General features: G+C 68.0%; 206 protein-coding genes, 4 tRNA genes and 3 pseudogenes (1 of these 213 cut by a window edge). 123 read left to right on the forward strand and 90 right to left on the reverse strand.

Annotated features, from left to right (window positions below; genetic code table 11):
- Positions 1-324: 324 nt before the first annotated feature.
- The 3 genes from ACLJO0_RS30685 to ACLJO0_RS30695 form a co-directional block, all read right to left on the reverse strand.
- On the reverse strand, positions 325-1,683 hold the full coding sequence (locus ACLJO0_RS30685; RefSeq protein WP_410582251.1) for a cellulose binding domain-containing protein: 1,359 nt from the start codon (positions 1,681-1,683) through the stop codon (positions 325-327).
- Between the two features lie 11 nt (positions 1,684-1,694).
- Complete coding sequence (locus ACLJO0_RS30690; RefSeq protein WP_410582252.1) at positions 1,695-3,332, reverse strand: glycosyl hydrolase family 18 protein; 1,638 nt, start codon at positions 3,330-3,332, stop codon at positions 1,695-1,697.
- 262 nt (positions 3,333-3,594) lie between these two features.
- The gene (locus ACLJO0_RS30695; RefSeq protein WP_410582254.1) at positions 3,595-4,026 is read right to left on the reverse strand and encodes an RpiB/LacA/LacB family sugar-phosphate isomerase; all 432 of its coding nucleotides are present in this window, start codon (positions 4,024-4,026) and stop codon (positions 3,595-3,597) included.
- Between the two features lie 60 nt (positions 4,027-4,086).
- Between ACLJO0_RS30695 and ACLJO0_RS30700 the strand changes: the two genes are divergently transcribed.
- Positions 4,087-4,716 carry a TetR/AcrR family transcriptional regulator gene (locus tag ACLJO0_RS30700; protein ID WP_125792306.1) on the forward strand — a complete coding sequence of 210 codons (630 nt, stop codon included), beginning with the start codon at positions 4,087-4,089 and terminating at the stop codon, positions 4,714-4,716.
- Here ACLJO0_RS30700 and ACLJO0_RS30705 read toward each other — a convergent pair.
- On the reverse strand, positions 4,713-5,258 hold the full coding sequence (locus tag ACLJO0_RS30705) for a DM13 domain-containing protein (protein ID WP_410582256.1): 546 nt from the start codon (positions 5,256-5,258) through the stop codon (positions 4,713-4,715). The genes ACLJO0_RS30700 and ACLJO0_RS30705 overlap by 4 nt on opposite strands.
- Positions 5,259-5,426: 168 nt before the next feature.
- Here ACLJO0_RS30705 and ACLJO0_RS30710 point away from each other — a divergent pair, with 168 nt between their 5' ends.
- From ACLJO0_RS30710 to ACLJO0_RS30720, 3 genes are all read left to right on the forward strand, one after another.
- Complete coding sequence (locus ACLJO0_RS30710) at positions 5,427-6,293, forward strand: bile acid:sodium symporter family protein (protein WP_410582258.1); 867 nt, start codon at positions 5,427-5,429, stop codon at positions 6,291-6,293.
- A gap of 74 nt (positions 6,294-6,367) precedes the next feature.
- Positions 6,368-6,559, forward strand: coding sequence for an alpha/beta fold hydrolase (locus tag ACLJO0_RS30715; RefSeq protein WP_410582259.1), 192 nt, complete (start codon positions 6,368-6,370; stop codon positions 6,557-6,559).
- Positions 6,502-6,804 carry an alpha/beta fold hydrolase gene (locus tag ACLJO0_RS30720; protein ID WP_410582261.1) on the forward strand — a complete coding sequence of 101 codons (303 nt, stop codon included), beginning with the start codon at positions 6,502-6,504 and terminating at the stop codon, positions 6,802-6,804. Before ACLJO0_RS30715 ends, ACLJO0_RS30720 begins: the two co-directional genes overlap by 58 nt.
- A 38-nt stretch (positions 6,805-6,842) precedes the next feature.
- Here ACLJO0_RS30720 and ACLJO0_RS30725 read toward each other — a convergent pair whose 3' ends face one another.
- The gene (locus ACLJO0_RS30725; RefSeq protein WP_410582262.1) at positions 6,843-8,183 is read right to left on the reverse strand and encodes an aspartate aminotransferase family protein; all 1,341 of its coding nucleotides are present in this window, start codon (positions 8,181-8,183) and stop codon (positions 6,843-6,845) included.
- 87 nt (positions 8,184-8,270) lie between these two features.
- On the opposite strand from ACLJO0_RS30725, the gene ACLJO0_RS30730 reads away from it, so the two are divergent.
- Positions 8,271-9,167, forward strand: a complete 897-nt coding sequence (locus tag ACLJO0_RS30730; protein WP_410582263.1) for a LysR family transcriptional regulator — start codon at positions 8,271-8,273, stop codon at positions 9,165-9,167.
- On the opposite strand, the gene ACLJO0_RS30735 is transcribed toward ACLJO0_RS30730, so the two are convergent.
- The gene (locus ACLJO0_RS30735; RefSeq protein WP_410582264.1) at positions 9,088-10,314 is read right to left on the reverse strand and encodes an MFS transporter; all 1,227 of its coding nucleotides are present in this window, start codon (positions 10,312-10,314) and stop codon (positions 9,088-9,090) included. The genes ACLJO0_RS30730 and ACLJO0_RS30735 overlap by 80 nt on opposite strands.
- A 64-nt stretch (positions 10,315-10,378) precedes the next feature.
- Here ACLJO0_RS30735 and ACLJO0_RS30740 point away from each other — a divergent pair, with 64 nt between their 5' ends.
- Entirely contained in the window at positions 10,379-10,747 is a 369-nt protein-coding gene (locus tag ACLJO0_RS30740) for a MerR family transcriptional regulator (RefSeq protein ID WP_410582265.1), read from the forward strand.
- 146 nt (positions 10,748-10,893) lie between these two features.
- Positions 10,894-12,033, forward strand: a complete 1,140-nt coding sequence (locus ACLJO0_RS30745) for a Gfo/Idh/MocA family protein (protein WP_410582267.1) — start codon at positions 10,894-10,896, stop codon at positions 12,031-12,033.
- Here the strand turns inward: ACLJO0_RS30745 and ACLJO0_RS30750 are convergent.
- Together ACLJO0_RS30750 and ACLJO0_RS30755 are read right to left on the reverse strand one after the other, a co-directional pair.
- On the reverse strand, positions 12,030-12,773 hold the full coding sequence (locus ACLJO0_RS30750; protein WP_410582758.1) for a GAF and ANTAR domain-containing protein: 744 nt from the start codon (positions 12,771-12,773) through the stop codon (positions 12,030-12,032). The genes ACLJO0_RS30745 and ACLJO0_RS30750 overlap by 4 nt on opposite strands.
- Before the next feature lie 58 nt (positions 12,774-12,831).
- A pseudogene (locus ACLJO0_RS30755) lies at positions 12,832-14,336 on the reverse strand (GTP-binding protein).
- A gap of 258 nt (positions 14,337-14,594) precedes the next feature.
- Between ACLJO0_RS30755 and ACLJO0_RS30760 the strand changes: the two are divergent.
- The 6 genes from ACLJO0_RS30760 (at position 14,595) to ACLJO0_RS30785 (ending at position 21,597) form a co-directional block, all read left to right on the forward strand.
- Positions 14,595-18,179: a discoidin domain-containing protein gene (locus ACLJO0_RS30760; protein WP_410582269.1), complete on the forward strand. Its 3,585-nt coding sequence runs from the start codon at positions 14,595-14,597 to the stop codon at positions 18,177-18,179.
- An 85-nt stretch (positions 18,180-18,264) separates the two neighbouring features.
- On the forward strand, positions 18,265-19,191 hold the full coding sequence (locus tag ACLJO0_RS30765) for an NAD(P)/FAD-dependent oxidoreductase (RefSeq protein ID WP_410582270.1): 927 nt from the start codon (positions 18,265-18,267) through the stop codon (positions 19,189-19,191).
- 29 nt (positions 19,192-19,220) lie between these two features.
- Positions 19,221-19,820 carry a TetR/AcrR family transcriptional regulator gene (locus ACLJO0_RS30770; protein WP_125673681.1) on the forward strand — a complete coding sequence of 200 codons (600 nt, stop codon included), beginning with the start codon at positions 19,221-19,223 and terminating at the stop codon, positions 19,818-19,820.
- Complete coding sequence (locus tag ACLJO0_RS30775) at positions 19,810-20,448, forward strand: crotonase/enoyl-CoA hydratase family protein (protein ID WP_410582272.1); 639 nt, start codon at positions 19,810-19,812, stop codon at positions 20,446-20,448. Before ACLJO0_RS30770 ends, ACLJO0_RS30775 begins: the two co-directional genes overlap by 11 nt.
- The gene (locus tag ACLJO0_RS30780) at positions 20,445-21,335 is read left to right on the forward strand and encodes an AurF N-oxygenase family protein (protein WP_410582273.1); all 891 of its coding nucleotides are present in this window, start codon (positions 20,445-20,447) and stop codon (positions 21,333-21,335) included. The genes ACLJO0_RS30775 and ACLJO0_RS30780 overlap by 4 nt, the downstream gene beginning before the upstream one ends.
- A gap of 16 nt (positions 21,336-21,351) precedes the next feature.
- A complete protein-coding gene (locus tag ACLJO0_RS30785; protein WP_410582274.1) occupies positions 21,352-21,597 on the forward strand; it encodes a hypothetical protein in 246 nt (81 codons plus the stop codon).
- Between the two features lie 616 nt (positions 21,598-22,213).
- Here the strand turns inward: ACLJO0_RS30785 and ACLJO0_RS30790 are convergent.
- Positions 22,214-23,338 carry a hypothetical protein gene (locus ACLJO0_RS30790; RefSeq protein ID WP_410582275.1) on the reverse strand — a complete coding sequence of 375 codons (1,125 nt, stop codon included), beginning with the start codon at positions 23,336-23,338 and terminating at the stop codon, positions 22,214-22,216.
- 129 nt (positions 23,339-23,467) lie between these two features.
- On the opposite strand from ACLJO0_RS30790, the gene ACLJO0_RS30795 reads away from it, so the two are divergent.
- Positions 23,468-26,215, forward strand: a complete 2,748-nt coding sequence (locus tag ACLJO0_RS30795) for an NB-ARC domain-containing protein (protein ID WP_410582276.1) — start codon at positions 23,468-23,470, stop codon at positions 26,213-26,215.
- Positions 26,216-26,220: 5 nt separating this feature from the next.
- Here the strand turns inward: ACLJO0_RS30795 and ACLJO0_RS30800 are convergent, their stop codons facing one another.
- From ACLJO0_RS30800 to ACLJO0_RS30815, 4 genes are read right to left on the reverse strand one after another with little or no spacing between them, the layout of a single operon-like run.
- Positions 26,221-29,058, reverse strand: a complete 2,838-nt coding sequence (locus tag ACLJO0_RS30800) for a pPIWI_RE module domain-containing protein (RefSeq protein WP_410582278.1) — start codon at positions 29,056-29,058, stop codon at positions 26,221-26,223.
- A gap of 2 nt (positions 29,059-29,060) precedes the next feature.
- A complete protein-coding gene (locus ACLJO0_RS30805; RefSeq protein WP_410582280.1) occupies positions 29,061-32,534 on the reverse strand; it encodes a hypothetical protein in 3,474 nt (1,157 codons plus the stop codon).
- Positions 32,527-33,609, reverse strand: coding sequence for a hypothetical protein (locus tag ACLJO0_RS30810; protein ID WP_410582282.1), 1,083 nt, complete (start codon positions 33,607-33,609; stop codon positions 32,527-32,529). Before ACLJO0_RS30810 ends, ACLJO0_RS30805 begins: the two co-directional genes overlap by 8 nt.
- The gene (locus ACLJO0_RS30815; RefSeq protein ID WP_410582283.1) at positions 33,606-35,048 is read right to left on the reverse strand and encodes a PD-(D/E)XK nuclease family protein; all 1,443 of its coding nucleotides are present in this window, start codon (positions 35,046-35,048) and stop codon (positions 33,606-33,608) included. Before ACLJO0_RS30815 ends, ACLJO0_RS30810 begins: the two co-directional genes overlap by 4 nt.
- Positions 35,049-35,273: 225 nt before the next feature.
- Between ACLJO0_RS30815 and ACLJO0_RS30820 the strand changes: the two genes are divergently transcribed.
- From ACLJO0_RS30820 to ACLJO0_RS30840, 5 genes are all read left to right on the forward strand, one after another.
- A complete protein-coding gene (locus tag ACLJO0_RS30820; RefSeq protein WP_410582285.1) occupies positions 35,274-36,467 on the forward strand; it encodes a serine/threonine-protein kinase in 1,194 nt (397 codons plus the stop codon).
- 252 nt (positions 36,468-36,719) lie between these two features.
- On the forward strand, positions 36,720-37,031 hold the full coding sequence (locus ACLJO0_RS30825) for an ATP-binding protein (protein WP_410582760.1): 312 nt from the start codon (positions 36,720-36,722) through the stop codon (positions 37,029-37,031).
- Positions 37,032-37,329: 298 nt separating this feature from the next.
- Positions 37,330-43,371: a DEAD/DEAH box helicase gene (locus ACLJO0_RS30830; protein ID WP_410582287.1), complete on the forward strand. Its 6,042-nt coding sequence runs from the start codon at positions 37,330-37,332 to the stop codon at positions 43,369-43,371.
- A complete protein-coding gene (locus ACLJO0_RS30835) occupies positions 43,368-45,683 on the forward strand; it encodes a hypothetical protein (RefSeq protein ID WP_410582288.1) in 2,316 nt (771 codons plus the stop codon). The genes ACLJO0_RS30830 and ACLJO0_RS30835 overlap by 4 nt, the downstream gene beginning before the upstream one ends.
- 56 nt (positions 45,684-45,739) lie before the next feature.
- The gene (locus tag ACLJO0_RS30840; RefSeq protein ID WP_410582289.1) at positions 45,740-51,526 is read left to right on the forward strand and encodes an AAA family ATPase; all 5,787 of its coding nucleotides are present in this window, start codon (positions 45,740-45,742) and stop codon (positions 51,524-51,526) included.
- A gap of 1,764 nt (positions 51,527-53,290) precedes the next feature.
- Here the strand turns inward: ACLJO0_RS30840 and ACLJO0_RS30845 are convergent.
- From ACLJO0_RS30845 to ACLJO0_RS30865, 5 genes and pseudogenes are all read right to left on the reverse strand, one after another.
- Entirely contained in the window at positions 53,291-53,614 is a 324-nt protein-coding gene (locus ACLJO0_RS30845; RefSeq protein ID WP_410582290.1) for a hypothetical protein, read from the reverse strand.
- 21 nt (positions 53,615-53,635) lie between these two features.
- Positions 53,636-54,244 (reverse strand): annotated as a pseudogene (vanX, locus tag ACLJO0_RS30850) (D-Ala-D-Ala dipeptidase VanX).
- A 2-nt stretch (positions 54,245-54,246) separates the two neighbouring features.
- Positions 54,247-55,281, reverse strand: coding sequence for a D-alanine--(R)-lactate ligase (vanA, locus tag ACLJO0_RS30855; protein WP_410582291.1), 1,035 nt, complete (start codon positions 55,279-55,281; stop codon positions 54,247-54,249).
- Between the two features lie 75 nt (positions 55,282-55,356).
- The gene (locus tag ACLJO0_RS30860) at positions 55,357-55,899 is read right to left on the reverse strand and encodes a hypothetical protein (RefSeq protein WP_410582293.1); all 543 of its coding nucleotides are present in this window, start codon (positions 55,897-55,899) and stop codon (positions 55,357-55,359) included.
- A 119-nt stretch (positions 55,900-56,018) separates the two neighbouring features.
- Positions 56,019-56,561 carry a hypothetical protein gene (locus ACLJO0_RS30865; protein WP_410582294.1) on the reverse strand — a complete coding sequence of 181 codons (543 nt, stop codon included), beginning with the start codon at positions 56,559-56,561 and terminating at the stop codon, positions 56,019-56,021.
- Positions 56,562-56,682: 121 nt separating this feature from the next.
- Between ACLJO0_RS30865 and ACLJO0_RS30870 the strand changes: the two genes are divergently transcribed.
- The gene (locus ACLJO0_RS30870) at positions 56,683-56,943 is read left to right on the forward strand and encodes a hypothetical protein (RefSeq protein ID WP_410582295.1); all 261 of its coding nucleotides are present in this window, start codon (positions 56,683-56,685) and stop codon (positions 56,941-56,943) included.
- 1 nt (position 56,944) lies between these two features.
- Here ACLJO0_RS30870 and ACLJO0_RS30875 read toward each other — a convergent pair whose 3' ends face one another.
- The gene (locus tag ACLJO0_RS30875) at positions 56,945-57,508 is read right to left on the reverse strand and encodes an RNA polymerase sigma factor (RefSeq protein WP_410582296.1); all 564 of its coding nucleotides are present in this window, start codon (positions 57,506-57,508) and stop codon (positions 56,945-56,947) included.
- Between the two features lie 704 nt (positions 57,509-58,212).
- Positions 58,213-58,285: transfer RNA gene (locus tag ACLJO0_RS30880), tRNA-Lys, on the reverse strand.
- A gap of 194 nt (positions 58,286-58,479) precedes the next feature.
- Here ACLJO0_RS30880 and ACLJO0_RS30885 point away from each other — a divergent pair.
- Positions 58,480-59,706, forward strand: a complete 1,227-nt coding sequence (locus tag ACLJO0_RS30885) for a L,D-transpeptidase (protein WP_410582298.1) — start codon at positions 58,480-58,482, stop codon at positions 59,704-59,706.
- A gap of 52 nt (positions 59,707-59,758) precedes the next feature.
- Here the strand turns inward: ACLJO0_RS30885 and ACLJO0_RS30890 are convergent, their stop codons facing one another.
- The 3 genes from ACLJO0_RS30890 to orn all read right to left on the reverse strand — a co-directional run bounded on the left by ACLJO0_RS30890 (position 59,759) and on the right by orn (position 61,034).
- Positions 59,759-60,157: a hypothetical protein gene (locus ACLJO0_RS30890; RefSeq protein WP_410582299.1), complete on the reverse strand. Its 399-nt coding sequence runs from the start codon at positions 60,155-60,157 to the stop codon at positions 59,759-59,761.
- A 114-nt stretch (positions 60,158-60,271) separates the two neighbouring features.
- Positions 60,272-60,347: transfer RNA gene (locus ACLJO0_RS30895), tRNA-His, on the reverse strand.
- A 78-nt stretch (positions 60,348-60,425) separates the two neighbouring features.
- Positions 60,426-61,034 (reverse strand): oligoribonuclease, encoded by a 609-nt coding sequence (gene orn / locus ACLJO0_RS30900; protein WP_410582301.1) that lies wholly within the window; start codon positions 61,032-61,034, stop codon positions 60,426-60,428.
- A 113-nt stretch (positions 61,035-61,147) separates the two neighbouring features.
- Here orn and ACLJO0_RS30905 point away from each other — a divergent pair, with 113 nt between their 5' ends.
- Both ACLJO0_RS30905 and ACLJO0_RS30910 read left to right on the forward strand, forming a co-directional pair.
- Positions 61,148-62,680, forward strand: coding sequence for a helicase HerA-like domain-containing protein (locus ACLJO0_RS30905; protein WP_410582762.1), 1,533 nt, complete (start codon positions 61,148-61,150; stop codon positions 62,678-62,680).
- Positions 62,681-62,727: 47 nt separating this feature from the next.
- Positions 62,728-63,105, forward strand: coding sequence for a DUF3224 domain-containing protein (locus tag ACLJO0_RS30910; protein WP_125792354.1), 378 nt, complete (start codon positions 62,728-62,730; stop codon positions 63,103-63,105).
- 84 nt (positions 63,106-63,189) lie between these two features.
- On the opposite strand, the gene ACLJO0_RS30915 is transcribed toward ACLJO0_RS30910, so the two are convergent.
- From ACLJO0_RS30915 to ACLJO0_RS30925, 3 genes are all read right to left on the reverse strand, one after another.
- Positions 63,190-64,140 carry a S1C family serine protease gene (locus tag ACLJO0_RS30915; protein ID WP_410582304.1) on the reverse strand — a complete coding sequence of 317 codons (951 nt, stop codon included), beginning with the start codon at positions 64,138-64,140 and terminating at the stop codon, positions 63,190-63,192.
- Between the two features lie 65 nt (positions 64,141-64,205).
- Positions 64,206-65,534 carry a M20 family metallopeptidase gene (locus ACLJO0_RS30920; RefSeq protein WP_410582305.1) on the reverse strand — a complete coding sequence of 443 codons (1,329 nt, stop codon included), beginning with the start codon at positions 65,532-65,534 and terminating at the stop codon, positions 64,206-64,208.
- Entirely contained in the window at positions 65,531-66,301 is a 771-nt protein-coding gene (locus ACLJO0_RS30925) for a class I SAM-dependent methyltransferase (RefSeq protein WP_410582307.1), read from the reverse strand. Before ACLJO0_RS30925 ends, ACLJO0_RS30920 begins: the two co-directional genes overlap by 4 nt.
- A 141-nt stretch (positions 66,302-66,442) precedes the next feature.
- On the opposite strand from ACLJO0_RS30925, the gene ACLJO0_RS30930 reads away from it, so the two are divergent.
- From ACLJO0_RS30930 to ACLJO0_RS30940, 3 genes are read left to right on the forward strand one after another with little or no spacing between them, the layout of a single operon-like run.
- Positions 66,443-67,384, forward strand: coding sequence for a DNA-3-methyladenine glycosylase family protein (locus ACLJO0_RS30930; protein WP_410582309.1), 942 nt, complete (start codon positions 66,443-66,445; stop codon positions 67,382-67,384).
- Positions 67,385-67,419: 35 nt separating this feature from the next.
- The gene (locus ACLJO0_RS30935) at positions 67,420-68,133 is read left to right on the forward strand and encodes a M50 family metallopeptidase (protein WP_125792359.1); all 714 of its coding nucleotides are present in this window, start codon (positions 67,420-67,422) and stop codon (positions 68,131-68,133) included.
- A 52-nt stretch (positions 68,134-68,185) separates the two neighbouring features.
- Positions 68,186-69,418 carry an aldehyde dehydrogenase family protein gene (locus ACLJO0_RS30940; RefSeq protein WP_410582310.1) on the forward strand — a complete coding sequence of 411 codons (1,233 nt, stop codon included), beginning with the start codon at positions 68,186-68,188 and terminating at the stop codon, positions 69,416-69,418.
- 103 nt (positions 69,419-69,521) lie between these two features.
- Here ACLJO0_RS30940 and ACLJO0_RS30945 read toward each other — a convergent pair whose 3' ends face one another.
- From ACLJO0_RS30945 to ccrA, 4 genes are all read right to left on the reverse strand, one after another.
- Positions 69,522-70,673, reverse strand: coding sequence for an adenylate cyclase regulatory domain-containing protein (locus ACLJO0_RS30945; RefSeq protein ID WP_410582311.1), 1,152 nt, complete (start codon positions 70,671-70,673; stop codon positions 69,522-69,524).
- Positions 70,673-71,122 carry a universal stress protein gene (locus ACLJO0_RS30950; protein ID WP_125792362.1) on the reverse strand — a complete coding sequence of 150 codons (450 nt, stop codon included), beginning with the start codon at positions 71,120-71,122 and terminating at the stop codon, positions 70,673-70,675. The genes ACLJO0_RS30945 and ACLJO0_RS30950 overlap by 1 nt, the downstream gene beginning before the upstream one ends.
- Before the next feature lie 105 nt (positions 71,123-71,227).
- Entirely contained in the window at positions 71,228-72,364 is a 1,137-nt protein-coding gene (locus ACLJO0_RS30955) for a chromosome segregation protein (RefSeq protein WP_410582313.1), read from the reverse strand.
- Positions 72,365-72,441: 77 nt separating this feature from the next.
- Positions 72,442-73,791, reverse strand: coding sequence for a crotonyl-CoA carboxylase/reductase (gene ccrA, locus ACLJO0_RS30960; protein ID WP_410582314.1), 1,350 nt, complete (start codon positions 73,789-73,791; stop codon positions 72,442-72,444).
- 203 nt (positions 73,792-73,994) lie between these two features.
- Between ccrA and ACLJO0_RS30965 the strand changes: the two genes are divergently transcribed.
- Positions 73,995-74,363: an SPW repeat protein gene (locus tag ACLJO0_RS30965; RefSeq protein ID WP_410582316.1), complete on the forward strand. Its 369-nt coding sequence runs from the start codon at positions 73,995-73,997 to the stop codon at positions 74,361-74,363.
- Positions 74,364-74,379: 16 nt separating this feature from the next.
- Positions 74,380-74,943, forward strand: coding sequence for a TetR/AcrR family transcriptional regulator (locus ACLJO0_RS30970; protein ID WP_410582317.1), 564 nt, complete (start codon positions 74,380-74,382; stop codon positions 74,941-74,943).
- Here the strand turns inward: ACLJO0_RS30970 and mce are convergent.
- Positions 74,937-75,386 (reverse strand): methylmalonyl-CoA epimerase, encoded by a 450-nt coding sequence (mce, locus tag ACLJO0_RS30975; RefSeq protein ID WP_125792366.1) that lies wholly within the window; start codon positions 75,384-75,386, stop codon positions 74,937-74,939. The two genes, ACLJO0_RS30970 and mce, sit on opposite strands and share 7 nt — an antisense overlap.
- 131 nt (positions 75,387-75,517) lie before the next feature.
- Between mce and ACLJO0_RS30980 the strand changes: the two genes are divergently transcribed.
- On the forward strand, positions 75,518-76,699 hold the full coding sequence (locus ACLJO0_RS30980) for an acetyl-CoA C-acetyltransferase (protein ID WP_410582318.1): 1,182 nt from the start codon (positions 75,518-75,520) through the stop codon (positions 76,697-76,699).
- A gap of 5 nt (positions 76,700-76,704) precedes the next feature.
- Positions 76,705-77,703, forward strand: a complete 999-nt coding sequence (gene meaB, locus ACLJO0_RS30985; protein WP_410582320.1) for a methylmalonyl Co-A mutase-associated GTPase MeaB — start codon at positions 76,705-76,707, stop codon at positions 77,701-77,703.
- A gap of 65 nt (positions 77,704-77,768) precedes the next feature.
- Here the strand turns inward: meaB and ACLJO0_RS30990 are convergent, their stop codons facing one another.
- On the reverse strand, positions 77,769-78,356 hold the full coding sequence (locus ACLJO0_RS30990) for a hypothetical protein (RefSeq protein ID WP_410582322.1): 588 nt from the start codon (positions 78,354-78,356) through the stop codon (positions 77,769-77,771).
- Between the two features lie 146 nt (positions 78,357-78,502).
- Here ACLJO0_RS30990 and ACLJO0_RS30995 point away from each other — a divergent pair, with 146 nt between their 5' ends.
- Entirely contained in the window at positions 78,503-79,183 is a 681-nt protein-coding gene (locus tag ACLJO0_RS30995; protein ID WP_125786972.1) for a peptidylprolyl isomerase, read from the forward strand.
- An 84-nt stretch (positions 79,184-79,267) separates the two neighbouring features.
- Here ACLJO0_RS30995 and ACLJO0_RS31000 read toward each other — a convergent pair whose 3' ends face one another.
- Positions 79,268-80,647, reverse strand: a complete 1,380-nt coding sequence (locus ACLJO0_RS31000; RefSeq protein ID WP_410582324.1) for a PLP-dependent aminotransferase family protein — start codon at positions 80,645-80,647, stop codon at positions 79,268-79,270.
- Between the two features lie 46 nt (positions 80,648-80,693).
- Between ACLJO0_RS31000 and ACLJO0_RS31005 the strand changes: the two genes are divergently transcribed.
- Together ACLJO0_RS31005 and ACLJO0_RS31010 are read left to right on the forward strand one after the other, a co-directional pair.
- On the forward strand, positions 80,694-81,158 hold the full coding sequence (locus tag ACLJO0_RS31005; RefSeq protein ID WP_410582326.1) for a carboxymuconolactone decarboxylase family protein: 465 nt from the start codon (positions 80,694-80,696) through the stop codon (positions 81,156-81,158).
- Complete coding sequence (locus tag ACLJO0_RS31010; protein ID WP_410582327.1) at positions 81,155-81,898, forward strand: isocitrate lyase/phosphoenolpyruvate mutase family protein; 744 nt, start codon at positions 81,155-81,157, stop codon at positions 81,896-81,898. The genes ACLJO0_RS31005 and ACLJO0_RS31010 overlap by 4 nt, the downstream gene beginning before the upstream one ends.
- Positions 81,899-81,957: 59 nt before the next feature.
- Here ACLJO0_RS31010 and ACLJO0_RS31015 read toward each other — a convergent pair whose 3' ends face one another.
- The 6 genes from ACLJO0_RS31015 to ACLJO0_RS31040 form a co-directional block, all read right to left on the reverse strand.
- Complete coding sequence (locus ACLJO0_RS31015; protein ID WP_410582328.1) at positions 81,958-83,586, reverse strand: cation acetate symporter; 1,629 nt, start codon at positions 83,584-83,586, stop codon at positions 81,958-81,960.
- On the reverse strand, positions 83,583-83,924 hold the full coding sequence (locus ACLJO0_RS31020; protein WP_125792373.1) for a DUF485 domain-containing protein: 342 nt from the start codon (positions 83,922-83,924) through the stop codon (positions 83,583-83,585). The genes ACLJO0_RS31015 and ACLJO0_RS31020 overlap by 4 nt, the downstream gene beginning before the upstream one ends.
- Positions 83,925-83,991: 67 nt before the next feature.
- Positions 83,992-85,725 (reverse strand): cation acetate symporter, encoded by a 1,734-nt coding sequence (locus tag ACLJO0_RS31025; RefSeq protein ID WP_410582330.1) that lies wholly within the window; start codon positions 85,723-85,725, stop codon positions 83,992-83,994.
- A complete protein-coding gene (locus ACLJO0_RS31030) occupies positions 85,725-86,072 on the reverse strand; it encodes a hypothetical protein (RefSeq protein ID WP_396563758.1) in 348 nt (115 codons plus the stop codon). Before ACLJO0_RS31030 ends, ACLJO0_RS31025 begins: the two co-directional genes overlap by 1 nt.
- Positions 86,069-86,839, reverse strand: a complete 771-nt coding sequence (locus tag ACLJO0_RS31035; protein ID WP_125786861.1) for a LytR/AlgR family response regulator transcription factor — start codon at positions 86,837-86,839, stop codon at positions 86,069-86,071. Before ACLJO0_RS31035 ends, ACLJO0_RS31030 begins: the two co-directional genes overlap by 4 nt.
- Positions 86,836-87,882, reverse strand: a complete 1,047-nt coding sequence (locus tag ACLJO0_RS31040) for a histidine kinase (protein WP_410582331.1) — start codon at positions 87,880-87,882, stop codon at positions 86,836-86,838. Before ACLJO0_RS31040 ends, ACLJO0_RS31035 begins: the two co-directional genes overlap by 4 nt.
- Before the next feature lie 71 nt (positions 87,883-87,953).
- Between ACLJO0_RS31040 and ACLJO0_RS31045 the strand changes: the two genes are divergently transcribed.
- Positions 87,954-88,433, forward strand: coding sequence for a hypothetical protein (locus tag ACLJO0_RS31045; RefSeq protein ID WP_410582333.1), 480 nt, complete (start codon positions 87,954-87,956; stop codon positions 88,431-88,433).
- Positions 88,434-88,616: 183 nt separating this feature from the next.
- On the opposite strand, the gene ACLJO0_RS31050 is transcribed toward ACLJO0_RS31045, so the two are convergent.
- Genes ACLJO0_RS31050 through ACLJO0_RS31070 form a run of 5 tightly spaced genes read right to left on the reverse strand, consistent with a single transcriptional unit; the run spans position 88,617 to position 93,493 of the window.
- On the reverse strand, positions 88,617-89,606 hold the full coding sequence (locus ACLJO0_RS31050) for an ABC transporter substrate-binding protein (RefSeq protein ID WP_199746387.1): 990 nt from the start codon (positions 89,604-89,606) through the stop codon (positions 88,617-88,619).
- A gap of 29 nt (positions 89,607-89,635) precedes the next feature.
- Positions 89,636-90,697: an ABC transporter permease gene (locus ACLJO0_RS31055; protein ID WP_410582335.1), complete on the reverse strand. Its 1,062-nt coding sequence runs from the start codon at positions 90,695-90,697 to the stop codon at positions 89,636-89,638.
- Positions 90,694-91,458: an ATP-binding cassette domain-containing protein gene (locus ACLJO0_RS31060; RefSeq protein WP_125786857.1), complete on the reverse strand. Its 765-nt coding sequence runs from the start codon at positions 91,456-91,458 to the stop codon at positions 90,694-90,696. The genes ACLJO0_RS31055 and ACLJO0_RS31060 overlap by 4 nt, the downstream gene beginning before the upstream one ends.
- The gene (locus ACLJO0_RS31065) at positions 91,455-92,510 is read right to left on the reverse strand and encodes a class I mannose-6-phosphate isomerase (RefSeq protein ID WP_410582337.1); all 1,056 of its coding nucleotides are present in this window, start codon (positions 92,508-92,510) and stop codon (positions 91,455-91,457) included. Before ACLJO0_RS31065 ends, ACLJO0_RS31060 begins: the two co-directional genes overlap by 4 nt.
- Positions 92,507-93,493 carry a LacI family DNA-binding transcriptional regulator gene (locus tag ACLJO0_RS31070; protein WP_410582339.1) on the reverse strand — a complete coding sequence of 329 codons (987 nt, stop codon included), beginning with the start codon at positions 93,491-93,493 and terminating at the stop codon, positions 92,507-92,509. The genes ACLJO0_RS31065 and ACLJO0_RS31070 overlap by 4 nt, the downstream gene beginning before the upstream one ends.
- 271 nt (positions 93,494-93,764) lie before the next feature.
- On the opposite strand from ACLJO0_RS31070, the gene ACLJO0_RS31075 reads away from it, so the two are divergent.
- Complete coding sequence (locus ACLJO0_RS31075; RefSeq protein WP_410582340.1) at positions 93,765-96,152, forward strand: GH92 family glycosyl hydrolase; 2,388 nt, start codon at positions 93,765-93,767, stop codon at positions 96,150-96,152.
- A 201-nt stretch (positions 96,153-96,353) separates the two neighbouring features.
- On the forward strand, positions 96,354-96,719 hold the full coding sequence (locus ACLJO0_RS31080) for a DUF3817 domain-containing protein (RefSeq protein WP_125792382.1): 366 nt from the start codon (positions 96,354-96,356) through the stop codon (positions 96,717-96,719).
- A gap of 72 nt (positions 96,720-96,791) precedes the next feature.
- Here ACLJO0_RS31080 and ACLJO0_RS31085 read toward each other — a convergent pair whose 3' ends face one another.
- Positions 96,792-97,292: a MarR family winged helix-turn-helix transcriptional regulator gene (locus ACLJO0_RS31085; RefSeq protein WP_037341773.1), complete on the reverse strand. Its 501-nt coding sequence runs from the start codon at positions 97,290-97,292 to the stop codon at positions 96,792-96,794.
- 87 nt (positions 97,293-97,379) lie between these two features.
- On the opposite strand from ACLJO0_RS31085, the gene ACLJO0_RS31090 reads away from it, so the two are divergent.
- Positions 97,380-97,679 carry an MTH1187 family thiamine-binding protein gene (locus ACLJO0_RS31090; RefSeq protein ID WP_410582343.1) on the forward strand — a complete coding sequence of 100 codons (300 nt, stop codon included), beginning with the start codon at positions 97,380-97,382 and terminating at the stop codon, positions 97,677-97,679.
- A gap of 1 nt (position 97,680) precedes the next feature.
- Here ACLJO0_RS31090 and ACLJO0_RS31095 read toward each other — a convergent pair whose 3' ends face one another.
- Complete coding sequence (locus ACLJO0_RS31095) at positions 97,681-98,064, reverse strand: hypothetical protein (protein ID WP_410582344.1); 384 nt, start codon at positions 98,062-98,064, stop codon at positions 97,681-97,683.
- Positions 98,065-98,194: 130 nt separating this feature from the next.
- Here ACLJO0_RS31095 and ACLJO0_RS31100 point away from each other — a divergent pair, with 130 nt between their 5' ends.
- Entirely contained in the window at positions 98,195-99,166 is a 972-nt protein-coding gene (locus ACLJO0_RS31100; protein ID WP_125792385.1) for a tetratricopeptide repeat protein, read from the forward strand.
- Positions 99,167-99,342: 176 nt separating this feature from the next.
- Here ACLJO0_RS31100 and ACLJO0_RS31105 read toward each other — a convergent pair whose 3' ends face one another.
- Complete coding sequence (locus tag ACLJO0_RS31105) at positions 99,343-100,806, reverse strand: neutral zinc metallopeptidase (protein ID WP_199748861.1); 1,464 nt, start codon at positions 100,804-100,806, stop codon at positions 99,343-99,345.
- 144 nt (positions 100,807-100,950) lie between these two features.
- Here ACLJO0_RS31105 and glgP point away from each other — a divergent pair, with 144 nt between their 5' ends.
- The gene (glgP, locus tag ACLJO0_RS31110; protein ID WP_410582345.1) at positions 100,951-103,491 is read left to right on the forward strand and encodes an alpha-glucan family phosphorylase; all 2,541 of its coding nucleotides are present in this window, start codon (positions 100,951-100,953) and stop codon (positions 103,489-103,491) included.
- A gap of 115 nt (positions 103,492-103,606) precedes the next feature.
- A complete protein-coding gene (locus tag ACLJO0_RS31115; protein ID WP_410582347.1) occupies positions 103,607-104,440 on the forward strand; it encodes a hypothetical protein in 834 nt (277 codons plus the stop codon).
- Here ACLJO0_RS31115 and ACLJO0_RS31120 read toward each other — a convergent pair.
- Complete coding sequence (locus tag ACLJO0_RS31120) at positions 104,437-104,832, reverse strand: rhodanese-like domain-containing protein (RefSeq protein WP_410582349.1); 396 nt, start codon at positions 104,830-104,832, stop codon at positions 104,437-104,439. The two genes, ACLJO0_RS31115 and ACLJO0_RS31120, sit on opposite strands and share 4 nt — an antisense overlap.
- A complete protein-coding gene (locus tag ACLJO0_RS31125) occupies positions 104,829-105,377 on the reverse strand; it encodes a cysteine dioxygenase (protein WP_410582350.1) in 549 nt (182 codons plus the stop codon). Before ACLJO0_RS31125 ends, ACLJO0_RS31120 begins: the two co-directional genes overlap by 4 nt.
- Before the next feature lie 319 nt (positions 105,378-105,696).
- Between ACLJO0_RS31125 and ACLJO0_RS31130 the strand changes: the two genes are divergently transcribed.
- The 7 genes from ACLJO0_RS31130 to ACLJO0_RS31160 are packed head-to-tail and all read left to right on the forward strand — an operon-like array spanning position 105,697 to position 110,255.
- Complete coding sequence (locus tag ACLJO0_RS31130) at positions 105,697-106,509, forward strand: ABC transporter ATP-binding protein (protein ID WP_125786841.1); 813 nt, start codon at positions 105,697-105,699, stop codon at positions 106,507-106,509.
- Positions 106,510-106,564: 55 nt separating this feature from the next.
- Positions 106,565-107,344, forward strand: a complete 780-nt coding sequence (locus tag ACLJO0_RS31135; protein WP_410582353.1) for an enoyl-CoA hydratase/isomerase family protein — start codon at positions 106,565-106,567, stop codon at positions 107,342-107,344.
- Between the two features lie 5 nt (positions 107,345-107,349).
- Positions 107,350-108,312: a class I SAM-dependent methyltransferase gene (locus tag ACLJO0_RS31140; protein ID WP_410582355.1), complete on the forward strand. Its 963-nt coding sequence runs from the start codon at positions 107,350-107,352 to the stop codon at positions 108,310-108,312.
- A gap of 1 nt (position 108,313) precedes the next feature.
- Positions 108,314-109,483, forward strand: a complete 1,170-nt coding sequence (locus tag ACLJO0_RS31145; protein ID WP_410582357.1) for a THUMP-like domain-containing protein — start codon at positions 108,314-108,316, stop codon at positions 109,481-109,483.
- A gap of 49 nt (positions 109,484-109,532) precedes the next feature.
- The gene (locus ACLJO0_RS31150; protein ID WP_410582358.1) at positions 109,533-109,685 is read left to right on the forward strand and encodes a hypothetical protein; all 153 of its coding nucleotides are present in this window, start codon (positions 109,533-109,535) and stop codon (positions 109,683-109,685) included.
- Positions 109,686-109,696: 11 nt separating this feature from the next.
- Positions 109,697-109,843, forward strand: coding sequence for an HAD family acid phosphatase (locus tag ACLJO0_RS31155; RefSeq protein ID WP_410582360.1), 147 nt, complete (start codon positions 109,697-109,699; stop codon positions 109,841-109,843).
- Between the two features lie 37 nt (positions 109,844-109,880).
- Positions 109,881-110,255, forward strand: a complete 375-nt coding sequence (locus ACLJO0_RS31160) for a DUF427 domain-containing protein (protein WP_410582362.1) — start codon at positions 109,881-109,883, stop codon at positions 110,253-110,255.
- Between the two features lie 6 nt (positions 110,256-110,261).
- Here ACLJO0_RS31160 and ACLJO0_RS31165 read toward each other — a convergent pair whose 3' ends face one another.
- Positions 110,262-110,981, reverse strand: a complete 720-nt coding sequence (locus tag ACLJO0_RS31165; RefSeq protein ID WP_410582363.1) for a hypothetical protein — start codon at positions 110,979-110,981, stop codon at positions 110,262-110,264.
- 66 nt (positions 110,982-111,047) lie between these two features.
- Here ACLJO0_RS31165 and ACLJO0_RS31170 point away from each other — a divergent pair, with 66 nt between their 5' ends.
- Positions 111,048-111,824 carry a helix-turn-helix domain-containing protein gene (locus tag ACLJO0_RS31170; RefSeq protein ID WP_410582365.1) on the forward strand — a complete coding sequence of 259 codons (777 nt, stop codon included), beginning with the start codon at positions 111,048-111,050 and terminating at the stop codon, positions 111,822-111,824.
- Between the two features lie 28 nt (positions 111,825-111,852).
- Positions 111,853-112,278: an acyl-CoA thioesterase gene (locus ACLJO0_RS31175; protein ID WP_410582367.1), complete on the forward strand. Its 426-nt coding sequence runs from the start codon at positions 111,853-111,855 to the stop codon at positions 112,276-112,278.
- Here the strand turns inward: ACLJO0_RS31175 and ACLJO0_RS31180 are convergent, their stop codons facing one another.
- Positions 112,279-112,800 (reverse strand): GNAT family N-acetyltransferase, encoded by a 522-nt coding sequence (locus ACLJO0_RS31180; protein WP_410582369.1) that lies wholly within the window; start codon positions 112,798-112,800, stop codon positions 112,279-112,281.
- A gap of 28 nt (positions 112,801-112,828) precedes the next feature.
- On the opposite strand from ACLJO0_RS31180, the gene ACLJO0_RS31185 reads away from it, so the two are divergent.
- Entirely contained in the window at positions 112,829-113,134 is a 306-nt protein-coding gene (locus ACLJO0_RS31185) for a hypothetical protein (RefSeq protein WP_410582371.1), read from the forward strand.
- A 210-nt stretch (positions 113,135-113,344) separates the two neighbouring features.
- Here ACLJO0_RS31185 and ACLJO0_RS31190 read toward each other — a convergent pair whose 3' ends face one another.
- Positions 113,345-114,601 carry a DUF222 domain-containing protein gene (locus ACLJO0_RS31190; RefSeq protein WP_410582373.1) on the reverse strand — a complete coding sequence of 419 codons (1,257 nt, stop codon included), beginning with the start codon at positions 114,599-114,601 and terminating at the stop codon, positions 113,345-113,347.
- A 565-nt stretch (positions 114,602-115,166) separates the two neighbouring features.
- On the opposite strand from ACLJO0_RS31190, the gene ACLJO0_RS31195 reads away from it, so the two are divergent.
- Together ACLJO0_RS31195 and ACLJO0_RS31200 are read left to right on the forward strand one after the other, a co-directional pair.
- Positions 115,167-116,018, forward strand: a complete 852-nt coding sequence (locus ACLJO0_RS31195) for a nitroreductase/quinone reductase family protein (RefSeq protein ID WP_410582375.1) — start codon at positions 115,167-115,169, stop codon at positions 116,016-116,018.
- 459 nt (positions 116,019-116,477) lie between these two features.
- Positions 116,478-117,464: an acyl-CoA desaturase gene (locus tag ACLJO0_RS31200; protein WP_410582376.1), complete on the forward strand. Its 987-nt coding sequence runs from the start codon at positions 116,478-116,480 to the stop codon at positions 117,462-117,464.
- 5 nt (positions 117,465-117,469) lie between these two features.
- Here ACLJO0_RS31200 and ACLJO0_RS31205 read toward each other — a convergent pair whose 3' ends face one another.
- From ACLJO0_RS31205 to ACLJO0_RS31220, 4 genes are read right to left on the reverse strand one after another with little or no spacing between them, the layout of a single operon-like run.
- Positions 117,470-118,249 (reverse strand): alpha/beta hydrolase, encoded by a 780-nt coding sequence (locus ACLJO0_RS31205; RefSeq protein ID WP_410582377.1) that lies wholly within the window; start codon positions 118,247-118,249, stop codon positions 117,470-117,472.
- A 20-nt stretch (positions 118,250-118,269) separates the two neighbouring features.
- Complete coding sequence (locus tag ACLJO0_RS31210; RefSeq protein WP_410582378.1) at positions 118,270-119,247, reverse strand: sigma-70 family RNA polymerase sigma factor; 978 nt, start codon at positions 119,245-119,247, stop codon at positions 118,270-118,272.
- Positions 119,248-119,265: 18 nt separating this feature from the next.
- Positions 119,266-119,922, reverse strand: a complete 657-nt coding sequence (locus ACLJO0_RS31215) for an enoyl-CoA hydratase-related protein (RefSeq protein WP_410582379.1) — start codon at positions 119,920-119,922, stop codon at positions 119,266-119,268.
- A gap of 1 nt (position 119,923) precedes the next feature.
- Complete coding sequence (locus ACLJO0_RS31220; protein WP_410582381.1) at positions 119,924-120,532, reverse strand: TetR/AcrR family transcriptional regulator; 609 nt, start codon at positions 120,530-120,532, stop codon at positions 119,924-119,926.
- Positions 120,533-120,705: 173 nt separating this feature from the next.
- On the opposite strand from ACLJO0_RS31220, the gene ACLJO0_RS31225 reads away from it, so the two are divergent.
- Positions 120,706-121,053: a DoxX family protein gene (locus ACLJO0_RS31225; RefSeq protein ID WP_125792403.1), complete on the forward strand. Its 348-nt coding sequence runs from the start codon at positions 120,706-120,708 to the stop codon at positions 121,051-121,053.
- A 2-nt stretch (positions 121,054-121,055) separates the two neighbouring features.
- Here the strand turns inward: ACLJO0_RS31225 and ACLJO0_RS31230 are convergent, their stop codons facing one another.
- The 3 genes from ACLJO0_RS31230 to ACLJO0_RS31240 are packed head-to-tail and all read right to left on the reverse strand — an operon-like array spanning position 121,056 to position 122,530.
- Complete coding sequence (locus tag ACLJO0_RS31230) at positions 121,056-121,397, reverse strand: VOC family protein (RefSeq protein WP_410582382.1); 342 nt, start codon at positions 121,395-121,397, stop codon at positions 121,056-121,058.
- Between the two features lie 37 nt (positions 121,398-121,434).
- Positions 121,435-122,091: a transcriptional repressor LexA gene (gene lexA / locus ACLJO0_RS31235; RefSeq protein ID WP_410582383.1), complete on the reverse strand. Its 657-nt coding sequence runs from the start codon at positions 122,089-122,091 to the stop codon at positions 121,435-121,437.
- Positions 122,069-122,530, reverse strand: a complete 462-nt coding sequence (locus tag ACLJO0_RS31240) for a nuclear transport factor 2 family protein (protein WP_410582385.1) — start codon at positions 122,528-122,530, stop codon at positions 122,069-122,071. The genes lexA and ACLJO0_RS31240 overlap by 23 nt, the downstream gene beginning before the upstream one ends.
- A gap of 134 nt (positions 122,531-122,664) precedes the next feature.
- On the opposite strand from ACLJO0_RS31240, the gene ACLJO0_RS31245 reads away from it, so the two are divergent.
- Positions 122,665-123,093: a hypothetical protein gene (locus tag ACLJO0_RS31245; RefSeq protein WP_410582386.1), complete on the forward strand. Its 429-nt coding sequence runs from the start codon at positions 122,665-122,667 to the stop codon at positions 123,091-123,093.
- Between the two features lies 1 nt (position 123,094).
- On the opposite strand, the gene ACLJO0_RS31250 is transcribed toward ACLJO0_RS31245, so the two are convergent.
- Positions 123,095-123,538 carry a MarR family winged helix-turn-helix transcriptional regulator gene (locus tag ACLJO0_RS31250; protein ID WP_410582387.1) on the reverse strand — a complete coding sequence of 148 codons (444 nt, stop codon included), beginning with the start codon at positions 123,536-123,538 and terminating at the stop codon, positions 123,095-123,097.
- Between the two features lie 129 nt (positions 123,539-123,667).
- On the opposite strand from ACLJO0_RS31250, the gene ACLJO0_RS31255 reads away from it, so the two are divergent.
- Positions 123,668-124,804: an FAD-dependent oxidoreductase gene (locus tag ACLJO0_RS31255; protein ID WP_410582389.1), complete on the forward strand. Its 1,137-nt coding sequence runs from the start codon at positions 123,668-123,670 to the stop codon at positions 124,802-124,804.
- Between the two features lie 9 nt (positions 124,805-124,813).
- On the opposite strand, the gene ACLJO0_RS31260 is transcribed toward ACLJO0_RS31255, so the two are convergent.
- On the reverse strand, positions 124,814-126,034 hold the full coding sequence (locus ACLJO0_RS31260) for an FAD-dependent monooxygenase (protein ID WP_410582390.1): 1,221 nt from the start codon (positions 126,032-126,034) through the stop codon (positions 124,814-124,816).
- A 104-nt stretch (positions 126,035-126,138) separates the two neighbouring features.
- On the opposite strand from ACLJO0_RS31260, the gene ACLJO0_RS31265 reads away from it, so the two are divergent.
- Positions 126,139-127,083, forward strand: a complete 945-nt coding sequence (locus tag ACLJO0_RS31265; protein WP_410582392.1) for a TetR/AcrR family transcriptional regulator C-terminal domain-containing protein — start codon at positions 126,139-126,141, stop codon at positions 127,081-127,083.
- Here ACLJO0_RS31265 and ACLJO0_RS31270 read toward each other — a convergent pair.
- Both ACLJO0_RS31270 and ACLJO0_RS31275 read right to left on the reverse strand, forming a co-directional pair.
- On the reverse strand, positions 127,053-128,180 hold the full coding sequence (locus tag ACLJO0_RS31270) for an NlpC/P60 family protein (protein ID WP_410582393.1): 1,128 nt from the start codon (positions 128,178-128,180) through the stop codon (positions 127,053-127,055). The two genes, ACLJO0_RS31265 and ACLJO0_RS31270, sit on opposite strands and share 31 nt — an antisense overlap.
- Positions 128,180-129,139 (reverse strand): nucleoside hydrolase, encoded by a 960-nt coding sequence (locus ACLJO0_RS31275; RefSeq protein WP_410582395.1) that lies wholly within the window; start codon positions 129,137-129,139, stop codon positions 128,180-128,182. The genes ACLJO0_RS31270 and ACLJO0_RS31275 overlap by 1 nt, the downstream gene beginning before the upstream one ends.
- Before the next feature lie 53 nt (positions 129,140-129,192).
- Between ACLJO0_RS31275 and ACLJO0_RS31280 the strand changes: the two genes are divergently transcribed.
- Complete coding sequence (locus tag ACLJO0_RS31280) at positions 129,193-129,951, forward strand: acyltransferase (RefSeq protein WP_378373345.1); 759 nt, start codon at positions 129,193-129,195, stop codon at positions 129,949-129,951.
- 123 nt (positions 129,952-130,074) lie between these two features.
- Here the strand turns inward: ACLJO0_RS31280 and ACLJO0_RS31285 are convergent, their stop codons facing one another.
- On the reverse strand, positions 130,075-130,641 hold the full coding sequence (locus tag ACLJO0_RS31285) for an NADAR family protein (protein WP_125792933.1): 567 nt from the start codon (positions 130,639-130,641) through the stop codon (positions 130,075-130,077).
- Between the two features lie 92 nt (positions 130,642-130,733).
- Here ACLJO0_RS31285 and ilvA point away from each other — a divergent pair, with 92 nt between their 5' ends.
- Positions 130,734-131,990 carry a threonine ammonia-lyase IlvA gene (gene ilvA, locus ACLJO0_RS31290; RefSeq protein ID WP_125792412.1) on the forward strand — a complete coding sequence of 419 codons (1,257 nt, stop codon included), beginning with the start codon at positions 130,734-130,736 and terminating at the stop codon, positions 131,988-131,990.
- Positions 131,991-132,061: 71 nt separating this feature from the next.
- Here the strand turns inward: ilvA and ACLJO0_RS31295 are convergent, their stop codons facing one another.
- Positions 132,062-133,489: a short-chain fatty acyl-CoA regulator family protein gene (locus ACLJO0_RS31295; RefSeq protein ID WP_125792413.1), complete on the reverse strand. Its 1,428-nt coding sequence runs from the start codon at positions 133,487-133,489 to the stop codon at positions 132,062-132,064.
- A 228-nt stretch (positions 133,490-133,717) separates the two neighbouring features.
- Here ACLJO0_RS31295 and aceA point away from each other — a divergent pair, with 228 nt between their 5' ends.
- The 3 genes from aceA (at position 133,718) to ACLJO0_RS31310 (ending at position 137,326) form a co-directional block, all read left to right on the forward strand.
- Positions 133,718-135,004: an isocitrate lyase gene (gene aceA, locus ACLJO0_RS31300; RefSeq protein WP_072030536.1), complete on the forward strand. Its 1,287-nt coding sequence runs from the start codon at positions 133,718-133,720 to the stop codon at positions 135,002-135,004.
- A gap of 98 nt (positions 135,005-135,102) precedes the next feature.
- Positions 135,103-136,707 (forward strand): malate synthase A, encoded by a 1,605-nt coding sequence (gene aceB, locus ACLJO0_RS31305; RefSeq protein WP_410582397.1) that lies wholly within the window; start codon positions 135,103-135,105, stop codon positions 136,705-136,707.
- A 487-nt stretch (positions 136,708-137,194) separates the two neighbouring features.
- Complete coding sequence (locus tag ACLJO0_RS31310) at positions 137,195-137,326, forward strand: hypothetical protein (RefSeq protein ID WP_255431241.1); 132 nt, start codon at positions 137,195-137,197, stop codon at positions 137,324-137,326.
- A gap of 143 nt (positions 137,327-137,469) precedes the next feature.
- Here the strand turns inward: ACLJO0_RS31310 and ACLJO0_RS31315 are convergent, their stop codons facing one another.
- Positions 137,470-138,723, reverse strand: coding sequence for a glycosyltransferase family 4 protein (locus ACLJO0_RS31315; protein ID WP_410582399.1), 1,254 nt, complete (start codon positions 138,721-138,723; stop codon positions 137,470-137,472).
- Positions 138,724-138,831: 108 nt separating this feature from the next.
- Between ACLJO0_RS31315 and ACLJO0_RS31320 the strand changes: the two genes are divergently transcribed.
- Entirely contained in the window at positions 138,832-140,652 is a 1,821-nt protein-coding gene (locus ACLJO0_RS31320) for a glycoside hydrolase family 2 protein (protein ID WP_410582401.1), read from the forward strand.
- Here the strand turns inward: ACLJO0_RS31320 and ACLJO0_RS31325 are convergent.
- The 5 genes from ACLJO0_RS31325 to ACLJO0_RS31345 form a co-directional block, all read right to left on the reverse strand.
- On the reverse strand, positions 140,586-140,813 hold the full coding sequence (locus ACLJO0_RS31325; RefSeq protein WP_410582403.1) for a hypothetical protein: 228 nt from the start codon (positions 140,811-140,813) through the stop codon (positions 140,586-140,588). The genes ACLJO0_RS31320 and ACLJO0_RS31325 overlap by 67 nt on opposite strands.
- Positions 140,813-141,874 carry a serine protease gene (locus ACLJO0_RS31330; RefSeq protein WP_410582404.1) on the reverse strand — a complete coding sequence of 354 codons (1,062 nt, stop codon included), beginning with the start codon at positions 141,872-141,874 and terminating at the stop codon, positions 140,813-140,815. The genes ACLJO0_RS31325 and ACLJO0_RS31330 overlap by 1 nt, the downstream gene beginning before the upstream one ends.
- Before the next feature lie 278 nt (positions 141,875-142,152).
- A complete protein-coding gene (locus ACLJO0_RS31335; RefSeq protein WP_410582406.1) occupies positions 142,153-142,641 on the reverse strand; it encodes a glutathione peroxidase in 489 nt (162 codons plus the stop codon).
- Positions 142,642-142,655: 14 nt separating this feature from the next.
- Positions 142,656-144,167 carry a 1,4-alpha-glucan branching protein domain-containing protein gene (locus tag ACLJO0_RS31340; RefSeq protein ID WP_410582407.1) on the reverse strand — a complete coding sequence of 504 codons (1,512 nt, stop codon included), beginning with the start codon at positions 144,165-144,167 and terminating at the stop codon, positions 142,656-142,658.
- A complete protein-coding gene (locus ACLJO0_RS31345) occupies positions 144,164-144,937 on the reverse strand; it encodes a methyltransferase domain-containing protein (RefSeq protein WP_410582409.1) in 774 nt (257 codons plus the stop codon). Before ACLJO0_RS31345 ends, ACLJO0_RS31340 begins: the two co-directional genes overlap by 4 nt.
- A 128-nt stretch (positions 144,938-145,065) precedes the next feature.
- Between ACLJO0_RS31345 and ACLJO0_RS31350 the strand changes: the two genes are divergently transcribed.
- Positions 145,066-145,488, forward strand: coding sequence for a hypothetical protein (locus tag ACLJO0_RS31350; protein WP_410582411.1), 423 nt, complete (start codon positions 145,066-145,068; stop codon positions 145,486-145,488).
- On the opposite strand, the gene ACLJO0_RS31355 is transcribed toward ACLJO0_RS31350, so the two are convergent.
- On the reverse strand, positions 145,469-146,320 hold the full coding sequence (locus ACLJO0_RS31355) for a DegV family protein (protein ID WP_410582413.1): 852 nt from the start codon (positions 146,318-146,320) through the stop codon (positions 145,469-145,471). The two genes, ACLJO0_RS31350 and ACLJO0_RS31355, sit on opposite strands and share 20 nt — an antisense overlap.
- Before the next feature lie 243 nt (positions 146,321-146,563).
- Here ACLJO0_RS31355 and ACLJO0_RS31360 point away from each other — a divergent pair, with 243 nt between their 5' ends.
- From ACLJO0_RS31360 to ACLJO0_RS31375, 4 genes are all read left to right on the forward strand, one after another.
- Positions 146,564-147,349 carry an electron transfer flavoprotein subunit beta/FixA family protein gene (locus tag ACLJO0_RS31360; RefSeq protein WP_016336566.1) on the forward strand — a complete coding sequence of 262 codons (786 nt, stop codon included), beginning with the start codon at positions 146,564-146,566 and terminating at the stop codon, positions 147,347-147,349.
- A 26-nt stretch (positions 147,350-147,375) separates the two neighbouring features.
- Entirely contained in the window at positions 147,376-148,335 is a 960-nt protein-coding gene (locus ACLJO0_RS31365) for an electron transfer flavoprotein subunit alpha/FixB family protein (protein WP_410582415.1), read from the forward strand.
- Positions 148,336-148,511: 176 nt separating this feature from the next.
- Positions 148,512-149,294: a GNAT family N-acetyltransferase gene (locus ACLJO0_RS31370; RefSeq protein ID WP_125786803.1), complete on the forward strand. Its 783-nt coding sequence runs from the start codon at positions 148,512-148,514 to the stop codon at positions 149,292-149,294.
- Positions 149,291-150,202, forward strand: coding sequence for a lysophospholipid acyltransferase family protein (locus ACLJO0_RS31375; protein ID WP_410582416.1), 912 nt, complete (start codon positions 149,291-149,293; stop codon positions 150,200-150,202). The genes ACLJO0_RS31370 and ACLJO0_RS31375 overlap by 4 nt, the downstream gene beginning before the upstream one ends.
- Positions 150,203-150,359: 157 nt before the next feature.
- Here ACLJO0_RS31375 and ACLJO0_RS31380 read toward each other — a convergent pair whose 3' ends face one another.
- Positions 150,360-151,250 (reverse strand): NADP-dependent oxidoreductase, encoded by an 891-nt coding sequence (locus ACLJO0_RS31380; RefSeq protein WP_410582418.1) that lies wholly within the window; start codon positions 151,248-151,250, stop codon positions 150,360-150,362.
- A gap of 132 nt (positions 151,251-151,382) precedes the next feature.
- Here ACLJO0_RS31380 and ACLJO0_RS31385 point away from each other — a divergent pair, with 132 nt between their 5' ends.
- Genes ACLJO0_RS31385 through mnmA form a run of 4 tightly spaced genes read left to right on the forward strand, consistent with a single transcriptional unit; the run spans position 151,383 to position 156,386 of the window.
- Positions 151,383-152,639, forward strand: coding sequence for a LuxR C-terminal-related transcriptional regulator (locus ACLJO0_RS31385; protein ID WP_410582419.1), 1,257 nt, complete (start codon positions 151,383-151,385; stop codon positions 152,637-152,639).
- 33 nt (positions 152,640-152,672) lie between these two features.
- The gene (locus ACLJO0_RS31390; protein WP_410582421.1) at positions 152,673-154,043 is read left to right on the forward strand and encodes an MFS transporter; all 1,371 of its coding nucleotides are present in this window, start codon (positions 152,673-152,675) and stop codon (positions 154,041-154,043) included.
- Positions 154,044-154,092: 49 nt separating this feature from the next.
- Positions 154,093-155,289: a cysteine desulfurase family protein gene (locus ACLJO0_RS31395; RefSeq protein WP_410582423.1), complete on the forward strand. Its 1,197-nt coding sequence runs from the start codon at positions 154,093-154,095 to the stop codon at positions 155,287-155,289.
- Between the two features lie 5 nt (positions 155,290-155,294).
- Complete coding sequence (gene mnmA / locus ACLJO0_RS31400) at positions 155,295-156,386, forward strand: tRNA 2-thiouridine(34) synthase MnmA (RefSeq protein ID WP_410582424.1); 1,092 nt, start codon at positions 155,295-155,297, stop codon at positions 156,384-156,386.
- Between the two features lie 81 nt (positions 156,387-156,467).
- On the opposite strand, the gene ACLJO0_RS31405 is transcribed toward mnmA, so the two are convergent.
- The 3 genes from ACLJO0_RS31405 to ACLJO0_RS31415 form a co-directional block, all read right to left on the reverse strand.
- Positions 156,468-156,911, reverse strand: coding sequence for a GNAT family N-acetyltransferase (locus tag ACLJO0_RS31405; protein ID WP_410582425.1), 444 nt, complete (start codon positions 156,909-156,911; stop codon positions 156,468-156,470).
- Positions 156,908-157,945, reverse strand: a complete 1,038-nt coding sequence (locus ACLJO0_RS31410) for an MBL fold metallo-hydrolase (RefSeq protein ID WP_410582426.1) — start codon at positions 157,943-157,945, stop codon at positions 156,908-156,910. Before ACLJO0_RS31410 ends, ACLJO0_RS31405 begins: the two co-directional genes overlap by 4 nt.
- Positions 157,946-158,126: 181 nt before the next feature.
- A complete protein-coding gene (locus ACLJO0_RS31415; RefSeq protein WP_410582428.1) occupies positions 158,127-158,933 on the reverse strand; it encodes a phospholipid scramblase-related protein in 807 nt (268 codons plus the stop codon).
- A gap of 120 nt (positions 158,934-159,053) precedes the next feature.
- Between ACLJO0_RS31415 and ACLJO0_RS31420 the strand changes: the two genes are divergently transcribed.
- The 4 genes from ACLJO0_RS31420 to ACLJO0_RS31435 are packed head-to-tail and all read left to right on the forward strand — an operon-like array spanning position 159,054 to position 163,439.
- Complete coding sequence (locus ACLJO0_RS31420; protein WP_410582430.1) at positions 159,054-160,091, forward strand: methionine synthase; 1,038 nt, start codon at positions 159,054-159,056, stop codon at positions 160,089-160,091.
- Positions 160,092-160,113: 22 nt separating this feature from the next.
- Positions 160,114-160,806, forward strand: coding sequence for a hypothetical protein (locus ACLJO0_RS31425; RefSeq protein ID WP_410582432.1), 693 nt, complete (start codon positions 160,114-160,116; stop codon positions 160,804-160,806).
- 10 nt (positions 160,807-160,816) lie between these two features.
- On the forward strand, positions 160,817-162,949 hold the full coding sequence (gene ligA / locus ACLJO0_RS31430) for an NAD-dependent DNA ligase LigA (protein WP_410582434.1): 2,133 nt from the start codon (positions 160,817-160,819) through the stop codon (positions 162,947-162,949).
- Positions 162,942-163,439, forward strand: coding sequence for a GNAT family N-acetyltransferase (locus ACLJO0_RS31435; protein WP_410582435.1), 498 nt, complete (start codon positions 162,942-162,944; stop codon positions 163,437-163,439). The genes ligA and ACLJO0_RS31435 overlap by 8 nt, the downstream gene beginning before the upstream one ends.
- Before the next feature lie 179 nt (positions 163,440-163,618).
- On the opposite strand, the gene ACLJO0_RS31440 is transcribed toward ACLJO0_RS31435, so the two are convergent.
- Complete coding sequence (locus ACLJO0_RS31440; protein ID WP_410582437.1) at positions 163,619-164,272, reverse strand: amino acid-binding protein; 654 nt, start codon at positions 164,270-164,272, stop codon at positions 163,619-163,621.
- A 244-nt stretch (positions 164,273-164,516) separates the two neighbouring features.
- Here ACLJO0_RS31440 and gatC point away from each other — a divergent pair, with 244 nt between their 5' ends.
- From gatC to ACLJO0_RS31470, 6 genes are all read left to right on the forward strand, one after another.
- Positions 164,517-164,816, forward strand: a complete 300-nt coding sequence (gatC, locus tag ACLJO0_RS31445; protein ID WP_005162012.1) for an Asp-tRNA(Asn)/Glu-tRNA(Gln) amidotransferase subunit GatC — start codon at positions 164,517-164,519, stop codon at positions 164,814-164,816.
- Entirely contained in the window at positions 164,813-166,330 is a 1,518-nt protein-coding gene (gene gatA / locus ACLJO0_RS31450) for an Asp-tRNA(Asn)/Glu-tRNA(Gln) amidotransferase subunit GatA (protein WP_410582438.1), read from the forward strand. Before gatC ends, gatA begins: the two co-directional genes overlap by 4 nt.
- The gene (gene gatB, locus ACLJO0_RS31455) at positions 166,327-167,832 is read left to right on the forward strand and encodes an Asp-tRNA(Asn)/Glu-tRNA(Gln) amidotransferase subunit GatB (RefSeq protein WP_410582440.1); all 1,506 of its coding nucleotides are present in this window, start codon (positions 166,327-166,329) and stop codon (positions 167,830-167,832) included. The genes gatA and gatB overlap by 4 nt, the downstream gene beginning before the upstream one ends.
- On the forward strand, positions 167,825-168,334 hold the full coding sequence (locus ACLJO0_RS31460; protein ID WP_410582442.1) for a hypothetical protein: 510 nt from the start codon (positions 167,825-167,827) through the stop codon (positions 168,332-168,334). Before gatB ends, ACLJO0_RS31460 begins: the two co-directional genes overlap by 8 nt.
- Before the next feature lie 72 nt (positions 168,335-168,406).
- A complete protein-coding gene (locus ACLJO0_RS31465) occupies positions 168,407-169,102 on the forward strand; it encodes a cupin (RefSeq protein ID WP_410582444.1) in 696 nt (231 codons plus the stop codon).
- 25 nt (positions 169,103-169,127) lie between these two features.
- Entirely contained in the window at positions 169,128-170,525 is a 1,398-nt protein-coding gene (locus ACLJO0_RS31470; RefSeq protein WP_410582445.1) for an alpha/beta hydrolase family protein, read from the forward strand.
- A gap of 6 nt (positions 170,526-170,531) precedes the next feature.
- Here the strand turns inward: ACLJO0_RS31470 and ACLJO0_RS31475 are convergent, their stop codons facing one another.
- Entirely contained in the window at positions 170,532-171,755 is a 1,224-nt protein-coding gene (locus ACLJO0_RS31475) for a PQQ-dependent sugar dehydrogenase (RefSeq protein WP_410582447.1), read from the reverse strand.
- A gap of 63 nt (positions 171,756-171,818) precedes the next feature.
- On the opposite strand from ACLJO0_RS31475, the gene ACLJO0_RS31480 reads away from it, so the two are divergent.
- From ACLJO0_RS31480 to ACLJO0_RS31490, 3 genes are all read left to right on the forward strand, one after another.
- Positions 171,819-172,724 carry a 2-hydroxyacid dehydrogenase gene (locus tag ACLJO0_RS31480; RefSeq protein WP_410582448.1) on the forward strand — a complete coding sequence of 302 codons (906 nt, stop codon included), beginning with the start codon at positions 171,819-171,821 and terminating at the stop codon, positions 172,722-172,724.
- A gap of 32 nt (positions 172,725-172,756) precedes the next feature.
- Positions 172,757-173,581, forward strand: coding sequence for a DUF72 domain-containing protein (locus tag ACLJO0_RS31485; protein WP_410582765.1), 825 nt, complete (start codon positions 172,757-172,759; stop codon positions 173,579-173,581).
- A gap of 88 nt (positions 173,582-173,669) precedes the next feature.
- Positions 173,670-174,212 (forward strand): DoxX family protein, encoded by a 543-nt coding sequence (locus ACLJO0_RS31490; protein ID WP_125786961.1) that lies wholly within the window; start codon positions 173,670-173,672, stop codon positions 174,210-174,212.
- 126 nt (positions 174,213-174,338) lie between these two features.
- Here the strand turns inward: ACLJO0_RS31490 and ilvD are convergent, their stop codons facing one another.
- The gene (gene ilvD / locus ACLJO0_RS31495; protein ID WP_410582450.1) at positions 174,339-176,183 is read right to left on the reverse strand and encodes a dihydroxy-acid dehydratase; all 1,845 of its coding nucleotides are present in this window, start codon (positions 176,181-176,183) and stop codon (positions 174,339-174,341) included.
- 63 nt (positions 176,184-176,246) lie between these two features.
- Positions 176,247-176,705, reverse strand: a complete 459-nt coding sequence (locus ACLJO0_RS31500) for a PH domain-containing protein (RefSeq protein WP_410582451.1) — start codon at positions 176,703-176,705, stop codon at positions 176,247-176,249.
- Between the two features lie 322 nt (positions 176,706-177,027).
- On the opposite strand from ACLJO0_RS31500, the gene ACLJO0_RS31505 reads away from it, so the two are divergent.
- From ACLJO0_RS31505 to ACLJO0_RS31520, 4 genes are all read left to right on the forward strand, one after another.
- A complete protein-coding gene (locus ACLJO0_RS31505; protein WP_410582453.1) occupies positions 177,028-178,902 on the forward strand; it encodes an acetolactate synthase large subunit in 1,875 nt (624 codons plus the stop codon).
- Positions 178,899-179,405 carry an acetolactate synthase small subunit gene (ilvN, locus tag ACLJO0_RS31510; RefSeq protein ID WP_076162709.1) on the forward strand — a complete coding sequence of 169 codons (507 nt, stop codon included), beginning with the start codon at positions 178,899-178,901 and terminating at the stop codon, positions 179,403-179,405. Before ACLJO0_RS31505 ends, ilvN begins: the two co-directional genes overlap by 4 nt.
- Positions 179,406-179,447: 42 nt before the next feature.
- A complete protein-coding gene (ilvC, locus tag ACLJO0_RS31515) occupies positions 179,448-180,461 on the forward strand; it encodes a ketol-acid reductoisomerase (RefSeq protein ID WP_125786780.1) in 1,014 nt (337 codons plus the stop codon).
- A gap of 75 nt (positions 180,462-180,536) precedes the next feature.
- Entirely contained in the window at positions 180,537-180,800 is a 264-nt protein-coding gene (locus ACLJO0_RS31520) for a DUF397 domain-containing protein (protein WP_410582456.1), read from the forward strand.
- Here ACLJO0_RS31520 and ACLJO0_RS31525 read toward each other — a convergent pair.
- The 4 genes from ACLJO0_RS31525 to ACLJO0_RS31540 form a co-directional block, all read right to left on the reverse strand.
- Positions 180,797-181,738 carry an NADP-dependent oxidoreductase gene (locus ACLJO0_RS31525; protein ID WP_410582457.1) on the reverse strand — a complete coding sequence of 314 codons (942 nt, stop codon included), beginning with the start codon at positions 181,736-181,738 and terminating at the stop codon, positions 180,797-180,799. The two genes, ACLJO0_RS31520 and ACLJO0_RS31525, sit on opposite strands and share 4 nt — an antisense overlap.
- A 395-nt stretch (positions 181,739-182,133) precedes the next feature.
- Positions 182,134-183,090, reverse strand: coding sequence for an ankyrin repeat domain-containing protein (locus tag ACLJO0_RS31530; protein ID WP_410582459.1), 957 nt, complete (start codon positions 183,088-183,090; stop codon positions 182,134-182,136).
- Positions 183,074-183,910: a TIGR03620 family F420-dependent LLM class oxidoreductase gene (locus tag ACLJO0_RS31535; protein ID WP_410582460.1), complete on the reverse strand. Its 837-nt coding sequence runs from the start codon at positions 183,908-183,910 to the stop codon at positions 183,074-183,076. Before ACLJO0_RS31535 ends, ACLJO0_RS31530 begins: the two co-directional genes overlap by 17 nt.
- Positions 183,907-184,815, reverse strand: a complete 909-nt coding sequence (locus tag ACLJO0_RS31540) for a TIGR03620 family F420-dependent LLM class oxidoreductase (protein ID WP_410582462.1) — start codon at positions 184,813-184,815, stop codon at positions 183,907-183,909. Before ACLJO0_RS31540 ends, ACLJO0_RS31535 begins: the two co-directional genes overlap by 4 nt.
- A gap of 96 nt (positions 184,816-184,911) precedes the next feature.
- On the opposite strand from ACLJO0_RS31540, the gene ACLJO0_RS31545 reads away from it, so the two are divergent.
- From ACLJO0_RS31545 to ACLJO0_RS31570, 6 genes are all read left to right on the forward strand, one after another.
- On the forward strand, positions 184,912-185,478 hold the full coding sequence (locus ACLJO0_RS31545; RefSeq protein WP_410582463.1) for a TetR/AcrR family transcriptional regulator: 567 nt from the start codon (positions 184,912-184,914) through the stop codon (positions 185,476-185,478).
- A gap of 101 nt (positions 185,479-185,579) precedes the next feature.
- On the forward strand, positions 185,580-187,178 hold the full coding sequence (serA, locus tag ACLJO0_RS31550; RefSeq protein ID WP_125792455.1) for a phosphoglycerate dehydrogenase: 1,599 nt from the start codon (positions 185,580-185,582) through the stop codon (positions 187,176-187,178).
- A 306-nt stretch (positions 187,179-187,484) separates the two neighbouring features.
- Positions 187,485-190,889 carry a S8 family serine peptidase gene (locus ACLJO0_RS31555; protein ID WP_410582465.1) on the forward strand — a complete coding sequence of 1,135 codons (3,405 nt, stop codon included), beginning with the start codon at positions 187,485-187,487 and terminating at the stop codon, positions 190,887-190,889.
- Positions 190,890-191,125: 236 nt separating this feature from the next.
- Complete coding sequence (locus tag ACLJO0_RS31560; RefSeq protein WP_125786769.1) at positions 191,126-192,169, forward strand: 3-isopropylmalate dehydrogenase; 1,044 nt, start codon at positions 191,126-191,128, stop codon at positions 192,167-192,169.
- Positions 192,170-192,458: 289 nt separating this feature from the next.
- Positions 192,459-194,093, forward strand: coding sequence for a citramalate synthase (cimA, locus tag ACLJO0_RS31565; RefSeq protein ID WP_410582466.1), 1,635 nt, complete (start codon positions 192,459-192,461; stop codon positions 194,091-194,093).
- A 9-nt stretch (positions 194,094-194,102) separates the two neighbouring features.
- Positions 194,103-194,873: a fumarylacetoacetate hydrolase family protein gene (locus ACLJO0_RS31570; protein WP_125786767.1), complete on the forward strand. Its 771-nt coding sequence runs from the start codon at positions 194,103-194,105 to the stop codon at positions 194,871-194,873.
- Positions 194,874-194,942: 69 nt separating this feature from the next.
- On the opposite strand, the gene ACLJO0_RS31575 is transcribed toward ACLJO0_RS31570, so the two are convergent.
- Positions 194,943-196,181 carry an FAD-dependent oxidoreductase gene (locus ACLJO0_RS31575; protein ID WP_410582467.1) on the reverse strand — a complete coding sequence of 413 codons (1,239 nt, stop codon included), beginning with the start codon at positions 196,179-196,181 and terminating at the stop codon, positions 194,943-194,945.
- A 555-nt stretch (positions 196,182-196,736) separates the two neighbouring features.
- On the opposite strand from ACLJO0_RS31575, the gene ACLJO0_RS31580 reads away from it, so the two are divergent.
- From ACLJO0_RS31580 to ACLJO0_RS31600, 5 genes are all read left to right on the forward strand, one after another.
- The gene (locus ACLJO0_RS31580; protein ID WP_199748901.1) at positions 196,737-197,471 is read left to right on the forward strand and encodes an HAD family hydrolase; all 735 of its coding nucleotides are present in this window, start codon (positions 196,737-196,739) and stop codon (positions 197,469-197,471) included.
- Positions 197,472-197,522: 51 nt separating this feature from the next.
- Positions 197,523-197,594, forward strand: a tRNA-Gln gene (locus ACLJO0_RS31585).
- Positions 197,595-197,725: 131 nt separating this feature from the next.
- Positions 197,726-197,798: transfer RNA gene (locus ACLJO0_RS31590), tRNA-Glu, on the forward strand.
- Complete coding sequence (locus ACLJO0_RS31595) at positions 197,774-198,070, forward strand: hypothetical protein (RefSeq protein WP_410582469.1); 297 nt, start codon at positions 197,774-197,776, stop codon at positions 198,068-198,070. The genes ACLJO0_RS31590 and ACLJO0_RS31595 overlap by 25 nt, the downstream gene beginning before the upstream one ends.
- 42 nt (positions 198,071-198,112) lie before the next feature.
- Positions 198,113-198,382 carry a hypothetical protein gene (locus ACLJO0_RS31600; protein ID WP_410582470.1) on the forward strand — a complete coding sequence of 90 codons (270 nt, stop codon included), beginning with the start codon at positions 198,113-198,115 and terminating at the stop codon, positions 198,380-198,382.
- Between the two features lie 246 nt (positions 198,383-198,628).
- Here ACLJO0_RS31600 and ACLJO0_RS31605 read toward each other — a convergent pair.
- Together ACLJO0_RS31605 and ACLJO0_RS31610 are read right to left on the reverse strand one after the other, a co-directional pair.
- A pseudogene (locus ACLJO0_RS31605) lies at positions 198,629-199,699 on the reverse strand (recombinase family protein); the annotation flags it as partial.
- Positions 199,696-199,944 carry a hypothetical protein gene (locus ACLJO0_RS31610; RefSeq protein ID WP_410582472.1) on the reverse strand — a complete coding sequence of 83 codons (249 nt, stop codon included), beginning with the start codon at positions 199,942-199,944 and terminating at the stop codon, positions 199,696-199,698. The pseudogene ACLJO0_RS31605 and the gene ACLJO0_RS31610, both read right to left, overlap by 4 nt.
- A gap of 399 nt (positions 199,945-200,343) precedes the next feature.
- Between ACLJO0_RS31610 and ACLJO0_RS31615 the strand changes: the two genes are divergently transcribed.
- The 21 genes from ACLJO0_RS31615 to ACLJO0_RS31715 all read left to right on the forward strand — a co-directional run bounded on the left by ACLJO0_RS31615 (position 200,344) and on the right by ACLJO0_RS31715 (position 223,872).
- Positions 200,344-201,189, forward strand: coding sequence for a hypothetical protein (locus tag ACLJO0_RS31615; RefSeq protein WP_410582473.1), 846 nt, complete (start codon positions 200,344-200,346; stop codon positions 201,187-201,189).
- A gap of 64 nt (positions 201,190-201,253) precedes the next feature.
- Entirely contained in the window at positions 201,254-201,499 is a 246-nt protein-coding gene (locus tag ACLJO0_RS31620; protein ID WP_410582475.1) for a hypothetical protein, read from the forward strand.
- 104 nt (positions 201,500-201,603) lie between these two features.
- On the forward strand, positions 201,604-202,428 hold the full coding sequence (locus tag ACLJO0_RS31625; RefSeq protein WP_410582477.1) for a conjugal transfer protein: 825 nt from the start codon (positions 201,604-201,606) through the stop codon (positions 202,426-202,428).
- An 8-nt stretch (positions 202,429-202,436) separates the two neighbouring features.
- Positions 202,437-202,682: a hypothetical protein gene (locus ACLJO0_RS31630; protein WP_410582479.1), complete on the forward strand. Its 246-nt coding sequence runs from the start codon at positions 202,437-202,439 to the stop codon at positions 202,680-202,682.
- Between the two features lie 68 nt (positions 202,683-202,750).
- Positions 202,751-203,164: a hypothetical protein gene (locus ACLJO0_RS31635; protein ID WP_410582481.1), complete on the forward strand. Its 414-nt coding sequence runs from the start codon at positions 202,751-202,753 to the stop codon at positions 203,162-203,164.
- Entirely contained in the window at positions 203,164-205,728 is a 2,565-nt protein-coding gene (locus ACLJO0_RS31640; protein WP_410582483.1) for an ATP-binding protein, read from the forward strand. Before ACLJO0_RS31635 ends, ACLJO0_RS31640 begins: the two co-directional genes overlap by 1 nt.
- Positions 205,729-206,140: 412 nt before the next feature.
- Entirely contained in the window at positions 206,141-207,817 is a 1,677-nt protein-coding gene (locus ACLJO0_RS31645) for a hypothetical protein (RefSeq protein ID WP_410582484.1), read from the forward strand.
- Positions 207,814-208,962: an NlpC/P60 family protein gene (locus tag ACLJO0_RS31650; RefSeq protein WP_410582485.1), complete on the forward strand. Its 1,149-nt coding sequence runs from the start codon at positions 207,814-207,816 to the stop codon at positions 208,960-208,962. Before ACLJO0_RS31645 ends, ACLJO0_RS31650 begins: the two co-directional genes overlap by 4 nt.
- Before the next feature lie 604 nt (positions 208,963-209,566).
- Positions 209,567-209,827 (forward strand): hypothetical protein, encoded by a 261-nt coding sequence (locus ACLJO0_RS31655; RefSeq protein WP_410582487.1) that lies wholly within the window; start codon positions 209,567-209,569, stop codon positions 209,825-209,827.
- Complete coding sequence (locus tag ACLJO0_RS31660; protein WP_410582488.1) at positions 209,824-210,918, forward strand: helix-turn-helix domain-containing protein; 1,095 nt, start codon at positions 209,824-209,826, stop codon at positions 210,916-210,918. The genes ACLJO0_RS31655 and ACLJO0_RS31660 overlap by 4 nt, the downstream gene beginning before the upstream one ends.
- Before the next feature lie 406 nt (positions 210,919-211,324).
- Positions 211,325-211,942, forward strand: a complete 618-nt coding sequence (locus ACLJO0_RS31665; RefSeq protein ID WP_410582489.1) for a hypothetical protein — start codon at positions 211,325-211,327, stop codon at positions 211,940-211,942.
- 65 nt (positions 211,943-212,007) lie between these two features.
- A complete protein-coding gene (locus ACLJO0_RS31670; protein WP_410582491.1) occupies positions 212,008-214,140 on the forward strand; it encodes an ATP-binding protein in 2,133 nt (710 codons plus the stop codon).
- Positions 214,141-214,143: 3 nt separating this feature from the next.
- Positions 214,144-215,028: a replication-relaxation family protein gene (locus tag ACLJO0_RS31675; RefSeq protein WP_410582493.1), complete on the forward strand. Its 885-nt coding sequence runs from the start codon at positions 214,144-214,146 to the stop codon at positions 215,026-215,028.
- Positions 215,028-216,131 carry a ParB/RepB/Spo0J family partition protein gene (locus ACLJO0_RS31680; RefSeq protein WP_410582494.1) on the forward strand — a complete coding sequence of 368 codons (1,104 nt, stop codon included), beginning with the start codon at positions 215,028-215,030 and terminating at the stop codon, positions 216,129-216,131. The genes ACLJO0_RS31675 and ACLJO0_RS31680 overlap by 1 nt, the downstream gene beginning before the upstream one ends.
- 245 nt (positions 216,132-216,376) lie before the next feature.
- Positions 216,377-217,243: a hypothetical protein gene (locus ACLJO0_RS31685; protein ID WP_410582496.1), complete on the forward strand. Its 867-nt coding sequence runs from the start codon at positions 216,377-216,379 to the stop codon at positions 217,241-217,243.
- Positions 217,243-217,566, forward strand: a complete 324-nt coding sequence (locus tag ACLJO0_RS31690; RefSeq protein WP_410582497.1) for a hypothetical protein — start codon at positions 217,243-217,245, stop codon at positions 217,564-217,566. Before ACLJO0_RS31685 ends, ACLJO0_RS31690 begins: the two co-directional genes overlap by 1 nt.
- Positions 217,567-217,576: 10 nt before the next feature.
- Positions 217,577-220,003, forward strand: a complete 2,427-nt coding sequence (locus ACLJO0_RS31695) for a hypothetical protein (protein ID WP_410582498.1) — start codon at positions 217,577-217,579, stop codon at positions 220,001-220,003.
- Positions 220,003-221,994, forward strand: coding sequence for a hypothetical protein (locus ACLJO0_RS31700; protein ID WP_410582499.1), 1,992 nt, complete (start codon positions 220,003-220,005; stop codon positions 221,992-221,994). The genes ACLJO0_RS31695 and ACLJO0_RS31700 overlap by 1 nt, the downstream gene beginning before the upstream one ends.
- 14 nt (positions 221,995-222,008) lie before the next feature.
- A complete protein-coding gene (locus tag ACLJO0_RS31705; RefSeq protein ID WP_410582501.1) occupies positions 222,009-222,452 on the forward strand; it encodes a hypothetical protein in 444 nt (147 codons plus the stop codon).
- A 462-nt stretch (positions 222,453-222,914) separates the two neighbouring features.
- Complete coding sequence (locus tag ACLJO0_RS31710; RefSeq protein ID WP_410582502.1) at positions 222,915-223,550, forward strand: prepilin peptidase; 636 nt, start codon at positions 222,915-222,917, stop codon at positions 223,548-223,550.
- Between the two features lie 79 nt (positions 223,551-223,629).
- Complete coding sequence (locus ACLJO0_RS31715; protein ID WP_410582504.1) at positions 223,630-223,872, forward strand: hypothetical protein; 243 nt, start codon at positions 223,630-223,632, stop codon at positions 223,870-223,872.
- Positions 223,873-223,882: 10 nt separating this feature from the next.
- Here the strand turns inward: ACLJO0_RS31715 and ACLJO0_RS31720 are convergent, their stop codons facing one another.
- Both ACLJO0_RS31720 and ACLJO0_RS31725 read right to left on the reverse strand, forming a co-directional pair.
- Positions 223,883-224,290, reverse strand: coding sequence for a hypothetical protein (locus ACLJO0_RS31720; RefSeq protein WP_410582506.1), 408 nt, complete (start codon positions 224,288-224,290; stop codon positions 223,883-223,885).
- A 16-nt stretch (positions 224,291-224,306) separates the two neighbouring features.
- Complete coding sequence (locus tag ACLJO0_RS31725) at positions 224,307-225,461, reverse strand: hypothetical protein (protein ID WP_410582508.1); 1,155 nt, start codon at positions 225,459-225,461, stop codon at positions 224,307-224,309.
- A gap of 669 nt (positions 225,462-226,130) precedes the next feature.
- Between ACLJO0_RS31725 and ACLJO0_RS31730 the strand changes: the two genes are divergently transcribed.
- Both ACLJO0_RS31730 and ACLJO0_RS31735 read left to right on the forward strand, forming a co-directional pair.
- Positions 226,131-226,460 (forward strand): PadR family transcriptional regulator, encoded by a 330-nt coding sequence (locus ACLJO0_RS31730; RefSeq protein ID WP_410582510.1) that lies wholly within the window; start codon positions 226,131-226,133, stop codon positions 226,458-226,460.
- Between the two features lie 559 nt (positions 226,461-227,019).
- Positions 227,020-227,271, forward strand: coding sequence for a hypothetical protein (locus tag ACLJO0_RS31735; protein ID WP_410582511.1), 252 nt, complete (start codon positions 227,020-227,022; stop codon positions 227,269-227,271).
- A 240-nt stretch (positions 227,272-227,511) separates the two neighbouring features.
- On the opposite strand, the gene ACLJO0_RS31740 is transcribed toward ACLJO0_RS31735, so the two are convergent.
- Positions 227,512-227,640 carry a hypothetical protein gene (locus ACLJO0_RS31740; RefSeq protein ID WP_410582513.1) on the reverse strand — a complete coding sequence of 43 codons (129 nt, stop codon included), beginning with the start codon at positions 227,638-227,640 and terminating at the stop codon, positions 227,512-227,514.
- A 122-nt stretch (positions 227,641-227,762) separates the two neighbouring features.
- Here ACLJO0_RS31740 and ACLJO0_RS31745 point away from each other — a divergent pair, with 122 nt between their 5' ends.
- Positions 227,763-228,757, forward strand: the 5' portion of a protein-coding gene (locus ACLJO0_RS31745; protein ID WP_410582514.1) for a DUF3644 domain-containing protein. 112 nt of this gene lie beyond the right edge of the window; the window shows 995 of its 1,107 coding nt (coding positions 1-995); the start codon lies at positions 227,763-227,765; the stop codon falls past the right edge of the window.

The raw sequence follows: 228,757 nt of genomic DNA on the forward strand, positions 1-228,757 counted from the left end.
CAGGAGGCGGTTGCGAAAGCCACTTTCGCAACACGTCTTGACCCGCGAGGCACACCAAGAACCCCATCGGCGCCGCCGTGAAGGCCCTCTTCGCAAGTAGTCACCTACTTGCGCAGGTCCGTGAAGGCCTCCTTGAGGGACCCAGAGTCCCTCAAGGAGGCCTTCACGGAAAGTGCGGCCCGGATCGCGACCACCCACCGCGCAATTAGTCCCCTGGATGCGGTCCTTGCGCGCGCATCCATCGCAAGTAGATGGCGAATTGCGGACGCAAGGAGCGGGCCCGCACCGTGCAGCATCGGTGCGAGCCCGCAGTTCAAGGGGACGTCAGAAGGCCGCGGTGATCCGCGTGAAGTCCCAGTCGTTCTGAGCGATGCCACTGCAGTTCTCGGCGACCCCTCCGTTGGGACAGCCCCGGTCACGGTTGGTCGACCAGAACGCGAGCCTGGCGATCTTGTTGGTCTTGGACCAGTCGGTGATCCGGGTCCAGGTGTCGAGACTCGTCAGTTCCCGCTGGTCCGAAAGACCGTTCATCCCGCTGATGCCGAGGTGGCTGTACGCCGTGGCGTCGTTCCACCCGAAGGTCGACTTCAGCTTGTCGCGCAGGCCGTTCGCCGCCTTGATGGTGTTCCCGTACATGTCCGCGCCACCGCCGAAGTCGAACGGCATGATCGTGTAGACGTCGATTCCGGCGTTCAGCGCCTTCGACTGGTCGATCAGCCGCTGGCCCCAGGAGTTGGGGCCGCTGGTCGTCGTGCCGAAGGTGAGGATGGTCTGGATACCGGGGTTGTTCGCCTTCACGATCTTCAGCGCGTTCAGGACTCGGTCCTGCACCACCGCGTTCTCGAACTCGTCGGTGTTCTCGATGTCGATGTCGATCGCCTTGAGCGCGTAGGCGTCGATCACCTTCTGGTAGGCCCCGGCGAGCGCTTCGGGCGTCGAGCAGTTCGGGCCGAGCTTGTTGCCGCTCCAGCCGCCGAAGGACGGCACGATCTGCCCGCCCGCCGCCTTGATCTGCGCGATCGCGTTCGCGTCGACGCCGCCCTGCAGCGGGCGGCTGCCGTCCCAAGCGGGATTGCACCCACCGGACGACAGGATGAACGCCATCGTGAACCACTTGATCCCGGTCGCGTTCATGACCGTCTGCGGGTTCGGCGGGCTGCCCCAGCCCATGTACAGATACGGCGCGCCACGGCCGCCGGGCGGCGGCGGGGTGCTCGTGGTCGTCGTCGGAGAGGTCGTGGTCGGCGTGGTCGGCGTCGTGGTCGGGCCACCACCGCCCGGATCGCAGGAACCACCGTTGATCTTGCAGTTCGCCGGGGCGACGTAGCCCCCGGAGTACTTGACGTTGAAGCCGAAGCTGGTGGAACCGCCGTTGGAAAGGTTGCCGTTCCAGGTGTTCTTCACTGTCACGTGCTGTCCGGAGACCGAGTAGCTGCCATCCCACAGCGAAGCGATCGAGTGTCCCGCGGGAAGGTCGAATTCGACCGTCCAGGTGGGAAGGCCCGATCCGGAGTTGTTGCTGATCGTGTACTTGCCCTCCCAGCCGGAGCCCCAATCGGAACCCTTGCTGAAGGCGGCGCCGACGCCGCCGGCCGCGGAGGCCGGCGCGATCACGAGGACCGCGCCGGCCGTTGCGGCAGCGGCGGCCAGGCCGACGGCCTGGATCCAAGTCCGCTTGCCCACTGTCAGACTCCTCAGTTCAGGCCGTTGCGCATGGCCGAGACGAGTTCGCCGTTGGAGGTGTCACCACTGAGTTCCCAGAAGAACGCGCCGCCGAGACCCTGGTTCTTGGTCCAGCCCATCTTTCCGTTGATGGTCGCGGGAGTGTCGTAGCTCCACCAGTTGTTGCCGCACTTCGCGTACGCGGTGCCCGCGACGGTGCCGGTCGACGGGCAGCTGTTCTTGAGGATCTTGTAGTCCTCGATGCCCGCCTCGTAGGTGCCCGGTGCCGCTCCGGTCGCGGTGCCGCCCGGTGCGTCCTGCGTGACACCGGTCCAGCCTCGGCCGTAGAAACCGATACCCAGCAACAGTTTGCTCGCCGGGACGCCCTTGGCCTTGAGCTTCTGGATGGCGTCGTCGGAGTTGAAGCCCTGCTGCGGGATGCCAGGGTACGAGGTCAGCGGCGAGTGCGGGGCCGTCGGACCCTGCGCCGCCCAAGCGCCGAAGAAGTCGTACGTCATGACGTTGTACCAGTCGAAGTACGCCGACGCGGGGCCGTAGTCGGCGACGTCGAGCTTGCCGCCGCTGCTGGCGTCCGCGGTGATCGCGGCGGTGACCAGGAACGAGGAACCGAACTTGGTGCGCAGCGCCTGGGCCACGTTCTTGATCGCGGCGGGACCGCTGGTGTCACAGGTGAGACCGCAGGCGTTCGGGTACTCCCAGTCGATGTCGATGCCGTCGAAGACGTCGGCCCACCGCGGGTCCTTGATCAGCTTGTAGCAGGATTCCGCGAACGCGGCCGGGTTCTTCGAAGCCTGGCCGAAGCCGCCGGACCAGGTCCAGCCGCCGAACGACCACAGCACCTTCAGGCCCGGGTACATCTTCTTCAGCTTGCGCAGCTGGTTGAAGTTACCGCGCAGTGAGCCCGCGTCCCACGAGTCCGCGACACCGTCCACACTGGACCCGGCGTCGTAGAACTTGTCGTAGTCGGCGTAGGTGTCGTCATTCGCCGAACAGGAACCGTTGGTGACGTTGCCGAACGCGTAGTTGATATGCGTCAGCTTCGCCGCGGAACCGGAAGTGTGAATGTTCTTCACGTGATAGTTGCGGCCGTAGACGCCCCACTGCACGAAGTAACCGAGGTTCTTCTTCGCGCCGGGGTTGGGGTTCGAAGTCGTGGTGGTCGGCGGGTTGCTCGTGCTGGTCGACGTCGGGGGATTGGACGTCGTGGTGGTCGGTGTGGTCGGCGTCGTGGTCGGGTTGCCGCCACCCGGGTCGCAGGAACCACCGTTGATCTTGCAGTTGGCGGGCGCGGTGTAGGCGCCGGAGTACTTGACGTTGAAGCCGAAGCTGGTGGAACCGCCGTTGGAAAGGTTGCCGTTCCAGGTGTTCTTGACGGTCACGTGCTGGCCGGAGACGGTGTAGCTGCCGTCCCACAGCGAGGCGATCGAGTGCCCCGCCGCGAGGTCGAACTCGAGGGTCCAGTTGGTCAGGCTCGATCCCGAGTTATTGGTGATCGTGTACTTGCCTTCCCAGCCGGAGCCCCAGTCCGAGCCCTTGGTCAGGGTGGCTCCGACGCCACCGGCCGCGTTCGCCGGCACGGTCACCAGACCGACCACCAGCGCCGCCACGGCCGTGAACAGGCCGACCAGATGCCATCTTTTTCTCGACATTTCACTCCTTACAACCCGGTGCAGGGAAATGATCTTGGAGATGATTTCGCTAAAGGGAAATCGGCGACATCGCGTTGCCGCGGCCGGAGCCGGGCAGGCGGGGATGCGTCTTCATCGACCACCTCCACGGGAGAACGCTTTGTTGCGGGAGACGGTACGTGGTCTGGACCAATATGGGAAGCGTCACTACGTAGAGTGGTGATTTTCCTGCGAACGGCCTAATACGTTCGACAGCGTTAATCGTTCACTGGTTCGCTGCCGTTCAGCGGCGGAATTCGTCCATTTCGCCGAGCCTGGCGATATTCGCGGATTCGTCGGGGTCGGGCAGCACGCCGGAAAGGAACACCTCGGTGATTTCGACGGCCACGTCGGGTGCCAGCCGCTTGAGGCTCAGCGCCAGCACATTGGCGTCGTTCCACTTGCGCGCGCCGGCGGCGATCCAGGTGTCCCAGGCCAGTGCCGCGCGGACCCCGGGGACCTTGTTGGCCGCGATGGCCGTACCCGTCCCGGTCCAGCACATCACCACGCCGAAATCGGCCTCGCCCGCCACGACCGCCCTGCCGACCGCCGCGCCGAGTTCCGGCCAGACGTCCGACGTCACCGGGCGGAACACCTCGTGGCCCGCCTCGGCGAGATACGCCTGGACGGCGTCGGTGGTGGCGTTGCGGTCGTCGGCGGCGAAGGCGATCCTCATGTCCGGATCGTAACGCCGCGTCGACGGGTGACGAACCGGAAGTCATGGGAGGATCGCGGCGTGGACTCGTCTGCGGAGGAGCGCCAGGTCCAGCGTGACCAGGAGATCGCACGGACCCGGATTCTCGACACCGCCGCCCGCCTCATCGGCGAGGCAGGCTTCGCCCGGCTCAAGATCGGCATGATCTGCGCCAGGACCGGCTATCCCAGCGGCGTCGTCTACCAGCTGTTCGGCTCGAAGGAGACGCTGGTCCAGCGGCTCGTCGAGTTCGCGGCGGAGAAGTTCGCCGACGTCTTCAGTGCCGCCGTCGCCACCCGGACCGGCGGGCTGACGCCGAGTCCGATGGACATGTTGCGCGCCCTGCTGGACATCTTCTTCGAGCTGCTCACCGACATGCCGCCGCTGAACCGGGCGTTCGTGGTGCTGTGGACGGACGCGACCGTCGGCGATCCCGCGGTGCGGTCGGCGATGACCGAGGCCGATCGCCGGTACCGGTTCGCCATCGCGCAGACCGTCGCCGCCGGGATCGCGGACGGCTCCATCAGCGGCGTCCGCGACCCGGACGCGTACGCGGCCGCGCTCGTGGGGCAGCTGCGCGGAATCGCCGTGGCGGCGATCATCGATCCCGGCGGCATCGATCTGCGTGCCGTCCGCGCGGAGATGGAGTACGCAGTGGACAGACTCGCCTAAACCTTCTTCAGCTCGGCCGCGCCGAAGGAAACGCTGAACCGTTCGCACCAGATGGTCACGCTCGAATACCGCGCCAGATCGGTGCCGGCTGGCAGCGTGTAGTTCTGGCTTCCCTTGTTGCCCTTGAGTTTCCCGGCGCTCACGTACGCGCCGTCGTCGAACACGAACCAGCCGCCCTTGCCGGGGATGACCGGCGCGTCGGTGAGCCAGACCCGCAGATCCGGTCCGTTGCTCGTGTCGAGATCCTCCAGGCGCAGCACCAGTGATCCGTCGGCCGCGCGCAGGATCCGGACGTCGCCGCTGGTCGTGTGCTCGTGACTGATGAGTGCGCCGGTGGCCACGACCGCGGGCTCTTTCGGGGCGGGCGTGGCACTTCCGGAGGTCTGCGTCGTGGGCTGGGCCGACGGCTGGGCCGCGACGGGCAGGGCCTCCTGGACCGTTTCGTTCACCCAGAGCTTCCACGGCTGGAACCAGTAGAGGCCCGCGGCCACCGCCACCACCAGTCCGACCGCCAGTACGGCGAGCACCCGCTTGCGTCTCATGGGGACATTCAACCGCGCGAACCGTCCGGATCGCCCGGTTCGGGCGGTTACCGAACTCTTACGGTGCCGATCGGGCGGGGTCACGGCTGGGTGTCGGTGCCTTGACCCGGGTCACGCCGCTTGACACGATTGCCGAGCTGAAAAGGGCATATCGGACGGAGGCCCTCGATGGGTTCGGCGATGTTTTCCATTCTCCTGCCGATAGCGCTGGCGCTGGTCATGTTCGGGCTCGGGCTGACCCTGACCGTCGGCGACTTCACGCGCGTGCTGAAGTACCCGAAGGCCGCCGTCATCGCGCTGGTGTGCCAGATGATCGTGCTGCCCGTGATCTGCGTCGGCCTCATCATGCTGTTCGGGCTCGGCGGTGTGCTCGCGGTCGGCATGATGCTGCTCGTCGCCTCACCCGGTGGGACGTCGGCGAACCTGTTCAGCCACCTCGCCGGCGGCGACGTCGCCCTCAACGTCACACTCACGGCGATCAACTCGGTGCTGGCCGTGTTCACCCTGCCGCTGGTGGTCGGCCTGTCGATGGCCCACTTCCTCGACGGCAGTGCCTCTGTCGGGCTCCAGCCCGCGAAGTTCGTGCAGGTGTTCGCGATCGTGCTGATCCCGGTCGTGATCGGGATGGCGGTGCGGCACCGGTTCACCGACTGGGCCGAGCGGATGCGCAAACCGGTCAAGATCGGCTCCGCCGTGGTGCTCGTCCTGGTGATCGCGGCGGCGATCGCGCAGGAGTTCCGGACGCTGGTGGACAACATCTGGACGCTCGGGCCGGTGGCGCTGGTGCTCTCCGTGCTGAGTCTCGCGATCGGGTACTACGTGCCGCGGCTGTTCCGGGTGGACCGCGGGCAGTCGATCGCGTCCGCCATGGAGATCGGTGTCCACAACGCCACACTCGCCATCGCGGTGGCGATCTCCGTGCTCGGCGACAAGGCGATGGCCGTACCGGCCGGGATCTACGGCGTGCTCATGTTCCTGCCCGCCGGGATCGCGGCCTTCCTGTTGTCCCGCAGCAAGGTGAGCGCGCCGGTCTGAGTTACGTTGGGGTGTGCCTGGGACACGGATGTACCGGCGGTTCTTCCGGTCTCGACGCGGCGTCGCAGGCACGCATGGTGGCAGCCGTTCTCGACGCGTTGGACGTCGAGGATGTGCTGGTCGCCGGTCATTCCTTCGGTGCGGATGTCGCCTTGGCACTGGCCGCGATTTCCCCGCGAGTCGGTTCCTTGGTCCTGATCGGACAGGCGTGCGAGTCGTCGCCCATCGGCGGTGGACCCGGTTCGCCTCGCGATTCCGGCGGGTGAGCTGGTTCGACGATCCCTTGCAGGACTTGGCCGATCACGCCGTCACCGCGCAGGCGACGGCTTTGGCGTTGCCGTTCTTGGTGATTCTCGGACGGCGGGACCGTTTTTACGACTGTGAAAAGACTTTCGCCCGGTACTCGGCGGTCGGGGATCGTGTGGAGGTCGTCGAGGGCGCCGGGCACTCGCCGTTCTTGGAGCGGCCAGGCGAGGTGGCTCGGTTACTTCGCGAGTTCAGTGGGTCGTGAGTGGTAAGGACACGGCATCCTCACGACTGCGAAAACACTCACGACCCAGACCAGCGCGCGCCGGCGTCACCGATCGCCTTGTCCAGGATCCCCAGCCCTTCCGCCAGTTCGTCCTCCGTCGCGGTCAGCGGGGGAGCGATCCGGAAGACGCCGCCCATTCCCGGCAGCTGCACGATGTTCATGTGCAGCCCCAGTTCGAGACAGCGCCGGGTGACCAGGGCGCCCAGTTCGTCGGAGCTTTGCTTGGTGGCACGGTCCACGACGAGTTCCACGCCGACCAGCAGGCCGCGGCCGCGGATGTCGCCGACGACCGCGTGGCGGGTGGCGAGGTCGTCGAGGCCGCGGCGGAGGAAGGCACCCAGTTCGGTGGCGCGTTCGTCGAGGCGGTCGCGGGTGAGGACGTCGAGCACGGTGTTCCCGACGGCCGCCACCAACGGGTCCGCGACGTGCGTGGTGAAGAACAGGTAGCCGCGGTCATGTGCTTCCTGCTCGATTTCGGCGCTTGTGATCACCGCCGCCAGCGGCAGTCCCGCGCCGAGCGTCTTGGACAGCGTGAGGATGTCGGGGACGACGCCGTCGCGCTCGAAGGCATACCAGTTTCCCGTGCGGCACAAGCCGGTCTGTGCCTCGTCGAGGATCAGCAGCATCCCGCGTTCGCGACACTTCTCTTGCAGAGCGGCGAAATAACCCACAGGCGGCTCGATGATCCCGCCCGAGCTGAGGATCGGTTCGACGACGCACGCCGCGAGGCTGCCGACGGACTGGGCGTCGATCATCTCGAAGCCGAAGTCCAGCTGCCGCTTCCAGTCCAGTTCCCCATCCGGTGTGAGGAAGTCCGGCCGATAGGAATTCGGCGCGGGGATGGCGAAGTTGCCGGGCGCGGACGGGCCGTAACCCTTGCGGCCCGCGCTGTAGGTCGCGCTCGCCGCCGCGTGCGTCATCCCGTGCCACGACCTGGCGAACGACACGATCTCGTGCTTGCCCGTCACCAGTTTCGCCATCCGGATCGCGGCCTCGTTCGACTCCGCCCCGGTAGTCAGCAGCAACGCCTTTTCCAGCGGTGACGGCAAGGTCTCGGCCAGCCGTCGCGCGAGGTCGACGACGGGGCGGCTCAGCATCCCGCTGAACAGGTGGTCGAGCGAGCCGATCTGCCGCCGCACGGTCTCGACGATCTCGGGATGCGAATGCCCGAGGATCGCGCTCATCTGCCCGGAGGTGAAGTCGAGGATCCGCCGCCCGGACTCGGTGAACAGGTAGCTCCCGGCGGCGTGGTCGATGATCTCGCGGGTGAAGTCGCCGGCCCCGGCATAGCGCACGAGGTGCCGGTCGGCGTCGGCCCAGAAACGGTCGGTGGACAGGTCGGTGTGGGGAGCAGCCATGTCTCGACGGTAAAACGGATCCGAGCGACACGTCCAGCTCACGATTCCGGCTGTGCTGTTCGGCCGATCCGTACAACAATGGCGTCCATGCTCAACCCTTGGAGGCTCAGCCTGCTGAGCAGGCTGGAAACGCTCGGCACTGTCCGCGCGGTCGCGAAGGCGGCCAACCTGAGCGCTTCGAGCGTGTCCCAGCAGCTCGCGGTCCTCGAGGCCGAAACGCGGACCCAGCTGCTGGAACGCACCGGCCGCCGCGTCCGGCTGACCCCGGCCGGGCGGATGCTCGCCCGCCGCGCGAGGGAGGTCCTCGACCACATGGACACCGTCGAGGCCGAGCTGCGGGGTCTCGGCGAGGGGCCGGCGGGGCTCGTCCGCCTCGGCGCCTTCCAGAGTTCGATCCACACCATCGCCGTCCCCGCGGTCAACCGGCTGGCGCGCTCACATCCGCGTCTCCAGATCGAACTGCTCGAACTCGAACCGCACGTCAGCATGCCCGCGCTCCGCGTCGGCGACGCCGACGTCATCATCACCACCACGGACTTCGTCGAGCAGCCGCTGGGCCCCGACATCGAGCTCGTACCGCTCGCGACCGACCCGATCGTGCTCGTCGTGCCGCCCGGTCATCCGGCCGCGGGCCGGGGCCCTGCCGACCTCGCCGCCTACGCGAGCGAGCCATGGGCGTTCGACATCCCCCAGTCGTACATGGCGAACCTCGCCACCCGGCTCTGCCGCGAAGCCGGTTTCGAGCCGCGCGTGATCGCCCGGTTCAGCAACTACATGATGACCTTGCAACACGTCGAGGCCGGGCATTCGATCGCTCTCCTGCCCGGCCTCGCCGTCGACCGGCGCTACCGCGTCGTCACCCGTGAGCTCGCGACGCCGGTCGACCGCGCCATCACCGCGGCGATCAGGCGCGGGTCCGCGCCTCGCGCCGCTGCCGACCTGGTTCTCGAGGCGCTCCGGAGTCATCCGGAACTGCCGCTGTGAACCCGTGCCGACGCGCCACCAGCACCACGGCCAGCGTCGGCACGAGCAGCGCCAGGACACCCCACGGGAACGAACCGGCGCCGAAGCCGTCGAGGAGGACGCCGCCGGCGATCCCGCCGCCCGCCATCGCCGCGTTCCACAGGGTGACCAGCATGGCCTGCGCGATGTCCGCCGCGCCGCCCTTGTCGCCCGCTTGCGCGGCCGCGGTCTGCAGCAGTGTCGGGATCCCGCCCCAGCCGAGCCCCCACAGTGCCACGGCGACGTAGACCAGCGCTGGACTTTCGCCCAGCAGAGCCAAAATCGTCGCCCCGAGCGCTACGAGCAGCGTGCTCGCGACGGTCAGCGGGCGCAGCCGCCGGTCGATGAGGAGGCCGACCGACCAGATGCTGACCATCGAGGCCAGCCCGAACATCAGCAGGATCCGATCCACCGAGCCGCCCATCGACACGTGCTGGAGGAAGGCGGCGATGTAGGTGTAGAGGATGTTGTGTGCCAGCACGAACGTCAGCGTCACGAACAGGACCGCGGCCACGCCCGGCACGGCGAGGGTCTTGCGCACCGGGAGCCTGCCGCCCTTGGCCTGCCCGGGGAAATCGGGGACCGCCAGCGTGATCCAGCCGAGCAGGACGACCGCGAGCGCCGACATGAGCGAGAACGTCACCTGCCAGCCGAAGAGGCCGCCGAGGAAGGTGCCGGCGGGGATGCCGAGGGAGAGCGCGAGCGGGATGCCGGTCATCACGATGGCGATCGCCTTGCCCCGCACCGGTTCCGGCGCCAGCCGCCGGGCGTAACCGGTCAGCAGCGCCCAGACCACGCCCGCCGCGATCCCGGCGACGAACCGCGCGCCGAGCGTCAGTGGGTAGTTCGTGGACAGTGCCGTGACCGTGTTGGCGACGGCGAAACCGGCCACGCCGGCCAGAAGCAAACGTTTGCGGCGCCAGCCCGCGGTGGCGGCGGACAAGGGGATCGCGGTGAGCGCGGTGCCGATCGCGTACACCGTCACCAGCTGCCCTGTCGCCGCTTCGCCGACACCGAGGCCGGCGCTCATCGCGGGCAGTACACCCGCGGGCAAGGCTTCGGTGAGGACGGTGACGAACGCCGCCGTGGTCAGCGCGAGTAGGGCGCCGAGCGGGAGTTTCGGAGTCATGATCCGTATGCTCGAACCATCACATAGATGTGAAGGTCAAGTCGTCCGGGGTGAGGTGGCGCACATGCGGATCGGGGAGCTGTCGGAGCGGACGGGGACGTCGCGCCGTCTGCTGCGGTATTACGAAGAGCAGGGTCTCATCATCTCGGAGCGGCAGGCCAACGGCTACCGCGACTACGGCGAGTCTTCGGTGGACCGGGTCATCCAGGTGCGCGGGCTGCTCGACGCCGGGCTGCCGACCAGGATCATCAAGCAGATCCTGCCGTGCCTGGACAAACCCCGGCAGATCTACTTCCCGGACGCGACCAGGGAGATGCTCGAGACCCTGGAGGCCGAACGCGACCGGATGACCCGGCGTGCCGAATGCCTGCTGCGCAACCGGGACGCCATCACCGAGTACCTCGACGCCGTCCGCGCCTACGAGCCGGGCTGAAGGGGACTTTCCCCGCATCCGATGCGGGTAAAGCGCCCTTCACCGCGTCTCATGTGGGGAAAGTCCCCTTCAGCTCCCTCCGGTCTTGACAGGGTGAGAAAGCGCTTTCAGGATGTGGGCAGGAAAGCGCTTTCAAAGGAGAACGGATGACCACGCGGAAACTCGGCGTCGTGATGAACGGCGTCACCGGGCGGATGGGCTATCGGCAGCACCTGGTGCGCTCGGTCCTGGCGATCAGGGAGGCCGGCGGGGTCGAGCTGGCCGATGGGTCGCGGGTCCAGCTGGAGCCGGTTTTGGTGGGGCGCAACGCGGACAAGCTCGAGGAGATCGCCACCAGGCACGGGCTCACCCGCTGGACCACCGACCTCGACGCCGCGCTCGGCGACGACGACCTCCCGCTCTACTTCGACGCGCAGCTGACCGCGGTCCGCGAGAAGTCGATCATCCGCGCCATCGACGCGGGCAAGCACATCTACACCGAGAAGCCGGTGGCCGAATCGGTCGAAGGCGCGCTCGCGCTGGCACGGCACGCCGAGGCGGCCGGGGTCAAGAACGGCGTCGTCCACGACAAGCTGTACCTGCCCGGCCTGCTCAAGCTGAAGCGCCTGATCGACAGCGGCTTCTTCGGCCAGATCCTCTCCGTGCGCGGTGAGTTCGGGTACTGGGTCTTCGAGGGCGACTGGCAGGCGGCGCAGCGTCCCAGCTGGAACTACCGCGCCGAAGACGGCGGCGGCATCGTCGTCGACATGTTCTGCCACTGGAACTACGTGCTGGAGAACCTCTTCGGCGCCGTCAACGCCGTGACCGCGAAGGCCGTCACGCACATCCCGGAGCGCGTCGACGAGAAGGGTGACCGGTACGCCGCGACGGCCGACGACTCCGCGTACGCGATCTTCGAGCTCGAAGGCGGGATCATCGCCCAGCTCAACTCGTCCTGGTGCGTGCGGGTCCACCGCGACGAACTGGTCGAGTTCCAGGTCGACGGCACCAAGGGCAGCGCGGTCGCGGGCCTGCACAAATGCGTCATCCAGCCGAGGGAGGCCACCCCGAAGCCGGTGTGGAACCCGGACCTCGCCGAGACGCGGTCGTACCGTTCGCAGTGGCAGGAAGTGCCGGACAACGAGGACTTCGGCAACGGTTTCCGCGCACAGTGGGAGCAGTTCGTCCGCCACGTCGTGGAGGACGCGCCGCACCCCTACGACTTCATGGCAGGGGTGCGCGGCATCCGGCTCGCGGAAGCCGGTCTGGAGTCGTCACGCGAGAACCGCCGTATCTCGCTGGGCTAACGGCCGAAAACCGCGCCCGGGTCTTCGGCGATCAGCACGGAGATCTCCCGGATCTTGCGGTTCGTGTGCTGTGACGCCTCGGTGAGCCAGCGGAAGGCTTCTTCGGCGTTCAGCTCCAGACGTGCCATCACGATGCCCTTCGCGGTGGCGATGGCGTCCCTGGTCTCCAACGCGGCGACCAGGGTCTCCGCCTGTCGTTCGGCGGCGGCCCAGCGGGACGCGGTCAGGATGATCGCCGAGATCGCCGAGGTGAACATCGCGACCAGTGCCGCCTCGACCGGGTCGAAGGCGTTCTCCTCGAAGCTCCAGACATTGAGGGCGCCGGCCAGCGACTCGGTCTCGCGCCGCTTGATGTGGGAGTCGTCGGGGACGAACAGCGGACAGGACAGCGAAGTCCGCACGCCGAGCTGTTCGGCCGCGGCCGCGAAATCCGGCCAGCGTCCGGCGGTCTCGCCGTCCAGCCGGGTCCGGACGATCGTGCCGCTTTCGGCGGCTTTCAGGCAGGGGCCTTCGTCCGCGCTGTACTGCGCCTTGTCCAGGGGCAGCAGCGAGTCGTCGGTGACGGCGACGGTGCTCGGCTCGTCGCCCGAGTACAGGGTGACCGTCGCCCCGTCCGCGCCCGGCAGCAGGCCGACCACCTTCTTCGCCACCCGTTCCAGCAACTCGTCGCGGGGCTCGTCGAGCCGCATCGACTCGGTGAGCTCCCGCAACGCCGAAGCGGTGTCGCGAAACTGATCCATCATGGCCCTTTCCCTCGGACGGCGGATTTCACCGACCACCAGAACGTACTCGTTCCCGTCAGCCGGGCATTGGCCGATTCGGACTAACCCGTGGGCGGTGGCCCGCCGGTTCGGTGGTCATCAGGCCTTCGCCGCGGGTGAGCCCCGGCAGCTGCTGTTCGAACTCGGTGACCTCCCCAGCGGGCAGGACGCCCGTCAGTTCCGCCCGGTCGCCACGGGCCGCCGAACCGGTGACGGTCCCACCGCGTTCGACCAGCCGGGACAGCGTCGCGGTCACCGAGCCCGCGGGCAGTTCCACCTCGATCCGGCTGACCGGTTCGAGCACCTCGGTCCCTGCCTCCCGGAGCGCTTCCCCGAGCACGAGCGGAGTGGCCTTGCGGAAGTCGCCCGCCGCGTTGACCGGGCTGAAGTAACCGGTGTGGGTGACGGTCACCTCACAGTCGATCACCTCCCTGTCGGAGGGGCCCCGCCGCAGCGTCGCGTCGACGGTCTCCTCGATGGCCTTGTGGAAGGCGAGCGGGAGGGAGCCGAGTTCGACGTCGAGGCCGTGCTGTGTGGCGAGTGTCTCCGCGATGATCTCCTTCCGCACCTCGCCGTAGAGCCGCACCGAGATCCGGCGCGTCTCGTCGTCCTGCCGGACGGTGATCAGCGGATCCTGTTCCGCCAGTTCCTGTAGTGCGCCGAACACGGACGCCGTCTCGGCGGGCCGGGCCGGGGTGACCACGGTTTCCAAGGCGGGCGGTGGGAACTGCGGTGACCTTGGCGATCCGCCCGGCCCGCGCGCGGGTCTCGACGGTTTCGTCGCCGATCTCGGAAACGCGCACCGAGCTCACTTTCGCCTCCGTCGTGACCGTCCCGTCCTGGCCGCGGCGATGGAACCGGACGTGGTCCCGCGCGCCGATCTCGCCGGAGAACACACGGACGTAAGCGATCTTCTCGTGCACGCGGCCGCGCTCGATCTTGAACACGGTGGCGCGCAGCCGGTCGTCCGGCACCGGTTTCGCCGCTCCGGCAAGGAATTCGCGGATACCGGCGGTCAGCTCGGCGATCCCTTCGCCGCTGCGCGCGGAACCGAAGAAGACGGGGGAGACGACGCCGAGCCGGGTCTGCCGGACGACTTCGGCCCAGTAGACCTCGGCCGTCACCGTGTCTTCGAGATACGCGGCGAGGAACGTGTCGCTGTGCTCGGCGAGCTGTTCGGCCAACGCGGGCGGCGGTGAGACCGGCCGGATCTTCGCGGCCGCCGTGCCGATGTCGCCGACTTCGGACGGCACGCAGGTGGCCGTCGAGCACCCGCAGCGCACGTTCGACCTCGGCGATGAAGTCCGGGTGGCCAGGGGTGTCGATCAGGTTGACGTGCAGCTCGCCGATGCGGAAGGCGACCACTGCCGAGCGGATGGTGATGCCGCGACGGCGTTCCAGCTCCATCGTGTCGGTGCGGGTGTCCCCGGCGTCGACGCGGCCGAGGGTCCCGATCGCGCCGGTGTGGTGGAGCAGGCGCTCCGTCAGGCTCGTCTTACCGGCGTCGACGTGGGCGAGAATTCCGATGTTCAGGTGATCCATGGATGAACGGCTCCAAGGCTGTCGAAAGGTCCGTACGGCTCGGGGACTCGACAGCTCGGCGCACGCCGTTCTCCATCTTCTGAGGGAAACACCTGGTCAGGCCGGACGTTAGCAGCGTGTTCCGGCCGGTCACGCGATTTAGGGCCGGGCGTTGACTTGCGCCGCCTCCTGGGCTGTAATTCTTGAACATTTCAGCGCAAGAACATGACAAGAGTCAGGAAGATTCCGCTCAGTCCCCTCCCGGAACAGAGGAATGTCATGAGAACGAAGCGCCTTCTGACGCGTGCGGTGACGTTTGCCGCCCTGTCCCTCCTCCTCGCTCCACCCGCCATCGCGGCGAACGGCGCCCCAGTGCCGGCCGCCGTCGTGACTCCCGCCGCCGCCGAAGCCGCCGACGCGACGTACACCGCCAGTAGTCAGCTGTCCGGCTATGCCGTGTCGAACGTCGGAGACGGCAACCAGGCCACCTACTGGGAAAGCAACAACAACCAGTTCCCGCAGTGGATCCAGGCCGACCTCGGCGCGGCGACGAACATCGCCCGGCTCGTGCTCAAACTGCCCTCCGGCTGGGAAGCCCGCACCCAGACCTTCGCGGTGCAGGGCAGCGCGAACGGCACGAGCTTCAGCGACCTCGTGCCCTCGGCCGGGCACCGGTTCGACCCGGCGACCGGCAACACGGTCACCCTCGACGTCACCGGGAACACCCGGTTCGTGCGGCTGAACATCACGGCCAACACCGGATGGCCCGCCGCCCAGCTCTCGGAGTTCGAGGTGCACGGCCCGGCGGGCGGGGACACGCAACCGCCCTCCGCGCCGGGGAATCTCACCTATACCGAGCCTTCGAGCGGCAAGATCCGGCTCACGTGGTCGGCATCGACCGACAACACCGGTGTCACTGGCTACGACGTGTACGCCAACGGGCAGCTTCGCGGCAGTGTCGCGGGTGATGTCCTGACCTACACCGACGACCAGCCGGACAGCGCGACGGTCGCGTACGCCGTGCGCGCTCGCGACGCGGCGGGCAATCAGTCGGCGAGCAGCGGCACCGTGACCAGGACAGGTACTCGGGCCGGGACGAATCTCGCGCTGGGTAAACCGATCACGGCGTCCTCGGTGCAGCACGGTTACGTCGCGGCCAACGCCAACGACGACTCCGTGACCACCTATTGGGAGGGCGCGGCGTACCCGAACCAGCTGACCGTGGCGCTCGGGTCCAACGCCGACCTCGACCGGGTCGTGGTCAAGCTCAACCCGGATCCGGCCTGGGCACAGCGCACGCAGACGATCGCCGTCGAAGGGCGTGACCAGGGCGCGGCCGCGTTCACCACGCTGGTGCCCGCGCAGACGTACACCTTCACTCCTTCGAGCGGGAACACCGTGACGATCCCGGTCGGTGGCCGCGCCGCCGACATCCGCCTGCGGATCACCGCCAACTCCGGTGCCCCCGGCGGCCAGGCCGCGGAGTTCCAGGTTTTCGGCGTTCCCGCGCCGAACCCCGACCTCACGGTCTCGGGCGTGTCCTGGTCGCCTCAGAATCCGGTGGAGACCGACGCGATCACCGTGTCGGCGACAGTCCGCAACGCCGGGACGGCGGCCTCGGGTGCGACGGACGTGAACCTGTACCTGGGCACGACGAAGGTCGGCACCGCACCGGTCGGCGCTCTCGCGGGGGGAGCGTCGGTGACGGTGTCGGCGGACATCGGCACCAGGGAGGCGGGCAGTCACCAGCTCACCGCGAAGGTGGACGAGGCCAACGCCGTCATCGAGCAGGACGAGAGCAACAACTCCTACACCGGTTCGGCGGCACTCGTCGTCAGCCCGGTGCAGAGCTCCGACCTCGTCGTGGCCACCGCTTGGTCGCCGAACAACCCGACGGCGGGTGACACCGTGACCTTCACCGCCACGGTGCGCAACCAGGGCACGGTCGCTTCGGCGGGCGGCGCCCACGGCGTCACGGTGACGATCGCCGATCAGAACGGCGCCGTCGTCAAGACGCTCACCGGCTCGTACACCGGCGCGATCGCCGCCGGGGCCACCGCGCCGCCGGTGAACGCCGGCACCTGGACCGCCGGAAACGGCCGGTACACGGTCAAAACTGTTGTCGCGAACGACGCCAACGAGCTGCCCGCCAAACAGGGCAACAACGCGAGCACGCAGGCGCTGTTCGTCGGCCGCGGCGCGAACATGCCCTACGACATGTACGAGGCCGAGGACGGCGTGGTCGCGGGCGGTGCGTCCGTGATCGGCCCGAACCGCAAGATCGGTGATCTCGCGGGCGAGGCGTCGGGCCGCAAAGCCGTGACGCTGGACACGACCGGCTCCTCGGTCGAGTTCACCACCCGCGCGGCCACGAACACCCTGGTGACCCGGTTCTCGATGCCGGACGCCGCGGGTGGCGGCGGGCAGAACTCGACGCTGAACGTCTACGTCGACGGCACGTTCCTGAAAGCCATCGACCTGACTTCGCGCCACGCCTGGCTTTACGGCCCCGAAGCGGGGCCGAACAACTCGCCGGGTTCCGGGCCCGCTCGCCACATCTACGACGAGGCCAGCATGCTGCTCGGCACCACGGTGCCCGCCGGGCACCGGATCAAGCTGCAGAAGGACGCCGGCAACGGCTTGAACTACGCGATCGACTTCGTGAACTTCGAGCTGGCCACCGCGGCCGCGAACCCCGACCCGGCGCGCTACGCCGTCCCGGCCGGATTCACGCAGCAGGATGTGCAGGCCGCGCTGGACAAGGTCCGCCAGGACCCGAACCTCACCGGTGTCTTCCTTCCGCCGGGGCAGTACCCGATGAGCGGCAAGGTCACCGTGTACGGCAAGCCGGTCACGGTGCTCGGCGCCGGGCCCTGGTTCACCAGGTTCACCGCGCCCGCCGGACAGGAGAACACCGACATCGGGTTCGACGCCCAGGCGAGCGCGAGCGGTTCGACGTTCGGCGGGTTCGCCGTGTTCGGGAACTACACCTCACGCATCGACGGTCCGGGGAAGGTCTTCAACTTCACGAACGTCACGAACATGACGATCGACGACATCTGGGTGGAGCACCAGATGTGCCTGCTCTGGGCGACCAATGTGGACAACACGACGGTGAAGAACTCGCGCATCCGCGACATGTTCGCCGACGGCGTCAACTTCACCAACGGCAGTACCGGAAACCGGGTCACCAACAACGAGGCCCGCTCCACCGGTGACGACAGTTTCGCGCTGTTCGCCGCCACGGACCTCAACGCCGGCAACCAGTACGACAACGTGTTCGAGAACCTGACCGTACTGCTTCCGTGGCGCGCGGCCGGGCTGGCGGTGTACGGCGGGCACAGCAACACCTTCCGCAACCTCTACATCGCGGACACGCTGACGTACTCGGGGATCACGATCAGCTCGCTCGACTTCGGCTACCCGTTCCTCGGGTTCGGCCCGCAGCCGACGACCGTCCAGAACGTCTCGCTGGTTCGCGCCGGCGGCCATTTCTGGGGACAGCAGACGTTCCCCGCGATCTGGCTGTTCTCCGCGTCCAAGGAGTTCCGCGGCATCCGGGTGTCCGATGTGGACATCCAGAGTCCGACGTACAGCGGCATCATGTTCCAGACCAAGTACACCGGCAACCGGCCGGAGCACCCGGTCGAGGACACAGTGCTGACGAACGTGTCGATCACCGGCGCGCACCGCAGCGGTGACGAGTTCGACGCGAAGTCGGGGATCGGGATCTGGGTCAACGAACTGCCGGAACCGGGCCAGGGCCCGGCCGTCGGCTCGGCGACGTTCACCGGGCTCACCCTGAGCGACAACGCCGAGGACATCAGGAACAAGACGAGCACGTTCACGATCAACCGCAACTGAGTGCGTGGCGCCCGCCGGGAGCAGGTTTCCCGGCGGGCGGCCCGGGTATGCGGGTGCTGCCCCATTCCCGAAGAGAGGCCATGCCGTGCGCGATGCCGGATATGACGTGGTGATCATCGGTGCCGGACCCGCCGGGTTGACCACCGCGCTGGTGCTCGGCCGGTCCCGGCGCAGCGCGCTGGTGGTCGACGGAGGCGCGGGCCGCAATTCGACGGCCGCGGGGGTGCACGGGCTCTTGGCCTGTGACGGGATGAACCCGGACGCGCTGCGGGCCACCGGTCGCGAGCAACTGGCGGAGTACCCGGAGGTCCGCCTGCGCGAGGGCCGGGTCCGCGCCGTCGACGGCGGATGCGGCGGGTTCACGGTCGTGTTCGAGGACGGCGATCAGGTGGCCGCGCGCCGGATCGTGCTGGCCACCGGAGTGATCGAGGACCTGCCCGGGATCGCCGGGCTGGCCGAGCGCTGGGGGAAGAGCGTGCTCGGCTGTCCGTACTGCCACGCCTGGGAATTCCGGGACCGGCCCTTGGCCGTCCTGGCCACCGAGGGGCGGCAGGACGTGATGTTCGCCGCCCAGCTGGCCCGATGGAGCCCGGATGTCACCTTGTGCGCCAACGGTTTCACGTTGTCCGCCGAAGACAAGGCACTCCTGGGCAGGCGTGCTGTCCGGGTGCGCCGAGAGCCGGTGCGCAGTGTGGAGGGACCCGAAAACGAGGTCGAACGGATCACCTTCCGCGAAGGCGACCCGGTGGAATGCGCGGCGGTGTTCCTGCACGCCACCACGCGGCAGGCCGACCCGCTGGCCGGGAAACTGGGCTGCGTGCTTCAAGACGACGGCACCGTGCGGATCGACGATGTCGGCTTCACCGGCGTACCGGGCGTGTACGCCGCGGGTGACCTGGCCCGGCGGGAATCGTGCCCGCCGGGCATGACGTTCGTGGTGACCGCGGCCGCCATGGGTTTCGTGACGGCCACCGCGGTGGATCACGAACTGTTCCGGGAAGAGCTGGACTGAAGAGCGGAATCCGTGCTTCACTCCTTGCCATGCCGTACCGCCGGACCCCGAAGACGCAGGCCAGGCTGGACTCGCAACGAGGCGAGATCCTCGCCGCGGCCATCGCACTGCTGGCCGAGACCGGCTATGCGGGTTGCTCGATGGCCGCGGTCGCCGCGCGTGCGGGCGTGGGCACCGGCAGCGTGTACCGGCAGTTCCCGTCCAAGGCCGACCTGGTCGTCGAGGTCTTCCGCGAGGTGGTCTCCCGGGAGGTCGACGCCGTCGAGGCCGCCGCGTCCCAAGGCGACGTCCGCGAGCGCGTGGTCGCCGTGATCGAGACCTTCGCCGGACGGGCGTTGAAGGCGCCGAGGCTGGCGTACGCGCTGTTGGCCGAACCGGTCGACGCCGTGGTGGAGGCCGAGCGCCTGGTGTTCCGCCGCGCGTTCCGCGAGGTCATCGCGAGGAACATCGCCGACGGCGTGACGAGGGGACTGCTGCCTCCGCAGGACGCGGAAGCGACCGCCGCGGCGCTGGTCGGCGCGGGCGCGGAAATGCTGGTCGGCCCCTTGGCCGGGGAAAGCGGGCCGGACACGATCCCGCAGTTGGTGACCTTCACGCTTCGCGCGCTGGGCGGTTCCGATGGCGTTTGAGACGCTCACGTACCGCGTCGAAGACCGGAAGGCCTACCTGACCTTGAGCCGCCCCGAGCGGCTCAACGCGATCAACGACGTTTGGCGATCGCTGAAACCCACCGTCTGCCAGGTGCAGGGCCACGCGATCGCCGGCGGCAGCGACATCGCGCTGTCGTGCGACGTGCTGATCATGGCGACCGACGCGCGCATCGGCTATCCGCCCGCACGGGTGTGGGGCTGCCCGACGACCGCGATGTGGGTCTACCGCGTCGGCGCTCAGCGGGCGAAGCGGATGCTGCTCACCGGCGACACCATCGACGGCGCCACCGCGGCCGAATGGGGACTCGCGCTCGAAGCGGCCGTCGAGGAACTGGCCGACCGGATGGCCGGCGTGCCGACGAACCAGCTGGTGATGCAGAAACTGATGATCAATCAGGCCTGCGACAACATGGGCCTTTCCGGCACCCAGACCCTCGCGACGCTCTTCGACGGCATCACCCGGCACACCCCCGAAGGCCGCTGGTTCCGCGAGTTCGCCGAACGCGATGGTTTCCACGAGGCGGTGGCCTACCGCGATTCCGGGCAGGTCATCCCGGACGGCGGCGGCCCGCTGCCCGAGCACAAGGATCCGAGGAGGTCGTCATGACCGCGAACACCGAAAGCGAACGCGTCGCCGAACGCCTGCAGCGCTCCTCCGCGCGGCTCTCCTACGACCCGGACGTCGATGTCGACTGGCAGGCACCGCTGGTCGACGGGGCGTTCGGCAAGGCGCCGGAGCGATGTTCCCTGTACGGCACGGAACTCTGGGAACGTCTCGACGAAACCCAGCGCGCCGAGCTGAGTCGCCAAGAAGCCGCGGCCGCGGCGGCGTCGGGTATCTGGTTCGAGCTGATCCTCATGCAGGGCCTCGTGCGCCACGTCTACAACAGCGACCCGACGACGCACAACGCCCAGTATGCGCTCACCGAGATCGCCGACGAATGCCGTCACAGCACCATGTTCGCCCGCTCGATCGAAAAGAGCGGAGGCGTCGTCCGGCGCCCGAGCCGCTCGGCGCACCGCGCGGGCAAGCTGTTCGGCGCGATCTGCGGCCCGGCGCTGCTGTTCGCCGGCGCCATCTACGTCGAAGAACTCGCCGACGGCATGCAACGCGAGATGATGCGCGACGACAGCCTGCAGCCGATGATCCGGATGATCTCGCGTATCCACGTCATCGAAGAGGCTCGTCACATCAGCTTCGCCAAGGACGAACTGGGCCGCGCCTGGGCACGCCACGGCCGCGTCGGCCGAGAACTGATCCGCTGGGCGATCGCCGGGATGGCCTACGTCGCGACATCGGAGTTGTTGCACCCCAAGGCATACACCTCCGTCGGTCTCGACCCCCGCGAAGCCCGCCAGGTCGCCGCCGCGAACCCGCACTGGCGCCGGACCAAGGCGGCGTGGGCTGCCAAGGCCGTCGAACACTTCACCGAGATCGGCCTCATCGGCGGCCCGAGCCGCCGGCTCTGGCGCCGCGCCGGCGTCCTCGACTGAACAAGGAAGGCACTCCATGTCCAAGCTCCTCGGCCTCGGTATCGCCGCGACCGGCCTCGCCCACTTCGCCGCCCCGGCGGCCTTCGAACCCGTGACGAAGATGGCCTTCGCCGACGACATCCGCACCTGGACCTACCGCAACGGCGCCACCGAACTCGCCATCGGCCTGGCGATCGCGGCCAGCCCCACGCGGAAGGCCGGGTTCGCGGGACTGGCCGTCTATGCCGGCTGGCTGGGAAAGCGCGTCCTCGCCCGGCGCTGAGGTCCCAGCCGGACCGGGTCTTGCCGGTCGCCCGAAATTTGCTAGTGAGTTTGTGCGCCGGTGGAGTTCGTGGTGCTCCACCGGACCCCGTAGGCGAATCCCGGTGTGAGGTGGCGGAACTCGACGTGTACTTCACCCGAAGCGTCTGGCGTCAGTCGCACTCCCGTCACTCCTGTGTCTCTGGCGTCGTCTTGAAACACTCGCTCAAGTCGTAGAACCTGGTCGGGCGCAGGAGTGGCGAAGCGGATGTGAAGGTCGAACAGATCGACTGGAAGCCGGGGTACGCACACGAAATGTGTGTACCTGAAAGGAGCCCGGAATCGTAGTGCAAACTCATGCCGGTCACCGCGAGAGAGTTGTCTAGGCTGGGTCCTGGAGAGCTTCATCGGAGGTGGAGGATTGCGGCGCGGCAGTAGGCGGCGCGTTTGGCATCGCGTCACGGAACCGCGCGAAGACCTCATAGACCGAGAACGGCCTGGACACGACGTCGAGGCGTGCCAGGCCGTTCCGACGCTGGAACCGGCGATCAGCCGATCGGGCACAGCCCGGCTCTGTCGCCAGTGCCGCCTCCCGATCGAAGCGTGCGACGCATGATCGACATGGAATATCCTCCCTTCTAGCGATCGGCCTGACCGCTGAACCGCATCAGGCGAAGGCATTGAGTGCGCAGCAGAGAGTCGGACCGACCCGGATCGGACGTGAGCTGTCGCACGACCGGCAGGCTCGGGCGCGTCGTCAGGCGAAGCTGGGAGGCCAGCGGCAGGCCGGAGTTCAGGACTGTCCCGTACTCGGAAATGGCCCTGGCGAGCGAATTTGCGGGAGTTTTCTCGTTTGGACGGGCCAGGTAAACCGGCTTTCCGGTCGCGGCGGCGCATGCAGTGTCGCGACCGTAGTCGCCCACCACGAAATCGGCTTGCGCGGCAAGGATCCGCCATTCATCTCCGGGCCGCAGGAACTCCACGCGCTCCTGCACGACTTCCCCGGCCCACGCTTCCAGCTGCCGCCTGCCGTGCTGCGCCCACACGTCCGGGTGGAGCCGACAGACCAGGCGCGTCTCCCGAGCCGGCAGAGCTGTGGCAAGAGCTCGGAGGAAAGCCGGGGTCCTGGCGAACAACGAGCCGGGCCCCCGGTCCGACAGCACAAGACCCAGCCTGCGGCCACCGCGAATCCAAGGCCGCCGTCGGCAGGCGCGAAGCAGCTCGTCATACCCTGGGTCGCCGACGACCACCGAGTGCCGGGCCAGCTGCGGAGCCTCGGCGCAAAGCCGGGCCAACCCCTGCAGCTGCGGCAGGCCGACGAGTACCGGTTCGGGATGCGCTTGCCGCAGCCGTAGCAACCGCACGATTGCTGCGATACAGCACCGGCCGTTGCGGTCGACGATCGCGCCCTCGGCTGAAACCTCGGGCAGCACCAGCAGCGGACCGTTCAGCAAGCCTGCCCCAGCCGGGTCGGCAGTGACGACCAGATCGAAGCGTTCGCGGACGGCGCGTCCCCACGGCGTGGTGAGTGCACCGATTTTGGCGATGTAGGTGCGGACCAGGTCTTCGGCTGGACCGGGCGGCTGGGTGAAGACGACCTGGAAGCCCGGCTCCCGCTCGATCGCCTGAACTGCCGCGCTCACACGCTCGCCGGCTGCCACACTGTGCACCACCGCCAGGATTACGCGCCGTACCGGGTAGGTCTGTGCGCCGTACCCGGCCGTCCACCGCGGTGTGAAGTCCGCCGATTCCGCATACCCCATGGTTTCCTCCCTGAGTGGTCGTTCCGACGGCGCCACTATCCGTGCCGGTTGTGGGGGAAACCGTGGTGAAAGCGTGGTGGCCCGTTCGGCCGGAGCCGGACGAGCAGCGGTCTGGTTCACTGAGGAACCATGGACGAAGTCTGCGTCGACCTGTGCGTTCTCGGTGCGGTGCGCTTGCTGGTGAATGGCGAAGCAGTACACCTGGAACCTCGGCAGGGCACCGTTCTGGCGATCGCTGCTGTGGCGGGAGGCAAGGTCGGCTTCGGCGAACTGACCGACCGGTTTGGGGTGAAAGACCCGGCTACGCTGCGGTCTTACGGCGCGAAGTTGCGGGCTCGCTCAGGAGTCGAGCTGGTCAAGAAGAACAAGCGCACGGTTCTGCAGCTGGCGATCGCGCAGGACTCGGTCGACCTGTGGCGGTTCCGCACTGGGCTCGCCGGCTGTGCCGGGTTGACCGCCGCCCGGAAGCTCCCGCTGCTGCGCAAGGCACTGGAGTGCTGGCAAGGACCGCCACTGGCTGGGCTGGACCCACGCTGGGTGAGTGACGAGCTCGCGCAGCTACGGGCCGAAGGACGCCAGGCCTTCCTGGAGCTGATCAAGCTCGCTGCCGAACAGGAAGGACCGGAAGCCGCGGCCGGCCACGCACAGCGAGCAGGCGAACTGCTACCGGACGACGACGAGATCCGGGCCGTGCTGTGGCACTTGTGGGCCGAATGCGGCCGAGCGAGCGCGATCGCCGACGACCTACGCCGGCGTGAAGAGCTGCCTCCTGAGCTCGGGGCTCCCTCACTGGTGCATCTGCGCAAGGAAGCCAGAGCACTGGTGGCGGAGGCGCGGCGAATGTCGGCAGCGATTCCCGAGCAGGTGCCGCGCTCGTTGCCGCCCGTGCGGTCGACGGTGCACGGACGTGAAGCCGAGCTGGCCCTCCTCGACACCCTCACCGACCCTGGCAGCGGGGTCCGCGTCGTGACGGTCCACGGACTCGGTGGGCTGGGCAAGACAGAGCTGGTGGTCGAATGGGCCCATCGCGCGGCGGCGCGATTTCCCGACGGTGTCCTCTTCGCCGACTTGGGCGGCTTCTCGCCGTCCGGTTCGGTCCGGCCTGAAGTCGCCCTGGCCAACTTCGCGAGGCAGTTGGGAATTCCGCTCGCCGACCAGGCCGGTGATGCCGGGCCTGCCGCCTATCGGACTGCCGTGAACTCCCGCGCCGTCCTGGTCATCGTTGACAACGCCCCCGACGTCCGGCAGGTGGCGGACCTCCTGGCTGCAGGAGAACGTAGCCGCACTGTCGTCACGACGCGTGCCGCCGCCACCTCGCCGGCTGTGGCGGGTGCGCGAATGCTGAACCTGCAGCCGATCACCGGCGAAGCCAGCCTGACCGTCCTGCGCGAAGCCATCGGTGCGGAACGGACCGCGTTGGAGCCGTTCGCGGCGGTGAGGCTCATGGCGGCGTGCGGGGGATTCCCACTTGCGGTGAGGCTGGTCGCCGCGCAGGCGCGGCTCAACCCGACCGTCGAACTGGCGGACCTGCTGACCCGGCTGGGCACGGCCGCCGCGGTGCTGGGCGCGAAACCCGAAGGAGAGCCAGCGTTGCACAACTCACTCGCCTTGTCCTATGCGCCACTGTCCGCCGAAGCGGCCCTTGTGCTGCAGGTCGCCGCGCTCCATCCGGGACCCGAGATCGCCCTGGAAGTGATTCCGTTCTTGACGCGTCTGCCGGTGTCCTCGGTGCGGGACGCTGTGGACGAGCTTCTGCGGGGGAACCTGCTCATTCCGGTCGCCGGCCGGCGATTCCGCCTCCACGACCTGGTCCGCGCCTTTGCCCGAGAACGAGCAGACGAAGAGCTTCCCGTAGAAGAAGTGCACGCGGTCCGGGAACTATTGCTCGGGTGGTTGCTGGCCGCCGCCCGGCTGTCCGATCGCGCCCTCCGATCCGGTCGGGAGCTACCGGACGACCTCGTGGCCGCCGATGACGCACCGTTGCCTGCGCCGGCAAAGGAGGATGACGGCCGACAGTGGTTCGAGACCGAGCACGACACCCTGCTTGCCGTGCTGGACTCGCCGGACTTCAAGTCTTTCACGGAGTACCGGTGGCGACTGCCTCTCGCCCTGTGCTGTTACCACACCCGCAACGGTCCCTGGCCGACGGCGGAACTCCTGCTGGCCTCGGCCGCCGAGATCGCCAAGGACGAGTTGGATGTCCCCGTCCGCACGCGGTATCAGGCTGTATGCCACCGGCTGCTGGGCAACATCCAGCGGAAGCTGCGGAAGTTCGGAGCCGCAGAGCGCAACCTCGCTACATCGATCACCTTGGCAGAGGACGTCGGTGATCCGCTGGAAACGGCGAACGGTCACCAGCAGATGGGCGTTTTGCTGGAGGATCGGGAGCAGTGGGCAGCAGCACGGCACCACGCGACCGTGGCCGGAGGTCTGTACGAAGGACTGGCCGACGACCGCGGAGTCGCCGCGACGCTGCCGACGGAGATCCATTGTCACCTGGAGCTGGGTGAACCGGAGCGGGCGTTGGAGCGGGAGCCGTTCGCCATTGAGGTGATGACTCGCGCGAGCACGCCTTACAACCGAGGTGCACTGCACCGCGTCTTGCTGGACTGCCATCTGAGGCTGGGGAATCCGGCCGAGGCGATCGCCCACGGTGAGGCCGCCCGCGCGTGCTATCTCGAGTCCGGGGCACCCACGAACGAGGTCCGCGCGCTGGCAGCGCTGGCCCGAGCGTATGAGGCGGGCGGCCGATCCGAGGACGAACTGCGCGTGCTGCGGGACTTCGTGGCCCGCTACCACCGGTTGCGGCAGCGGGAACCCGAGGACCAGCAGCTGCATACGGCGGTGAAGCGTCGGCTAGCCGCTTTGGGCGCCTGAGCCGGTCAGCTCCCGGCATCGGGGTCGCCGTCCTCCTCATTCGCGTCCCGCATCGGCAGGATGTACTCCTGCGCCTTCCGTGCGAGGTGCAGTGGCAGCGGCCGGCTGAGCGCGTCGCGGTAGTCGGGTGCCTGCCTCAGCTGGTGAACGGCCATGGCCAGGGCAGTCGGGGCGTCCCCGGTATCGGGATGGCAGCCGAGTACCGCGATTTCGACGAGGCCGGGGTTCCACGCGGGGCGGTCGACATCGATCGTCGGCTCGCCGGCCCGCTCGCCCCGGCGGATCGGCCGGGTCTGCAGCTTGTGTGCCTCCACGGCGGAAGTTTGAGCGGTGGAGGCCTTCGGCGTGGTGCTGTAGAAGATCCTCTCGTGCTCCGGGCCGGTGCTCGTCCACAAGTTGGCCGGCAGGCCGTTCACTCCGTCCTCGTCGGCGGCGAGGCCCCACCACTGTGGGGTCTCCCGCCGTTCCCCGGTGCGGATCCGGACCAGTCGCAGCCACGGATTCGGCCGCCCGGCCGGCGCGACGCCGGTGCGGATGAGGTCCCGCCGGACCTCGCCGTCCTGCACCCAGGTCCAGAGGTTCCGGATGTTCTGCGCGTCGACGAGGAGCACCGTCGGGGTACCCCTGACCTCAGCTGAGGAGAGCAGCCGGTGCAGGAATTCCTCGGTGGCGGACCGTTGCTCGTCCCGGGTGCGTGCCCAGTCGAACCACGGCTCGTCGTGGTCGCCGACGCCGGTCAGGTCGTGCGCGGAGACGGCGGCGAGGGCGGGTAACCGGGTCAGGTACCGCGGGTAGGCGATCCACGCTCCCATGCCTTCGACGGCTTCGGCGTCCCAGGCCAGGATCTCATCGGGCGAACCCGCGCCGGCGCGCACCAGAACCGCGACAGGGAACTTGCCCTTGGCCGATCGGGCGGTCGCACCGCGTGCCTTTGTCGCCATCCACACTGCGAGGTACTGGATGCCGTCGGGCAGACCGGCTGGGACATCGGTGCGCGGTACCACCGTCGCTCCCAGCTGCCGCAGTGCGTCCAGCCACGACGACTCGGCCGCAGCGGGAAGGGCTTTCTTGGCGCGCCGTGTGCCGGGGGTGGTGACGAACTGGGTGACGACACCGCTGTCCGCCGCGCCGAGACGCAACGCGAACTTGGGATCGTTGCGACCGCGGAACACGGTGCGGCCGTGGATCTCGACGAGCGCGACCGTGGGAACCGCGGCGTCCGCACCGTTCTTGGCGAGGAACTCGCCCATGTCCGCCCGGCGCTTGGCCAGCGCCCGGGCGGCACGGTCGGCCAGGTCCCGTACTGGCTCCCGAGAAACGCCGAGGCTGTCCGTCAGACCGTTGTCCAGCCGAAGGCAGCTCACCTTCACCGTCAGCTCCGGCGTCTGCCACCGCAGCACGACGGGCTCGCCCCGGCCGCTGCGATCGTGGGCGCCGGTGCTCACCTCACTCGCCCCGCCGTCCCCTTCGAGACCGAGCACACCGACGAGTGCGGTGATCACCTGGTCGCGCGTCGCTTCGGTACGCCAGAGCAGCCGGGCCGTGAACTCCGGTGTGCCGGACCAATCCGCGTACAGCGTCGCCAACGACGTCCGCCGGGCACGGTGCAGCTCGACCTTGGCCGCTGCAGTTCGCTCGGTGGAGCCACCCCGGCGAACATTGGCCGGCTTGTTCGCGGGCAGACTCGACCGGGTGAGGTCCGGGACCCTGGCCAGGTCTGGCAGAAGGGCCCGCTCGGCCCAGTCGACCAGGCGGGACCGTTCGTGGGACATGAAGCCGGCGCCGACGCCGTGCTTGCCCATTGGCGTGCTGTATGCGATCAGGGCGTCAGCGCCGCGTTCCCCGGTGAACCACCGTTCGGGCTCGCCGAGAAGACCGGCGGGATCCGGGAATGGCCGCCGGCCGCTCGCGAGTTTCGCCATAAGGTTCGCCGGATCACCATGTCGCCACCCGAGGCTGTCTTCGCGTGAGGTCACGTACGCGACGCTGAAGCGCTCGCTCACGGGAACTCCAGGCAGCCAAGATGTCACCGGACGCAGGTAGACGGCGCTGTCCCGGCGGTACCCTAGGCGCACCAGTCCGGTCTCCGGGTCGGGATGCGTCGCCCACCGGCGCACTCCGAAGTGCAGGTGCACTCGTGGCCGGGCGTGGAACGGCACCGTCTGGAGGGTGACGGCAACGGTGACCGAGTACCACCACCTCCCGTGCTCGTCGTCGTGGTACAGCGGCTGGGACATCAGCTCCGCGCCCTGCTGACGGGATTGCCGGGCGACGGACCGAAAGCGCAGCACCTGCCCACCGGAGTCGTACGGCTCGTGCTTCTGGAGACGGTTGGCGAAGTCCTGCGTGGTGAGCAGGTACTGGAGCGCGGTCGGGTGAGCGGTTCCGCCGTCACTGACGTCGCACCGTGTCAGCGAAACCTGCTGTTTCTTCCACACCGGAGGCTCGGCGCGCAAAACTTGGCAGACCTGACTCGCCTCTCTCGGATGGTCCGTGCCGATTTCTTCAATCCAGAACTCCAGCAGCCGGAGCAGGATCGGGACCCGTAGTGGCTCGCCCGCGTCGGCCGGGCAGTACAGCCAGGTCCGCGGACCCTCGCTCGCCGCGACCGAGCGCGGCAGCACGCCGAGCCGTACGTCCAGAGCCTGGAGCAGGGAATCCAGCCGGCGGGTCGGCGGTGCCAGCAATCGGGCCCGGCCCGTCCGGCCGAGGTTGGCCAGATCGAGTACCTGCGCGGCGAGATTCTCGGGAAACTCCAGTGTGTGGAACTCTGAGGTGAGCCCGTCGCCGTCCGCCGCGGGTTCGTAGGCGGCCTGGCGGATCGAGGTGTAGCGCGGAGCCAAGATCAAGTCCTCCTGGAGCTGGTGGCGGCGTGGTCCAAGTCGGGGAGCTCGGGCTGGTCGAGCATCCGGCACAACGCGAGGTAGACGGGTCCGTACAGCAGCTCGGCGAGCCGCATGTCCGTGGGAGCGACCGGATCGTCGTCCGGTCTCGGGGCGAAGTACGGACGCAGGGCGTTCCGGATGCCGTGGAGCAAGCTGGATCGGGCGGTGTCGCGGCGCCGGCGCCGCTGCGGGTTCGGTGACTGCGCTTCGGCGGTCGCCAGCGCGAACTTCGCGTCGACGAACACGACCCGGGCGGCGACCCCGCCGCGGACGAGCCTGCCGATCACCTGCCAGAGCACGACCAGCTGGTCCCACGCGAACGAGCGCAGTTCGTCGTCGTCCAGAGCCGAGTACGCGTACTTGCGGATCAGTAGCCTGCCCCAGTTGCTGCGGGCGAGCGCGCGGAACGCCCGGCCTGCGGCGTCGAGCGAGTCGTGCGCGGCAACCAGGTCGGCGAACGACGCCGGCTCGGTGTCCCCGGACGTCGGGAGATCGCGCGTGTACCGGCTTTCCCAGTCGTTGATGGCGAGTACGGAGAGCCCGATGTCGGTCGGTACCGGGTGCGGCCGGGTCAGCAGCAGCGCCACGCCGAGCGCCGCGTCGTTGTCCCTGTTCAAGATGTTGTAGCCGCGCTCGATGGCGAGCATCGGCGCGACGAGCACGCGGGCCATGGCGTCGTTCGCGAAGAGGGCCACATTGCCGCGGCGGACGACGGCGGCCCGGTCGAGGTTATCGGCCTCGTCGTCCAGCTCGGCCTGGTCCGGCACCAGGGCCTTGACGTGACCGTGCCAGCCGCGCATCCCGTTCAGCTGGTCCGCGACGTCCCGGGCGTCCTGGTAGTTCCCGACGAGGAGCAGCGCGCGCCGCCGGTTCGGGTCGTCGACGGCCCGGATCTCCTCCTCCAACGGCGAAATCCCGCTCGGGCCGGGCTTGCCGAGCCGGTCCACGAGCGTGCGCAGAAGTGCGGGCCGGACCCGGGGTGGCTTCCCGGACAGGCTGATCGGTTTCCCGTTGTCGTCATGGAAGAAACGCATCTTGAAGACGGTTTCGCGCACCCGCCGCTCGGCTTTGGGCGACGGCCGCAGGATTGCGCCGACCGGCGCGACGACGTGCGCGCGGGTGGACGTCCCGGCCCAACTGGTGCCTGAAAGCAGCAGCACGTGCGGCCCGCCGCGGCCGGCCGTGGGGTCGGCGCCGAGCGAAGGCAGGGAGAGCAGCAGTTCCCGGCCGACACCGGTGCACCGGAAGAACCGGAGGGTCCCGGTAACCCCCTCGCGTTCGCCGTCATCCCGGTCGACGACGTACTGAAAGCCCAGTACGTTGCCCATCGGCGACTCGGGCACGAGCGGCAGGTAGTCCATCGGCGGCCGGCGGATCAGCTCGTTGTCCGCGGCGTCCAGCCGCATCGCGTCCTGGACCAGCGGCCAGAGGTGGGTGAGCCGGTCCAGCCGGTGGTGCAGCGCCGAGAGCAGGAGGACGAACTCCAGTTTGCGTACCAAGGGGTCGTCCTCGGCCACCGGACCCGGCTCGGCTGGGGTGCCGAGCACTCGGAGCGCCCCGACGAGCTCGGCCAGCCGGCGGGCGGCGACCTTGCGGTTCAGCGTGTGCAGGAGGTCCTGCGTCGTCGCAGCCAGGCGGTCGGCGAGGCTTTCGTAGGGGCCGCTGTCGCCCAGCGGGTCGTCCCTGAACCGGTCGAAGACCTGTTCGGCCTCGATCCGGGACGACTCCGGCTCGTCGACCGCGAGCTCCTCGTCCTCGTCCCCGTGATCGGCTCCTTCGGGCCGATACAGCTCGGTGAGTAGCTTTCCTTGCAGCGTCCAGGAGTTGAAGTACTCGATCCCCACCCAGTTCCGCAGGTCCTCGTCCGCGATCAGCATCGAATAGAGCTGGTTCGTGGCACCGGAAACGACCGAGAGGGCCACCTCCCAGTTGCGCACGTTCCGATCGGACAGCTGGAGGCGTCCCGCCCGTGAGAGCTCGCGGATGTTGTGCGTGTACAAGGTGTCCAGCCACGAGTGGGGTTCGCGGGAGACGAGCGTCGCCGTCGGGGCGAAGACCATGTCCAGGTTCATCATCACCCGGTCCGCCTCGTCGACGACCATGAGGTCGCTGCGCAGACAGGCCAGCTCGAGCTGGCGCAGGCGCACCCCGCCGGTGTGGCCCGGGACGGGGCTGTTCACCAGCGACGCCATGGTGGCGACCCACACGCGCGCCTCGACCTGGTCACGCGCGTTCCCGTGCCGCGGGCACTCGTGCCACAGGGGACAGCTCGCCGCACGCGGCCGAGGTCTGCCGGGGACCAGGTCCGCCACGTGGTACAACCCCGAGCAGGGGGCGTCGACTGCACGGACCGGTGCTTCCGCGGCACGGAGCGCGTCGAGCGGGCAGGCGGTGCCGAGATCGGCGAACCCCTCGTCCTCGTGGTGCCCGGCCAGCCGCACGTGACCGTTCGCGGCGAGGCGCCGATGCAGGCCCTGGACGTGCTGCTCGCGGTTGGAAGAGCCGATGATCGGCGTCACCATCCGCTCCCCGAGGTAGCTCCGCAGCTCCCGCGCCGTGGCCAGTTGTTCGGCGACGTCACCGACGACCAGCGTGATCCGCAACGGCTTCGGCTGGCGCACCGCCCAGACCGCGAGCACCTTCATCAGGGTGCTCTTGCCGACCCCGACGACCCCGACCGCGTGCAGGAGCCCGTCCAGTCGCAGTGGCTCGTCCTCGACGAAAGCCTGCCCGGTGGCGTCCCGGACGAGCAGCCGCGTCGACTCGATACTGGCCAGCCAGTTGTTCCGCTCGCCTTCCGGTGCGTTGTCGTCCATCCAGGTGGCGACTTCGCCGAGCGCCGCCCACGTGATGTCACGAGGTTGCCCGTTCAGCACCGTGGGGGCGGTGAGGTCGTGCCCCGGAACGTCACGTGCCCGGCCCGCGACGTCGTCCGGGATCTCCACCTCGACGCGCTCGTCGCGGTCGAAGTAGAAGAACTCTCCCGGTTCTGCCGGCGCGGGCCGGTTGTCGACGAAGCTCGGCAAGGTCAGCAACGCCTGGTCGTAAACGTCGAACCGTGAGACCAGCGTGGTCGTCCCGGCCCACTCGAACGAACCGAGGTCGTCGGCGAGCCGGAAAGCGGCCAGCGCGGAGTCGAGGTCCTGGTAGTCGCGAAGAGCTTCCAGCCAGGCTTCCGGGCGGCGAAGGGACCAGAGCCGGTGCCGGACGCAGGTGATCATCCAGTCCTGATCCGGATTGCTCGCCAGGCCGGCCGCCCGAGCGAAGGGATATCCGCCCAGCAGTGGCCAGACCGAGGTCGGCGGCTGCGTGGCGTCGAGCCGCTGCAGCAGGGTCAGGCCGAGCTCGACCGGGCAGATCACGTCCAGCGGCAGGGTCAGGCCGCTCTGCGCGAGCTCGTCGGTGAGTTCGGCGTACCACTTCCGGCTACGCATGGGCACCCGCCTCGTTGCGGAGGAGCCCGGTGAACCCGGCTTCGGAGAAGACCAGGGTGGTCATCGCGTGTTCCCTTGCGATCCGCAGGTAGGCGGGATCGGCATCGGTCCGGTAGCGGGCGACGATCCAGTGCACGGAGTCGGTTCCGTGGCCGGCCACGGAGGCGGCGATCGCCCGCCCGAGCAGTGCTGGGCTGTGCCAGTCGACGAGCTGCACGGTCCGGACCCGGCCGCCGGCCGTCGTCACGCGCAGGTCACCGGGTCCGGGCAGGGGCCAGCGCTCGACTTCGACTCCTGACGCCTCCAGTTCGGCGCCGAACCGCCGGGCCGCCCGCCCGGGACCGGCGACGAACTGCCGGTGCCTGCGATCACCTTGGACGAGGACCCCGGCATCACTGTCCCAGCGAGCACCGGGCGTCACGATGCCGTCGACGGCGCACTCCTCCCGTTCGCACCACCAGTCCTCGTCGGCCGGCAGGAGCGGGCCGCCGCAGCCGGTACAGGCACGGATTTCCCCGCCCACGTCGTAGCCGGGCCCGATTGGGACGTAAGACGTGGTCAGGTGGTCGTCGAGCACGCGGATCAACGATAAGATCCGCACCTCGTTGAACCCGTCCTCCGTGAGGACGGGTTGATCCGCCAGCACATCCCGCAGCGCGCGGTACTCCGAAGCGGAGTCGTGTTCGTCGGCGAGCGCCGCCATCGCCCTGACCTGGCGTGACACTGCCAGGAACGGGTTGGCCGTCTCGGCGCAGAGCGCGATCTCGTGGCACAGCGCGGTCGGTGCGCCCGAGCGTTCGTCAATCAGCAGGCCGTCCGCGGGGTAGACGTCCGCGGGGAGCACGAGCGGCCACAGGCCCAGCGGACGCTCGTAGCCCCAGCGGATCAGCCCCGGTACCGAAGACGGCGGGCGCGCATCGCGGCGCAGACAATGCAGGGTCAGTCGATCCATGGTGCGCTGCACGGCCGGCGGGTACGGCATCCGGAACGTGGCCAGGTCACCCAGCTCGTCGAGTGCCACTAGGGCCGTAGAGACCGCGCCGAGCACCTGCTCGTCCGCGCTGTCGGCGGTCACGACGCGGATCGCCGATTCGCGGTCAGGTACTCGATACCCGGTGCGCACCACCGGCGGACCTCACATTCCGCGCAGCCGTCACCCGGCGACGGCGCAAACGTTGTGTCACGCAGAACCGGTTCCACCAGCTCACCGATGACTTCCCGGGCCTCCGCCACCCGAGCCGGGTCGGTGGGGTCCACCTCTTCGAGGGCGCACCCGTCGGGGCGCAGCTGTTCGAGCTCGATCCTCGATCCGCCCGGCGAGCCCTCCGGCGCCCGGGCGGACAGGATCAAGACCGCCAGCGCCAGCTGGGGTACTTCGCGCAGCAACGACCGGTCGCGGCGCAGCCGGCGCCGCGACGTCTTGGTCTCCCGCCACACCCAGCGCCCGGCCTGCTGGTAGAGGAGGTCGGGGGTACCGCCGACGACCACGTCCAGCCTCTTGTCGTAGGCGACGACGAACCGATGCCGGTCGTTCCGTACCTCATCGACGTCCGGGAACGGGCACAACGCCGCGTGCCGAGCCAGCATCTCCAGCGCGGTCCGCCGATCGTCCTCCGGGAGCGCGACGACTTCCCCGCCCGGCGCGTCACCCGGCCGGCAGCGGCGTGCGCCACCGGTGTGCCGCTCCCGCAAGGTGCTGTCGACCGCGCGCCCGACGAGTACCGGTCGGCTTTCGACGAGCCCGGTGTCGCGGAGCTTCAGCTGCCGCCGCAGATGGTATTTCGCCGGGCAGCTCCGGTGGTAGCGCAGGTCGGTGACCGACAGCGTCCGCCGTGGACCCGGCACGGTCGGGACACCCGGCAGAAGGTCGGCGGCCGCGAGGGCGGGGCAAGCAGGGACGTCGGGGCACGAACCACAGTCACGGCCGGGGTGCCGCGCGGTGCCATCGACGATCTCGACGAGCTTCGGTGCGACTTTTTCCTGTGCTTGATCGCGGATCTGCGCGGCCGTCAGCTCCACAACCGGTTCGACGATCGGAGACGTCGCCCCGAACAGGACGACGCGAACCTTCTCCGGGACACCCTCCCCGCCGAATGCGGCTACGTTGGCGGCGGCCAGGGTGACGATTTCGAGTCGCTCCACCGGAGCGGCCAGGCTCAGCAGCCACATTTCCCGGACGGAGTCGTCGACCGACTGGTACCGGCGCCCCCAGCACGTCTGCTCGTACCGGCTGACCCCGCGCTGGTCCACCGCGTCATTGCGATGGGTGATCTTCCACGGGGCCCGGACCGGAACCAGGTTCGGCACGGCGGCCTGGCGGGCACGCCATGCAGTGCGGTAATTCCGGAAGGCGTCGATCGACCACCGGATCAGCCCGTCGTGCGCGGGCGGCCGGTCGGCTCCGAATGTGCCGCGGGTCCGGGCGAGTGAATCGACGACGTCCGCGTCGGCCCGGTTCGTGAATTCGGCCAGGTTCAGCGCGTCCATGAGCGGGCCTAGGGTGAATTCGTTCAAGGTCGTCACCGGGAAAACCGGTCCATGCCGGGCTTTGTGCGCCCGTGCACGGGCGCAGCCTGTGGCGCCGGTGTCGGTCGCGCTCACGCGTACAACTTGTCCAGTATTTGTCACGTCGGCCCGTTCTCTTCCCGTCCCGGATTAGTCGGTGCGGGTGAATCCTAATCACCGAAAGAATGGGAAGGCCGTGCGTGTGGCGATATCCGGTGGGTTAGCCTTCGGATCATGACGAGTACGGCGGACTGGGCCGGGTCCGCGTTGGTGCACGGCGTGGTCCTCGGCCAGCGGTTTCAGGTGAACGGGCCGGCGGGAAAGGGAGGAATGGGCACGGCGTTCTTCGCGACCGACCTCGTGTCCCGCAAGCGGGTAGTCGTAAAGGTCCCGCAGCTGCCGTTCACTGCCGAGCGGGATCCCGAGGCATGGCGGCGGATCACGCGCAGGTTCGCGCGCGAGGGTCGCCACCTGAGCAAGGTCGAGCACCCGAACATCCCCGCGGTGGTCGGCGTGGGCGAATATGGCTCGGTTCCGTACCTGGTCATGACCTGCATCCGTGGAATCGAGCTGACCGAGTACCGCGTACGTACCGTCCCCAGGCCCGCGGAATTCGCCGCGATCGGCACGGCGGTGGCGGGCGCGCTGGCGGCTTGTCACAAGAACGGCATCGTGCACCGCGACCTGAAGCCAGAGAACCTTCTGGTCGGTGAGAACGGTGTCGTCTACGTGATCGATTTCGGGATAGCCTTGTCGTTCGACAAGGAAACGTCGAGGTACACGAGGAATTTCGTCGGGACCGACGCCTACGCGGCGCCGGAACGGTTCCTGGGTGGCGAGCAGGTCGCGCAGTCAGACCTGTACAGCCTCGGCTGCGTGTTCTATCACCTGTTGACCGGCCGGTCCCCGTTCGTCGAGGACGGTGAGAAGACGCTGGAGAAGCAGCATCTCTACGATATGCCGGCGCCGCCATCGCGGTTCACCACCGGAGTGCTTCCAGAGCTGGAAGAGCTCACTTTGGCGTTGCTGGCGAAGAACATCGGCGACCGGCCGGGAATCGACGACGTCCGCGCGGTACTGCGGCCGCATCTGCCGGAACTCGGCGCACCCGAGCCCAACCCGGTAGCCCGGCCCGACGTGACGATCCCCTACCGCACCCCAGAGGCGGTCCGTGCGCCCGAGGCGCCAGCCCAGGCGCGCGTGGAATCCGTCCGCTCATTCCGTGCCCGACGGCGGCGCGACTTCCTCACCGAAGCCGACATAACGGAGACGCTCCAGCAGGCCATCACCGCACACGAGGGCGGCGACCACGCGGCCGCTATGCACATGCTGACCGACCTGCGCTGCCGGGCGATCGAGACGTTCGGGAAGGGCAACCCCAAGGTGGTCCCGATCGAGCGGGCGTTGAACACCCTGGAGCAGCCGTGACGTCATCCGGCACAACACCTGCTGGCGCGCGTGGTGGCTGTTGCAGCTGATGCGGCTCGTCGTTATCGCGCGCACCTCGCCGTCGTGGTCGGCCAGGACGCGGCGCAGAGTGCCTAGCCACCGAACTCCGAGAGAAGGGGTTAAATCCGTGATCGCTCAACGTCACCGCGGCCTGACCGAGCAGGCCGCCGTCGACCAGGCCTGCCGCTCTGCGTCATCGGTGACTCCGGCACCGGCAAGTCTCACCTGCTCATCGCACTAGGCACCGACGCCGCGATGGCCGGATTCCGGGGCCGCTACGCCCTGGTCATCAAACTGGTCAACGAACTGGTCGAAGCCGCCGACGACATGGTCCTCGCCAAGACCATCGCCCGCTACGGCCGCGTCGATCTCCTCTGCATCGACGAACTCGGCTACAAGGAATTCGACCGCCGCGGAGCCGGACTTCTCTTCCAGGTCCTCACCGGACGAGAGGAAAAAGCGTCGGTCGCGATCGCCTCCAACGAAAGTTTCGGCGCTGGAAAAGATTTTCACCGGCCCACGGCTCTGCGCCGCGATCGTTGAGCGCCTCACCTGCGGCGGCAGCATCATCGAAACCGGCACCGACTCCTACCACCTCGCGCACAGCCGAGCCCAGGCAGACGACCATGACCAGCAACGATCCAAGCCCGCGAAGCGGCGAGGACACCTTCGACCTGATCGACAAGGCTCTGGCCGCCTTGCGGAGAGCCGCGGCTGCTGGCTTGGCGACAACTTCCTCGATGTAACAATCCGGAGCTATCTGGGACCCTGTCGAAGATCGATGTAACGGTTTTCGGCTCGCTTGCGCCTACCTACCGTAGCCGCGAGTGAGAGGATCATCTTGACGCAACCGGATTCATCTCGGATCAGCGCGACGGCAAGCCAGATCGTGGAGATCGTCGCTGCGGCTGAGGTCGCTCTGACCAGGGAACAATTGATGGCTCTGGCGAGAAAGAGATTCCCCAGGTTGCATGCGAAGCGACTCGAAGCGGCTCTAGTGCAAGCGGTCCAGGCTGATGCGCTTGTCTTGGCAGAGGACAGGTTCACGGTACCGGACCTCAAGTCAACAACACTGCAGCAAATGTCAAGCATATCGGATCCTGGCGCGCCGCTGCGCGCTGTCATCATCGACGTCGAGTCGGTTGTCCGTACGACCGCGACCGAGCCGTATCTCGAGAAGCGGATCTTCCAGATCGGTGCGGTCAGACTGGGAACGGATTCCGCATGGGTGCAAGCGGAGAACACTTTTGATGCTTTCGTTGAGCTGCCGCAGGACGGCGCTTGGCAGATTCGGCATGAGCAGGTACGAGTACGGCACGAACAATGTGCGATCCCGGCGTTAGAGGCGTTACTGGCTCTGCAGTCCTTCTGTGCCGAGGCTGACATGCTCGTCACCTATAACGGGACGGTCGCGGATTTTCCACTGCTGGCGGAGGCCTGCCTGCGGGAGGGCCTTCCAGTGCTCGCTCCGGTTCCGGTCGATGCCTACTACCTGGGGTTGGCGCTGTGGCCGACGGAGGCGAACCATCAGCTCGGTCCGCTCGCCGGTCAAGTTGGCGTAGATACCACTGGGCTGAGCTGGCACAACGCGGTGGACGACTGTCGCCTGCTTGAGCGGTTACTCGAACGTGGGGCTCGGCTGATCGCGAGCTGGGATCGTGACTTGCTGGATCTCGTCGCTTCCACGTGCCCGGATTCGCCGGCGTGGCTACTTCTGCGGCACCTGGCCGGTATCAGCCCTGGACATCCGTCCGGTGACGTCGTCGCATACGGACAGGGTGACGTCACGAACGTCATCTCCGCACAGCTGTCGAACCATGTCCCGCGGCGGCTCGATGACGGCGTGGGCGCCCGTCCGGCGCTTCAGGTCGGTTCTGAGCTGTGTGGAGAAGACGGGCGGATCGACCCGATCGAGCTGGCGGCGGTCGCGCATGGGGCCGACGCACGGCGCCGTCCCGCGCAGGAGGAAATGACCACCGCGCTGCACCGCTGGGTGGACGAAGGCGTACCTGCTCTCGTCGAGGCACCGACTGGAACGGGAAAGAGCTTCGCGATCTTGGCTGCGGCACTCGACTGGTTGGCTGGCGCTCCTGACCGGGCCGCCGTCATCTCGACCTTTACCAAGCAGTTGCAGCAGCAGCTCGCCAACGACGTCGCCAGGCTGGACCAGGTCGTGCCAGGGCTGCTCGAGACCAGCGATCTCGTGAAGGGGCAGACGAACAGGCTCTCTCTTCGCGGGCTGACCGTGCTCTTGGCCGACGCTACAACGGAGCGAGGGAGAGTTCGGTCGCGACCCGGGCCGCGTAATAGATTCCTTGAACGACCGGTGTTCCGGGAGCTTCTCATCTACCTTCTGCTTCGTCTGTTCGCCGCCGATGACGTGCGAAACGGCTGGATCGCACGGTCCGTCGATGCTGTCGATCTTCCGGCGTTCTTCGGCGAGTATGCGGGATCTGCGCTCCCGATCTGGCTGGAGTCGCTGTCGCAGGCCAGCAACGGCGAATATCCGGCTGACGCCGAGGTCGCCGTGGCCTCGCACACGGATGTCGTCAGGGAAGCCCTGACGTCAAATCGGCTGATACTCGCCAACCACGCACTGCTGCTGGCGCACTTGGACGACCTCGACGCGCTCGGCACGAACACGATCTTGGTCATTGATGAAGCACATCAGCTCGAGGATGCCGCCACCTCCGCGTTGACTGCAACGGTCGACTACCGCTCCGTTGAGGATCTGCAGGCCGAGCTGCAAACCTGGGGCGAGACGGCCAGGCGCGGACCCGCACGGGACTCCGTTGGTGAGTCAGTCGGAAGTCTCGAGGCGTTGCTTGATCACGAGCAGCTTCCTCGTGTCGCGGGCATGGCGTTCGACGCCTGCGGTGCAGTCAGCGGCACCTTGGTGGGATCCCGGACGGTGACACTGGCGAGCGCCTACATGGGCATGTCTGGCATACCGCAGTCACGACAGCTGGCAGGGTTGCTGACACGGCTCGGAGGGCTTTGTCAGGCCTTGGTCGGGGCAATGGGTGCCTATGCACGAGCCCATGAGCAGGTCCTCGACTTTTTCGAGCGGGAACGCGTGCGGACCCTGCTCGCCAGGTGTAAGCACGTTCACGAGTCGGCGACCGCGGTCGTCGACGATCTGAACTCGATCATCGGAGAGCGGGGCGGATCCGGCGCCCCGGCGAATTCGGCCGACGAAGAAGCCGAGGACGAACTGCCGCTCGAAGGCGAGGTGAACCCCTCCGGAGAGGGCGACGAGGGCCCGGCGTCCAGCGAATTGCCGCCCGGAACATCGAACAGGGTCGTGTATGCGGAGGAGGTCGGTGCGCTGAAAGAAGGTTTGCGACGCTATCGGTTCCGGATCGCGAGCAGCCCGGTAGAACTGTCGGCTGACGAACAATGGAGGCAGTTCCTGACCGCGTTCGACCGGACTTACTATGTGAGCGCGACGTTGCGCGTGGCGGGCAAGTGGGACTTCATACGCGGTCGGCTCGGGTTGTCGCCGGGTGTCGCGACTCTTTCACTGCCGACGCCGTTCAATCTCGGGAAGCAGGCGGCCCTCGTCTGCTTCTCTGATTTCCCATCATGGGCGGAACAGACCGAAGGGGCCATGCGCACCGTCGCGCATCAGCTTGCCGGGTATGCACGGGAAATGATCCACGCGTCCGGGGATGCCGAGGACCCAGGTCGCGGTGGCTTCGACGGTGGGGCACTGGTTCTCACGACAGCGCGCTCGACGGCCGGCGGGATCTCTGATCATCTCGCGACCGAGCTGCGCCGTCGCGGAGACGAGACAACTGTGCTGTCCACCTTGGTCTTGGGTAACAACCGGGGCTATCTCGAATTCAAGGATCCCGAGCACGGTGGCGGCTTCCTGATCGGCACGAAGGGGTTGTGGCAAGGAGTCGACATCGATGACCCGAACCGCTTGCGCTTGGTGTGGATCAACAAACTCCCTTTCGCGCCCTTCGCCGCGCCGGTCATCGCGGCACGACGCGAAGCCGTCAAAGCACGTGCGGAGGCGGCGCGCGCCGACGACCCCGATGCGGTCGCGACCTTGAACTACTACCTCCCGCTCGCTGCACTTCAGCTCCGGCAGGCGGTCGGCAGGATGACCCGGTCGGAGCGGCATCGTGGTGTGGTCGTGATCAGCGACCGCAAGCTTGCGGGCAGATCCGCGCTGCGCCGGGCCTACCGCGACATCTTCCTGGGTTCGCTTGATGACGATCCGGAACCGGGATCGCCGGGCTTGCTGGCGCTGGATCCGGTCACCGGCGAACGGGCAGGCGGGAACGTCGTCACGATGGCCGAAGGCTGGGCCCGTATCTGGCAGTTCTTCGCTGCCGAAGGAATGCTCAAGACTGAACGTGCAGAGCAGCTGTGCACGTCGCAATCGTTGCACGAGCACACATTGCTGCCGCAGACTCGGCGTATCCGCGACCTGGAGATGACTGCCGAGGAGGTCGCGCGGCATCGCGCGGCCGGTTCGCTCGAGTCGGAGGTACTCGAACGCTCCGCTGTCGTCGGTGGGCTATTGCGCCTATCCGATGAGCGCGCAGATCTCAAACCGGCTCAGCGGGCAGTAGTCGGTGCCGTCGCCGCTGGCCGCGATGTGCTCGGCTTGCTCCCGACCGGCTTCGGCAAGAGCTTCTGCTTTCAGCTTCCGGCCCTGGTACTGCCCGGCATGACGATCGTGGTCTCGCCGCTTGTCGCGCTGATGCAGGATCAGGCGCTGGAGCTGAACCGGAGCATCGGCGGGGCGGTCCGTGCCTTGGTCGCGCCCATGCGGGAGTCGAGTTCACGTGCTGGCAAGACCGAGGTCGCCGAGCAGCTCAGCGGCGTTGCCGAGCACAAGATCCGTATGGTGTACGTGTCGCCGGAACGACTTTGCCAGCGACGCTTCCGTGAGCTGGTGAGACAGGCAGCAAGTCAAGGCCGGGTCAGCCGCGTGGTGCTGGACGAGGCACACACCTTCGTGCAGTGGGACGACTTCCGCCCGGCCATGAGCAGGGTCGAGCGGTTCCTGGCCGAGTTGCGTCGTGACTTCGGGCTGCCGGTCACCGCCCTGACCGCGACGGCGAACCACACGGTGCACGCCGGGCTGCGTGCAGGGGTCTTCGGACTGCCCGAGAACCCGGTGGGTGGCCAGGATGGTGAAGCGGCGGAGGCGGCGGCCGGGACCTTGGTGACCGTGCGGGAGAACCCGATTCGTCCCGAGCTGGCGATTTTCCGGAAGACCACTGAGCGAGCGGGGCCTGCGATCACGGCCGGCCTCGCTGAGGAGGTCGTCGGCAAGCTGGAAGACCACTCGATCTTCTACTGCTTGACGGTCAAAGAGGTCGTCGCGCTCCACTCGCATTTGCGGAACTACCTCGGCGAGGGAGGAACCCGAGTGCGCCGGTTCCACGGCAGGCTGACCGAGATCGAGAAGTCGGCGGTCATGACCGAATTCCGTGAGGCACCCAAGAAGAACGAAGAAGGCTTCGTTCCGCTCGTGATAGTCGCGACGAGCGCGTTCGGTCTCGGCATCAACCGGCCGGACGTGAGGACGGTGTTCTGCGTCAGCGCACCGACCGACCTCGCTGCGCTCTACCAGCAGATCGGCCGTGCCGGTCGAGACGCCGCCACGACATCGACCGACCCGAACCTCGGCTTGGCGCTGCTAACGACTCAGGGATTACGCACGGTCGCGTTCATGACCGCCAACGACCTGCGCAAGGAACTGCTTGAGCGAATGGGACAGGCGGTATTGGCGAGCTGCGGTGTCCTCGACGCGGCGATGGTCGCCGACGAGCTGATCGGCGCGGACATCGCCGCTGGTGCGCTCTCGCTCGACGAGGCTCGCCGGAGCAGGACTGCCGAGAACTACCAGTCCGGCGTCGTCCGGGCGTTCGCAGCGCTCGCCGGACTGGGGGCGGTCGTCGATCTCGGTGATTTCCCGCCATTCTGCACCGTCAAGGCCGGTGAACTGAATGAGCTGGCAGGTGACTCGCTCGACGAGGTCGAAGCCGCGGTGGTCGCTGCCCTGCTGGATCTACCTTCGAGAGGACAAGGTCTGCACCGCGTCAAGCTGGATGTCCACGATCTCGATCGGAATCTCGAGCGGACGGTGCCCGAGTTCCGGACACTTGTCGACGACGTGGCAGGAACCTGGCAGCTTCTCTCGGACCTCCACGACCGTGGTGTGCTGGATGTGAGCGCCGCCCCGTCCCGGCGGCTCGTCACTGGTCTGCGGGTCGTCGATCCCGTGCTGCCGCCGGGATTCCTGGCCGCGGTGTTGGGCAAGGCGCAGCGTGCCGCCGAGGAGATCAGTCTACTGCGAGACTTCTTCGAAGACAGGCTCACCTGCGCGAACCGCAAGTTCGCCGACTACTTCGGGATCAAGGAGCTGCCGGATGGCTGTTGCTCGCATGCGGGAAACCGCTGCTCGGCATGCTGGAACGCGGGCAACTGGCCACTTGAGGACGAAGTGTCTCGAGTTGTCGAGGCGTTCCAGACGAAGCGGCCACGCCCGGCCGGCCATCGCGTCGACGCGGAGGTCCGCCGTCGACGGCTCGACGAGCAGATTTCACGTCTCGTGTGGGACGTCTTCGCGGGCGTGCATCCGCGTGACCTTTACCGAGCACTTCGTGGGGAGGATTCCTACTTCCATCCCCGTGCACGCAGGCGAGTTCAGCTGCGAACCGGTCTCCGGATGAGTCGTTTCTTCGGCGCCAATCCGTCGATTCGGCTGTTCGATATCGAAGATTCGCTAGCCCGGTTGTCGGCCGAGGCGAAGGTCGTTCAGACAGGCGTGCTTTGGCGTGACGCTGGACATGTGCGGCGTGATCAGGCGCGTATCACTGCTGTGAGTGCTTCTCAGACTTCGGAGGTGACGAGATGACGGAGGTAGACGCGGATGGGGCGTGTGGCACCGAATTCGACGACGAGCCGTCTCCGCGCGACGCGAGGCCCGTGTGGCAACCCTATGTCGATCCTCCTTTGGTGACACCGGGCATGCTCCTTGGCCTCGGCGTTATGGCGGACGAGGAACAGCAGCGACTGTTTCGGTACCTCGCCGCCCTTGTCAGCACTCGGACCACTCCCGTACATGTCAACGTCGCGTTCAACGCCGTCTATTTCGGCTTTGACCTGACCGTCGGTGGCTACGTGGGCGGTGCGACCAACGACCTCTTTTCCCTCCCGGAAATCCATGCGGGAGAAGAGAACGATGCGTTACCGGTCGGCGCTTTGGTCAAGATCACCTCCGGTGGCCGTCCGCTCTTCGCCGAGGTCGTCTACAAAGAGGGAGCCCACCCAGACCTGCAAGACGATGGCACGGTGCCTGCCTGGTTGTCAGGTGCACCCGCCGGAGCGGTCGGCCCTGGTCAGACGCACTCGGACGCTCACCCGCTGCTGCGGGAACTGTTGGTCATCGATACCGAAGCGTTCGGGCTCGGCTTCTCACTGACGCACTCGCAACTGGACAGAGCACGACGAGCCGGTCGGGCAATGAACGCGGACGGCCATCTGGTGTATAACGCCAGATACGCCTCGCGTGAAGACGCCGATCTCGACGAAGTCGCCTACTACGCGCGGTATCTCCTCACCCGGGGCCGTGATCAGCTGATGAGCGCCTCTGCCCCAATGCCCTTAGGCTCGTTGCTCACGCCCGACGCTGGGGAGGAGCAGTACCGCGCGGCCTTGCTCGGCTTGCTGAACACGGTCCGCGATGCCCTCGGATGTCTCGATGACCGGCTGCGGACGTGGCATGGATACTCGTTCAGCCGCGCCGCGTTCGGCGCGAGGCTGACCGACGACGGACCGCTTGGTGGCCCGGATCTGGAAATGATCGCGTCGCAACTCAAGCGAAGTGCCATCCATGAGCGGTCGCCGCGCTGGGCGTCGCAGCCGAAACCGGTACACATCGCGATCGGCTCTCGGCTCAGGCATGTCCGGGATGCTGGGCAGCACCTGGTCGGCGTCGGTTACGCCGCGGCGGTGTGCCATGCCAACTCCGTGATCAGCGACTACGTCCGCGGTGACTCCGATGAGTCGACCGGGTTGCTGCCTGGCGGCGTCAGCCTGCGGCTTGACGACGGTTGGCAGGGCGGTGGCGTCTGGCGGACGAAGGCGCCGGGTGGCCCGGAAGCTCTGCTCGACATCACTCAGCCGCTGGGACTCGGGTGGGCGTCGACTCTGCCCGATGTGGAGCTCTTGGCCGAGCCGGAGTTCGAGGACTCCGTCGGCTTGTTCGAGCCATCCGACCTTGTTGTCAAGGACAGCGAAATAGCCTGGTCGCAGCCGATGCGGCTGAAGTATCTGATCGAGGGCACTCTGCCGTTGCCCGATGGTGCCGCCACGGCCATGCGTGGCCGTGTGCCGGGGCTGCGGTTGATGATGTTCCATGACGGATACGAGCTGAAGGTTTGCCAGAGGACCCAGGACACGACCACCGAGTTGTTCACACCGCGGCCACAGCTGAGCGGAGTCGACTGGCCGCTGGATTTCTTCGTGGGCATCGTTTTGACGTGCACCTGGACGCGGGGGAGCAGCGTCGTGCGGGCCACGTCGACGTTACTGGAGGAGCCGGTCATCGTCGACGGTGAGTTCATCGAGCACCGCTTCGACAAGTCGATCATCACGCGCGATGCCGCGCCAGGTGAGGGCAAGCGTGGTTCGTCAGGGGAGGGCAGTTCGACGAGGGAAGGCGGAGCACTGACCTTATCCGAACGTGTCTTGCGGGCGGTGCGGCGGCTGGGGCTGCTCGACCGTGACGGGCGAGCGGTGCTGACCAGGACAAGGCTGGGCGCGGCAGTCTACGGCGAGAACACGGAGTCCGCGCTCGGCGAGGCGGTCGATCAGCTGATCTGCGACGGACGCCTGCACACGGATCTGGCAGGTGTGGATGAGCGCGGAGTATTGCGGTTTCCCGCCGCGCCCGGCCAGCGCGAGATCGAAGTACTCGTCTACGAACCGTCCGTGGCGGCTGCGAGTGCGCGGCCGGATACGGCGTCGTCGCGCCGAACCTTGGAAGCGCGGTTCCTGCGTAGTACCGACGTAGCCGGGCACCTCCGACGGATCGGCCATCTGGGACGGGTGGCAAGCGAGGAAAAGAAGGCAGCCTATCGGGCCGCGCAGGAGCGCATCGGGCGCGGCGCCCTCGAGCTGCCACCCGGCTACACCTACGTTCCCTCATTCACTCGCGGGCGCTGAGCCGAGAACCACCCAAAGCCAGCTCTCACAGCGTGACTTCTTTTCCAGGAGGATGTATGACCCAGCGCCGACCCCGCACCGCTTGTTCGCACGGTGATGCCGGGCGTCCATATCCCGTAGTAGAGGACCCGGGCTGGACGCTCGGACAGGACCCAGCACGCGACGAGGCCCTGGCTCAGCTGGAGCAGGTACTGACGCCGTGCCGTGAAATGCTCGCCACAGCGATCGAGCAGCTTAGCGCGGCTGACGTGATGAAGGCGTTGAAGTCAGTGCCCCTGCAGCACCGGGGCTCGGTGTTCAAGCCACTCGGCCTCAACATCAAGCCACGTCAGATCACCAGACAGATGAGTCAAGACACGCGAGCGCTGCTGCTTCGAGGCGCGAACAACGATGTCCGCCACGCTGCGCGGATGTTGACCGCGACGGTCTCCACGGACATAGGCCGTGCGGTGTTCGATGGTGCGGGCCCGGATCCCGTCGAAAGCTGGGGTGCGCCGCTTTGTCAGGCTGCGATATGGGCCGACCGCGTTGCCTCGGTCCGAGACGCGAGGGTTTGGCTGTGGGCCAGCCGTCAGCCGTGGTTCGCGCCCGAGCGGATCACCGTCACGCAGCGCGAAAACATCGCAGGCGCGGCTCAGCGAGTCATAGACGCGTCGCCGGCCTTCGGAGCGGACGAAGAGGTGGTGGTTTCCGCTGTCGGCGAGCCTCTGGAAGATCTTCACACGGCCGTGGGCAGCCTCGAACCGATCTTCGAAAAAGGCGCCGTGGCGGCGCGGCGGATTGCCGAGCAGCTGAGTGCGAAACAGGTGCCTGCGAGCCAGGATCTGGCCGACGTGGTGAGGACCCGAGAGTCCTTCGACGAAGTGACCTCCTCGTTAATCAACGCGGGATTGCCGGCACCCGGCGACACGCTCGGCAGCCTGAGAGCCGCGATCGACCAGGCGTCCGCCGAGGAGCGCGACGGCGACCTGCGGAGCTCCCTCGCGGTCCTGTGCGAGCTGGCAGCATCGCCGGAGGAGCCGATGCTCGTGGCGCAACTCGCACAAGTGCACGCTGAAGCGGCTGAGCTGATGAGCCAAGCTGGCTGGGACGAGCAGGCGCGGAAACGGGCTGAATCGCTCCGCCTGCTCATCGACCTCGCCACGCCGGCCGTCGGCAAACCGGCGCCGATAGAACTCGTGATGCGCTGGTCGGAATTTCGGCCGGAATTGTCGTTCCTGGCGCTCCACGCTGCGAGGCTTGCCCAGACCGATGCCGACTCGGTGACCTCGGAGCCTGCCGAGGTTCGGCACGGCGACGCGCCCGTAGCACCCGTGCCGGTCATCGAGGAACCCAGCGAGCAGGCGATCGACGATGTCCAAGACGTTGAGAACGATGCCCAAGACGTTGAGGACGAGCCGAACGACACCGAGGCACCCCTCGTGCGTGATGTCGCCCGCCTGGTGAGCGGCGCACGGTTCGGCCTGGCCGCGGCGATCGGAGCGGCCGAATCGCGACCGGAGGCGCAGCTGGCCACACTGCGGGTGGCCGCGCTGGCCGACGCGGTTCGCTTCCAGCACGGTGCCGTCGCCGCGATGCTCCGGGACGAGCTGGCGCAACTTGAGCCGGACAGCGTTGTCGCGGACACACCGAGTCTGCTTCTTGTCGTGCCTGCGCTGATCCGTGCAGCGCTGGTCACCGGCGAGCCGACGACCGGAGCGTTGCTGACCGAGCTGGCTCCCCGCTTGGAACCGAACCTGAAGGTGATCGCCGAAGAAGTCGGACGTCGTGCGCTGCACGGGGTTCTCGCCGACGCGCGGGCTCTTGTCGCACTGGCCGACGTTGCCGAGGGCGAGCGGTCGCTGCTCAGTCTGGCTTCCACGGCGAAACAGTTCCGGGTCCGGCATCGCACTTTCCGGTTCAAGCGGGCGACCGACATCAGCAAGGTGTGGCTCGGCTCGCAGGGCATGCTCGGACGACCGCTGGGGATAGTCGAGCGCAACGACACGCGCGCCGTCGACGAGGTCGCCGCGGCTATCGAACGCCTCGCCAGTAGCACCTTCGTCAGGAACGAACTGGACGCGTTGGATGGTCAGTACCAAGGAAGTTCCGGAAAGCCAATCGAGGGGGCTGGGCGACGCGATCTGCTCGACCTGGCACGAGAGGCGCTGACCCCGCTCGCCGAATGGGTGACGGTCGTCCGCTCGCTCAGGCATGACGACGGTCAATCCACTTGGGGCACGGGCGAAGTTGCCGATATGAGGGCGGCGGTGCTCGGCCGAAGTGACGCCGTGGCTGTGGCGCTCAAGGAGCTCGCTGGGCACGACGACCCGATGGTCGCGGCCGCCGCGATGGCTGCGGCAGCCTCGCTTGAGGAGACTTTCGGCGTTCTCCGGGGTGCTCGGACGCTCACGTCTGTCGAGCCTGCACCGGAGTACGTGCTCACGGCCGAACTGGCGAAGATGCCCGGTGCCGTGATCGATAACGAGCGGGTCACCTTGCCATCGGACGTCAGTGTCGGTGACCTCCGCGACGCCGCGGACCGCAGCTGGGACGACGCACTGACCTTGCACATCGATGGTGAACGATTCGGGGTGGCGTGGTTCCTGCTGGACAAGGCCAGGGCCGGGCGTCTTCCGGCAGGCGACCTGAGTGACCGGGAAGTCCAGGCGAAGGCGGTCGAGGCGGCCGAGCAGTCGTCGCGGGAGGCCCTCCTCGGCGAGCTCGAGCAGTTCGCCGTGATGCTGGGGCGAGCCCGCTCGAACGACGAGATCGCGGAGGAACAGGACGGCGACCTCACTGGTCTGCTCGATGGCGCGCGTGAGCAAGCGAAGGGGCACAACCTGGCGGACGTGAGGCTGGCGCTCAGGAAGCTGGACGCTCAGCTGAGCAACTACCGGGCCGAATCGAGGGCAAGGCTCGAAGTCCGTTTGGACAAACTCAAACTTGATGGTCGTGTGGACGAGAGCACGTCTGCACGAGTCACGGAACTTATGACCAGCGGACAGCTGTCAACCGCCGAAGAACTCATCTACTTCCTCGAAGTCGACGAGAAGCTCCCGGAGATCGAGGAGGCGGAGCATCTGCGGCAGTTCGTGCCCGCCGTTCCCCAAGCGCTGCCCCGTGGCGTGACGGCCGAGCTCGTCATGCAGGTCCGTAACCGTGAAGTCGTTGGCACCTGTCCCATCTTGGACTTCACCCAGTTGAGCTCAACTCAGGCTCAGCTCGCCGCGGAAACACTGGAGAGCTGGCGCGACCTGTCGTTGACCGAGCCAGGTCAGCGCTACAACATCGGCGAAAAAGCCCACCTCATTCCCGTACTCCGGATGATGGGGTTGGAAACAGGGCAGGTCGACAAGTTGTCCGACTGGCCGCGCGGGCGCGACCGCCGGTTCGTCGAGGTCGTCGTCACCGGCCAGGTCGGGCGGGTCCTCGTCCCCGCGTTCGGGTCGAAGCTCAGAGGCAGGCTGCGAGTGCTGCTCGTGTGGGGCCAGCCGAATGCTGAACTGCTGATGAGCTGGGCTGACGGCGATACCTCCGACGAGAGTCTGCTCATCACCCATTTCGGCACGATGAGCATGCAGACCCGGCGGGACTTGGCCGTGCTGGCCGCGAGCCGAACCGCGCCCATCGTCGTGCTGGACGACGCGGCTCTTGCCTACCTGGCGGCCTACAGTGGCGGTCAGATGACCACGACGATGAAGGTGCTGTTGCCGTTCTCGGGGGTGAACCCGTATCTCCAGAAGCGTGGTGTCGTCGCTCCTGAGATGTTCTACGGCCGTGACCAAGAACGTCGCAGTGTCCTCGACCCCGACGGTACCCAGCTGGTTTTCGGTGGTCGAGGCCTTGGCAAGTCAGCACTGCTGCACAGCGCGGCTGAGCACTTCGAAAGCCAGAGCCGGGCAGGCGCTGATCGCGTCGCGATCTACCTCGATCTCAAGGTCGTTGGAATTCGGGCAAATTCACCAAAGGGTCAGAATGCGATTTGGGACGCCTTGCTGGACAAACTGCAGCTTCGAGAGGTCCTGCGGGCGCCCCGTAAGAACGCCGGACGTAGGTTGTCGCGAAATCACATCGAGCACGGCGTGCGGGAATGGCTTCAGGTCAACACCCAACGGCGGCTGCTCGTCTTGATCGACGAAGCCGACCAGTTCTTCGAGGCCGATATGCCGGACTTCCACGAGACGGCCGCGCTGAAGGCGCTCGGCCAGGAAAGCAACGGACGAGTCAAGGTCGTCTTCGCCGGTCTGCACTCGGTCCAGCGGTACGCCAAAAAAGCACGTAACGCGCCGTTCAGCCACATGGCACAGCGGCCAACAGTGATCGGGCCGCTCAAGCCGCAGCACGCGGCGAACCTGCTGTCGGAGCCACTGGCCGCGCTGGGATTCGAGTTCGAGGACCCGGATCTGGTGAACCGGATTCTGGGATACTGCTCGTACCAGCCTTTCCTGCTGCAAATGTTCGCCAACCGTCTTGTCGAGGTGATGCACGCCAAGCGGCGTGGCGGGGTCCTCGGCGTCGATGAGCCCCCGTATGTGATCGCTCGCCTTGACGTCGAGGCGGTCCAGAACCAGGCGGATCTTCGAAGCGACATCCGGACGGCCTTCCGGGACACGCTGAATCTCGATCACCGCTACGGCGTCATCGCTCACGTGCTGGCGCACTACGCGTACGAAAACGGTCTCGATGCCCGGCTGACAGCCAAACAGCTGCGCCAAGAGTGTCTGGACTACTGGCCGCGGGGATTCGGCAACCTCGACGGCGAGGGCTTCCGCGCCTATCTCCACGAGATGACCGGGCTGGGTGTGCTCGCACCCGACAACGACGGCAGAGGATGGCATCTGCGCAGTGCCAACGTGCTGAGTAGGATCGGGACGAAGGACGATGTCGAGGCCGAGCTGGTGTTGGCGGCGGAGCATTCCGTTCCCGACGAGTTTCTTGCCCTCGAGTCACGGCAGGAGCTTCCGAACGGCCGGACATCGCCGTTGACCGCGGCCCAGACCGACGACGTGCTCGGCGACCACAACAACCAGGTGCGGGTCGTGCTCGGCTCGCCTGCCACCGGAATCGAGATGGCGGGCGAAGCCATCAGGGCGGCCGCCAGTGTCGGAACCAGGTTCACGCTCCCGCGCATCGGCGGCATTCGAGAGTTCAAGGCGCAGCTCGTGGATGGGCAGCCGGGGGAGTGGCGGGTCGTGCTGGACGACTTGTTCAGCGTGGCACCGAACGAGGAGGCCTGCTTGGAAGCTCTGGAGCTCGCGCAGACGCTTCGGCCGACTGCGGCAGGTGTGACCCGTTCGGCGGTCATTATCGCAGGACCAGAGCAGATGCCGTTGTGGCGCAAAGTATTCGAGCAGGACTGTGTCGACGGCCAGTCCGCAGGAACGGTCGTACTGCGCCGATTTACTCCCGCGACCTTGCAAGTGTGGTCGATGGACACGAACATGTTCACTGACAAGGAAGCGCGTGCCACCCTGCTGCGAGTCACGGGCGGCTGGCCCGTGCTCGTGGAATCGGTACTGCGGCGGATCAAGGGAGATTTTTCGTCGCCAGGTTCGTCCGGAGTGGACGAATACGAAGCACTGCGGCAGCTCGAAAAGCATCTCGAAACCCCTGCTGGACGAAACGAACTGTTCAGTGCCTCCGGCTTGGGCGGTGACGCTCGCTTGGTGCGTGCCTTCGCTGCGATTCGTGCGGAAGCCGGATCCCAGGGGCTATCGCGGGCGGATCTCGACGTGGCCGCAGGGTTCGAGGTCACCTCGCCGGAAACGGACGTCGAGTGCCTCATCGCGCTCCAGCTCTTCAACGTCGATGACGGTATTTATCGGCCAGAACCAACGTTGGTGCGCTGCCTTCCTAGCTAGAGGTTGAGCACGTGCAGGGGAGCCAATCGAACCCTGATTCTCATTTGGGAATTCCTCAGATGAGGATCAGGGTTCGATCGGTTATCTGATTCGCAAGAATCGAAACCCTGGGTTGGTCTGGTGTGCCGTCATGCTTTATCAGGGCGACTGTCGCACCACGAGTCCAGGTTCAAGTTCGGCTGAGAGGGTGTATGTGGAACGACGTCGCCACAGACTGCGCGGCTCTGCGGGTAGCTGATATCAACTACGATGAGTGGAGCGGCGAACCCGTCCGACGTTCGGCGTTCATAGAGGCAATGATCGACTGACATACCTTTTGAGATCTTGACTAAATCGCACCTTGTCGTCTCTCACTGTGCGGCTTCGGACTGTTGGCCAAGGGGTCAAATATCATACTAGCCGCAGTGGTAGTCAGGTTCCTGGCAACGGTCACGTTGTAAGTTACGTTCAATTCTCGGTGAACGTTCGCCTACCTGTCGACAAGCGATCCGCGGGAATTCGTCAAGCAATAACCGGAAGCCGGCGTCTTCGATCGACTCGGCACCCTGTTCGAGGACATCGTCGTAGGCCTGGTCGGCTAGGATTCGGTCGCGGTCTGAACCGGTGGCAACACGACCATCCCGACCAGTTCGCCGTTGTGGATCTCACCGGTGGCGTCCGACGCAGGCGGGCCACCGGGAATGCCTGCGGGTTGGACCGCGTACACCTTCCACCAATGGGCCAAATCGGGCACTTCCCCGGCGACCAGGATGCCTTCGCTGGTACAAGCGCGCAGCTCGCCGCTTTCGCCGCTGACCCATAAGCCCTGACAGCCTCGGCTATGCCGAGGTCATCCACGGCTTTCGACGGCTCGTATGGCACAACTCGTCGGTTCTATCTGACTTCGATGGGCAGGGCCCGCGCCTCCGACCATTGTCGCTTTCGGAGGCCTTGTGCAGATAGTCACCGCGGTGCATGCGGCGGCCTCGACGTTCGATGACCCAGCCTGTCAACGACGCGGCCGTCGTCCGTTCTGGGTGCTCCACTAGGTAACAGCCTGGGGCAACGCCATCGGTGGTGACCATGATGTGGTGCGGTCACCACCGGTGCAAGGCGAGGATGGGGTCGGCCCGAGTTACGTGTCGCATTCGTTCAGTCGGCTGGTCATCAACCTGGGCTGCCGCCGGTACGGTTCCACGACCTCCGACATGGTGCGGCAACGCTGTCGCTGGCCGAGGGAAGTGGCCTGAAGACTGTGGGCCACGCCAGTATCATCCTGACGGCTGAAATGTGCCCCAGCGTGCTTCCGTCCCTCGTCTGTGCAGGCGAGGGGCGACCGCGAGCCTGGTTCGTCGCGCCGGCTACGAACGGGGAAGGAGATCTGCAGGTCGCGCGCCACTCGCGGTCGACGACAACGAAGTCAGGTAGCGGCCGAGGGTCGAGCCTCATGCGCCGTGGAGGGGCACTTGACCGGGCTCACGGCGACCCCACCCCGGGGCTCACATATCAACAAAGCCCACCGACGGCACCCGGAAAACCGGGACAAACCGTTGGTGGGCTTCGTATCGGAACTGTGCGCCATCAGGGACTCGAACCCCGAACCCGCTGGTTAAGAGTCGGAACCTTGGTGTGTCGGATGGTGTCGAGTGATGCCGAACAAGACCTTTTCGTCTGGTTGCGGGGCAGCTGCTGTGTCGGAGTGTGTCGCCTGGTGTCGGACTGTTTCGGATCTCTCGGGCGCGTCTCGGGCTCGCACGTGCTGGATCGTGTCGCGTAGTCCGGTTACTAATTGAGGCCCTCAGCCTCCGGATAGTCGTCCCGGAACTTTCGGATGATATCGAGCCGACGAGTGCGGGCGAGACCGACCGTGTGGTGGTCGGGTCGTCCGACCTGCGTTGCCAGTGCGCTCGAAGAACGGGAACACGTGCACGGCGACCTGACCAGCAACTTGCCATCGGCCTCGGCGACATAGGCGGCGCTGGTCGGTAGTTCCGTCCAGGTCTGGATGCGCCACCGAGTCACCGTGACGTCATCCTGCGGGTAGCCCAGCTGGTGCAGCAGCCCGTTGACGGCCGCGGCGTCGGTGGGGCGTACCGGTCGGATCTGCATCAGCTCCCCCCAGGGAGTTCGCTATTCGATCGGGAAATCGAAATACGTGTCGGGATAGGGCTCGTCCTGCAACGTGTAGTGCCGCCATTCGCAGTCGTAGGCGATGAAGCGGCTGGTCTCCATGATGTCGCGCAGGCGCTGCCGGTTCTGGGTTCCTCCGTCGTGATACCCGCGGCGCCGTGATGGGAAATCTCGTCCATCACGGCGTGGTCACCGCCTATGGCGGCGAGCTCACCGCTAGCCAGGTGATAGATCGTCAGGTCAACGGTGCTGCCCCGGGTGTGGCCGGATTTGGTGGCCACATGGCCCTTTTCGAACATCACGGAGCGGTCGATGTTCGGGTAGTGTCGCCGCTTCTTGCGACCGTCCTCCGGCTCCTGCGCCCAGCGGACGAAATTGTCCACCGCGCGCTGCGGCCGGTAACCGTCCCACAGCAGCAGTCCGAAACCGAGCTCGACAGCGTGTTCCTGCGCCTTGTTCAGGGCCGCGCACAGCGCTTTCGTGCCGACAATCCGGTTGGCCGACCACATAGCCGTCCACCGGCTTGCCGGTGGACGGCTATGTGGCGTACTGAGCGTCCCAGCGAATTCCCGTGACCAGCTCGTCAACGAAGGTGAAATTCTCGTGCATGGTCACTTTTCGGCCAGCGCCAACGACACCAGCCGATCGATCACCTCGGTCAGCGAGAAGCCAGCGGCCTTCATCATCCGCGGGTAACGGCTGTAGGAGGTCAAACCCGGCAGGGTGTTCACCTCGTTGAGCACTACACTGCCGTCTTCCTTGACGAACAGGTCCACCCGAGCCAGACCGCGGCAGCCCAGCGCGCGGTAAATGGCCTTCGCGGTTTCCTTCACTAGATCGCGCGACTCGTCGGAGATATCAGCGGGGCAAATGAACGATGAGTTCTCGGAGCCGGTTTCCGGCGAGGCTTCCTGGTGAATCTTGAAGAATCCGTGCGTGAGCGCCACCCGGTCCAGCTCGCCGATCAGCAACTCCGAACCATTACCCAGGATGGAGCTACCGACCTCGCTTCCGACCACGGCTTCCTCGATCAGCACCTTCGCGTCGTATTCCCGGGCAGCGGTCAGCGCTGCGGACAGTTCTTCCTTGCTGGACACCTTGCTGACCCCGAAGGCGGAACCGGACCGGGCTGGCTTCACGAAAACGGGGTAGTTGAGCTGGTCGGGGTCGACATCCGCGTCGGAGTTGACGATCCAGAATTTCGGGGTGGCGATTCCGGCGTTGCTGACCACGGTGTAGGTCAGCGATTTGTCCATACACACCGCGGAACTCGGGATATCGCAGCCGACATAGGGGATGCCAGAAAGTTCCAGCAGGCCCTGCATCGCGCCGTCCTCACCAAACTTGCCATGCAGCACGGGCAGCACGACATCCAGGCCGATCGAGTCGTACTTACCCTCGTCCAGCACCAGCAGGCCGCGGGTGCCCCGGTCCGGCGACACCACGACCGGGCGGCAGTCGCCGCTTTCCCAGTCTCCATCCGGGCCGTCGCAGAGCTTCCACGCGCCGTCGCGGGTGATGCCGATCCAGAACGGTTCGTACTTGGCCGTATCGAGGCTCTTGGCTACCTCACGCGCCGACTTGACGGAGACGGGGTGCTCTTCACCCGAACCGCCGAACAAGATGCCGAGCTTCAACCTAGCCATGATGCCTCCCGGTTTCGAAATTCAGACAGTTAAGGAGCTTGTTTTCGACAATATCCTGCAGCGCGTGATCGGTGGTCAGCTGGGGTGCAGGCGGGCCAGTGCGGTGGTGATCAAGCCGGTCCCGGGCCAGTGTGCGGCGACGGCCTGATGATGGAGAGCTGGTGGATCACGAAGTAAAGATCGGATACAGCTTCTGAGCTTCCTTGTCTCCGGAATCCTCGACACCCCGACGGCGGACGCAGCCATCGCCGCACGCTGGTCGACGGCCTGCGCTCCCGCGAGCACCAGCTGGTTTTCCTGCAACCTGACCGCGACCATGCCTAGGTCGGCCCTGGCCTCTCCGCGCATTACACCTAAGACATCGGCCCGCCCGAGGTCGACGCAATATTCCTGGAGTGGCGGTGGCTGATAACCGGCCGCAACACCACCTGGTGTGGCGCTGCCGGGCACACCTGTGATTTGCACCGTCAGCTGGAGCTGCTCGACAACTACACCGACCGACGCAGAGCCTTGGGCGTTGGGGCGGAGCGCTCCCGAATCTTGACGTGTTGGTCCGATCGGAATGGCGCGGATCGTCCACCTCCACCGAGCGGCTGTCCACAGGTTGATCATGGTCATCCACGCCAGTGCGTCGGTGATCCGTTGGCTTGAATCGAATGCGGCAGATTCGGCCGCCCGCGGGTAGCGGGCGGCCGCCATGCTCGGCGCAGCGCGGATCCTGCTGGCGTGAATGTGCTTTACAGGGCTGTTTTGCCGCTTGTTTCTTCTGGGCTGACGGTGCCCGTCCGGGGGAACAAGACGTAGCGCCCGTGGTCTGCGTTCTTGGTGAAGGAGATGTCCCGTGTCCCGGACTCCAGGTGGTTCGGCGGGTTCTGGTTCTCCAGGATGATGATTTGGCCGGAGAAGTTCGTCTGGATATCAGCGAAGAACCGGGCTGAGAGGCTGGTGGTGTCGAGGATGTCGCCGCTGTTGTCAGGTTCGTCGTTCGGGTCCGGTGGCCGGTAGACGACCAGGGGGGAGTCGAGTATGACGAAGCCGGGGTGGGGGAGGTCGTTGTCGAAGCAGTACTGGGCGAGCGAGATGGTGAAGGCGGCGTGCAGGATGGCCCGGACACCTTTGCCGTGGGCGGAGCGCAGCTGGTTGCCGGACATGATGTCTTGTTTGTCGAAGTTGTAGCTGGTGGTTTCGGCTTCCTGGTAGCCCCAGGCCCTTAGCCTGGCCGCGATCATGCGGGAGAGGTTGGCGACCGCGGTGCGTTGCAGACCCGCTGTTCGCTCCATTTTGTCTGGCTTCGGCGTCGCGTTCCAGTTGAGATGATTTAGCGAGCAGGTCGCTGAGCTCGGTTTCCTGGGGATTGAGCAGGTTGTCCAGCCGCGCGATCTCTGTCCGTGCCTGGGCTGCTTGGTCGGTGAAGGCCTGGAGCCTCTGAACCTTCTCGTCGCGTTCGGCGCGCAGGCCGGCGATGGCTTCGACCAGGTCCCCGCGGAGCGCGGTCGTCTTGAGCTGTTCTTCGCGTACGGATTCGGCGAGCGCAGTTGTGTCGTCGGCGCAGTCCTCGTTGAGGTGCTGGTGTTCGGGGTCGGCGCCGCAGAACACACAACGTCCTGGGCTGAAGTAGCCGAGCAGTGTCCCGGCTTCAGCGACGGCGTCCAGCCGGTCTAGGTCAGAGGTGTACTGCTTCTGCAGGCTTCGTCTCAGCCATAAGCGCTGCAACATCATCGAGGTCTAGGTCGTCTCCGTAGCGAAGCTGAAGCACCTGCCGTTGTCGAGCCGGTAGTTGCTTCAACGCTGCGATCACCTTCGAATCGGTGAACAACTCACCGCGCAGCTCCGGAGTCTGCTGTACACCCTTTACCGTGCGTTCCAGCTCGGCGGCGAGTGCCTCATCGCTGCACGGCACTGGATGGCGCTGGCGCCGGCGTCGCTCATCGGTGATCCGCAACTTCGTTGTTTTGAAGAGCAGCGCTCGCGGGTTCCTCATGGCACCCTCTCTGCGCCATTTACGAGTGAGTTCGCTAAACGCGGTCGCTACCGCCTCCTCGGCGGCTCCGCGGTCGGTGAGTTGTTTTGTGGCGAACTCGATCGCTGCGGGAACGTCGATGTCTCGGACGGCGATCAAAGCTTCCATCTCGTACGGGATAGCGACCTGATTCTCGAAGCCGTCGGCATTGTCCGCACCTCCATCGTCATCGCTTCCTCCATCGGTAACCGTGGTCTTGCCGGTCATACGGGCTTGACGGAGACGGGCTGCGTTGGGTCCGCAGCGGGGCTGAACGTGACCGACCACATTCCACCATCGGGCTCACGGCTGACGACAGCGCCCGGAAGGCTGGTGCCGCGGAGGGCCAACGTGACTTCGGCCATCGTGTTTCCACGGTCATACGCCATCAGACGCCGGGTCCTCAGTACGAGAACGTCCATCAGTAACTTCAGCAGCGTGCGTGGCCGCGGGACCATGATCATCTCCGTCTCCGGGGCAGTGTCCTGAAGCATCGAGGCCTCCTTCCTCTCTACCCTGGAACCGTGATTGCCGGTGCTGGCGAATCGCAACACGGGGAGTTTTCGCCCGAACGAGGTCCGGTGTGGTGCGAGAGCCTTGATTGGACGTCGTCGATGAGCGGCAGCTCGCGCCCTGGTCGTCTTCGAAGTCCATCCCAGTCGGTGCGTTGACGCCGGTCGCGTGCTTGGCGCTCGTGCCGCTGGTGGAGCGAGCGGCAGTACGATCGAGGAGACTCGACTCGGGGCTCTGGAACTGCAACGCGGAAGTCGCCCGAGACAGCGGCAGGCCGTCTTATCCCCGGAACTCAGCTGTCGGCTCGGGCTCGTCTCGGGCTCGGAACTGACCACAATGGATAGGAAGGAAGTGGAGGAAATGCATCCACATAACCCAAAACCCCACGTCATCGAAACCGGAGACGTGGGGCTTGAGTGTGCGCCATCAGGGACTCGAACCCCGAACCCGCTGGTTAAGAGCCAGCTGCTCTGCCAATTGAGCTAATGGCGCCTGCTTGTCCGCCGCTTTGGTGTTCCCCTCGGCGACGTGGAAAACATTAACACAGGGTTGCTGGGGCCCGTTTCAGGGGGGTCCCCTTGCGACGGACCGGGACGTATTCGGCCATCCGGCCGCGGGCGTTGCGGCCGGTCAGGCAGACTATAGCCAGACGTTGGGGTTGGTACCACGCGAAACGGGCGGTGTGCATGAGGGTCTGGGGAGCGACGGGGCGGTCGCGGGTGGCTTTGGTGGCTTTGGTGGCCGGGTTCACACTGGCCGCCTGCAGCAGTACACCGTCGGGTGAATCGCCGTCGCAGGGTGGTGCGCCTGGGGGTTCGCAGCAGACTGCGGCGCCCGCGCCCGCGCCGGAGCCGAAGCCGGCCGTGATGACGCTGACCCCGGCGCAGGGTGCGGCGAACGTGGCGCCCGGTGAGCCGGTCATGGTTGCCGTCGCCGACGGCAAGGTGGGCGAGGTCAAACTGACCGGCGCCGACGGCAAGGTCGTCGCGGGCAAGTCGAAGGAAGACGGTTCGGGCTGGGAGTCGGCGGAGCCGCTCGGCTACGGCAAGACCTACACCGTCACGGCGGCCGCGACCGGGACCGACGGCAAGCCGGTCACCTCCACCTCGACGTTCTCCACGGCCAAGCCGGGCCGTCAGATCGGTGTCTCGATCAACCTGGTCGAAGGCGAGACCGTCGGCGTCGGGCTGCCGTTGATCTTCACCTTCACCGCCAATGTGCCGGACAAGGCGGCGGCCGAGAAGGCGCTGAAGATCGTCACCGAGCCGCAGGCCGAGGGCGCGTTCCACTGGTTCGGCGAGAAGACCGTGATGTGGCGGCCCAAGGAGTACTTCAAGGCGGGCACGAAGATCTCGGTCAACGCCGCGATCTACGGCAAGAACCTCGGCAACAACACCTTCGGCCGCGAGGACAAGCCTGCCAAGGTGGTCGTCGGCGACAAGCTGGTCGCGACCGCGGACGGCGGCACCCATCAGATGAAGGTCGTGGTGAACGACCAAGAGGTCAAGCAGATGCCGATCTCGATGGGCAAGCCGTCGAGCAGCACCCCGGCCGGGACCTACACGGTGATGAGCGAGCACACCGGGTACACGATGGACTCGAGCACCTACGGCGTGCCGACGGACAGCAAGGCCGGCTACCGGACGTTCGTGAAGTACGCGGTGCGGATGTCGAACAGCGGCATCTTCTACCACTCGGCGCCGTGGTCGGTCGGTTCGCAGGGCAAGCGGAACGTGAGCCACGGCTGCATCAACCTGTCGACCGAGAACGCGCAGTGGCTGATGGAAACTTCGAAGAAGGGTGACATCATCACCGTCACCAACTCGGGCCCGCAGGTGCTGGAGCCGACCGACGGCTGGTCGGTGTGGCAGATGTCCTGGGACGACTGGAAGACCGGCGGCGACCGGAACTGATCCGTTGTCATGAGAGGTCCTGTCAGGACGGAATCAGTCCTGACAGGACCCCTCATGGCGTTTCGGGCGGCAGGGTGCCGTAGAGGTACTCCCATTGCGTCTCGCCGCTGGTCTTGTAGCGGCACTTCTGGGTGCCGGTGTCCCAGATCTTCTCTGGATCGCGTCGGCACTTCTGGTACTCGAGTTCGGCGAGGTACTTCTGAGACTGGGCCTTCGAGCAGCTCGGGTAGCCGGGTTCGCAGCGCCACGGTGACTTCTTGGCCGATGTGGCCGTCTTCGTGGGCTTGGGCGGGCTCACCGTCACGGTCACCGGCGGCGGCACCGATGTGGACGGGGTCGCGGTCACGGTCGTGACCAGGGCCGGTGTGGGTACTTGGTTCGACGGAGTGGCCGTGCAGGCTCCGGCCAGCGCCAAGAGTCCCGAGATCATCAAGACAGGCCGTCGTCTCATGGCATCCTCCGCGCGAGTTCCTTCCTGAACTCGCGTGAGCGCCACGCCGTGTTACCGGACCCTCGAAAAATGCGAAACCCCAGCCTGGCTGAAGTACCGGCCAAACTGGGGTGATGGGGTGAGCGACGGGTTTCGAACCCGCGACCTCCTGGACCACAACCAGGTGCTCTACCAGCTGAGCTACGCCCACCATCGCCGGGCTCGGGAAGCTTCCCCATCACCTCGGCCGCACTATATTAGCGTGCCCGTTTCGGGGGCTCGCAACGGGTTACCGTTCCTGGCGTTCCCGCACTTCAGCGGCCGCCGCCTTGGCTTGTTCGGTGGTCGGGCCGGGCTGCGGGACGAAGGCGGCGCGACGGTAGTAGTCGAGCTCCCAGATGGATTCCTTGATGTCGGCGAGCGCGCGGTGCGCGAGGCCCTTCTCCGGCTTGGCGTAGTAGATCCGCGGGTACCAGCGCCGGACGAGTTCCTTCACCGAGGAGACGTCGACCATGCGGTAGTGCAGGTGCGCGTCGAGAAGGGGCATGTCGCGGGTGATGAAGCCGCGGTCGGTGGCTATGGAGTTGCCGGCGAGCGGGGCGACGTTGGCCTCGGGCACGTGTGCGCGGATGTACTCGAGGACGCGTTGCTCGGCTTCTTCCATGGTGACCCTGGAGCGCCGGACCTCTTCGGTGAGGCCGGAGCGGGCGTGCATTTCGCGGACGACCTCCGGCATGCCGTCGAGGGCTTCGTCGTCGGCGTGGATGACGATGTCGACGCCTTCGCCGAGGACGTTGAGCTCGGCGTCGGTCACCAGCGCGGCTATTTCGATCAACGCGTCCTTGCCGAGGTCGAGCCCCGTCATCTCGCAGTCGATCCAGACTAGGCGGTCGTTCACCCCGGAACCCTAACCCGACCCGGGGATTCGTGGCGCGCGACGTGCGGGTTCGGCGCGTTGCTGGCAGCGTGTGCACCCTCAGGTGAGTCATGTCACAGACCAGGGGAGCGACAGTGGCCGAACAGGGTCCAGCCCAGGAGATCGCGCAGGGGTACGTCAGCGAGGGTCCGGCGGTCGAACTCGGCGCCGTCGTGATCGACGGCAAGGCCGACGCCGGTGCCGCGGTCCGGCTGCCGCTGGCGACGCTGAACCGGCACGGGCTGGTCGCCGGCGCGACCGGTACCGGCAAGACGAAGACCTTGCAGCTGATCGCCGAACAGTTGTCGGCCGCGGGTGTGCCGGTGGTGCTGGCGGACGTGAAGGGGGATCTGTCGGGGCTCGCCGCGCAGGGCGAGGGCAACGACAAGATCGCCAAACGCGCGGAAGAGCTGGGTGACGCCTGGGCGCCCGCCGCGTTCCCCGTTCAGTTCCTGTCGCTGGGCACCGGCGGCAAGGGGTCGCCGATCCGCGCGACGATCACGAGTTTCGGCCCGATCCTGCTGTCGAAGGTGCTGGGGCTCAACGAAACCCAGGAGTCGACGCTCGGCCTGATCTTCCACTGGGCCGATCAGCGCGGGTTGGCGCTGCTGGACACGAAGGACCTCCGCTCGGTCATCACGCACCTCACGAGTGACGAGGGCAAGGAGGACCTCAAGGGCATCGGCGGCGTCTCGGCCGCGACGGCCGGGGTGATCCTCCGGTCGCTGTCCAATCTGGAGGCTCAGGGCGGCGAGGACTTCTTCGGCGAGCCCGAGCTGGACGTCCACGATCTGATGCGCGAGGTCGACGGCAAGGCGATGGTGACCTTGCTGGAGCTGGACAACCTCCAGTCGAAACCCGCGCTGTTCTCGACGTTCCTCATGTGGCTGCTTGCCGAGTTGTTCGAGGAACTGCCCGAAGAGGGTGACCTCGACAAGCCGAAGCTGGTGTTCTTCTTCGACGAGGCGCACCTGCTGTTCAACGACGCGTCGAAGGCGTTCCTGGAACGCATCGAGCAGACCGTGAAGCTGATCCGCTCCAAGGGCGTCGGTGTGTTCTTCTGCACGCAGCTCCCGACGGACATCCCGAACAACGTCCTGTCCCAGCTGGGTGCGCGGGTGCAGCACGCGTTGCGTGCGTTCACGCCCGAGGACCAGGCGGCGCTGACGAAGACGGTGAAGACGTACCCGAAGACGAAGCACTACGAACTGGACTCGGCGCTGACGTCGCTCGGTATCGGCGAAGCGATCGTCACGGTGCTTTCCGAGCGGGGCGCGCCGACGCCGGTCGCGTGGACCCGGCTGCGCGCGCCGCGGTCGAAGATGGGTTCCATCGGTGCCGAGGCCATCGCAGCGGCGACGACGTCTTCGGATCTGCACGCGAAGTACGCCGAGACGATCGATCGCGAGTCGGCCTACGAGAAGCTCGCCGCGAAGGTGGCCGCGCCTCCCGCGGGCGAGGCTCCGCCACCGGCGGAAGCGCCCCCGGCGCCGAAACCGGAGAAGGAAGGCCCGGGCATGGTCGAGCAGGCGATGAAGAATCCGGCGGTGAAGTCGTTCTTCCGTTCGGCGGCCAGCGCGCTCGGCCGGGAGATCACGCGCGGCCTGTTCGGGAACCGGAGGCGCTGAGGAATACCTGACGCGTTCTGTCAGGTATGTCCGGCAGGCTGGGCGGTATGACCAACACCGCGACAGCGTCGTTCACTGTGGACGGCTGGGAGCCGCAAGCCACCGACAAGCCCGAAAGCACCGAGTTCTCCCGGGTGTTGCTGACCAAGACCTTCACCGGTGACGTCGAGGGGACCAGTGCCGTGGAGATGCTGACGGCGGTGAACGGAACGTCGTCGGCGTACGTCGCCTTCGAGCGGCTGGCCGTCACCGTCGACGGGCGTAAAGGTGGCTTCGTCCTGCATCACTCGGCGGGGGAGAACGGGCATCACCTGATCGTCCTGCCGGGCTCCGGTCACGGTGAACTGGCCGGCCTCACCGGAACGGCGGAGATCGTCAAGGACGACGAGGGCAACCACACCTTCACCCTCACCTACGAACTCTGAACGCGCGTGAAGGACTCCTCCCCGAAGGAGTCCTTCACGCGCTCCCCTGCTGGGCCGCCCCCTGACGCGGTCCAGACGGCAGGGTCAGCCGACGATCTGATCGACGATCTTCTTCGCGTCGTTGATGGGGATCGCGAAGCCGATGCCGATGCTGCCGGTCGAGGCCGGGTTGTAGAGCGCCGAGTTGATGCCGATGACGTTCCCCTGCGCGTCCACCAGCGCCCCGCCCGAGTTGCCCTGGTTGATCGGGGCGTCGGTCTGGATCGCGGTGTAGCTCGGCCCGGCTTCGTTCGTGGTCCTGCTGTAGGGCGAGCGCCGTTCCTGGCCACTGCTCAACTCGTCGAGCTTGCGGTTCAGCGCGCTCACGATCCCGGTGGTCACGGTGTTCTGCAACCCGCCGGGTGAGCCGATCGCGACGACCTGCTGGCCGACGGAGAGCTTGCTCGAGTCACCGAGAGAAGCCGGCGTCAGGCCGCTCGCGTCCTTCGCCTGGAGCACGGCGATGTCGGCCTTCGTGTCGGCGCCGACCACGCTCGCCTTGTACTGCTTGCCGTCCGACAGCGTCACGGTCACGTCGCCCTGGGCGTCGGCGACCACGTGGGCGTTGGTGAGGATGCGCCCGTCCGCCGTCAGGATGACGCCGGAGCCGACGGCCTCGCCCTGCGCGGTGGTCACGTTCACCTGGACGACGCTCGGGGTCACCTTCGCGGCGACGCCGCTGACGTCACCCGAAGTGTTGTTCCCGACCAGTTGCCCGTTGGCGACCGCGGACGAACCCGTGCCCGACGCGGACGACGTGGAGCCGAGCCCCACGATCGCCGCTCCACCGACCCCGCCGAAGAGTGCGGCGGCGAGTGCCGTCGCGGTGACGAGGACGGCGATCTTGCCGCCCTTCTTACGGGGTGCGGGAGGCTGCGGGGTGAAGAGCGGATTCGGCGCGGCCTGCCAAGGGGTGTAGCCGGGGTACTGCTGCTGGTGCGGCGGCTGGGGCCCACCGGTGGAGGCGGGGCCGGGCCGACTCTCGTTCTCGGTCATGGAACAAGATTCGCGCCCGTACTTGTGAGCCGCCTGTGGAAATCCCCAGGGCTTTCCTGAGAATCTCAGTCGAAGAAAGCCGGCACGTCCAACGCTCCGCCCGATGCCTCGAACTCCTCGTGCACCGCGGCGCGGAGTTTCGCGTCGGCCAGGTAGTCGACGGCGGTCAGCGCCAGCCCCATCGCGCCGTCGACGACCGCGCGATCGCCGTCCGGCGAACCGGCCGCGGCCGCGAACTCCTTGGTGTGTAAGGCGGTCGTCGGTCCGGCGATGGCGATCATCGGGTGGATCGCGGGCATCCGGTAGGAGAGGTTGCCGAGATCGGTCGAGCCGGTGAGGAATTCGGGCACGATCCCCGGCGGCAGCGGTTTGCGGCCGGCGTCGACCTGGTGCACCGACCAGCGTCCGGCGAGGGTGGTGTTGAACCGGATCGGCAGATACGCGGGCTGGGCGTCCCACTGCAGTTCGACCCCGCAGCCGGTCATCTCCGCCGCGCCGCGCGCGATCGCCGAAACCCGCTCGGCGAGGTCGCGCAGCGTGTCCGGTTGCGCGGAGCGGAGGTAGAACAGCAGCGCCGCGCGTTCGGGGACGACGTTCGGCCGCGCGCCACCGTCGGTGAAGACGCCGTGGACGCGGTCGCCCGACGGCAGATGCTGCCGAAGAGCCGCGACGCCCTGGTACGCCGCGACGGCGGCGTCGAGCGCGTTGCGGCCCATGAACGGCTGAGCCGAGGCGTGCGCGCCGACCCCGTGGAACACCATTTCCAGCTGCCGCCTGCCGAGGAACGGGTGCATGGCGATGTCGTGGCTGAACGGATGCAGCATGACCACGGCGTCGACGTCGTCGAAAACGCCCGCGCGGGCCATCGTCTCCTTGCCGCCACCGCCTTCCTCCGCCGGCGTGCCGATCAGCGAGACCCGGCCGCCCAACCGTTCGGCGACCGCAGCCGCGCCGAGGAAGCCGCCCGCGCCCGCGGTGCAGATGACGTTGTGCCCGCAGCCGTGGCCGAGCCCGGGAAGGGCGTCGTACTCGGAGAGGACGGCGATGTGCGGACCGCTGCCGGGCGTGGTCGCGACCAAGGCGGTGTCCAGTCCGCCCGCGCCGATCGTCACCTCGTGGCCGTGCCGCTGAAGCAGGTCCCCGAGCGCGCGGACCGAGCGGTGCTCGGCGAAACCCTCTTCGGGATGAGCGTGCAGGTCTTGGCTCAGCCCCACCAGTTCCGCCGTCAGCGCGCGGATCTCGGTGCTGACGTCGTCTCGCGTGGCGGCGTCCGCGCCGTCGTGGGGCGAGCCGAGGGGTTCGGCCGCGGCGACGGCGCCCGCGGTCGCTTCGACCAGCGAACGGAGGTAGCCGTCGTCGGGGGGAATCGGCGAAGCGTGCTCAGAGCGGATCATTTCCGGATGTTAACTCCTAGCTCCGCCGTGACGATCTGCGTGACACCGGAGTACCGCTCGTCGACGTGGTCGAAGCCGCGCCGGAGCAGTTTCGCCGCGATCTCGCCGCGGTCGAACATCCGCTGCCCGCTCAGCCTGCCGAGGACGGTGTCCGCCAGCCGCATCGGCTGATCGCTGTGCCGGGCACTGGTCAGCATCACCAGTGAGCCGCCGGGTTTCAGCACGCGGGCGAACGAATCCAGTGCCGCGTCCGGATCGGCGAACATGTGCAGCGCGGCGAAGCAGCAGACGGCGTCCACAGTGGAATCATCGAGCGGCAGGTCGACGGCGTCGGCGCGAAGGTAGGCCACCGAGGGCGGATTGGGAGCGGAGAGCGCCTTTTCCAGCATGGTGACCGAACCGTCGAGTCCGATGGACAGCCCGTCCGGGCCTACCGCTTCGCCGAAGGCACGCGTGAACCGGCCGGTGCCGCAAGCGACGTCCAGCGAGACCTGGCCGGGGCGCAGGCCGAGCGCTTCGATCGCGATACGGACCTCGTCCGCCATGGTCGGGCCGTTCAGTCCTTTCGCGACCCTGCCCAGCGTCGGGCGCCAGTACCGCTCGTAGATCATCGGCACGGCGGAGGTGCGCATCAGCCGCTGCGCGAGTCCGGTCGGCGGCCCCGCCTGCGGGATTTCTCCCAGCAGGTCAAGGAAATCCTTCGGAGTGGCGGTGGGTGTGGTGCCCGGCCGCAGCAGGCTCCTCAGACGTTCGCGATGGTCCGGCATGGCTGCTCCCTTCACGGTCTTCACCGGAGAATCTGCCATGACCGGCCCGTTCGCGACATTCCCGCCGCCGCGACCCGAAACTGTCGGTGGCCATCTCTAACGTCGGAGGGAGTCGCCGTTCCCCAGCCGAAGGAGCCCGAAATGACCGGCTCGATCCTGCAGCACACCGCCACGACCACGCTTCGCATCCCGGTGCGCGGCCCGTTCGACCTGGACAAGTCCATCCGGTTCCTGACCGACTTCCCGCCCGCGTGCCGCGCGGACGCCGCCGCCGAACCCGGCACCCTGCGCTTCGCCTTCCCCGCTGAAGCGGGCTGGGTGCATGTCGGTGCGGCCGTCAGACAGAGATCGCCCGGCTCGATCGAGGTGGAGGTCTTCGCCGAGGAAGGTCTCGCCGTCGAGGTCGGCGCCCAGGTACGCCGGATCCTTTCGGTGGACGTCGACGGCGTCGGCTTCGCCAAGATCGGCGCCGCGGATCCCGTGGTGCGCCGCCTGCAGCAGACGTTCCCCGGGCTGCGGCCCGTGCTGTTCCATTCGCCCTACGAAGCGGCCTGCTGGGCGATCCTGAGTCACCGTGCGCGGATGTCGCAGGCCGCCACGGTGAAACGACGGCTCGCCGAGGAGTTCGGCAGGCCGGTGGACGTCGGCGGGAAGGTCCTCAGGTCGTTCCCGGCGCCGGACGTGCTGGCCGGGCCCGAGGCCGCGCGTGGTTTGCCGGAGGTGAAGGCCGAGCGGTTGCGTGCGGTGGCCAACGCCGCCAAGGACGGTCTGCTCGACGCCGCGTATCTGCGCGCGATGCCGGTGCCGGACGCGCTGCGCTGGTTGCAGCGGTTGCCGGGGATCGGGCCGTTCTCGGCGCAACTGATCCTGATCCGGGGTGCCGGGCATCCGGACGTCTTCCCCGCGGGCGAGCCCCGGTTGCAGGAGGCCATGCGGGCCGCGTACGACCTGCCGATGGCGCCGCCCGAGGAGCTGGAGGAGCTGTCCGCGGTGTGGCGGCCGTTCCGCAGCTGGGTGGCCTTCGCCCTGCGCAACGACCGGGAGTTTCGCACGCGCGAGATCGGGGGTTCGATGACCGCCTGACACAGGACATATCCGGCTTGTGGTGAGCTGGTGCGGTGAGCGCGTCTCCCGCCGAAACGTTTTCCGACATCGCCCAGTCCACCCCGCCCGGCACGATCACCCTGGTCACCGGTGGTCTCGCCCTGCTCGTGGTGCTTTCGGGCAGGCCTTGGCGGATCGCCCGTAACCTGATCACGCTCGTCCACGAGGCGGGTCACGCGGTGGCGGCGGTGCTGGTCGGCCGACGGCTGCAGGGCATCAAGCTGCACTCGGACACCTCCGGTGTCACCGTCTCCCGTGGGAAACCGGAGGGGCCGGGGATGGCGTTCACCGCGCTGGCCGGGTACCCGGCGGCCGCCGTGCTCGGGCTGGTGTTCGCGGGGCTGCTCTCGTCGGATCTGATCACCGTCGTGCTGGTGGTGATGGCGCTGATGCTGCTGGGCGTGCTGGTGATGGTGCGCAACACCTACGGCGTGTTCACCGTGGTCGCCAGCTCGGTGGTGCTCGGGCTGGTCGCACTGGTGGCGCCTTCGTGGTTCCAGGCGATCTTCGTCTACCTGCTGACCTGGTTCCTGCTGTTCGGCGGCGTCCGGCCGGTGGTCGAGCTGCAGATCAAGCGGCGCCGGGGTGCGGCGCGGGATTCCGACGCCGATCAGCTCGGCAGGCTCACCGGGATGCCCGCGGTGCTGTGGGTGCTGGTGATGGCCGTGCTGACGGTGAGCTGTCTCTTCGCGGGCGGGTTGTGGCTGCTGGAGCCGACCGTCGCCTGACCGGGGCGGTACGGCAGACTGATGGCTCGTTCCGCGCGGAAGGAGTCACCAGATGGACGAGGTCGCCAAGGCCGTCGAGGAATGCGCTCGATCGGCGAAACGGGCCGCACCGTCGCTGGCCGCCGCCTCCGCCGAGGCGATCGACGCCGCGCTGAACGCCATGGCCGACAAGCTGGTCGAGCACGCCGATGTCGTGCTCGAAGCGAACCAGGCCGACATCGCCAAGGCACGCGAGGACGGGATGAGCGCGGGCCTGCTCGACAGGCTCACCATCACCCCCGAGCGGCTGACCGGCATGGCCGAACAGCTCCGTCTCCTCGCGGGCGCGCCGCATCAGGAGCGGTCCGTCGATGTGTCCACTTTGGACGGAGGGCTGCGGCTGGTGGAACGCCGCCGTCCGGTCGGTGTGATCGGCGCGAACTACGAGGCGCGGCCGAACGTCACGGTCGACGTCGCCTCGCAGCTGGTGAAGTCGCGCAACGGCGGCGTGCTCCGCACGGGTTCCGCCGCGCTCGGCTCGGCCCAGCGCCTGCGCGAGACCGTGATCGCCCCCGCGCTCGCCGAGGCAGGCATCGACCCGGACGTCATCCAGCTGGTGCCGCGCGCCGAACGTGAAGCGGCTTCCGCGCTGGTCCGGTTCCCGGCGCTCGTGCCGCTGGTCATCCTGCGCGGCAGCGGTGACAGCACCAGGGCGCTGGCCACCGAGGCGGCCGTCCACGGCGTCCGCACGCTGGCCCACGCCGACGGCGGCGGCGTGCTGTACGTCGACGAGGCCGCCGACACCGACAAGGTGCGCGACCTGGTCTTCAACAGCCTCGACCGGCTCGGCGTCTGCAACCGGCTGAACCTGCTGCTGATCCACGAAGACGCCTACGACCGTGTCTGGCCCGGCATCTCCGGCGCGCTGGCCGAACGCGGCGTGACCCCGTCGCTCGCCCCGCACGAGCACGCCATCGGCTACGAATGGGCCCTCGACTCCGACCGCGAAGCCACTGTCACCGTCGCGAAGGTCTCGGGCCTGCGCGAAGCGGCGGAGATCGCCAACGAGCGCACTTCGGGCCTGGCCGCCGGCATCGCCACCGAAAGCAGCGAAGCCGCCGACGCGTTCTTCGACGCGTACACCGGCACCGGAGTCTTCTGGAACGCCCCGACCCGGCTGCTCGACGGCTTCAAGCTCCTCGCCGTCCCCGAGACCGGCATCAACCTGGACAAGGTCCCCGGCCCGCGCGGTCCGGTCACCTACACCGATCTCTACGTGCGGCAGTACGCCGTCCTGCCCGCCTGACCTCGCGTTGGTCGTGAGTGGCGTTTCGGGTTCTAACCCGAAACGCCACTCACGACCACCCGGAGCGCGATAGCAAAGGTCCCCTGCTCTCCCCGGCGGGAGCTCAGCGCCGCCGGCGCTTGGACCGGGGCCGCGGCCGAGGCGGCAACGACTCCGCGGTGGCGTCCTCGACCTCGTCCGCAACGGGAGCGGCAGCAGGAGTGGCGTCAGCCAGGCCCAGCATCTCCGCGGCAAGCTGCTGCGAAGAGGCGAACATGCCCGAAGGCCGTTCCTGCGCCCGGCGCAGGGAAGAAGGCCGCAGCCGGTTGTACCCCCGCACCGACACCGGCCGTCGCGTGCGAACCTCGTATTCCGGGAAGTCCGACAGCTCCGTGGCGAGTTCCTTGTCCACCAGGATGGTGCCCGGCCGCGCGGTCGAGGTGAGGCGGGCGGCGAGGTTCACGACCGAGCCGTAGACGTCGCCGAACCGGCTGAGGATCCGGCCCGACGCGAGGCCCGCGCGCACGGCGGGCAGGGTCTCGTCGGCGTCGGCGCGTTCGGACAGGGCGAGGGCGATCTCGGCGCCGTCGACGGCGGAATCGGCGACGAACAGGACCTCGTCGCCGATCATCTTCACGATCCGCCCGCGGTGATCGGCGACCACCTCGGTGGTGACGGATTCGAACCGGTCGAGGATGTCGGTCAGCCGCTCTTCGTCGACCTGCCTGGTCAGCCGGGTGTAGCCGACCATGTCGACGAACCCGACCACCTCGGTCCTCGTTTGGAGGTCCTCGTCGGGAAGGGCCATCGCCCGGCCGGCGTAGGCCGCGAGGTGGCGGCGCCAGACGAATTCCTGGATCTTCTCCAGTTCGGGCAGCAACCGTTCGACCAGCCGCCCGATCTGCCGTTCGCTGCTGCCGATCTCCTTGTTCTCGGTGATCATCGTCCACAGCATGTGGACCTGCCATTCCGCGAGCCGCGAAAGGTGCTGGCCCAGCGCGCGGGTCACGGCCAGTTCGATGCTCGGGTCGATCAGCCCCGAGTTCATCAGCTGATCCGCGGTGCGGATCGCTTCGATGTCGGCGTCGGTGAAGACGACCTCGTCGTCATCGACGGTCGCGAAGCCCAGCGCACGCCAAAGCCGCCGAGAGCGTTCCTCGGGAACGCCTGCCTTCTCGGCGACTTCGAGCCGGGTGTACTTGCGCTTTCCGCCGAGCAGGATCCGTTCGAGGCGCTGTTGCAGCGCGTCGGCCGGGATCTCGCCGGGTTCGGGCATCAGGTGGTGTGGACGATGAGCACGTCCACCCCGGACTTTCGCGCGACTTCGGACGGCACGGAGCCCAGGATGCGGCCCGCGAGGGTGTTCAGCCCGCGGTTGCCGACCACCAGCAGGTCCGCGGAGCGCTCGGCGACGACCTTGCGCAGCGAGTCGACCGGGTCGCCGACGACAGCGGCGGTCTCGATGTTCTTCGCGCCGGCCTTCGCGGCCCGGTCGCGGGCGGACAGGAGGGTGTCCTCGGCCGGTGCCGAGCCCACCACCTGGTACGCCTCGTCACCGAGGACGTCCTGCGCCTTCTCCACGTCGCCCTTGTTAGCGGGGTAGTAGGCGCACACGACGACCAGGGTCGCTCCGGAGTCCCCGGCGACGCTCGCCGCCCGGTCGACCGCGGCGAACGAGGAATCCGATCCGTCCGTGCCCACGACCACGGTCCGATATGCAGCCATCCGCAACCTCCACCGATCTGACAGCCCGCACCTGCGTGCGAGCAGCGACGATAACCGCTCGGCGAGTGGCTCGCAGGCCGTCGTGAGAGCGGTCGGGTGGAAAGGTTACTCGCCAGTCGGTTTCTGCGCTGCCGCAGGTCGCGGTGAAGGCTTCGCGCCGGATGTGGCCTTCGGCACATCGGCCGTCCGCAGCTGCACGGTGGCTTCCGAGTCGGGTGCCGGCTTCGCCTTGAGCTCCGCGGGGATATGCGGCTCGTCGCCGAGCACGTGCGTCGCCTCGGCGAGCGCGGTCCGCGCGGTGCGGACCTGCTCGGCAAGGCTGGAGCGCACCTTGCGGAGCGCTTCCACCCGTTCGGTGGCCTGGGTGATCCGCCGGTTGGACTCCTCGGTGGCCTGCCGGACGCGGCGACGTGCCTCGTCGGCCGCCTCGGCGAGCCGGGCGTTGGCCTCGGTGATCGAGTCCTGCTTGCGCTTGTTGGCGTCGGCGACGGACTCCCGCTGACGGCGTTCGATGTCGGCCTTGGCCGCCGTCTCCTCTTCGAGCACCTTCGCGCGGATGGCGGCGGCGTCCTCGGTGGCCTCGCGGACGCGGCGGGCGGCCTCGGCCTTGCTCGCGGCCTCCTGCTCGGCCAACGCGTGCATCGCCTCGGTGCGGCGCGACGCCATCGCGATCTCGAAGTCCTCTTCGACCTGCGTACGGCGCTGCTGTGACTCGGCGTCGAGCTTGTCGCGCTCGGCCTTCGCCTTGTCGATGATGTCCTTCGCCTCGGCGCGGGCCTTTTCGAGCACACCGCGGTGCTCGGCCTCCATCTCCTTGCGGCGGAGGTCGAGCTCGTTGAGCAGCTGCTCGTAGCGGGCACGCATGGCGCTCGCGTCGGTCTCCGCCTTCGCACGGATGTGCCCGGCTTCGGCTTCCGCGCGCGCCTTGGTGTCGGCGGCTTCGTCCTGCGCGAGCCGCAACATGCGCTGCAGGCGCTCGGAAAGGCCTTCGACACTCGTCGGCGGCTGGGCGAGCCTGTCGACCTGCCCGCGCAGGTCCGCGATCTCGCCGCGCGCGATCTCCAGCTGCCGTGCCAGGTCGCCCGCCTGTCCGATGGCGGCATCGCGATCGGCGGTGAGCATCTTCAGATCGGCGTCCAGCCGTTCGAGATGTTCGTCGACCTGCGCACGGCTGTAACCGCGCTTCGCCACGTCGAAGCCGGCTCCCAGCGGCACTAGCTCCCGTTCCTCGCCAAGGCTCATCCTTCTACCGTAGTCGAGCTGGAGTCACGGAAGGGTGAGCACCCACGCAACGCGCGGCGAAAGCGCGTTCTGGCGCGCTAAACGTTCCGGAACGCGTTGATCCCGTCGATGTGCTTTTCGCGCAGCTCGTGGTTCCGGACGCCCAGACCTTCTTCCGGCGCAAGGGCGAGCACGCCGACCTTGCCCTGATGCGCGTTGCGGTGGACGTCCAGCGCGGCCTGCCCGGTGTCTTCGAGCGCGTAGGTCTTCGACAGCGTCGGGTGGATCAGACCTTTCGCGATCAGCCGGTTCGCCTCCCACGATTCGCGGTAGTTCGCGAAGTGGCTGCCGATGATCCGCTTGAGGTTCATCCACAGGTAGCGGTTGTCGAACTGGTGCATGTAGCCCGAAGTCGACGCGCACGTGACGATCGTGCCGCCCTTGCGCGCGGCGTAGACCGAAGCGCCGAAGGTCTCACGGCCAGGGTGCTCGAAGACGATGTCCGGGTCCTCGCCGCCGGTCAGCTCGCGGATCTTCTTGCCGAACCGCTGCCACTCCTTCGGGTCCTGGTTGTGCTCGTCCTTCCAGAACTTGTAGCCCTCACCGGTGGCGCTGCTGCGGTCGATGATCAGCTCCGCGCCGAGCTTCCGGCAGATCTCCGCCTTTTCTGGGCTGGAGACCACACACACCGGGATCGCGCCGCCGTTGAGCGCGTACTGCGTCGCGTAGGAACCGAGGCCGCCCGAAGCGCCCCAGATCAGCACGACGTCGCCCTGCTTCATGTCGGCGCCGTTGCGCGACACGAGCTGGCGGTAGGCGGTGGAGTTCACCAGACCGGGGGAGGCGGCCTCTTCCCAGGTGAGGTGGCCCGGCTTCGGCATCAGCTGATTCGCCTTAACAAGCGCGATCTCGGCGAGCCCGCCGAAGTTCGTCTCGAAACCCCAGATCCGCTGCTCGGTGTCGAGCATCGTGTCGTTGTGCCCGTCCGGGCCCTCGAGCTCGACGTTGAGGCAGTGCGCGACGACCTCGTCGCCCGGCTTCCAGTTGTGGACGCCGGGTCCGGTGCGCAGCACGACGCCGGACAGGTCCGAGCCGACGACGTGATAGGGCAGGTCGTGACGCTTCGACAGCGGCGAAAGCCGCCCATAGCGCTCCAGGAACTTGAAGGTCGAGACCGGTTCGAAGATCGAGGTCCAGACGGTGTTGTAGTTGATCGCGCTCGCCATGACCGCGACCAGCGCCTCGCCGGGGCCGAGCTCAGGCGTCGGGACCTCGTCCACGTGCAGCGACTTGCGCGGGTCCTTGTCCCGGCTTTCGAGGCCTTCGAACATGGCTGCCTCGTCCTTGCGCACGGTGACCCCGCGATAGGACTCCGGCACGTCGAGCGACGCCACGGCGCCGAGGTCATCGTTGAGAATGGCCTGCTGGATCTCGCCGATCTGCGTCATCGAAACCTCCGCGATTGGGGGGACGGCGTAGGCGCAACAAATTACTCACCGGTAACCGGGTTCACAACTGTACGAGACGTGGAGCACGTACACATCCCGAAGTGTTATCGACCGGTCTTGACCGGCTGGCCAACCAAGCGGATCATGGGCGATGGAGACCTCTCCGACCTGCAGGTTCAGCCGATTTTCGGAGGTGAGCACGCATGAACGAACCCACGACGCGCCCTTGGAGCCGTCCCCATGACTGGGCGGAGGTGGCCATCGGTGTCGTGGTCGCTCTTTCACCCCTCTGGATGACCACGGACAACACCGCCATGTGGTCGCTCGTCATCCTCGGCGCACTGATCGCCCTCGACGGTCTCGCGTCGCTTGCGATGCCTGGCATGGTCTACGGCGAAGGCATCCAGATCGTGCTGGGCGCGCTGCTGTTCATTTCGCCATGGGTGATGGGATACGCCGACTTCATGGGCGCCTCCTGGACCGCTTGGATCGGCGGCGTCCTGACCGTGGTCGCCGGGGCGGCGGCGATGCCGATCGCCCAGGCGACGCACCGGATGGCGGGGCAGCACTGACCCGGGAGGGAACGGCGTGAAAGAGGATTCGGCGAAACAGCGCATCCTGCGAGCCGCGGAGGCGCTGTTCGCCGAATCCGGTTTCGACGCCACGCCCACTTCGCGGATCGCGGAGCGGGCGGGCGTGCCGAAGGGCCTGGTGCACTACTACTTCCGGCGTAAGTCGGACCTGCTGGCCGCGCTGGTCGCCGAACTGCCGGACGGCCGGATCGAACCGGCCGTCGTGGTGGTCCCCGGCGACCTCGTGGGCAGCCTCCGCGGCCTCGTCGTCGAACTCGACAGGCGGTTCAACCGCTCCTTGGCGCTGTCACATCTGCTGTGGCGCGAGGCCGACACGCACCGCGCGGTCCGCGACGCGCTGGCCGACCGGTTCCAGCAACTCGTCCGACAGGTGAAGGCGGTGATCGTCGCCGCGACCGGCGGCAAGCTCGCCGCGGCCGACATCGATTCGGCGTCCGGACTGCTCGCGCGGGCGGTCAGCCACCGGCACGCGACAGCGCGGCACACCGAGGACGAGGACCCCGCCGAGATCGATCGCGAGGTCCTCTTCATCGCCTCAGCGTTGACGCGGGGTCAGTGACCGCTCTTCGCGGGCTCCACCAACTCGACGAGCACGCCACCGGCGTCCTTGGGGTGGACGAAGTTCACCCGGCTGTCGGAAGTGCCGCGCTTCGCCTCGTCGTAGAGCAGCCGGAGTCCCTGCGCGCGCAGTGCCGCCGCGGCGGCGTCCACATCGGACACTCGATACGCCAGCTGCTGCAGCCCGGGGCCGCTCTTCGCGAGGAACTTGCCGATCGCGGAATCGTCGCGCAGCGGCGCGAGGAGCTGGATCGCGGTCTCGGTCCCGGCGGCGCCCGGCGCGCGCAGCATCGCCTCGCGGACGCCCTGCTCCTCGTTGACCTCCTCGTGCGCGACCTCCAGGCCGAAATGCTCGGCGTGGAAGGCGATCGCGGCGTCGAGGTCGGGTACCGCGATGCCGACGTGGTCGATGGCCGTCACGAACGGTTTCAGCGCCTGGTTCATGCAGAGCAGGATAGGTGCGCGGGCGGGCGGACCGGCGTGCGCCGCCTCACACTGGCTCCATCAAGAGACCCGCGACCCGGGTATGGTCGCGAAGACCCCCTTTGCCCTTGCGCCGATGCTTGGAGGACGCCGTGTCCGGTTCCGTGATCCTGGGTGCCGCCCGTACACCGATCGGGCGATTGCTCGGTTCCCTGAAGGACTTCTCGGGCGCACAACTCGGCGGATTCGCCATCAAGGCGGCGCTGGAGCAGGCCGGTGTCTCGCCGGACGCGGTCCAGTACACGATCATGGGCCAGGTGCTCACCGCCGGCGCGGGCCAGATCCCGGCCCGCCAGGCCGCGGTGGCCGCCGGTATCCCGATGAGCGTCCCGGCGCTGACCATCAACAAGGTCTGCCTTTCCGGTCTCGACGCCATCGCGCTCGCCGACCAGCTCATCCGCGCGGGTGAGTTCGACCTGATCGTCGCGGGCGGCCAGGAGTCGATGACGCAGTCGCCGCATCTGCTGCCGAAGTCCCGCGCGGGCTTCAAGTACGGCGACACCACGCTCGTCGACCACATGGCTTACGACGGTCTCTTCTGCGCCTTCGACCAGGTCGCCATGGGCTCGTCGACGGAGAAGTACAACAGCCGCTACGGCATCACCCGCGAGCAGCAGGACGAGTTCTCCGCGCGCTCGCACCAGCGTGCCGCCGCCGCCATCGCGGAGGGCCGCTTCGACGCCGAGATCGCGCCGGTGTCGATCCCGCAGCGCAAGGGCGACCCGGTCGTCTTCTCGAAGGACGAAGGCGTCCGCGCCGACACCACCGCGGAAGGCCTCGCGAAGCTGCGTCCCGCGTTCGCCTCCGACGGCACGATCACCGCCGGTTCGGCGTCGCAGATCTCCGACGGCGCGGCCGCGGTCATCGTCGCGAGCAAGGCCAAGGCCGAGGAACTGGGCTTGACGCCGCTCGCCGAGATCGGCGCGCACGGCGTGGTCGCCGGCCCGGACGCGAGCCTGCACGAGCAGCCGTCGAACGCGATCCTCGCCGCGCTGGCCAAGGAGAAGCTGACCGCGGACGCGCTCGACCTCATCGAGATCAACGAGGCGTTCGCCGCCGTCGGCCTGGTCTCCAGCGACAAGCTCGGCGTCAGCGCGGACAAGGTGAACGTCGACGGCGGCGCCATCGCGCTCGGTCACCCGATCGGCGCGTCCGGCGCGCGGCTCGCCGTGCACCTGATCCACGAACTCCGCCGTCGCGGCGGCGGCCTCGGCGCGGCCGCCCTTTGCGGTGGCGGCGGTCAGGGCGACGCTCTGCTGCTCCGCGTCCCGTAAAGCCCTTGCCGGTACAGCTGGACATCGACGAACTGGTCGATCGCGCGCGGGACGGCGTCCCCCGCGCGATCGCCCGGTTGCTGTCGCTGGTCGAGGACGCCCATCCGCGACTGCCCGAGGTCGCGGCGAAACTGACGCCGTACACCGGCAACGCGCGGGTCATCGGGCTGACCGGCCCGCCCGGTGTCGGCAAGTCGACATCGACCTCCGCGCTGCTCACCGCGTTGCGGGCGAAGGGATCGAGGGTCGGCGTCCTGGCCATCGACCCGTCGTCGCCGTTCTCCGGCGGCGCGCTGCTCGGCGACCGGATCAGGATGACCGAACACGCGACCGATCCCGGCGTGTTCATCCGTTCGATGGCCACCCGCGGGCATCTCGGCGGCCTTTCGTGGGCGACCCCGCAGGCCGTCCGGGTGCTCGACGCGGCCGGTTTCGACGTCGTGCTGATCGAGACCGTCGGCGTCGGTCAGTCCGAAGTGGACGTCGTGAAACTGGCCGACACCACGGTGGTCCTGCTCGCGCCTGGGATGGGCGACGGCATCCAGGCGGCCAAGGCCGGCGTGCTGGAGATCGCGGATGTGTTCGTGGTCAACAAGGCCGACCGCGACGGCGCGGACGCGACCGTGCACGACCTCAAACAGATGATCTCGTTGGTACGCCGGGAAATTCGCGGCCCGAGCTGGCGTCAGCCGATCGTGCGAACGGTGGCCTCACGAGGCGAAGGCGTCGAGGACGTCGTGCGGGCGTTGGACGACCACCACGATTGGCTGGTCCAGCGCGACGAACTGCCCCGCCGTCGCGCGGCGCGGGCCCGCGACGAGGTCGAGGCGATCGCCCTGCAGCGGTTGCGCGCGGAACTCGTCGACCTGCGCTCCGGCGACCGGCTCACCGAACTGGCCGAACGCGTGGTGGCGCGGACGCTCGACCCGTTCGCCGCGGCCGAAGAACTCATCAAGGACCTTCGCGGCTCGTTCAGTGCTTCACGACATCCCCACGGACCGTAGCCGGAACCACGTAGGTACCTAAGCCACCCTCGGCCCTAACCGTCCTTACCACTCACGAGGCGTGGTCAGAATTCGACGTACATCTTGATGTCGCCGAAATCGCTGTCGAGATTGTCCAAATGGGCGACCGCGTCCTCTTTCCAGACTTCGAGCTGGTTCGTCTCGCCGTAGGTGAGCTGTTCGCCGTCGGCCACCTTGTTGGCGTAGTTCGTGATCGTGACGGTCTGGCCCCGGCAGAATTCGACGCGCTCCAGGAACCGGTCGGCCATGTCGGGGTCGAAGACGCGGCCCATCCGGACGTAGCCGTTGTTGATGTGCTCTTCGCAGTAGAAGTGCGCCGCGGCCGAGGCGATCCACTCGGTGAGCGACGCGTCGCGAGGCGGCCACTTCTCCCGGACGTGCGACTTGATCTCCCTGGCGAGGCGGATGACCCGGCGCCGTTCGAGATCGGTCAGCCCGTCCTCCTTGCGGAAGTCGAGGATCATGTCGTCGACGACCTTGGCGAGCCTGAGCATGCGCGGTTTGTCGAGTTCGGCCGGCTTGTCCGGCGGCAGGCCCGCCATGACCCGTTCGTGCACGAGGACGTACTGCGTGTACGCGTACAGGAAGGTCAGGGCGTTCAGCTGCCATTGGTGTCGTTCGGCGATCTCCACGGTTCCGACCCTAACCGCGGACCTACTTCCGGACCTGTGTGAGCGGTGGGGATTCACCCTATGCTCTCCTCTTCGTCCACGGCTGGGAGGCAGGAACCGTGCAGAGGATCGCGAAGGTCTTTGTTGCAGTGCTGGGCGCCGGGCTGATGCTCGCGGCCGGTACCGGAACGGCGTCCGCGGAAGGCGCGCCGCCGAAGGTCACCAAGGGGCCGTGCCAGTACACGCAGACGCCGGACGAGCCGGCCGCGCGGCCGGTCCCGTTGCCGCCGGACCCCCGTCGTACGCCGGATCGGGGCAAGGTGCCGGTCCAGCTCAAGACGAATCAGGGTGAGATCGACCTGACCCTCGATCGGGCGAAGGCGCCGTGCACGGTGCAGAGCTTCCTGCACCTGGCGAAGCACCGGTTCTACGACCGCACGACCTGCCACCGGCTGACCGCGTACCCGACACTGAAGGTGCTGCAGTGCGGTGACCCGAGCGGCACCGGCGAGGGCGGCCCCGGCTACAAGTACAAGGACGAACTGCCCGTCGGCCTGCCGCCCGCGCCGACCGACCCGACCGGCGAGCGCAAGGTGTACGCACGCGGTGTCCTCGCGATGGCCAACGCGGGCCCGGCGACGAACGGAAGCCAGTTCTTCGTCGTGTACGGCGACTCCGCGCTGCGCCCGAATTACACGATCTTCGGCACCGTCGGCCACGAAGGCCTCGAAACCCTCGACGACGTCGCCGCCGGCGGCATCAAGCCGACCCCGGAGAACCCCGCCCCGGTCGACGGCGCTCCCGTCCTGAAGACCGACATCCTCCGGGCGCGCCCCTGGTTCTGCTGACCCCACCCCTTCGCAATTCGTCATCTACTTGCGGCAGTTCGGACCCTCGACCACCGCAAGTAGGTGACGAATTGCGGGCGGGGGTTAGGTGACTTCGAAGATGGCTTCGCGCAGGGCTTGGGTGGCGCCGCCGAAAGCGTGTTTCGCGGCGGCGCCGTACCCGATGATCAGCCCTTCGCGTTGTGGCTCGCCGATCCAGTGACCGCTGAGCCCCTCGAGCCCGATCGCGCGACGGCGGCAGGCGGCCAGCACCTCCATCTCCCCAGGCAGGTCGCCGGGGAACTGGAGCACCAGATGCAGCCCGGCGGAGATCCCCTGCGGCAGCACGGAATCCGGCAGGGCGGCGAGCAGCCGGTCCCGCCGGGAGCGGTATTCGGCGCGACAGCGGCGGATGTGCTGGTCGTAGGCACCCGATTCGATCAGTTCGGCCATCGCCAGCTGGTCCAGCAGCGCGGGCCGGGCCCCGCTCGCGGCCATCTCCACGCGTACCGGTTCGACCAGGAACCGCGGCAGCACCATCCAGCCCAGTCGCAACGACGGCGCGAGCGTCTTGCTCGTCGTGCCCACGTACACGACCCGTTCGGGCGCCAGCGCCTGCAACGCGCCGACCTGCTGATGGTCGAACCGGAACTCGCCGTCGTAGTCGTCCTCGATGACGACGGCGCCGGTTTCCTCCGCCCAGCGGGTGAGTTCCGCCCTTCGCCCCGGCGCGAGGGTGACGCCCAGCGGGTATTGATGCGCCGGGGTGACCACGACCGCCGGACTGTCCAAAGAGGACACCGTGATCCCGCGGTCGTCGACAGGGACGCCGACCACGCGCGGACCGTTGCGGGCGGCGATGTCCCGGTAGATGTGCAGTGACGGGTTCTCGAACGCGATCTCGTCCGCGCCGCGCGCGTGCAGGACCCGCGCCAGGATCGCCATCGCGTGCGAGAACCCGGCGCACACCAGGATGCGTTCGGGATCGGCGACCACGCCGCGGCTGCGGGCCAGGTATGCGGCGAGCGTCTCCCGCAGTTCCGGCGCGCCGGATTCGGCCGTGTAGTCGAACGCCGACATCGGCGCCTGGTGCAGAGCCCGCCGCATCGCCGCGAGCCAGGCGGAGCGCGGGAACGCGGACAGGTTCGGCCTGCCGGGGCGCAGATCCCAGCGCGGCGCCGGGTCGCGGGGGACGGGCCGCGGCGGTGACGCGGGCAGCGCGCCCGCGGTCGCGACGCGGGTGGGTGCGCCCTGCGCCGTCCGCAGGTAGCCCTCGGCGGCGAGGTCGGCGTAGACCCGGGTGACCGTTCCCCGTGCCACTCCCAGGTCCTGCGCCAGCGCCCTGGTCGAGGGCACCGCGGCGCCCGCCTGCCAGCGTCCCTCCCGGATGGCCGCGCGGATCGCCGCGGCGAGCCCGGTCCGGCCGCTTTCGGGACGCCAGTCCAGGTGGACGTCCATTCCCGAACTGGACCATGAATCTGCCATGTGACTGGACCATACTCGTGGGCCAGTCGCCGCTAGATTCGATGGCATGACCGAGCGAATCCATGTGGGCAAGCGAGTGCCCGAGATCTACCAGGCGATGGCGAAACTGCAGGCCGAAGTCGAGAAGGCCGCCGCCAACGCCGGTGTCGACCAGAAGATCCTCGAACTGGTGAAGATGCGGTCGTCGCAGATCAACCACTGCGCGTTCTGCCTCGACATGCACTCTCACGACGCGTTGCAGATGGGCGAGTCGCCGCGGCGGCTGTTCGTGCTGCAGGGCTGGCGCGAGACCGAGCTGTTCACCGAGCAGGAGCGTGCCGCGCTCGCGCTCACCGAGGCGATCACGAACTTGGCGACCGTGCAGGACGTCCCGGACGACGTCTACGAAGAGGCCACCCGCGTCTTCACCGAGGAGCAGTACCGCGCCGTCGTCTGGGAGGCGATCGCGATCAACAGCTGGAACCGGATGTGCGTGACCAGCCACGCGCCGCTGCCCGAGCGCGCCGAATGACGGCGGCTCGGCTGCGGGAACTGCACGTCGCGGGTACGCCGCTGCTCCTGCCGAACGCGTGGGACGCCGACAGCGCGCGTCTCGTGGAAGCCGCCGGTTTCCCTGTCGTGGCGACGAGTTCCTTCGCCGTCGCGAAGGTCCTCGGATACGAAGACGGGGAGGACGCGCCCGCCGACGAGATGTTCGCGGCGGCGGCGAGGATCGCGCGGGCGGTCTCGGTGCCGGTGACCGTCGACGTGGAAGGCGGGTACGGGCTCGAAGCGGGAGAACTCGCGGCGAGGCTGGCCGAAGCGGGTGCCGTCGGCTGCAACTACGAGGACACCGACCACGCTTCGGGTGGAGTCCGTTCGCCTGCGGCGCAGGCGGGACGGATCGCGGAGTTGCGCGAGGCGGCCGGGGACGAGCTGGTGATCAACGCCCGCGTCGACGTCTTCCTCGGCGCGTCCGACGAGCGAGCCGTACTGGACGACGCGATCTTGCGGGCGAAGGCGTACTTCGAGGCCGGGGCGGACTGCGTCTACCCGATCCTGGTGAAGTCGCCGGACGTGCTCGGCGAATTCGTGCGGGCGGTCACGGCGGGGGCGGTCAACGCCTCCCCGGTGCCCGGAGGCCCCGACCTCTCCGCGCTCGCCGCACTGGGGGTGGCGCGGATCTCGCTGGGTACCGGGCTGTGGAAGTCGGTCCGCGCGGATTTCCGCGCGAAACTGGCCGAGCTGACGGCGGGGAAGCTGCCTTACTGAAGTGGGAACCGGGACGGTGCGGCCGGGGGCGTTGGATGCCGGCCGCACCGTCCCGGCGACTAGTGGGCGACGGCCTTTTCGGCGCCGACGCCGGTGAGGGAGCGGACCTCCATCTCGGCGTACTTCTTCTGGTTGTGTTCCTTGGACAGCACGGTGCCGAGCCAGCCGAGGAAGAACGCGACCGGAATGGACACGATGCCGGGGTTGTCGAGCGGGAACCAGTGGAAGTCGACGCCCTGGATCATCGAAGCGCTCTTGCCGGTCTTGGCGTCGACAGGCTTACCCGAAACGGCCGGCGAGAAGACGATCAGCACGATGCAGACCGCGAGACCGCCGTAGATGCTCCACAGCGCGCCCTGGGTGTTGAACCGCTTCCAGAACAGCGAGTACAGGATCGTCGGCAGGTTCGCCGACGCCGCCACCGCGAACGCGAGCGCCACCAGGAACGCGATGTTCTGCCCGTTGGCGAGGATGCCGCCGAGGATCGCGACCGCGCCGATCACCAGCGCGGTGATCCGGGCGACCTTCACCTCCGAGGCCGGGGCCGCCTTGCCCTTCTTGATCACGTTGGCGTAGACGTCGTGGGCGAACGACGCCGACGCGGTGATCGTCAGACCCGCGACCACGGCGAGGATCGTCGCGAAGGCGATCGCCGCGATCAGGCCGAGCAGGACCGGTCCGCCGAGTTCCAGCGCCAGCAGCGGAGCCGCCGAGTTCACGCCACCGGGTGCGGCCTTGATCTTGTCCGCGCCGACCAGCGCGCCGGCACCGTAGCCGAGCACCAGGGTGAACAGGTAGAAGAGGCCGATCAGGCCGATCGCCCACACCACGGAACGACGGGCTTCCTTGGCCGTCGGCACCGTGTAGAAGCGCATCAGGACGTGCGGCAGGCCCGCGGTGCCGAGCACCAGCGCGATACCCAGCGACAGGAAGTCCAGTTTGGTGGTGCCGGTCTTGCCGTACTGGTTGCCCGGCCCGAGCAGTGCTTCACCGGCGCTGCCCGCCCTGTCCACGGCACCTTGCAGCAGCGAGGAGAGGTTGAAGCCGTACATGGCCAGCACCCACAGCGTCATCACGAGCGCGCCGACGATGAGCAGCGCCGCCTTGATGATCTGGACCCAGGTGGTGCCCTTCATCCCGCCGATGAGCACGTAGGCGATCATGATGATGCCGACGATCACGATGATCGCGGCCTGCCCGGCCTTGCTCTCGATCCCGAGCAGCAACGCGACGAGACCACCGGCACCGGCCATCTGCGCCAGCAGGTAGAAGAACGAGACGGCCAGGGTGGACGTCGCCGCCGCGGCCCGCACCGGCCGCTGCTTCATCCGGAACGCCAGGACGTCGCCCATGGTGAACTTGCCGGTGTTGCGCAGCAGTTCCGCGACCAGCAGCAACGCCACCAGCCACGCCACCAGGAATCCGATGGAGTAAAGGAATCCGTCGTAGCCGTAGACGGCGATGGCGCCCGCGATCCCGAGGAACGACGCGGCGGACAGGTAGTCGCCCGCGATGGCGACGCCGTTCTGCGGACCGGTGAACGCGCGGCCCGCGGCGTAGTAGTCCGACGCAGTCTTCGAGTTGCGGCTGGCCCGGAACACGACGAACAGCGTGACGACCACGAAGAGGCCGAAGATGGTGATGTTGAGTACGGGGCTGCTGCCCTCGACTCCGGCGGCGAGGGTCATTTGGTCTCACTCTCGAGGTCCGTGCGGATCTTCTCCGCGATGGGGTCGAGTTTCTTGTTCGCGTAGCGGACGTAGAGCCCGGTGATCACGAAGGTCGAAACGAACTGCAGCAGACCGAAGACCAGGCCGACGTTGATGTTGCCGACCAGCTTCGTGCTCATGAAGCCGTGCGCGTAGTCGGCGAGCAGCACGTAGAGCAGGTACCAGACGAGGAACAGCACCGAGACCGGGAAGACGAACCGGCGCAGCCGCGCACGCAACTCCTTGAACTCGGGGCTGTCGTGGGCTTTCTCCCAGTCCGTTTCAGGCGGACTGGGAGCGTTCGTTTCGGTACTCATCGTGCTCTCCTTGCGCCGCGAATGTGTTCCGCGACACGTTAAGGAGAGGTCAAGGCGACCGGAACCTTCAGCGGTTCAAACGTCTGCCGAGACGACGAACGGTCGACGAACGGTGGTCCGACCACGACGAAGGGGTCTCGGCTGTGCGATCGTCCAGATGCAGCCGCAACATGGCGGCCGTCGACCACGCGGGTGGCCTGCCCCGCAAGGAAACCACGATCATTACTCCGAATGCCAGCGGAACCGACCACGGCGCCGGCTGCGACACCAGGATCGCGGGCAGCCCGCTCAGGCTCGGGACGAACAGCGCCACCAGGATCGAGCCCGAAGACGCGACGAGCCCGGCGAGCACGCCGCTGATCGCGCCCGCGGCGGTGAGCCGGTTCCACCAGATGCCGAGTACCAGCAACGGGCAGAACGTCGACGCGGCCACGGTGAAACCCCAGGTGACGAGGACACCCGCGTCCAGTCTTGCGGACGGCAGCGCGAGCAGGACCATCACCGCGGCCGCCCCGAGCACCGACCAGCGCAGTCTCCGCAGGCCGCCGGGCGCCAGGTCGTACGCGACCGCGCCGGAGATCACCAGCAGCAGCCCGAGCGACGTCGCCAGGAACGCGGCGAACGCGCCCGCCGTCAGCAGTCCGGTGAACAGCGACCCCGCCCAGCCGTCGTCGACCTGCGCCGGCAGCGCGACGACGACGGTGTCCGTCGCGCCGGAGACGTACAGTTCTGGCACCAGCACCCGGCCGAGGACGCCGTAAACCCCTGGGAACAGGTAGAAGACGCCTAGCAGGGCGACGGTGATCGCCGCGGTCCGCCGCGCGGCGCGGCCGTCCGGGCTGGTGTGGAAGCGCATCAGGACATGCGGCAGGCCCATGGTGCCGAGCATGGTGGCGATCAGGATCGCCCACGTGCCGAGCAGCGGATAGCCATGGTCGCCGAGGTCGAGCAGCGGCCGTTGCCAGTCCGGGCCGCCCAGCGGGGCGCCGCCCCGGACGGCGGGAACCGGTGTGCCCTCGGCGAATTCCAGGGTCTGCCCGCTCCTGGCCACCAGTTCTCCCGGCGGCACGACGTGCTTTTCCGGGGTGAGCAGGGTGGTCGGCTCGCGCAGGGTCAGTGTCACGTCGATCTCGAAGGACAGCCGGGTGTCGCGGGCGAAGTGGGTGAACTCCACCGGGTGCACCGAAGCCGACCGTTCCTCCGGGGAGACCTGGGAGACGAGCCAGATCGCGGGGACGAGGAACAGCAGCAGTTTCAGCACGAACTGGAAGGCCTGGACGTAGGTCGCCGCGCGCATCCCGCCGAGCGCCAGTGTCGCGCTGACGGCGGCGCCCGCGATGACGACACCGACCCAGTACGGCGTGCCGCCGACAGCGGTCAGCACCAGCCCCGCGGTCCGGAATTGCGGGACCAGGTAAAGGGTTCCGATCACGAGGACGACGACCGCGGCGAGGCGGCGCAGGGCGGGGGAGGCCAGCCGGGCTTCGGCGAAGTCCGGGACGGTGAGCGCGCCGGAGCGCCGCATCGGCGCCGCGACGAGCACCAGCATCGCGATGTACCCGGCGGTGAACCCGACCGGGTACCAGAGCGCGCCGATGCCGTCCTTCACCACCAGCCCCGCCACCCCGAGGAACGACGCCGCGGACAGGTATTCGCCGGAGACCGCGGCCGAGTTGACCAGCGGCGAGATCCGGCGCGAGGCGACGAGGAAGTCCGACGTCGTACGCATGGCCGCGACACCGCGCAACCCGATCAGCAGGGTGATCAGCACGACCGGAGCCACCGAGAGCGCAGCGACCACTAGTCGTCCTCGATCTTTTCCGCGCGGCGCAACTGCCACCACGAAAGCAGCGCCATCGCCGGATACGGGAGGATCGCGATCATCAGCCAGGACAGTGGGATATCCAGCAGTCGCACCGAATCCAGCCCCGGGAACACCCCGAACACCAGCGGGAGCCCGAACACCAGCCCGAACATCCCGGCCAGCGCGGGGAGCCCGCGACGGCGCTGGGCGCGGTAGAGCGCGTCCGCGCGTTCGGCGTCGCCCGCGGCCAGCCGGGGGACCCGCCAGCGTCCGCGCGAACGGCGCCGCGAATGCGCGAGCCGGGTCTGCGGGCTGGTGACGGCGACCCGTTTGACGCGGCTCACCGGCGGCTTCCCCTGCCCAGTTCGCCGCGTTGCGCGGCGGCGAGCAGCCGGTCGCGCAGGTCGCGCGCGTGGCGGCGGCTCACCGGCACGTCACCCGCTTCGGTATGCGCCAGCAAACCGCCGGTGGTGTCGCTGCGCAGTTCGAGCACCGCGTCCACGGCGAGCAGGAAACCCCGGTGCACGCGGGTGAAACCCGTGCCCTCCCAATACTCTTCGAGGCGGGAGATGGGCATGCGCGTGACGTGGACGCCGGATTTCGTGTGCAGCCGGACGTAGTCGCCGTGCGCCTCGACGAACTGGACTTCGTCACGGCGGACGTAGCGGGTGCGCCCGCCGGATTCCACCGGTAGCGCGGACATCGCGTCCGGCGCCGGTTTCGGCTCGTCGGCCTGGTTGCCCGCCATCCGGACCACTTTGGACAGTGCGGCGGACAGCCGTTCCGCGCGGACCGGTTTGAGCAGGTAGTCGACGGCGCCGATGCCGTACGCGGCCACGGCGTGACCGTCGTGCGCGGTGACGAACACGATCACCGGCGGCCGGTTGAGCCGCGCCAGCAGCGAGGCGAGTTCCAACCCGTCGAGCCCCGGCATGGAGATGTCGAGGAAGACGGCGTCGAAATGGTCACCCTGCAACAGCTTGAGCGCGTTCAGCGCGTCACCGGCCGCGACCACCTCGGCGACTTCCGGCGCCTCGCGCAGCAGGCTGCACAACTCGTCGAGGGCGGGCGGGACGTCGTCGACCGCCAGCACCCGCAGCCCGTTCGTCACGGCAGCACCCCCGGCTGGAATCGGGGCACCCGCACCACGACCCTGGTGCCCGCGCCGGTCTCGGTCTCGACCGTCAGTCCGTACCACGGCCCGTAGACGCTGCGCAGCCTTCTGTCCACATTGGCCAGTCCGACGCCGCCGTCTTCGCCGCGGCCCGCCAGGATCGCCGCCGCGCGTGCGGGGTCCATGCCGACACCGTCGTCCTCGACGCTGATCACGCAGTCGTTCCCTTCCGCCATTCCCTGAACCTGGATGAACCCCGCCTCGGCGCGTGGCTCGATCCCGTGCCGGATCGCGTTCTCCACCAACGGTTCCAGCACGAGGTACGGCACCGCGACGGCCAGCACCTCCGGCGCCACCCGCACCTGCACCCGAAGCCGCTCGCCGAGCACCGCGCGCTGCAGCGCCAGGTACGTCTCGATGGCGCCGAACTCGTCGGCGAGCATCGTGTACTCGCCGTGCCGGGCGACGCTGTAGCGGGTGTACTCGGCGAAGTCGAGCATCAGATCGCGGGCGCGGTCCGGGTCGGAGCGGACCAGCGAGGAGATCACGGTGAGCGCGTTGTAGACGAAATGCGGCGAGATCTCGGCCCGCAGCGCGCGCAGTTCCGCCTCCGCGGCCTGCTCGGCGGACGCCTCCAACCTGCCGCGTTCGAGCGCGTGGACGACGAGCTCGGCGGCCTGGCGGGCGACGGCGGTCTTTCCCTCGATGACCAGGAGGACGCCGGCGAGCTCGTCGTGGACGTGGAGCGGCAGTGCCACCAGCCCGGGCTCGGACACCGGCGTCTCGGAGTGGAGGACCTCGTCGAGCGCCGAGACCACGACGTCGTCCGCCGCCGGGCGGCCGGACCAGATCAGCGAGCCGGAAAGGTCGGTCAGCCCGAGGCCGGGGACGCCGAACAAGCGGCGAAGGCCGTGCGTGGCGTGGCGCGCGCGGGGCCCGGCGAGGCCGTCCATGAGATCGTCGGAGACGCGCTGGGCGGCGGCGAGCACCGGCACCGGATCCGCGCTCGCGGCAGGACGCCAGGGCAGACGGGTGGTCATCCGGCCTCCTCCGCGACGTCGGGGCCTAGATCCTAACGTCGGTGCGGGGTTTCGGCGGTTACGCTCCGGGCATGGTCACTGGGGATGCCGTGGTGCTCCGGCTGGACGTCGTGATGCGCCGGCTCGCGTGGGCGGGGTTCGTGGTGTTCGGCGTGGGCGGCGTGGTGGCCGTCGTCGTGTCGCTGTTCTCCCGCTCGGTGTCCGGAGTGGTGTTCAGCCTGCTCAGCGTGGGTTTCGCGGGGCTGATCCTGCTCGCTCTGCGGCGCTCGGCCACCTTCTTGACCGTGTCCGCTTCGGGCTTCGAGGTGGCGGGTCAGTTCACCGTCGGGTGGACCGAGGTGCGGCGGCTGCGCGTGTGGCGGGAGAAGCGGCGGGTGGGGCGGTGGATGCACTGGTGGCACTACCGGCTGTCGTGGACCGGTGCCGGGCCGGAGGACCTTCTGGAGGACGGCGAGTACGTGTACGCGCTGGGTCACCTGGGTGGGGGCGTTGCGCTGTACGCGGCTCTCACGCGCTTCGCTCCGGCTGGGGTGGTGGAGTTCGCGGAGTGAGCGGGCACGGTCCGGCAGCGGGACTGGATCGGCGCCGGCACCGGCACCGGCACCGCGCTCGAACACGGCCCCGCGAGGGATGCTGGTCGAGCTGCGGGACTGATCCGCTCCCGGATGCTAGGAAAGGACCTTTCCTTGCAAATTTTGCAAGGAAAGGTCCTTTCCTAGCGGTACCGAAGCGCGTCAGCAGCTCTGCTTGTAGAAGTACTGGGCGTTCGCGTCCATGTTCGCCTTGGTGATGGAGTGCAGCGAAGCGGTCAGGTTGCGCGTCACCGGCTTGCCCTCCAGCGCGGCGATGGCCTGCTGCACGCCCTGCTGCCCGATGGCGGCCGGGTCCTGCGCGATGAGGCCCTGGTACTCACCCTTCTTCAGGCCCTCGATCTCCGACGGCGAAGCGTCGAAGCCGATCAGGTTGACCGCGCCGATCTTGCCCGCGTTCCGCAGGCCGGTCGCGGCGCCCTCACCGGTGTTGAGGTTGGTCGCGAAGATGCCGATCAGGTCCGGGGTGGACGCCAGCGCGGCGGTCACCTTGGACGCGGCCTGGTCGGGCTCGTTCTGGGTGAACTGCACGCCCGCCGACTTCAGGTTCGGGTAGTTCTTCAGCTCGTCCTCGAAGCCCTTCGCGCGGGTGTTCGTGGTCGAGGTGCCCGCGATGGTGTCGAGCACCAGCACCGAACCGGTCTTGCCCGCGGCCAGTTCCGCCATCGTCTTGGCGGCGAGCTTGCCGCCCTCGGCGTTGTCCGAGGAGATCGACGACTCCGCCACGCTGGTGTCCTTCAGCGCGGTGTCGACCTCGATGATCTTCGCCCCGCGCGTTTTGACCTGCTGGATCGGCGCGAGCATCGCCTGCGCGTCGGTCGGCGCGATGAGCAGCGCGGCGGGCGGGTTGGAGCCCAGCGCGTTGACCAGCTGGGTCTGCATGGCCGCGTCGAACTTCTGCGGGGCCTGCGTGGTGAGCTCGTAGCCCGCCTTCTTGGCCTCGGCTTCGGCACCGCACTGCATCGAGATGTAGAACGGCTCGGCCTGCACGCCCGGGATGAGCGACAGCTTCTTGTTGTTGGTCTTGGCGCCGGAGTCACCGGATGGCGACTCGCCGACCGTGCCACCGCCGCAAGCGGTCAGCAGGAGGGCGGCGGAGACGGCGGCACCGGCGACGAGCAGGGTCTTCTTCATGGGGGATAGCACCTCTTTGTGCGTAGGAATCAACGAGAGTTGCGGCGACGACGGCGCCGCTGGTCGAACCAGACCGCGGCGATCAGCACCGCGCCGACCGCGATCATCTGCCAGAAGTCCTGGACCTGCGTGATGTTGAAGCCCTTCTTCAGCACGGCCGGGATGAACACGCCGATCACCGTGCCCAGCACCGAACCGACACCGCCGAAGAGGCTCGTGCCGCCCATCACCGTGGCGGCGATGGCGTTGAGATTGTCGGTGGTGTGCGCCGAAATGGTCGTCGACGCGTAGTACGCCAGCGACAGGAAACCGGCGACACCGGCGAGGAAACCGGTGAGCGTGTACACCTTCAGCAGATGCGCGGTCACCCCGATGCCCGCCCGGCGCGCGCCCTCGGCGTTGGAGCCGACGGCGTAGGTGTAGCGGCCGAATTTGGTGGTGTGCAACAGCCAGGCGCCGATCAGCGTGATCACCACGGCCACCAGCACCAGATTCGGCACCCCGCCGAACGACGTCCCGTAGCCGAGCGTCTTGTTGAGCTCGGTCGGCACACTGCGCACGTCGGACCCGTTGTTCAGCAGGTACGCGGCGCCGAGCGCGGCACCCATCGTGCCGAGCGTGACGATCAGCGGCGGGATGTTCGCCACCGCGATCAGGAAACCGTTGATGAGGCCCCAGATCGTGCCCGCGACGACGGCAGAGAGCAAACCGGCAAGAATAATGCTCCATCCGGCCTTCGTCGCGTCGCCGTCCGGGCTCAGCGCCTCCATCGTCTTGCCCGCCACCATGCCCGCGAAGATCAGCACCGAACCGACCGAGAGATCGATACCGGAGGTGATGATCACGAACGTCATGCCGACCGAGAGCACCAGCAGCACCGAGGTCTCGATGAGCAGGGTCTGGAAGGTGAACACCGTCGCGAACTCGGCGGGCGCGATGGCGGTGAACACGATGATCAGCGCCAGCAGCACCAGCGCGATCCAGAACGTGTTCGCGCCGATCATCCGCTGTCCCAGCGAACGCTTGCCGAAGCCACCGTCCACAGAGGTCTGGATCTCGGGATCGTTCTTCGCCGGAGTGGACACGGTCATGCCGCCTCCTCTTGTACGAGGGCGCCCGTCATCGCGGCGACCAGGTCTTCCAGTTTCGTGTCGGAGCCGGTGAACCGGGCGACGCGCTTGCCGAGCCGCAGCACTTCGACGCGGTCGGCCACCGACAGCACCTCGGGCATGTTGTGGCTGATCAGCACGACGGCGATGCCCTTGTCCCGTACCTTCTTGATCACGTCGAGCACGCGTTCGCGCTGCACGACGCCGAGCGCGGCCGTCGGCTCGTCCATGAACACGACCTTCGAGGCCCACACGACCGACCGGGCGACGGCGACGCTTTGCCGCTGCCCGCCCGAAAGCGAGCCGATCGGGACGTCGGTGCTCTGCAGGGTCACGCCGAGCCGCTGGAATTCCTCCACGGCCTGCCGCTTCATCTCGGCCTTGTCCAGCATCCCGAGTTTGCCGAGGATCCCCTTGCGGTGGATCTCCCTGCCGAGGAACAGGTTCGCGGCGGGGTCGAGTTCCGGTGCGACCGCGAGGTCCTGGTACACCGTCTCGATCCCCATCCGCCGCGCCGTGGTGGGGGATTCGAGCACCACTTCGGATCCGTCGAGCAGGATCTTGCCCGACGTCGGCTGTTCCGCGCCGGACAGGCATTTGACCAAAGTGGACTTCCCGGCGCCGTTGTCGCCGATCAGCGCGGTGACCTCACCGGCCCGCGCCTGGAACGACGCGCCGCGCAGCGCCTCCACCGAGCCGTAGCGTTTGACCAGGTTCTGTGCGTCGAGCAGGAGTTCGCTCACGATCGCTCCCTCTTTTCGGGTGCGGGCGGCCGGCAGCGGATGACGGTGACGTCGCCATCCAAAGTGGACTGGCCGGCGTCATGCGGGACCACGTACGTCTCGCCCTTGCGCAGCGCGTACTCGCCGCCGTGTTCGGTCCGGAGTGTCCCCGAACCGTCCATGACGACCAGCACCGCGAACGACGGATCGAGTGACAACGTTGTCGACCTACCGGAAAGGCCAGGGCGCAGCTGGTCGGCACGGAAGAACGCGTCACTGCCGTCGGCGAGCAGGTCCACAGTGGACGCGTTCTCGCCCGCGGTGCGCTTGACGATCGAGCCGAGCCGTTCTTCGTCCCAGCCCGAGGTGTCCAGGGTTTCGATGGCGGTCTCGAACCCGATCCCGAGGTGCGCCTTCTCCGGGTTCGCCAGGAAGTCCCGCCATTCCAGGGTCAGCGAGAAGTCGGTCGGCTGCTGGAGTTCGACGACGAACACGCCCTCGCCGATCGCGTGCGGCAGGCCCGCCGGGATGTAGACCGTGTCGCCGGGGGTGACCGCGACACTGTTCAGCGCGTCGAGCATGGCAGGCGCGTCCTGGGTGCGGGCCCATTCGTTCACCGTCGCTTTGTCGACGGTCTCCTTGAAGCCCGGGTAGACGCGCGGGTCTTCGCCGTAGGTGCCGACCACGATCCACGCTTCGGTCTTGCCGAAGTGCGAGTCGAAGTGCCGCTTCGCGAACGAGTCCGACGGGTGGAAGTGCACCGGCAGGCGCTGGCCCGCGTCGAGCAGCTTCACCAGCAGGCCGGTCGAATCGCCGAGCGCCTCGACGTGTTTCGCGCCGAGCCAGGCGGACGGGTTCTCGCGGACGGCGTCGCGCAGCCAGACCCCGCTGGGCAGCTTGGTCAGGCCGGTGGTCTCCTGGCCGAACATCGTGGTGGCCGAGCCGACCCAGTCTTCGGGGCCGAACTTGCTCTCCGAGGGGGCGTCTCGCAACGCGGCGATGGCGTCACCGCCGCGGTAGAACTGCGGCGGCTGGTTCGCCGGCAGGCGGATCGGTTCGAGGTGGCCGCTCATGAAGGGGCGACCTCCCCGGAACCGCGGGCTACGAGATGCACGGGCAGAACTACCTTTCTCGGTGCGGATTGATCTCCCTGTACCCGGGCGAACAGCAGTTCCGCGGCCGCCCGGCCCAGCGCGCTCACGTCGTGAGCGATCACGGAGACCGGCGGATCCAGCAGATCCGCCAGTTCGAAGTCGTCGAAGCTGATCATCGCGGGACGCCGCTCGGTGTGCGCCAGCGCGCGCAGCAGGTGCACGGCGACCCGGTTGTTGCCCGCGATCACGGCGGTGGCCGGATTCGGCCCGGTGAGCAGTCGTCCCACGGCGTCGCCGACACTCTCGGCGGTCGGCGTCCGCATCGCGACGAGGCTCTCGTCGTAGGGGATCCCGTTACGGACACAGCCCTCCCGGAACCCACGCAGCCGTTCGCCCGCGGTGAAGATGTCCGGGCTGTCGGCGAGGAACGCGATCCGGCGGTGGCCGTGTTTCGCCAGGTGGGCGACCGCTTCGACGGTGCCGCCGATGTTGTCGACGAGCACCGTGTCGGCCACGATGTCGCCGGCGGGCCGGTCGAGGAACACCACCGGCGTGCCGGCGCGCATCTCGGGGACCAGGTAGCCGTGCTGCATCCCGGCAGGGACCACGAGGATGCCGTCGACCCGGCGGGAGCAGAACTCGAGGACCAGTTCGCGTTCGCGGTCGGAGTTCTCCTCCGACGAACCGGTCAGCACCTGGCGGCCGAACGAGGTCGCGATGCGTTCGACGGCCCGGTTGAGCTCCGAGTAGAACGGGTTTCCGACGTCCTCGACGATCAGGCCGATCGTCCCGGTCGTCGAGCCGCGCCGCAGGTTCCGCGCGCCGAGATTGCGCCGGAACCCGAGCTGCTCGATCGCCGCCATGACGCGCTCCGCGGTGTCCGGATGGACGGCGGGCTCGTCGTTCACTACCCGCGAGACGGTCTTGATGCTCACGCCCGCGAGGCGGGCCACGTCACTCATCGTGGCCCGTCGGCCGGTGGTGCGGTGGCCGCTGTCCGGTCCGCTGGAAGACAACGTTGTCATAGTGGCCGGAATTGAACGCCAGCGACGCGATGATGTCAATGCCCGATTCGCGTCAGCCCGGTTTTCCGAAGTCGAACCGTTACGAGTCGGACTCCGGCCGGGCCCCTGTCCGGAATCGGACAGGGTTTGGCGGACCTCTTGACCAACCGGTCCGTTCTTGTCGAAGGTGAGCAGGCAGCGACAACGTTGTCAGGAGGCGGCCTTTCCCATGCCTGCACGCACTTCGACCCGCGTCGCCGGGTTGCTCACCGCGCTTGTCGTCCCCGCCGGGCTGCTCACGCCCGTCGCGGCGGCGGCGCCCGGCGGCGACCCCGTGGACGCGGTCAACACCTTCATCGGCACCAAGGACGACGGCAACACTTTCCCCGGCGCCTCGGCCCCGTTCGGGATGACGCAGGTCAGCCCGATCTCGTCGCATTACGCCGGCTATCGCTACGACGACACCGCGATCCGCGGCTTCGGGCATTTCTTCCTGTCCGGCGCGGGCTGCTGGGAGCAGGGCGGCCTCGTGTCGTCCCTGCCGACCACTGGCGCGGTCGGGCCCGGCGCGGCGTTCGACACCACCAAACCCGAGACCTTCGACCACAAGAAGTATGCCTCGCCGTACACGCACGAGGGCGAGGTCGGGAAACCCGGCTACTACAAGGTGCGGCTCACCGGCTACGGCGGCGTCGACGCGGAGACCACCGCGACCACGCGGACCGGTGTCGAGCGGTACACCTTCGCGAAATCGGGTGACGCAAACGTTTTCGTCAATGTCGGGCAGGCCAACGACAAGGAACCGGTGACGGCGAGCCAGATCCGCGTCGTCGGCGACCGGACGGTCGAAGGCATGGTGGAGTCGCAGGCGTTCTGTGGCGGCAAACCGTACAAGACCTGGTTCACCACGACGTTCGACAAGCCGTTCAAATCCTTCGGTACCTGGTCCCCGACGGGCGGCACGCCGGGCTCGAAGGAGTCCGCGGGCGGTGAGGGCCTTCGTGGCGCTTGGCTGACCTTCGGCGGCGGACAGGTCACCGCGACGACGGCGATCTCCCATGTGGACGCTTCCGGCGCCCGGCTGAACCTGGCGGCCGAGAAGGGCCGCTCGTTCGACGCGGTCCGCGACGGCGCACAGCGCGCCTGGCGCAAGGAACTGTCCTCAGTGGACATCAAGGGCGCGTCGAAGGACGACCGGACGGTGTTCTACACCTCGCTCTACCACGCGCTGCTGCAGCCGCTGACCGGCAACGACGCGGACGGCCGCTACCGAGGTTTCGACGACAAGATCCACCGGGCGCTGGGCTGGACCTACTACGAGTTCTTCTCGTTGTGGGACACCTATCGCACGCAGAACCAGCTGCTCGCCCTCTTGCGACCGGCTCGGGCGAAGGACGTCGCGAAGTCCGTGCTCGCCATCCACGACCAGGGCGGCTGGCTGCCGCGCTGGGCGTACGCGAACCAGGAGACGAACACGATGACCGGCGATCCGGTCACCCCGTTCCTGGTCGACCTGTGGCGGTTCGGCGCGCTGTCCGGACAGGAACTCGAGGCGTACCAGGCGCTTCTGCAGAACTCGCGGGAGATCCCGCCCGCGTCCTCGCCGTTCCAGGGCCGCTCGGGGAACGCGAGTTACCAGAAGGACGGGTTCGTCCAGTACGACAAGGACTTCCCGAAGAAGGGGCAGGACACCGACCCGAACCACGGCGCTTCGGCCACGCTGGAATACGCGCTCGCGGACTGCTCGCTGTCCATCATGGCCGCCGGTCTCGGGAAGAAGGACGACGCGAAGGCCTTGGCGGACAAGGGACGCAGCTATCGGACGCTGTGGGATTCCTCGGTGACCGACCGCGGCTTCACCGGCTTCTACCGGCCCAAGCTCGAAGGGGGCGAATGGTTCAGCCCGGCGGGCAAGCCGTTCGATCCGCAGAGCCAGGACGGGTTCCACGAGGGCACGTCGTGGCAGTACCAGTGGCTGACCCAGCAGGACGTTCCGGGGCTGGTCGAACGTATGGGTGGCAAGGAGAACGTCGGCAAGCGGCTCGACGACTTCTTCGCCTACGGGGATCTGGTCAAGGACCCGGCGAAGACCGTGCGCGAGGAATGGGTCGTCGGTCCGTACAACTACTACAACCAGTTCCGCTACAACCCGAACAACGAGCCCGACCTCCACTCGCCGTGGATGTACACGCTGACCGGGCAGCCGTGGAAGACCTCGGCCGTGGTGCGCGCCGCGCACACGCTGTTCACCAACGCGCCGAACGGTGTCACCGGCAACGACGACCTCGGGACCATGTCCGCGTGGTACGTCTTCAGCGCGCTGGGCCTGTACCCGGCGGTGCCGGGCACCGGGCAGTTCGTGCTCAACGCGCCGCGGTTCGCGAAGTCGGTGGTGCATCTGGAGAACGGCCGTGACATCACGATCAAGGCCGACGGCGCCGACGCGTCGAAGCTCCAGTACGTCCAAGGACTGGGATCTGGCTCGCAGCGGGCCTACGTCGGCTGGGAACAGTTGACGCGGGGGACCACTTTGGACTTCAAGCTCACGGACAACGCCGCCGAGGCGACGTGGGCGACGGGGCCCGAAGGGGCGCCGAAATCACCCTGCGCCGGGTGATCCGAGTGGTTTAGACCGGTTCGTTCCGGGGGTCGTGAGGAGCATCACGGCCCCCGGTGTTCCGGTGAGGGCCGTCACGCCTCACACTGGTATTACCACGTCCGACAGCGCTGTTGACGTTCTTGGCGAGTCCGCCTTGGACAGTGCTAGTCGGACGTAGTTATGCACACACTTAGCGGTGAGACGCATGAGGAGGAGAAAGTGTCCAGCAAGGCCGCTCTAGTATTCCGCGTGGCCGCGGTAGCCGAAGCCCTTTCCTGGGCCGGGCTGCTGGTCGGGATGTTCCTCAAGTACGCCGTCAAGCTCGGCGAGGGCGGCGTTCCCGTCCTCGGCATGGTGCACGGTGTCGTGTTCGTCCTCTACGTGCTGGTCTCCCTGTCCGTGGCGAAGCCGCTCGGCTGGCGCCCGAAGACCCTGATCCTCGCGCTGCTCTCCAGCATCCCGCCGCTGTTCACCTGGCTGTTCGAGTCCTGGGCGCTGCGCAACGGCAAGCTCGACGGCCCGCAGCGGCTCACGCACGGTGGCGTCGGCCTGTTCGACCGCACTCCGGAAACCGCCGCCGTCTGATCTTCGGCAAGTACATGAAGGCCCCCTTCATTGCGCTAGACGCAATGAAGGGGGCCTTCATGTACTTGCGGATTATTCGGTGAAGTCGCCGGTGGCCTTGCGGACCTTGGTGAGCAGGTCGGTCAGCTGCTCGGTCTGCTTGCCGGTGAGCCCGGTCAGCCCGAAGTCGATTTCGGTGACCGCCTTCGTGGCCTCTTCGCGCCGTGCGCGGCCTTCGTCGGTGATCTCGACCAGCGTGGTCCGGCGGTCGGTCGGATGCGGCACACGCTTGACCAGGCCGTCCTTCTCGAGCCTGTCGACGATGTTGGTGACACTCGTCGGATGCAGCTGGAGCCGCTCGCCCATCACCCGCATCGGCAGGTGGGAGGCGCGGGCGAAGGTCAGCAGGACCAGCGCCTCGTACCGGGCGAAGGTCAGCCCGTGCGGTTTGAGCGCGCCGTCCACCGCGGACTGGATGATCTGTTGCACGCGCATGATCCCGGTCACCGCGGCCATGGTTTCGGACGGCCCGATACGGGCTTCCCACAGCTGCGCCGCGCGGGCGATCGGGTCGAACGGCAACGGACGGCTCATGGCGGTCGAAGTTACCAGCGGGTACCCGTGCCACGCCGCACGACCGGGTGTTATGCGTGGGAAAAGTGTCTGAACGAGGAGCAGAAGATGATCGTGGCCTTCAGTGTCAGCCCGTCCGCGGCCGAGGAAGACGGCGGGGTCAGCGAGGCCGTCGCCCGCGCGGTGAAAGTGGTGCGCGAGTCCGGCCTGCCCAATTCGACCAACGCGATGTTCACCAACGTCGAGGGCTCGTGGGACGAAGTGATGGACGTCGTCAAACGCGCCGTCGAGGCCGCGGGTGAGGGCTCGTCACGGGTCGGGCTGGTGCTCAAGGCCGACATCCGGCCGGGTTACGAAGGCCAGCTGACCGCGAAGGTGGAACGTGTCGAGAAGCACTTGAGCGAGTAGGTCAGGGGAGCGGCGGGGTGAAGGACACCAGCCACAGTTCGCCCTTGACCGCGATGGCCACCGCGTAACCGAACGCGCTGCCGTCGGCCAGTTTCCCGCTGACGGTCGCCGAAGTCGGCGCGAGATCGTCCGGCGCGAACTTCACCGTGACGTCATGGGCGCCGCGGCCCGCCAGCGCGTCGATATAGGACTTCGCGAAGTCGCCAGCCGACGCGGGCGGGTAGTCGATGAGTTCGGAGAGGGCCTTGACGTCGTGCTCGTTGAGTGCGGCGGTGAGGCCGTCCCGGAGTTGCCCCGGGCTGCCGACGCCGGGGTCGGGTTGATGGGCGATCAGCACCGTGATGACGCTCACCCAGACCACGGCGATGGCGATCGCGACGGCCACGGTTGCCGTCCTGCGGGTCGGAATGTCGATCACCCCCTCGTGGCGAGCCTGCCGGAACGGAACCGTCCTGCCAAGCGGGCAGCCGGGGGCATGCGGTGAAACCCTCGGGGATGCGTGCCAGGATGGAACCGTGACACACCCACGCGGATCAGCATCGAAGACGGCGGCCCTTTCCGCCGCGCTTTCCGGCGCGGTCGACCTTTCCGCGCTCAAGGCGCGTGCCGAAGCGCCGCAGAAACAGCCCCCGCCCCCTCCGCGCCCGGCGGACGGTGCCGCACCAGGCGCCCCCGCCGCGGGTGGCGCCGTGATCGACGTCACCGAAGCGACCTTCCAGTCCGAGGTCGTCGAACGATCCATGCAGCAGCTGGTCGTCGTCGACCTGTGGGCCGAATGGTGCGGGCCGTGCAAACAACTCAGCCCGGTACTGGAGCGCCTCGCCGCCGAGTCCGGTGGCGCCTGGGTGCTCGCGAAGGTGGACGTCGACGCGAACCCGCGTATCGCGCAGCTCTTCGGCGCGCAGTCGATCCCGACGGTCATCGCCATCGGCGGCGGCCAGCCGGTCGACGCGTTCTCGGGCGCGCTGCCCGAACCCGAGATCCGCAAGTGGCTCGGTTCGCTGCTCGACGCGCTGCGCGACCGCCTCCCCGGCATCAAGGCCGCCGAGGAGAACGGCGGCGGCGTCGAGGTGCCGGAGGACCCGCGGTTCACCGAGGCCGAGGAGGCCTTCGAACGCGGTGACTTCGAGGCGGCGCAGGCGGCCTACGAGCGCATCCTCGACGTCGAGCCCGCGAACGAAGAGGCCAAGACCGCCCTCGCGCAGGTCAAGTTCACCGCCCGCGCCGAGGCCGCCGGCCCGGACGCCATCGCGAAGGCCGACGCGAACCCGGCCGACCTCGACGCGCAGCTCGCCGCCGCCGACCTCGAGGTCGCGGGGCAACAGCCCGAGGCGGGCTTCGCGCGGCTGATCGCCGTCGTGCGGCGTACCGCGGGCGACGAGCGCAACAAGGTGCGGGAACACCTGGTGGCGCTGTTCGACCTGTTCGACTCGGCGGACGAGCGCGTCATGAAGGCGCGGCGGGATCTGGCGAGCGCCCTTTACTGAGGTCAAGTACATGAAGGCCCCCTTCCTTGCGCCAGGCGCAAGGAAGGGGGCCTTCATGTACTTGGGCGGCGGTTTGGCGGGTCCGCGACCCCCGAACGCTAGGAACGGTCCTTTCCTTGCGAAATTCGCAAGGAAAGGACCGTTCCTAGCACTTCAGGGGCCCGTGACCGGACCGATCAGCCGTACTGCGTCGAGCACACCGAGGAGCTCTCCAGGTAACCCTTCCGCAGCGCCTCGACCCGCTCGAAACCGTTGTCCACGCGCTTGCCGTTGACGTCGGCGGAGACCAGGCTCTCCGGGCTCAGCAGATCCGAGATGGCCTCGTCGAGGTCACCGGCGGAAAGCCGCAGTGTCGCGCCGGGCACCGAGCTGGCCTTCGCCCACGCGCCGACCAGGCAGGCGGTGCGGAGTCCCGCGTTCGCGTTGTCGATCGACGCGCCGACACCCTTCTGGATGCCCATCGCGTACCGGGAAGCGATTTCCGAGAACGCGGCGAAGTCGCCCTTGCCCTCGCTGTGCCCGCTCTCCCATTCCGCCTGCTGGTCGACCGGCTGGGCGAGTTCACGCAGCTTGGCCATGTCGATGCTGACGGTGTTGTTCGACGGGCAGTACGACGCGGGCGGGGTGCTGGGGCCGCCGGAGCAGCTGCCGTTGCCGTCCTCGGTGATCTCCGGGCCCGGGACTCCGGCGCCCTTGAAGGCGTCGTCGAGGCTCTTCTTGAGGATCGCGATGATCTCGGCGTTGAGCTTCGCGTCGCCCTTGCCCTTGTCACCCTTGTCGAACGGGCGCTCGGTGATCCGCGCCTTGATGTTCTCCTCATTCATCTGCGCGCATTCCTTCGGGCCCTTCTCGAACCCGACCTGGAACGCGTACGTGCGGTCGAACGCCGTGCCGTGCGCGCCCTGTTTGGTCGCGCTTGTACCCGCCTGGTCGCGGATCAGGAACAGCGACGCCATGACCTGGTTGAGGCCTTCGGAGGTGGAGACGCGGTAGAACTTGCTCTTGTCCTCGGCGACCCAGCGGAAGTAGCCGCCGGCGAAGCAGTCGGCCTGCTGCTCCTTGACGATCGACGGGGTGTTCTTCTTGATGTTGGCCTTCTCGGCGAGCCGGTACTGCACGGCGTGCCCGAGTTCGTGCGAGAGCACGACGGCGCCCGCCATCTTCCCGAACCGTTCGCGCAGCATGGGCAGCAGCACGCCGCGGTCCCACGCCACCAGGTCACCCGGCGGGCAGTAGAACGCGTTGACGAGCTTCTTGACGCTGCCGCATTCGGTCTCTTCGTCGTCGGTCTTCGCGCTGTAGGACAGCAGCGCCTTCAGCGGCTCGTACGGCTGGCCGAAGTCGCGCGGCATGACCTCGGTCCAGTATGCCTGCGCGTCGGCGATCGCGGCGATGGCGAGCTGGTCGTCTTCGGAGCCGTCCTCGTTGCGGACCTGCAGATCCGGTTTGGGCGCGCCCGGCTTCAAGCCGCTCTCGAAATGCGTGACCGGAAGGCCGGCGATGTCACCGGCGCCCGGCTGGCTGCCTTCCTTGCCGGTCGAGCTTCCCTTGTCGCTGCAGGCGCTCAGCCCGAGGGCCAGCACCGTCACGACCGCGATCAGAGCCGGGCGGCGAAAGCCCCGCGCTCCCCCTTGGAACATGTTCACTCGCTTGTCGTCAGGGCCCCGACCGGGCCGCGTACTCCGGCAAGCAGGGACCCTACCCAGCGCTTATGGCCCGCGTGCAGGTAATCCCCGAAGTGGGTCTTGAGCGGGGCGGGGTTCCTGCCGATATGGTCGCTCCTCATGAGAGCAGTCCGCCGGTTCACCGTCCGCGCGAGCCTGCCGGAGGCGCTCTCCGGCCTCGGTGACCTCGCCACGAATTTGCGCTGGACCTGGCATCCGCCCACGCGCGACCTGTTCGCGTCGATGGACGCGGAGTTGTTCAACCGCGTCCGCGATCCGCTGCGGATGCTCACCGCGCTGCCACCGGCCCGGCTCGACGAGCTCGCCGTCGACGACGCCTTCCTCGCCCACGCGCGCGAGGCGGTCGCCGATCTGGACCGGTATCTCGCCGAGCCGCGCTGGTACCAGAAGCAGGACGACGCCGACCTTCCGCCGGCCGTCGCGTACTTCTCGATGGAGTTCGGCGTCACCGAGGCACTGCCGAACTACTCCGGCGGCCTCGGCGTGCTCGCCGGGGACCATCTCAAGGCGGCTTCGGACCTCGGCGTGCCGATGATCGGCGTGGGGCTGCTCTACCGCGCCGGGTACTTCCGGCAGGCGTTGTCGCTCGACGGCTGGCAGGTCGAGCACTACCCGGTCATCGACCCGAACGCGTTCCCGTTGGAGCTGCTGACCGACGGCGGCAAGCCGGTGCTGGTCGACGTCGCGATGCCCGCCGGGCGCACGCTGCACGCGCAGATCTGGAAGGCCCGCGTCGGCCGGATCCCGCTTCTGTTGCTGGACACCGACACCGAGGCCAACGACGAGGATCTGCGCGCGGTCACCGACCGGCTGTACGGCGGCGACGCCGACCATCGCATCCGGCAGGAGATCCTGGCCGGGATCGGCGGTTTCCGCGCCGTGCGACGGTACTGCGAGCTGACCGGGCATCCGCAGCCGAAGGTGTTCCACACCAACGAAGGCCACGCCGGTTTCCTCGGGCTCGAACGGGCCCGCGAGATCATCCAGGCCGACGGGCTGGCGTTCGACGAGGCACTGCCCGCCGTCCGCGCCGGCACCGTGTTCACCACGCACACCCCGGTCAGCGCCGGGATCGACCGGTTCCCCGTCGATCTCGTCCAGCGGTACTTCACCGACGGCAGGCTGGTCCCGAACGTCGACCCGCGCCGGGTGCTCGCGCTCGGCGCGGAGGACAACCCCGGCTTGTTCAACATGGCGCATATGGGACTGCGGCTCGCGCAGCGCGCGAACGGTGTCTCGGCGCTGCACGGCCGGGTGTCGCGGCGGATGTTCTCCCGGCTGTGGCCCGGGTTCGACTTCGACGAGGTGCCCGTCTCGTCGGTCACCAACGGCGTCCACGGGCCGACCTGGGTCGCGCGTGAGCTGAGCGCGATGCTCGGGCGCAACCACGAGGAGCTGGGCCTCGACGGCGTCCCTGGCAAGCCGCTGCGGGACGGCGTCAGCGACGAGCAGCTGTGGGGGTTGCGTCGTGAGCTGCGCGAGAAGCTGGTCGCGGAGGTGCGGCGCCGGGTGCGCGCCGCGTGGATGCAGCGCGGCGCTTCCGCGCTCGAACTCGGGTGGACCGACACGGTCTTCGACCCGGACGTGCTGACCGTCGGTTTCGCGCGCCGCGTGCCGACGTACAAACGGCTGACGCTGATGCTGCGCGACCCGGAGCGCCTGCGCGCGCTGCTGCTGGACGAGCGGCGCCCGATCCAGCTCGTCGTCGCGGGCAAATCGCATCCGGCCGACGAGGGCGGCAAGCAGCTGATCCAGCAGATCGTCCGGTTCGTCGACGATCCCGAGGTCCGGCGCCGGATCGTCTTTCTGCCGGACTACGACATGTCCATGGCGCGCTACCTCTACCGCGGCTGCGACGTCTGGCTGAACACGCCGGTGCGGCAGCTGGAGGCGTGCGGCACCTCGGGGATGAAGTCCGCGCTCAACGGCGGCCTCAACCTGTCCATCCGCGACGGCTGGTGGGACGAGTGCTACGACGGCAGCAACGGCTGGGCGATCCCGACCGCGGACGGCGTCACCGATCCGCTGCGCCGCGACGAACTGGAGGCCGCGGCGCTCTACGACCTGCTCGGCCACCAGATCGCGCCGCTGTTCTACGACCGTGACGCGGGCGGTGTGCCCGGCGGCTGGCTGTCGATGGTGTGGCACACGCTGGAGACCCTCGGGCCGCGCGTGCAGGCCTCGCGGATGGTGCGGGAGTACGTCGAATCGGGTTATCTGCCCGCTTCACGGATGGTCGCGGAGGCCACGGACGACGGTTATCGCGGCGCGTTGTCGCTGGCCGACTACCGGACCAAACTCGACGTCTCGTGGCCGCGGGTGCGGATCTTCGACACCGAACTGCTCGTCGAGGACGCCGCCCCGATGGTCACCGGCACCGAGGTGACCATCCGGGCCCGGATCGACCTCGCCGGCCTCGAACCGTCCGAAGTGGACGTTCAGGCCGTCGTCGGGAAGGTGGGCGACGGGGACGAACTGAGCGACCCCGTCACGGTTCCGATGTCGGGCGACGGAATCGGCGCGTTCGCGGCGCGGCTGAAGCTGCCGCATCCGGGCTCGATCGGCTACACCGTTCGCGTGCTGCCGAAACACCGTCTGCTGGCCACGCCGGCGGAACTGGCTCGCGTCGTTCACGCTTAAGCCCTCGTCAAGCCGGTACCGAACAAAAGAAACCGCCGATTCTCGATTTCCGCCGAACAATACGGAACGGCCCGGTGAAATACACTTTGCCGGGCCGATCCTGAATGGCGGAGGAATGGTGGCTTCGGCTAAGGAAACGAGAACGTCGCGCAGGGCCAAGGACCGGCTGCACCATATCCACGCCCGCGCCGGGATCCGGCAGGACGAGCTTGGCCGTGCGCTGGGCCCGGAACTGCGGGGGATCTGGGGCATCGCCGAGGACGCCGAGCCCGGCAGGGTGCGCGAGATCGTCCTTCTGCGGCTGAACCGCGTTCTCGAACGGTTCGCCGATCCGCTCATGCCCGAAATCGTCTGGACCGCCTACAACCTCGGCGTGGATCCGGTGGACGGCGGGGCGGGCATGGTGGGCCGGATCAGGACGATGGTCGACAGCGGCCGTGTCGCGGTCTCCGAGCGGACCTGCACCCGGCGGTTCTACGACTTCCTGGGGAGCGTCAAGAACAGCCTGGACGGTTTCCAGGAGGACCTCACCGGCGAAGACTTCCGGCTCGCTTCACGGTGGATTTCCGGCAACGTCCGGCCGGAACGGGAGCAGGCCGACGGCGGTCTGCGCGACCCCGTCCCCTCGGTCCTGCGGATGTTCCTCGACGGGACGGTGTGCGGCCCGGCGGACGAGGCGGGCGCCCCGGTCCCGGCCCGCCTCGGCGTGCACGGCGACTGGTTCTGCGTCTTCACCGACGAGCGCCTGCTTGCCGAGTACCGCGCGGTCACCGGCGCGGGCTGGTCCCGGATCCGGCACCGGACCGGCCGCGATGTCGTGCTCGCGGCCGCCGGCCGTGACGTGGCGACCGGGGTGCTGGTCAACCCCAGGCCGACGCGATCCGCCGGGATCCACGCCGCGCTCCCGCTCTCCCCGGACTCGATCGCCCGGCTGGCGATCCGTCGTTAGGGAACGGCGGGGGTGCCGCCTTCCCGGATCGGGAGGCCCGCCGAACGCCAGGCACGGAACCCGCCTTCGAGGTCGGTGGCACCCGGCAGGCCGAGCCGCTGCAGATCGGCGGCGGCCAGGCTCGACGAGTACCCCTCGTTGCACACGACGATCACCGTCGAGTCCGGTTTCACCTGCGGCAGCCGCCACTCGCTGTCCGGCGCGAGCCGCCATTCGAGGTGGATGCGCTCGACGACCACCGAGTCCGGGATCTCGCCCTCTTCGGCCCGGTTGACGTGCGGGCGGATGTCCACGATCAGGGCGCCGTCGCGTTGCAGCCGCAGTGCCTGCTCGGGTTCCGCCCGGTCCAGTCCGGACCGGGCGGCGGCCAGCAGGCTGTCGATAGCGCTCATCGGCTCAGTATCGGGGCGAGCGAGGGGATCTCGGCGGGGACTTCGGCGAGCGTGCCGAACTCGCGGGTCGCGACCAGCGGCGGCGAGTAGGCGTGGACGCTGGCGGCGGGCTCGGTGCCGATGCCGGTCACCTGGTGCGCGCGCCCCGCGCCGAAGCCGATGCCCTCGCCCGCGACGTGGGTGCGGCGCCGGATCGGGCCGCCGGGATAGCGGTACTCCTCGCCGATCTCGCCCTGCAGCACGGTGAACGAGCCGGACGCGCCGCCGTGGTCGTGCGGTTTGGTCTGCTGACCGGGCAGCCACGACAGCAGCCACAGTTCGACGCCGTCGGTCAGTGCGAGCCGCGCCCACCAGCGCTGATCCTCGTCGAAGCGCAGCAGGCCGCGCAGGCCCGAGGTGAGCTCGGTGGTGACCGTGGAGGTCAGCTCGGCCAATTCGCGGGGTGTCCAGAGCAGACGCTCGGGGTGCAGGAGTTCCGGCAGTAGCGGGTCGATCAGCTGCGGGTGGATCTCGAAGTCCTGGTCGGGAGTGATGGACGTGGTCACGGTGAGGCTCCTCGTGAAGTTCGCGGGCGCGGAAGCAGGGCCGAACGCGGCGCGACACGGGGTGCCGTCGGAAGAGGGGACTCAGCCGTGTCGCGCGGCGGTACATCCGCACGAGGCGACGAGGAGCAGGTCGATGGCCCGGCGGCGCCAGAAAGAGCCCCCGATGACGGGGAAGGCGGCGGACACGGACCTGATCACACCGCCGATGGTGCCACAGCTGCCTGCCGAGGGTCGCTTCGTCCCACTTCCTGGACCAGCCGCTTTCTCCCGACCGGCGGCCCGGTGCACACGCGCGCGCGTGTGCGGACACAATGGGCGCGTGAGCGAGCCGATCCAGCCCAGCGAACTTGACGACCTCGTGGTGAGGATGACCGGTGTCGGGGTCCGCCGAACAGGCAACGACCTCCTCGCCGACCTCGACTGGACCGTGGAACTGGACGAACGCTGGGTGGTGCTCGGCCCGAACGGCGCGGGCAAGACCACCCTGCTCCGGCTGGCCGCGGCCGAACTCCACCCGACCTCGGGAACGGTCGACCTGCTCGGCGACCGCATCGGCAAGGTCAACATCTTCGAGCTGCGCCCGCGGATCGGGTTCACCTCGGCCGCGATCGCGCAGCGGGTGCCGGGCGAGGAACGCGTCGTCGACGTCGTGGTGAGCGCCGGTTACGCCGTCGTCGGCCGCTGGCGTGAGGAATACGACAGCCTCGACACCGACCGCGCCCTGGAGCTCCTCGGCGCACTCGGCATCGCGCACCTGGCCGACCGCACCTTCGGGACGCTGTCGGAGGGCGAGCGCAAGCGGACGCTGATCGCCCGGTCGCTGATGACCGACCCGGAGATGCTGCTGCTCGACGAGCCCGCCGCCGGACTCGACCTCGGCGGCCGCGAGGACCTCGTCGCCCGCCTTTCGGAGCTGGCCCTCGACCCCGAGGCCCCCGCCATGGTGCTAGTCACCCATCACGTGGAAGAAATCCCGCCGGGATTCACCCACGCGCTGCTGCTGCGCGACGGCCGCGCGGTCGCCTCCGGTCTCGTGGACGACGTCGTGACCAGCGACAACCTGTCCAAGACGTTCGATCAGGACCTGCTGCTCGAACGGTCCGGTGATCGCTTCTTCGCCCGTCGCCGCTGACGGGTCGTACTGACCGGTAGCCTGCAATCTGTCTTGGACGGTTAAGGAGGACGGCGTGGGAGAGTTCGTAAGTCTCGAGGTCGAAGGCGGGGTCGGCACGATCCGGCTGGACCGCCCGCCGGTCAACGCGCTGAACAACCAGGTGCAGGCCGAGCTGGCCGAAGCGGCCCGTGAGGCCTCCGAGCGCGACGACGTGCGCGCCGTGATCCTTTACGGCGGTGAGAAGACCTTCGCGGGCGGCGCGGACATCAAGGAGATGGCCGAGCGCACCTACCCGGAGATCGCGAAGTTCGGCGCGGCGCTGACGGCGTCGCTGGCCACCATCGCGAACATCCCGAAGCCGGTCGTCGCGGCCATCACCGGCTACGCGCTGGGCGGCGGGCTCGAACTCGCGCTGACCGCCGACCGCCGGATCGCCGGCGACAACGTCAAGGTCGGCCAGCCGGAGATCCAGCTCGGCATCATCCCCGGCGCCGGCGGCACGCAGCGCCTGGCGCGGCTCATCGGCCCGAGCAAGACCAAGGACCTGGTGTTCACCGGCCGTTTCGTGAAGGCAGAGGAGGCACTCGCGCTGGGCATCCTCGACGAGGTCGTCGCGCCGGACGACGTCTACGCCGCCGCGCACAAGTGGGCCTCGCAGTTCGCGAACGGTCCCGCTGTGGCGCTCCGTGCCGCGAAGGCCGCCATCGACGGCGGTCTCGACACCGACCTCGCGAACGGTCTCAAGCTCGAATCCCACCTCTTCGCCGCGCTCTGGGCGACCGAGGACCAGCGCAACGGCATGAACTCGTTCATCGAAAACGGCCCTGGCAAGGCCACCTTCGAGGGGAAGTAAGCGCGATGACGCAGGTGAACGATCCGGCGCCGAATCCGCACGCCACCGCCGAAGAGGTCAAGGCCGCCTTCGACGACCCCAAGCTCGCCAACGTGCTCTACCACGACTGGGAAGCCGGGACCTACGACGAGAAGTGGTCCATCTCCTACGACGAGCGCTGCATCTCCTACGCGACGGACGTGTTCAACGCCGTCGCCGGTGAGGACGGCCAGCCGTACCCGACCGCGATGGAATTGGGCAGCGGCACCGGTTTCTTCCTGCTGAACCTGATGCAGGGCGGGGTGATCAAGAAGGGTTCGGTCACCGACCTCTCGCCGGGCATGGTCCAGGTCGCGCTGCGCAACGCCGAGAACCTCGGCCTCGACGTCGACGGCCGGGTCGCCGACGCGGAGCGGATCCCGTACGAGGACAACAGTTTCGACCTCGTCGTCGGACACGCCGTGCTGCACCACATCCCGGACGTCCGTGCGGCGTTCGCCGAAGTGCTGCGGGTGCTGAAGCCGGGCGGGCGGTTCGTCTTCGCGGGCGAGCCGACGAAGGTCGGCGACTTCTACGCGCGCAAGCTCGGCCAGTTCACGTGGTACCTCACCACCAACCTGACCAAGCTCCCGGTGCTGAACGGCTGGCGCCGTCCGCAGGAGGAACTCGACGAGTCCTCCCGTGCGGCCGCGCTGGAGGCCGTGGTCGACATCCACACCTTCGACCCGTCCGACCTCGAGTCGATGGCCCGCGGCGCGGGCGCGCAGGACGTCCGCGCGGTCACCGAAGAGTTCGCCGCCGCGCTGGCGGGCTGGCCGATCCGGACCTTCGAAGCCGCCGTCCCGCAGGAGAAACTGACCCTGCGCTGGCGTCTGTTCGCGTACCGGCTCTGGCTGCGACTGTCCGCTTTGGACAAGAAGCTGCTCGCCAAGGTGCTGCCGCGCGAACTGTTCTACAACGTGATGATCACCGGTACCAAGCGATCGTAGGTTGCCGTACCAGTTCAGCCTCGACGACGTCGCCTTCCTGTGCTCCGGCGCGGGAAGCGCGGCGCTCGCCGAATGCTCGTCCCTGCCGCTGACCGACAAGACCCGCATCGCCGACGTCGCCGCCGTGCGCCGGATCGCCCCCGAGCACGCGGCCGCGGTACTGGAAACGGTGGTGCTGCGGCGGAAGTCGTCGTCCAAACTGGACTCCGCGGACTCATGGCTTTTCACCGGTGACGCCCTCCAGCAGGCCAGCGCCACACTGGTCGCCCGGCACCGGGCTTCACGGCTGGCCGGTCGCGACGTCCACGACGTGACCTGTTCCGTCGGCGCGGACCTGATCGAGATCGCCCGCGTCGCCTCCCGGGCACTGGGCTCGGATCTGGACGAGGTCCGGCTGGCGATGGCGCGGCGTAACGCTCTCGAGGCCGGGGTTTCGCCCGCTCTGGTGCGTGCCGACGCGCTGCGGCCGATCAGCCGGGGTTCGGTCGTCGTCGCCGATCCCGCCCGCCGCGACTCCGCCGGACGCCGGGCGTGGAAGCCCGCCGATTTCCTGCCGCCGTTGGACGGGCTGGTCGAGTCGTATGCCGGCCGCGAGCTTTCGGTGAAATGCGCGCCGGGTCTCGATTTCTCCATCGCGCCGTGGGCGGACGAGGTCGAACTGGTCTCTTTGGACGGTCAGGTTCGTGAGGCCTGCCTGTGGCGCGGTGTGGGCTCGACGGTGTCGCGCCGCGCGACGGTGTTGCGTTCGGACGGTACACAGTGGACGGTCACCGACGCGGATCCCGACGAAATACCCCTGCGTGAGCCGGGTGAATGGATCGTCGACCCCGACGGCGCCGTCGTCCGGGCCGGACTCGTGCGGCATTACGCGGCGCGGCATGGCCTGTGGCAACTCGACGAACGCATCGCGTATCTGACCGGCGACGTCCCGCCGCCGGGAATCCGGGCGTTCCGGGTGTTCGAGCACGGACCGTACAGCGAGAAGAATCTGCGCGTATTACTGAAAAAACACGATATCGGTCGATTGGAAATCCTCGTCCGCGGTCTCGAAATAGACCCGGATGCGTTGCGGCGCAAGCTGAAACCTCGCGGTGGTGAAGAAGCGACTTTGGTACTGACCAGAATCGGTCGTTCTGGAGTAGCGTTCCTTTGCCGCGCGCAGCTGACGTGAGGAGTATTTCCCTGAGCCGGACCGGTCTGCTGAAACTGGCCGCCGCCGCGTGAAGGCCTACTACGGCGATGTCGTCGGTAGCGACGGCAAGCACCGGTACTCCGATGGCAGCCGCTTCGTCTCCGACACCGAACGTCAGGTCGAGGACGCCAAGCGCTACCTCACCCGAAGGCTGGACCGGACTACCTGCCGTGCGGGCTGACCTGCACCACCGTGCAGTACCAAGCGGGCACGCGGAAGCACATCGCCTCGACCGGCGCGACCATCCTCGCCAACTTCGGCGACCAGTTCAGCGACCTCGAATGCGGTTACGCCGAATTCCCGGTCAAACTGCCGAACCCGATGTACTACCTGCCCTGAGGGGAATATCCGCGCGGGCGGCGTCGCTGTGCCCGGTATGTCTGACAAGAAGGTGTTGAAGCCCAGCGCTGCCCACCCGATCACGGTGGAGCCGAACAAGGCGCGCGTGGTCGTCACGGTCGGCGGGAAGGTCGTGGCGGACAGCGCGAACGCGCTCACGCTGCGGGAGGCGAACTATCCGCCCGCGCACTACATCCCGCGTGCCGACGTCGACTTCGGTGTGCTGGAGCGGACGGAACACTCGACGTACTGCCCGTTCAAGGGCGACGCGGCGTACTACAGCGTCCGCACGGGCGACGGCGTCGCCGAGAACGCCGTCTGGACCTACGAGGCGCCGCACGACGCGGTCGCCGAGATCAAGGACCACGTGGCGTTCTACCCGTCGAAGGTGGACGCGATCGAAGAGCGCTGAGCCGCTTCACGGCAACTGGTTGATCCGGTCCCCGTCGGCCGCGAGCGAGGTGTCGGATTCGATCCGCCAGACCTCCAGCCCCGGTGCCTTGACCAGGGCATCGATGAGGGCCTCCTCGCCCGCGACGAGGGTCGAATCGAAGTCGACCTCGGTGGCCACGCACCAGGCGCGGTCGTCCGGCCAGAACAGGTTGGGCGACTGCGCCTCGAACCAGTTCGGCCGGGGCCGCCAGCCGAGTTCCGTCGCGGACGTCAGCGGTCCGCGGAAGAGCAGGTAGTCCCGGCCGGCGTGTCGCACGCGCGGCGCGTCGAGGTGCTCGCGGGACAACGTCGCCTCGTCGGCCCAGCCGTAGCCGTCCCAAAGGCAGAACCAGGCTTCCGAAGTGGCCGTGTGGTCGCCGAGAACGGCCAGCAGAGCGGTGAGGCTGTGTGAAGGCAGCGTGCCGCGTCCCGGCGGGGAGCCGCGCCAGCGCGAGCCGGTGAGATTCACCGGATCCGGGGAGCCGACCAGCGCGTGCCACTGCATGGCGCCATGGGCGCGCCGTCCCGTCTCAACCGCGGCTTCGCTCCAGCTCGACCAGCCGCCGCGATCACGCTCGGCGGGGTGGCAGACGCGGGCGTAGGCGGCGTAGCCACGGGGGACCGTGCGGCCGGCCGCGCCGAACGCGCCGCCGAGCCTGGAGAGGATCCAGTCGGCGGGGGACGGGTCGAGTACCGGTCGCAGCACGGCGGCAAGTCTCCAGCAAGATCATGTGCGGCGCATCTTGTCGGTGGGCGGGGGCATACTGCCGACGTGGGTGTTCCGCTGCGTCGCCGTTCGGGCCGTTCGGTGTACCGCGAAAGCACGCCGGTCGCGACCGTGGCCGGCGTGGTCGAGAGCGTCTGGACGGGCGTGGTGGGCGGTCGCCGTCCGCTGAGGGTGTTCCCGGACGGCTGCGTGGACCTGGTCTGGGACGGGCGAAGGCTCGACGCGGTCACCACCGTGCGCGGAGTGCTGCGGCACGAGCTGCCTTCGGCGGACTGGACCGTCGGGCTCCGCCTGCGATGCGGTGCCGGAGGCGCGGTGCTGGGCCTGCCGATGACGGAGCTGGCGGCGGGTGCCACCCCGTTGCGCGACCTGTGGCCCGCGAAGGCGCGCCGCGCGGAATCCAGACTGGCCGAGTGCGGGACACCTGGTGAGGCGCGGTCGGTGCTGGAAGCGCTGGTCACCGCCAGGCTCCAGGACATGGAGCCGCTCGGCCCGTCCGTCGCGGCCGCTCGCGCGTTGCGTGCGCCCGGCGCTCGCGCCGACAAGGTGGCTGCGGAGCTGGGAGTGAGCGAGCGCGGCCTCCGGCGGCATGTACGGCACGACGTCGGCGTCGGCCCGAAGGAGCTGCAGCGGGTGCTGCGGTTCCATCGGTTCCTCACGCGGCTCGAGGCCGTCGTACGGGACGGCTCGTCGCTTGCCGACGTCGCCGCCGAGGTGGGTTACGCGGATCAGTCCCATCTGGGACGGGAGTGCCGTCGGCTGTCCGGCGTTTCGCCCGGCGCGCTCGTACGATCCTGGACTGGCCGAAACGTTCCAGACTGAGACGGCCCGCCGAGGCGAAGATCGTGAAGTGCTCGAACCTTTCCGCGTCACCATCGACATCCGCACGGACGACCTCGACCTCAACGGGCATGTCCGCGGCCCCGCCTATCTCGCGTACGCCGATCACGCGCGCTGGGAATGCGTGTGGGCGGCCGGCGTGGACCCGTTGGCGCTCAAGGCCGGGAACCTCGGCCCGGTCAACCTCGAAACGACGATCCGGTTCCGCCGCGAGCTCCGTGCCCGCGCGCGGATCGACGTCCTGACCCGGTTCATCTGGGAGCCGGGCAAGGTGTCACGGGTCGTCCAGGAATTCGTGGCGCCGGACGGCGTCGTGGTGGCGGAGGTGGAAAGCCTCTCCGGACTGCTGGATCTCGAACGACGGCGGCTGGTCCCGGATCCTGGACTGCACTGGCGGAAGTACGCGGCGCGGCCGGAAATCCTCGGTCTGCCGTGATCAGGTGGCCGCCCGCTTTTCGTAGAGGCTGGTCGGCCATTTCGCCTCGGGCGGGTCGGCCACGTGCTTGAAGCCCGCGCGCTCGTAGAGCCCGCGCAAGGCCGGGTTGTCCCTCATGGTCGCCACGCGCACGAACGCTTTGCCCCGTGCCGCGGCCTTCTCGCCGACCCAGTCGATGATCCGGACGCCGAGCCCGGCTCCGGCCGCCTCCCGCGCGACCGCGAGGCGGCCCGCGTAGTAGGCCGGTTCCGCGGTCTCGCCCCAGAGCTCAGGCTCCGCCTCGGTCACCACACAGGTCGCGATCGGCTTGCCGAGTCCGATGACCAGCAACGCTTCACCCGCCTCGATCTGGTCACGCACCGACTCTCGCGGGAAGCGTGGTGGCCATTGACGGATTCCGCGCCCCGCCAGCCAGGCGGCGGCCTCGGCCAGCAGGTCGAGTACGACGTCCTCCTCGCCCAAGCGGGCCGGGCGGATGGTGGCGCCCGGCGTGAGTGGCTCGGGGCCGGTGATGATCGGCATGCCTCGATGATGCCCCGGCGGTGGTTGGATGTCTGTCGTGGTCGACGAGAACCTCGTACGGAAGCTGATCGCGGCACAGTTCCCTCGATGGGACGGGCAGCCGATCGCACGGTGGCCGTCCGGCGGCACGGTCAACGCCATGTTCCGGCTGGGCGACGACATGGTCGTACGGCTGCCTCTGACCGCGGGCGGCGCGAAAGACGTGCTGCTGGAGCAGGAATGGCTGCCCCGCATCGCGTCCCAGTTGCCCACGCCCATCCCCGAAGTGCTCGGGGCCGGCCGCGAAATAGGTGCTGCGTTCGCGAGCTGGTCGACGAGCAGTGACTCGCCTTGAAGTAGGTGCTTCCGGCCTGCCAGCTCATGGGGTGCACGCGCTTCCGTTGCGGTAACCGGTATCCGGCGGGGTTGGATGTCCCCAATGCCACATTGGGAGCACTGTGGTTTTGGGTCACCGTGGGCGCAGGGTTGGGCCGCCATATCGGAAGCGTCGCGGTGTCTGCGGGCTTTCCTTATGTCCCAGGGCTGGGTGGGTTGAGTGGTCGGCCTAGATCCTGAGGTGCATGGTGTTTCGCCGTGGTGTTCCGGTGGGGTCGAGGTAGGTGGGGGCGGTGAATTCGGGTAGTCCGTCTTGGGCGATGTGGGCTTTCCATTCACTGTGGTGGATGAGCCGGTGGTGCTTGGTGCACAGGAGCACTAGATTGTCGATCTTCGTTTCACCGTGGTGACGCCAGAAGACGATGTGATGGGCGGTACAGCGGGGCACGGGCATGTCGCAGCCCGGGAACGCGCAGCCGCCATCGCGAAGGGTCAACGCATACTTCTGGGCGAGGGAGACGGTGCGTTTGGAGCGGCCGATGTCCAAGGGTTCGCCTGCGGTGCCGAGGACGCCGGGTCGGACGCGGGCGTCGCAGGCGAGGATGCGGGCGTCGGTGGCGCTGATCGGTCCGACGAGGTCGAGGTGGGCTTCGCCGAGATCCCGCATGAGGTCCTCATACGACATGGTGACCAAAATGTGGGTCGCCTCGCCTGCCTGGCCGGGAAGGTTGCGGCTAGTGGTCTTCAAGCGGACGTAGTCGGTGAAGGCATCCCCGTAGCGTTCATCCTGAGTACGGGAATCCCGGACGCCGTCGATGGCCTTGTGCGGCTTGGCCATCGGATCCAGATCCGACTTCAACCGGGCGTAGGTTTCCAGGTCGAGGGTGGCTTTCAAGCCGAGGGTGCCGTCACGGTGTTTGACGAACCGCATCTCCGGACGGGTGTCTGTGGGGTCGTCGTTGCGGGGTTCCTTGCCGTCGGGGTCGAGTTCGTCCAGCAAGCGCCGCCCGGCGCAGGCGATCTGCCGCGGCCCCGCATGACGAGCAAGGTCGACCAGGATCTTCTCCCCGGCTCGTACATCTTCGTCGGGCACAGTGGAGGGGATGCGGGCGAGGGTGCGGATGATCGCGTCGATCTGCGAACCGCCGATCGCGCCCTCCGCGGCGGCTGCGGCCGTCAATGGTGCTAGGGGTGGTTCGGGGTCTCCACCGATGCACGGGCCGGGATGGAGGGCGAGGACGCGGTCGGCGCGGGCACTGGCTTCCTTGTCCGTCACGTGGAAGTCCTCGAAGATCAGCGCCGCTAGTGTCGAATGGCCCGAACAGCCGCGTACCCCGCGGGAATTGATTTCCGCGAGGATCGCGTTCTGTTCCGCGTCTATCTGACGCTTCTGGATTTCGAGTTCTTGTTTGCGGGCGTGCAGCGTCGCGGTGTCGACGCGCCACCACTCGGTGGGTGTCGCCGGGGTTGCGTCGTTGCTGGCCACGACCCCCACAGTACACCTGATCGAACAGGCGTGCGAGCCCTAATGGCCTAGCTCGAAAAGAATCCGAAATGCGCGTGCAGAGAAAGCAGTGAAGCGGCTTAAGAACGCGAAGGCGCTTAAGTAGCGCTTCGGAGAAAGCGGGAATAGTGGCGTCCCCGATCACCATGTCGGACGAGCCGACACGCCTCCGTCCACGGTCAGGTTGTGCCCCGTCAGGCGTGCGAGCCGGAACGGCCTAGCGGGAAAGAATCCGAAATGCACGTGCGGAGAAAGCAGCGAAGCGCATTAAAGGTGCGAAGGGCGCGAAGGTGAACAAGGCCGGTGCACGACAGTGGGACCCTGTGCTAACGTCGTCTCCGAGCCCCGTATGGGCCTACGCATGGAGGTAGCGGCTACTCAGCCACCAGAGATCGGCACACACCGTCTCTCGCATTCAGTCATCCCCGCGCAGTGGGATGACGCCTCCATGCGGTGCGCTCGAAACCCGGGCGTGCCAAGGCTCGTGTGCTCTTTTCCGGTGCTGGTTCCGCGCCTCCTGTCGACACATCGACGGGAAAGGACCGCATTGACCGGCTTCAACGACCAGGTGATCGAGGAATTCAGGCGTGACAAGGGAAAGCTCGGCGGCATGTTCGAGGGGTGGAAGCTGATCCTGCTCACCACCACGGGCGCCAAGAGTGGTAAGCGGCGGACGAATCCGTTGGGGTACCTCGAAATCGACGGCAAGACCGTCGTCGTCGCTTCCAACATGGGATCTCCGGACCATCCGGCGTGGTACCACAACATCCGTCGCGACCATCGGGTCACGATCGAGACGGGTGTCGAGACCTACGAGGCGATCGCGGCCGTTCCGCCGGCGGCGGAACGTGACGCGTTGTTCGCGCGGGTTGTCGCCGAGGAGCCGGGATTCGCCGAGTATCAGGCGAAAACGTCGCGCGAGCTGCCGGTCGTGATCTTGCACCGGATCGACGACCGGGTGCGGGGGATGGGGGACTTCCTGGTGGAGGTCCACGACTGGCTGCGGGAGGAACTCAAGACGCTGCGCGCCAGGGTGGACGACCTCGTGGCGGGCCGCGCCGAGTCGCTCACCATGGAGGAATCCTTGCGGGCGCATTGTGTTTCATTCTGCGAGGCGCTGACCAAGCATCATACCGGCGAGGACATGGGAGCGTTTCCCATGCTGGCCCAACGGTTTCCCGCGCTCGCGCCGACGTTGACGAAGCTCGGGGAAGACCACGCCGTCGTCGCGACGTTGCAGAAGCGGATCCGCGAGCTCGTGGAGGGCTACGTCCACGGTGAGAGTGACCCCGTTCGCCTGCGCGACGACTTCGACGAGCTCGCGGGGAAGCTCGAAGCGCACTTCGCTCACGAAGAGCGAACGGTCGTGACGGCACTCAACGTGACGGCGCCCGGCTGATCGGTGCGGACGCCCTGGGGTTTCGACCCCGGGGCGTGTATCGTAGTAGGTGGCGGCGCCTTCACAGCGCGACGCCGATCCGGCACGAGGCGGGTGGAATTCGCCCCCGGCCTCGCCGAAGACCGCGAACCAGCGGTCCCTCCGAAAGGTTTCACAGTCAAAACTCACAGCACGGACAGTGCGCTGTTCAGCCACCCGCTCGACTCCGAGGTCGAGCGACAGGACCCCGCGACCCCTCAAGGGGAGCGATACATGGATCTTTTTCGCGAACCTTCTTATCCCACACCGGAACCTTCGGCCGACGCCGTTCGTTGACGGAGTAGACCAACGTTTTGGGTGTCGTGTTGTCCAAGCACGCTCGCGCAGAATTCGTCGCGGGCGTCGTCTTCTCTTGCGTCGCGCCGTGACACCGGCTGACACAGCCGGTACTAGTCCTGGCACTCGACAAGAAGTGACGATATGACTTCAGTTCTCAACCACCCGGACAGCGCAGAGCGGCAGGCGCCACAGCCCCTGTTGTCCGGGGAGCAGACCAACACCGAAAACTTTCTCGTCAAGCTGTTCGCGGTGGTGCCGCTGCTGGCACTGGCCGCTTCCGTCCCGTTCGCGTGGGGCTGGGGGCTCGGCTGGGTGGACCTCGGCCTGGCCGCCGGGTTCTACTTCCTCACCGGCCTCGGCGTGACCATCGGTTTCCACCGTTACTTCACCCACGGCGCCTTCAAGGCCAACCGCGGCCTGCGGATCGCCCTCGCGGTCGCCGGCAGCATGGCGATGCAGGGCCCGGTCATCGGCTGGGTGGCCGACCACAGGCGCCATCACGCCTTCGCCGACCGTGAGGGCGACCCGCACTCCCCGTGGCGGTTCGGCAGCACCCCTGCCGCGCTGGCCCGCGGCTTCTGGCACGCCCATATGGGCTGGCTGTTCGACCGCGAGAAGACCAACGCGCAGCGGTTCGCCCCCGATCTGCTCGCCGACCGTGACATCGCCCGGATCGATCGCCTGTTCCCGCTACTCACCGTCGTGACGCTGCTCGCGCCCGCCGTCCTCGGCGGCGTGATCACGATGTCGTGGTGGGGCGCGGTCACCGCGTTCTTCTGGGCGAGCCTGGTCCGCGTGGCGCTGCTGCACCACGTCACCTGGTCGGTGAACTCGCTGTGTCACATGATCGGTGACCGCCCGTTCGCCGTCCGCGACAAATCCGCGAACTTCTGGCCGCTCGCCATCGCGTCCATGGGCGAGTCCTGGCACAACTCCCACCACGCCGACCCCACCGGCGCCCGGCACGGTGTCCGCCGAGGTCAGCTCGACATCTCGGCGCGGCTGATCTGGCTGTTCGAGAAGGCGGGCTGGGCGACGGAAGTCCGCTGGCCGAAGGCCGATCGACTCGGCCGCAAGCTCAACCCCGGCCACTCCCTGTCACTGCGCCGGACCGCGAAGCGGGTCTGAGCCCGTCAGCGGATAGCGCTCGCGATGGCGTCGATCAGCTCCGGCCCGTCGGACAACGCCGGATCGTTGTGATCGGCGCCGGGGACTTCGACCGTCCTGGCGCCGGCGGCCCGTGCCACGTCACGGCTCTGCTGTGCCGGGACGATCGAGTCCACGGCGCCGAAGACGACGGTCACCGGCGCCTTCACGCGCGCGACGTTGTCCCTGGTCGGAAACTCGTCCCGCAACAGCCACCGGACCGGCAGGAACGGATAGTGCAGCTGTCCGACCGACGCGAGGTCGACGAACGGCGAGCGCAACACGAGCGCGGACGGCGGGCGTTCGACGGCCAGTTCGGTGACGACCGCGGAGCCCAGGCTCTCGCCGAAGTAGACCAGCGGCACTCCGGCCTCGCGGACCAGGAAGTCCTGTGCGGCGCGGACGTCCAGCTTGAGCCCGTCCTCGGACGGCTCGCCGGGATTGCCTCCGTAGCCGCGATACTCCAGTAGCAGCACCGAGAGCCCGCGTGCGGTCAGCGCGCGGGCCATCGGCGCGCGGTACGCCCGGTTCCCGGCGTTGCCCGGTGCGATCAGCACGGCCGCCTTCGCGCCGGCGACCGGGAAGTACCAGCTCGCGAGGCTCAGCCCGTCCGATGTCGTGAGCGTGACGTCCCTGCCGCCGGGCAGGACGCCCGCGGCGCCCGGCGGCGGACCTGCCTCGGGGAGGTAGATCAGCTTGCGCTGGAAGGCGAACGCGCCACCGAAGACCACACCGACGATGGTGACGGCCACCGCCAGTGCGATCAACGCCTTTCCCCGTGCGGTACTCAGGGCTTCGTCGGGGGTAGGTCGAATTTCGCGAACAGGTCCGCGTCGATGAACGAGGTGATCTCGCGGATCCGATCGCCGCGGAAAGACAGCACGTTGATCGACCAGCCATGGTGGACGGCGTCGGCCGCTTCGCCGAGGTAGCAGGCGACGGCCGGCTGCCCGTTGGCGGTGACGACCTCGGTGCGCCAGCTCGGGCACCGGCCGATCGGGACCTCGACGGCGAAGCGGGACACGGCCTCGATGCCGCGGTACCAGTGCGCGAACGGCGGCATGGACCAGGTGACGTCCTCGGTCAGCAACGCCACGAGCGCGTCGGCGTCGCCGCGGTCCAGCGCGGAGGCGAAGCCCGCGGCGATCTCACGGACCCGGGGATCATCGAGCTTCCGCAGCGTCTGCTGCCGGTCGGACGGCGGGACCTTCTCGGCGACGATCGCCCGCGCGCGTTGCAGCGCGCTGGTCACCGCCGCCACCGAAGTGTCCATTGTGGACGCGATTTCGGCGGCGGAGAAGCCGAGGACGTCGAAGAGCAGCAGGGCGGCCCGCTGGTTGCCCGGCAGATGCTGCAGCGCGGCGACGAACGCCAGCTCGACGGCCTCGCGTTGCTCGTACCGGACGTCCGGCCTGCTCCCGCCGGGGTACGGGCCGAGCCACGCCACTTCGGTCACCGGGGCCTCTCCGAGCACCACTCGCTCGCTCGACGGGCCGAGGTCCATCGGCAGGGCGCGCTTCCCGCGCGCGGCCGCGACGTCGAGGCAGGTGCGGGTGGCGACGGTGTAGAGCCAGGTCCGCATCGAGCTGCGCCCCTCGAAGCGTGCCAACCCCCGCCAAGCCCGTAGAAGCGCGTCCTGCAACGCGTCGTCGGCGTCGTGGGTCGAGCCGAGCATGCGATAGCAGTGGGCGTGCAGTTCGCGGCGCAGCGGCTCCACCACGCGGTTGAACTCCGCCTCATCGGTGCGCAGGACGTCTTCGCTCACAGTCGACGATTGTGCCCTTTACTTGGCGCGAAGCGCGGTGACGGCAGGGGTGAACATCGTCGTCTTGATCGCGGACAGCGTGCCGCGGTCCTTCCCGGCCAGCGGGCGGACGAGGTCCGTCGCGTACTCCAGCAGCGCGGGTTTCTCGGCGACGGCGTCCACGAGACCCAGGTCGCGCGCGTCCGTGCCGCCGAACCGCCGTCCCGTGGTCATCGACGCGATCGCGGCGGCGGGGGTGAGCTTGCCCTGGATCAACGCCGCCATCCCCGGCGTGAACGGGATGTTGATATCCGCTTCGGGGAAGCAGAAGTACCCGCGGTCGGCGCGCATCACCCGGAAGTCGTGTGCCATCGCGAGCATGGCCCCGGCGCCGAAGGCGTGCCCGTTGATCGCGGCGACCGTGTGCACGCCGAGGGTGAGCACGCGGGCCAGCAGTTCGTGGACGTCGGCGACGTACTGCGCCGCCTGGGTGGGGTTGCCGGTGAGCCATTCGAGGTCGAGGCCGTTCGAGTAGAACTTGCCCGACCCCACGGTGACCAGCACCGCCGGATCCGGATAGGCGACGACGGTGTCGAGCTGGGAATGGACGGTTTCCAGCCAGGACGGCGAGAAACGGTTCTCGTCGTCTCCGAGGTCCAGCAGGAACACCGGGGCGTCTTGACGCAGCGTGGGCATGTCAGTCCTTCCGTGGGGGTGGGAGCAGGAGTATGGCGCGGACCGCGGCGGCAAGCCGGGCCCGGGAGTCTTCTGAGATCGGTTCGCCCGCGGTGAACGCGCGGCGGAACAGGGCCGTCGGCAGGTCGACCACGCAGGTCGTCAGCACTTCGACGGCCTGCGCGTCGCGCCGGTCCCAGAGCCGGAGGGCCAGCCTGACCAGGAATGCGATCAGGCGTTTGTCGAGGGCAAGGAAGTCGGCGGCGAGGTTTTCGGGGACCTGCGGGCCGAGGACCTGTTCCTTCTTGACGGTGATGAGCAGGCGGGCCGCCTCCGGCCGGCGGTCGGCGAACGCGGCAGGGGTGCCCGCTGCGGCCACGACCGCCGCGACCGGATCTTCCGCCTCGTCCGCGAGAGCGGTCTGGAGGTCGAGGAACTCGCCGGCCGCGCGGAGCCAGACGTGGGCCAGCAAGGCGCCGAGCGAGCCGAAAGCGTGGTAAATCGTCCCGTTGGACACGCCCGCGGCGGCCGCGAGGGACCGGACGGTGACGCCGTGGGCGCCCGTCTCGACGACGAGGCGTTCGGCCGCGTCGAGCAGCCTTCCCAAGTCGTGCACACGGGGGCGGGGCATGGGGCGACGGTAACAGAGCACGTGCTCTAAAACAATAAGAGAGCAGCTGCTCCACTATGTGCCGGATGTGGGCTGTGACCTGGTTCACGAACGTCTTCACCGCGAAGTCGTCACATCGGCCCGGCGGCCGGGGTCAACCGGTCGAATCACCGAGAAGCCGAGGAGAAACCGAAATGACCACCGCCTATGTCATCGTCACCGTCGTCGGAGCGTTCATGGCCGCCTTCTCGGCAGCCTCGATCTTCTTTCGCGCCAAGTGGGTCGTTCAGCCGCTGGCCGACTACGGCGTTCCCCGCGGTTGGTGGACGCCGCTCGGCGTCGCCAAGGCCGCGGGCGCCCTCGGCCTGATCGCCGGCCTGTGGGTGCCCGCGCTCGGCGTCGCGGCCGGGATCGGACTGGTGCTCTACTTCACCGGTGCCGTGATCACCGTGCTGCGCGCGCACTGGCCGTCGCACGTCGCGTTCCCGCTGATGTACCTGGCGCCCGTCGCCGCCTCCTTGGTGCTGGGATTCGCCGCCTGAAGTCAGGAATCCGGGGTCCACACCGCGAGTTCGGCGCCGCCGGGCTCGCGGAAGTGGAACCGGCGCCCGCCGGGGAACGAGAACGGCTCGACCGTGACGACTCCGCCCGCGGCCTCGACGGAATCCCTTGCCCGCTCGAGGTCTTCGGTGCGGATCGTCACCAGCGGCGCGACCGTCTGCTGCCCGGTGTCCTGCTGGAAACCGAACGAGACCACACCGCCACTCTGGACGTCGGAATACGTCGGGCCGTACGCCGTCGCCGTCCACCCGAAGGCCTTTTCGAAGAACCGGCTCGAGTCCGCGGCCGAGCCGGACGGGAACTCGACGAAGTCGATTTCATACATGGTCCGGAACCTACTCCGGACCACCGACAGGAATCGCTCAGACGCTGCGCAGCACGGAAACCACGACGCCCAGCACGGTCGCGCGGTCCCCGTCGATGACGTCGTAGGCGGGGTTGCGCGGTTCGAGGTACACGTGGCCGTCACGGTGGCGGTACACCTTGACCGTGGCCTCCTCGTCGATCATCGCGGCGACGATCTGGCCGGAGTGCGCTTCCTGCTGCTGCTTCACCACGACGATGTCGCCGTCGCAGATCGCCGCGTCGATCATCGAGTCACCGCGCACCCGCAGGCCGAAGACGTTGCCCCGGCCGGTGAGTTCACGCGGAAGGGTCATCACGTCGTCGACGTGCTCGACGGCCGAGATCGGCGTTCCCGCGGCGATGTCACCGACGACGGGGACCGGCACCGAGTCCTCTGTGGATTCCCGCGACGTGGTGCCGTGCAGGAACGCGCGGACGTCCATGGGGCGGGAGATCGAGCCGCTGCGGCGAAGGAAACCCTTCTCCTCCAAGGCCGCCAGATGCTTCGACACCGAGGACGTCGAACGCAGCCCGACCGCTTCACCGATCTCGCGAGTGCTCGGCGAGTACCCGTGCTCCACCACCCATTCGCGGATGGTCAGCAGGATCTTCTGCTGGCGCTCCGGCAGGGAAGCGGCTTCCTCGAACAGCTCAAGATCGTGGTAGGCGGTCATCAGCGGAATGGTAGTTCGTGCAGGCCGCCGCGATCGCCGCGGTGTCCCAGTAGAACGGCCGCACCTCGGTGATGCGCCCGTCCTCGACGGTGATCGTCTGCAGGATCGGGAAATCCAGCTCGCGTCCGGTGGTCCTCGCGCGGACGTGCACCTGGGTCAGGACGACCAGTGGGCTGGTCTCGCTCAGGAAGCTCTGCTCCACCATGTCGAAGATCGCCCAGGTGTCGCTCATGGCGGCGAAGAACCGTTCCAGGCCTTTGTGACCGCGCCAGATTCCGCCGTAGGGCAGGGCATCCGCCTGGTGCAGCACCACGTCGGGGGAGAAGAACGGGGCGAGCTGTGCGAAGGTCGCCTTGCCGGGACCGCCCGCCGCGAAGTAGCCGGCTTCCGCCGCGTACATGCCTTTGAGTACGGACAGGGCGTCCGTTGTCGATGTCACGACGACCACTGTGGTGCGCGGCGGGTCCGGGCGCTGGCGGTTATCCGTCGTCGAGATCGGCCGGATGGCGGCCCGGCCGGACCGAAAGTCCGATCCCGTGCGCGGTTCCGCGAGGTTGACTCGATCGTATGAACATGAAGATCACCGCGGCGGTTCTCGCCGCCGCGACGGCCACGGTCGCCCTCACCGGTTGCGGTCTCAAGGAAGGCTTGACCGAAAAGGCGAACGGGCACGTCAAAACGGTCGGCTACGCGACCGGTGCGGAAGGCAAGCGCGACACGGACGCCCGGCTGCCGGAGTGGGTGCCGGACGGGGCGGCGGCGGTCACCGAGGTCATCCGGACGACGGGTTCGGAGCGGCTCCTGCGGTTCACCGGCGGGACACTCCCCGCCGTTTGCGTGCCGGGTCCGGCCGCGACGCAGGCGGCCACCCTCGCCGCGAACTGGTGGCCGCAAGGGCAGGAAAGCAAGACGGACAAGGTGTGCGGTGACTGGCATGTGCTCGTCCAAGGCGTCGACGTGTTCGCGTTCAAACCGGAAACCCTGGTGAGCACGAGGTCCTGAGTCACTCGGCGAGCGCGTCGGCGCAGGCGGCGAGATCACGCAACAGCCGCTCCTGCTCGGCCGTCGAAAACGGTTCGAGCATCCGATCCTGCACCGCGCGCACGACGCCGCTGGCAGCGCGGAGCTGGGCCTTTCCGGCGGGAGTGAGGGTGCTGGGCAGGGCGCGGCCCTGCGGCGCCGTCGCCGGACGGGTGACCAGGCCGCGGTCCTGCAGGCCGCGTAGCACCAGGTTCATCGACTGCCGTGTGACGAACACCGCCCTGGCCAGTTCCGCGTTCGACAGCCCCGGTCGCTGCGAGAGCACTTCGAGGCAGGAGTACTGCGGCACGGTGAGGTCGAGCGGGCGCAAAGCGGTGTCCATCGCCATCCGGAGCGCCGTCGCCGCTCGTTTCAGCATGTACCCCACCGCCAGGTCCAGTGGCCCGACCGTCTCGCCTCGGCTCATGTCAGCATCATGACACGACCTTTCGGCTGACAGTGCCTGCCAGGCGGGTGCCAGTGTCGTGTGCGCCGCCTGTCAGGCGCCCCCGGCACTCTCTGGAATGTCATTCCAGAAGCGAACCGAAGGGTCACCATGTACACACCTGTCACGATCATCGGCGCCGGACTCGGCGGGCTCACCCTGGCCAGGGTCCTGCACGTCCACGGCATCCCGTCCGCGGTGTACGAGGCCGAGGCCTCGCCGTCGGCGCGGACGCAGGGCGGGATGCTCGACATCCACGACTACAACGGCCAGCTCGCCATCGAGGCGGCCGGGCTGATGGACGAGTTCCGCGGCATCGTCCTGGAGGGCCGCCAGGCGATGCGGGTCCTCGACTCGGACGGGTCGGTCCTGCTCGAGCGGGCCGACGACGGCACGGGCGGCCGCCCCGAGGCACAGCGCGGGGACCTGCGGCGGATGCTGCTCGGCTCGCTCCCCGACGGCACCGTCCACTGGGGACACAAGGTCGTCGCCGTCCGTACCCTCGACGACGGCCGCCACGAGGTGACGTTCGAAGGCGGCGCCACCGTCGTCACCGGTCTCCTGGTCGGCGCGGACGGCGCGTGGTCACGGGTCCGGCCGCTGCTCACCGGCGCCGGCCCGGACTACAGCGGCACGTCGATCGTCGAGACCTACCTGTACGACGCGCTCACCCGGCATCCCGCCGCGGCGAAGACGGTCGGCGGCGGATCGATGTTCGGGATCGGGCCCACGCCGGGGATGAGCATCCACGGCCACCGCGAAAGCGGCGACACCTTGCACGGCTATGTGGAGCTCACGAAGCCGCTGGAGTGGTTCGACGACATCGACTTCAGCGACGCCGAAGCGGCCAAGGCGCGGATCGCGGCGGAGTTCGGCGGCTGGTCGCCGGAGCTCACCGCGCTGATCACCGAAAGCGACGTCGCGCCGATCCATCGTCCTGCCTACGCCTTGCCGTCCGGGCTGCGGTGGGCCCGCGTTCCGGGCGTGACCCTGCTCGGCGACGCCGCGCATCTCGCGCTGGCGAACGGCGAGGGCGCCAACCTGGCGATGCTCGACGGCGCCGAACTCGGCAAGGCCCTCGCCGCACGTCCGGACGACGTCGAGACCGCACTCGCCGAGTACGAACAGGCCATGTTCGTGCGCAGTGAAACGCCCATCGAGGAGGATTTCCTGCTCGAAAGCGTCTTCGGTGAGGACATCCCCGAGCGGCTGCTCGACCTGTTCGGGATCGAGCAGCGGAAGGCCTGAGCGGGCCGCTCACTCGGGCGATCGCGCCCCCGCGTACGGCTTGAGGGTGATGGAGTTGGCCGCTTTCTGAATCCCGCCCAGCATCTTTCCGCCGCCGGGCAGGTGCGGAAGCATTCGCATGAACCGGTTTCGCATGCGGATCCCGCGGCGGGTGCGCGGGGCGAAACCGCCGGCGCCACCGGGCGGCCGCTTCATGTTCGTCGCCACGTACTCGCGCATTTCGCTGTCATATCGGGGAAACGCGAGACGGTGGTCGCCCTCGGCCTCGGCGAGCTCACCCGCGAGCACGTACGCGCCGACCAGCGCCATGCTCGTGCCCATCCCGAGTGAGCCGCCGAAGGCCGAGTCGCCGAGCAGTACGGTGCGGCCGCGGTACCAGTGGTCGACCCGGACCTCCCCGACCCTCGCGAAGTACAGGTCGTCGGTCTGCCGCAGCTGATCGAGCAGCGCGGGGAGCTCCCAGCCCGCCCCGGCGAACACGTCGGCCAGCAACTTCTTCTGGGCTTGCACATCCCGCCGGTCATAGGCCAGCTCCGGTGAGACGAACCCGAGCAGCGCCCGGACCTCCCCGGTGTTCCCCAGCGGGTACAGCAACGCGACCCGGCCGTCGACGCCGTTGCCCGCGGGCAGGTTGTACATCACCTCCCAGCCGTCCAGGTCGAGTTCGGTGCGGGCGGGGAAGTACGAGGTGTAGTAGCCGAGGTCCTGGACGAATTCCTTGTCCTGCCCGAAGGTCAGCGCACGCACGCCGGAACGCAGCCCGTCCGCGCCGACCACGAGGTCGAAGGAGCGCGGTGGCGCGTTGTCGAAGGTGACCTTGACGCCTTCGGCACTCTCGGCGATCTCGGTGATCACGGTGTCGTACAGGATTTCCAGGTCCGTGCCCGCCGCCTCGTGCAGGATCCGCACGAGGTCGCCGCGCAGGATTTCGATCTCGGCGACGATCCCGCCCGAATCGCCGAAGTCGTCACCGCCCATGGCCGCCACGCGTTTCCCTTGCTCGTCGAGCCAGGCGATTCCGTGCGTGCCGGTGTGATGGGCCTTGACGGCGTCCATGATGCCCATCCGCTCCACCGCGTCGCGGGCCGCGCCGCGGATGTCGATCGCCTGCCCGCCGGAGCGCAGGGCGGGGGAGCGTTCGACCAAGGTGGGCTGGAAGCCGTGGCGGCGTAGCCAGTACGCCAGGGAAAGTCCGGCGATGCTCGCGCCGGAGATCAGAACAGTACGCATGACGGCAACGTACAGCCGGTTCGGTACGCTGTATATTTGTTCTAGTGCACTGCTGCTCATGACGAACGTAGTGGCTTGAGCGCACTAGTACACTAGGAGGCTTGGTGGACAGTGTGGACAACGGGGCGCCCTACCGGAAGATCGCAGCGGAGATCCGCGACAACATCACGAGCGGACGGCTGCGCCCGGGCGATCGGATCCCGCCGACGCGGCAGATCACCCGGGAGTGGGGAGTCGCGATGGCCACCGCCAGCAAGGTGATCGCCGTCCTGCGAGACGAAGGCCTGGTGGACACCAAACCGGGCTCGGGAACGGTCGTGCGGTCACGGGATCGCGCGTACACCCCGACGTCTTCCCGCCGTCAGGAGCTGGACCGGGACCGGATCGTCCGCACGGCGATAGCGATCGCCGACGCGGAAGGCATGGCCGCGGTGTCGATGCGCCGGGTGGCCACCGACCTCGGCGTGGCGACCATGTCGCTGTACCGCCACGTGTCCGGCAAGGACGATCTGATGCTGTACATGGTGGACCTGGTGACCGCCGAGAAGACCGCGCACGCCCGGCCTCCGGCGCACTGGCGCGAACGACTGGAGTTCTCGTCCCGTCTACTGTGGACGATCTGCCGCCGTCATCCCTGGGTGGCCGAGGTGCTGTCCATGACCAGGCCCCGGGCCATCACCCCGAACCTGATGTTCTACGCCGAATGGGTGCTGACCGCGTTGCGCGGTCTGGGGCTGGGCATGGACGACATGATGTACATCCACCTGAACCTCTTCAGCCACATCCGCGGCCTGGCCCTGTCCCTCCAGTCGGAGGCGCGGGCGCGGCAGGACACCGGCATGACCAGCGACGAATGGATGGACACCCAGGTGGCGGAGTTCCGGGAAGTCGTCGCCACCGGCCGGTACCCGACCATGGAATACGTGGTGACACAGGAATTCGAGCAGGACATGGACACGATGTTCGAATACGGCCTGCGGTTGTTGCTCGACGGGGTCGAGCGGCGGCTAGCGCGCGGTCAGGCCGTCGGGCGGCCCGCCCCGGCGTAGTCGTCGCCCTGCTTCCGGTAGGTGTGCACCTGCACCGCCTGCCCGGTCTGCGGGGCGTCGATCATCTGCCGGTTCCCGATGTACAGCCCGACGTGGTGGATCTTCGTGTTCGGCTCGCCGTAGAAGATCAGGTCGCCCAGCTGGGGATCGGTCACCTTGTCCACGCTGTGGTACTGCGTGTGGGCGGTGCGCATGAGCTTGACGCCGGCGCTGGCGTAAGCGGCCGTCGTCAGGCCGGAGCAGTCGAAGCCGGGGTCGCCGCCGCCGGTGCCGTTGCCGCCCCAGACGTAGGGCAGCCCGATCTTGTCGATGGCGAAGTTGACCGCGCTCAGCGCCGCCGCGTTCGGCGGCTGCGGGCTCTGGCCGACCGTGCCGTAGACGTTCACGGTCGCGAGCGTGCGGTGCATCAGCAGCGGCGCGGGCTGCAACGTGCTCACCGCGTTCCACCACGTCTGGCCCTGGCCGAGGTCGCGCCCGCCCGCGCACAGGGCGCGTCCGGCGGTGAGCGTCGCGTCGTCGATGTTCTGCGGATTCGGTTTCCCGCCGGTGGCCGAGGCCTGGAACTGGTTCCACACCGACGGTGTCAGCTGCAGCGGGCCGCTGGCGTTCGCGGACGAGACGACCTTGTTGTAGAAGTCGCGGACCTCGACCGCGCCGAGCGGTGCGGTCATCACGCCGTCGGCGTTCAGGCTCGAACCGGTGGTGCGGCCGTGGTCGGAGGCGATCTTCCCGAGCGCGGCCAGCGTCACCCAGGAAAGGCGGCAGCCCGGCGTTTCCTTGCTCAGCGCCACGGTGGACTTCGCATAGCCGGTCATCGCTCGCAGCGGGATGTCGAGCCAGCCGCTGGTCTTCGACACCCAGGCATCGAACTCCTGCCCCATCTGCTGCGGCACCTTCGGCTGCTCCTTGGGCATCTCCGCGGGGGCGGACGACGAGGCGGGAGGCGCGGGCGGGGCCGAGGACTGGACGGCGGCGGCTTCCGGTTTCGGCTCGTCCTTGGGGGCGAAGGTGATGGCGGCGACCAAGGCGGCACCCGCGACGACGACGGCGGCGACGATCACCGGAAGTCTGCGGCGGCGGGAAGTCTGCTGCTCCATCAGAGCCCTCCGACGATGCGGCTCAGGACGAACTCGCGGAAGGCGTCGACATCGGTGGTCAGCGCGACGTCGATGGTGCGGCCCGGCACGGCCTGCGGATCGGTGCTTCGCAGCCTTCGCCGGTCTACGAGAGTCGCGCCGCGCGCGGGGCCGAAGCCGCACTCGACGTCCACGGGGTAGGACTCGACGTCGAGGATGCCGGGCCGGATCGCCTCGGCCACCGCGACCGCGTCGTGCATGACCATCCCGGGGAAACCGAGGATCGGGGTGTAGTGCTCGACGTAGGTGGGTGTCAGCGCTTCGAGCGCCGCACCGAGCGGGCCGGAGGCGGCGAGCTTGCCGAGCCACGTCGTGTCGACCGAGCACTGATGCGTGATGTCCAGCGGGACCAGCACCGTCGGGATGTCCTCGTCGACCAGCACCCGGCGCGCGGCCTCGGGGTCGCTCCAGATGTTGAACTCCGCCGCGGTGGTGGAGTTCCCCTTGGTCACCCCGCCGCCCATGATGACGATCCGGCCGATCTTCTCGCGGATGTCCGGATGGGCCGCCAGCAGCAGCGCGATATTCGTGAGCGGGCCGATCGGGGCGATGGTCACCGGCTCGTCGGCGGCCTCCAGCAGATCCACCAGCAGGCGGACGGCACCGCGTTCGTCGAGCGGGCGCTTCGCCTCCGGCAGTGTCCCGGCGTGGCCGGAAAGGCCGTCCTGGCCGTGGACGAACCCGGCGGGTTTGGCGTTGTCGTACACCAGCGGCCGCGCGGCGCCGGCCGCGACCGGGACGTCGTCGCGGCCGAAGAGCTGCAGCAGGCGGCGTGCGTTGGCGGTGGTGTGGCTCAGTGGCACGTTGCCGAACACCGTGGTGACGCCGAGCAGTTCGACGTCCTCGCACTGTGTGGCCAGCGCCAGCGCGAACGCGTCGTCGACCCCCGGGTCGGTGTCGATGATCAGCTTGGTGCCCATGCGCGTGCTCCCCTTTGCGGTCGACAGCCTGATCACAGGTTACGGTCACCGGTATGACGTCCATGTGGGGTGCGCCCGCGCTGTCGCGGCTCCGCGCTTGGGGCCAGGCCCGCCGTGATCCGCGTCAGGCGAAGTTCCTGACCAAGGATTCGCTGCGCTGGGTGCTGCGAAACCGCGCGTACACGCCTTGGTACCTGGTCCGATACTGGCGGCTGCTGAAGTTCCGCGTCGCGAACCCGCACATCATCCTGCGGGGAATGGTGTTCCTCGGCAAGGACGTCGAGATCCATTGCCGCCCCGGCTACGGGCGGCTGGAGATCGGCCGCTGGGTGCACATCGGCGACGGCAACGCGATCCGCTGCCACGAGGGTTCGCTGCGCATCGGCGACAAGGCGGTGTTCGGACGGCAGAACGTCCTCAACGGCTACCTCGACATCGAACTCGGCGCGGCCACCCTCGTCGCGGACTGGGTGTACATCTGCGACTTCGACCACGTCACCACCGACATCACCGTCCCGATCAAGGATCAGGGCATCGTGAAGTCGCCGGTGCGGATCGGGCCGGACACCTGGATCGGCACCAAGGTCTCCGTGCTCAAGGGCACGCGGGTCGGCCGCGGTTGCGTCCTCGGCGCGCACGCCGTGGTGCGGGGCGAGATCCCGGACTACTCGATCGCCGTCGGCTCGCCGGCTCGCGTGGTGCGGAACCGGCAGGACGACTACGCCGCCGACGCCGCCCGCCGCGAGGCTGTCGCGGACATGGCGCGCAAGGCGAACAAGGCACTCCAGAAAACCCTGGGCGTCGACTCGTAACTCGTGTGATGGAAGCCGTAACTCGCGTGATGGAAGCCGTAACTCGCGTGATCAGAGGCGTGACACGTGAGTTACGCCTCTGATCACGCGAGTGCGGTCTCTGATCACGCGAGTTACGCGGAACTAGCCGCGCAGCTGCTCCCGGACCTCCATGAGCGCGAAGCCCAGCAGGTTCTGCCCGCGCCAGTAGTCGGGGCGCGTGGCGTTCTTGTCGTCGCGGGCGACGCCGCTGCCCCAGACCAGGTCCATCCTCGACGCCTCGACGATCACCTTGTCGCCCGTGGCCAGCAGGAACTCGCGCTCCTCGGCGTGCTGGCGGAACTTCTCCAGGTTGCCGTCGATGACGATGTCGAAGCGGTGCCGCTCCCACAGTTCGGCGTCGAAACCGGAGACCTCGCGGCCGAGGATCTTGGCGGTCTTCGGGTCCGGCGCCTGACGGATGGCCACCGCGGCCTCGTGGTCACCGAACAGTTCCGCCTTGCTCGCCATCATGTAGTGCTCGGCCGTCGGGTACTGCTCGCCGCCCGCGACGAACGGCGCGTGCCACCACTGGCTCAGGCAGGCCGCGTTGATCCGGCCGCTCTTGAGCGGGGTGTGGCCGTAGAAGAGCTGGTACTCGGGCTCCGCGCCGCTGTGGACCAGCTCGCGCAACGCATCGAGACTCCGGACTCCGTCGACCTTGCTCACCATGGCGACCAGTGGACCACAGACCACCGACAACCGGTGAACTGGATCGGACCACTCTCCGTGGTGACCGGAGGCGGTCAGTACATTCAGCATTCGTGCAACGGATCGAAACGGTGAGCGCCCGAACGGTCGAAGAGGCCGCCAAGCGATTGGCCGGGGTGGTGACCCGGACGCCACTCGAACCGAACGAACGGCTTTCGGCCAGGGTCGACGCCCGGGTCTGGCTCAAACGCGAAGACCTCCAGACCGTGCGCTCGTACAAGATCCGCGGCGCCTACAACTTCATCGTCCAGCTCGACGCGGAGCACCGGGAACGCGGCGTCGTCTGCGCGAGCGCGGGCAACCACGCGCAGGGGGTCGCGTACGCGTGCCGCCGCCTCGGCGCGAACGGCCGGGTCTACGTTCCCGGCACGACTCCCCGGCAGAAGCGCGAGCGGATCGCGACGCTGGGTGGCTCGCATATCGAGGTCATCGTGGTCGGCGAGACCTACGAAGACGCCTTCAGTGCCGCGAAGCACGACGCGGAGACCACCGGCGCGACGCTGGTCCCCGCGTTCGACGCCCCGGAGACGGTCGCCGGGCAGGGCACGGTCGCGATGGAGGTCGTCGCGCAGCTCGGGTTCATCCCGGACGTCATGGTGGTGCCGGTCGGCGGTGGCGGCCTGCTCGCCGGGATCGCGGCGTGGGCCGCGGAACGGGCACCGGAGATGCGGATCGTCGGTGTCGAACCGGCGGGGGCGACCTGCATGGCGGCCGCGCTGGCCGCCGGTGAGCCGGTGCGGCTCGAAACCGTCGACACCTTCGTCGACGGCGCGGCGGTCGCGCTGGCCGGATCGGTGACGTATCCGCTGGTCCGCGACGGCGGCGTCGAACTCACCGAAGTCGCCGAGGGCGCGATCTGCACGGAAATGCTCGCGATGTACCAGTCCGACGGCGTGATCGCCGAACCCGCGGGCGCGCTCGCGACCGCGGCGCTGGGCACGACGGTGAAGATCGACCCCGGGCAGATCGTGGTGTGCGTCGTCTCCGGCGGCAACAACGACGTCAGCCGCTACGGCGAAGTGCTCGAACGGTCGCTGGTCCACGAAGGACTGAAGCACTACTTTCTGGTGGGGTTCCCGCAGGAGCCCGGCGCGCTGCGGCGGTTCCTCGACGAGGTCCTCGGGCCGGACGACGACATCACGCGGTTCGAGTACGTGAAGCGCAACAGCCGCGAGACCGGTCCGGCGCTGATCGGCGTCGAACTCGCGCGCGCCGGCGACCTGGAGGGTCTGCTGCACCGGATGGACGTGAGCCCGCTGCAGGTGGAGCGGGTGGAGCCGGGCAGCCCGCTCTTCCACTTCCTGGTGTGACGCCCCCGCAATTCGTCACCTACTTGCGACGTCCGGACCTCGCAAGTAGGTGACGAATCGCGGGGTGGGGCTTAAGGCGCCTTCGGCACCGCCGGGTACGGCACGAAGGTGCTGGTGTTCTCGTCCACGGTCAGCTGTTTGCCGATCGTGGGGAACGCGCGCTGCGAGCAGGCCGGTCGTTCGCAGACTTTGCACCCCATGCCGATCGGGGTGGCCGCGGCGCGGTCGTCGAGATCGAGCCCGGTCGAATAGATGAGCCGTTTCGCGTGCCGCAGTTCGCAGCCGAGGCCGACGGTGAACGTCTTGCCGGGGCTGCCGTAGCCGCCGATGTTGCGTGACACCGTCCGCGCGACCCAGAAGTAGCTCTTGCCGTCGGGCAGGGTGGCGATCTGGGTGAGGATCTTGCCGGGCTGGGTGAACGCCTCGTAGATGTTCCACAGTGGACACGCGCCGCCGACGCGGGAGAAGTGGAAACCGGCCGCGGACTGGCGTTTCGACATGTTCCCCGCCCGGTCGACCCGGACGAACGAGAACGGCACGCCGCGGTTCTTGGGGCGCTGCAACGTCGAGAGCCGGTGGCAGACCGTCTCGAAGCCGACGCCGAAGTGGTCGCAGAGCCGCTCGATGTCGTAGCGGAACCGTTCCGCGCATGCCAGGAACGGTCCATAGGGGAGGATCAGCGCGCCCGCGAAGTAGTTCGCGAGCCCGACCCTGGCCAGCGAACGCGCGGCGGGGCCGGAGAACGCCCACGAGTCGGCGAGTTCGGTGATCAGGTCGTCGTATTCCAGCAGCGCGATCTGCGAAGCCATCCGGAACGCCTGTTGCCCGACACGCAGGCTCGGCGCCAGCCGCAGCACGCGCGGCCCGGGTTCGTACCGGTGCTGTTCGCCGTTGGACTCGTCGATGCCTTCGTTCGTGACGTCGACGCCGTAGCGCTGGGTCAGGGTCTCCTTCAGCGCCGCGAGCACCTGGCCACGCTGCAGGGGGATGTCGTGGGCCATCCGTTCGGCGCGTTCGTCCAGCTCGGCGACGTAGTTCTCCCGCTCGTAGAAGAAGTCACGGACCTCTTCGTGCGGCAACGAGCCTGCCGCGCTGCCGTGCATGCCCAGCCCGTTTTCCGTGGTCAGCACGGCGGTGTTCTCGACCGAGTTGCGATAGCTGCGATGCAGTTTGACCAGGGCCTGGGCGATCGTCGGCAGGTTCGTGGCGAGGTCGTTCAGCTCACTGGTGGTGACGTCGACGCCGAGGACCTCGTCGAGCAGGGCTTCCTTCACGTCCGCGACGAGCCGCGCGGTGTCGTTGTTCGCGAAGAACTCGGTGTCCACTCCGAACGCTTGCGTGATGCGAAGGAGCACCGGGACGGTCAGCGGACGCGAGTTGTGTTCGATCTGGTTGAGATAACTGGGTGAGATCTCCAGCACACGAGCGAGGTCGGCCTGGCTCATCGACCGGCTTTCGCGCAGATGCCGCAGCTTCGCTCCGGCGAAGGTTTTGTCCACTGAGGCCTCTCTGTCCGCAAGGTTTCCGGGCCTGAACGATTCAGTGAACGGTCAAGCCCGTGGATTTTGCCGGTACTTGCGAACCTGCGATTCGCAATCTTTGCAAGATGCTACGGAAGCTTCGCAGAAATTGGCAAATTGGAGGCCTGGATCGGATTTCCCCTGTCATGTCAGGGTCAGGTCAGGAAAGGCGATCACTCGCAAACTTCGCAACACCGGGAGAATCCGATGACTCAGCACGCGCAGCAGCTGGAGCAGGCGGCCGCCGAACTGGCCAAGCAGTGGGAGACCGACCCCCGCTGGGCGGGCGTGAAGCGTTCGTACTCCGCGGCTGACGTGGTCAAGCTGCGCGGCAGCGTGGTCGAGGAGCACACGCTCGCTCGCCGCGGCGCCGAGAAGCTTTGGGACCTCCTGCACAACGAGGACTACGTCCACTCGCTGGGCGCACTGACCGGCAACCAGGCGGTGCAGCAGGTCCGCGCCGGCCTCAAGGCCATCTACCTGTCGGGCTGGCAGGTCGCCGCCGACGCCAACCTCTCCGGCCAGACCTACCCGGACCAGAGCCTCTACCCGGCCAACTCGGTGCCTGCCGTCGTCCGCCGCATCAACAACGCGCTGGGCCGCGCCGACCAGATCAACTGGGCCGAGGGCAACACCGACATCGACTGGTACGCCCCGATCGTCGCCGACGCCGAGGCGGGCTTCGGTGGCCCGCTCAACGCCTTCGAACTGATGAAGGGCATGATCGCCGCCGGTGCCGCGGGTGTGCACTGGGAGGACCAGCTCGCTTCCGAGAAGAAGTGTGGTCACCTCGGTGGCAAGGTGCTCATCCCGACCAAGCAGCACGAGCGCACGCTGAACGCCGCCCGCCTCGCCGCGGACGTGCTGAACGTGCCGTCGCTGATCGTCGCCCGCACCGACGCGCAGGCCGCCACGCTGATCACCAGCGACGTCGACGAGCGTGACCGCAAGTACGTCACCGGCGAGCGCACCGCCGAGGGCTTCTACAACGTCACCAACGGCATCGACCCCTGCATCGACCGCGGTCTCGCCTACGCCGAGTACGCCGACCTGCTGTGGATGGAGACCTCCAAGCCGGACCTCGAGGTCGCCCGCCAGTTCGCCGAGGCGATCAAGGCGAAGTACCCGGACCAGATGCTGGCCTACAACTGCTCGCCGTCGTTCAACTGGAAGAAGCACCTGGACGACGCGACGATCGCGAAGTTCCAGCGCGAACTCGGCCACATGGGCTACAAGTTCCAGTTCATCACCCTGGCAGGCTTCCACGCCCTGAACTACTCGATGTTCGACCTGGCGCACGGTTACGCCCGTGAGGGCATGACCGCCTACGTCGACCTGCAGGAGCGCGAGTTCGCTTCGGAGGACCGCGGTTACACCGCCACGAAGCACCAGCGCGAGGTCGGCACCGGCTGGTTCGACAACGTCGCCACCGCGCTGAACCCGGAGAGCTCGACCACCGCGCTCGCCGGCTCCACCGAGGCCGAGCAGTTCTGATCCCCCGCAATTAGGTGCCAGGTGGCGGTCTCTCGACTCCCAGGGGAGACCGCCACCGCCCCCCTTCCATCCCTCGCGAAGCCCAGCGGAGGCACACCATGGTTGAGAAGCTGAACTACCGGATCGACGTCTGCGGACCTGCCGGTGACCGGTTCGACGAGATCCTCACCCCGGCCGCGCTGGACTTCGTGGCCAAACTGGACAACGCGTTCGCCGGACGCCGTCGCGAGCTGCTCGACGCCCGCCGTCTGCGCCGCGAGAAGCTCCAGTCCGGAGAGGAGCCGCTGGGCTTCTTGCCCGAGACGCATTCCGTCCGCGACGACAGCAGCTGGTCGGTCGCCCCGGCCGCGCCCGGCCTCGAAGACCGCCGCGTCGAGATCACCGGCCCGACCGACCGCAAGATGACGGTCAACGCGCTGAACTCCGGCGCGAAGGTCTGGCTCGCCGACTTCGAGGACGCGACCTCGCCGACCTGGCACAACGTCATCGACGGCCAGATCAACCTGTTCGACGCGATCCGCCGCAACATCGACTTCACCACCGAGGCGGGCAAGCGCTACACGATCGGCGACGAGCCCGCGACGATCGTCGCCCGCCCCCGCGGCTGGCACCTGGTGGAGAAGCACATCCGCATCGACGGCCGCCCGGTTTCGGCGAGCCTGGTCGACTTCGGCCTCTACTTCTTCCACAACGCGCGCCAGCTGCTGGCCCGCGGCAGCGGCCCGTACTTCTACCTGCCGAAGCTCGAGAACCACCTCGAAGCACGGCTGTGGAACGACGTCTTCCTGCTGGCGCAACGGGAACTCGGCATCCCGCGCGGCTCCGTCCGGGCCACCGTGCTGATCGAGACGATCACCGCCGCGTTCGAGATGGAGGAGATCCTCTACGAACTGCGCGAGCACGTCTCCGGGCTGAACGCCGGCCGCTGGGACTACATCTTCAGCGTCATCAAGAACTTCTCCTCGCACGGCGCGGACTTCGTGCTCCCGGACCGCGCACAGGTGACGATGACCGTCCCGTTCATGCGGGCCTACACCGAACTGCTGGTGCGCACCTGCCACAAGCGCGGGGCGCACGCCATCGGCGGCATGGCCGCGTTCATCCCGAGCAAGGACCCGGAGATCAACGCGACCGCGCTCGAAAAGGTCCGCCAGGACAAGGAACGCGAGGCGAACGACGGCTTCGACGGCTCGTGGGTCGCGCACCCCGGCCTCGTCCCGGTCTGCCGCGAGGTGTTCGACGGCGTGCTCGGCGGCTGGCCCAACCAGCTCGGCAAGCTCCGTGAAGACGTCGTCGTCACCGCCGAGGACCTGCTCGATGTCGCCAGTGCCGGCGGCGAGGTCACCGAAGCGGGTGTCCGCGCCAACATCAACGTCGCACTGCGCTACATCGACGCGTGGCTGCGCGGCACCGGCGCGGCGGCGATCCACAACCTGATGGAGGACGCCGCCACCGCCGAGATCGCCCGCTGCCAGGTGTGGCAATGGATCCGCAACGGTACGAAGCTCGAAGACGGCACCGCGCTCACCCACGAACTCGCCGTGTCCTATTTGGACGAAGAGCTGGCGTCGGTGCGCGCCGAACTCGGCGAGGGCAACCGTCTCGGCGACGCCTACGAGATCTTCACCGAGACCGCGCTGGGAGAGAAGCTGCCGAGCTTCCTCACCACCGGCGCGTACGCGCGGTACCTGACCGCGCGGTGACGCAGGCTCCGGCCGCCCCTACCTGACGCGGGGCGGCCGGGTTCCACACCGGTTTGGGACGGTGTGGCCCAACGGGTCCGGTGGCGGAGGCTCCCCGCCACCGGACCCGCTTCACGCGCGCGCCCCTCCGGTAGCGCCTGTCGGGCGTGCGCCTCGCCGCGGAGACCCCGCTCACCTCCCACACCGTGGTGGGCGGGGTCTCCGCGGCTTTCTCATGCCGAACTCGCGTGATTGAAGGCGTAACTCGCGTGATTGAAGGCGTAACACGATGATCCGGCGGGAAACACGCGAGATACGGCTCCAGACACGCGTGATACGGCTCTGATCACGTGAGTTACGGCTCTGATCACACGCACGGGACCGGACGAATCGGTCACGGACCGCGAATAGGTAGGGGTACCTACTGATTCCCCCGTTGTTTCGCCGGCGGGGCGCGCGGATGCTCGGCGCCGGGTGGGAATTCCGCCCGTTCCCCCGAGGAGCCACCATGAAGAAGCAGTTGAGGACCCTCTTGGCCGCGACTTTCGCCGTCCTCGCCGTCGCTCTCGCCGCCCCGGCGGTGTCCGCTTCGGCCGGGGTTTCGGTGCAGCCGGACTGTGTGCGGCCCTGCCACTTCTGATCTTCGTCACCTAGAGCAGACACGGGGGTCGCGCCCCTCGCGACCCGCGACGCTCGTGGAGGGCGGACCCGGGTTCCCCGACATCCGGGTCTTCCCTCCGCCCACGTTGTGAAAGTGGCTTTCGCAACACCGAACGCGCGGGATCAGGGCTCGAAGGCGTTGCCCGTCGCGATCTTCGGCCGCCCCAGTTCCACGGGCTCCGCGACGCGGGCCCGCCGGTAGACGGCGGCGGTCGCTTCGGCGATGCGGCCCCAGTCGAAGTCCGCGGCCAGGCGCGACTGCGCGGTCAGTGCCCGCCGCGCCGCGGCGACCTCGTCGTCCAGCACCGCTTCGACGGCGTCCCCGAGGGCGTCGACGTCGCCGGGGCTGAACGCCAGGCCGGTCTCGCCGTCGACGACGACCTCGCCGAGTCCGCCGGCGGTCGAAGCGACCAGCGGCGCCTTCGCGGCGGCCGCTTCCAGCGCGACGATCCCGAACGGTTCGTACCGGCTGGGCAGCACGACGGCGTCGGCCGCGGCCAGTACGGCGCGCAGTTCGCGGTCGGAGAGATGCCCGACGAAGTCCACCGCGCGGCGCACGCGCAGCTTGCGTGCCTGATCGACCAGTTCCTCCAGATGCCGCCCCTTGCCGGCGATGACCAGCCGTGTCCCCGGTTTGGCGCGGCGGATCCGGGGGAGTGCGGCGAGCAGGTCCTGCACGCCCTTCTCCCATTCCAGCCGTCCGAAGTAGAGCAGCAGCGGCGCCCCGGAGGGGCTGTAGACCTCGCGAGCGTGCGCGACCTCGTCCGCGGGCACCTGCCAGGTGCGTTCCTCGATGCCGTTGTGGATCACGGTGACCGCGTCGCCGTCGACCTCGAACAGCTGCGCCACCTCGCGGCGCATGGCCTGCGAGCAGGTGATCAGCGCGTCCGAGCGGTTCGCGAGCCACCATTCGACCGAGTGAACCTGCTGGTTCAGCGGATGCGAGAGCCAGCCGGAGTGCCGTCCGGCCTCGGTGGCGTGGATCGTGCCGACCAGCGGCACCCGTGCGGCCTCCGCGATCGCGATCGCGGGATGGGTGACCAGCCAGTCGTGCGCGTGGACGACGTCCGGCTGCCAGCCGCGCAGCAGGTCGGTGGCGGCGCGGACCATCGCGTGCCCCATGGCCAGCGTCCACGCGACGAGGTCCCGTTCGAAGGTCACGTGCATCGGGTCTTCGGCGACCCGGATGATCCGGACGCCTTCGACCACGCGATCGGTCCTCGGATGGGTCTCGGCGTCGGTGCCCGCCGTGTGACGGCACAGGACGACCACGTCGTGCCCCTGCCGGGCGAGGTGTCTGGCCAGGGCGTGGACGTGCCGTGCGAGTCCGCCGACGACCACGGGTGGGTACTCCCACGACAACATCAGCACGCGCATGGGTGGAGGTTACTCGTGAGTCGGTCGTCACCGGGACGGGGCGATCACCCCCACAGGTGAAGCCGGTGGCGGACGACAGGGGAGGCGATCTTTGCCACCATCGGAGTGATGACGTCCTCGGTGAACGCGGCCGAACCGGCCTTCAAACCCGTCGAACCGGTGCTGTCGACCCCGTGGTCCGCGCAGGTCGGACCCGGCAACGCGCTGCCGGAGTACCCGCGCCCGCGGCTGGTCCGGCGGTGCTGGCTGAACCTCAACGGAGTGTGGGAGTACGCGGGGGACCGCGCGCCCGGCGGGAGCGGGTACGGCGAGCGGATCCTGGTGCCGTACCCGCCGGAGTCGGCGCTCTCCGGTATCGGGCGGCGCGACGAAACCCTCTGGTACCGCAAGGTGTTCCGGGTCCCGTCCGAATGGGACGGTCAGCGGGTGCTGCTCCATTTCGGCGCCGTCGACCAGTCCGCGAAGGTCTGGGTCAACAACCAGGAGGTCGCCGTCCACGAAGGCGGGTACACGGCCTTCAGCGCGGACATCACCGACGTGTTGCGCCCGTCGGGATCGCAGGAACTGACCGTCCGCGCGACGGACCGGACCGACGCCTCGACGCACACCGTCGGTAAGCAGCGGAACGAAGCGAAGGGGATCTTCTACACCGCCGCTTCCGGCATCTGGCAGACCGTCTGGCTGGAGCCGGTGCCGTCCGCGTACGTCCGGGATCTCCAGGTGACGCCGGACCTCGAAGGGGTGACGGTTGTGCCCAAGGTCACAGGCGGCGCCCGGGTGGAAGCGATCGTCAGTGAGCCCGGTGGCGCGGAGGTGGCACGCGTCCTGGGGGAGGCGGGACGGCGGTTGCGTGCGGAGGTGCCTTCGCCGCGGCTGTGGACGCCGGACGATCCGTATCTCTACGACCTCGAGATCCGCTTGCTCGACGAGAGCGGCACCGTGCTCGACGCCGTCGAGTCCTACACCGGGCTCCGCACGATCGGGACGGTCGCCGACGCCGAAGGCAGGCCGCGGATCGCGCTCAACGGCCGGATCACCTTCCTGCACGGCCCGCTCGACCAGGGCTACTGGCCGGACGGCGTCTACACCGCCCCCACCGACGAGGCGTTGCGGTTCGATCTGGAGAAGACCAAGGAGCTGGGCTTCAACTTCGTCCGCAAGCACGTCAAGGTCGAGCCGGAGCGCTGGTATTCCTGGGCGGACAGGCTGGGCCTGCTGGTCTGGCAGGACATGCCGTCGCTCACCGTGTCCTTCGACGGTCCGCCCGGGACGGCGCCCGATCCGGTGCCGGAGGCGAAGGCGCGGTTCGAAGCGGAGCTGACCGAGATGGTGGAGCAGCTGCGCGGGGTGACCTCGATCGTCGGCTGGGTGCCGTTCAACGAGGGCTGGGGCGAGTTCGACACCGCGCGCGTCGCGGAGCTGGTGAAACGCCTCGACCCGACCAGGCTCGTCGTCGCGAACAGCGGCGTGAACTGCTGTTTCTCGCGGCCGGACGCCGGTGCCGGCGACGTCTACGACGACCACACCTATGTGGGGCCGGGGAAACCCGCGGTGAAGGACCATCGGGTGATCGTCGACGGCGAGTACGGCGGCCTCGGCCTTGTCCTCGACGAACATCGCTGGCCGGGGGAGCCGCAGGCCTACGAGATGACGCTGACCTCGGCACAGCTCACGGAACGCTATGCCGAGGTCAGCGAGCGCCTCGAACGGTTCATCCCCGAAACCGGGCTCTCCGGCGCGATCTACACCCAGACCACCGACGTCGAAAACGAGGTCAACGGCCTGCTCACCTATGACAGGCGGGTGCTGAAGGCCGATCTCGCGACCGTGGCCGCCCGCAACCGCGCGGTCATCGCGGCGGGTCAGTCCGGCCGAGCCTCCACCGGGCCGCCCGAGTCCCGGACCCGGACGGGCACCCCGAGCAGCTGAGAAGGCAGCTGCCCGTGGTCGTGGCCGGGGGTCATCCACACGTCGATCGTGGGTGTCCCCTCGGCCTCGCCCTGTCCGACGCCGACCACTCCCGGTACGTCGTCGAGCCAGCGTGACGCCGAGACGAGCGCGGCGTCGACATCCGGAGCTTCGTCGGTCACTACGGATGCACCCTGATCCCGAGAGACGCTTCGACCAGCGTGATCCGGTTGATCACGGTGACCACCGGTGAACCCGCGAACAGCAGGCCGACGGCGTTCTCGCTCAGGTCCGCCACGAGGCTGCCCGAGTCGCCACCGGCCGACATGTCGGTGGTCAGCAGCTGCTGCGCGAACCGGGCCACCCGGCCGCCGCCGTAGTTCACGTCGACGGTGGCGTTGATGTTCGTGATCCGGCCGGTCGTCCAGTTCGTGGTCCGGCCGGTCTTCTGCACGAGCGTGCCGACCGCGGGCGCCACGTTGGTGCCCTTGAGGTCGCCGACCCAGAAGATCCGCCGGTCGAGGTCGTGGAACTGGCCTTCGGCGATCGCGGCGTCGACGAAGTTCAACGGCACCGGCTGCCCCGGCTGGATGAACTTGATCGGCACGAACCGGCTCAGCCTGGCGATGACGTCGGTGGGAACGACGCCGCCGTCGAACGGGCCGGGCTGCAGGATCGGGTCGCCGATGGCGGCGGCGTTCGAGTTCGCCAGCACGTGGTTGTTGCTCAGGATGTAGTACCTTGGCGGCTTCCCCGGCAACGCGGTGGCGTCGTAGACGGCGGTGCCGTAGGTGCCGGCTGTGATCTTGAAGTGACCGACGCTCAGCCCGCCGAACGCCGGGCGGAACCGCTTGGCCAGGGTGAACGGGCCGACCTGCTCGCGGGCCAGTTCGTCGGGGCGGGCGAGCGTCGGAGCGGGCGGCTCGTCGAGCATCGTGGCGGCACCGTTCCCCTTCGACGGTGCGATGCTCCGGCCCGCTTGCAGGACACCGACTTCCTGGACGTCGGTGGGCACCCCGGCGAGCGTCGCGGGAACCAGATCGTCGTCACGGAGCATTTCGTGCGGCATCTTCGTGTCGACCAGAACGGTGATCGCCTTCTCGCCGGTGTCCGTCCCGCGAGACCATTTCGTACCGAGTGCCACACCAACGACGTTCTGTCTGGAGAGCAGTGCGTCCTCCTCGGCCGCCTGCACACTCGCCAGTGAGAGGAATTCATCCGGGATCATATTGTTTTCGATCACGTCGGCCACACTTTCCCGCGATTTCGGATGGCTTGCAGGGGACCCCGACGAGCGAGTCTTCTCCGTTCACCCTGATGGCGCCATAGTGCAAACGGGTAGACCGGTTCATTGTCGACTGTCAAGATTTCCCTTGTAGCGCAAGGGTTTGTGATCTATCGACCGGCCATAGCGCCGAGTCGTGACGCATTCAGGGACTTTGGTCCCTTCTTTCACGGAAAAAGAAACGGGCGGTTCACCGGATCATTCCGGTGAACCGCCCGTTGTCGGGAAAGCGTGATTCAGGCGCCGATGGTCGCCTCGATCGCCTTGGTGATCGTGTCGTCTTCGGGTTCGGTGCGCGGGCGGAAACGTCCCACCACTTCACCGGACGGGGCGACGAGGAACTTCTCGAAGTTCCACTGCACGTCGCCGCCGGCGCCTTCCGCGTCGGCCGCCTTGGTGAGTTCGGCGTAGAGCGGGTGGCGGGTCTCCCCGTTGACGTCCAGCTTCGCGAACAGCGGGAACGAAACGCCGTACGTTGTCGAGCAGAAGGTCTGGATCTCCTCGGCGGTGCCCGGCTCCTGACCGGCGAACTGGTTGCACGGGAACCCGACGACGGAGAAACCCTTGTCCGCGTAGCGTTCCTGCAGCTTCTCCAGCCCGGTGTACTGCGGCGTCAGCCCGCATTTCGACGCCACGTTCACCACCAGCAGCGTCTTGCCTTCAAGCGCGCCGAGCGTGGTGTCCTCGCCCGCGAGCGTCTTCAGCGGGATGTCGTGGATGCCCATGGTTGCCCCTTTCGTCATTTCCTCAGCAGGTCACGCGCGTCGACATGGCCGAAGGGCCCGTCGTCGCGCCGGAACGCGGCCGCGGTCTCCCGCGCGCGGTCGAGCGCTCCCTCGCGGAGCAGTCCGGCGAGCGTGTCGAACCGTTCGGTGTGCACTTTCGCCCGCCGCCGCGCGTAGTCGGCGGCGGAATCCTTGGTGACCATGAACGCCCAGTCGCTCGAAAGCGCCAGCATCGCCTCGGCGACGGCTTGATCGCGGACGGCGTCACGCGTCGTCATGTCCATCCCGGTGACCAGGTCGAGCATCCGGTGCTGCAACGCGGTGTTGTCCCGCACCATGTCGGCGACCTGCTCGCCGTCCCAGACCCGCCAGTCCTTGCCCGATCCCCACGACGACGCCGGGAGGTCGACCTTCCCGCCGAGGTGACCGGCTTCGAGCGCGCCCTTGAGCGTGGTGACGCGGACGCCAGCCTCGGGCAGCGCGCGCAGGACGCCTTCGAGCCAGGCGGGGCCCTCGTGCCACCAGTGCCCGAACAGTTCCGTGTCGTACGCGGCGACGACGAGCGATTCGCGGCCGTGCTCGGCCTTGAGCGAGCGCAACCGGGCGACGACGGTGTCGACGAAGTCCTGGACGTGGCCGCCGAGGGTGGCCGCCGCCATCGCCGGGTCGTACGGCGCCTTGTCCGGCGGCTCGACGGTCTTGCCGGTCACCCTGGACGGTTTGAGGCCGACTTCGTGCGCCCAGGTGTGGAAGTCGCGATAGGCGGCGTGACCGGGGTAGCCGGCCTTCGGTGACCAGACGCGGTACGTGACTTCGAGATCGCGGCCGAAGCAGACGACGTCGGAATCGCCGACCGTCCGTGCCGCCGACGTGTCGCCGTGCAGGGACGGGCCGTCGACCATGAACCGCTGGACACCCGCGGCGGCGTAACCGGCTTCCATGCCGGGCTCGTAACCGCATTCAGGTGCCCAAATGCCTTCGGGACGCTGTCCGATCCGCAGTGCGGTGTCGGCGAGACCGCCGCGCAACATGAAGTCGCGGACGGCCGGGTCGAGCAGCGGCTGGAACGGATGCGCCAGCGGCCCGCCGAGCAGTTCGATGGTCCCATTGTCCACAAAGGACCGGAGGATCGGAGAGAAACCGTGACGCCAGCGCGTTTCGAGTTCTTCCGACGCCTTGGTGGCGGTCCGGTACTCGCTCGCGGCGAGGTCGCGCAGCAGCGGGTCGCCGCGCCAGAGCGTGGACGCGTGCCAGGCGCGCAGCTGCCAATGCCCGAGCCAGTCGTGGAAGGCGTCGATGCAGTACGGGTCGTCGAGCTGGGCGGCGAGGATCGGCGTCATGCCGAGCGTGAGGACGTCTTCGCGGCCCTCGTCGGCGAAGCGGCGCAGGAGATCGACCATCGGCAGGTAGGAATGCGCCCACGCCTGGTAGAGCCATTCTTCGCCGACCGGCCAGGAACCGTGGTGCGGCAGCCACGGCAGATGGCTGTGCACGACGAGGCAGAACGTGCCCTCGTATTCGCTCATCGGCGCACCGCCACGGCGACGAGGTCGAGGCTGGCGTCGAGGTCTTCACCGTGGACGGCGAAATCCGCGGCCTGGATGGCTTCGACGTCGGCGAGCAGTTCCGCGGGCCAGGTCGCCTGCCCGGGAAGCTGCCCCATGACGACGTCGAGCTGGGCGTCGATGATCGACCCGCCGTACTTGGCGTCGAGCTTCGCGACGCCCTCGCCGTGGTGGAGGCCGTGCAGCGTCTCGACCTCGAAACCGGCGTCACGCAGCAGTTCGTCCAATTCGGACGGTGCGAGTTCCCTGGTGTGGAACGGGTTGAGCGGAGTGTCGCTGTCCGGGGTGAAGGTCAGCCGGTTGGGTGTGGTGACGATCAGCCGTCCGCCGGGGGAGAGCACGCGGTGGCATTCGGTGAGGAAGGCGCCCTGGTCCCAGAGGTGCTCGATCACCTGGAAGTTGGCGACGACGTCGACCGAGGCGTCCCGCAGTGGCAGGAACACCAGGTTCGCCCTGGTCACGCCGATGCCGGGGTAGCGGCGGGCGACGTGCTCGGTGGTGGGGGCGTCGTAGTCGAGCGCGAGCACCCGCTCGGCGACGGTGGCGATGAGCCCGGCGCCGTAGCCTTCGCCGCAGCCTGCCTCCAGGACGGTCTTGCCTTCGCACAGGGGCAGGAGGTGGGCATACGCCGCTTCATGGCGGCGGAACCAGTAATTCTCCTCGGCGATGCCCGGCACGGTGCGTTCACCGGTGAGGTGCAGCGCTTCGGCCCTGGTGGCTGGGGTGGTCACGCCGCGACCCTACCGGCCGGTCACTTCCATCCCCTCCGCAACTAGTCACCTACTTGCGGAGGGCGGCCCTCGCAAGTAGGTGACGAATTGCGGTGTCACGTTTCGCGGCGCTGCCCAGTCCAGGAGGTATGCAAAGGACATTCACCCGCGTACTGCTCGTCGTCTTCGGTCTCATCGAACTGCCCGTCGGGCTGTGGCCGCTGTTCAGCCCGGACGGCTTCTACCGGGACTTCCCGGGATTCCGCACCGGCTGGGTGGCGATGGACGGCCCCTTCAACGAACACCTGATCCGCGACTTCGGCGGCCTCAACCTGGCGCTCGCCGCCATCCTGATCGGCGCCGCCGTGATCGGGACGACCGCCGTGGCCAGGCTCGCGGCGCTCGCGACCTTCCTCTTCGGACTGCCGCACTTCCTCTACCACCTCGGCCACGTCTCGCATTTCGAACCGGTGGACCAGGTGCTGATCGTCGTGACGACGGCGCTGGGCGCGGTACTCCCGGTGGTGGTGGCACTGATCCCCTCGAAGCGGACTACACCGGCGACACCGTGATGCCGATGGCACCGGGGCCGAGGTGGGCGCCGAGGATCATGCTGGCGTCGACCAGGGTGCTGTCGACCATCCGGGGCAGCCGCGCCCGCAGCCGCCCGCCGATCTCGAGGTCGCGTTCGTCGGGGCCGAACCTGGTGATGGCCACCTCGACGTCCCGGTCGCCCGCGCATTCCACCGCGAGGTCGACGAGTTTGTTGAGCGCGCGCCGCTGGCCCGGCACCCGGGTCAGCGGCGCGACCTCGCCGTTCTTCAGTGTGAGCAGGGGTTTGATCGAGAACGCCGAACCGAGGAACGCCTGCGCGGCGCCGATCCGGCCGCCACGCCGCAGGAACTCCAGCGTGTCGACGTAGAGGATCTCCCGGCTACCGCGGAACCGGCGTTCGGCCGCGTCGATGACCCGGGTGGCCTGTCCGCCGGCGGCGGCGACCTTGGCCGCCGAGGTGGCCGCGAAGCCGAGGCTCATCCCGGTGGTCCCGCTGTCGAGGACGTGGACCGGGACGCTCACCTGCTGGGCCGCCTCGCGGGCGGCGTTCACCGTCTCCGACATCCGGCCGGAGATGTGGATGCTGACGATCGCCGAGGCGCCCTTGCTCGCGGCGTCCTGGAACGCCCAGAAGAACGCGGCGACCTCGGGCGGTGCCGTCTTCACCGGCGTGCCCGCCCGCAGATGGCCGATGATTTCCTCGCGGTCGTAGCGGTTCTCTTCGTCGAACTGCTCTCCGACCTGCAGTTGAACCTGAACGACGCCGATTCCCCAGCGTTCGGCGACCGGGACGGGAAGGCAGGCGGTCGAGTCCGTGATCACGGCGACGGGGCCGGGCATGGAACGCATGGTGGGGCAGGTTAGCCCGTCGCACACACCGGGAGTACCCCGGAATACGGCCGTTCGGGTTAGTCGCCCGGTTACACTCACTTCCGGGTGAATTACCTGGACGATGGTCCCACTAAAACGTGCATCCAGGTGAATGAGGTCACCTCGGCGGGCCGCGGCGCTGAAATGGCCCTAATCTACCGGCCAGTAGAGCTGTTGCCCCGTGGCCGACGCCGGCCACTAACGGGAGGTCGAAGTAGACCCATGACGAACATCGTTGTCCTGGTCAAGCAGGTACCGGACACCTACTCGGAGCGCAAGCTCTCCGGTGCCGACAACACTCTTGACCGCGAATCCGCCGACGCCGTGCTCGACGAGATCAACGAGAAGGCCGTCGAAGAAGCCCTGAAGATCAAGGAAGCCGGCGAGGGCGAGGTCACCGTCGTCTCGGTGGGTCCCGACCGCGCGACCGACGCGATCCGCAAGGCGCTTTCCATGGGTGCCGACAAGGCCATCCACGTCTCCGACGAGGCCCTGCACGGCTCCGACGCGATCGCCACCGCCAAGGTGCTGGCCGCCGCGATCTCGAAGGTCGAAGGCTTCGACCTGGTCATCACCGGTAACGAGGCCTCCGACGGCCGCGGTGGCGCCGTGCCGGCGATCATCGCCGAGCTGCTCGGCCTGCCGCAGCTGACCCACGTGAACGAGCTGACCGTCGACGGCACCTCGATCAAGGCCGACCGCTACACCGAGGACGGTGTCACGCACCTCGAGGCGAACCTGCCCGCGGTGGTGAGCGTCGGCGAGAAGATCAACGAGCCGCGCTACCCCTCCTTCAAGGGCATCATGGCCGCGAAGAAGAAGCCGGTCGAGACGCTGACCGTCGCGGACCTTGGCGTCGACGCCGGCGAGGTCGGCCTCGGCAACGCCTGGTCGTCCGTGCTCGAAGCCTCCCCGAAGCCGCCGCGCACCGCCGGTGAGCGCGTCGAGGACGAGGGTGACGGCGGTAGCAAGGTGGCCGCCTACCTGGTCGCGCAGAAGCTCATCTGAGACAGGTTTCGAGGAGGAATAGGGAAATGGCTGAAGTACTCGTCCTCGTCGACCACGTCGACGGTGAAGTCAAGAAGGTCACGCTCGAGCTGCTGACCGCCGCTCGTGAACTGGGTGAGCCGTCGGCGGTCGTCGTCGGCCCGACCGGCACCGCCGCCAAGGCGAAGGAAGCCCTCGCCGCGCACGGCGCCGCCAAGGTGTACGTCGCCGAGGGCGACAACGCCACCGGCTTCCTGGTCACCCCGAAGGTGGACGTCCTCGCCGCGCTCGCGGAGCGGACCTCCCCGGCCGCCGTGCTCGTCGCGGCCACCGCCGAAGGCAAGGAGGTGTCCGCCCGTGTCGCGGTCCGCCTCGGCTCCGGTCTGCTGTACGACGCCGTCGGCGTGAACGGCGACGGTACCGTGGACCAGTCCATCTTCGGTGGCGCGTTCTCCGTGAAGTCCAAGTCCACCAAGGGTGTCCCGGTCATCTCGGTCCGCCCCGGCGCGGTCGAGGCCGCCCCGGCCGAAGGCGCGGCAGCCGAGGAGACCGTCGAGGTCCCCGCGGGTGACCCGGCGAAGTCCGCCAAGATCACCGGCGTCGAGCCGATCGTCGGCGGCGACCGGCCGGAGCTGACCGAGGCCTCGGTCGTCGTCTCCGGTGGTCGCGGTGTCGGCTCGGCCGACAAGTTCGACGTCGTCGAGACGCTCGCCGACTCGCTCGGTGCCGCCGTCGGTGCTTCCCGCGCCGCCGTCGACTCCGGCTACTACCCGGCGCAGTTCCAGGTCGGCCAGACCGGTAAGACGGTTTCGCCGCAGCTGTACATCGCGCTGGGCATCTCCGGTGCGATCCAGCACCGGGCGGGTATGCAGACCTCGAAGACCATCATCGCGGTCAACAAGGACGCCGAGGCGCCGATCTTCGAGATCGCCGACTTCGGTGTGGTCGGCGACCTGTTCAACGTCGCGCCGCAGCTGACCGAAGAGGTCCAGAAGCGCAAGGGCTGAGTCCCTCGTTCGAAGCGGGGCCGTCCGGGATTTCTTTCCCGGGCGGCCCCATTTCTGTGATCCGAAAGTGATCTTCCAGCCTGAGAGAACCCTGAGAACCCGCAATTAACTGAACGTGCACTAATCGGCCATCAGGCGCATTGTCGTTGGTACCCCCCGAGGGGTAGACCTTGGTCATGACGACGTCACAGCTCCTCGTCAGTACTGACCAGGCAGGTGTCGAACTCCCGGCCGACGCGCCGCGTTACTCCCTCCTCGTGGCCAACGGGAACGAAGAAGTCGTTGCCGCGCAACGCCTTCGATATCAGGTGTTCGCCGAGGAAATGGGCGCGACGCTCAATTCGCTCGAACCCGGCCTCGACGTCGACTACTTCGACGAGTTCTGCGATCACCTCGTGGTGCGGGACGACAACACCGGCGAGATCGTGGGCACGTACCGGATGCTGCCGCCCGATCGGGCGGCGCGGGCAGGAAAACTTTACTCCGACAGCGAATTCGATCTCACCGCACTCGATTCGCTGCGTCCCTCGCTGGTCGAGACGGGCCGCTCGTGCGTGCACCCCGACCACCGCAGCGGTGCCGTGGTGAGCCTCGTCTGGGCGGGGATCGGGCGCTACATGCTGCTGGCCGGTCACCGGTACCTCGCGGGCTGCGCCTCCGTGCCGCTGACCGACGGCGGGGCGTACGCGGCGGGTGTCTGGGATGTCCTGCGCGCCAAGCACTACGCGGACGAATCCTTGCGCGTGACGCCGTTGAACCCTTGGCGGACCGAGGATCTCGAACGGCCGAGCCGCGCGATCCTCCCGCCGCTCATCAAGGGCTACACGCGCCTCGGCGCGAAAATCTACGGCCCGCCCGCGCTCGACGCGGATTTCGGTGTCGCGGACTTCTTCGTCCTGCTGGATCTGCACAACGTCGACGAGCGGTATCTCAAGTTCTTCCTGGGAGTGCAGGGATGACTCACGCCTGGATGCCGAAGTCGCCGTGCGGCGACGGCTGCCTGAGCGAAGGGGCGCCGACAGTGGCGTTTCCTCGGCGCGTCCTGCGGTTCACCGCGGCGATCGGCGTCATCTTCGGCGCATTCCTGTCGGCGCCGCTGGTGCTCGTGCTGCGCGGCATGCCCCGGGAACGGTTGGTGCGCCTGCTTTTCGTGGGGATCCTTCGCTCGTTCGGGGTGAAGCTGCGCGTGCTCGGCGACGAGCGGTTCCGCGCCGTGCCCGGCCGCGGCGCGCTCGTGGTGAACAACCACATCTCGTGGCTGGACATCATCGCGGTCAACGCCGTCCAGCCGATGCGGGCGCTCGCCAAGAAGGAGGTCGGCACCTGGCCGGTGCTCGGCCTGCTGGTGCGCCGCGGCGGCAGCATCTTCCTCGACCGGGAGAACCTGCGCAGCCTGCCCGCGACGATGGACGAACTCGCCGACGCGATGCGCGGCGGATCACTCGTCAGCGTGACGCCGGAGGGCACCACCTGGTGCGGTCTGGGTTCGGGCCGGTTCCGCTCGGCGACCTTCCAGGCCGCGATCGACGGCGGGGTCCCGGTGCGGCCGCTCGCGCTGCGCTTCCGGCTCGCCGACGGGCGGGAGACGACCCAGCCGGCGTTCATCGGGCCGGAGTCGCTCATCGCCTCGTTGCGGCGGGTCGCGGCGCTGCGCGGTCTGGTGCTGGAGGTGCACGTGTGCCCGGAGATCGCGCCGGGCCGCGCCTCGGACCGGCGGGAACTGGCCCTGCTGGCGGAATCCGCGGTGCAGGCGGCGCTCGGGCGGGTGCAGATCCCGGTGCAGCGGCGGCGTCGCGTTGCGGCAGCGGTTCCGGTGTCAGGTCCGGTCGCGAAGGTGCCGTCGGCTTCCGAGACGGTCTCTCCGTAGCGCGTATGTCCTGAACGACCCTTTCATGACACTTGCCCAGGGCAGTGTGACCGAGGTGGCCGGTGTGGGCGACCCACGTGCAATGAAAGGTCCTTTCCTTGCAAAATTTGCAAGGAAAGGACCTTTCATTGCAGCCGCCGGCGGGCTCGCGCGGCCGTCAGCCGAAGGTCAGCGTGATCTTCCCGCCCGCGTGACCGGTAGCGCTCTCCCGATGCGCCTCGGCCGCATCGGCGAGCCCATAGCTGGAGCCCAGCTTCAGCTTCAACCCCCGCGCGACCAGATCCTCAAGCACCGCAGCGCTTTCCGAGCCGCCCGCCGAGAACTTCAGCCCCTGCGCGTACGCCGACGGGTCGGCGATCGTGATCAGCCGCTCGGGTGATCCGAGCAGTTCGACGGACTCACCCAGAACACCGAAGCCCGCCGCGTCGAACACCGCGTCGACGCCGTCCGGCGCCACCGACCGGACCCGCGAAACCCAGCCGTCGCCGTACTGCACCGGCACCGCGCCGAGTTCCTTCACCTCGTCCAGCGACGAAGCGCCGGCGAGCCCGATGACCGTGGCGCCGAGCGCGACGGCGGCCTGCGTGGCGATCCGGCCGACCTGGCCGCTCGCGCCGTGGAGCACCACCGTCTCGCCCGGCTTGACCTCGAGTTCGCCCAGCACCCGCAACGCCGTCTCACCGGCGATGGGCAACGCGGCGGCCTCGGACCACGAAAGCCCGGCGGGTTTGCGGATGACGTTGGTCGCCAGCGCGTACTCCGCGTACGTGCCGGTGTCGGACCAGCCGAAGACCTCGTCTCCGACGGCGAAACCGGCGCCTTCGCCCACCGCGTCCACCACGCCCGCCAGTTCCAGGCCGAGGATGTGGGGGAACTCGACCGGGCGGACCTCCGCCATGGCGCCGGACCGGATCTTCCAGTCGATCGGGTTCACGCCGGCGGCCCTGACCGCGACCCGCACCTGGCCAGGACCGGGCTCCGGCAGCGGGACCTCGGCAAGCCCCAGGACGTCCGCTTCGCCGTACTGGGTGATGGTGATCGCTCGCATGTTCACTCCTATCGATTTCTTCGCTGCGATCAGTCAACCGGCGCCCGGACCCCGCCCGAACCGCTCGGACGAGCAGTGTTCGCTAGCCGGGAGAGCAGCGTGCCCGCGCCGGGACGCGCCTACTGTGGACTCATGGACCCGCTGCACGTGTTGAGCCAGGTCGAGTACATGCTCGCCGCTCCGCGCCCCGAACTCCTGCCGCGTTTCTCCGCGACGGCCGCGGCCGTCCTGCCGCATCGCGCGGCGGCCATGGAGACCGGTGACTGCTCACGTCTCCCGATCAAGGTCCACGGCGATCCGGCGATCACCGGCGCGGTCACGAGCGCGGAGCTCCAGCGGCTCGCCTCGTTCGGCGTTCCGGGCCAGGCGGTGGTCACCGAGGAGACACTCGGCGGGAACCGCCGGAAACTGGTCGTCCTGACTTCGGCCCCGGTGATCGGCAAGGGCGCGATGATCGCGCTCGTCCCCACCGAGGACGCCCCCGCGGACGGCGCGCTCGAGTTCGTCGCCAAACTGTGGGACATCGTCAGCGTGAACGCCGCCCAGCGCGCCTCCGACCCCGAGCCCGCGGTCCTGGAGAGCAACATCGCGGCGGCGACCGCGCGGGCGCGGGCGATCACCGATCTGGGCCAGACCCACGCGACCGCGCTGACGTCGTTGCTCTCGGTGCTGCGATCACGGCGGCTCGGCGACGCCGCCGCCAGGCAGGCCGCGACCGACCTCGCCGCGACCGCGCTGGTCGAACTGCGCTCGATCGCGGACCGCGATCAGGAACTCTCGGCCGAGCCGGCGTCGGAGGCGTTCGACATCCTTGTCACGCAGCTGGATCCCTTGGTGCGCCACAACGACGTGACCGTCGAGCTCGCCGGGCCCGGTGACGGACGGCCGCTCCCGCAGGACATCGCGCACACCGCGCGCACGGTCTCGCGCGGCCTCGTGCTCTCCGCGCTGGAGCGCGGCAGCACCCGGGTCCGGGCGTCCTGGCGGATCGACGGGGAGACGCTCCGGGTCACCGTGCGGGACGACGGCCCGGACGTCGCCCGCGCCGTGCCCGCCACCGGTCTCACCGAGCGGGTCACCCCGCTCGGCGGTCGCTGGGAGGTCGACGCGGTACCCGATTGGGGTGCCACGATCACCGCCGTCCTGCCGTTGGGTGTCCAGGAAACGCCGGAACTGCGCCCGCTCGACCGGCTGAACCCGCGTGAACTCGAAGTTCTCGCCGGGATTGCTCGCGGGAAGCGGAACCGGCAGATCGCCGAAGAGCTGGCGCTGACCGAGCACACGGTGAAGTTCCACGTGCGGAAGATCCTCGGGAAGCTGGAAGTCACCTCGCGCGGCGAGGCCGCCGTGCTGGCGCGGGAGCTGCGCCTGGAGTCCGTCAGCGCTTGACCTCCACCGAGCTGGAGGTTGCAGGCTCGTCGTATGACGATCACTGGGGAAAAGAAGGGTGTGCTCTGGACACCTGAGCACCGCGTGACCACCATCGGGCTGCTGCTCATGGTCACCCTCATCGCGTTCGAGAGCATGGGCGTCGCCACCGCGATGCCGACGATGGTCGCCGATCTCGACGGCCTCGCGCTGTACGCCTGGCCCTTCACCACCTTCCTGGTCGCCAGCGTGGTCGCGACCGTCCTTTCCGGACGCCTCGGTGACCGCAAGGGCCCGGCGCCCGCGCTGCTCGCCGGTACCGCGCTGTTCGCCGCCGGGCTGCTGGTCGCGGGGCTCGCGCACGACATGCCGCTGCTCCTGCTCGGCAGGGGGTTGCAGGGCTTCGGTTCCGGTCTCCTGCTGGTCTCGGTGTCGCTGCTGATCGCGCTCACCTTCAGCGACCGCGAACGCCCGGTGATCTACGCCGCCAACGCCGCCGCGTGGGTGCTGCCCGCGGTGATCGGTCCTTCGATCGCGGGAGTGGTGACCGTGAGCGTCGGCTGGCGCTGGGTGTTCCTGGGACTGATCCCGCTCACCGGGATCGGGCTCGCGTTGCTGGTCCTGGTCACGCGCAAGCTGCCCGCCCACGTACCCGGTGAATCCGCAAGCCGGGCCGGGGTCGTGCCCGCGGTGGTCGCCGCCCTCGGCGTCGCCGCGCTCACCTGGGCGGCACAGCACCCGTCCCTCGCGGCCCTGGCCTACGGCGGCGCCGGTCTCTTCGCCCTCGCGTACGCCCTCCGCAAACTCCTGCCCGCCGGGACGCTGACGTCGCGGCCGGGGTTGCCGACAGTGATCGCCTCGCGCGCGCTGATCGCGGGCGCGTACGCCGGGATGGAGGCGTACCTGCCGCTCACGATGACCGAGGTCCACGGCTACAGCCCCGCGCTGGCCGGGCTGCCGCTCACGGTGACCGCGCTGGGCTGGTCGGCGGGCTCGATGCTGCAGGGCCGCATGCTGGACTGGTCGCGCGAAGCGTCCTTGCGGACCGGGTTCGCGCTGGTCGCGGCCGGTTTGGCGATCTTCGTCTTCGTGCCACTGCCCTCGTTCCCCAGCTGGATGGCGTTCGTGGCGTCGGCGGTGGGCGGCGCCGGGATGGGTATCGCGATGCCCGCGATCTCGGTGCTGCTGCTCCGCTACTCGCCGGAGGCCGAACGCGGCTTCAACACCTCGGCGCTGCAGCTCGGTGACTGGGTCGGATCGGCTCTGACCATCGGTTTGGGTGGGGTTCTGCTCGCTTCGTTGGCGTCGGCGAAGGAGCCTTCGGTGGCGATCGTGGTGCTTTCGGTCGTGCTGACCGGCATCGCGTTGCTCGGGGTGCGGGTGACCGGCCGGTGGCCGTCCGGTATGAGCGGCGCCACCCGCTGAGCAGGGTGGGCTTGGTCACGCCCCGGAGCGGGCTACCCTGAAGGGTGCGATGACCTATCTCGACCACGCGGCGACCACCCCGATGTTGCCCGAAGCCGTAGCGGCGATGTCAGAGGCGCTGTCCACAGTGGGCAACGCCTCCGCGCTGCATTCCTCGGGGCGCCGGGCCCGCCGCCGGGTCGAAGAAGCCCGCGAGGTGATCGCGGAGGCGCTGGGCGCCCGGCCGTCCGAGGTGATCTTCACCGCCGGCGGCACGGAGAGCGACAACCTCGCGGTCAAGGGCATCTTCTGGGCCCGCAACGGCGAAGACCCGCAGCGGAACAGGGTGCTGTGCAGCACCGTCGAGCACCACGCCGTCCTCGAGTCCGTCGAGTGGCTGGAGCAGCACGCGGACGCCGAGATCGTCTGGGTCGAGGTCGACCAGGCGGGCCGGGTGACGCCGGAGTCGCTGCGCACCGCCATCGGCGACAGCCCCGAGACGGTCGCGCTGGCGACCGTGATGTGGGCGAACAACGAGGTCGGCACGGTCAACCCGATCGCCGCACTCGCCGCCGTCTGCGCCGAGTACGAGATCCCGTTGCACACTGACGCCGTGCAGGCCGTCGGCGCGGTGCCGGTCGACTTCGCCGAGAGCGGCGCCGCCGCGCTGACCCTGACCGCGCACAAACTGGGCGGCCCGTACGGCGTCGGCGCGCTGCTGCTCGGCCGCGACACCGCGTGCGTGCCGGTCCTGCACGGCGGCGGCCAGGAGCGGGCCGTGCGTTCGGGCACGCTCGACGTCCCCGCGGTGATCGCGTTCGCGACGGCGGTGAAGGCCACGGTCGACGGCCGCGAGGAGTACGCGAAACGCGTCGCCGAACTGCGGGACGACCTGATCGAGGCCGTCCGGCGCGAGGTGCCGGACGCGGTGCTCAACGGCGGCGAGGGCGAGCGCCTGCCCACGCACGCCCATTTCACCTTTCCCGGTTGCGCGGGGGACAGCCTGTTGATGCTCTTGGACGCCAAGGGCATCGAATGTTCCACCGGTTCGGCGTGCACGGCGGGTGTCGCGCAGCCGAGCCACGTGCTGCTGGCCATGGGCGCCGAACCCGCGGCCGCGCGCGGATCGCTGCGGTTCTCGTTCGGGCATACCTCGGCACCGGAAGACGTTGAAGCGGTTTCGAAGGAGATCGCGGGCGTCGTCGACAGGGCGAGGCAGGCGGGACTCGCCGGAATGCGCAAGCAGACGCAGAAGCAAGAGGTGTGAGGAAGATGCGCGTACTGGCCGCGATGAGCGGGGGAGTGGACTCGGCGGTGGCCGCCGCGCGCGCCGTGGACGCCGGGCACGAGGTCGTCGGCGTGCACCTGGCGCTGTCGGCGAAGCCCGGCACGCTGCGCACCGGATCCCGGGGTTGCTGCACGATCGAGGACTCGGGCGACGCGCGACGCGCCGCGGACATCCTCGGCATCCCGTTCTACATCTGGGACTTCGCCGAGCGGTTCACCGAAGAGGTCATCGAAACCTTCGTCGGCGAGTACGCCGCGGGCCGGACGCCGAACCCGTGCGTCACCTGCAACGAGAAGATCAAGTTCGAAGCGTTGCTGGACAAGGCGATGGCGCTCGGATTCGACGCGGTCGCCACCGGGCACTACGCCCGTCTGTCCCTTGTGGACGGTGTACCGGAGCTGCGGCGCAGCATCGACTCCGGCAAGGACCAGTCCTACGTGCTGGCCTCGCTCACCCCGGAGCAGCTGCGGCATTCGCTGTTCCCGCTGGGCGATTCGTGGAAGACCGACGTGCGTGCCGAGGCCGCGAGCCGTGGCCTTTCGGTCGCGAAGAAGCCGGACAGCCACGACATCTGCTTCATTCCGGACGGCGACACCAAGAGCTTCCTGGAGAAGCGGCTCGGTCAGCGTCCCGGTCAGCTCGTCGACGCCGAGACCGGCGCCGTGCTCGGTGAGCACACCGGCGTGCACGGGTTCACCGTCGGCCAGCGCAAGGGACTCGGCATCGAGGCGCCGGCGCCGGACGGACGGCCGCGCTACGTGCTTTCGCTGGAGCCGGTTTCGGGCACCGTGAAGGTCGGTTCCGCGCGGGACCTCGGCGTGAACGTGATCGAGGCGGACCGCCCGATCTGGCCGAGCGAGCGGCCGCTGGACGGCCCGACCGAGTGTGTCGTGCAGGTGCGCGCGCACGGCGGGATCGTCGAGGCCGTCGCTGAGGTTTCGGGTGACGAGGTGACCATTCAGCTTCGTGAGCCGCTTCGCGGCGTCGCGCCCGGGCAGGTCGTCGTGCTGTACCGCACCGACGCGACCGAAGGCGACCTCGTGCTCGGCAGCGCGAAGATCTCAGGGACCCGCTAACCCCCTTCCGCAATTCGGCACCTGGTTGCGGTACTTGCACGCGCAAGGACCGCAACCAGGTGCCGAATTGCGGCAGCGGGGTCAGAACTTCAGCTTGAAGCCGGTGTGCGTGGCTTCGAAACCGAGGCGCTCGTAGAACCGGTGCGCGTCCTCGCGCTTCACGTCGGACGTCAGCTGCACAAGGGCGCAGCCCCGCCGCCGTGATTCGTCGATGGCCCACCTCATCAGATCGCCGCCGAGGCCGGAGCCGCGATGGCTCGCCCGCACCCGCACGGCCTCGATCTGCCCGCGCAGCGCGCCTTTCCTCGCCAGTCCCGGAATGATCGACAGCTGGAGCGTGCCGACGGCCTCCCCGCCGTCGTCGGCGACGATCAGCAGCTGCGCCGGATCGGCGTCGATCTCCTCGAAGGCCTTCAGATACGGCGTGAGGTCGTCGGCGGAATCACGGGTGCTGCCGATCTGGTCGTCGGCGAGCATCCCGACGATCGCCGCGACGTCTTCCCTGCGCGCTTGACGGATGATCATGAGGCGTAGTGTCGCACCCCGTCGGTCTCGGTCGCGGTCAGTTTCCCTTGGGCCACCAGCAGATCCAGATGCGAACCGGTCTCGAGGACGGCGAGCATCTGGTTGAACGGGTCCATTTCGCCGAGCTTGCGCCGCCTTCGTGTCCAGCCGAGGCGCAGCGCGACCTCGTACGCCGTCGTGACGTCCGTGGTGATCTCGGCACCCATGACCTCGAGCCGGTCGCGGTGGTGCTCCAGCAGCGCGTCGACGCGGGCGTGGACGCTGTCGGTGACGGGACCGTGCGCGGGGAGCATGCGCCGGTCCGGCATCCCGCGCACCAGGCGCAGGGAGTCGAGGTAGTCGCGCAGCGGCAGTTCGGCGGGCACCGGCTGGAATCCGATGGACGGCGTGATGTGCGGCAGCACGTGGTCGCCGGAGAACACCAGCCCCGCCTCGTCGTCGACGAAGACGACGTGCCCGGCCGTGTGGCCCGGCGTGTGCACGACGTCGAACTCGCGCCCGGGCACGATCGCGCGTTTGCCGGAGGTGAGCCATTCGTCCGGCTGCTCCCACAGATGCGCCTCGGTGTGCCGGATACCGCCGAAGGCCCTGGCCAGCTCCTCGACGACGGGCCCCGCGCCACAGCGTTCGAGCAGGCCGACCTGCGCCTCCATCGGGAACCGGTCCGGATCGCCGGAGCGCGTCAGCGACGGCTCTTCCAGCTTCCCGAGCCCGAGCCTGCCGCCGAATTCGCGGCGCAGTTCCACGGCGAGGGTGTAATGATCGCGATGCACGTGGGTGATCAGGAATTCGTCGATGTCACCGAGGTCGGCGCCGAGCGCCTTCAACCCGCGCGAAAGCCGCTCGCGGGCGGACTCCAGCGCCCAGCCCGAGTCGACGAGGACCAGCCGGGTGCCGTCGGTGACGACGTAGACGTTGACCGCGCGCAGCGCGTCCTGCGGCAAGGGCAGCGGGATCCGGTGGACCCCTGGCGAAACCGTGTAGACGCCTGGCTCGGCCCAGTCCCGCTCGCCGTCTTCGGGCAACGGCTCCATCGTGACCTCCGTCCCGGACGCACTCCAGCGTGCCGCCCCAGTCCCTCCACCTTGAGCCGCCGGAAGCCGAGTGTCCACTTGTGCGAGTGAGACCCCGGTCACTTGTCTGCCGCAACAAGTCACCTGGTTGCGGTCCTTGCGCGCACCAATTACCGCAACCAGGTGACTTGTTGCGGGGGCGTCAGTTCGCGTCCTGCTTCAGCGCGGTGTCGATGGTCAGCGCCGAGGCGACCACCATCGAAGCCAGCGGATCCCGCAGCGGCCGGTGGATTTCGACGACGTAGTTGTCTGCGGTGGTGAAGGCGGCCTTCACGAAACCACCCCAGGTCTTGGTGATCCGCGCGATCTCGACGTCGGCTTCGTCCTTGACGACGAAGTTCCACGCCCGCCAGTTCTCGGCGAAGATGCCGCCGATCTTCCGGCCGTCGACCACGAACCCCAGCCGGATCTTGCCGAAGACGTTCTCCTGCACGATTTCGCCGATCGGGGAGTCGTCGGCCTTCGTCACCAGGAAGCGGGATTTGAACACCTTCGCCGGTCGCGTCACCTTCAGCACGGTGCTGTGGTTCGCGTCGCGGATCTCGAAGCGGTGGGTGAGGAACTGGTCGTAGTTCGTGAGCAGCCGGATGGCCTTCTTCAACGTGCTCTGCCCGACCTGGACGACGCCGCCGAGGCGGTTGCCGTGCTGGTCGAACACCCCGAACTCGTTCGACATCTCGATGAGTTTCGCGCGCTGGTTGACCACCAGCACGGGTTCGGAGAACAGGGTGCCGCCGCCGGTGGCCCCGCCGCTCCTGCCTTGGGTCCCCCTCGCCGCCTGCGCCCGGACCTTCGCCGGGTCGTGCGCGCCTTCGATGTCCAGCTCGATCATCTCGGCGTCGTGCGAAGGCCGCGTGTTCGCGGTCCAGGCCTGCCCGTCCCACCACCGGTACATCCGGGGGTTCTGCTGGTCGGGGTACCAGCCGGCGGGCTGTGGAGAGCTCGTCATGGCAGGTCAGAGTAATCCGCTCGGCGCCGTCACGGGCTCGCCGACGGCAATTGCGTCGAATGTCCGTGTCCGCCCCCGCCCCGCCGTGCTCTCAGGTCGGACCAAGGGGAGAATCCGGGTGTGAACGAACGACCTTGGCCTCTCGGCGCGGCCACCGCGATCGGTTCCCTGCCCGGTACCGACCCGGTCGAGGCCGCTTCGATCGTGTTCGGCGAACTGCCCGAATTCCCCTGTATGCCCGAACTTCCCGCCCGCGGTGTCGGGGCCGACATGATCGGCCGGACGGCGGCGCTGCTGGTCGACCTGGCCGTCGAGGTGGTGCCGAGTGGGTACCGGGTCGCCGCCCGTCCTGGGCACGACCACCGCCGGGCCGTCGACCTGATGAACTGGGACCTCGACGCCGTCCAGGAGGCGAGGGAGAAGGCAGGTGCCGCGCCGCCCGCCTTCAAGATCCAGGTCGCCGGGCCGTGGACACTCGCCGCGAACGTCGAACTCCCGCGCGGGCACCGGATCCTCACCGACAAGGGCGCGCTGCGCGATTTCGCCGCGTCGCTGCTCGACGGACTGGTCGAGCACGTCGCGGAACTGAAGTCGCGTATCGGCGCGCCGGTGGTGATCCAGTTCGACGAACCGTCGCTGCCCGACGTCCTCGCCGGCGATCTCCCGACGGCGTCCGGATACGGCACCGTTCCCGCCGTTCCCGCGCCGGAGGCACGCGACCTGCTTTCGACGGTGATCTCCGGTGCGGAGCGCATCACCGGACAGCCGATCGCGGTGCACTGCTGCGCGCCGAAGCCGCCGATCTCGTTGCTGCGCGCGGCGGGGGCGCAGGCGATCGCCTTCGACTTCACCCTGCTGAAAGGTGCTTCGCCCGCGCAGCTCGACGAGATCGGCGAAACGCTGGACTCCGGGACGACGTTGATGCTCGGACTCGTCCCCACGACCGATCCCGGCGTGCCGGTGGAGCTGCGTGACCTGGTCACGCCCGTGTTCAAACTCGTCGACCGGCTGGGTTTCCGCCGCGAGATCCTCGCCGAACGGGTCGTGCCGACCCCGGCGTGCGGTCTCGCAGGGGCCACCCCCGACTGGATGCGCCGTGCGCTCACACTCAGCCGGGAGGCCGGCAAGGCTTTCACCGAACCGCCTGAAGGCTGGTGAGCGGCGCGGTAGCGTGCCTTCCATGCGTTTGTTCCGCCGACCTCGTAAGTCCGAGGACGTTCCCGACCCCCGCACCGCCTGGCCGGAGCAGCCGGTCCCCGAGGACGCGGCCGCCGCGGCGACGGCCTTCTGGGAGGCGTGGTTCGCGCTCCTGCCCGAGGTCAGCGCCGCCCTCGGCGACCGTGAACCGCACCGGGTGGAACACGACCTCTGCACCATCGTCGAGGCGCTGCACCCCCGGCTGCACTTCTCCCTCGACCGGGGGCACCGGGCGATCTACTCGCTGGTGCTGACCGGCCAGGAGGATCCGGAACTGCGCCCGTACACCGACGCGTGGAAGGCAGCGGCGCCGCCGGAGGACGCCATCTGGGAGTACCACGACTCCGTGCCGCCGGTCCCCGATCCGAATGAGGTCACCGTCAACCTCGGCGAGACCCGCATCGCGCTCGCCGACGTGCGGGTGACCGCGAAGGTGGACGAATCAGCCGGACGGGTGGACGTGACCGTGTTCCATCCGCTGATCGACGAGCTCGCGCCGGAGACCCGGACGACCATGACCTTCCTCCCGCTGGACGCCACGCTGGGTGAGCGGGTCGCGGCCGAACGGCTGCGCAAGGTCGAGCTGGTGACCGAGGCCCAGGACGGGCAGCTGACCCTGCTGGAACTACGCGAGGTGGTCGGCAGGCTGTCCGGAAATGTCGGTACCCCCGACTAGAGTCACCCCCGTGAGCAGCGAACTTCCCGAAAACCTCGAGCCAGCGCAGGACGTCACGGACGTGCAGGCCGACGTCCGTGAAAGGCATGCCGAACTGGCGGAGGAGATCCGCGGTCACCAGTTCCGGTACTACGTGCTGGATTCACCGATCGTGTCCGACGGCCAGTTCGACGAGCTGCTCAACGAACTCCAGGCCATCGAGGACGAGCATCCGGGGCTGGTGACGCCGGAGTCGCCGACGCAGAACGTCGGCGGCACGTTCTCCACCGAATTCGTCGCGCACGACCACCTCGAGCGCATGCTCAGCTTGGACAACGTCTTCGACACCGAGGAGTTCGATGCCTGGGTCGAGCGGGTCCAGAAGGAGATCGGCGCGACGAAGTACCTCGCCGAACTGAAGATCGACGGGCTCGCGATCAACCTGCTGTACGAGAACGGCCGCCTGACCCGCGCGCTGACCAGGGGCGACGGCCGCACCGGCGAGGACGTCACGCTCAACGTCCGCACGCTGGGGCAGGTGCCGGAGCGACTGACGGGGACGGACGAGTTCCCGGTGCCCGCGCTGGTCGAGGTCCGCGGCGAGGTGTACTTCCGCGTCGAGGATTTCCTGGCGCTCAACGCGAAGATGGTCGAGGCGGGCAAGGATCCGTACGCGAACCCGCGCAACACCGCCGCCGGATCGTTGCGGCAGAAGGATCCCAAGATCACGAAGTCGCGCAACCTGCGGCTGATCTGCCACGGTCTCGGCAAACGTGCGGGTTTCGAGCCGAAGCGGCAGTCCGAGGCGTACGACGCGCTGGCCGCGTGGGGCCTGCCGGTCTCACCGCACAGCAAGGTGCTCGGTTCTGGCAAGGAACTGCTGGCGCACATCGAATACTGGGGCGAGCACCGGCACGACGCCGAGCACGAGATCGACGGCGTCGTCATCAAGGTCGACGAGGTCGCGCTGCAACGCCGTCTCGGGACGACCTCGCGGGCGCCGCGCTGGGCGATCGCCTACAAGTACCCGCCGGAAGAGGCGATCACCACCCTGCTGGACATCCAGGTCAACGTCGGCCGCACCGGGCGGGTCACCCCGTTCGCGGTGATGGAGCCGGTGAAGGTGGCCGGGTCCACGGTGGCGATGGCGACGCTGCACAACCAGGAAGAGGTCAAACGCAAGGGCGTGCTGATCGGGGACAAGGTCGTCATCCGCAAGGCGGGCGACGTCATCCCCGAGGTGCTCGGCCCGGTCGCCGACGCGCGCACGGGCGAAGAGCGCGAGTTCGTCATGCCGTTGCGCTGCCCCAACTGCGACACCGAACTGGCGTACCAGAAGGAGGGCGACATCGACATCCGTTGCCCGAATTCGCGGTCGTGCCCGGCGCAGCTGCGGGAACGGTTGTTCCATCTCGGCGGCCGGGGCGCGTTCGACATCGAGGTGCTCGGCTACGAGGCCGCGGTCGCGATCCTGGACGCCGGTGTCGTGCACGACGAGGGCGACATCTTCGATCTGGACGAGGAAAAGCTGCTCCAGGTGGAGTTGTTCCGCACCAAGGCGGGGGAGCTGTCGGCCAACGGGCGCAAGCTGCTGGACAACCTGGAAACGGTGAAGGACCGTCCACTGTGGAAGGTCATCGTCGGCCTGTCGATCCGGCACGTCGGCCCGACGGCGGCGCAGGCGCTCGCGCGGGAATTCGGCTCGCTCGAACGGATCGAGGACGCCTCGGAGGAGGAGCTCTCCAGCGTCGACGGCGTCGGCCCGACCATCGCGCGCGCGGCGAAAGAGTGGTTCGAGGTCGATTGGCACCGCGAGATCGTCGAGAAGTGGCGCGCGGCCGGCGTGCGGATGGAGGAGGAACGCGACGAGTCCATCCCGCGCAACCTCGAAGGCCTGTCGATCGTCGTCACCGGTTCGCTGAACGACTACTCCCGCGACGAGGCCAAGGAATACATCATGGCCCGCGGCGGGAAGGCGGCCGGTTCGGTGTCGAAGAAGACGGCGTTCGTGGTCGTCGGCGACGCGCCGGGCACGAAGTACGACAAGGCCGTCCAGCTGAAGGTGCCGGTGCTCGACGAGAACGGCTTCCGCGTGCTGCTCGAAAGCGGCCCCGAGGCCGCCGCCGGACTCGCGCTGCCGACAGAGGAGGAAAACGGTGAGTGACCTGGAGATCCGGCTCGCCCGCCCCGAGGAGCTGAAGGCGGTCGGGGAGCTCACCCTGGCCGCGTACTCCGCGGAACGGAGCCTCGTCGACGGCGTGGGCTACGCCACCGAACTCCTCGACGCCGCCCGCCGGGCGGAGCTTGCGGAACTCCTGGTCGCGGTGGACGGAGACGGCACGCCGGTCGGCACGGTCACCATCGCCCGGCCGGGCACGCCGTTCGCCGAACTGTCCCGCGAGGGCGAACTGGAGTTCCGGATGCTCGGGGTGCTGCCCTCGGCGACCGGGCGCGGCATCGGCGAGGCCCTGACCAGGGCGGTCCTCGCGCGGGCGCGGGAACTGGCCGTGGCGAGGGTGGTGCTGTGCAGTCTGGTCACGATGACGCGGGCGCACCGGCTCTACGAGCGGCTCGGCTTCGTGCGGCTGCCCGACCGGGACTGGGAGCCGCATCCCGGGGTGACCCTGATCGCCTACGGCCTGGAGCTCACCTAAGCCCCTGCACGTGCTATGAAAGGTCCTTTCCTTGCAAAATTTGCAAGGAAAGGACCTTTCATAGCGCGCGTGTGAAGGGTGGGTCACGCCTTCTCCAGACGTCATGAAAGGGGCGTTCAGGACAAAAATGTCCTGAACGCCCCTTTCATGACACCCGTTGAGGCGAGGGCAGCGAGTGCTCAGCTGTCCAGCACGACCGCGACGATGCCCGCGAAGTGCGCCAACCGCGCCACCTCGGCGGCCCGGAAGTTCGGCCCGCCCGGCCGCGCGACCAGCAGCGCCTTGCCGGGCTTCCCCAGCGGCGTGGCCGCGAGTTCGGTCCCCAGTTCCTTCCACGTCTCCGGCACCCACGCCTCCTCGGCGTCGAGGATGGTGGCGCGTTCCAGCGGCAGCCACGGCAGGTCGGTGATCGGCGTCTCGGGCGCGGCGTTGGACGACGCCAGGCGCACCGCGCCGGACTCCGCGTGCTCGACGACGACGGCCCAGCCCGCGCGGATGATCCGCGGCACACCTTCGGCGAGGATCTCCAGCCCCGCAGCGGGCTTCGCGGCGATCTCCTCGACCAGTTCGAGTTCGCGGTGCGTATCCAGCACCCCGGCGTACGGGCGGACGGCGTCGACCTCGACACCGTCGACGCTTTCGGCGGCGGTGATGAGCGCGTCCGGCAGCCTGCCGGAGGGAATTTCGACGACGAGGTCGTCGATGGCGACACCGCCGCCTCGTTCGACCACGTCCACGCTCAGGATGTCGGCGCCGACGGTGCCGAGCGCGGTGGCGACCGCGCCGAGGGTCCCCGGGGTGTCCGGTAATTGGACCCGGATCAGGAACGACACACGCGCCCCTCTCGCCTCAGGCGTCCCAGCCTCGCCGTGGAACGCGCTACGCCGGGCGCCGATTGTGACAGACCGGACGAGGTAATGGGGACCGACGTCCGGGGCGCGGGATAACGAACCAAGCACTCCTTACCCGACATGGGAGCGCAGGCCGCGGCATAACCCAGTCGAGTAAGCCGACGCCGCCACCATAGACTTGCAGCTTCCGACAGAACCCGCACAGCACACCCCGGGAGTCACCCGCGTGCCCAACATTTCCCGCGACGAGGTCGCACACCTCGCCAAGCTGGCCAGGCTTGCCGTCACCGAAGAGGAGCTGGACGTCTTCGCAGGCCAGCTCGACCAGATCCTGGACTCGGTGGCCAAGGTGAGCGAGGTCGCAGGCGAGGATGTCCCGCCCACTTCGCACGCCGTGCCGCTGACCAACGTGTTCCGTGAGGACACGGTCCGACCGGGGCTGACCCAGCAGCAGGCGCTGGCCGGTGCGCCCGCCAGCGAAGAGGGTCGGTTCCGGGTGCCGCGGATTCTGGGAGAAGAACAGTGACCGAACTCATCAAGCTGACCGCCGCCGAGCTGGCGGAGAAGATCCAGTCCCGTGAGGTGTCGGCCGTCGAGGTCGCCAAGGCCCACCTGGACCGGATCGCCGAGGTCGACGACCACATCCACGCGTTCCTGCACGTGGACACCGAGGGCGCGCTCGAAGCGGCCCGCGCGGTGGACGCCGACGTCGCCGAGGGCAAGGCGCCGAAGTCGCCGCTCGCCGGCGTGCCGCTGGCGCTCAAGGACGTGCTGACCACCAAGGGCATCCCGACCACGGTCGGTTCGAAGACCCTGGAGAACTGGATCCCGCCGTACGACGCCACCGTGACGCGCAAGCTGCGCGAAGCCGGTGTCGTGGTTCTCGGCAAGACCAACATGGACGAGTTCGCGATGGGCTCTTCCACGGAGAACTCCGCGTTCGGCCCGACGCACAACCCGTGGGACCACGCCCGTATCCCCGGCGGTTCCGGCGGTGGCTCCTCGGCGTCCATCGCGGCGTTCGAGGCCGCGATCGCGATCGGCACCGACACCGGCGGTTCGATCCGCCAGCCCGGCGCGGTCACCGGCACCGTCGGCGTGAAGCCGACGTACGGCGGTGTCTCCCGCTACGGTCTCGTCGCCTTCTCGTCGTCGCTCGACCAGGCCGGTCCCTGCGCGCGGACGGTGCTCGACGCCGCCCTGCTGCACGAGGTCATCGCCGGGTACGACCCGATGGACTCGACCTCGATCGACGCGCCGGTCCCGCCGGTGGTCGCCGCGGCCCGCCAGGGCATGACCGGTGACCTCAAGGGCGTGCGCGTCGGCGTGGTGAAGGAGTTCGCCGGCGACGGCTATCAGGCCGGTGTGCTGCGGTCCTTCGAGGCCGCCGTCGAGCAGCTTCGCGCGCTCGGTGCCGAGGTCGTCGAGGTCTCGTGCCCGTACTTCACCTACGCGCTGCCCGCGTACTACCTGATCGCGCCGAGCGAGTGCTCGTCGAACCTTGCCCGGTTCGACGCCATGCGCTACGGCCTGCGCGTGTCCGACGACGGCGCGCACAGCGCCGAAGAGGTCATGTCACTCACCCGCGAGAAGGGCTTCGGCCCCGAGGTCAAGCGCCGCATCATGCTCGGCACGTACGCGCTCTCCTCCGGCTACTACGACGCCTACTACGGCTCGGCGCAGAAGGTCCGCACGCTCATCACGCGCGACTTCGACGCGGCCTTCGAGAAGGTGGACGTGCTGGTCTCGCCGACCACGCCGACCACCGCGTTCAAGATCGGCGAGCGGGTCGACGACCCGATGGCGATGTACCTCTCGGACATCTGCTCGATCCCGTCGAACCTCGCGGGCAACGCCGCGATGAGCGTCCCGAGTGGACTGTCGCATGAGGACGGCCTGCCGGTCGGCCTGCAGATCATGGCCCCCGCGATGGCCGACGACCGGCTGTACCGCGTCGGCGCCGCCTACGAGGTCGCACGCGACGCCGCCAACGGTGGCTCGCTGGTGCACGAGGTTCCGGAGCTGGGAGGAAAGAAGTGACCGCCGTGGTGGAACTCATGGACTACGCCGACGTCATCGAGCGGTTCGACCCGGTGCTGGGCCTCGAGGTGCACGTCGAGCTGAACACGAACACCAAGATGTTCTGCGGCTGCGCCAACGAGTTCGGCGGCGAGCCGAACACCAAGGTGTGCCCGACCTGCCTCGGCATGCCCGGTTCGCTGCCGGTCGTGAACGGCAAGGCGGTCGAGGGCGCGATCCGCATCGGTCTCGCGCTCAACTGCGAGATCGCGGAATGGTGCCGGTTCGCCCGGAAGAACTACTTCTATCCGGACATGCCGAAGAACTTCCAGACCTCGCAGTACGACGAGCCGATCGCCTTCAACGGCTACCTCGACGTGACGCTGGACGACGGCGAGGTCGTCCGCGTCGAGATCGAGCGCGCGCACATGGAGGAGGACACCGGCAAGTCGCTGCACGTCGGCGGCGCGACCGGCCGGATCCACGGCGCCGAGCACTCGCTGCTCGACTACAACCGCGCGGGCGTCCCGCTGATCGAGATCGTCACCAAGACGATCGAGCACACCGGCGAGCGTGCCCCCGAGGTCGCCCGCGCGTACGTGAGCGCCCTGCGGGATCTGCTGAGCGCGCTGGACGTCTCCGACGTCCGCATGGACCAGGGTTCCCTGCGCTGTGACGCGAACGTTTCGCTGATGGCCAAGGACGCGACCGAATTCGGCACGCGCACCGAGACCAAGAACGTCAACTCGCTGCGCAGCGTCGAGCGCGCCGTGCGGTACGAGATGACCCGCCAGGCGGCGATCCTCGCCGAGGGCGGCACGATCAAGCAGGAGACGCGGCACTTCCAGGAGGCCGACGGCACCACGTCGCCGGGCCGCACCAAGGAGACCGCCGAGGACTACCGGTACTTCCCGGAGCCCGACCTGGTGCCGATCGCGCCGTCGCGCGAATGGGTCGAGGAGCTGCGCAAGACGCTCCCGGAGATGCCGTCGGAGCGCCGCAAGCGCATCCAGCGCGAGTGGAACCTGACCGACGAGGCGCTGCGCGACCTGCTCAACGTCGGTGCGGTCGATCTGGTCGCCGCCACCGTCGAGGCGGGCGCGACCCCGGACGAGGCCCGCAGCTGGTGGGTCAACACGCTGGCGCAGGAGGCCAACTCCCGCGAGATCGAACTGGCGGAGCTGGCGATCACCCCGGCGCAGCTGGCCGAGGTCATCGCGCTGGTCAACTCCGGTGAGCTGACCAACAAGCTGGCCAAGGAGGTCACCCACGGCGTCCTCGCTGGCGAGGGTTCGCCGTCCGAGGTCGTCGAGAAGCGCGGCCTGAAGGTCGTCTCCGACGACTCCGCGCTCATCGCGGCGGTCGACGAGGCGCTGGCCGCGCAGCCCGACGTCGCCGAGAAGATCCGCGGTGGCAAGGTGGCCGCGGCCGGGGCGATCGTCGGCGCGGTCATGAAGGCCACCAAGGGCCAGGCCGACGCCAAACGCGTGCGCGAACTGATCGTCGAGCGAGTCGGTGCCTGATCTCGCTTTGAAGAAGGTCACCTGGCGTGAGTGGCTCGGCCTCGCGGCCGGGCTGCTCGCGCTGGTGGCTTTGTTCCTGCCGTGGATGACGTTGACCGCGTCACGCCCGGAGATCGAAGACGTCCTGAAGACGTTGCCCGCCGACGACGTCACGCGTGACGCGTGGCGTTCGGGTTTCCTCGCCTGGGCGCCGGTGTTCCTGCTTTTCCTGCCCGGCCTCGCCGTCGTGCTCTTCGGCCGCGTCGACGCCGTCCGCCGCGCGGGCCTGCCGCATCTGTGGCTGATGGCGGCCATCGGCGCGCTGCTGCTGATGCTGCTCGGCTGGCTCAGCCTCGACTGGCAGTTCGACGCCGACCAGCGCGGGATCCTTTCCGCCGCCGGCATCGAGATCGGATCCGGCCTCGGCCGCTACCTCGGCCTGCTCGCCGCCGTCGTCTCCGCGGTCGTCGCGTTCGTCGACGTCCGGCGCCTGCGTGCGGAAACCCGCGTCCGCCGCCCCTGACCCTTCCGCAATCAGTCACCTACTTGCGGAAAGGGGTTGTATGAGAAAGCGCTTTCTTTCGAGGAGATCATCGTGTTCCCCCTTCCTGGAGGCATCGGCCTCTCCCATCTGTGCGCCTACGAATGGGAAGCGGCGGACGGGGTGTGCGGCGGCAGCCCGCATCTGCACCTGGCCTGCACCGAGGCCTACGTCGTCACCGGCGGACGTGGCGCGGTGCAGACGCTCGACGTCGGTGGCTACCGGGAGACCGAACTCGAACCCGGTGTCGTCGCGTGGTTCGCGCCCGGCACGGTCCATCGGATGGTGCAGCGCGAAGACCTGCGGATCACCGTGCTCATGCAGAACAGCGGGCTGCCCGAAGCGGGGGACGCGGTCTTCACCTTCCCGCCGCCGATCCTCGCCGACCCGGACGCCTACGCGGAGGCCGCCGCGATGCCCGCGGACGACGACGGCGCCCGTCGTCGCCGCGATCTCGCGGTCGAGGGATATCTGCCGATCCGCGACGCCCTCGTGTCGGGAGACCCCAGCCCGCTGAGAGATTTCCACCGTGCGGCCGCCGCGTTGGTCGCGCCGAAGGTCGACGCCTGGGTCCCTCGCTGGCGTGCCGGTGCGCTGGCCGCCGCCGAGTTGACCGGGGAACACCTGGAAGCGCTCGCGAACGGGGACGTGAGTCACCTGGAACGGTCCGGCGTCCGGGTGGTCGCTCCGTCCAAAGAGGACGGTTATGGCATGTGCGGGCACCGGACGGAGTACACGCTTGACATGTGACCATATGGTCACCTATTTTTCCGGTATGACCCACTCACGCAGGACACTCGTCACCGTGCTCGTCGCGCTCCTCTTCGGCGCGCTGTTCACCGCCGCGCCGGCGGCCGCCGAAGAACGCCCGCGCGTCCACGAGGGAACGATCGACGGCGCGGACTTCCTGGTCAAAGTGCCGAAACGCTGGAACGGCACGCTGGTGCTCTACAGCCACGGGCTCTACGTGGACCCGTGGAAGCCGGCTCAGATCATGCTGGCCACCAGACCCGAGACCGAGTCCTGGCTGCTCGACCAGGGTTACGCGCTGGCCGCGTCGAACTACAAGGGCGTTTTCGGGCACGCGATCGAGGAGGCTTTGACCGACCAGATCGCGCTGCTGGACTGGTTCCAGGCCGAGGTGGGGAAACCGCGGCGGACCATCACCAGCGGGATGTCCATGGGCGCCGTGATCTCCTTGAAGCTGGCTGAGAACAACCCGGGCCGGTTCGACGGCGTCCTGACGCAGTGCGGCGAGTACGACACCAACGGCACGTGGAACAGCGCTCTGGACATGCTTTTCGCGCTCAAGACCCTGCTGGCGCCGGACGCGGACATCGACCTGGTCCGGCCTCGCGATCCGCAGGCCGCGAAGGCGGCACTCGAAGCCGTCGTCGCCGAAGCCCAGAAGACCGAGGCGGGCCGGGCGCGGATCGCGCTGGCCGGAGCGCTGGGCGCCATCCCGGGCTGGGCCCTCGCGCACGAACCGGAGCCGACGGCGCCCGCCGACCGCCTCGCACAGCAGGCGCTGTGGGTCACCGGGGCCTACCTGCCCGGCTACGGACCGTCCGCCCGCCCCGAAATCGAACGCCGGGCCGGTGGCAACCCTTCCTTCAACGCCGGGATCGACTATCGGAGTCAGCTCGCCCGCTCGGCCGGGCTCGACCTGGTGCGGCATGCGTACCGGGCGGGAGGCGTGGATCTGCAAGCCGATCTGGACCGGCTCGCCGCGGCCCCGCGGATCTCGGCGGATCCGAAGGCTCAGGCCTACATGCACCGCTACACGGTGGCGCGCGGGACCACGCCGTCACCCGTGCTGACCGCGCACACCACCGGAGACGGCGGCGCCGTCGCGGGGCAGGCCCGGTGGTACGGCGACCAGGTCCGGCGCAACGGTGATCCCGCTCTGCTGCGGCAGACCTACGTCAGCCGGGGCGGTCACTGCTCGTTCAACGCGGCCGAGGAGATCGTCCTGCTGCGCACCCTGCTGTCCCGAGTGGACACCGGCCACTGGCCGTCGACCGATCCGCACCGGCTCACCGCCGCCGCGACCGCGCTCGGATCCGCGTATCGGCTCGTGCCGGAGCTGTTCGATCCGCTGGGCAAGGAGAAGGCCATGGCGCCGTTGTTCACCCGGTTCACGCCACCTGCCCAGCCGAGGCCGTCGAGGTAAGGCCGCTCAGTCCTTGCCGCCCCCGCCGGCACTGGCCGACGGCGTGATGATGACGACGCGGTCGTCACTCGAAACCGGTGAGCCGCCGTCCTTGTTGATCGTCCCGGTGATCGCGACCTGCGGGTTGATCATGCTCATCGCGGAAAGCCTGCCGAAGGTCTTCGGCGGTTTGCCGACCTTGCCGTCCATGGCGACGCTGGGTTTCCCGGTCACCGCGCCGTCCGGGGTGACCGGCAGATTCTGCAGGTTGCCCGCGATCGAGGTCGTGATGGTGAGATAGCCGGTGGCACCGACGAAATCCGCGCAGCCCGCCACGCCGGGTTTGTCGGTCCAGCTCCACGCCGGGGTGGTCAGCGGCTGGCCACCCCGGAGCCGGTACAGCACGTCCTTGTCGGCCAGCCGGTCGGTCAGCCACATACGCGAACCGGTCTGGTCACGGCAGATCCCGCCGGGGGAGTGCACGCCGGTCGAGAAGACCGCCGAACCCGGCGTGGGGTTGCCAGCCGCCGGTTTGCCCGACGTGTCGATGCGCAGCACCTTCCCGGCGAGCGACGCGGGATCGGCGGCGAGCCCGGCGTTGCCCGCGTCGCCGGTGGCGATCAGGAGGGCGCCCTTGGCGTCGGTGCCGAGCGCGCCGCGATTGCCGGTGGCGCCCTTGGGGATGCCGGTCAGCACCGGTTTCGGCGCCTGACCCTTCGCCAGCCGGACGACCCGGTTGTCCGTCGGCGTGGTGATGTAGGCGAAGACGAGCTGGTCTTCGGCGAAACCGGGGGAGAGGGCGAGCGAGGTGAGGCCGCCGTCGCCGGAGCCGTCCACGGGGATGGTCGCCCAGTCCGCCGGGTCCTTCTCCGAGGCGGCGAGCACGATGCGGCCGCTCTTGCGTTCTCCGGCGAGCGCGCTGGGCGCGGTGCCGTCGCCGGGGATCGCGGCCACGGCGGCGACGGTGTCCAGGCAGGTCGCGATGACGGCCTTGTCGAAGTCCTTGCAACCCTGCGGTGGCGGGATCGGCGTCGGCGTCTGGTTCGGCCCGTTGCCGCGGCCGGGACCGGCGTCGCCCGCTTCACCGCCGGGCCCGATTTGCGGCGGGACCTCGGGGGACGGCGGGTTGACCGGGGTGAACTTCTGCCCGGCGGCGGTGTTGTCGAATTCGGCGCAGCCGGAGAGCATCAGCGCACCGCAGGCCAGGATGGCCAGCGGCGCGGTCCATTTCCGCCGGTACCGGGTACGCACGGGGCCAAGCCTAGGTGGGCGCGCGTGAGCCACGGGTAAGCGGTAGTGGATACCGTGGAGATCATGACTGTGACCGTTCTCGTGCCCGACGAAGAGGGAGTGGCCGCGCTTTCGGAGATCGAAGGCGTGCGTCCGGTGGTGTACCGCCACGGCGAGCCGGTGCCCGCCGAGGCCGCCGAGGCCGAGGTCCTCGTGACCGGTGACCGGCCGACCGAGGAACTCTGGCGCGAACTGCCGAACGTCAAGCTCGTGCAGTTGTTGCTGGCAGGCGCCGAGGACTGGATCGGCGAGGTGCCGGACGGAGTCCTGCTCTCGACCTGCCGCGGCGCGCACGGCGGAAGCTCGGCCGAGTGGGTCGTCGCTGTCCTGCTGGCGATTTACCGCGGTCTCGACGGCTTCGCCGACGGCCTGCGACGGAGGCATTGGGAACGGCGGACCACCGACACCCTGCAGGGCAAACGGGTCCTCATCATCGGCGCGGGCGACCTCGGCAGGCATCTGCGCCGACGGCTGGAGACGTTCGACGTGCGCTGCACGATGGTCGGCGCGAGCGCCCGTGAGGGCGTCCACGGCGTCGACGAACTCCCTGGCCTGCTGCCCGAGCACGACGTCGCGGTCCTGATGGTGCCGCTCACCCAGCACACGCGGGGCATGGTCGACGCGGAGTTCCTGGCCGCGATGCCGGACGACGCGATCCTCGTCAACGTGTCGAGGGGGCCGGTCGTGGACACCGGCGCGCTCGTCGCGGAACTCGCGTCCGGACGGTTGCGTGCCGCCCTCGACGTCACCGACCCCGAGCCGCTGCCCGCCGGGCATCCGCTGTGGGACGTGCCGGGACTGCTGCTCACCCCGCACGTCGCGGGCGCGGTGAGCGGGCGGCGGCAGCGCGCGTACGCGGTGGTGGCCAGGGAACTGAGCCACTATCTGGGCGGGGAGTTGCCGAAGAACCTGGTCCACGGCGAATACTGAGCACCGTGGCGAATCTTCATGTCGGCTGCGCGATGTGGACGCACAAGGCGTGGGCCGGGCGGTTCGTGCCGCGGTCGCTGCCCGCGGGGGAGCGGCTGCGGGCCTACGCCGGCTGGTGCAACGCGGTCGAGGGCAACACCACCTTCTACGCGACCCCGGCCCGGGACACCGTCGCGACGTGGGCACGGCAGACCGATCCAGGCTTCCGGTTCGTGGTGAAGCTGCCCAAGATCGTCACGCACGAGCGACGGCTCGCCGGTGTCGAGACCGAGATGCGGGCGTTCCTGGACGCGATCGAACCGCTCGGTGACCGGGCGGTCCTGTGGACGCAGCTACCCGGCTCGTTCGGCCCGTCGGACGTCGACACCCTCGGCCGCTTCCTGCGCAGGCTCCCCGCCGGCCGCCGTCGCGCCGTGGAGGTGCGGCATCCCGACTTCCACACCGACGCCCGCTCGACGTCGTTGCTGGAAAGGACACTCGCCGACGCGGACGCCGAGTGGGTGCCGTTCGACACCACGGTCTTCTTCCGGCGGCCGCCCGCCAGCGAGGCCGAGCAGGACGCGTGGGGCAAGAAACCGCGGCTGCCGCGGCGGACGCGGGCGCTGACCGACCGGCCGATCGTCCGCTACCTGGGCCGGGACTCGACCGAGGAGACCGCCGAGGGGTGGCGGCCGTGGACCGAGGTGGTCGCCGAGTGGCTGCGTGAGGGCCGGTCGCCGACGGTCTTCGTGCACACCCCCGACAACGACGACGCCCCGGCGCTCGCCCGCCGGTTCCACGACGAGGTGCGCGCCCTGGTGCCCGGCCTCGCCCCGCTGCCCGAGCCCGAACCGATCGAGCCGGCGACCCTGTTCTGAGCCGCTCCGCCACCGGTCCGGCGGTTCGGTCGCCTGACGGGCCGGTTTCGCCTACCCTTCGCGCGTGAGCGATGACTACCAGACCAGCATGATCTCGGACGTGGCCGAGCCCGACAGCGGCCCGAACCCGGCGGAGACCAGGGGCGGGATCGACCTCGGTCTGCTCGTCCTGCGAGTGGTGCTCGGCGTGACCATGGGCGCGCACGGGCTGCAGCACCTCTTCGGCGCCTTCGGCGGGCCCGGGGTCGGCGGTTTCGCCAGGGTGCTCGGCAACTTCGGCTACACCACCCAGACCACGCTGCTTTCGTGGATCACCGGGATCAGCGAGGTGGTCGGCGGCGCACTCGTCCTGGTGGGCCTGTTCACCCCAGTCGGCGCCGCCGCACTGCTGGGTGTCTGCGCGAACATCGTGTACGTGAAGTTCGGCGGCGGGTTCTTCCAGAAGGAAGGGCAGGGCTTCGAGTTCGAACTCCTGCTGGCCGCGGCTTCGCTGACCGTCCTGCTCGCGGGCTCGGGGCGGATCGCGCTGGACGTCAACACCCCGTGGCGGAAGCGGCCGCTCTCGTTCGGGCTGATCGGACTCCTGCTGACGGCGGCCGCTTCGGTCGTGGTGCTCGTCCTCTGCCGCTGACCGCCCGCTCGCGGGGTGCAATGAAGGACGCTTTCATAGCAAATTTTGCTATGAAAGCGTCCTTCATCGCGCTTTTCATCCTGGGTGCGGGCTGAAGGGGCCTTCACGCGCCCCGCAACCAGGTGACTACTTGCTCGGGTCCCGCACCGCGCCGGTGTCGGCCGAAGTCGCCATCCGCGCGTAGGCCCGCAGCGCGGCGGTGACCTTCCGGTCCCGTGAGACCGGCTGCCACGGCCGCTCGCTCGCTTCCATCTTCGCGCGCCGCTCGGCGAGGACGTCCGCGTCGACGAGCAGTTCGAGACGGCGTTCGTGGACGTCGAGCAGGATCCGGTCGCCGTTCTGGACCAGGCCGATCGCGCCGCCCGCGGCCGCCTCCGGCGAGATGTGCCCGACCGAGATACCGGACGAGCCGCCGGAGAACCGGCCGTCGGTGATCAGCGCACATTTCTTGCCGAGGCCGGAACCCTTGAGGAACGCGGTCGGGTGCAGCATCTCCTGCATACCGGGGCCGCCCGCCGGGCCTTCGTAGCGGATCACCAGCACCTCACCGGGCTGGATCTCCTTCTTGAGGATGGCCGAAACCGCCTCCTCCTGGCTTTCCAGCACGCGGGCCGGGCCCTCGAAGTGCCAGAGTTCTTCGTCGATGCCCGCCGACTTGATGACGGCGCCGTTTTCGGCGAGGTTGCCGCGCAGGATCGCGAGCCCGCCGTCCTTGGTGAAGGCGTGTTCGACGTCGTGGATGCAGCCGCCCGCGGCGTCGGTGTCCAAAGAGGACCAGCGGTTCTCGGTGGAGAACGCCTCCGTGGTGCGGACCCCGCCCGGCGCGGCGTGGAACAGTTCGATCGCGCGCTCCGACGGTTCCTTCGCGCGGATGTCCCAAGTGGACAGCCAGGACTCCAGATCCGGCGAGTGCACGGAGTGGACGTCGGTGTTCAACAGGCCACCGCGGTACAGCTCGCCGAGGATGGCCGGGATTCCGCCCGCGCGGTGGACGTCCTCCATGTGGTAGTCCGAGTTCGGCGCGACCTTCGACAGGCACGGCACGCGGCGGCCGATGGCGTCGATGTCGTCGATGGTGAAGTCGACCTCGCCCTCCTGCGCGGCGGCGAGGATGTGCAGCACCGTGTTGGTCGAACCGCCCATCGCCATGTCGAGGGCCATCGCGTTCTCGAACGCCTTCTTCGACGCGATCGAACGCGGGAGCGCGGACTCGTCGTCCTGTTCGTACCAGCGCTTGCACAGTTCGACGACGGTGCGCCCAGCGTCTTCGAAGAGCGCCTTTCGGGCGGCGTGTGTGGCGAGGGTGGAACCGTTGCCCGGCAAGGAGAGCCCGAGGGCCTCGGTGAGGCAGTTCATCGAGTTCGCGGTGAACATGCCCGAGCACGAACCGCAGGTCGGGCAGGCCGAACGCTCCACAATGGACAGCCCGTCCTCGTCGACCTCGCTGCTGGCCGACGCGGCGATCGCGGTGATCAGGTCGGTCGGCGCCTGCGCGACCCCGCCGACGACCACGGCCTTCCCGGCCTCCATCGGCCCGCCGGAGACGAACACCACGGGGATGTTCAGCCGCATGGCGGCGTTCAGCATGCCAGGGGTGATCTTGTCGCAGTTGGAGATGCAGACCAGCGCGTCGGCCTGGTGCGCGTTCACCATGTACTCGACCGAGTCGGCGATGATCTCGCGCGAGGGCAGCGAGTACAGCATTCCGCTGTGCCCCATGGCGATCCCGTCGTCCACGGCGATCGTGTGGAACTCGCGGGCGACACCGCCCGCCTCCTTCACCGCGCCCGCCACGATCTCGCCGAGGTCCTTGAGGTGCACGTGGCCCGGCACGAACTGGGTGTAGGAGTTCGCGATGGCGACGATCGGCTTGCCGAAGTCGCTGTCGGTCATTCCGGTGGCGCGCCAGAGCGAGCGCGCGCCCGCCGCGTTGCGGCCGTGGGTGGTGGTCCGGGAACGGAGTTGAGGCACGGCGGACTCCAAGGTTCGGGATGAGGACCAGGGCGAACTGGCGCCAAACTGGTCCTACCAATCCTACTCCCCGGAATTCTCGGCCTTTTCCGGAGCCTCGGCCACGTCGTCGGTCAGCCCGGAAGGATCGGCCACGCGACCCGCGCTGACCAGCGAGATCACCGGAAGATGACGAGTACGCACGGCGGGGAGGGCGATCTTGGTGTCGTCCTTCAGCACCGCCTGCACCTTCGCCTTCTCGGTGATGGCGAGGCCCTTGAGCGAGGCCCACGGCAGGTCCCGCCGCCCGAACATCGTGCGGACTTCCAGCCCCGTCGCCGTCGCCGTCGTGCGGGTCCGGATGACGAACACCGCCAGCGCGATCGGGAAGAGATAGAGCCACTGGAGGTACGGCACGTCGCCGAACGCGACAGGCGTCACACAGACGACAAGGAAAGCGATCGCCAGCAACGCCGTGTTCGGGATTTTGAAGACGGCCTTGCGGTCCTCGTTCGCCTGTTCCTGCTGCTTTTCTTCTGCCACGTCAAAGATGGTGCACCGCCGCCTTCGGAGCCCCGAACGCGGGTCGCGCCATCCGCCGATGGTGTCCAGCATGCGGAATCGCCATCCCGCAGAGTTGACACTCTTGACGGCGACCGGCTAGCTTCACTCTCGTGACAACGCAGACCGGCCTCGTACTTCCCAAGCGCGTCGACGCTTAGGGAAGTCTCCGCTGCGTCGACGCGCGACCCTCGTGCGACCACTCCGGTCGGCGGGGGTTTTTTGTTGCCTGGAACAATTTCACTTGCCCGACCAGCCAATGAATACCCGAACGAGTGACTAGACAAGACGAGGCAGACAAGCGATGACTAGTGCCACCTCGCGAGCTGAAGCGAATGCCGGAACCTCTGGAGCACGTCCCAAGCCGGCGCCGCCGGCCGGGACCCCGGTGCGGGTCACGGGCGCGCAGTCGCTCGTCCGCTCGCTCGAGGCGGTGGGCGCGGAAGTCGTGTTCGGTATTCCCGGCGGCACCATTCTCCCGGCGTACGACCCGTTGCTCGATTCGACGAAGGTCCGCCACGTCCTGGTCCGCCACGAACAGGGCGCCGGCCACGCCGCCACCGGATACGCGCAGGCGACCGGCAAGGTCGGTGTGTGCATGGCCACCTCGGGTCCCGGTGCGACCAACCTGGTCACCCCGCTGGCCGACGCGAACATGGACTCGGTCCCGGTGGTCGCCATCACCGGTCAGCAGTCCCGCGCGCTGATCGGCACGGACGCCTTCCAGGAAGCCGACATCTGCGGCATCACGATGCCGATCACCAAGCACAACTTCCTGGTCACCGACCCGGCGGACATCCCGCGCACCATCGCGGAGGCCTTCCACCTCGCCTCGACCGGCCGCCCCGGCCCGGTCCTGGTGGACATCCCGAAGGACGTCCTGCAGGAGATGACCTCCTTCTCCTGGCCGACGGAGATGCGGCTGCCGGGTTACCGGCCCACGCTGCGCCCGCACGGTAAGCAGGTCCGCGAGGCCGCCCGGCTGATCAGCAAGTCGCGCCGCCCGGTCCTCTACGTCGGCGGTGGCGTGATCAAGGCCGACGCCTCGCGCCAGCTGATGGAACTGGCGGAGCTGACCGGGATCCCGGTCGTCACCACGCTGATGGCCCGCGGCGCCTTCCCCGACTCGCACCCGCAGCACCTCGGCATGCCGGGAATGCACGGTTCGGTCGCCGCGGTCGCCGCGATGCAGCGTGCGGATCTTCTGATCGCCCTCGGCGCCCGCTTCGACGACCGCGTCACCGGACAGCTGTCGTCGTTCGCGCCGGATGCCGCCATCGTCCACGCCGACATCGACCCGGCCGAGATCTCCAAGAACCGCAAGGCGGACGTGCCGATCGTCGGCGACTGCGCGGAGATCATCACCGAACTGATCGAGGCCGTCCGCGCCGAGACCGACAAGTCCGCGAAGCCGGATCTGACGGACTGGTGGACGCAGGCGAGCGCTTGGCGTGACGACTACCCGGCCGGTTACGAGTGGCCCGACGACGGGACGCTTTCGCCGCAGTACGTCATCGAGCGCATCGGTTCGCTGGTCGGCCCGGACGCGGTCTACACCGCGGGCGTCGGCCAGCACCAGATGTGGGCGGCGCAGTTCGTCAAGTACGAGAACCCGCGCACCTGGATCAACTCCGGCGGTCTCGGCACGATGGGCTTCGCCGTCCCCGCCGCGATGGGCGCCAAGTTCGGCATGCCGGACAAGCAGGTCTGGGCCATCGACGGCGACGGCTGTTTCCAGATGACGAACCAGGAACTGGCCACCTGCGCCATCGAAGGCGCGCCGATCAAGGTCGCCGTCATCAACAACGGCAACCTGGGCATGGTCCGCCAGTGGCAGAACCTCTTCTACTCCGAGCGGTACTCCAACACCGATCTCGGTACGCACAAGCACCGCATCCCCGACTTCACCCTGCTCGCGGAGGCGCTCGGCTGCGCCGGGCTCCGCTGCGAGACCAAGGAGGACGTCGACGCCACCATCCGGCGCGCCATGGAGATCAACGACCGCCCCGTCGTGATCGATTTCGTGGTGGGGAAGGATGCCCAGGTGTGGCCCATGGTGGCCGCGGGCACCGGTAACGACGAAATCATGGCCGTGCGCGGGATCCGCCCGCTCTTCGACGACGACGAAGTCGCCGCCGAGGCGGAGATCGCGGCGGCGGCAGAAGGAGACGCCCGATGAGCGTGCACACCCTGAGCGTTCTGGTCGAGAACAAGCCCGGTGTCCTCGCACGGGTTTCCGGACTGTTCTCCCGGCGTGGTTTCAACATCGAATCCCTCGCCGTCGGGCCCACGGAGAATCCCGAGGTGTCCCGGATGACGATCGTGGTCGCCGTCGAAGAGCTACCGCTCGAACAGGTGACCAAACAGCTCAACAAGCTGGTCAACGTCATCAAGATCGTGGAATTGGAAAAGTCCACAGCCGTGCAGCGTGAACTGCTGCTGGTCAAGGTCCGGGCCGACGCCACCGTGCGCAGCCAGGTCCTCGAGACAGTCCAGCTTTTCCGCGCGAAAGTGGTGGATGTGTCCCCCGAGGCGCTCACCGTCGAAGCCACCGGGACCTCGGACAAGATCGGTGCCCTGCTGCGGATGCTGGAGCCCTATGGCATCCGCGAACTGGTCCAGTCCGGAATGGTCGCGGTCGGCAGGGGCGCCCGATCCATTACCGCCACCTCCGCCCGATAACGAATCTTTGTCTGTAAGTCAGGAAAGGAAGTAGTACCCCTCATGGCAGTGGAAATCTTTTACGACGACGACGCGGACCTTTCGATCATCCAGGGTCGCAAGGTCGCCGTGATCGGCTACGGCAGTCAGGGTCACGCGCACTCGCTGAGCCTGCGCGACTCCGGCGTCGATGTCCGCATCGGTCTGCCCGAGGGCTCGAAGTCGCGGGCCAAGGCCGAGGAGCAGGGTCTCCGCGTGCTCACCCCGGCCGAGGCCAGCGCCGAAGCCGACCTGATCATGATCCTCGCGCCGGACACCAAGCAGCGCGCCATCTACGAGAAGGACATCGAGCCGCACCTCAAGGACGGCGACGCGCTGTTCTTCGGCCACGGCTTCAACATCCGCTACGACCTGATCAAGCCGCCGTCGAATGTGGACGTCGCCATGGTCGCGCCGAAGGGCCCGGGCCACCTGGTCCGCCGCCAGTTCGTCGACGGCAAGGGCGTCCCGGCGCTCATCGCGGTCGAGCAGGACGCTTCCGGCAACGCGCAGGCGCTCGCGCTCTCCTACGCGGCCGCCATCGGTGGCGCCCGCGCCGGTGTCATCAAGACGACCTTCACCGAGGAGACCGAGACCGACCTCTTCGGCGAGCAGGCCGTGCTCTGCGGTGGCGCCTCCGCGCTGGTGCAGACCGGTTTCGAGGTGCTCACCGAGGCCGGCTACGCCCCGGAGATCGCCTACTTCGAGGTGCTGCACGAGCTGAAGCTGATCGTCGACCTCATGTACGAGGGCGGCATCGCGCGTCAGCGCTACTCGATCTCCGACACCGCCGAGTACGGCGACCTGACCCGCGGCCCGCGCGTCATCTCGCCGGCGGTCAAGGAAGAGATGAAGAAGATCCTCGGCGAGATCCAGGACGGCACCTTCGCCCGCGAATGGGTCGCCGAGGACGAGGCCGGACGGCCGAACTTCACCAAGCTCGAGGAGCAGGGCAACCAGCACCCGATCGAGGAGACCGGCAAGAAGCTGCGCGACCTGATGTCGTGGGTGGACCGGCCGATCACCGAGACCGCCTAGTTTCACCGCCGAAGGGGCCCTTCATCGTGAAGGGCCCCTTCGTTTTGCGTGTCGGAAAGCGATAGCGTGGACACCATGAGTGAGCAGCCGGTGGACGACAAGGCCCACATCCGGCCAGAGCTGGACTTGAGCGACGCGGTGTGGATCCGGGCGGAACCGGAGGGCGCGAACCTCGAAGACTGCGCCGAGTACACACGGGTGCCGCATACCGACGGCGTCACCTATACCGCCGTGCGGCAGTCTTCCAGCCCGGACGGTCATGTCCTCGTGTTCACCCCGAGGGAATGGGACGCCTTCGTGAAGGGCGTCGAGGACGGCGAATTCGACCTTCCCGGTTAGTCCGCGACGGAGAGCACGACCTTCCCCGTCGTCCGGCCCGCCGCTCCGAGTTCGTGTGCTTTCGCCGCTTCTTCCAGCGGGAACACCGTGTCGATGGTCGGCTTGAGGCGTCCGCTCTCGACGAGTTCGGCCAGTGCGAGGAGTCCTGCGCGGTCCGGCTCGGCGAGGGTGAACCCGGCGGTGACTCCGGCTGCCTCGGCCAGTTCCGGCATTCGCTCGTCGTTCGTGCGGGTGAGCTGGATGAGCCTGCCGCCGCGGCGCAGTGTCTTGAGCGACCGAGGTCCGTACTCCAGGCCGATCGTGTCGAGGACGATGTCGACGTCACGGACCTCCTCGGCGAAATCCGCGGTCCGGTAGTCGACGAGTTCGTCCGCGCCGAGGCCGCGGAGGAACTCGTGCTTGGCCGCGCTGGCCGTCCCGATCACGTACGCGCCGCGCGCCTTGGCGATCTGGACCGCGAGATGCCCGACGCCGCCCGCCGCCGCGTGGATCAGAACCCGTTGTCCCGGCTGGATGTTCGCCGTGTCGACGAGGCTTTGCCAGACGGTCAGCCCCGCGAGCGGGACCGCGGCCGCGTGCACGTGGTCCAAAGTGGACGGTTTGCGCGCGAAGTGGCGGCTCGGCGCGGCGACGTACTCGGCGTACGCGCCGGCCTGGAACGGGAACGACGGCATGCCGAAGACCTCGTCGCCGGGGGAGAACAGGGACGCGCCCGCGCCGACCTCCTCGACCACGCCGGACACGTCCCAGCCGAGGATGAACGGCGGATCGCCCATCGGGCCGATGCCGCCGGTCTCGCGGGTCTTCCAGTCGACCGGGTTGACGCCGGCGGCGTGCACCCGGACCAGGATCTGGGTCGGACCGGGGACGGGTCTTTCGACGTCGACGAGTTCGAGGACTTCGGGGCCGCCCAGGCGGTTTTGGCTGATCGCTCGCATGGACCCATTGTTCGGTGCGCGTCGTACTTTCGGTGAGGCTTGGGCGGGCCAGTGGGCGTCAGGATCGGGACAGCTGTGGCGTGTAGCGGGTGCTGGTCGTGCAATGAAAGGTCCTTTCCTTGCAAAATTTGCTAGGAAAGGACCTTTCATTGCACGCAGTGGTGTCGGTAAGGCCGGTCGTGCGCCTCCGGAACCGGTGACGGCACTGCCATGACCATGACGGCACTGCCATGACCATGACGGCACTGCCATGACCATGGCGGGAAGAGCGGCGGTGGCGGGTTCGCCTGCTAGCCGACTTCCCAGTGTCGCGAAAGCCACTTTCGCGACGCTGGGTGTCCCGAAAGTGGCTTTCGCGACACTCACAACACCCGCGTGCACGACGTGGCGCGAGCTCAGGCGCCCCGCAAGACCGCCAGGATCTCCCCCTGCTCGAAGTGCTCAGCCCACCCCAAAGCCGACGACGAGTACAGCGAATCCTCCACCGAGGGGTCCGCCCCCACCTCGAGCAAAGCCCGGACCGCGTCCACGTGCCCGCCCTGCACGGCCAGGTGCAGCGCCGTGACGCCCTCCCCGTGGGAAAGCCCGCCGAACGTCCCCCGATGGTCGACCGAAGCGCCGAGCTCCGCCAAGGTCCTGATCACCGAAGCCTTTCCCTGCGCGGCTGCCCAGGTCAGCGCCGTGCCGCGGTACACGTCGGCGTCCACCCACGCGCCCCTCGCCACCAGGGTCCGCACCGCGTCGGAGCGGTCGTTCCGCGCGGCCCACGAAAGCGCCTCGTTGACGACCTCGGCGGGATCGTCGCTCGGCAGCCATTCCGGGAAACCGCTGTGCGGCCGGTGGAACTCGCGATGCGCGCCCGCCGCGGGGGAGAGCGTGCCGTCCGGCGCGAGCAGTGAATCGAGCAGGTCGGCCCGGCCGAGTCCCGCGGCCACCCGGAGGTTGCCGGGGGAGAGGTCACGCGCGGCCAGCAGTTCCGCCGCCTCGCGATGGCCCCAGAACAGAGCGACCACCAGCGGCGTCCCGCCGTCGCCGCGGGCGGGAACGTCGACCGGGGCGCCCGCGTCGAGCAGCATCGTGACCAGCAGCGGCAGCCCGGCGTACCCGGCCTGGTGCAACGCCGTCCAGCCGTGGACGTTGGCCGAGGCCGGATCGGCGCCGTGGTCGAGCAGGATCCGGCACAGCCGCTCGTCGCAGGTCGCGGCGGCCATGCCGAGCAGGTCGTTCCCGTTCTTCCCGTGCGCGTGGACGAGCGTGGGCAGGTCGCCGATCAGGCGCGCGAGCCCGGCGAGGTCCCGCGCGTCGATCAGTTCCCGTGCCCGTTCGAAAGCGAGTTCAGCCGGTGACGTCACGTTCCCGCACGTTACCCCCGACCCCCGACAGAACCCGCCATTCGGCCAGCGGGATCCGGTCGTCCCCGGTCAGGATCTGCAGACAGACGTGATCCGCACCCGCGTCCAGATGTGCCCGCACCCGCGCGTCGATCTCGTCCTCCCCGACGGCGACCAGCGCGTCCACCAGCCGGTCGGAGCCGTAGTCCTCCTCGGTGAACCCGAACCGCCGCAGATTCGCCCGATGGTGGGCGGCCAGGTCCAGATACATCGACACGTGCCGCCGCGCGATCTCCCGGTCCGGCCCGAGGACGACGGCCTGCTCGACGGCGAGGAAGGCCGAAGGTCCCATGGTCGCCCGCGCCAGCGCGGTGTGCTCGACGGGGACGAAGTACGAATGCGCCCCATCGGTGCGTTCGGCGGCCAAGGCGAGCATCTTCGGCCCCAGTGCGGCGAGCACGCGCCGACGGGGGGAGTCCGGTGTGGACAGTTCGGTCTTGTCCATTTCGTCGAGATAGCCGCGCATCGCCTCCAGCGGTTTCGCGCCCGGCAAGTGGCCGCCCAGCCCGAGGATGAACCGGCCCGGATAGGCCTCGGCGAGGGTCCGTTCGGCGGCGGCCGCGGCGACCGGTGCCCGGTGGGAGAACCGCGCGATGCCGCTGGCGACGGTCAGCCGGGACGTCGCCGCCAATAGCAGTCCCGCCTGCGTGAACGCCTCCCGGCCCAGGTACTCCCCGAACCACAACGTGTCGAAGCCGAGTTCCTCGACTTCCGCGGCCGCCTCGCGGACTTCGCCGATTTCCTTGCCGTCGAACGAGAACGTCCAGACTCCGACGCTCATCGGGTCACCTCCGCCAATGCCGGGGCGAGCCGTTCCAGCTGGTCCACTATGGACGGGAGATCGTCCCCGACCGGATTGACGAGCACGGTGTCCGCGCCGGCGTCGACGAGTTCCTTGATCCGCCCGGCGATCCGCTCTTCGTCGCCCCACGCGGTCAGCCCGTCGACGAGCCGGTCGCTGACGCCGTCGATGTCGGCGTCGGTGTAGCCGAGCCGCTTCCAGCCCTTGAAGTAATGCGGGACGTCGTATCGTTTCATCATTTCGATATCCCTGGTCACACTCGTTCGCGCCTGCTCGCGATCGCCGAGCAGGACCGAATGGGTGGGAATGAGCAGTTTGTCCTCGCCGAGGATTTCGCGGGAGTACGGCGTGTGCTCGAAGGGCTGCGCGAACGGATGCGCGCCGTCCGTCAGCTCCCGTGCGAGTTCGAGCATCTTCGGGCCGACGGCGGCGAGGACGCGCGGGAACGGCACCGGTGAAGGGAATTCCTTCTCCGCCGCGTCCATCGCCGCTAGGTAGTCACGGGTCTGTTCGAGCGGCCGGTAGTCCGAGCCGGTCTTCGCCGCCTGATGGCTGTGCCCGATCCCGACGCCGAGCACGAACCGGCCGGGGAAGGCCTGCGCGAGGGTCCGCCCGCCGCTTTGGGCGGTGTACGCGGGCCGGGACCACATGTTGGCGATCCCGGTGCCGACCACCACCCGTTCGGTGGCGGAGAGCGTGATGGCGCTGTACGCGAACAGCTCCCGGTTCCCCGGCCCCTCGCCGCCCCACACGGTGCGGTAACCCAGCTCTTCCAGCCGTTGTATCGCCAGCCGTTCTTCGTCGGGTGTCGGCGCGAACATGCCGACCGGCAGCCAGACACCCACCGCTCCCAGCCGGTTCCGGGTTTCTTCGATCAGGTTCATCGCAAGTCTCTCCGCTAACATGAGGCAGCCTCCGCTTACCCGATCCGACTATACGGAGGCTGCCTCCGATTTGTCGAGACTAGGCTCGGGAGTGCGATGGACACCGAGAAGAAGCCGCTGCGGGCGGACGCCCGGCGCAACTACGAGCGCCTCCTCGAAGAGGCGAGGCGCGCCTTCGCCGCGAACGGCGTCGAGGCGTCACTGGAAGAGATCGCGCGCCGTGCCGGTGTCGGCATCGGCACGCTCTACCGGCACTTCCCGACGCGGGAGGCTCTGGTCGAGACGGTGCTTCGCGAGGGCTACGACGCGCAGGCCGCGGTGGCCCGCGAACTCCTCGACTCCCCGGATCCGGTGGAAGCGCTCAAGGCGTGGTTCGCCGGGATGGGTGAACAGGCGGCGCGCTACCGCGGACTGCCCGAACTGATGGTGGACGTCCTCGACGACGAGACCTCGCCGCTGTATGCCTCATGTCACGCGATGCGGGACCAGGTGTCCCATCTGGTGGAACGGGCGAAGGCCTCGGGTGAGCTCCGGGCCGACGTCACAGTGCACGAGTTGCTGGTGCTGCTGCACGCGCTTTCCTGGGCCGGCGAACACCTTTCGGGTGACAAGGGCCTCGAACGGCTCCTCGATCTCGTTTTCGCCGGATTACGGGCGAGTTAACAATCCCCTGTCAGCAGGTCTAAACTGCGGCGCAACCGGGCACAACGGCGTGACCGTCAACAGTGAGTCGCAGGCACAGACCAGATAGTGGGAGCCGTATCGTGACCAAGCCGAACAAGCCCGTCGTCCTCATCGCCGAGAAGCTCGCGCCTTCCGTGCTGAGTGTCTTCTCCGACGAGGTCGAGGTCCAGCATGTGGACGGCACGGACCGCCCCGCGCTGCTCGAAGCCGTGAAGACGGCGGACGCGCTGCTCGTGCGGTCCGCCACCAAGGTCGACGCCGAGGTCCTCGGTGCCACCACCTCGCTCAAGGTCGTCGCCCGCGCCGGCGTCGGACTGGACAACGTCGAGGTCCCCGCCGCCACCGAACGCGGTGTGCTGGTCGTCAACGCGCCGACCTCGAACATCGTCTCCGCCGCCGAACACGCCGTCGCGCTGCTGCTCGCGGTCGCCCGCCGGGTCCCGGCCGCGGACCAGAGCCTTCAGGGCGGCGCGTGGAAGCGCAGCGCCTACTCCGGTGTCGAGATCCAGGGCAAGACCATCGGCGTGGTCGGCCTCGGCAAGATCGGCCAGCTGTTCGCGCAGCGGCTCGCCGCGTTCGACACCAAGCTCATCGCGTACGACCCCTACGTCTCGGCCGCCCGCGCCGCTCAGCTCGGCATCGAGCTGGTCACGCTGGACGAGCTGCTGGAGCGCGCCGACGCGATCTCCATCCACCTGCCGAAGACCCCCGAGACCAAGGGCCTGATCGGCGCCGAGGCGCTCAAGAAGACCAAGCAGGGCGTCATCATCGTCAACGCCGCGCGCGGCGGCCTCATCGACGAGCAGGCGCTGGCGGACGCGGTCAGCTCCGGCCATGTCGGCGGCGCCGGTGTCGACGTGTTCGTCACCGAGCCCACCACCGAGAGCCCGCTGTTCGGCCTGCCGAACGTCGTCGTCACCCCGCACCTCGGCGCGTCGACCGCCGAGGCGCAGGACCGCGCGGGCACCGACGTCGCGAAGTCCGTGCTGCTCGCGCTGCGCGGCGACTTCGTGCCGGACGCGGTCAACGTCGCCGGTGGCGGCACCGTCGGCGAGCACGTGCGGCCGTACCTCTCGCTCACCCAGAAGCTCGGCACCTTGCTGACCGCGCTCAACCCGAAGGCGCCCGCCTCGGTCACCGTCGTGGTCAAGGGCGAACTGTCCAACGAGGACGTCAGCGTGCTGCCGCTCGCGGCCGAGCGCGGCGTGTTCTCCGGTGTCGTCGAGGACCAGGTCACCTTCGTGAACGCGCCGCGCGTGGCCGAAGAGCTGGGAGTCCAGGTCGATCTGGTCATCGAGCCGGAAAGCCCCAAGTTCCGCAGCCTGGTCACCCTTCGCGCGGTCCACGCCGACGGCACGACCCTTTCGGTGTCCGGTTCGGTCACCGGCAAGGACGAGGTCGAGAAGCTGGTCGAGGTCAACGGCCGCCACTTCGACCTGCGTGCCGAGGGCAACGTTCTGCTGCTCGAGTACCCGGACCGCCCGGGCATCATGGGCCGCGTCGGCACGCTGCTCGGCGAGGCGGGCCTGAACATCGAGGCCGCGCAGATCAGCCAGACCACCGACGGCGCGGACGCCGTCATGTTGCTGCGGGTGGACCGTTCCGTGGATTCGCACCTGCTGGAGCCGATCGGCGCCACCGTGGGCGCGCACACGATTCGCGCGGTCAACTTCGGCTGACCTCGAAAGTACATGAAGGCCCCCTTCCTTGCGCCTAGGTACAGGAAGGGGGCCTTCATGTACTTTTCCCGCAATTCATCGACCAACTGCGATCGTTGTGTGTGCGGGGTTCGCGAGAACGAGAGCAAGATTCAATAACGGTGAAAATTGCCTACTGAAGTCGGGCGGATGGGCCGATAGGTTTTTCCGGCGAGGCCGAACCATCGCGTCGTCAAGGGCACGGCGCGGCGCCGGGGCTCACCGTCGGGGGTGTGTTCGAGAGGCAGGCAGGTTCGAAGTCAAGGCCTCGAGTGAGGGCACGTACTCATGAACAGATCCCGCGTACCCCGATGGGCCATCCGCTCATCGGCCGCGGTCTTCGCCGCACTGCTCGCGACGTCCGTGACCGGGGCGACGGCAGCCGCACAGGATGTCCCGCTCGCGGACGGCGTCACGCCGGCGAAGATCGACCGTAACGGATTCCAGGGGAAGGTCGAGCCGAAGCTCAAGGCCGCACAGGGCCAGATCACCGCCTTCGTCGAGCTGGCCAAGCAGCCCGCCGTCGACGCCTTCAACGCCGAACAGAACAAGGGCGCAGGCAAGGAAAAGGCGAAGAAGGCCGCGAAGGACGCCAAGGCAGCCGCCGCGGCGACGGTGGACTCCGTCGTCGGGCAGCTCAAGGCCGCCGACTCCGGCACCCAGCTGGTCACCCAGACCTCGAACGCGGTCGCCGGCGCGGTCGTCACCGCCGACGCGGCGAAGATCCGCGAGCTGGCGAAGCGGCCGGACGTCGTCTCGGTCAAGAAGGTGGTGCCGAAGACCCGCACGAACTCCAGCGCGGTCCAGCTGACCAACACGCTCGCGTCGTGGCAGCAGACCGGCCGCTACGGCGACGGCATCCGCGTCGGCGTGATCGACGACGGCATCGACTACACCCACGCCACCTTCGGCGGTCCGGGTACGGCCGAGGCGTACAAGGCGATCAACCGTGACCAGGCCACCCCCGCCTTCCCGACCGACAAGGTCGTCGGCGGTATCGACCTGGTCGGCGACGCCTACGACTCGGGCAGCGACGACCCGGCCCTCAAGACCCCGAAGCCCGACCCCAACCCGATCTCCTGCGGCCACCACGGCACGCACGTCGCGGGCACGGTCGCCGGATTCGGTGTGGACGAAGCGGGCAAGACCTTCACGGGCGACTACAAGAAGCTCAACAAGAAGAAGATCGAAGCGATGCAGATCGGCCCGGGCACCGCGCCCAAGGCCCTGCTGTACGCGATCAAGGTCTTCGGCTGCGACGGCTCGACCAACGTCACCTCGCAGGCACTCGACTGGTCGCTCGACCCGGACGGTGACGGCGACTTCACCGACCACCTCGACGTGGTCAACCTGTCGCTGGGCGGCGACTTCGCCACCCCGGACGACCCGGACTCGCTGTTCGTGCGCAAGATCGCCGCGAACAACGTCGTCCCGGTGTTCTCCGCGGGCAACGGCGGCGACCTCAACGACGTCGGCGGCGCGCCGGGCAACACGCCCGAGGCGCTGACCGTCGCCAGCAGCCGTGACGCGTCCGTCCTGCGCGACGCCGTCGAAGCCGTCGCTCCCGACGGTGTCAAGGGTGCGAAGACCGGGCAGTTCAGCCAGAACTACGCGGCCTACGACACGCTCGACGTCACCGCGCCGGTGGTCACGCTGTCGGCCGACAACGCCGCCGGCTGCAAGCCGTACTCCGAAGCCGACAAGGCCAAGGCCGCGGGCAAGATCGTGTTCCTCGAATGGGACGACAACGACGCGACCCGCGCCTGCGGTTCCGGCGCACGTTCGAACAACGCGCAGGCCGCCGGTGCCAAGGGCGCGCTGTTCTCGTCGACGCTGGAGCACTTCTCGGCCGGAATCGCGGGCAACGCGGCCGTGCCGACGTTCCAGCTGACCGGCGGCGCGACCGCCTCGGTCCGCCCGGCGCTGGCCGCCGGCACGCTGCAGGTCCGCATGACCGGCAAGGGCCGCGTGTCCGTGCCGACCACCGACCAGTCCATTGTGGACACCCCGAGCTCGTTCACCTCACGTGGCGGGCGCGGCCCGGCCGTCAAACCGGACGTCGCGGCGCCCGGTGACTCGATCTCGTCCGCGCTGAGCGGAAGCGGATCCGGTCGCCTGGTCATCTCCGGGACGTCGATGGCGGCTCCGCACACCTCGGGTATCACCGCCCTGATCCGTCAGGCGCACCCCGACTGGTCGGTCGAGGAGGTCAAGGCCTCGGTCATCAACACCGCCGGCCACGACATCCGCGACGCCTCCGGCCGCACCTACGGCCCGCAGCGCGTCGGCAGCGGCCGGATCGACGCGAAGGCCGCGCTGGACAACCAGGTCCTGGCCTACGTCGTCGACAACCCCGGCTTCGTCTCGGTGAACTTCGGTGTCGTCGAAGCGGGCGGCCCGGTCACGCTGACCAAGACGGTCAAGGTGGTCAACAAGGGCATCAAGCCGGTCGAGTACTCGGTGGGCTACGAAGCCGTGAACTCGCTCCCCGGTGTCGAGTACACAGTGGACAAGCCGACGGTGAAGCTGAGCCCGCGCGGTGTCGCGCTGGTGAAGGTGACCCTGAAGATCGCCGACCCCAAGGCGCTCCGCAAGGTCATGGACCCGACCATGGCGGCGACGCAGGTCGGGCTCGCCCGGCAGTTCGTGGCGGACGCCTCCGGCCGGATCGCGTTCACCCCGAAGAGCGGCACGACCGTACCGCTGCGGCTCTCGGTGTACTCCGCGCCGAAGCCCGTCTCGTCCATCAACACCCCGGGCAACGTCAACTTCGGCGCGGGCCAGGACCAGGCCGTGCTGAACCTGACCGGCAAGGGTGTTGACCAGGGAACCGGTCCGCAGCGGTACCGCTCGCTGATCAGCGTGCTCGAACTGCAGGCGGAATCCCCGCAGCTGCCCGAGTGCGACGGCGACGTCACCACCGACTGCACCCTGAACCAGACCGCAAAGGGCGCCGACCTGCGTTACATCGGCGCGGCGTCCACGGCCCCGCTGGCCAAGGCGCAGGGTGAGCCGGAGAACGCGTTGCTGGCCTTCGGTCTCACCACCTGGAGCGATCTGGCCAACCTGGGCAGCAACACCTCGCCGTTCGTGGACATCGACACCACGGGCGACGGACAGCCGGACTTCGAGACCTATGTGACCAAGGTGACGGCCACCGACGTCCTCGTGGCGGTCACCGTGGCGCTGAAGCCGGGCTTCCCGCAGGTGGACATCCAGCCGATCAACGGCCAGCTCGGCGACGTCGACACGAACGTGTACGACACCAACGTCGTCGTGCTGCCGGTGAGCATCGCGGCGCTGGGCATCGACCCGAACGCCGCGTCGCACAAGATCAGCTACACGGTCGGGACCTCCGGGTTCTACGCGGCGCCGGGTGCGGACTCGTCGACGATCGACTACGTCGGCACGCCGCTTTCGTTCGACGCCTTGGCTCCCGCGTACACCGTCCAGGGCGGCGGCGACTCCGCGCTGGGCTACGTCGCGAAGCCGGGTACGGCGCTGGTGGTCAACCGCAACGCGGCCGCGCAGGACACCGTGCTGGGCCTGCTGGCGATCGAGCACCACAACGCCTCGGGCAACCGGGCGAACGTGGTGAAGATCCAGACGAACGCCGGTGGCGGCAACGCCGACGTCGACCGGCCGGGCAACGGCGGGCGGCACACCGGACGTCAGCCGATCGGTGTGGGCTGACGCGGTAGTGCGGTGATCCGCGTTCGATGAGGTGAGGGACGCCCTGGCGGCAAGCTTTCCGCCAGGGCGTCCCTTCTTGTATTCACCCTTTCGGCTGTCTCGCTCTGTGGGAGATTCCGGCATAAGGGTGGTGCGGCTACGGCTACCGGGCTACGGCCGGTAACCTTCCGCTGCTGGCGTTTTCTTGCGGATGGGCCATCCGGACTGCCGGTGGCCTGGTCTACGGAGGTGTGTGGATGCGGCTCGCGGTGATCCCAGGAGACGGGATCGGGCCCGAAGTGGTCTCCGAGGCGCTCAAGGTGCTCGGTGAGGTCGTACCGACGGCGGAGATCACGAACTACGACCTCGGCGCCGCCCGGTGGCACTCCACCGGTGAGCTGCTTCCGGAGTCGGTACTCGGTGAACTCCGTCAGCACGACGCGATCCTGCTGGGCGCGGTGGGCGACCCGACGGTGCCGAGCGGCATTCTGGAGCGCGGTCTTCTGCTGCGGCTCCGGTTCGAGCTCGACCACCATGTGAACCTGCGGCCCGCCCGGTTGTACCCGGGCGTGCGCGGCCCGCTCGCCGATTCGAGCGAGATCGACATGGTCGTCGTGCGTGAAGGCACCGAAGGCCCGTACGCGGGCAACGGTGGCTTGCTGCGCAAGGACACCGACCACGAGATCGCGACGGAGGTCAGCGTCAACACGGCGTTCGGCGTCCGGCGCGTGGTGACCGACGCGTTCAACCGGGCCGAGGCGCGGCCCCGCAAGCACCTGACGCTCCTGCACAAGACGAACGTGCTGGAGTACGCGGGATCGCTGTGGTCGCGGATCGTCGAAGAGGTCTCGTTGGAGCACCCGGAGGTGACCGTCGCGTACTCCCATGTGGACGCCGCGACCATCCACCTGGTGACCGACCCGTCCCGCTTCGACGTCGTGGTGACCGACAACCTGTTCGGCGACATCATCACCGACCTCGCGGCGGCGGTGACCGGCGGCATCGGGCTGGCGGCGAGCGGGAACCTCGACATCACCCGGCGGAACCCGAGCATGTTCGAGCCGGTGCACGGCAGCGCCCCGGACATCGCGGGCCAGGGTCTCGCCGACCCGACCGCCGCGGTGCTTTCGGTCGCGCTGCTGCTGGACCACCTGGGACAGAAGGAATCGGCGCGGCGGATCGAGGCATCGGTGGCCTTCGACCTCGCGACCCGCGACCAGGCGTCGCCGGGTGCGACGCACGCGATCGGTGACCGGCTGGCGGCACTGGTGTCGTCGAACGTGCGCCCGGTCACTCAGTAGTTCTCACGCGCGCTATGAAAGGTCCTTTCCTTGCAAATTTCGCAAGGAAAGGACCTTTCATTGCGTTCGGGACCGCTGCGGCATCCCAGAAGGTGGGAACTGTCGCCCGGCCTGTGGACGTCCGGCGGAGCGTGTGCCATGATGCGTCCGTGACCTCCTGCACCATCATTATCGCCGAGCGCGCCGGATAACAGCTCCACAAGAGCCCCCGGCGCGCAACCTCTCGCACCCATGCGGGAGGTTTTTTTGTTGCCTGAACACGTTTTGCCACCACCATGAGGAGTCCCCCGTGACCCGCAAGGAGCCCGCCGATACGCCGCTCGGCGACGCCTTCCACCTCTACGACACGACGTTGCGCGACGGCGCGCAGCGCGAGGGGATCTCCTACTCCGTCACGGACAAGCTGGCGGTGGCGAGGCTGCTCGACGATCTCGGGGTCGGGTTCATCGAAGGCGGATGGCCGGGTGCGTTGCCCAAGGACACGGAATTCTTCGCCCGCGCGGCTTCGGGTGAACTGAAACTCCGCCACGCCGCGCTCGTCGCGTTCGGCGCGACGCGGAAGGCGGGCGCCAAGGCCGAGCAGGATCCGCAGGTGCGGGCCCTGCTCGAGGCCCAGGCGCCAGTGGTTACGCTGGTGGCCAAATCGGACTTACGGCACATCGAGCGGGCGCTGCGGGTCGACGTCGACGAAGCGTGCGAGATGGTGCGAGACACCGTCGCGTTCCTCGTCGGCGAAGGACGTCGCGTCTTCCTTGACGCGGAACACTTTTTCGACGGCTACGCGTTCTCCCCGGACACCGCTTTGAAGGTGCTCGACGCGGGAGTGAACGCGGGCGCCGACGTCGCCGTGCTGTGCGACACCAACGGCGGGCAGCTGCCGCTCGGCCTCGCGGAAACCGTCCGCGAGGTCAAGGAACGGACCGGATTCCGGCTCGGAATCCATTGCCAGGACGACACTTCCTGCGCGGTGGCGAATTCCGTCGCCGCCGTGCAGGCCGGCGTGACGCACGTCCAGTGCACCGCCAATGGTTACGGCGAACGGGCGGGTAACGCCGATCTGTTCGCCGTGACGGGAAATCTGGTGACCAAGCTCGGTATGGAGGTGCTCCCGACCGGAGGCGCCGCCGAGCTCACCCGGGTCTCCCATGCTCTTGCCGAAATCGCCAACCTCGCCCCCTACACCCACCAGGCTTACGTAGGGGCGTCGGCTTTCGCTCACAAGGCGGGACTGCACGCGAGCGCGATCAAGGTGGATCCGTTGCTGTACAACCACATCGATCCAGCTTCTGTCGGCAATGACATGCGGGTACTGGTCACCGAGATGGCCGGCAGGGCCAGCCTGGAGCTCAAGGGACGTGAGCTCGGGGTCGACCTTGCCGGCCAGCCCGAGGCGCTGACGAGTGCCATTCGCAAGGTGAAGCGCCTCGAATCCGAAGGCTGGTCCTTCGAGGCCGCGGACGCCTCACTGGAACTTTTGCTGCGGCGGGAGGTCGACGGCCCGCAGAGCGACGTTCTCGACGAACCGCCGTTCGAGCTCGAGTCGTACCGGGTCGTGCTGGACCACCGGTCCGACGGCGAGGTCGTCTCCGAGGCGACGGTGAAGGTGCACGTCGCCGGGCAGCGCGTGATCGCGACCGCCGAGGGCAACGGCCCCGTGCACGCGCTCGACGCCGCGCTGCGCGAGGCGCTCAGCCCGCATCTGTCCTGGTTGGACAGTGTCGAGCTGGCCGACTACAAGGTGCGGATCCTGCCCGGCCATCCGGGCACCGACGCCGTGACCCGCGTGCTCGTCGAGACCAGCGACGGCGAACGGGAATGGACCACCGTCGGCGTGCACGGCAACATCGTCGAGGCGAGCTGGCTCGCGCTGTGCGACGCGCTCGTCCACAAGTCCCTCAGCGAGGCACCCGCGCACAGGTCGTAGAGTGGGGGAGTGCGCCTAGCCCGAATTGCTCATCCCGGTGGTGTCGCGTTCGCTTCGATCGAAGGGGACGGCGACGACGCCCAGGTACTGGAAATCGCCGAGCACCCCTTCGGCAACCCCAACTTCACCGGCAAGCGCTGGCCGCTCGCCGACGTCCGGCTGCTCGCGCCGATCCTGCCGTCGAAGGTGATCGCGGTCGGCCGGAACTACGCCAAGCACGCCGCCGAGTTCGGCAACGAGGTCCCGCAGGACCCGATGCTGTTCATCAAGCCGTCGACCACGGTGATCGGCCCCAACGCGCCCATCCGCAGTCCGCGCGGCATCGGCCGCGTCGACTTCGAGGGCGAACTGGCGATCGTCATCGGCCAGCCGGTCAAGAACGTGCCCGCCGCCCGCGCGGCGAGCGCGATCCTCGGCTACACCGTGGCGAACGACGTCAGCGCCCGTGACCTGCAGAAGTCCGACGGCCAGTGGGGCAGGGCGAAGGGGTTCGACACCTTCTGCCCGCTGGGCCCGTGGATCGAGACCTCGCTCGACGCGGCCGACCTCGCGCTCAGGTCCGAGGTGGACGGTGTGCTCAAGCAGGACGGCCGGACCTCTGACCTGGTGCACAAGATCCCCGAGCTGGTCGAGTTCGTGTCCGGCGTGATGACCCTGCTGCCCGGCGACGTCATCCTGACCGGCACGCCCGAGGGCGTCGGCCCGATCGAGGACGGCCAGTCGGTCTCGATCACCATCGAAGGCATCGGCACCCTGACCAACCCGGTGCAGGAGATCTGACCCCAGTGCTATGAAAGGTCCTTTCCTTGCAAAATTTGCAAGGAAAGGACCTTTCATGGCGTTCGGGACCTAGCCACCGGCCGGCTCCATCGCCCGCCGCGCGAAGGCGGGGGCGTGTTCGGGCCGCAGCCCCAGGCCCAGCAGCCGCGCGGGGACGTAGGACAGCACGGGGAACCGGCTGAACAGCTTCACCATCACCGCGGGCGGACCGTTGCGCCTGCCTGCCATGACCGGCCCCATGACGTTCTTGTGCAACATCCGCTGCAGTCCCTGCACCAGCATCGTGGGCGCGAGACGGCGCCTGCGGACCTTCGCCAGGTCCGCCACCGACGGCCTGCCCTGGCGCAGCGGTCCGGCGAGCAGGGTGGCGGCCGCGACCGCGTCCTGCACCGCGAGGTTGACGCCGACACCACCGACCGGTGACATCGCGTGCGCCGCGTCACCGATGCACAGCAGCCCGTCGAGGTGCCACTTCCGCAGCAGGTTCATCTTGACGTCGAGGAACTTGACGTCGTCGGTCGTCTTCAGCTCGTCCACGCGGTCGGCCAGGTCGGGAAGGATCGCGGCCACGTTCTCCCGGAACGCTTCGATGCCCTCCTCGCGCAGGTCGCCACCCTTGGGGCTGAGGTAGGCGATCTGGAAGTAGCCCTTGCGCGGCAGCGGCACGGCGAAGCGGCGGTCCCGCATCTTCGGCGTCAGCACGCCTTCGAGTTCGCCGTCCCGGCGCGAGATCCGGAACCACCACGCGTCGAACGGGATGGCGTAATCCTTCGTCATCAGCCCGGCCTCGCGCCGGGCCAGCGACCAGCGGCCGTCGGCGGCGATCACCAGGTCGGCGCGCAATTCGCCGGTCTTCCCGTCGGCGTCGCGGTAGCGGACCCCGCTCACCCGGCCCCGTTCCAGGATCAGCCCGGTCATCTCGGTGCTCTGCCGCAGCGTGAACGTGGGCTCCTTCGCGCCGGCGTCGGCGAGCAGGTCCAGGAAGTCCCACTGCGGGACCATCGCGATGTACGGATGCGCCACCTTCAGCCTGGTCAGATCGGCCAGGCGCATCATCGTGCCGTCCTCGGCGGGGAAACCGGCGTAGGAGATCTCGCTGTGCGGCAGGCTGAGGAACTTCTCCCCGAGGCCCAGTTCGTCGAGCAACGTCAACGTCGACGGGTGCACGGTGTCGCCGCGGAAATCCCTCAGGAAGTCCTTGTGCTTCTCCAGCACGGTGACCTCGACCCCGGCCCTGGCCAGCAGCAATCCGGCGACCATGCCCGCGGGGCCACCGCCGACGACCACGCAGTTCGTGCGTTCGCTCATCCGTCCCACCCCTTCGAAACCCTTATTCATCACTTGTTGAATAAGCTCAGCATGCACCCGTCCGACAGGCGCGTCAAGCGCCATCCGGGCGGATGCCCTGTTCGGCCTATGGCCTGCGTCTCACCGGTTCGCGCGAGTGTCCCGGCCGTGGGCAATGAACGTCCAAAAAGGACTCACAAGGCCGCATGGCAGTCCTGGAAGGACGGCGATCGCGCAAATGCCCTTGTGGACGGTCCGCGTCTTAAGCGGTGTAAGGATTTCGTTGTCGTCACAGGGTGTGCGCGGCGCGAATCGGACGGGAGCACGGATCTCGGCAATTCACCCGGCCGCCCGCGTTACTCGTTGTCCGGTAACTAAAACACGACATCTCACCAACTGGGAGTAGAGTGCCCGCGCCGGAACAGACCAGCCTTAATCACCTCATCGGCAGAGTCGCGATCGCGCTGAGTGCCCTAGCCTCACTTAGTGGATTTCGCTCTCGTGCCCCGGACCCCGTCACGAACCACGCCGGACGCTCCGGAGGGAGCCCCGTGGGAGCCCCCGGAGTTACGGTTGGTGTGCCTCGACATCGATGACACGCTGATCGACTGCACGGCGGCGATCCGCCTCAGCCTGCGCGCGCTCACCGGTCAGAACGATCTCTGGCCACTGTGGGATCTCATCACCGAAGAGCACGTCGCGCTGGTGGTCGCGGGCGAAATCGATTACGCGACCATGCATCACAAGCGTACTGAATGTTTCCTCGCCGAGATCGGCATTTTGGCCGACGAAGACCAGGTCAAAGGCTTCGAAAGACGTCGCCGTGAAATTCTCACCCGTTCGTGGCAATTGTTCGAAGATGTCCTTCCATGCCTGGAATGGCTGCGGGCCGCCGGTGTCCTCGTCGCGGCCGTCACGAACGCCTCGGGCACACATCAGCGCAAGAAGATCGCCGACCTCGGACTCGCTCGGTTCTTCGACCACGTGGCCATCGCCGGTGAACTCGGAGTAGCCAAACCGGACCCGGCGATGTTCCACTCGGTCTGTCTCGGCCTCGGCTGCGACCCGGCGCAGGCCGTCCATGTCGGCGACAAGCTCGACACCGACGCCATCGGCGCACGCGACGCCGGACTGGGCGCCGTCTGGCTCGATCGGGACGGCATCGCCGAGCGCGCCCCGGCGGGCGTGCACACCATCTCCGGCCTCGACGAGCTGCCTGAGCTGCTCGTTTCCGAGTTCGCCAAGCTCGGCGTCCCGGCCCAGCGGGCTACGGAGACCCCCGCTTTCACGGTGCGGAACAGCGTGCTCTAGTATTCTTTCTCGTGCGGCACCGTTCCGGTCAAGACCGGAACGGTACCTCACTGGGGTATGGTGTAATTGGCAGCACGACTGGTTCTGGTCCAGTTAGTCTAGGTTCGAGTCCTGGTACCCCAGCTGGAGAACTCTCCGGAGTGAAACACAGAGTGACCCCCCTGCGAAGGAGGGAAACCCGGTCTGGTAAGTTTCTCCGCAGCAACACAGCAGGTGAACAACTGAAAACCTCCTCCTAGAGGAGAAAGATCCTAGCCCCCGTCGTCTAGCGGCCTAGGACGCCGGCCTCTCACGCCGGTAGCGTGGGTTCGAATCCCATCGGGGGTACGCGCAGCTTCCACCCAAGAAGTCTCGACCATTTCGGTCGGGACTTTTTGCGTTTCGGTGGAAGTCATCGCTTCACTGATCCTTTCTGCGGCTATCGCGGTTTCCGGTACCTGATCGACCGGCAGTTTGATGGTAATGGTCACTTGGTCACCCGCGCCATGAACCTTCACGGCGAGCTGGGTGATTTCGAACAGTTGGCGCAGCAGCGCCTGAGGCGCCTTGGCCAGATTGAGCTGGAGATGTGGGAGCCCTTCGAGGCGGTTCAGGTCTGATGAGCTGGGCTTCGCCGGCTGCACCTTGTCCTCGGCGTCGAGATGAGCGAGAGCGGTCAGTGCCGCGGACTTGTCTCCCTCGAGCTTGTTGTAGTTCTGCCGGAGCGCCTTGGCGAACGGGTCGTCCGGCGCGCCGTCCTGTGCCTGTCGCAGAACCGAATCCTGCCGACGGGCCACATCTGCCAGTTGGCGTTGAAGGCGCTCACGGTCGCCCCGACGCTCCTGAGCTGCGCTGTCGTCCACAGTGGCCAGATCGGCTTCGATGATGCCTCTCCTGGCGGGGCTGAAGAGACGGTCGGCATAGAAAGCTGAAACCGCTTCGAGTAGTTCATCCTCACGAAGCCGGATTGCTGCTGGAAGTCCGGCGTGGGGCCCGGAGTCGCCGCGGTTGTTCTTGCCCGGCCAGCACAGGTAGTAGAAGAGCCGGTTGTGTTTTGTGTCACCGGCCATGCGCCGTCCGCAGCTGTGGAAGACCATGCCGCGGAAGAGGTAGGTGCGCTCAGCGCTGGGGTTGGCGTTCGGCTGGGTGTCCGCTCGCGACCCTCGCCGGGCTTCGAGGCGGCTGGTGAGCTCGTCGAACATCCACTTCGCGATCAAGGGCTCGTGGACCGGTTTTGGTGACCAGACCCACTTGAAGGGTTCGTTGACCTTGCCTCGCTTGGACGTGGTGGCGCGACGGTTGAAGACTTGATAGCCCGTGTACTTGGGGTTCTGCAGGACGCCGGCTACGGAGCTTTTGCTCCAGGCGCCCCGAGTGCGAGACTTGCTCGGCGCTGTCGGCGGAGGGAAGCGCTCCAGGTCGGCGTTGAGACGGTCCGCGATGGTGTTGTAGCCGAGACCTTCGTGGTATCGCCATAGGGCGATCTGGGTCACGGTCTCGGCGCGTATACCGTCCGGTTCGAGACGAGACTTGGTTTTGCCTTTCTCCGCCTTCGCCGGGCTCGGGTGGGGGACGACCTTGGCCTTGTAGCCATACGGCGGCTTGCCGATGTTCCAGCCGTCTCGGACGTGCGTGCACAGCCCGCCCCAGGACTGTTCGAGGGTGTTGAGGACTTCGTACTCGGCGATGGACTGGTTGATGCGGCGCTGGAGGACACGTTGGGCCCGGCTGCCGGAGAGGGTGATCGGCTCGTTCGACGCGAACAGGGGGACATCGGCCCGCTCGAGCTCCCGCTCGACTGACAAGCCCTCGAAAGCCCTGCGAGCGACGCGGCTGATCCCCTCGCAGATGACCACGTCGAACGTCCGGGTGCGACTCGGAGCCTCCACGAGGAGGTCGGCGATCCCGCCTGCGCGAGGGACAGGGATGTCGAAGCGTTCGTAGTTCGCCCCTTGCCCGCGAGCGTCAAGTTCCATCCGGCCGGACTCGACGTCGTAGAAGTGCGCGACGACGACCCAGGACTCGGGTATCGCCGACTTGCAGTTGGCCAGCTGGCGCAGCATCGATTGGCGAGGGTCCTGCAGGTCTTCTGTGGACGTGCGACCCAGGAACGCGACGCGTACTTCGTCGCGGAGCAAGGCTCCGGGCATGCCCAGAGGTGAGACTGCGTAGTCGGAGAGCCCGGAGGGGCCAGAGACGAAGCGGCCGGGCGCTGGAGGGTTCCCGGCCTCTTGCTCGAAGGTCGTCATGTCGATTCGTCCTCGGGGGTCGCCGGGCCGGGTTGATACACGGCCCAGTGGAGCAGCTCACCGACCACGGCGTTGAGCTGCCTGCGGAGACGATCGCCCTTGGCGACGGAAACCGTTGCGACGTAAGCAGAATATCGGCGATCGCCAGATTTGAGTGCTTGATCATAGCACCAAACCGGCTGCTCGGACGACGCTTCGAACGCCTCGCGCGGTGCTGGAAGGTCGAAGTTGTCGGCACTGTCCATGTCGTACCCGCCCCAGTTCTGCCGAGACGTGCTCGGCTGCCGGCGAGACACGTCGCACGAGGGCGACGAATCCAACGAGATCGACAGAGACATGTTCTTGTGCGCCCGGTTCCATTCAACGCGGATATCGCGAGTCAGTCGAGGCGTGGTCTCAGGCCCGCGGTGGAGCGATCGAGACCGGGCGAGACCTGCCTGGACTTCGTCTCGGAAGCCTTGATCAGGTCTCGGCCGAAAGGCAGGCAGCTAAGGACCTCTCGCACTCAGCCTTGAGCAGCCGATACTCCGATCGGGTGAAGGTGGGCTTGCTCCTGAGCTGGAGCAAGGATCTGGGCCAGGGAAAGAGCGAGGGGTGGGTTCGAGCCTCGTGGCGATCTTGTCGCCGCTCGAAGGGTCGCCACGATGTCCGCCACCTCCAGCCCGCTCACCGCGCTCCAACGCCAGCTCGCTCACCCGAAGTCGCGCTTGCGATTCGACACCGCTCTGCGTTCCTGGGCGGCGCGAGACGCCGCGCTGGTAGACGCTGGTACTCACGAGCGGCTTTCGGAAGTCCTCGCCAGCCGTGACTACGCGCGCCACGACGAAGTGCTGTACGCGCTGTTGCAGCGGGCCGCGCTTGCGGGCGACGAAGGTGTCGTCGCTGGGGAAGTCGTGCTGAACGCCATGTTGCCCGCAGTGCCCCGCATCGTCGGACGCGTCATCCGGGCGAGCCGGGCAGCGATCGGCACCTTCGGAGCCCGCCGTGGTGTCACCGGAGCCGGAGTCTCTGCGAACGAGGCGAACGCCGATGTTCAAGCCGCGGTCATTGGTCACCTGTGGGAGCAGATTCGCTGCTACCCGCTTCGACGAGGGCACCACGTCGCGGCCAACCTGGTCCTCGACACCCAAAGGGCCGCGCTTCGCGCACTCGGTGTCGACGTCACGCAAGCCGCCGCCGAGGTCGTGACCATGGACGACGTTGCGGTGCATCAGCCACTGGCCGAGACGCCGGCGGAGAAGGACCCGTCGGAGGAGTTGCTGGAGCTGCTGTCCTGGGCCGTCGAGCAGCGATGGCTCGACGAACAGGAAGCGGCGATCCTGACCGCTCGGTACTTCGGGGAGCAGATGGGCAGGGACGGAGTCGCGACTGACCGCCAGCTCGGGGCGCTGTTCGGCGTGAGCCAGCCGACGGCGACGCGGAGGCGGAATCGAGCGCTGGACGCGTTGGCCGAGGCTGGTCGTGAATGGCAGCGCTCCGATCTGGGATGAATCAAAGGCCGGTGGGCTGGGCGTGTCTTGAGCACCGCAACCCGCCAGACCTCAGGGAGCCTCCGTGACCGGACCCCGTGCCGACCTCGCCCCCGGCGAACTGCTCATCGCCCACGCTCGTGTTCGAGCAAGGGACCTGGGGCGGCGACTCGAATCGACGATGGTCGATCGGCAGTTGTACGACGAGCTCCGGCGTTTCCTCGATGAGGTCGGATTTCCGGCCTGCGACGCCCTCGACGCGCTTGCCGGCTCTGACGATCGCGAGTTGCGCAAACGCCTGCATCAGGTGCTGGGGATGGAGGCGCGGTGATCAAGCGTCGCGAGAGCCGAACTGCGCAGGCGATTCCCGATGCTCAACTGGAGTCTGTTGTCCACACTGCTGCTCGGCGGATCGGCAGGGTGCTGGGGTGGTGCGTGATCGTTGCGAGCCCGCTGGCCGTGGTCGTGGGCCTGATGGTGCTGCGTCCGAGCGCACCGGGTGAAACCCAGCGGTCTGAGCAGCCGCTTGAGAGCCGCGAGCCGCAGGGCTGGGCGGAGATGTACGTCCGGTCGTGGCTCTCGGCCAACCGTGACGACTCCGCTGGGCTCGAGGCTTTCTACCCGGCGGGGATGAAGTCGACTCGTGCGGTCGGTACGCAGATCCCGGTGGACACCAGCACGTTGTCGGTCGTGTCGCCGCGGCCGGGCGTGTGGTCGGTGATGGTCGCGGTCAACATCTTGGTTCAGCAGCCCGATGGCAGGCACCGAGCGAGGCTGGTCTGCGCCGAGGTCAGCCTCGTCGGAGGTACCGATGGCTATGTCGCAGCGTCGCTTCCGGCACCGGTGGCGTGTCCGCGCACGCTCGCCGCGATCGACCTCGACTACCCGGAGGCCGCGGAATTGAACGGGCCGATCGGTCAATCCGTGCACGGCTTCCTCGCCGCCTACCTGGTCGGACGAGGAGAGCTGAACCGCTACATCGCGCCAGGGACGAACATCGGCGCGATCGTTCCACCGCTGTACGCCGAGGTCCGACTGCTGGAGCTGCGTACCCACGAACCTTTCGAGCCCGGCCAGGCGGCCCGGCCGCTGGATGGAACCGAGGTTCACGCAACGGCACGAGCCTGGGGATATGACGCTCTTGGGCAGGTCACCACGATCGACTACGCCCTCACCCTCGTCGCACGGGCAGGCCGCTGGGAAGTCAGTCGAATCGACCCCGCTCCGCTGCTCGCCGGAGCACCCCCGGCCGGAGAATAGGAGAAGAGATGTCGACCATCGTGCTCGCAGCCGACGTCAAGACCTGGATCGACACCAACCTCGCCTGGGGAGACCAGGCCGTTCGCCGCTTGATCCTTCTCGTGGCCGTCGTGGGCGGCATCGGCCTGCTGATCGGGACACGGGGCAACTTCACCCGCGCGATCAAGTACGGCGTGATCGCTGCGGTCTTCCTCGGCATTTTGCTCAACCTCGACGGGGTGTCGGGCATGTTCGGCGCTTGGTTCACCAAATGACCGCGCAACGCGCACGCGGCGATGTCCTGATTGGACGGTCGTACACGAGGTCGCGTAGGTTTCCGCGGATGTTCGGGCGGATGCCCGGCCGGGACGGCGGATACCTGCCTGGAGGCCCGTACACGCTCACCCAAGGCGTGGTCTTCCTCGTCCTTCTGCTGGTCGTCTGGAAGCTGCCGCTCCTGGACTGGCTCGGCCCAGCGCGCTGGGGCGTGCCGCTGTCCGCGATCGCCGTCCGCCGCGCACGGATCGAGTCGCGGACGCCGGCTAGCTGGTTGATCGGCCTCGTTACGCATCTGCTCGCGCCGTGTTCGGGAATGCTGGCAGGTCGGTCCTATCGGCCGGAGCGGCCGGTGTCGTGCACGCCGCGGTTCCACCTGCACGGCGTGGATGTGGCTGTGGCTGTGGGCAAAGCTCAACAGCCTGTGGATAGCGCCGCGCCGAAGTCGTCACTGCAGCGGCTGCTCGCCGGAGCCCGGTGATGGAGAACCAGATCCGCGACATCAGCGGCAATCTGTTGTTCTGCGCGGATGGGTCGGTCTGGGCGGTGTGGCGGGCACATCCGAGGGAAAGCGCTCGCTCGACGGGAAAGCAGCTGCACGAGCTCTACAGCCGCACCGTCACGTTCATGAAGTCGCTGCGCGGCGAGGTGATGCTGGTGTCGCTGTGTGAACAGGTCCAGCCTCACGCGATCATCCGGCGTTGCCTCGGCGGTATCGACCTCGACGAGAACCCGCACTGGGCGGAAACGGTGCACAACGCCTGGGACCAGCTCGACGACCTCGACGTGCTCGGCCGCAGCTATTGGATCGCCAAATCCCTCGCCGGCAACGGCTGGCGCGATGGTGGCCGCGCCCTGCTGCGAGCCGCGGGAGCGGCACTGAGCGCAGGACTCGGCCTTCCGTCGCGACCCGCGTCGCCTCAAGCCGTCGCTGAGGCACAGGAACTCGCGCGTGTCGTCGAGCACGAGCTCGGCGGCGCGATCCCGCTTCGCCCCGCGACCGAAGCCGAGCTGCTGTGGTGGTTGAGCCGCGCCCCAGTCAGAGGCGTTCGCGAGCCTCAACTCGAACGCGCGTTGACCGTGCATAACACCGGCGCGACCCTGTCACGTGGCCGAAGCCGCGCTCGGCTGGTGACGTTGCGCGGGACCGTGTTCGACGAAGGCGGCCGCAGCGACGAAGGCAAGCGCCTGGGAAACCCGCTGCAGGTCTTGAACAAGCGGTTCCTCAAGTGCGTCACCCCGGACGACGACGGGCTCATCGAGAGCTACCAGGCCTTTCTCGTGCTCGCGGAGATGCCCGGCGCCTTCACCTTCCCCGGGCACGAGATCTTGTCGCGACTGGCGAACATCGGCTTCGGAGTCGACTACGCCCTGCGCATTGCGGCGAAGACGAACGACGAGGCTCGCGCGGCCAACCGGCGCCGCACCCGCGACCTGATGAGCCAGGACGACGAACATGGCGGAGACACCGCGGGCGTGCCTGCCGACGTTCACTCTGCCCAGGAGGAGATCCAGCACAAGAATGCGCGCCTTGGTGCGAGCACCACCGAGATCGAACTCGAGGTCGGCGTCGTCGCGTGCGTGTGGGGTGGCACCGCCGACGAGTGCGACGCACGGGCCAAAACGTTGCGACAGATGTTCTTGGGCGGCGAGTACAAGTGGGAGAGGCCGCTCGGTGGACAGAAGCAGCTCTATCAGGCGCTGCTCCCTGGCTACCGGACGCCGCTCGTCGTGCGGGAATGCAGCCAGAACCTCCTCGCCAGCGACTGCGCGATGCTGCTCCCGATGTCGTCCGCTGAGTTCGGCGACCCCAGCGGTGCGTTGTTCGGCATGGTTCTGGACGGCGGCGCGATCACCCCGTTCCTGCTCGACCCGACCTACGGGCCCACCCACGACTCGTCCGGAGGGGTCGCGGTGATCGGTGAACTCGGCTCCGGGAAATCGGTCGTACTGAAGAACCTTGCCGCTGTCGTCCGGTTGATGCTCGACGGTCGCGTGATCGCCATCGACCGCACCCGCAGCCGCGAATGGGAACCGATCGCGAAAGCGCTTCCGGGCAATTGCCAGGTTGTCGACATCATCGATCCCACGCTCGACAGCGAACGCGCAGCGAGCACTGAGCTCCGGCATTCCTGCGACCCTCTGCGGGTTTTCCGCGGCAAGACGAAGTCCAGCACTGGCATCGCCGAAACCTTCTTCGCCTCCTGGCTGGATCTGGAATCCAACTCGGCCGAACGCGACGCGCTCGGCCGCGCCCTCGACGAGGTCAGCGGCTCACCGACCGCGTCCAGCAATGCCCTCATCGACGTTCTCACCGACCATGGCGCTGCGGATCCAGCGTCTCGGGGCCTCGCCGACCGCCTGCGGCGCCTTCGCCGTGATCCGATCACCCGGCCGATCTTCGATCCCGACCTCGAACCGGTCGACGTGCTCGGTGCCGACATGGTGGTCTTCTGCACCAACGAAGTCCCGCTCCCGAACACCCTCGAGATGAGCAACGAACGCATGGCTGCCCGCATCCCGCCGAGGAAGCTCTTCGGCCGGGCTTTCCACCTCTTGATCGCCGCGATCGCCAAGGAGATCTGTTTCGGAACCCAGCGGTGGGGCCAATTCATCTGCGACGAGGCTTACAACGTCACCGGTACCCCCGAGGGCCAGCAGATCGCCTTGGAGTTCGTCCGAGATGGACGCAAGCACGGCGCCGACGCCGCCTTCGGCTCGCACTCCGAAAGCGACCTCGGTGACGAAGTCCTCCGCGGCCTGATCGCGGTCCGGATGCTCGGCCGCCACCGCGACAGTGGTCTCGCCCGCCACGGTCTCGCGTGGCTCGGCGTCGACCCCGCCGACACCCGCTACCAGGAGATCGTCACCAAAGACCTCTCACCGCTCAACCCCGCGGGCGGCGAAGAAGAACGCCGAGCGCGCGCCGGGGAGTTCCTGGTCCGCGATCACGCCGGCCGGGTTGGCAAGGTCAAGATCCTGACCCAGCCCTACCGGACGCTGCCTCAAGTCGTTCTCACTACGCCTACCGTCCGGCGGCCCTGAATCAAACCCGCTGGTACGCGCCATGTCTCGGACACCACCGGCGCGACCTCGGGAGACGTTCATGAGGCTCAACGCGCGTGCCGCGAAACCTCTCGCGTTCGCCACCATCGTGCTTGTCCTACTGCTAGGGAACGCCGCGCCCGCCACTGCTCAAGTCGTGCCATTGCCGCCGAACGAACCGCGGCCGTGCCAGCCGTACCCGCTCTGCCTCGTCGTTCCCGATCCCCGCGCTCCGCAGCCGACTCCGCCGACGATGGACCATCCCGATCCGGAGGCGCCGACCCTGCCCTTGCAGGACGATCCCGGACACGCCGCGCACCTCAAGGGCATGTTCACCATCGACGACGGATATGGCCGGGACCTGCGCAACTACGACCTCTTCGCGAATCTCCCGTGGCTGGTCAGCAACCCCATGCCGACGATCTGGCTCTGGCTGGCGAACATGGGCTTCGCCGTCGGAAAGTATGCGCTCGGCTTCTCCGTCTGGTTCACCGAATGGTCCATGACCGCCGGCGTCGTCGACTGGATCAAGGCGCCTGCGCAGGACCTCGAGAAGATCTGGCAGACCGCCGTCATCGGGGGTTTGAAGCTTCGCGAGCTGGCCTTGCTCATCGCGACCGGCTACCTCGGGCTGCTGTTCATGCGCGGTCTCACTACCCGAGCCTGGCGCGAAACCGTGTCCACGATCGCCATCAACGTTCTCGCCATCGCGATCATCACGCACCCCGTTGACTTCCTCGTCGGTGACGGGGGAGTGCTCAGCCTCAGCCGGGATCTCGGCGCCGACGTCAGCGCCGTGATCATGGGCGAGCGCCCCGGAGGCACCGGCAACCCCGCTGCGCCGATCGGACAAGCACTCATCGACAACTTGCTCATCGCGCCGTGGGAGACCCTTAACTACGGGACGCCAGTCTCAGGCAAACAGGGCACTGGCGTCTGTCAGTACTCGATCAAACAGATCCTCGACCAGGGCCCCTGGTCCGGCAAGGACAACACACCGGCCCGCGAACTGGCCGGGTGCCCTGGCGAGTTCGGCAAGTACAACGAGGTCGCCGACGGCGACCGCATGCTCGGTGCCTGGTTGTACGCCATCGCGATGATCCTGTTCGCGATCCTCACCATTTGCCTCAATGCGATCCAGATCCTTGCCCCGTACTTCCTACTCTTCGAAGGTCTCCTGCTCAGTCTGGCCCTGATCGCGGCCCTGATCCCGACACTTCAGCATCAGTTGGCCTACCGCATCAGCTCGATCACCGGGACCATCGCCAAGCTGCTGATGGGCATGTTCTTCATCGCCGTCATGACCGTTCTCCTTCGGTCGCTTATGCTCGCCGACCTCGGCCCGCAACTGGTCAAGTTCGCCGTCATCGACATCGTCGTCTTCTCCGGCTTCCTGTTCCGCAAAAGGCTCATGGCGAACATTCAGCGGATCCGATCCAGCGTCAACAGCGGTGTTCAGCGTCTCGGCAGGCCACGGAGCGGCCCGAAATCCATGCCCTCGCCCGTCGTCGAGTCTGGACCGCACCGGATCAGCCGCACGATCAAGACCGGCGCCGACGCTTTCACCGAAGCCGTTGCTCCGGCGAATGACCTGAAGAACCGGCTGGTGACCGCGGGCAAAGTGGGCGGGAAGGTCGGCAGCAAGGCCGTCTCCTTCACTCTGGGCGCCCCGGTGTCCTGGCCCGCCGCCGCGAACCGCGCGCACACGGCCCTCACCGCACGGGGCACCGCCGCGAAGGCCGCGCTTGGGCGCAAGGCGGGCGCGGTGAAGGCATACGCCTCTACCTACGCCGGAAACATCGGCGCCGCCACCAGCCCACTGGTGAATGTCGCGACCACCGCGGCGTCGGTTCTCGGCACCCGCCGTTCATCCGGTGAGTCGCCAGCCGAGCCTCAGCCTCCCGCCAGGATTGCGGCCACTCCTGAGTTCACCGGCACCGACCTCGCAGCTACCGCTCCCGTCGGCACAGGACTGAGAAGGCCACGCAGCCAGAGCCCGGATCCGACACCGCTGCCGCCTGGGATGTTGCCGATCACGCCGACGTGGTCGCAACGCTTGCGTACCCGGCTGAACGAGCACCGGTCATGAACCCGCTGCTCGTCCTCCAAGCCGCCGAGCACGTCCGCAGCGAGGTCCGCGAACATCCGAAACGATGGGGCTGCCTCGCTCTCTTTCTCCTGTTCGGGCCTGCCATCGCCTGCGTGCTCGTCGCCGTGCTGATCATCGTCGTCATCGCCGGGGGAGCAGGCGGATCAAGCTCGACGCCAGGACAAGTGCCCGGCATCCCGGACGTCATGCTCACCGCCTACCAGCAGGCGGCCCAGCGCATCGGCGGCATCAGGCCCGCCTGCGTCGGGATGCGCTGGGCGATCCTCGCAGGCATCGCGGAAGCCGAATCCCGTCACGCGTCCGGCCGGACGATCGCACCCAACGGGGACATCAGCCCACCGATCCTCGGCCCGGCTCTCGACGGCAGCGGCGTTGGAGGCAACCGCACTCCCATCCGAAATCTCGACGGAACCTTCGCCCGCGCCGTCGGCCCGTTCCAGTTCCTCACGACCACCTGGGCCGGCGTCGAACAAGACGGCAACGACGACGGCGTCCGCAACCCGCACAACGCCTTCGACGCCGCTCTCGGCGCTGCGGTCTATCTCTGCGGGACCGGCCCCCGCGACCTGAAAGACCAAGGGCAGCTTCGTGCTGCGCTCCTCCGGTACAACGCCAGCCAGACCTACGTCGCGCAGGTCACCGCCAACATCAAGCGCTATGACGCGGTTGAACTCCAACCCGCCGTCGACGCCTCCGGAGCAGCGAAAATCGTCATTGACGCCGCCATGTCGCAGCTCGGCGTGCCGTACGCCTGGGGCGGTGGCACGGCCGCCGGGCCGAGCCGCGGGATCCGGGACGGTGGCGTCGCTGACCGGCATGGCGACTACAACAAGACCGGCTTCGACTGCAGCGGCCTCGTCTTGTACGCGTATGCCAAGGTCGGTATCGCCTTGTCGCACAACAGCAGGGCACAGTTCGCGTTAGGGACACGTGTGCCGAAAGAAGCGGGGCTCGGTGCTCTGCGGCCAGGTGACCTCGTGTTCTACAGTCCTGGCCTCATCCACCACGTCGGTATCTACCTCGGCGACAACAAGATGATCAACGCACCGTACTCCGGTGCCGAGGTCCGTCTCGATTCCATAGCCTTGGGTGAGTTCGCTGGCGGAACACGTCTACTGCAGTAGACGACGAGTGTGCGGAGATGACCGTGAGCCCGCACTTACGAGCTGAACCCCCCGCCAGTCTGACGGTGCGCTGGGTCGTCCTGACGCGTTCCGTCGCGAGGAGTTTCGTGTGCCCGGTCGAATCGAGCGCCGGACGGCAGCTTGCCGAAAAGGGTGGGCTCAAAGAGATTGGCCCGCCGAGGAGATCCGGGTGGCAACCCAGGTCCTCCTCGTACGGGCCTACCGATCGTCCAGACATCACTCAGAACAAGATCGGGCTTGCCGTCCTCCGCGCGAAGGCGTCGTTCGGCTACATCACTGTCGGAGAACCTCGCGCGACTGGATAGGGCGTGGGACAGATATGGGACAGGCTGGACCTGTGGTTTGGCAGATTTCGTGCAGGTCGCTCCCCCCTTTAAGGGGGTAAAGCGATGTGACGAGGTTCATGCTGCGGGCCTCAATTGGGACAGCACACGGCCTCCGGTCCAGAGCTGCGTCGGGCACACTCAAGTCTTCGGCGTGAGTCTCCAGGTTCATCGCGGTAGTGGCAACTACCGAATCTGAGGCCTTAAGCCGAAACGTTCAAACGTCCAGACATCACAACAAGAAAGATCAAGGGCGAATCATGTTCACGAACCCGCCGGCCGCGGTCTCTCCGCCGCCGTGCACCTGCAAGGTCCTCCCACAGGGCTTCCACCTGGCTGTGTCCTCGGGGACCACCATCATCGTGATGTTGCTCGGCGTCATCCTGTTCCTGCTTGGTCACTCGGTCGAGCAGATTCTCCAGCTAGTCGGCGGCCTCGGCCTCGTGGCCGCCGGGATCGCCTGGAGCGTGACCACCGGCCGACGGCCCGTGCCAGTGCCTCCCGTGTGGGGGGCGGCGTGACGACCATCAGCTCCTCGGACGAGCAGGCGTTCCAGCGTCGCGCTGACGAGCTCGAGCGCGCGGTCAGGGATTTTCGGAGCGGCTTGATCCAGATGTGGCGCGAGGCCGGGGATCCGAGGCCCTACGAGATGGCGGTGAAGACCGATATCCCGGAGAGCGTCTTCGGGCTCTTCCTGCAGGACCAGGCGATGCCGACGCGACGCGAGGTCGAGGCCTTCCTCGCCGCCCTCGATGTCTCAGTGCTCGATCGAGTGCGCTGGCTGACGCGATTCGACCAGCTGGAAGATCGCTACTACGGGCTCGCAGAGGACCGGGCCTCTGGTCGGCAACCCCAGCTGCCCAAGGCCGGCGACGACCTGGAGGATCTCATCGGCAAGCAGCTGAAGATCTCTAGCCCGCTATCCACGGCGCTGAAAGCCGAGACACCAGGCGAGATCCAGGCCGCCTTGCGGGCGCTACGGGCTGAAGCGAAGTTGAGCCTCAACGGCCTGGTCGCCGCCACACCCATTAAGAACCGGCTGAGCCGCAGCACTCTGCAGCGCATCGAGGCGGGCGATCGCCCGCCCACCCGCGACCAGGTGATGGCCTTCGTCAAGGGCTGCGGGCAAAAGGCGGAACAGCTGCGCCTTTGGGAGCACGCTGTGCTGACGGTAGGGAAGCCGAAGGAGGCCCTGACCGCGCGCGTCGAGGTCAGCGCGCACCCCGTCCGGTACCCGTTCGGCAAGTCCGAAGGCGAGGTGGTCGATGAGGTCCGAATCCAGGTCACGCCTACGGTGAGGACCGCGCTGAAGACCCTCGCTACGGCCGGCCCGGGGGCCGTCGTGCTCGGCGCCGTAGTGGTGCTGTCGTCCAAGTCGCAGTCGCGGGTGAAAACGTGGATCGCCTCGCTGGTGCTCGGGATCGTCGGCGGCTGGGCGGCCATGAAGCTGAGCAAGAAGATCGACACCTTGCCCGATGAGGTGCTCGACACCGCACTACCCATCATGGAGGTCATCTCATCGTTTCCGATGCTCCCTCCTCCAGCGGGCGTTCTTGCAAAACTCGCCCTTGCAGGGATTAGCGCGCGGCGCGACAAGCGCGACCAGGATTGACCTCGGGTGCCAGGCCGGCGTACCCCGGTCTGGCACCCGACCCGCCATTACCTTCGGTGGCGTGAGGCTGGGGCTAGATTTCTATGCTGAGGCAGGTCTTGTTCCAGGTCCAGTAGATGGCTGTCGTGGACGTGATTGTGGTCGGTGTGACCGACCTATCTGATTGTCCAGTCGCGGTGATCCTCGCGTGGCCGGACGAGTTCGGGGACCTGCACGTGATCGGGCTGCTCGCCAGCCTCCTACTGCGCTGCAGGTCCGATCGACGAACAGGAGATGCTGGGCGGCGAGCAACCGAACGTGTATCGGCGGGAGTATTCGGTCAAAGCCGGACCGAACACCGGCCGTGATGAATCGCGTTTCGTTAGGACTTGCATCGAAGGGCCGGGCGTCGACGCATGTCTGAGCCATGATGCTGTGCAATGGCTTTGCGTTCGACCTGGCGATCCACCCCGCGTATGTCTGGTCGGCTATTTCGTCTGTAGCCGCTGGTCGGACCCTGGGAGCAAGCCCAGTCGGGAATGCCGACTTGTTCCCCCATGGCCGTCAGGCCATCCAGGGAACCAGCGCGCCGAAGGCGCTCGATATCCACCACGTGCTCGCCGAGCCCGCGCTGTGGTGGGTGACCACGGCGGTGGTCGCGATCTTGATCGCGGTCTTCGTCCTCCACCGACACTTACGTTCCCACCACCTCCGCTCCAGAGTCAGTTACGACCTCCTTCCGACCGCCACGTTCGACCCGTCGCTCCAAGGCGTGCTGGCGTTCGCGCACCAGCTCGGCCGGGTGCGCCCGGTGCACGGCTGGGTGCCGAAGTCCGCGGTCGGCGTCCGGGTGCGGTTCAGCACCGACGAGGCGCTCGGGAAGCTGACCATGAGCGTCGAAGGTCGAGAGTCGATCACCGGTGTGATCAACAAGCTGACCTACCCCGAAGTCGAAATTCGCCGCAACGTGGACGATCGAGGAGATACCTCCCGACACAGCGGACGAGGGCGAAATGACCTCCGTGTGGACGGGGGAGCGCGATGAACTTCTTGCGTGGCCTCCGAGCACGCCAGAACGGGGAGACTCCTCCTTCCGCTGAAGGAGCGCAGGTGCATGTGGCACGCGCCGAGCTGGTCCTCGCGCGACCGGCCAACCTCGCGCTCAAGGCGCTGCCGCTCCGTCCGGATGACCCGCTGCAGGCTCTGGCGAACGCGCTCGGTGACGTCCGGCCAGACCTCGGTGAGACGGTCGACGTCTGCCTCGACCTGATTCCGCTGACACCCGCGAGGATCCGCCATCTCGCTCGCCAGACAGCCAAGCCGGACGGGACGGTAGGTCGGGCGCTCGTTGAGGCCGCAGGCGAGATCGTCGGCGAGTTCGTGCCGACGGCGCGGGGAGCCGGCCGGTCTGTGTCGCGACAGCAAGCGCCGGTACCGAACAAGTTCGCCACGGACGAGCCGGTCTTCGCGGTCCAGTTGCTGATCCGTTGTCGTTCGGAGACCCCCGGCCGCGCCGAGGCACATCTGCGCAGCGTGATCGGCGCCTTCGACGTCTACCGCGGCGACAACTACTGGCGAGCTCGAGGGCCGCGTGTGCTGGGTTGGCATTTCGGCGCGGACACGATCCTCATCCGCAGGTTCTTCGACCGGCGCTTCGACACCGGCTTGGCCAAGCCGCGCAGCCGGTCCTACGTGACGGCCAGCGAGATTGCGGCGCTGTTGAAGCCGCCATCCGGGCGTTGCCTGTCGCCGGTGATCACCCGCAGCCGGGGCTGGGTCATGCCAGCTCCCAGGGAGATCCCGCGGTACAAGCCCGGCGCGGGGCTCGTCCGGCTCGGCTACGTCACGGACCTCAACGGCGAGGACCGGCTCGTCGGGGTCCCGATTCGCGAGCTGCTGTTCTCGGCGCGGTTCGGGAAGGCCGGCTTCGGCAAGACCGAGGAAGCGCTCGCGCAGGCGATCGAGATCGCCCGGCTCGGCGGCGGGGTCTGGTTCCTGGATCCGCACGCTGACGGTTGGAAACGCGCGAAACCGTACCTCTCGGATCCTGAGCTACGGAATCGGCTGTGGGAGGTCAACCTCGATGTCCGCGGAAGGGATAAGCGGCTGCCCGGCTGGAACCCGCTTAGCATGCAGGGCTTTTCCGAGGAGGACATCGAGGACCGCGTCGACGCCGTCGTCACCTCGTTCGCCACGGCGCTGGGATGGGGAGACTCTGCGCCGAGGGCGAAGTCGATTCTGACCAAGGCATGCGAGGCGCTCTGCTATCTCGCGATGCGGCTGCCCGCCGAGTGCGCGCCGACGATCTTCCAGATCCCGACGCTCCTCGACGACGACGCCTGGCGTGACGAGGTCTTGCGCGTTCTGAAGCCGAGCATCCGTCGCTACTGGACGGACTCGTTCACGAAGCTCGCACCGGACGCGACCACGGTCGTCACGAACATCATCAACCGCCTGCGCACCAGTCCGACGTTGTCCGCCTTCCTCGGCTCGTCGGTCACGACGTACAACGTCCGCCGGGCCATGGATGCCGGGAAGATCGTCTTCGTCTGCACCACCGGCACCGGCGAGACGAACAAGCTGATCACCTCGTTCATGATCTACGACCTGTTCCGCGCCGGCCGCTCGCGCGCGGACACCCCGGTCGATCAGCGCCGCAGGTGCGACGCCTTCGTCGACGAGCTCGCCGCTGTCGACGGAGCGTCGCGCGGATACCTCGCCGCGATCCTGGAACAGCTGCGGAAGTACCGCGTCGCGCTGCACGCGATGAACCAGATGCCCGACCGGCTCGCGCCGGAGACCCGCAGGGCGCTGCTGCAGAACCAGTCGCTCCTGATGACCAGCGCCGCGGCGATCGACGGCGCCCGGACGGTGGCCCGCGAGTACGGAGGCCTCGTCCAGCCCGCGACGATCACCGAACTCGAGCAGTTCCACCACGTCGTCACCGTGACGCTCGGCGGCCAGCGCACCACGCCGTTCAAGATCCGCGGCCTCCACGTGGACGACGAATTCGCGGACCACTTCCACCCCGAGTGGAACGACGATGTCGACCGATGCCTCGACCGGAACCTGACCCGCAGGCCGATCGGCGAGGTCCTCGACGAACTCGAGGACCTCGATGACCGCATCCTCGATGCCTTGCGCGGCAATCAGCCGGCCCCTCGCTCGCGGCGCGGGCGGCCGCCATCCCGCGGGAGCGGCGCAGGCATCGAGCTGCCGGTACCCGAGTCGACGGTGGAGTGATCGATGCAGCGACTCGATCCGTTCAAGCGCGAGGCTCTCGTAGCTCTCTACTGGCATCGCATGGTGTCTACGGAGCAAGTACGGCGGTTGATCGCGCCGACGATGCCGATTCGCACCGTGCAGCACAAACTCCTTGCCCTGCAAGCAAACGGTCTTGCCGACGGTTTGCACCGGCACCACGCTCCCAGGACCTGGTACGTCACCGAAAGCGGCGCGGAACTGGTCGAGGCGTCCGGGCGAGTGGATGCCCGCCCGTACCGGATCCCGCGGGCGGCCGCGGTGGAGCTGCTGCAGGATCATGCGCTCGACGTCGTCGAAACCGGGCTCGCCTTCACGACGGCGGCCCGCCGGCGTGGGGACGAATGCGGGCCACTGTCGTGGACGCCGGAGGTCGCACACCGGTTTCGAGACGGCCGTGGACGGCACCAGGGCGTCGTCATCGCGGACGCGGTCCTCGACTACGTCGTCGATGAAGACGGACGGCGGTCACAGCGCACGTTCTTCATCGAGCTGGACCGCGCGACCATGCCGGTCGCCCGGCTTGCGCAGAAGATCCGCTCCTACGTCCAGTATCACGACTACATCCCCGGCAAGCCGAACTCGGCTAGGCGTCCCGCATGGCGGAGCCGGTACGCGCGCTTCCCGCGGCTTCTCATCGTCCTGTCCGGCGCTGCTGAGCACGTTCTCGAGCGTCGCCTCACGGACCTGCGGGTCTACGCACAGGCGATGCACGGCTTGGCGCTCGCCGGCGATCGCGTGTGCGCGCTGGGCACCACCTTGCGGAGGCTCCGAGACCCTGGACCGACAGCGGACATCGCGCTGCCGCTGCTCGCCGAGAGCAGCGCGCCGGTACCCGTTTTCGCTTGGCCGAAGGCCGGTGGATCGTGATGGAAGCACCGGCGCCGGTCGACCTCGTCGAGCAGCTTGGGTTTTCGTCCCGGTTGCGCCAGCGACGGTTCACCTTGCTTCCGCTGCGAGGCGAAGGAACTCCGTTCACGGACTCGCAGGGACGAGCGCCCGGCGACAGCACCGCGCCAGAGGAACTCGCTGACCTGATCTCTTCCATCGCGACCGTCGGCGTCCTTCAACCGGTTCTCGTCGAGGAGATAGACGTCGCCGACAAGGCGCCCGCCATGAGGCTGACGGCGGGGGAGCGGCGCCTGAGGGCTTGCCGGTGGGGTGCGGTCCACAAGCCGGACAACCCGCACTTCACCGCACTCCCGGCGGTCGTGTGCCCCGGACCGCTGTCCGATGAGGAACGCCGGATCTGGCAGCTGGTCGAGAACCTCGCTCGCGAGAACCTGCGCCCCGGCGAGCTGGCGGCCGCGCTCGTCCTCGATCGCTGCGCGGTGCTGCTAGGCAAGCTGATCGCGCGCGGTTACAAGGTTCCCGCCGATGTCTACGCCATCGATGATCCGATCGCCCGGTTCTCCGCCATGGAGCGGATCCGCGGCGCCGACAAGAAATGCGCGGCGCCGTGGTCTCTGGTCCTGTCCCGCCTCGGCCTGCAGCTGACCCCACGGAAGGCGCGCGAGCTAGTGCGCGCGTTCGCCGAGATGCCTCGCGAGATCGCCGAAGAGATGGATGAGGCCAAGATCAGCCTCAACACCCGCATCCGGTTCATCGAGCTCAACCGCGGGCGAGCGCAGGCCGCGCAGGACATCTGGGCGGCGGTGAAGAAGACCAACCGGACCCGGTTGTTGAGCTCGGCTTTGACCGCTGCGGCCGACCCGACGATTACTCCTGACGAAGCGTTAGCCGAAGCCGAGCAACTGCATGAACAAGCGGACAGTGCACGAGCCGACAAGCTCCGCGCCGCCGACTCCCCAGTGGCTGCTGACCCCGTGCCGTTCGTGGAGCAACGACTTGTCGACAACGCCCTCACCAGCCTTCGTCTCCTGACTGCGGCATTGGCTCGCGGTGCCCGTCTCACCGCGCACGATCTGGCGTCGCTCCGCCTTCTGACCGATCAGCTCAACGGAACGGAGTGAGCCCCTTGTCCGTCTTCCTCGGCCTGCCCACCGACGCCGCGCCGGCCGCACGGTGCGACTGCAGGCGCTGCCCCTGGTACGCGGGCACCGACGCCGAGCCAGGTGCGGTGATCGCGCCGGTGTGCTCGGGATGCAACTCGGACTGCAGCTACTGCGGCTGTGCACGCGCAGAGACCGCGCAGACGGGAACCGCGTGCTCGAGCTGTCCGATCCGATGCGGTTCCCGAACCGACATCCAGGCATGGATGGCCGATGTCGGGGAGACCCTCGAATTCGATGACGTCGTCCTCCGCGGCCGCTTGCCCGAAGGCTTGCCCTCCTTCATCCCGCAGGTCGACGGATCCGGCGCTGGCGACCTCGATGCCGCGTTGGGCTGGCCTGCCTATGCCGTCGGTCTTCGTCGCGTGTTTTCTCCGCAGACGCACGCCATCTATCCGCGGTGGGATCAAGCAGCGACGGCCGCAGAAGCGTTAGGTCTTCCGGCGACGACGTTGACCGTCCTCTCGGGGTACGGAGAGGACCCGCTGGTTGAAGCGTTCTGGACGGCACGGCACCGTGACCGGCTGCTCGACCGGCTGGCGATGCTCAAGTTCGATCTCGTCCTGGCCCCCAACTATTCGATCTACGGCAACTGGCCGCGCGCCGAACATCTGATCAACATGCGCAGGTCGTTGCTGCTCGCGGAGGAGTTCGTCCGGGCCGGTATGTCGGCCGTCCCGAACCTCTATTGGTTCCGGCTCGAGGATCTCCAGCGGTACGCCGTGTGGATCGCCGACACCGCACCGCCCGCCATCGCGATCAACCTCCAGACCGTTCGCGAGAACAAGAACTGGGAAGCTTGGGCGTTGCCCGGTCTCAGCTGGCTTGCGGAGAACATCCCGGACGGTCTCCCGGTCATCATCACCGGTCTGTCCCGCCAAGACCGCATCGCCACCGCCGTCGAGCTGTTCGACACCAGGCTGATTCTCGTCAGCCAGAACCCGGCACAGTACGCGCTCCATGGAGCCGTGATGACCCCGGAAGGGCGCAAGGACCTGCACGCCCGTATCCCGGATGCCTTCGCCAGCTCGGTGCGGTACCTGGCTTCGCTCTTGCCCGAAGGAGGTAACTGATGCAGCGGGCACTCTGGATTCTGCTCGGCTGGTCGCCCGACTACGGGGCTGCCACGACCGTCGTCGCCGTGCTCGGTATCGATCAGGGAGACGACGGTCGGATCGACCGGCACATCGAATGGGTCCCGCGGGAGTATCAACGCTGCCTCACCTGGCGCGAACGCATCGCTTCGACCCCGGTGGGTGACCTTCCCGCCCACCTGGAGATCTGGGAGAACTCGCTCACCGCGCCCGCCGCACGCGTCGACCTCATCCCCTCGGCGCTCGAGCTCGCTGCCGCTGTTCAGTACCAGCTCGACGACCTGCTCGGTAGCGCCGGCTGATCGAGTCTCCATGGGAACGAATTCCAAAACCAAGCACGCGGCCTACGCTGTCGGCCCTTCGGCTTCGGAAGGGGCGCCACCCGAAGACGGTCCGAAGTGGACTGATGTTGAGATCGCCCTGTCGGTCGTCGAAGGCTTTGCTCTCAACGGAGTTGATCCCGAGAATCCCTTCGAGCCAACGACGCTCGACCTGCCCGATGACATCGAAGAACGGTACGCGATGTTCGTGGAGGCAGTCCACGAGGCTCAAGCGGAGATCGCGAAACTCAGCGGCGATCCGACCGAGTTCGAGGACGCCCTGCACACCCAGTGCGAGCTGTTCCTGAACGGCATGACCCAGGACGAGCTCAGGGAACTCGCTGCGGCACACGGCTTCAAGTACCCAGGGCTGGTGGGGTTGTCCGAGACCAACGGAAACCCGCTGGTGCACTGGCTCGATCCGTCCTATCCGGACGATGCAGGCACGAAGCAGATGATCCAGAGCGTCGCTATCAACAGGTTCGCGGCTTTGTGCTCCGGTGAAACCGTCGGTGGCAAGACCCTCGATCAGTGGCAACAGTTAGACGCGAGTCTGGTCTCGACGCCGAGCCACAGCGTGCCTCCGGGCTTCACGTCCTGGACGCCGACCGCTGCCGAAGTGCAGGCAGTACAGGAAACGATCAACTCCGCTGCTGGTGCCGTCGAGACAGCCAAGGCCAACGGTTCGTGGGCTGATCCCGACCTCGTCTCGACTCTCATCGCCGCGGAAAACAAGCTTGCGACCGCCCACAACCCGGCGCTGGACGACTTGGAGGCGATACGTTCCGCGGCGAAGCATCAAGTCGACCAGGCGTTCACGGACATCGGTCCACATGAACTCTCCGCCGCGATACAAGCCGCGAAGGACGACGATCAGATCGCGCCTTTCCAGGCCAAGGTGCTCAATGCCCACCAGACTCTGAAGCTGCTGCGTGCGTCGACCGAGAAGCAGGAACGGCTCGACCTCGAGCACCTCGCCGTCGAGCGCGCAGCAACGAAAGTGACGTTCGAAGCCAACATCGCCGAGCTGCAGAAGGCACTTGCGCCCGGTGGTCTACCGAGCCTCGCCGAGCCAGGCGGCATCGCGGTGATGACCAAGTTCCTGGACCACTCGCACCAGGCGGGCGTCACCTACATGGACATGGGCAGTTGGAAACCGGTCGAGCCGACACTCGCGCACAACGTGACCCTCCAAGTCGCACACACCGAAATCGCGCCGTGGGTAGATCAGCAAGAACTGAAGGACCTGCGAACCTTCGTCGTCGCCGCCGGTGTCCTCACAACCGATCAAGCTGCGGCTGCGACGAAGTCCTTCTGCAAGTCGTTGCTGGTCCATCAAGCCTATGGGTCCACCGCGGCAGTCGCGTCGCTGAAACACAGCTTGCAAGAGAAGGTCGCTCTCAAGAACACCGCGAAGTCATTGCCGCCCAAGACAGGGAAGTCCGCGAAGGCACCGATCTTGGCGGCACCGAGGAGCGCGTTCGGGCGCCAGCACGCCGAGATGCTCTCGGCGCTGAAGCAGACCAAAGCCGCCCTCGCGGCTTTGCCGAAATCGGTCGATCCCGCCGCTGTCGCGGCCTGGGACTTCGGAGGGGGCAAACCCGCACACCTCGGCGGGACACATCCGAAGACGCTGCATACTGGGCCAGACGGCAAAACCTGGCTCGCGAAGGGAGAAGCGACTCCACGAGGCGGCGCGGTCATCGCGGCCGAGGCCGCTACTTCGCGAGCACTTCAACGTGCAGGTCTGCCCGTGGTCCCCGTATTCGTCACCAAGATCAACGGAAAGCCGGCCTCCGTGCAGCCGATGCTGGTCGGCGCGACCGAGATGTCGAGCAACCCCTCCACTTGGTCACAGACCGACGTCGACGACATCGTCCGCCTGCACGTTGCGAGCTGGGCCTTGGGAAATCACGATCCGCACGCCGGCAACGTCCTCCGGACCGGAGAGGGTGGTCTCGTTCCGATCGACCACGGGCAGTCGTTCAAGTTCTACGGTCAGGACAAGCTGTCGATGTCGTTCCGGCCGAACAACACGACGGCCGTCTATCACCAGGCGTACGACGCCTTCAAGGCGGGCAAGCTCGCCAAAGGAGTCCGGGTCAACCTCGCGGCCGCGCACTCGGTGATCAAGCACCTTGAGTCGGTTCCAGACGCGGAGTGGCGCGGATTGCTGCGGTCGGCGGCTTACGCCGGAGCCGCGCAGAAGCAGATGAAGTGGGCACCGGCGATGCGTGCGAGGGCAGCCAAACACCACGGCATTGCCGAAACCTCGGTGACCACGAAACAGGTCGCTGAGGCATTCCTCGACTACGCGGTCGAGCGGAAGAAGAGCCTGCGCAAGGACTTCACCGAGTTCTTTCAAGGTGAGTTGAAGCTGGAGAACGCCGCGGCCCTTCAGCACGCAGGGAAGACCTGATGGGCACCAACGCCAAGACGGCTCACACGAGCTACTCGATCACGCCTTCGACCGCGGAAGCCGAACCGGAGCCTCTCGAAGCTGCGCTGCCCACGGAGGTACCGGCTCCTGCACCTGACGAGGAGGTCTCCGTTGATGCGCAGGCACCGGCCGAAATGGACAGCTCCGAGGAACCGAGCGCTCAGCCGCTGACGCCTATCCCAGATACGCCGGACGTCGGTAAGCCGTTCGGCGAGCCGATTCTGGTGGGCGGGACCGACCTGCACGCATCGAGTGCCACCCTGGTGAGTTACGCCAGCGCTGAAGGACCACGCACCGTTCTACACACACTGGTCAGCGAGGAGGCGGAAGAGAAGCTGCTCGACGCCATCAACGTCACCAAGGAGACAGCGCCTGTCCAGGTCGAGCAGGTCGTTCATGGCCGGCTTCCGGTCGACGAGCAGCACGAACTCGCGGACAAGATCATCGCGGCCGCGAAGAGCGTGAACCACCACCTCAAAGCGGGAGATCTCTCCGTCGGGAACCTCCCGTCGACAACGGAGCAGAAGATCAGTGACGCGAAGGCTGCGATGGCTGCCGTATCCAAGGATGTCGGTGACAGTCCGGGACCGGCGGACTCCGCGATGCTCGCGCACTACGCGGCGAAGCTGGCAGACGTCGAGGCAGCGGCCGCCGCAGCGAAGAACGTTGGGCACGTCAACCCGTACCTGCACGAAGGCGTCGCGACCGTCACCGTGACGATACCCGTGCTCGCGAGCGACACCGGTGACCACCGAGTCGCCGGGCTCCTTCGCGACGCGACCCGGATCAAGCCGACCCTGGACTCCGAGACCGGCCAGGCCAGCTGGAACGGCATGGCGCGGTGGGAAAAGGTCGCCGGCAAGGAGTACGTGATCAACCTCGGCGATGGATTTCAGGCCGTCTACCGGCCTTACAGCGTCAACTCGCCGGAGACGACAGAGTTCTCCTTGCGCGGCAGGCTCGAGATCATCGCGCCCGCCGGCGGGGGGCATGGCCCGGACGTGGTCAAACGGCTCGGGCAGCTCAACCTGGCCAACCGCCCCATGACCCATGCCGAAGGCGAATACGGCTATCTTGCCGCGAACGTCAAGGCACAGAACCTGGCAGGCAAGACCGAGGTGCAGGCCGCCATCGCAACCGGCGATCAGCTCGAGGAGATGACACGCCAAGAGCTGTTCCATGAGCGCGCTCACCTCGCTGTCGGCCTGGACGACGCTCAGCTCGCCCGGTTCGCCAAAGACATTCAGCTGGACGCGCACACGCAGGCGCTACCGACGAGGGTGAAGGTTCTGCGCGAGGCCGTCGCGAAGGCGACTGGGCACCAGACCGGCGAGGTACTCGCCGCCACCGCGGGCTACGACCCGGCTCCCCGACGGTCCGGCGGCTGGCTCACGTGGAACCGATTCGATGTCGGCAACTCGATGCCGAAGCTGACCACCGCGTTCAAGGGCAAGGCTCTGGTCCACGCCACGTCGGCGTCGGGGCTGAAGGCGATGCTGGCGAACGGTGTGCTCGCCTCCACTGAGCGCCGAACGTTGATGGGGGTGAGCCGCGGCGTCGGCATGAGCGAAGACCAGGACAAATTCACCGGGGGAGCGAGTTCCGTCTTCCTGCGCGTGCTAGGCACGCCACCGTCGCATGACGGCCCGAAGCTGGTGTGGGATCAACCTGAGCGGCTGATGCACCGCGCGGACTACTACGGCGCAAACGCGGACACCTATGGGGTCGTCAATCCCTCGAAGGCTGGCAAGTACGCGTCGTCCACGCGAGACCCATTCAAGATCGCCCAGTTCACGAATCCCGCCAACGAGGTCATGTTCGGTGACGGAATCGATCTGCTGGGTGCTGAAGGACCGTCGAGAATCCTCTGCGAGAGCAAGAAACAGCGCGACGAGATCCACGCCATGTTCACGGCCAAAGGCATCACGCACATCGCCGGCAAGCCGATCGACGACGTTCTGAAGGCATGAAGGAGAGATGACCCGTGAATCGTGAGATAGACCTCGACGCGGCCGCGCGCATCCTTGAGAACCTGGTCGCCGGCCGCGCGCAGACGCGGGGTGACGACCTGCTGCCTGGCGCTGAACTCGCCATCGACGGCGGCCAACGGGTCGCGCTGGCCAGGCACGTACGCCGGGACACGAATGAGCCCGCTCTCTTCTGGATTCGGCCACTGCGTGCGGCATTTCAAGACCCGGAAACGCGGCTACCCGTCTTCGATCAGGCGATCGTCCGACGTCGGGCGCTCCACGTCGCCGCGGCACGGCATGATGGTCCCCGGCTCGTCCTCGAACTTGTCAGTGGCTCGACCGTGACCGTGCAGCCGGCGCGGTCCGGCCAGCTCCTCGTCCTGCAGGACTTCGATACCTGGATGACCACGATCCCCGCTGGTGAGCGCGAGGGCCTCGAAGCGCTCGAGCACGACTGAGCTTCACCGCATCAAGCGACTCATCACCGGGGCTTGTCTCGGGTATGAGTGCGACTTCAGAACCTCAGCTGTGCGACGTCGAATGGGTCGCCGAACACCACGAGGCGCACGGTCAGCTGCTTGTTCGCGGCTCCTCGCTCGGCGAGATCATCACGAAGGCGACAGGGGCGCTCGCCGACCACTTCCCTCCCGTAGGCCAGGCGGGTTTGCGTGTGCGGCCCGGGTGGTGGTGCGTGACCACCTGCGAATGCCGCCGTGGGCTCGCGGTCTCGAATCATCCGGGGTGGCACTACCGCCGTGCACGTTCGAACGAAGTCGGTTCTTGGTACGGCGCCGAGATCAGGTTCGGGCTACAGGCAAGACGTTCACACGGTCGAGCGACGTGAAGGCCGATACGGCGGGCCAGCCTCCGCGCCCATGTGACGATGACCGGATGGACCAACTGAGGGCGCCGACCGCTAGATGAACATCGACCTGCGCCTCGCCGCCGGATTCGTCCTCGGCGGCGGCTTAGCCGCGGTATCGGTACTGCTATTCCGCGCCACTCTGAATACGGCGCCAAAGCGCCCCCACTACAGCGCGATCGTGGCCGCAGCCGCCGTGGTCGGAGCGGCTGCCGCGGTTTGGCCGCCCAGCGTGGTCGCCGCAGGCGCCCTCCTTGCGATGATCGGCGTGCCGGCCGCTGCTGTCGACGTCGTCGAACACCGGGTACCGGACCGGCTCACCGCACCCTTGGCCGTAGGAATGGCCATCACGCTGGTCACCGCGGCACTGATCACCGATTCGGTGCCGTCGTTGACCATGGCGCTCGTCGGCGCCGCAGTGTGGGGCAGCGTGCTGCTGGTGTCGTTCCTCCTCACCGGCGATCCAGGACCTGGCGACGTCAAGTTGGCGCCGAGCCTGGGGATGCTGCTTGGCTGGCTGGGGTGGAAGTGGCTCCTGACCGGGATCGTCGGTTCCTATCTGTTGGCCGCCCTGATCGCCGGGCTCGGTCTGCTCGTGAAGCGTTGGGGTCTTCGTGACGGTCGTATGCCGCTCGCGCCACCGATGCTGGCCGCCACGGTGCTGAGCGCGACGTTGGCGGCGCTCAGCACCTGAACGAACGCCAGCGTGAATCGAACGCGAGGCCAGAACGCCATGTTCTGAGGGCTCAGAAACCAGCAAAAGGAGCCCACCGATGTACGAACCTCCGTGGTACGACCAGGACCTCGAACAAGCCGCGTCTAACGCTGCACAGCGATTCGACCTCGACGATGACCAGGCCCGTGGGTTGGTCGAGATGGTCGTCGACGCACTGGAAGAAGGTGGCGACGCAGTCGGCGACGCGGCCTGGGACGTGGAGAACGAACAGCCCGGTGTTCCAGGTGAGGACTTCGTCGAGGACGTTGCCGCGGACCTCGGTTACGAAGACCTGCTGTGAATTAACTGGTTCAGTAGTCGGCGTCAGCCGTGCCCGGCTTCGGTAGCCAGCGTTCCCGGCCGTCGCGCGGCTGTCCGCCGATGAACCCATCCCAGCAGACCACCTCGTGGGCCACGTCCGTACCGAGAAGCCGTGGGTCCAAAGTAGACGAGGCGCGGTTGTACGTCAGTACGAGGTTGCTGCCCTGCGTGATGACCTCTGCCATCTGGAGGTGAAAACGCGCCCACTCCAGATAGGTCCTGTACGACCGCTCCAGCTTCTTGGCCAGGCGACGATGGAAGCCGTTTCGCTTCCGCGGAACGTCTGCGATTTCGTCGTAAAGCTCTTTGGCACGAGCGAAGAAGTTCTCGGCCGCGAGACAGTGATGGGCCGCCGACATGACGTCGTCGGTCGGATTCGGCCGTTTGACTGCGATCATGATTTCCTGCCTTCCGTCAGTCGAGCCCAGGTGGGGGAGCGTCGATCAAGTTGACCTTCTTGCCGATCCGGACTGGTGCGTCAGCCGGGCCGCGCCAGTGGCCGGATACGACTTTCCAGCGTCGGAGCGAGTGGTTGGGTCCGTAAGCCTGCCTTCGAAGGAATGGTGCGACGGGGAACCGGACACTCACAGTGCGTCCGGTCGGCTCGAAGGCCCGCGCCGGTCGAGGAGGTGGCTTCCGGCTGACCGAGAGCACTCGGACCGGGTCCGTAGAGTGACCGGCTCGCGCGGACCGCTTCCGCAACGTCTTCGGGAGGTGCTCGTCGGTTACCTCCGTGAAGCCGTTCGGCTGGCAGAAGATCCATCCGGCGTGGACTACGCGCAGCCAGTCGATCGTCGTCTTGGCGGCGGCGACTTTGGTGGGGTCGAGGGCTCGTCCGCCGGGTTCGTCGGGGACGACGGCTTGGGTAGCGCCCCAGGGCATGTAGATCTCGTTATCCCACGTCAGCTCCGCATTCTGCGCGTGTGCGAGCCGGGTCGCTTCGGCCGCTGGGAAGCCCACCGCACGGAACTTGGCGATGACCGCCGCGAAGTCAGTGGCGCTCCAGAACGTCAGCCAGAGTCCACCGTCGGGATGGCTGATGAGGGTGGTTTCTCCCCACGAGACGGCGACGATGGCGACTTTCTTGCCGTTTTCTCTGGCGTAGGTGGCCAGCGGTTCGGCGAAGAGCATGAAGCCGGTCAGTGCGGGTAAGTCCTGAGGTTCGATGTCCCAGCGGTCCCGAAGATTCCGGGCGGCATGGTGAACGAGGGGCGTGATGTCGTTGGTGACGTAGAACAGCCGCGCTTGATGGAGCCGCTGGTACTCGTCCGTCAGCATTACCTCGGCACCGAGGTCCGGATCACCGGTGGGCCGAAGTGTTCCTCTGCCCTCGCGTATCAGTGCCGAGGTGAACAGGTGAGCGGCGAAGGTCGTGAGGTACTCGGCTAGATGCTCGCGCAAGGCGGGAAGCTCACGCGGCTCGGGCGGGCACCAGGCTGCTTCAGTGTGTTCGGCCATGGCGACGCCCCTCGAACCGCTTCCGAACAGCCAAGGACTCGGTGTTGATGTGTCGCATTGCGCCTCCCATGAAACCTTGAGCACTGAGTAAACAAGGTTCAGGGTAAGCAAACCTTGCACACATAGTCAACAAGGTTTGTTCGAGGCGAGACATGCCGCGTCGCCGCTGGTCCGGGTTAGACGTGCAGGTGCCTGTTAACTTCAGCCTGGTGAGCGGCAAAAACCATCGGGTGGAAGATGGCCGTCCGGCCGGCGAAGGGCTGACCCTTCGATACCTCGGGATGGTCGAAGTCGGAGAGTGGTTCGGTGTTTCGCATCGAACGGTCGCCCTGTGGCGGCGCCGCTACGCCGCCGATCACCCGTTCCCTGAGCCGGACGTTGTCATCGGGCGGACACCTGGCTGGTCGCCTGCGCGCGAAGCAGAGATCCGGACCTGGGCGCGAGCGCGGCCGGGACAGGGTGCTGGTGGTGGGCGGCCGCGGAAGGCGCCGTAGTCGGTAGAACTTCCTCGATGATTTGTCCCACGGGGACGTTGCCGGTGGCCTGAACGTCCCAAACTCGACGTTGCCGGTCACGGCGCCATCGAGGTCGAGTGACAGGAGTAAGTTGAGGTTCGCGCTCTCAGGCTCGGACGCAGAGTCGCGGGAACTGGCTCGGTGAGGCTGACCGTGCCTCACCTGGGTCTCGCTTCGCGCTACCTGTGCCATAGTTGACGGGGTCAGCGTGTGCTCATGCCTGGGTGTCTTGCAGTCATCCTGCGACCCTAGGTAGAGTTAAAGTATGCGACAGCCGAAGATGACGCTGCCGACGCAGTTGGTCCTGCATGTTCTGATGGGTGATCCGGATCGGGAGATGTACGGGCTCGAAATCTGTGCCGAGGCCGGATTGGCGAGCGGGACCATCCATCCGATCCTCGCGCGTCTCGAGAAGGTCGGTTGGCTGCAGAGTCGTTGGGAAGACGTCGATCCGGCTGAGGCTGGACGTCCGCGGCGTAGGTACTACCGTCTCGATCCGAACTCCATCGGGATAGTTCAGTCCGCCCTGTGCAGGTCGGCTGTTTCTGTGCAAGCGCTTGCGCGACTCTCGCCTCGAGTGTTGGGGGCGGAGTGACCGGGGGGTCTGTGGACGATTCGAATTTCGAGGGGTCGGTCGAGTACCCGGCACATGCTGGAACGTTGAACCCGCTTGAGGCTCAAGACACCGGTTTCGAAGTGGTACGGATAGGTAATTGTCGGCCGTATGTTTTGGCACATGAAGAAAGACTTCGCAGTTTCTCTGAGGCGCCTCTGACTTCCGAACCGCGCTACCTCTACTACGGCGCGAAAGACGGAGTTCGAAGCCCTGATCCTAACCTTGGTGCTGCCTCACGGGCTCGGGAGGAGACGCCCGCGCCCAGCGCGTCTGAGATTACCTTGCCGCAGCCGGCGAGTCCTGTACGCGTCATGGCCCCGGCGAAGTCGACGAAGTGGCTGACGAGATACTCGGTGGTGTTGTTGCCGGCAGCGGAGCGGTTCAAATACGAAGAGATCTTCCTGTCAGAGATCGCTGGCCTTGTCGATGCCGGCGTCTCGAGGCGGCAACAAGTCCTGCATGCCCTGCGGGTTTTGGTCAGTATTCCTCGCTTAAGGCTCGCCCTTCGGCACGAAGAAGCGAGTGCGCGGAGGCGCTCATGAGCCGTCAAATTCGACAGGACCAGCGCCCGAACCCACATGGCTGGATCGGTTATGTGGTCGAGGACACGAAGCGCACTGATAACGCAATTCGGCTTGGCCGCTGGATCGCCCTTATTGTGCTGATGGTTCTTGCCTTCGGGGGTATGGCATTGGCGCTTGTCGCGCATGTGTCGCCGGTGGCCGCATGTGGACTGCTCAGCGCGACTGTCGCAGGTTCCGGATACGCCGTCCGCCGACGTCGTCGTTGACCGGCAGCGACATGATGGCGCTGGGCGGAGTTGGTTCAATGCGACGTCGTCTAGCGGGATTGCCCCGCCCAGACCGAGGGAATCTCGGGGTGCGGAGATCATTGTTTCGCTCGGCCTCCCATGGCACGAACGTGCGCAGGATGTCGAGTGGGGTGTCGAGGTGCATGGTCTGGGCCTTCGGCGTCCGTGGCTCCGTCGAGCTCGCCTTCGAACACTAGATGTTGCGGAGAGCACTGAGTGTCAGGGCCGCGGGAACGAGACGTACTCGCCGGCACCGGGGATGATGTTGAAAGCCGCGGGCTGGGAGATCGGGCGGCGGTTCCATCGGTGCGCGTAGGTCAGCGCGAGCAGCTGCTGTCGCTCGGCCATCCTCCACCAGCCCGGGATCTTCGGTTACGAAATAGCACGGCGATGATCTCGCGCTGAAACGCTTCTGTGCAGTGGCCCGACACCAGGAATGAGTGATGCGAGGCGTGGAATCGGGAGGGGCGATGAAGCTCAAACAGGAGAGCCGCGTGCTGAAGGCGAAGGCCGTCGGTTCGCTCACGTGCGCGGTCGAGGCATTCAACTCTCCTCACGACACCGGGCGGGTGACCCGGGTTCTCCTGCACTTGCAGCATGCCTTCGAGATGCTGCTCAAGGCCGCGCTGGTTCAGACTGGTGAGAAGAACGTGTTCGATCGCGAGACTGGCCGGTCCATCGGCTTTGAGAAATGTGTGCGGCTCGCCGCCGGGAACGACATCATCAAACTCGAGGACACTGACGCGGGAACTCTGCGCGCGATCGATGCCATGCGTGATGACGAGCAGCACTGGTTCAACATCGTCCCGGAACAGCTTCTCTACCTCCACGCACGGGCGGCCGTAACGCTCTTCGACGACGTTCTCCAGCGCGTATTCGCTGAACGCTTGGCAACGCACCTGCCCACACGGGTGCTGCCAGTGTCGGTCGACCCGCCCCGCGACCTGGCGATCGTCCTCGACGAGGAATACACCCAGATCAGAGCCCTCCTGCAACCAGGACGACGTGCCGGTCACGAGGCACGGGCACGTATCCGGACGCTGCTGGCAATGGAAGCCCACGTTGAACCGGATACGATTGTATCCAACAAGGACGTCGACCGAGTCGAACGTGGTATCCGCAGTGGCGACTCCCGCGAGAACGTGTTCCCGCGGCTCGAAGACGTTGCGACGGCTATCGACGGCGCGGGGCTCACGTTGACGGTTCACTTCACGAAGAAGCAAGGGGCGCCAGTTCGCTACGTCGCGGACGAATCCGTTCCCGCGGCGGCGATCCGTACCGTGGACCTGCTCAAGAAATATCATCGGTCGGCGAATGAACTCGCCTCGGCGCTTGGGCTCACCACGGCACGAGGCACGGCTCTGCGCCGGCATCTGGGGCTCGCCGAGGATGGTCCTGACAGCCACCTCTTCGAACTCGGTGCGGTTCGCCAACGTCGCTACTCCGACAACGCGTTCACTGCGAT

Origin of the sequence: Amycolatopsis sp. lyj-108, assembly GCF_046549005.1 — a bacterium.
Lineage (GTDB): Bacteria > Actinomycetota > Actinomycetes > Mycobacteriales > Pseudonocardiaceae > Amycolatopsis.

Coding starts and splice junctions, on each gene's coding strand:
- ACLJO0_RS31735 (WP_410582511.1), top strand. CDS start 227,020: ATGAGCCGTCAAATTCGACAGGACCAGCGCCCGAACCCACATGGCTGG.
- ACLJO0_RS31000 (WP_410582324.1), bottom strand. CDS start 80,647: ATGGCAGATTCATGGTCCAGTTCGGGAATGGACGTCCACCTGGACTGG.
- ACLJO0_RS31740 (WP_410582513.1), bottom strand. CDS start 227,640: ATGGCCGAGCGACAGCAGCTGCTCGCGCTGACCTACGCGCACCGATGG.
- ACLJO0_RS31410 (WP_410582426.1), bottom strand. CDS start 157,945: ATGGAGCCGTTGCCCGAAGACGGCGAGCGGGACTGGGCCGAGCCAGGC.
- ilvC (WP_125786780.1), top strand. CDS start 179,448: ATGGCAGTGGAAATCTTTTACGACGACGACGCGGACCTTTCGATCATC.
- ACLJO0_RS30780 (WP_410582273.1), top strand. CDS start 20,445: ATGACCGCGAACACCGAAAGCGAACGCGTCGCCGAACGCCTGCAGCGC.
- ACLJO0_RS31045 (WP_410582333.1), top strand. CDS start 87,954: ATGGTCACTGGGGATGCCGTGGTGCTCCGGCTGGACGTCGTGATGCGC.
- ACLJO0_RS31315 (WP_410582399.1), bottom strand. CDS start 138,723: ATGCGCGTGCTGATGTTGTCGTGGGAGTACCCACCCGTGGTCGTCGGC.
- ACLJO0_RS31160 (WP_410582362.1), top strand. CDS start 109,881: ATGTCTGACAAGAAGGTGTTGAAGCCCAGCGCTGCCCACCCGATCACG.
- ACLJO0_RS30770 (WP_125673681.1), top strand. CDS start 19,221: ATGCCGTACCGCCGGACCCCGAAGACGCAGGCCAGGCTGGACTCGCAA.
- ACLJO0_RS31285 (WP_125792933.1), bottom strand. CDS start 130,641: ATGGTGAGCAAGGTCGACGGAGTCCGGAGTCTCGATGCGTTGCGCGAG.
- ACLJO0_RS31355 (WP_410582413.1), bottom strand. CDS start 146,320: ATGCGTTCCATGCCCGGCCCCGTCGCCGTGATCACGGACTCGACCGCC.
- ACLJO0_RS30995 (WP_125786972.1), top strand. CDS start 78,503: ATGCTCGCGGCCGGTACCGGAACGGCGTCCGCGGAAGGCGCGCCGCCG.
- ACLJO0_RS31600 (WP_410582470.1), top strand. CDS start 198,113: ATGAGCGAGAGCGGTCAGTGCCGCGGACTTGTCTCCCTCGAGCTTGTT.
- ACLJO0_RS31260 (WP_410582390.1), bottom strand. CDS start 126,034: ATGCGTACTGTTCTGATCTCCGGCGCGAGCATCGCCGGACTTTCCCTG.
- ACLJO0_RS30725 (WP_410582262.1), bottom strand. CDS start 8,183: ATGGCTGCTCCCCACACCGACCTGTCCACCGACCGTTTCTGGGCCGAC.
- ACLJO0_RS31505 (WP_410582453.1), top strand. CDS start 177,028: ATGACTAGTGCCACCTCGCGAGCTGAAGCGAATGCCGGAACCTCTGGA.
- ACLJO0_RS30875 (WP_410582296.1), bottom strand. CDS start 57,508: ATGACCGGCAAGACCACGGTTACCGATGGAGGAAGCGATGACGATGGA.
- ACLJO0_RS31055 (WP_410582335.1), bottom strand. CDS start 90,697: ATGACCGTGTCCACTCCGGCGAAGAACGATCCCGAGATCCAGACCTCT.
- ACLJO0_RS31575 (WP_410582467.1), bottom strand. CDS start 196,181: ATGAGCGAACGCACGAACTGCGTGGTCGTCGGCGGTGGCCCCGCGGGC.
- ACLJO0_RS31690 (WP_410582497.1), top strand. CDS start 217,243: ATGCAGCGGGCACTCTGGATTCTGCTCGGCTGGTCGCCCGACTACGGG.
- ACLJO0_RS31640 (WP_410582483.1), top strand. CDS start 203,164: ATGGAGAACCAGATCCGCGACATCAGCGGCAATCTGTTGTTCTGCGCG.
- ACLJO0_RS31020 (WP_125792373.1), bottom strand. CDS start 83,924: ATGAGTACCGAAACGAACGCTCCCAGTCCGCCTGAAACGGACTGGGAG.
- ACLJO0_RS31700 (WP_410582499.1), top strand. CDS start 220,003: ATGGGCACCAACGCCAAGACGGCTCACACGAGCTACTCGATCACGCCT.
- ACLJO0_RS31105 (WP_199748861.1), bottom strand. CDS start 100,806: ATGTTCCAAGGGGGAGCGCGGGGCTTTCGCCGCCCGGCTCTGATCGCG.
- ACLJO0_RS31560 (WP_125786769.1), top strand. CDS start 191,126: ATGCGGCTCGCGGTGATCCCAGGAGACGGGATCGGGCCCGAAGTGGTC.
- ACLJO0_RS31070 (WP_410582339.1), bottom strand. CDS start 93,493: ATGAGTGACGTGGCCCGCCTCGCGGGCGTGAGCATCAAGACCGTCTCG.
- ACLJO0_RS31225 (WP_125792403.1), top strand. CDS start 120,706: ATGACCACCGCCTATGTCATCGTCACCGTCGTCGGAGCGTTCATGGCC.
- ACLJO0_RS31540 (WP_410582462.1), bottom strand. CDS start 184,815: ATGAACCTGATCGAAGAAACCCGGAACCGGCTGGGAGCGGTGGGTGTC.
- ACLJO0_RS31350 (WP_410582411.1), top strand. CDS start 145,066: ATGCAAAGGACATTCACCCGCGTACTGCTCGTCGTCTTCGGTCTCATC.
- ACLJO0_RS30745 (WP_410582267.1), top strand. CDS start 10,894: ATGACCACGCGGAAACTCGGCGTCGTGATGAACGGCGTCACCGGGCGG.
- ACLJO0_RS31470 (WP_410582445.1), top strand. CDS start 169,128: ATGACCCACTCACGCAGGACACTCGTCACCGTGCTCGTCGCGCTCCTC.
- ACLJO0_RS30940 (WP_410582310.1), top strand. CDS start 68,186: ATGGACGAGGTCGCCAAGGCCGTCGAGGAATGCGCTCGATCGGCGAAA.
- ACLJO0_RS31245 (WP_410582386.1), top strand. CDS start 122,665: ATGAAGATCACCGCGGCGGTTCTCGCCGCCGCGACGGCCACGGTCGCC.
- ACLJO0_RS31535 (WP_410582460.1), bottom strand. CDS start 183,910: ATGAGCGTCGGAGTCTGGACGTTCTCGTTCGACGGCAAGGAAATCGGC.
- mce (WP_125792366.1), bottom strand. CDS start 75,386: ATGAACCAGGCGCTGAAACCGTTCGTGACGGCCATCGACCACGTCGGC.
- ACLJO0_RS31555 (WP_410582465.1), top strand. CDS start 187,485: ATGAACAGATCCCGCGTACCCCGATGGGCCATCCGCTCATCGGCCGCG.
- ACLJO0_RS31525 (WP_410582457.1), bottom strand. CDS start 181,738: ATGCGAGCGATCAGCCAAAACCGCCTGGGCGGCCCCGAAGTCCTCGAA.
- ACLJO0_RS31390 (WP_410582421.1), top strand. CDS start 152,673: ATGACGATCACTGGGGAAAAGAAGGGTGTGCTCTGGACACCTGAGCAC.
- ACLJO0_RS31680 (WP_410582494.1), top strand. CDS start 215,028: ATGGAAGCACCGGCGCCGGTCGACCTCGTCGAGCAGCTTGGGTTTTCG.
- ACLJO0_RS30705 (WP_410582256.1), bottom strand. CDS start 5,258: ATGAGACGCAAGCGGGTGCTCGCCGTACTGGCGGTCGGACTGGTGGTG.
- ACLJO0_RS31320 (WP_410582401.1), top strand. CDS start 138,832: ATGACGTCCTCGGTGAACGCGGCCGAACCGGCCTTCAAACCCGTCGAA.
- ACLJO0_RS31185 (WP_410582371.1), top strand. CDS start 112,829: ATGTCTGTCGTGGTCGACGAGAACCTCGTACGGAAGCTGATCGCGGCA.
- ACLJO0_RS31180 (WP_410582369.1), bottom strand. CDS start 112,800: ATGCCGATCATCACCGGCCCCGAGCCACTCACGCCGGGCGCCACCATC.
- vanA (WP_410582291.1), bottom strand. CDS start 55,281: ATGGCTAGGTTGAAGCTCGGCATCTTGTTCGGCGGTTCGGGTGAAGAG.
- ACLJO0_RS31370 (WP_125786803.1), top strand. CDS start 148,512: ATGACGACGTCACAGCTCCTCGTCAGTACTGACCAGGCAGGTGTCGAA.
- ACLJO0_RS30740 (WP_410582265.1), top strand. CDS start 10,379: ATGCGGATCGGGGAGCTGTCGGAGCGGACGGGGACGTCGCGCCGTCTG.
- ACLJO0_RS31425 (WP_410582432.1), top strand. CDS start 160,114: ATGCGTTTGTTCCGCCGACCTCGTAAGTCCGAGGACGTTCCCGACCCC.
- ACLJO0_RS31340 (WP_410582407.1), bottom strand. CDS start 144,167: ATGAGCGAATACGAGGGCACGTTCTGCCTCGTCGTGCACAGCCATCTG.
- ACLJO0_RS31215 (WP_410582379.1), bottom strand. CDS start 119,922: ATGCCCACGCTGCGTCAAGACGCCCCGGTGTTCCTGCTGGACCTCGGA.
- ACLJO0_RS30835 (WP_410582288.1), top strand. CDS start 43,368: ATGACGGAGGTAGACGCGGATGGGGCGTGTGGCACCGAATTCGACGAC.
- glgP (WP_410582345.1), top strand. CDS start 100,951: ATGAGAGCAGTCCGCCGGTTCACCGTCCGCGCGAGCCTGCCGGAGGCG.
- ACLJO0_RS31385 (WP_410582419.1), top strand. CDS start 151,383: ATGGACCCGCTGCACGTGTTGAGCCAGGTCGAGTACATGCTCGCCGCT.
- ACLJO0_RS30715 (WP_410582259.1), top strand. CDS start 6,368: ATGGTGGCAGCCGTTCTCGACGCGTTGGACGTCGAGGATGTGCTGGTC.
- ACLJO0_RS31360 (WP_016336566.1), top strand. CDS start 146,564: ATGACGAACATCGTTGTCCTGGTCAAGCAGGTACCGGACACCTACTCG.
- ACLJO0_RS31480 (WP_410582448.1), top strand. CDS start 171,819: ATGACTGTGACCGTTCTCGTGCCCGACGAAGAGGGAGTGGCCGCGCTT.
- ACLJO0_RS30965 (WP_410582316.1), top strand. CDS start 73,995: ATGAACGAACCCACGACGCGCCCTTGGAGCCGTCCCCATGACTGGGCG.
- ACLJO0_RS31015 (WP_410582328.1), bottom strand. CDS start 83,586: ATGACCCTCGCCGCCGGAGTCGAGGGCAGCAGCCCCGTACTCAACATC.
- ACLJO0_RS31050 (WP_199746387.1), bottom strand. CDS start 89,606: ATGAAGAAGACCCTGCTCGTCGCCGGTGCCGCCGTCTCCGCCGCCCTC.
- ACLJO0_RS31140 (WP_410582355.1), top strand. CDS start 107,350: ATGACGCAGGTGAACGATCCGGCGCCGAATCCGCACGCCACCGCCGAA.
- ACLJO0_RS31090 (WP_410582343.1), top strand. CDS start 97,380: ATGATCGTGGCCTTCAGTGTCAGCCCGTCCGCGGCCGAGGAAGACGGC.
- ACLJO0_RS30735 (WP_410582264.1), bottom strand. CDS start 10,314: ATGACTCCGAAACTCCCGCTCGGCGCCCTACTCGCGCTGACCACGGCG.
- lexA (WP_410582383.1), bottom strand. CDS start 122,091: ATGACCGCCTACCACGATCTTGAGCTGTTCGAGGAAGCCGCTTCCCTG.
- aceB (WP_410582397.1), top strand. CDS start 135,103: ATGGTTGAGAAGCTGAACTACCGGATCGACGTCTGCGGACCTGCCGGT.
- ACLJO0_RS31615 (WP_410582473.1), top strand. CDS start 200,344: ATGTCCGCCACCTCCAGCCCGCTCACCGCGCTCCAACGCCAGCTCGCT.
- ACLJO0_RS30695 (WP_410582254.1), bottom strand. CDS start 4,026: ATGAGGATCGCCTTCGCCGCCGACGACCGCAACGCCACCACCGACGCC.
- ACLJO0_RS30945 (WP_410582311.1), bottom strand. CDS start 70,673: ATGCCCGAACCCGGCGAGATCCCGGCCGACGCGCTGCAACAGCGCCTC.
- ACLJO0_RS30950 (WP_125792362.1), bottom strand. CDS start 71,122: ATGGCTGCATATCGGACCGTGGTCGTGGGCACGGACGGATCGGATTCC.
- ACLJO0_RS31710 (WP_410582502.1), top strand. CDS start 222,915: ATGAACATCGACCTGCGCCTCGCCGCCGGATTCGTCCTCGGCGGCGGC.
- ACLJO0_RS31365 (WP_410582415.1), top strand. CDS start 147,376: ATGGCTGAAGTACTCGTCCTCGTCGACCACGTCGACGGTGAAGTCAAG.
- ACLJO0_RS31490 (WP_125786961.1), top strand. CDS start 173,670: ATGATCTCGGACGTGGCCGAGCCCGACAGCGGCCCGAACCCGGCGGAG.
- ACLJO0_RS31520 (WP_410582456.1), top strand. CDS start 180,537: ATGAGTGAGCAGCCGGTGGACGACAAGGCCCACATCCGGCCAGAGCTG.
- ACLJO0_RS31695 (WP_410582498.1), top strand. CDS start 217,577: ATGGGAACGAATTCCAAAACCAAGCACGCGGCCTACGCTGTCGGCCCT.
- ACLJO0_RS31730 (WP_410582510.1), top strand. CDS start 226,131: ATGCGACAGCCGAAGATGACGCTGCCGACGCAGTTGGTCCTGCATGTT.
- ACLJO0_RS31635 (WP_410582481.1), top strand. CDS start 202,751: ATGTTCGGGCGGATGCCCGGCCGGGACGGCGGATACCTGCCTGGAGGC.
- ACLJO0_RS31485 (WP_410582765.1), top strand. CDS start 172,757: ATGTGGACGCACAAGGCGTGGGCCGGGCGGTTCGTGCCGCGGTCGCTG.
- ACLJO0_RS31200 (WP_410582376.1), top strand. CDS start 116,478: ATGACTTCAGTTCTCAACCACCCGGACAGCGCAGAGCGGCAGGCGCCA.
- mnmA (WP_410582424.1), top strand. CDS start 155,295: ATGCGCGTACTGGCCGCGATGAGCGGGGGAGTGGACTCGGCGGTGGCC.
- ACLJO0_RS31005 (WP_410582326.1), top strand. CDS start 80,694: ATGACCGAGCGAATCCATGTGGGCAAGCGAGTGCCCGAGATCTACCAG.
- ACLJO0_RS31715 (WP_410582504.1), top strand. CDS start 223,630: ATGTACGAACCTCCGTGGTACGACCAGGACCTCGAACAAGCCGCGTCT.
- ACLJO0_RS31010 (WP_410582327.1), top strand. CDS start 81,155: ATGACGGCGGCTCGGCTGCGGGAACTGCACGTCGCGGGTACGCCGCTG.
- ACLJO0_RS31040 (WP_410582331.1), bottom strand. CDS start 87,882: ATGACCACCCGTCTGCCCTGGCGTCCTGCCGCGAGCGCGGATCCGGTG.
- ACLJO0_RS30750 (WP_410582758.1), bottom strand. CDS start 12,773: ATGGATCAGTTTCGCGACACCGCTTCGGCGTTGCGGGAGCTCACCGAG.
- ACLJO0_RS30955 (WP_410582313.1), bottom strand. CDS start 72,364: ATGAGCCTTGGCGAGGAACGGGAGCTAGTGCCGCTGGGAGCCGGCTTC.
- ACLJO0_RS31120 (WP_410582349.1), bottom strand. CDS start 104,832: ATGAGCGCTATCGACAGCCTGCTGGCCGCCGCCCGGTCCGGACTGGAC.
- ACLJO0_RS31230 (WP_410582382.1), bottom strand. CDS start 121,397: ATGTATGAAATCGACTTCGTCGAGTTCCCGTCCGGCTCGGCCGCGGAC.
- ACLJO0_RS30910 (WP_125792354.1), top strand. CDS start 62,728: ATGACCAACACCGCGACAGCGTCGTTCACTGTGGACGGCTGGGAGCCG.
- ACLJO0_RS31720 (WP_410582506.1), bottom strand. CDS start 224,290: ATGATCGCAGTCAAACGGCCGAATCCGACCGACGACGTCATGTCGGCG.
- ACLJO0_RS31255 (WP_410582389.1), top strand. CDS start 123,668: ATGTACACACCTGTCACGATCATCGGCGCCGGACTCGGCGGGCTCACC.
- ACLJO0_RS30915 (WP_410582304.1), bottom strand. CDS start 64,140: ATGACCGAGAACGAGAGTCGGCCCGGCCCCGCCTCCACCGGTGGGCCC.
- ACLJO0_RS30865 (WP_410582294.1), bottom strand. CDS start 56,561: ATGGAGCGAACAGCGGGTCTGCAACGCACCGCGGTCGCCAACCTCTCC.
- ACLJO0_RS31250 (WP_410582387.1), bottom strand. CDS start 123,538: ATGAGCCGAGGCGAGACGGTCGGGCCACTGGACCTGGCGGTGGGGTAC.
- ACLJO0_RS31075 (WP_410582340.1), top strand. CDS start 93,765: ATGCCTGCACGCACTTCGACCCGCGTCGCCGGGTTGCTCACCGCGCTT.
- ACLJO0_RS30845 (WP_410582290.1), bottom strand. CDS start 53,614: ATGCAGATCCGACCGGTACGCCCCACCGACGCCGCGGCCGTCAACGGG.
- ACLJO0_RS31405 (WP_410582425.1), bottom strand. CDS start 156,911: ATGATCATCCGTCAAGCGCGCAGGGAAGACGTCGCGGCGATCGTCGGG.
- ACLJO0_RS30890 (WP_410582299.1), bottom strand. CDS start 60,157: ATGAGACGACGGCCTGTCTTGATGATCTCGGGACTCTTGGCGCTGGCC.
- ACLJO0_RS31270 (WP_410582393.1), bottom strand. CDS start 128,180: ATGGAGCAGCAGACTTCCCGCCGCCGCAGACTTCCGGTGATCGTCGCC.
- ACLJO0_RS31545 (WP_410582463.1), top strand. CDS start 184,912: ATGGACACCGAGAAGAAGCCGCTGCGGGCGGACGCCCGGCGCAACTAC.
- ACLJO0_RS31645 (WP_410582484.1), top strand. CDS start 206,141: ATGCCGACGATCTGGCTCTGGCTGGCGAACATGGGCTTCGCCGTCGGA.
- ACLJO0_RS31115 (WP_410582347.1), top strand. CDS start 103,607: ATGGTGGCTTCGGCTAAGGAAACGAGAACGTCGCGCAGGGCCAAGGAC.
- ACLJO0_RS31665 (WP_410582489.1), top strand. CDS start 211,325: ATGATGCTGTGCAATGGCTTTGCGTTCGACCTGGCGATCCACCCCGCG.
- ACLJO0_RS30790 (WP_410582275.1), bottom strand. CDS start 23,338: ATGGGGTATGCGGAATCGGCGGACTTCACACCGCGGTGGACGGCCGGG.
- ACLJO0_RS31610 (WP_410582472.1), bottom strand. CDS start 199,944: ATGGACAGTGCCGACAACTTCGACCTTCCAGCACCGCGCGAGGCGTTC.
- ACLJO0_RS30885 (WP_410582298.1), top strand. CDS start 58,480: ATGAGGGTCTGGGGAGCGACGGGGCGGTCGCGGGTGGCTTTGGTGGCT.
- ACLJO0_RS31310 (WP_255431241.1), top strand. CDS start 137,195: ATGAAGAAGCAGTTGAGGACCCTCTTGGCCGCGACTTTCGCCGTCCTC.
- ACLJO0_RS30925 (WP_410582307.1), bottom strand. CDS start 66,301: ATGCCGGACCATCGCGAACGTCTGAGGAGCCTGCTGCGGCCGGGCACC.
- ACLJO0_RS31220 (WP_410582381.1), bottom strand. CDS start 120,532: ATGCCCCGCCCCCGTGTGCACGACTTGGGAAGGCTGCTCGACGCGGCC.
- ACLJO0_RS30760 (WP_410582269.1), top strand. CDS start 14,595: ATGAGAACGAAGCGCCTTCTGACGCGTGCGGTGACGTTTGCCGCCCTG.
- ACLJO0_RS30775 (WP_410582272.1), top strand. CDS start 19,810: ATGGCGTTTGAGACGCTCACGTACCGCGTCGAAGACCGGAAGGCCTAC.
- ACLJO0_RS31685 (WP_410582496.1), top strand. CDS start 216,377: ATGGCCGATGTCGGGGAGACCCTCGAATTCGATGACGTCGTCCTCCGC.
- ACLJO0_RS31275 (WP_410582395.1), bottom strand. CDS start 129,139: ATGGGCACCAAGCTGATCATCGACACCGACCCGGGGGTCGACGACGCG.
- ACLJO0_RS31630 (WP_410582479.1), top strand. CDS start 202,437: ATGTCGACCATCGTGCTCGCAGCCGACGTCAAGACCTGGATCGACACC.
- ACLJO0_RS30795 (WP_410582276.1), top strand. CDS start 23,468: ATGGACGAAGTCTGCGTCGACCTGTGCGTTCTCGGTGCGGTGCGCTTG.
- ACLJO0_RS31065 (WP_410582337.1), bottom strand. CDS start 92,510: ATGAGCGGCCACCTCGAACCGATCCGCCTGCCGGCGAACCAGCCGCCG.
- ACLJO0_RS31375 (WP_410582416.1), top strand. CDS start 149,291: ATGACTCACGCCTGGATGCCGAAGTCGCCGTGCGGCGACGGCTGCCTG.
- ACLJO0_RS31415 (WP_410582428.1), bottom strand. CDS start 158,933: ATGACGAGCTCTCCACAGCCCGCCGGCTGGTACCCCGACCAGCAGAAC.
- ACLJO0_RS30690 (WP_410582252.1), bottom strand. CDS start 3,332: ATGTCGAGAAAAAGATGGCATCTGGTCGGCCTGTTCACGGCCGTGGCG.
- ACLJO0_RS30710 (WP_410582258.1), top strand. CDS start 5,427: ATGGGTTCGGCGATGTTTTCCATTCTCCTGCCGATAGCGCTGGCGCTG.
- ilvN (WP_076162709.1), top strand. CDS start 178,899: ATGAGCGTGCACACCCTGAGCGTTCTGGTCGAGAACAAGCCCGGTGTC.
- ACLJO0_RS31280 (WP_378373345.1), top strand. CDS start 129,193: ATGACGTCCATGTGGGGTGCGCCCGCGCTGTCGCGGCTCCGCGCTTGG.
- ACLJO0_RS31675 (WP_410582493.1), top strand. CDS start 214,144: ATGCAGCGACTCGATCCGTTCAAGCGCGAGGCTCTCGTAGCTCTCTAC.
- ACLJO0_RS31335 (WP_410582406.1), bottom strand. CDS start 142,641: ATGGGCATCCACGACATCCCGCTGAAGACGCTCGCGGGCGAGGACACC.
- ACLJO0_RS31380 (WP_410582418.1), bottom strand. CDS start 151,250: ATGCGAGCGATCACCATCACCCAGTACGGCGAAGCGGACGTCCTGGGG.
- ACLJO0_RS31395 (WP_410582423.1), top strand. CDS start 154,093: ATGACCTATCTCGACCACGCGGCGACCACCCCGATGTTGCCCGAAGCC.
- ACLJO0_RS30860 (WP_410582293.1), bottom strand. CDS start 55,899: ATGACCATGATCAACCTGTGGACAGCCGCTCGGTGGAGGTGGACGATC.
- ACLJO0_RS30820 (WP_410582285.1), top strand. CDS start 35,274: ATGACGAGTACGGCGGACTGGGCCGGGTCCGCGTTGGTGCACGGCGTG.
- ACLJO0_RS31650 (WP_410582485.1), top strand. CDS start 207,814: ATGAACCCGCTGCTCGTCCTCCAAGCCGCCGAGCACGTCCGCAGCGAG.
- ACLJO0_RS30840 (WP_410582289.1), top strand. CDS start 45,740: ATGACCCAGCGCCGACCCCGCACCGCTTGTTCGCACGGTGATGCCGGG.
- ACLJO0_RS31085 (WP_037341773.1), bottom strand. CDS start 97,292: ATGAGCCGTCCGTTGCCGTTCGACCCGATCGCCCGCGCGGCGCAGCTG.
- ACLJO0_RS30805 (WP_410582280.1), bottom strand. CDS start 32,534: ATGCGTAGCCGGAAGTGGTACGCCGAACTCACCGACGAGCTCGCGCAG.
- aceA (WP_072030536.1), top strand. CDS start 133,718: ATGACTCAGCACGCGCAGCAGCTGGAGCAGGCGGCCGCCGAACTGGCC.
- ACLJO0_RS30920 (WP_410582305.1), bottom strand. CDS start 65,534: ATGATCCGCTCTGAGCACGCTTCGCCGATTCCCCCCGACGACGGCTAC.
- ACLJO0_RS30785 (WP_410582274.1), top strand. CDS start 21,352: ATGTCCAAGCTCCTCGGCCTCGGTATCGCCGCGACCGGCCTCGCCCAC.
- ACLJO0_RS30730 (WP_410582263.1), top strand. CDS start 8,271: ATGCTCAACCCTTGGAGGCTCAGCCTGCTGAGCAGGCTGGAAACGCTC.
- ACLJO0_RS31655 (WP_410582487.1), top strand. CDS start 209,567: ATGTTCACGAACCCGCCGGCCGCGGTCTCTCCGCCGCCGTGCACCTGC.
- ccrA (WP_410582314.1), bottom strand. CDS start 73,791: ATGACGCAGATCGGCGAGATCCAGCAGGCCATTCTCAACGATGACCTC.
- ACLJO0_RS30930 (WP_410582309.1), top strand. CDS start 66,443: ATGACCGGCTCGATCCTGCAGCACACCGCCACGACCACGCTTCGCATC.